The sequence below is a fragment of the Rhizobium sp. WSM409 genome, assembly GCF_057653825.1.
This window is the reverse complement of sequence record NZ_CM172794.1, coordinates 2,744,425-2,970,693: the sequence shown is the minus strand read 5'-3', so window position 1 is coordinate 2,970,693 and position 226,269 is coordinate 2,744,425. Positions and strand designations below refer to the sequence as shown.

General features: G+C 61.2%; 216 protein-coding genes, 1 tRNA gene, 2 other RNA genes and 2 pseudogenes (2 of these 221 cut by a window edge). 134 read left to right on the top strand and 87 right to left on the bottom strand.

Translation table 11 applies throughout. The annotated features are described in order from the left end of the window. Positions 1-124, top strand: the 3' portion of a protein-coding gene (locus AC25BC_RS14900; RefSeq protein WP_012758370.1) for a DUF6894 family protein. The gene continues 110 nt to the left of window position 1, outside the view; the window shows 124 of its 234 coding nt (coding positions 111-234); the start codon falls outside the window, past its left edge; the stop codon is at positions 122-124. A 169-nt stretch (positions 125-293) separates the two neighbouring features. Here AC25BC_RS14900 and AC25BC_RS14895 read toward each other — a convergent pair whose 3' ends face one another. Continuing rightward, a complete protein-coding gene (locus AC25BC_RS14895; protein ID WP_012758369.1) occupies positions 294-539 on the bottom strand; it encodes a DUF6894 family protein in 246 nt (81 codons plus the stop codon). A 133-nt stretch (positions 540-672) separates the two neighbouring features. On the opposite strand from AC25BC_RS14895, the gene AC25BC_RS14890 reads away from it, so the two are divergent. From AC25BC_RS14890 to AC25BC_RS14860, 7 genes are all read left to right on the top strand, one after another. Beyond that, positions 673-1,392 (top strand): Crp/Fnr family transcriptional regulator, encoded by a 720-nt coding sequence (locus AC25BC_RS14890; protein WP_041935684.1) that lies wholly within the window; start codon positions 673-675, stop codon positions 1,390-1,392. 137 nt (positions 1,393-1,529) lie between these two features. Next, positions 1,530-2,750: an MFS transporter gene (locus AC25BC_RS14885; protein WP_012758367.1), complete on the top strand. Its 1,221-nt coding sequence runs from the start codon at positions 1,530-1,532 to the stop codon at positions 2,748-2,750. A 3-nt stretch (positions 2,751-2,753) separates the two neighbouring features. After that, entirely contained in the window at positions 2,754-3,425 is a 672-nt protein-coding gene (locus tag AC25BC_RS14880) for a DUF922 domain-containing Zn-dependent protease (RefSeq protein WP_012758366.1), read from the top strand. A gap of 116 nt (positions 3,426-3,541) precedes the next feature. Next, positions 3,542-3,895 (top strand): DUF1428 domain-containing protein, encoded by a 354-nt coding sequence (locus AC25BC_RS14875; RefSeq protein ID WP_012758365.1) that lies wholly within the window; start codon positions 3,542-3,544, stop codon positions 3,893-3,895. A gap of 134 nt (positions 3,896-4,029) precedes the next feature. Next, the gene (locus AC25BC_RS14870; RefSeq protein WP_012758364.1) at positions 4,030-4,452 is read left to right on the top strand and encodes a secondary thiamine-phosphate synthase enzyme YjbQ; all 423 of its coding nucleotides are present in this window, start codon (positions 4,030-4,032) and stop codon (positions 4,450-4,452) included. Between the two features lie 122 nt (positions 4,453-4,574). Beyond that, complete coding sequence (locus tag AC25BC_RS14865) at positions 4,575-4,880, top strand: hypothetical protein (RefSeq protein ID WP_012758363.1); 306 nt, start codon at positions 4,575-4,577, stop codon at positions 4,878-4,880. A gap of 177 nt (positions 4,881-5,057) precedes the next feature. Continuing rightward, entirely contained in the window at positions 5,058-5,417 is a 360-nt protein-coding gene (locus AC25BC_RS14860) for a hypothetical protein (protein ID WP_026157429.1), read from the top strand. A gap of 502 nt (positions 5,418-5,919) precedes the next feature. Here the strand turns inward: AC25BC_RS14860 and AC25BC_RS14855 are convergent. Further along, positions 5,920-6,660 (bottom strand): SIMPL domain-containing protein, encoded by a 741-nt coding sequence (locus AC25BC_RS14855; protein WP_012758361.1) that lies wholly within the window; start codon positions 6,658-6,660, stop codon positions 5,920-5,922. A gap of 197 nt (positions 6,661-6,857) precedes the next feature. Between AC25BC_RS14855 and AC25BC_RS14850 the strand changes: the two are divergent. Next, positions 6,858-7,305, top strand: a pseudogene (locus AC25BC_RS14850) (GNAT family N-acetyltransferase). 100 nt (positions 7,306-7,405) lie between these two features. On the opposite strand, the gene AC25BC_RS14845 reads toward AC25BC_RS14850, so the two are convergent. Continuing rightward, positions 7,406-7,552: a hypothetical protein gene (locus AC25BC_RS14845; protein WP_003561157.1), complete on the bottom strand. Its 147-nt coding sequence runs from the start codon at positions 7,550-7,552 to the stop codon at positions 7,406-7,408. Positions 7,553-7,806: 254 nt separating this feature from the next. On the opposite strand from AC25BC_RS14845, the gene AC25BC_RS14840 reads away from it, so the two are divergent. Continuing rightward, entirely contained in the window at positions 7,807-7,998 is a 192-nt protein-coding gene (locus tag AC25BC_RS14840) for a hypothetical protein (RefSeq protein ID WP_012758360.1), read from the top strand. A gap of 101 nt (positions 7,999-8,099) precedes the next feature. On the opposite strand, the gene AC25BC_RS14835 is transcribed toward AC25BC_RS14840, so the two are convergent. Further along, positions 8,100-8,294, bottom strand: a complete 195-nt coding sequence (locus tag AC25BC_RS14835) for a hypothetical protein (RefSeq protein ID WP_012758359.1) — start codon at positions 8,292-8,294, stop codon at positions 8,100-8,102. A 677-nt stretch (positions 8,295-8,971) separates the two neighbouring features. Here AC25BC_RS14835 and AC25BC_RS14830 point away from each other — a divergent pair. Further along, a complete protein-coding gene (locus AC25BC_RS14830) occupies positions 8,972-9,709 on the top strand; it encodes a hypothetical protein (RefSeq protein WP_012758358.1) in 738 nt (245 codons plus the stop codon). A 58-nt stretch (positions 9,710-9,767) separates the two neighbouring features. On the opposite strand, the gene AC25BC_RS14825 is transcribed toward AC25BC_RS14830, so the two are convergent. Continuing rightward, positions 9,768-9,843: transfer RNA gene (locus AC25BC_RS14825), tRNA-Ile, on the bottom strand. 201 nt (positions 9,844-10,044) lie between these two features. Here AC25BC_RS14825 and AC25BC_RS14820 point away from each other — a divergent pair. Beyond that, positions 10,045-10,413 (top strand): response regulator, encoded by a 369-nt coding sequence (locus AC25BC_RS14820; protein WP_012758357.1) that lies wholly within the window; start codon positions 10,045-10,047, stop codon positions 10,411-10,413. Between the two features lie 119 nt (positions 10,414-10,532). On the opposite strand, the gene AC25BC_RS14815 is transcribed toward AC25BC_RS14820, so the two are convergent. From AC25BC_RS14815 to AC25BC_RS14805, 3 genes are all read right to left on the bottom strand, one after another. Further along, positions 10,533-10,736: a hypothetical protein gene (locus AC25BC_RS14815; protein WP_012758356.1), complete on the bottom strand. Its 204-nt coding sequence runs from the start codon at positions 10,734-10,736 to the stop codon at positions 10,533-10,535. Further along, positions 10,733-11,398 carry an acyl-homoserine-lactone synthase gene (locus AC25BC_RS14810; RefSeq protein ID WP_003541559.1) on the bottom strand — a complete coding sequence of 222 codons (666 nt, stop codon included), beginning with the start codon at positions 11,396-11,398 and terminating at the stop codon, positions 10,733-10,735. The genes AC25BC_RS14815 and AC25BC_RS14810 overlap by 4 nt, the downstream gene beginning before the upstream one ends. Before the next feature lie 138 nt (positions 11,399-11,536). Then, a complete protein-coding gene (locus tag AC25BC_RS14805) occupies positions 11,537-12,262 on the bottom strand; it encodes a LuxR family transcriptional regulator (RefSeq protein WP_012758355.1) in 726 nt (241 codons plus the stop codon). 123 nt (positions 12,263-12,385) lie between these two features. Here AC25BC_RS14805 and AC25BC_RS14800 point away from each other — a divergent pair, with 123 nt between their 5' ends. Together AC25BC_RS14800 and AC25BC_RS14795 are read left to right on the top strand one after the other, a co-directional pair. Continuing rightward, positions 12,386-12,580 carry a hypothetical protein gene (locus AC25BC_RS14800; RefSeq protein WP_012758354.1) on the top strand — a complete coding sequence of 65 codons (195 nt, stop codon included), beginning with the start codon at positions 12,386-12,388 and terminating at the stop codon, positions 12,578-12,580. A 329-nt stretch (positions 12,581-12,909) separates the two neighbouring features. Continuing rightward, entirely contained in the window at positions 12,910-14,835 is a 1,926-nt protein-coding gene (locus tag AC25BC_RS14795) for a DUF5054 domain-containing protein (RefSeq protein ID WP_012758353.1), read from the top strand. Positions 14,836-14,954: 119 nt separating this feature from the next. On the opposite strand, the gene AC25BC_RS14790 is transcribed toward AC25BC_RS14795, so the two are convergent. Then, on the bottom strand, positions 14,955-15,194 hold the full coding sequence (locus tag AC25BC_RS14790; RefSeq protein WP_012758352.1) for a DUF2934 domain-containing protein: 240 nt from the start codon (positions 15,192-15,194) through the stop codon (positions 14,955-14,957). A gap of 25 nt (positions 15,195-15,219) precedes the next feature. Next, the gene (locus tag AC25BC_RS14785) at positions 15,220-15,426 is read right to left on the bottom strand and encodes a hypothetical protein (protein WP_012758351.1); all 207 of its coding nucleotides are present in this window, start codon (positions 15,424-15,426) and stop codon (positions 15,220-15,222) included. Positions 15,427-15,788: 362 nt separating this feature from the next. On the opposite strand from AC25BC_RS14785, the gene AC25BC_RS14780 reads away from it, so the two are divergent. Together AC25BC_RS14780 and AC25BC_RS14775 are read left to right on the top strand one after the other, a co-directional pair. Continuing rightward, positions 15,789-16,172, top strand: coding sequence for a BRA0787 family protein (locus AC25BC_RS14780; protein WP_012758350.1), 384 nt, complete (start codon positions 15,789-15,791; stop codon positions 16,170-16,172). Between the two features lie 121 nt (positions 16,173-16,293). Beyond that, the gene (locus AC25BC_RS14775) at positions 16,294-16,707 is read left to right on the top strand and encodes a DUF4174 domain-containing protein (protein WP_113545242.1); all 414 of its coding nucleotides are present in this window, start codon (positions 16,294-16,296) and stop codon (positions 16,705-16,707) included. Positions 16,708-16,769: 62 nt separating this feature from the next. Here the strand turns inward: AC25BC_RS14775 and AC25BC_RS14770 are convergent, their stop codons facing one another. Then, entirely contained in the window at positions 16,770-17,480 is a 711-nt protein-coding gene (locus AC25BC_RS14770; RefSeq protein WP_113545241.1) for a GntR family transcriptional regulator, read from the bottom strand. A 266-nt stretch (positions 17,481-17,746) separates the two neighbouring features. Here AC25BC_RS14770 and AC25BC_RS14765 point away from each other — a divergent pair, with 266 nt between their 5' ends. From AC25BC_RS14765 to AC25BC_RS14730, 8 genes are all read left to right on the top strand, one after another. Next, positions 17,747-18,835: an ABC transporter ATP-binding protein gene (locus AC25BC_RS14765; protein WP_041935557.1), complete on the top strand. Its 1,089-nt coding sequence runs from the start codon at positions 17,747-17,749 to the stop codon at positions 18,833-18,835. Between the two features lie 52 nt (positions 18,836-18,887). Beyond that, on the top strand, positions 18,888-20,186 hold the full coding sequence (locus AC25BC_RS14760; protein ID WP_012758346.1) for an ABC transporter substrate-binding protein: 1,299 nt from the start codon (positions 18,888-18,890) through the stop codon (positions 20,184-20,186). Positions 20,187-20,495: 309 nt separating this feature from the next. Next, entirely contained in the window at positions 20,496-21,410 is a 915-nt protein-coding gene (locus tag AC25BC_RS14755; protein ID WP_012758345.1) for an ABC transporter permease, read from the top strand. Between the two features lies 1 nt (position 21,411). Further along, on the top strand, positions 21,412-22,233 hold the full coding sequence (locus AC25BC_RS14750) for an ABC transporter permease (RefSeq protein ID WP_012758344.1): 822 nt from the start codon (positions 21,412-21,414) through the stop codon (positions 22,231-22,233). 1 nt (position 22,234) lies between these two features. Then, positions 22,235-22,978 (top strand): aspartate/glutamate racemase family protein, encoded by a 744-nt coding sequence (locus AC25BC_RS14745; RefSeq protein ID WP_012758343.1) that lies wholly within the window; start codon positions 22,235-22,237, stop codon positions 22,976-22,978. 3 nt (positions 22,979-22,981) lie between these two features. Beyond that, positions 22,982-23,593 (top strand): flavin reductase family protein, encoded by a 612-nt coding sequence (locus tag AC25BC_RS14740; RefSeq protein WP_012758342.1) that lies wholly within the window; start codon positions 22,982-22,984, stop codon positions 23,591-23,593. Between the two features lie 190 nt (positions 23,594-23,783). Continuing rightward, positions 23,784-24,281: a heme-degrading domain-containing protein gene (locus tag AC25BC_RS14735; RefSeq protein ID WP_018446594.1), complete on the top strand. Its 498-nt coding sequence runs from the start codon at positions 23,784-23,786 to the stop codon at positions 24,279-24,281. A 133-nt stretch (positions 24,282-24,414) separates the two neighbouring features. Continuing rightward, positions 24,415-25,038 (top strand): DUF2799 domain-containing protein, encoded by a 624-nt coding sequence (locus AC25BC_RS14730; RefSeq protein ID WP_128407070.1) that lies wholly within the window; start codon positions 24,415-24,417, stop codon positions 25,036-25,038. 9 nt (positions 25,039-25,047) lie between these two features. Here AC25BC_RS14730 and AC25BC_RS14725 read toward each other — a convergent pair whose 3' ends face one another. Beyond that, positions 25,048-26,307 carry an AGE family epimerase/isomerase gene (locus tag AC25BC_RS14725; protein ID WP_128438207.1) on the bottom strand — a complete coding sequence of 420 codons (1,260 nt, stop codon included), beginning with the start codon at positions 26,305-26,307 and terminating at the stop codon, positions 25,048-25,050. A gap of 272 nt (positions 26,308-26,579) precedes the next feature. Here AC25BC_RS14725 and metH point away from each other — a divergent pair, with 272 nt between their 5' ends. From metH to AC25BC_RS14710, 3 genes are all read left to right on the top strand, one after another. Next, on the top strand, positions 26,580-30,353 hold the full coding sequence (gene metH, locus AC25BC_RS14720; protein WP_017994753.1) for a methionine synthase: 3,774 nt from the start codon (positions 26,580-26,582) through the stop codon (positions 30,351-30,353). Positions 30,354-30,548: 195 nt separating this feature from the next. After that, positions 30,549-30,782 (top strand): type II toxin-antitoxin system Phd/YefM family antitoxin, encoded by a 234-nt coding sequence (locus AC25BC_RS14715; RefSeq protein WP_128438206.1) that lies wholly within the window; start codon positions 30,549-30,551, stop codon positions 30,780-30,782. After that, complete coding sequence (locus AC25BC_RS14710) at positions 30,779-31,180, top strand: type II toxin-antitoxin system VapC family toxin (protein WP_128438205.1); 402 nt, start codon at positions 30,779-30,781, stop codon at positions 31,178-31,180. Before AC25BC_RS14715 ends, AC25BC_RS14710 begins: the two co-directional genes overlap by 4 nt. A gap of 3 nt (positions 31,181-31,183) precedes the next feature. Here the strand turns inward: AC25BC_RS14710 and AC25BC_RS14705 are convergent, their stop codons facing one another. Together AC25BC_RS14705 and AC25BC_RS14700 are read right to left on the bottom strand one after the other, a co-directional pair. After that, on the bottom strand, positions 31,184-31,948 hold the full coding sequence (locus AC25BC_RS14705) for a GntR family transcriptional regulator (protein WP_128438204.1): 765 nt from the start codon (positions 31,946-31,948) through the stop codon (positions 31,184-31,186). Next, the gene (locus AC25BC_RS14700; protein WP_012758335.1) at positions 31,945-32,829 is read right to left on the bottom strand and encodes a glucosamine kinase nucleotide-binding domain-containing protein; all 885 of its coding nucleotides are present in this window, start codon (positions 32,827-32,829) and stop codon (positions 31,945-31,947) included. Before AC25BC_RS14700 ends, AC25BC_RS14705 begins: the two co-directional genes overlap by 4 nt. A gap of 522 nt (positions 32,830-33,351) precedes the next feature. Here AC25BC_RS14700 and AC25BC_RS14695 point away from each other — a divergent pair. The 5 genes from AC25BC_RS14695 (at position 33,352) to AC25BC_RS14675 (ending at position 38,691) form a co-directional block, all read left to right on the top strand. Next, entirely contained in the window at positions 33,352-34,611 is a 1,260-nt protein-coding gene (locus tag AC25BC_RS14695; protein WP_128438203.1) for an ABC transporter substrate-binding protein, read from the top strand. Between the two features lie 216 nt (positions 34,612-34,827). After that, on the top strand, positions 34,828-35,775 hold the full coding sequence (locus AC25BC_RS14690) for a carbohydrate ABC transporter permease (protein WP_012758333.1): 948 nt from the start codon (positions 34,828-34,830) through the stop codon (positions 35,773-35,775). A gap of 9 nt (positions 35,776-35,784) precedes the next feature. Then, positions 35,785-36,624 carry a carbohydrate ABC transporter permease gene (locus AC25BC_RS14685; protein ID WP_012758332.1) on the top strand — a complete coding sequence of 280 codons (840 nt, stop codon included), beginning with the start codon at positions 35,785-35,787 and terminating at the stop codon, positions 36,622-36,624. A 41-nt stretch (positions 36,625-36,665) separates the two neighbouring features. Next, positions 36,666-37,679 (top strand): Gfo/Idh/MocA family protein, encoded by a 1,014-nt coding sequence (locus AC25BC_RS14680; protein WP_050786645.1) that lies wholly within the window; start codon positions 36,666-36,668, stop codon positions 37,677-37,679. A gap of 10 nt (positions 37,680-37,689) precedes the next feature. Then, the gene (locus AC25BC_RS14675; protein ID WP_012758330.1) at positions 37,690-38,691 is read left to right on the top strand and encodes an ABC transporter ATP-binding protein; all 1,002 of its coding nucleotides are present in this window, start codon (positions 37,690-37,692) and stop codon (positions 38,689-38,691) included. A 73-nt stretch (positions 38,692-38,764) separates the two neighbouring features. Here AC25BC_RS14675 and AC25BC_RS14670 read toward each other — a convergent pair whose 3' ends face one another. The 6 genes from AC25BC_RS14670 to AC25BC_RS14645 all read right to left on the bottom strand — a co-directional run bounded on the left by AC25BC_RS14670 (position 38,765) and on the right by AC25BC_RS14645 (position 44,257). Further along, the gene (locus AC25BC_RS14670) at positions 38,765-39,070 is read right to left on the bottom strand and encodes an NIPSNAP family protein (RefSeq protein WP_012758329.1); all 306 of its coding nucleotides are present in this window, start codon (positions 39,068-39,070) and stop codon (positions 38,765-38,767) included. A 195-nt stretch (positions 39,071-39,265) separates the two neighbouring features. After that, positions 39,266-40,327 (bottom strand): ABC transporter ATP-binding protein, encoded by a 1,062-nt coding sequence (locus tag AC25BC_RS14665; protein WP_012758328.1) that lies wholly within the window; start codon positions 40,325-40,327, stop codon positions 39,266-39,268. Between the two features lie 12 nt (positions 40,328-40,339). Beyond that, entirely contained in the window at positions 40,340-41,128 is a 789-nt protein-coding gene (locus AC25BC_RS14660) for an ABC transporter permease (RefSeq protein ID WP_012758327.1), read from the bottom strand. Next, positions 41,125-42,018, bottom strand: a complete 894-nt coding sequence (locus AC25BC_RS14655) for an ABC transporter permease (protein WP_003561109.1) — start codon at positions 42,016-42,018, stop codon at positions 41,125-41,127. Before AC25BC_RS14655 ends, AC25BC_RS14660 begins: the two co-directional genes overlap by 4 nt. 71 nt (positions 42,019-42,089) lie before the next feature. Next, positions 42,090-43,193 carry an ABC transporter substrate-binding protein gene (locus AC25BC_RS14650; protein WP_012758326.1) on the bottom strand — a complete coding sequence of 368 codons (1,104 nt, stop codon included), beginning with the start codon at positions 43,191-43,193 and terminating at the stop codon, positions 42,090-42,092. Between the two features lie 191 nt (positions 43,194-43,384). After that, positions 43,385-44,257, bottom strand: a complete 873-nt coding sequence (locus AC25BC_RS14645; protein ID WP_012758325.1) for a MurR/RpiR family transcriptional regulator — start codon at positions 44,255-44,257, stop codon at positions 43,385-43,387. Between the two features lie 179 nt (positions 44,258-44,436). Between AC25BC_RS14645 and AC25BC_RS14640 the strand changes: the two genes are divergently transcribed. From AC25BC_RS14640 to AC25BC_RS14615, 6 genes are all read left to right on the top strand, one after another. Then, positions 44,437-45,207: an N-formylglutamate amidohydrolase gene (locus AC25BC_RS14640; protein ID WP_012758324.1), complete on the top strand. Its 771-nt coding sequence runs from the start codon at positions 44,437-44,439 to the stop codon at positions 45,205-45,207. A gap of 120 nt (positions 45,208-45,327) precedes the next feature. Beyond that, positions 45,328-46,884 (top strand): amino acid permease, encoded by a 1,557-nt coding sequence (locus AC25BC_RS14635; RefSeq protein ID WP_026157428.1) that lies wholly within the window; start codon positions 45,328-45,330, stop codon positions 46,882-46,884. A gap of 147 nt (positions 46,885-47,031) precedes the next feature. Further along, positions 47,032-48,399, top strand: coding sequence for a glutamine synthetase family protein (locus tag AC25BC_RS14630; RefSeq protein ID WP_012758322.1), 1,368 nt, complete (start codon positions 47,032-47,034; stop codon positions 48,397-48,399). Positions 48,400-48,642: 243 nt separating this feature from the next. Further along, a complete protein-coding gene (locus AC25BC_RS14625) occupies positions 48,643-50,028 on the top strand; it encodes an aldehyde dehydrogenase family protein (RefSeq protein ID WP_012758321.1) in 1,386 nt (461 codons plus the stop codon). Continuing rightward, positions 50,025-51,176, top strand: coding sequence for an iron-containing alcohol dehydrogenase (locus AC25BC_RS14620; RefSeq protein WP_012758320.1), 1,152 nt, complete (start codon positions 50,025-50,027; stop codon positions 51,174-51,176). Before AC25BC_RS14625 ends, AC25BC_RS14620 begins: the two co-directional genes overlap by 4 nt. A 229-nt stretch (positions 51,177-51,405) precedes the next feature. Then, positions 51,406-52,119, top strand: a complete 714-nt coding sequence (locus AC25BC_RS14615; protein WP_012758319.1) for a ParA family protein — start codon at positions 51,406-51,408, stop codon at positions 52,117-52,119. A 75-nt stretch (positions 52,120-52,194) separates the two neighbouring features. On the opposite strand, the gene AC25BC_RS14610 is transcribed toward AC25BC_RS14615, so the two are convergent. Next, the gene (locus AC25BC_RS14610) at positions 52,195-53,595 is read right to left on the bottom strand and encodes a L,D-transpeptidase (protein WP_012758318.1); all 1,401 of its coding nucleotides are present in this window, start codon (positions 53,593-53,595) and stop codon (positions 52,195-52,197) included. A 362-nt stretch (positions 53,596-53,957) separates the two neighbouring features. Here AC25BC_RS14610 and AC25BC_RS14605 point away from each other — a divergent pair, with 362 nt between their 5' ends. The 3 genes from AC25BC_RS14605 (at position 53,958) to AC25BC_RS14595 (ending at position 55,625) form a co-directional block, all read left to right on the top strand. After that, a complete protein-coding gene (locus AC25BC_RS14605; protein ID WP_012758317.1) occupies positions 53,958-54,797 on the top strand; it encodes an aldose 1-epimerase family protein in 840 nt (279 codons plus the stop codon). Between the two features lie 71 nt (positions 54,798-54,868). Further along, a complete protein-coding gene (locus AC25BC_RS14600; RefSeq protein WP_003541467.1) occupies positions 54,869-55,207 on the top strand; it encodes a protein tyrosine phosphatase family protein in 339 nt (112 codons plus the stop codon). Positions 55,208-55,280: 73 nt separating this feature from the next. Beyond that, a complete protein-coding gene (locus AC25BC_RS14595) occupies positions 55,281-55,625 on the top strand; it encodes a RidA family protein (RefSeq protein WP_003541466.1) in 345 nt (114 codons plus the stop codon). 45 nt (positions 55,626-55,670) lie between these two features. Here the strand turns inward: AC25BC_RS14595 and AC25BC_RS14590 are convergent, their stop codons facing one another. The 4 genes from AC25BC_RS14590 to AC25BC_RS14575 are packed head-to-tail and all read right to left on the bottom strand — an operon-like array spanning position 55,671 to position 60,482. Further along, positions 55,671-57,329: a thiamine pyrophosphate-binding protein gene (locus tag AC25BC_RS14590; protein ID WP_012758316.1), complete on the bottom strand. Its 1,659-nt coding sequence runs from the start codon at positions 57,327-57,329 to the stop codon at positions 55,671-55,673. 13 nt (positions 57,330-57,342) lie between these two features. Continuing rightward, entirely contained in the window at positions 57,343-58,545 is a 1,203-nt protein-coding gene (gene caiB / locus AC25BC_RS14585) for a succinate--glutarate CoA-transferase (RefSeq protein ID WP_017994737.1), read from the bottom strand. Positions 58,546-58,562: 17 nt separating this feature from the next. Then, complete coding sequence (locus AC25BC_RS14580; RefSeq protein ID WP_128438202.1) at positions 58,563-59,519, bottom strand: DMT family transporter; 957 nt, start codon at positions 59,517-59,519, stop codon at positions 58,563-58,565. 33 nt (positions 59,520-59,552) lie between these two features. Next, a complete protein-coding gene (locus tag AC25BC_RS14575; RefSeq protein WP_128438201.1) occupies positions 59,553-60,482 on the bottom strand; it encodes an alpha/beta fold hydrolase in 930 nt (309 codons plus the stop codon). Positions 60,483-60,639: 157 nt separating this feature from the next. Here AC25BC_RS14575 and AC25BC_RS14570 point away from each other — a divergent pair, with 157 nt between their 5' ends. The 4 genes from AC25BC_RS14570 (at position 60,640) to metF (ending at position 65,224) form a co-directional block, all read left to right on the top strand. Beyond that, entirely contained in the window at positions 60,640-61,380 is a 741-nt protein-coding gene (locus tag AC25BC_RS14570) for a ribonuclease T2 family protein (protein ID WP_128438200.1), read from the top strand. A 97-nt stretch (positions 61,381-61,477) separates the two neighbouring features. Beyond that, positions 61,478-63,127, top strand: coding sequence for an energy-dependent translational throttle protein EttA (gene ettA, locus AC25BC_RS14565; protein ID WP_128438199.1), 1,650 nt, complete (start codon positions 61,478-61,480; stop codon positions 63,125-63,127). Between the two features lie 161 nt (positions 63,128-63,288). Beyond that, positions 63,289-64,314, top strand: coding sequence for an ArsR/SmtB family transcription factor (locus AC25BC_RS14560; RefSeq protein WP_128438198.1), 1,026 nt, complete (start codon positions 63,289-63,291; stop codon positions 64,312-64,314). Between the two features lies 1 nt (position 64,315). Continuing rightward, positions 64,316-65,224, top strand: coding sequence for a methylenetetrahydrofolate reductase [NAD(P)H] (gene metF / locus AC25BC_RS14555; RefSeq protein WP_128438197.1), 909 nt, complete (start codon positions 64,316-64,318; stop codon positions 65,222-65,224). Between the two features lie 480 nt (positions 65,225-65,704). Here the strand turns inward: metF and AC25BC_RS14550 are convergent, their stop codons facing one another. The 5 genes from AC25BC_RS14550 to AC25BC_RS14530 all read right to left on the bottom strand — a co-directional run bounded on the left by AC25BC_RS14550 (position 65,705) and on the right by AC25BC_RS14530 (position 70,853). Beyond that, a complete protein-coding gene (locus tag AC25BC_RS14550; RefSeq protein WP_128438196.1) occupies positions 65,705-66,610 on the bottom strand; it encodes a DMT family transporter in 906 nt (301 codons plus the stop codon). Between the two features lie 104 nt (positions 66,611-66,714). Next, positions 66,715-67,932 (bottom strand): lytic murein transglycosylase, encoded by a 1,218-nt coding sequence (locus AC25BC_RS14545; protein ID WP_128438195.1) that lies wholly within the window; start codon positions 67,930-67,932, stop codon positions 66,715-66,717. An 82-nt stretch (positions 67,933-68,014) separates the two neighbouring features. After that, a complete protein-coding gene (locus AC25BC_RS14540) occupies positions 68,015-68,812 on the bottom strand; it encodes a glycoside hydrolase family 25 protein (protein WP_128438194.1) in 798 nt (265 codons plus the stop codon). A 125-nt stretch (positions 68,813-68,937) separates the two neighbouring features. Then, positions 68,938-69,612: a class I SAM-dependent methyltransferase gene (locus AC25BC_RS14535; protein WP_128438193.1), complete on the bottom strand. Its 675-nt coding sequence runs from the start codon at positions 69,610-69,612 to the stop codon at positions 68,938-68,940. Further along, on the bottom strand, positions 69,609-70,853 hold the full coding sequence (locus AC25BC_RS14530; RefSeq protein ID WP_012758304.1) for a BtaA family protein: 1,245 nt from the start codon (positions 70,851-70,853) through the stop codon (positions 69,609-69,611). Before AC25BC_RS14530 ends, AC25BC_RS14535 begins: the two co-directional genes overlap by 4 nt. Before the next feature lie 219 nt (positions 70,854-71,072). Between AC25BC_RS14530 and AC25BC_RS14525 the strand changes: the two genes are divergently transcribed. Then, positions 71,073-72,500 carry a serine hydrolase domain-containing protein gene (locus tag AC25BC_RS14525; protein WP_128438192.1) on the top strand — a complete coding sequence of 476 codons (1,428 nt, stop codon included), beginning with the start codon at positions 71,073-71,075 and terminating at the stop codon, positions 72,498-72,500. Positions 72,501-72,565: 65 nt separating this feature from the next. On the opposite strand, the gene AC25BC_RS14520 is transcribed toward AC25BC_RS14525, so the two are convergent. From AC25BC_RS14520 to AC25BC_RS14510, 3 genes are all read right to left on the bottom strand, one after another. Further along, a complete protein-coding gene (locus AC25BC_RS14520) occupies positions 72,566-73,495 on the bottom strand; it encodes a lytic transglycosylase domain-containing protein (protein ID WP_128438191.1) in 930 nt (309 codons plus the stop codon). A 115-nt stretch (positions 73,496-73,610) separates the two neighbouring features. Next, positions 73,611-74,246: a LysE family translocator gene (locus AC25BC_RS14515; RefSeq protein WP_128438190.1), complete on the bottom strand. Its 636-nt coding sequence runs from the start codon at positions 74,244-74,246 to the stop codon at positions 73,611-73,613. Between the two features lie 57 nt (positions 74,247-74,303). Continuing rightward, positions 74,304-75,515, bottom strand: a complete 1,212-nt coding sequence (locus AC25BC_RS14510) for a pyrophosphate--fructose-6-phosphate 1-phosphotransferase (RefSeq protein ID WP_012758300.1) — start codon at positions 75,513-75,515, stop codon at positions 74,304-74,306. A gap of 410 nt (positions 75,516-75,925) precedes the next feature. On the opposite strand from AC25BC_RS14510, the gene AC25BC_RS14505 reads away from it, so the two are divergent. From AC25BC_RS14505 to AC25BC_RS14470, 8 genes are all read left to right on the top strand, one after another. Beyond that, complete coding sequence (locus AC25BC_RS14505; protein ID WP_003561040.1) at positions 75,926-76,633, top strand: J domain-containing protein; 708 nt, start codon at positions 75,926-75,928, stop codon at positions 76,631-76,633. Continuing rightward, entirely contained in the window at positions 76,630-77,391 is a 762-nt protein-coding gene (locus tag AC25BC_RS14500) for an N-acetylmuramoyl-L-alanine amidase (RefSeq protein ID WP_128438189.1), read from the top strand. The genes AC25BC_RS14505 and AC25BC_RS14500 overlap by 4 nt, the downstream gene beginning before the upstream one ends. A gap of 261 nt (positions 77,392-77,652) precedes the next feature. Further along, entirely contained in the window at positions 77,653-78,273 is a 621-nt protein-coding gene (locus AC25BC_RS14495; protein ID WP_128438188.1) for a lytic transglycosylase domain-containing protein, read from the top strand. A gap of 79 nt (positions 78,274-78,352) precedes the next feature. Then, positions 78,353-79,546, top strand: a complete 1,194-nt coding sequence (locus AC25BC_RS14490; protein ID WP_128438187.1) for an NAD(P)/FAD-dependent oxidoreductase — start codon at positions 78,353-78,355, stop codon at positions 79,544-79,546. Between the two features lie 102 nt (positions 79,547-79,648). Then, a complete protein-coding gene (locus AC25BC_RS14485) occupies positions 79,649-80,824 on the top strand; it encodes an NAD(P)/FAD-dependent oxidoreductase (RefSeq protein WP_128438186.1) in 1,176 nt (391 codons plus the stop codon). 156 nt (positions 80,825-80,980) lie between these two features. Further along, positions 80,981-81,378: RNase P RNA component class A (gene rnpB / locus AC25BC_RS14480), an RNA gene on the top strand. A gap of 220 nt (positions 81,379-81,598) precedes the next feature. Further along, positions 81,599-82,762 carry a hypothetical protein gene (locus tag AC25BC_RS14475; protein WP_128438185.1) on the top strand — a complete coding sequence of 388 codons (1,164 nt, stop codon included), beginning with the start codon at positions 81,599-81,601 and terminating at the stop codon, positions 82,760-82,762. A gap of 398 nt (positions 82,763-83,160) precedes the next feature. Continuing rightward, a complete protein-coding gene (locus AC25BC_RS14470) occupies positions 83,161-83,808 on the top strand; it encodes a hypothetical protein (RefSeq protein ID WP_128438184.1) in 648 nt (215 codons plus the stop codon). 16 nt (positions 83,809-83,824) lie between these two features. Here AC25BC_RS14470 and AC25BC_RS14465 read toward each other — a convergent pair whose 3' ends face one another. Then, entirely contained in the window at positions 83,825-84,676 is an 852-nt protein-coding gene (locus AC25BC_RS14465) for a hypothetical protein (protein ID WP_128438183.1), read from the bottom strand. Between the two features lie 895 nt (positions 84,677-85,571). Here AC25BC_RS14465 and mraZ point away from each other — a divergent pair. From mraZ to murB, 12 genes are read left to right on the top strand one after another with little or no spacing between them, the layout of a single operon-like run. Then, positions 85,572-86,009, top strand: coding sequence for a division/cell wall cluster transcriptional repressor MraZ (gene mraZ / locus AC25BC_RS14460; protein ID WP_024320776.1), 438 nt, complete (start codon positions 85,572-85,574; stop codon positions 86,007-86,009). Positions 86,010-86,026: 17 nt separating this feature from the next. Then, a complete protein-coding gene (rsmH, locus tag AC25BC_RS14455) occupies positions 86,027-87,052 on the top strand; it encodes a 16S rRNA (cytosine(1402)-N(4))-methyltransferase RsmH (RefSeq protein WP_012758294.1) in 1,026 nt (341 codons plus the stop codon). A gap of 1 nt (position 87,053) precedes the next feature. Then, positions 87,054-87,530, top strand: coding sequence for a cell division protein FtsL (gene ftsL / locus AC25BC_RS14450; protein WP_128438181.1), 477 nt, complete (start codon positions 87,054-87,056; stop codon positions 87,528-87,530). Continuing rightward, entirely contained in the window at positions 87,530-89,290 is a 1,761-nt protein-coding gene (locus AC25BC_RS14445; protein ID WP_012758292.1) for a peptidoglycan D,D-transpeptidase FtsI family protein, read from the top strand. Before ftsL ends, AC25BC_RS14445 begins: the two co-directional genes overlap by 1 nt. A 6-nt stretch (positions 89,291-89,296) precedes the next feature. Continuing rightward, positions 89,297-90,817 carry a UDP-N-acetylmuramoyl-L-alanyl-D-glutamate--2,6-diaminopimelate ligase gene (locus AC25BC_RS14440; RefSeq protein ID WP_017994721.1) on the top strand — a complete coding sequence of 507 codons (1,521 nt, stop codon included), beginning with the start codon at positions 89,297-89,299 and terminating at the stop codon, positions 90,815-90,817. Then, the gene (locus tag AC25BC_RS14435) at positions 90,814-92,247 is read left to right on the top strand and encodes a UDP-N-acetylmuramoylalanyl-D-glutamyl-2,6-diaminopimelate--D-alanyl-D-alanine ligase (protein ID WP_012758290.1); all 1,434 of its coding nucleotides are present in this window, start codon (positions 90,814-90,816) and stop codon (positions 92,245-92,247) included. Before AC25BC_RS14440 ends, AC25BC_RS14435 begins: the two co-directional genes overlap by 4 nt. Before the next feature lie 22 nt (positions 92,248-92,269). Further along, entirely contained in the window at positions 92,270-93,370 is a 1,101-nt protein-coding gene (gene mraY, locus AC25BC_RS14430) for a phospho-N-acetylmuramoyl-pentapeptide-transferase (RefSeq protein ID WP_003541415.1), read from the top strand. A 7-nt stretch (positions 93,371-93,377) separates the two neighbouring features. Further along, positions 93,378-94,790 carry a UDP-N-acetylmuramoyl-L-alanine--D-glutamate ligase gene (gene murD, locus AC25BC_RS14425; RefSeq protein ID WP_128438180.1) on the top strand — a complete coding sequence of 471 codons (1,413 nt, stop codon included), beginning with the start codon at positions 93,378-93,380 and terminating at the stop codon, positions 94,788-94,790. 1 nt (position 94,791) lies between these two features. Further along, positions 94,792-95,946, top strand: coding sequence for a putative lipid II flippase FtsW (gene ftsW, locus AC25BC_RS14420; RefSeq protein ID WP_012758288.1), 1,155 nt, complete (start codon positions 94,792-94,794; stop codon positions 95,944-95,946). A gap of 6 nt (positions 95,947-95,952) precedes the next feature. Next, entirely contained in the window at positions 95,953-97,077 is a 1,125-nt protein-coding gene (gene murG, locus AC25BC_RS14415) for an undecaprenyldiphospho-muramoylpentapeptide beta-N-acetylglucosaminyltransferase (protein WP_017994719.1), read from the top strand. Then, the gene (murC, locus tag AC25BC_RS14410; RefSeq protein ID WP_012758286.1) at positions 97,074-98,489 is read left to right on the top strand and encodes a UDP-N-acetylmuramate--L-alanine ligase; all 1,416 of its coding nucleotides are present in this window, start codon (positions 97,074-97,076) and stop codon (positions 98,487-98,489) included. Before murG ends, murC begins: the two co-directional genes overlap by 4 nt. Further along, complete coding sequence (murB, locus tag AC25BC_RS14405) at positions 98,486-99,460, top strand: UDP-N-acetylmuramate dehydrogenase (RefSeq protein ID WP_012758285.1); 975 nt, start codon at positions 98,486-98,488, stop codon at positions 99,458-99,460. The genes murC and murB overlap by 4 nt, the downstream gene beginning before the upstream one ends. Before the next feature lie 3 nt (positions 99,461-99,463). On the opposite strand, the gene AC25BC_RS14400 is transcribed toward murB, so the two are convergent. Next, entirely contained in the window at positions 99,464-100,393 is a 930-nt protein-coding gene (locus AC25BC_RS14400) for a UDP-glucose 4-epimerase family protein (protein ID WP_012758284.1), read from the bottom strand. A gap of 114 nt (positions 100,394-100,507) precedes the next feature. After that, positions 100,508-101,821 carry an MFS transporter gene (locus AC25BC_RS14395; RefSeq protein WP_026157426.1) on the bottom strand — a complete coding sequence of 438 codons (1,314 nt, stop codon included), beginning with the start codon at positions 101,819-101,821 and terminating at the stop codon, positions 100,508-100,510. A 269-nt stretch (positions 101,822-102,090) separates the two neighbouring features. On the opposite strand from AC25BC_RS14395, the gene aqpZ reads away from it, so the two are divergent. The 10 genes from aqpZ to ligA all read left to right on the top strand — a co-directional run bounded on the left by aqpZ (position 102,091) and on the right by ligA (position 115,116). Continuing rightward, a complete protein-coding gene (gene aqpZ, locus AC25BC_RS14390) occupies positions 102,091-102,777 on the top strand; it encodes an aquaporin Z (RefSeq protein ID WP_012758282.1) in 687 nt (228 codons plus the stop codon). Positions 102,778-103,050: 273 nt separating this feature from the next. Next, positions 103,051-103,977 carry a D-alanine--D-alanine ligase gene (locus tag AC25BC_RS14385; protein ID WP_012758281.1) on the top strand — a complete coding sequence of 309 codons (927 nt, stop codon included), beginning with the start codon at positions 103,051-103,053 and terminating at the stop codon, positions 103,975-103,977. Beyond that, positions 103,965-104,897 carry a cell division protein FtsQ/DivIB gene (locus tag AC25BC_RS14380; RefSeq protein ID WP_012758280.1) on the top strand — a complete coding sequence of 311 codons (933 nt, stop codon included), beginning with the start codon at positions 103,965-103,967 and terminating at the stop codon, positions 104,895-104,897. Before AC25BC_RS14385 ends, AC25BC_RS14380 begins: the two co-directional genes overlap by 13 nt. Then, a complete protein-coding gene (gene ftsA / locus AC25BC_RS14375) occupies positions 104,894-106,225 on the top strand; it encodes a cell division protein FtsA (RefSeq protein ID WP_012758279.1) in 1,332 nt (443 codons plus the stop codon). The genes AC25BC_RS14380 and ftsA overlap by 4 nt, the downstream gene beginning before the upstream one ends. Positions 106,226-106,280: 55 nt before the next feature. Continuing rightward, positions 106,281-107,999, top strand: coding sequence for a cell division protein FtsZ (ftsZ, locus tag AC25BC_RS14370; protein ID WP_012758278.1), 1,719 nt, complete (start codon positions 106,281-106,283; stop codon positions 107,997-107,999). Between the two features lie 263 nt (positions 108,000-108,262). Then, entirely contained in the window at positions 108,263-109,219 is a 957-nt protein-coding gene (gene lpxC, locus AC25BC_RS14365) for a UDP-3-O-acyl-N-acetylglucosamine deacetylase (protein WP_012758277.1), read from the top strand. 257 nt (positions 109,220-109,476) lie between these two features. Then, positions 109,477-110,346: an outer membrane protein assembly factor BamD gene (locus tag AC25BC_RS14360; RefSeq protein WP_027683752.1), complete on the top strand. Its 870-nt coding sequence runs from the start codon at positions 109,477-109,479 to the stop codon at positions 110,344-110,346. 5 nt (positions 110,347-110,351) lie between these two features. Beyond that, positions 110,352-112,025 (top strand): DNA repair protein RecN, encoded by a 1,674-nt coding sequence (gene recN / locus AC25BC_RS14355; RefSeq protein ID WP_012758275.1) that lies wholly within the window; start codon positions 110,352-110,354, stop codon positions 112,023-112,025. Between the two features lie 99 nt (positions 112,026-112,124). Then, on the top strand, positions 112,125-112,652 hold the full coding sequence (locus AC25BC_RS14350) for a DUF6886 family protein (protein ID WP_012758274.1): 528 nt from the start codon (positions 112,125-112,127) through the stop codon (positions 112,650-112,652). Between the two features lie 307 nt (positions 112,653-112,959). Further along, complete coding sequence (gene ligA, locus AC25BC_RS14345; RefSeq protein ID WP_012758273.1) at positions 112,960-115,116, top strand: NAD-dependent DNA ligase LigA; 2,157 nt, start codon at positions 112,960-112,962, stop codon at positions 115,114-115,116. A 31-nt stretch (positions 115,117-115,147) separates the two neighbouring features. Here ligA and AC25BC_RS14340 read toward each other — a convergent pair whose 3' ends face one another. Continuing rightward, positions 115,148-115,684 carry a GNAT family N-acetyltransferase gene (locus AC25BC_RS14340; protein WP_012758272.1) on the bottom strand — a complete coding sequence of 179 codons (537 nt, stop codon included), beginning with the start codon at positions 115,682-115,684 and terminating at the stop codon, positions 115,148-115,150. A 284-nt stretch (positions 115,685-115,968) separates the two neighbouring features. On the opposite strand from AC25BC_RS14340, the gene AC25BC_RS14335 reads away from it, so the two are divergent. After that, on the top strand, positions 115,969-116,559 hold the full coding sequence (locus AC25BC_RS14335; RefSeq protein ID WP_128406817.1) for a 3'-5' exonuclease: 591 nt from the start codon (positions 115,969-115,971) through the stop codon (positions 116,557-116,559). Positions 116,560-116,638: 79 nt separating this feature from the next. After that, positions 116,639-117,133 carry a CreA family protein gene (locus tag AC25BC_RS14330; protein ID WP_012758270.1) on the top strand — a complete coding sequence of 165 codons (495 nt, stop codon included), beginning with the start codon at positions 116,639-116,641 and terminating at the stop codon, positions 117,131-117,133. A gap of 109 nt (positions 117,134-117,242) precedes the next feature. Here AC25BC_RS14330 and AC25BC_RS14325 read toward each other — a convergent pair whose 3' ends face one another. Continuing rightward, entirely contained in the window at positions 117,243-117,713 is a 471-nt protein-coding gene (locus AC25BC_RS14325; protein ID WP_003541378.1) for a chemotaxis protein CheW, read from the bottom strand. Between the two features lie 319 nt (positions 117,714-118,032). On the opposite strand from AC25BC_RS14325, the gene AC25BC_RS14320 reads away from it, so the two are divergent. Beyond that, positions 118,033-118,635, top strand: a complete 603-nt coding sequence (locus AC25BC_RS14320) for an SCO family protein (RefSeq protein ID WP_012758269.1) — start codon at positions 118,033-118,035, stop codon at positions 118,633-118,635. A gap of 68 nt (positions 118,636-118,703) precedes the next feature. After that, entirely contained in the window at positions 118,704-119,582 is an 879-nt protein-coding gene (locus AC25BC_RS14315) for a 50S ribosomal protein L11 methyltransferase (protein ID WP_012758268.1), read from the top strand. Between the two features lie 417 nt (positions 119,583-119,999). Here the strand turns inward: AC25BC_RS14315 and AC25BC_RS14310 are convergent, their stop codons facing one another. After that, a complete protein-coding gene (locus AC25BC_RS14310) occupies positions 120,000-120,173 on the bottom strand; it encodes a hypothetical protein (RefSeq protein ID WP_012758267.1) in 174 nt (57 codons plus the stop codon). A gap of 279 nt (positions 120,174-120,452) precedes the next feature. Here AC25BC_RS14310 and AC25BC_RS14305 point away from each other — a divergent pair, with 279 nt between their 5' ends. Next, a complete protein-coding gene (locus tag AC25BC_RS14305; protein WP_032996676.1) occupies positions 120,453-122,288 on the top strand; it encodes an aminopeptidase P family protein in 1,836 nt (611 codons plus the stop codon). A 69-nt stretch (positions 122,289-122,357) separates the two neighbouring features. On the opposite strand, the gene AC25BC_RS14300 is transcribed toward AC25BC_RS14305, so the two are convergent. Both AC25BC_RS14300 and AC25BC_RS14295 read right to left on the bottom strand, forming a co-directional pair. After that, positions 122,358-122,666: an AzlD family protein gene (locus tag AC25BC_RS14300; RefSeq protein ID WP_012758265.1), complete on the bottom strand. Its 309-nt coding sequence runs from the start codon at positions 122,664-122,666 to the stop codon at positions 122,358-122,360. A 3-nt stretch (positions 122,667-122,669) separates the two neighbouring features. Continuing rightward, positions 122,670-123,401, bottom strand: coding sequence for an AzlC family ABC transporter permease (locus tag AC25BC_RS14295; RefSeq protein WP_012758264.1), 732 nt, complete (start codon positions 123,399-123,401; stop codon positions 122,670-122,672). A 132-nt stretch (positions 123,402-123,533) separates the two neighbouring features. On the opposite strand from AC25BC_RS14295, the gene AC25BC_RS14290 reads away from it, so the two are divergent. Beyond that, positions 123,534-123,779 (top strand): DUF2164 domain-containing protein, encoded by a 246-nt coding sequence (locus AC25BC_RS14290; protein ID WP_012758263.1) that lies wholly within the window; start codon positions 123,534-123,536, stop codon positions 123,777-123,779. Positions 123,780-123,943: 164 nt separating this feature from the next. Beyond that, positions 123,944-125,536, top strand: coding sequence for a hypothetical protein (locus tag AC25BC_RS14285; RefSeq protein ID WP_113545203.1), 1,593 nt, complete (start codon positions 123,944-123,946; stop codon positions 125,534-125,536). A gap of 197 nt (positions 125,537-125,733) precedes the next feature. Here AC25BC_RS14285 and AC25BC_RS14280 read toward each other — a convergent pair whose 3' ends face one another. From AC25BC_RS14280 to AC25BC_RS14270, 3 genes are all read right to left on the bottom strand, one after another. Beyond that, a complete protein-coding gene (locus AC25BC_RS14280) occupies positions 125,734-126,399 on the bottom strand; it encodes a dihydrofolate reductase family protein (RefSeq protein WP_012758261.1) in 666 nt (221 codons plus the stop codon). 99 nt (positions 126,400-126,498) lie between these two features. After that, complete coding sequence (pncA, locus tag AC25BC_RS14275) at positions 126,499-127,125, bottom strand: bifunctional nicotinamidase/pyrazinamidase (RefSeq protein WP_012758260.1); 627 nt, start codon at positions 127,123-127,125, stop codon at positions 126,499-126,501. Positions 127,126-127,439: 314 nt separating this feature from the next. Next, positions 127,440-127,937, bottom strand: coding sequence for an EF-hand domain-containing protein (locus AC25BC_RS14270; protein ID WP_012758259.1), 498 nt, complete (start codon positions 127,935-127,937; stop codon positions 127,440-127,442). Between the two features lie 402 nt (positions 127,938-128,339). Between AC25BC_RS14270 and AC25BC_RS14265 the strand changes: the two genes are divergently transcribed. After that, positions 128,340-128,687: a hypothetical protein gene (locus AC25BC_RS14265; protein ID WP_012758258.1), complete on the top strand. Its 348-nt coding sequence runs from the start codon at positions 128,340-128,342 to the stop codon at positions 128,685-128,687. Positions 128,688-128,711: 24 nt separating this feature from the next. Here the strand turns inward: AC25BC_RS14265 and AC25BC_RS14260 are convergent, their stop codons facing one another. After that, positions 128,712-131,192 (bottom strand): ATP-dependent helicase, encoded by a 2,481-nt coding sequence (locus AC25BC_RS14260; protein WP_113545201.1) that lies wholly within the window; start codon positions 131,190-131,192, stop codon positions 128,712-128,714. A gap of 247 nt (positions 131,193-131,439) precedes the next feature. On the opposite strand from AC25BC_RS14260, the gene AC25BC_RS14255 reads away from it, so the two are divergent. The 9 genes from AC25BC_RS14255 to AC25BC_RS14215 all read left to right on the top strand — a co-directional run bounded on the left by AC25BC_RS14255 (position 131,440) and on the right by AC25BC_RS14215 (position 144,983). Further along, positions 131,440-131,919 carry a VOC family protein gene (locus AC25BC_RS14255; RefSeq protein WP_128438179.1) on the top strand — a complete coding sequence of 160 codons (480 nt, stop codon included), beginning with the start codon at positions 131,440-131,442 and terminating at the stop codon, positions 131,917-131,919. A 431-nt stretch (positions 131,920-132,350) separates the two neighbouring features. Further along, positions 132,351-134,294 (top strand): PrkA family serine protein kinase, encoded by a 1,944-nt coding sequence (locus tag AC25BC_RS14250; protein ID WP_012758255.1) that lies wholly within the window; start codon positions 132,351-132,353, stop codon positions 134,292-134,294. Positions 134,295-134,306: 12 nt separating this feature from the next. Then, complete coding sequence (locus tag AC25BC_RS14245) at positions 134,307-135,578, top strand: YeaH/YhbH family protein (RefSeq protein ID WP_012758254.1); 1,272 nt, start codon at positions 134,307-134,309, stop codon at positions 135,576-135,578. Beyond that, a complete protein-coding gene (locus AC25BC_RS14240; RefSeq protein ID WP_012758253.1) occupies positions 135,575-137,125 on the top strand; it encodes a SpoVR family protein in 1,551 nt (516 codons plus the stop codon). The genes AC25BC_RS14245 and AC25BC_RS14240 overlap by 4 nt, the downstream gene beginning before the upstream one ends. A 156-nt stretch (positions 137,126-137,281) precedes the next feature. After that, the gene (locus AC25BC_RS14235) at positions 137,282-138,202 is read left to right on the top strand and encodes an adenylate/guanylate cyclase domain-containing protein (RefSeq protein WP_128438178.1); all 921 of its coding nucleotides are present in this window, start codon (positions 137,282-137,284) and stop codon (positions 138,200-138,202) included. 267 nt (positions 138,203-138,469) lie between these two features. Further along, positions 138,470-139,681, top strand: a complete 1,212-nt coding sequence (locus tag AC25BC_RS14230) for an efflux RND transporter periplasmic adaptor subunit (protein ID WP_012758251.1) — start codon at positions 138,470-138,472, stop codon at positions 139,679-139,681. Next, positions 139,678-142,833: an efflux RND transporter permease subunit gene (locus tag AC25BC_RS14225; protein ID WP_012758250.1), complete on the top strand. Its 3,156-nt coding sequence runs from the start codon at positions 139,678-139,680 to the stop codon at positions 142,831-142,833. The genes AC25BC_RS14230 and AC25BC_RS14225 overlap by 4 nt, the downstream gene beginning before the upstream one ends. 272 nt (positions 142,834-143,105) lie before the next feature. Beyond that, a complete protein-coding gene (locus tag AC25BC_RS14220; RefSeq protein WP_012758249.1) occupies positions 143,106-144,104 on the top strand; it encodes a flagellin N-terminal helical domain-containing protein in 999 nt (332 codons plus the stop codon). Between the two features lie 213 nt (positions 144,105-144,317). After that, positions 144,318-144,983, top strand: coding sequence for a YiaD family glycine zipper/OmpA-like lipoprotein (locus AC25BC_RS14215; protein ID WP_012758248.1), 666 nt, complete (start codon positions 144,318-144,320; stop codon positions 144,981-144,983). 49 nt (positions 144,984-145,032) lie between these two features. On the opposite strand, the gene AC25BC_RS14210 is transcribed toward AC25BC_RS14215, so the two are convergent. After that, positions 145,033-145,440, bottom strand: a complete 408-nt coding sequence (locus AC25BC_RS14210) for a DUF2000 family protein (protein WP_012758247.1) — start codon at positions 145,438-145,440, stop codon at positions 145,033-145,035. Between the two features lie 45 nt (positions 145,441-145,485). Here AC25BC_RS14210 and AC25BC_RS14205 point away from each other — a divergent pair, with 45 nt between their 5' ends. Then, positions 145,486-146,397, top strand: a complete 912-nt coding sequence (locus AC25BC_RS14205) for an AraC family transcriptional regulator (RefSeq protein ID WP_012758246.1) — start codon at positions 145,486-145,488, stop codon at positions 146,395-146,397. On the opposite strand, the gene AC25BC_RS14200 is transcribed toward AC25BC_RS14205, so the two are convergent. Next, positions 146,357-147,451, bottom strand: a complete 1,095-nt coding sequence (locus AC25BC_RS14200; protein WP_012758245.1) for an AbrB family transcriptional regulator — start codon at positions 147,449-147,451, stop codon at positions 146,357-146,359. The two genes, AC25BC_RS14205 and AC25BC_RS14200, sit on opposite strands and share 41 nt — an antisense overlap. Before the next feature lie 247 nt (positions 147,452-147,698). After that, positions 147,699-148,601, bottom strand: a complete 903-nt coding sequence (locus AC25BC_RS14195) for a LysR family transcriptional regulator (protein WP_012758244.1) — start codon at positions 148,599-148,601, stop codon at positions 147,699-147,701. A 92-nt stretch (positions 148,602-148,693) separates the two neighbouring features. On the opposite strand from AC25BC_RS14195, the gene AC25BC_RS14190 reads away from it, so the two are divergent. The 3 genes from AC25BC_RS14190 to AC25BC_RS14180 all read left to right on the top strand — a co-directional run bounded on the left by AC25BC_RS14190 (position 148,694) and on the right by AC25BC_RS14180 (position 155,221). Next, positions 148,694-149,728, top strand: coding sequence for an aldo/keto reductase (locus tag AC25BC_RS14190; protein WP_012758243.1), 1,035 nt, complete (start codon positions 148,694-148,696; stop codon positions 149,726-149,728). Positions 149,729-149,890: 162 nt separating this feature from the next. Next, a complete protein-coding gene (locus tag AC25BC_RS14185; RefSeq protein ID WP_012758242.1) occupies positions 149,891-151,303 on the top strand; it encodes an FAD-binding oxidoreductase in 1,413 nt (470 codons plus the stop codon). Between the two features lie 201 nt (positions 151,304-151,504). Continuing rightward, positions 151,505-155,221, top strand: coding sequence for an AsmA family protein (locus AC25BC_RS14180; RefSeq protein WP_128438177.1), 3,717 nt, complete (start codon positions 151,505-151,507; stop codon positions 155,219-155,221). Between the two features lie 92 nt (positions 155,222-155,313). Here AC25BC_RS14180 and AC25BC_RS14175 read toward each other — a convergent pair whose 3' ends face one another. The 4 genes from AC25BC_RS14175 to ssrA form a co-directional block, all read right to left on the bottom strand. Beyond that, positions 155,314-155,538 (bottom strand): ribbon-helix-helix domain-containing protein, encoded by a 225-nt coding sequence (locus AC25BC_RS14175; RefSeq protein WP_017994693.1) that lies wholly within the window; start codon positions 155,536-155,538, stop codon positions 155,314-155,316. A 168-nt stretch (positions 155,539-155,706) separates the two neighbouring features. Further along, positions 155,707-155,901, bottom strand: coding sequence for a DUF4169 family protein (locus tag AC25BC_RS14170; protein WP_017994692.1), 195 nt, complete (start codon positions 155,899-155,901; stop codon positions 155,707-155,709). A 50-nt stretch (positions 155,902-155,951) separates the two neighbouring features. Next, positions 155,952-156,467, bottom strand: a complete 516-nt coding sequence (locus AC25BC_RS14165) for an SspB family protein (protein WP_128438176.1) — start codon at positions 156,465-156,467, stop codon at positions 155,952-155,954. A gap of 127 nt (positions 156,468-156,594) precedes the next feature. Further along, positions 156,595-156,957, bottom strand: a transfer-messenger RNA (tmRNA) gene (ssrA, locus tag AC25BC_RS14160). Between the two features lie 111 nt (positions 156,958-157,068). On the opposite strand from ssrA, the gene AC25BC_RS14155 reads away from it, so the two are divergent. From AC25BC_RS14155 to AC25BC_RS14135, 5 genes are all read left to right on the top strand, one after another. Next, positions 157,069-157,863, top strand: coding sequence for a thymidylate synthase (locus tag AC25BC_RS14155; RefSeq protein WP_012758237.1), 795 nt, complete (start codon positions 157,069-157,071; stop codon positions 157,861-157,863). A 13-nt stretch (positions 157,864-157,876) separates the two neighbouring features. After that, a complete protein-coding gene (locus tag AC25BC_RS14150; protein WP_128406244.1) occupies positions 157,877-158,395 on the top strand; it encodes a dihydrofolate reductase in 519 nt (172 codons plus the stop codon). 148 nt (positions 158,396-158,543) lie between these two features. Then, the gene (hflK, locus tag AC25BC_RS14145) at positions 158,544-159,626 is read left to right on the top strand and encodes an FtsH protease activity modulator HflK (RefSeq protein ID WP_012758235.1); all 1,083 of its coding nucleotides are present in this window, start codon (positions 158,544-158,546) and stop codon (positions 159,624-159,626) included. Positions 159,627-159,629: 3 nt separating this feature from the next. After that, positions 159,630-160,580, top strand: coding sequence for a protease modulator HflC (gene hflC, locus AC25BC_RS14140; RefSeq protein ID WP_113545193.1), 951 nt, complete (start codon positions 159,630-159,632; stop codon positions 160,578-160,580). Between the two features lie 198 nt (positions 160,581-160,778). Next, positions 160,779-162,542, top strand: coding sequence for a Do family serine endopeptidase (locus AC25BC_RS14135; protein ID WP_128438175.1), 1,764 nt, complete (start codon positions 160,779-160,781; stop codon positions 162,540-162,542). A 333-nt stretch (positions 162,543-162,875) separates the two neighbouring features. Here AC25BC_RS14135 and serB read toward each other — a convergent pair whose 3' ends face one another. Then, complete coding sequence (gene serB, locus AC25BC_RS14130) at positions 162,876-163,766, bottom strand: phosphoserine phosphatase SerB (protein ID WP_128438174.1); 891 nt, start codon at positions 163,764-163,766, stop codon at positions 162,876-162,878. Between serB and miaA the strand changes: the two genes are divergently transcribed. After that, entirely contained in the window at positions 163,765-164,661 is an 897-nt protein-coding gene (miaA, locus tag AC25BC_RS14125; protein ID WP_113545190.1) for a tRNA (adenosine(37)-N6)-dimethylallyltransferase MiaA, read from the top strand. The genes serB and miaA overlap by 2 nt on opposite strands. 3 nt (positions 164,662-164,664) lie before the next feature. Here the strand turns inward: miaA and pdxR are convergent, their stop codons facing one another. Further along, positions 164,665-166,167, bottom strand: coding sequence for a MocR-like pyridoxine biosynthesis transcription factor PdxR (pdxR, locus tag AC25BC_RS14120; protein ID WP_128438173.1), 1,503 nt, complete (start codon positions 166,165-166,167; stop codon positions 164,665-164,667). 151 nt (positions 166,168-166,318) lie between these two features. Between pdxR and AC25BC_RS14115 the strand changes: the two genes are divergently transcribed. Both AC25BC_RS14115 and AC25BC_RS14110 read left to right on the top strand, forming a co-directional pair. Then, positions 166,319-166,933, top strand: a complete 615-nt coding sequence (locus tag AC25BC_RS14115; protein WP_012758229.1) for a LysE family translocator — start codon at positions 166,319-166,321, stop codon at positions 166,931-166,933. Between the two features lie 21 nt (positions 166,934-166,954). After that, on the top strand, positions 166,955-167,881 hold the full coding sequence (locus AC25BC_RS14110; protein ID WP_012758228.1) for a dihydrodipicolinate synthase family protein: 927 nt from the start codon (positions 166,955-166,957) through the stop codon (positions 167,879-167,881). Here AC25BC_RS14110 and AC25BC_RS14105 read toward each other — a convergent pair. Beyond that, positions 167,866-169,905 (bottom strand): ATP-binding protein, encoded by a 2,040-nt coding sequence (locus tag AC25BC_RS14105; RefSeq protein ID WP_012758227.1) that lies wholly within the window; start codon positions 169,903-169,905, stop codon positions 167,866-167,868. The two genes, AC25BC_RS14110 and AC25BC_RS14105, sit on opposite strands and share 16 nt — an antisense overlap. Positions 169,906-170,228: 323 nt before the next feature. Between AC25BC_RS14105 and AC25BC_RS14100 the strand changes: the two genes are divergently transcribed. Continuing rightward, on the top strand, positions 170,229-172,019 hold the full coding sequence (locus AC25BC_RS14100) for an acetolactate synthase 3 large subunit (RefSeq protein ID WP_012758226.1): 1,791 nt from the start codon (positions 170,229-170,231) through the stop codon (positions 172,017-172,019). An 83-nt stretch (positions 172,020-172,102) separates the two neighbouring features. Then, positions 172,103-172,675 (top strand): acetolactate synthase small subunit, encoded by a 573-nt coding sequence (ilvN, locus tag AC25BC_RS14095; RefSeq protein ID WP_017994682.1) that lies wholly within the window; start codon positions 172,103-172,105, stop codon positions 172,673-172,675. A gap of 80 nt (positions 172,676-172,755) precedes the next feature. Here the strand turns inward: ilvN and AC25BC_RS14090 are convergent, their stop codons facing one another. After that, the gene (locus tag AC25BC_RS14090; RefSeq protein ID WP_012758225.1) at positions 172,756-173,604 is read right to left on the bottom strand and encodes an aldo/keto reductase; all 849 of its coding nucleotides are present in this window, start codon (positions 173,602-173,604) and stop codon (positions 172,756-172,758) included. A gap of 151 nt (positions 173,605-173,755) precedes the next feature. On the opposite strand from AC25BC_RS14090, the gene AC25BC_RS14085 reads away from it, so the two are divergent. Continuing rightward, positions 173,756-174,349 (top strand): LysE family translocator, encoded by a 594-nt coding sequence (locus AC25BC_RS14085; RefSeq protein ID WP_128438172.1) that lies wholly within the window; start codon positions 173,756-173,758, stop codon positions 174,347-174,349. On the opposite strand, the gene AC25BC_RS14080 is transcribed toward AC25BC_RS14085, so the two are convergent. Both AC25BC_RS14080 and AC25BC_RS14075 read right to left on the bottom strand, forming a co-directional pair. Next, entirely contained in the window at positions 174,341-174,817 is a 477-nt protein-coding gene (locus AC25BC_RS14080) for a DUF2269 family protein (RefSeq protein WP_017994680.1), read from the bottom strand. The two genes, AC25BC_RS14085 and AC25BC_RS14080, sit on opposite strands and share 9 nt — an antisense overlap. Then, entirely contained in the window at positions 174,817-176,091 is a 1,275-nt protein-coding gene (locus AC25BC_RS14075) for an SDR family oxidoreductase (RefSeq protein ID WP_128438171.1), read from the bottom strand. The genes AC25BC_RS14080 and AC25BC_RS14075 overlap by 1 nt, the downstream gene beginning before the upstream one ends. A 97-nt stretch (positions 176,092-176,188) precedes the next feature. On the opposite strand from AC25BC_RS14075, the gene nthA reads away from it, so the two are divergent. Genes nthA through AC25BC_RS14060 form a run of 3 tightly spaced genes read left to right on the top strand, consistent with a single transcriptional unit; the run spans position 176,189 to position 177,853 of the window. Further along, on the top strand, positions 176,189-176,842 hold the full coding sequence (gene nthA / locus AC25BC_RS14070; RefSeq protein WP_128438170.1) for a nitrile hydratase subunit alpha: 654 nt from the start codon (positions 176,189-176,191) through the stop codon (positions 176,840-176,842). Beyond that, entirely contained in the window at positions 176,839-177,498 is a 660-nt protein-coding gene (nthB, locus tag AC25BC_RS14065; RefSeq protein WP_128438169.1) for a nitrile hydratase subunit beta, read from the top strand. Before nthA ends, nthB begins: the two co-directional genes overlap by 4 nt. Further along, the gene (locus AC25BC_RS14060) at positions 177,485-177,853 is read left to right on the top strand and encodes a nitrile hydratase accessory protein (protein WP_017994676.1); all 369 of its coding nucleotides are present in this window, start codon (positions 177,485-177,487) and stop codon (positions 177,851-177,853) included. Before nthB ends, AC25BC_RS14060 begins: the two co-directional genes overlap by 14 nt. Positions 177,854-177,856: 3 nt before the next feature. Here the strand turns inward: AC25BC_RS14060 and AC25BC_RS14055 are convergent, their stop codons facing one another. The 5 genes from AC25BC_RS14055 to AC25BC_RS14035 form a co-directional block, all read right to left on the bottom strand. Next, positions 177,857-178,639 carry an anti-sigma factor family protein gene (locus AC25BC_RS14055; protein WP_017994675.1) on the bottom strand — a complete coding sequence of 261 codons (783 nt, stop codon included), beginning with the start codon at positions 178,637-178,639 and terminating at the stop codon, positions 177,857-177,859. After that, positions 178,636-179,151, bottom strand: coding sequence for an RNA polymerase sigma factor (locus AC25BC_RS14050; RefSeq protein WP_012758217.1), 516 nt, complete (start codon positions 179,149-179,151; stop codon positions 178,636-178,638). The genes AC25BC_RS14055 and AC25BC_RS14050 overlap by 4 nt, the downstream gene beginning before the upstream one ends. Positions 179,152-179,185: 34 nt before the next feature. Then, complete coding sequence (locus AC25BC_RS14045) at positions 179,186-179,566, bottom strand: COG4315 family predicted lipoprotein (RefSeq protein ID WP_012758216.1); 381 nt, start codon at positions 179,564-179,566, stop codon at positions 179,186-179,188. A 156-nt stretch (positions 179,567-179,722) separates the two neighbouring features. Further along, positions 179,723-180,139 carry a VOC family protein gene (locus tag AC25BC_RS14040; protein ID WP_128438168.1) on the bottom strand — a complete coding sequence of 139 codons (417 nt, stop codon included), beginning with the start codon at positions 180,137-180,139 and terminating at the stop codon, positions 179,723-179,725. A 55-nt stretch (positions 180,140-180,194) separates the two neighbouring features. After that, positions 180,195-180,530, bottom strand: a complete 336-nt coding sequence (locus AC25BC_RS14035) for a cupin domain-containing protein (protein ID WP_128438167.1) — start codon at positions 180,528-180,530, stop codon at positions 180,195-180,197. A gap of 144 nt (positions 180,531-180,674) precedes the next feature. On the opposite strand from AC25BC_RS14035, the gene AC25BC_RS14030 reads away from it, so the two are divergent. Further along, the gene (locus AC25BC_RS14030; protein ID WP_128438166.1) at positions 180,675-181,226 is read left to right on the top strand and encodes a MarR family winged helix-turn-helix transcriptional regulator; all 552 of its coding nucleotides are present in this window, start codon (positions 180,675-180,677) and stop codon (positions 181,224-181,226) included. Between the two features lie 132 nt (positions 181,227-181,358). Then, entirely contained in the window at positions 181,359-181,847 is a 489-nt protein-coding gene (locus AC25BC_RS14025) for an RrF2 family transcriptional regulator (RefSeq protein ID WP_012758212.1), read from the top strand. Positions 181,848-181,862: 15 nt separating this feature from the next. On the opposite strand, the gene AC25BC_RS14020 is transcribed toward AC25BC_RS14025, so the two are convergent. The 4 genes from AC25BC_RS14020 to AC25BC_RS14005 form a co-directional block, all read right to left on the bottom strand. Further along, positions 181,863-183,344, bottom strand: coding sequence for a cyclic nucleotide-binding domain-containing protein (locus AC25BC_RS14020; protein WP_128438165.1), 1,482 nt, complete (start codon positions 183,342-183,344; stop codon positions 181,863-181,865). A gap of 193 nt (positions 183,345-183,537) precedes the next feature. Next, positions 183,538-183,954 (bottom strand): cupin domain-containing protein, encoded by a 417-nt coding sequence (locus AC25BC_RS14015; protein WP_128438164.1) that lies wholly within the window; start codon positions 183,952-183,954, stop codon positions 183,538-183,540. A gap of 68 nt (positions 183,955-184,022) precedes the next feature. Further along, positions 184,023-184,778, bottom strand: a complete 756-nt coding sequence (locus AC25BC_RS14010; RefSeq protein WP_012758209.1) for an SDR family oxidoreductase — start codon at positions 184,776-184,778, stop codon at positions 184,023-184,025. A 68-nt stretch (positions 184,779-184,846) separates the two neighbouring features. Then, positions 184,847-185,326: a carboxymuconolactone decarboxylase family protein gene (locus AC25BC_RS14005; RefSeq protein ID WP_012758208.1), complete on the bottom strand. Its 480-nt coding sequence runs from the start codon at positions 185,324-185,326 to the stop codon at positions 184,847-184,849. Between the two features lie 131 nt (positions 185,327-185,457). On the opposite strand from AC25BC_RS14005, the gene AC25BC_RS14000 reads away from it, so the two are divergent. Both AC25BC_RS14000 and AC25BC_RS13995 read left to right on the top strand, forming a co-directional pair. Beyond that, on the top strand, positions 185,458-186,381 hold the full coding sequence (locus tag AC25BC_RS14000; protein WP_012758207.1) for a LysR family transcriptional regulator: 924 nt from the start codon (positions 185,458-185,460) through the stop codon (positions 186,379-186,381). Positions 186,382-186,454: 73 nt separating this feature from the next. Beyond that, a complete protein-coding gene (locus AC25BC_RS13995; protein WP_003560862.1) occupies positions 186,455-187,582 on the top strand; it encodes an ATP-dependent DNA helicase in 1,128 nt (375 codons plus the stop codon). 87 nt (positions 187,583-187,669) lie between these two features. Here AC25BC_RS13995 and AC25BC_RS13990 read toward each other — a convergent pair whose 3' ends face one another. After that, a complete protein-coding gene (locus tag AC25BC_RS13990) occupies positions 187,670-188,362 on the bottom strand; it encodes a MerR family transcriptional regulator (protein ID WP_012758206.1) in 693 nt (230 codons plus the stop codon). A 450-nt stretch (positions 188,363-188,812) separates the two neighbouring features. Between AC25BC_RS13990 and AC25BC_RS13985 the strand changes: the two genes are divergently transcribed. Next, positions 188,813-189,565: a pyridoxine 5'-phosphate synthase gene (locus tag AC25BC_RS13985; protein ID WP_128438163.1), complete on the top strand. Its 753-nt coding sequence runs from the start codon at positions 188,813-188,815 to the stop codon at positions 189,563-189,565. Between the two features lie 277 nt (positions 189,566-189,842). Continuing rightward, complete coding sequence (locus AC25BC_RS13980) at positions 189,843-191,573, top strand: WG repeat-containing protein (protein ID WP_128438282.1); 1,731 nt, start codon at positions 189,843-189,845, stop codon at positions 191,571-191,573. A 226-nt stretch (positions 191,574-191,799) separates the two neighbouring features. On the opposite strand, the gene AC25BC_RS13975 is transcribed toward AC25BC_RS13980, so the two are convergent. Continuing rightward, positions 191,800-192,687 carry an SDR family oxidoreductase gene (locus AC25BC_RS13975; protein ID WP_128438162.1) on the bottom strand — a complete coding sequence of 296 codons (888 nt, stop codon included), beginning with the start codon at positions 192,685-192,687 and terminating at the stop codon, positions 191,800-191,802. 122 nt (positions 192,688-192,809) lie between these two features. On the opposite strand from AC25BC_RS13975, the gene AC25BC_RS13970 reads away from it, so the two are divergent. Then, positions 192,810-193,226 carry a winged helix-turn-helix transcriptional regulator gene (locus AC25BC_RS13970; protein ID WP_029870338.1) on the top strand — a complete coding sequence of 139 codons (417 nt, stop codon included), beginning with the start codon at positions 192,810-192,812 and terminating at the stop codon, positions 193,224-193,226. A 21-nt stretch (positions 193,227-193,247) separates the two neighbouring features. Here the strand turns inward: AC25BC_RS13970 and AC25BC_RS13965 are convergent, their stop codons facing one another. The 5 genes from AC25BC_RS13965 to AC25BC_RS13945 form a co-directional block, all read right to left on the bottom strand. Next, complete coding sequence (locus AC25BC_RS13965; protein WP_128438161.1) at positions 193,248-193,478, bottom strand: DUF6429 family protein; 231 nt, start codon at positions 193,476-193,478, stop codon at positions 193,248-193,250. A 133-nt stretch (positions 193,479-193,611) separates the two neighbouring features. Continuing rightward, a complete protein-coding gene (locus tag AC25BC_RS13960; protein WP_128438160.1) occupies positions 193,612-194,820 on the bottom strand; it encodes an MFS transporter in 1,209 nt (402 codons plus the stop codon). 107 nt (positions 194,821-194,927) lie between these two features. Next, positions 194,928-195,551 carry a TetR/AcrR family transcriptional regulator gene (locus AC25BC_RS13955; RefSeq protein ID WP_128406268.1) on the bottom strand — a complete coding sequence of 208 codons (624 nt, stop codon included), beginning with the start codon at positions 195,549-195,551 and terminating at the stop codon, positions 194,928-194,930. Positions 195,552-195,612: 61 nt separating this feature from the next. After that, the gene (locus AC25BC_RS13950) at positions 195,613-196,530 is read right to left on the bottom strand and encodes a bifunctional helix-turn-helix transcriptional regulator/GNAT family N-acetyltransferase (RefSeq protein ID WP_128438159.1); all 918 of its coding nucleotides are present in this window, start codon (positions 196,528-196,530) and stop codon (positions 195,613-195,615) included. Positions 196,531-196,762: 232 nt separating this feature from the next. Beyond that, the gene (locus AC25BC_RS13945; RefSeq protein ID WP_128438158.1) at positions 196,763-197,482 is read right to left on the bottom strand and encodes an aspartate/glutamate racemase family protein; all 720 of its coding nucleotides are present in this window, start codon (positions 197,480-197,482) and stop codon (positions 196,763-196,765) included. Between the two features lie 158 nt (positions 197,483-197,640). Here AC25BC_RS13945 and AC25BC_RS13940 point away from each other — a divergent pair, with 158 nt between their 5' ends. The 3 genes from AC25BC_RS13940 to AC25BC_RS13930 all read left to right on the top strand — a co-directional run bounded on the left by AC25BC_RS13940 (position 197,641) and on the right by AC25BC_RS13930 (position 201,882). After that, entirely contained in the window at positions 197,641-198,105 is a 465-nt protein-coding gene (locus AC25BC_RS13940) for an Lrp/AsnC family transcriptional regulator (protein ID WP_003541227.1), read from the top strand. A gap of 109 nt (positions 198,106-198,214) precedes the next feature. After that, on the top strand, positions 198,215-199,480 hold the full coding sequence (locus AC25BC_RS13935; protein WP_128438157.1) for an NAD(P)/FAD-dependent oxidoreductase: 1,266 nt from the start codon (positions 198,215-198,217) through the stop codon (positions 199,478-199,480). Positions 199,481-199,926: 446 nt separating this feature from the next. After that, entirely contained in the window at positions 199,927-201,882 is a 1,956-nt protein-coding gene (locus tag AC25BC_RS13930) for an elongation factor G (RefSeq protein ID WP_113545167.1), read from the top strand. Positions 201,883-201,941: 59 nt separating this feature from the next. On the opposite strand, the gene AC25BC_RS13925 is transcribed toward AC25BC_RS13930, so the two are convergent. After that, positions 201,942-202,988: an NAD(P)-dependent alcohol dehydrogenase gene (locus AC25BC_RS13925; RefSeq protein WP_012758194.1), complete on the bottom strand. Its 1,047-nt coding sequence runs from the start codon at positions 202,986-202,988 to the stop codon at positions 201,942-201,944. A 204-nt stretch (positions 202,989-203,192) separates the two neighbouring features. Here AC25BC_RS13925 and AC25BC_RS13920 point away from each other — a divergent pair, with 204 nt between their 5' ends. From AC25BC_RS13920 to AC25BC_RS13910, 3 genes are all read left to right on the top strand, one after another. Next, complete coding sequence (locus tag AC25BC_RS13920) at positions 203,193-204,101, top strand: AraC family transcriptional regulator (RefSeq protein ID WP_003541220.1); 909 nt, start codon at positions 203,193-203,195, stop codon at positions 204,099-204,101. A 91-nt stretch (positions 204,102-204,192) separates the two neighbouring features. Further along, entirely contained in the window at positions 204,193-205,251 is a 1,059-nt protein-coding gene (locus AC25BC_RS13915) for a glycosyltransferase family 2 protein (protein ID WP_113545166.1), read from the top strand. Further along, positions 205,251-206,933: a hypothetical protein gene (locus tag AC25BC_RS13910; protein WP_113545165.1), complete on the top strand. Its 1,683-nt coding sequence runs from the start codon at positions 205,251-205,253 to the stop codon at positions 206,931-206,933. Before AC25BC_RS13915 ends, AC25BC_RS13910 begins: the two co-directional genes overlap by 1 nt. An 83-nt stretch (positions 206,934-207,016) precedes the next feature. Here the strand turns inward: AC25BC_RS13910 and AC25BC_RS13905 are convergent, their stop codons facing one another. Both AC25BC_RS13905 and AC25BC_RS13900 read right to left on the bottom strand, forming a co-directional pair. Then, a complete protein-coding gene (locus tag AC25BC_RS13905; protein ID WP_017994657.1) occupies positions 207,017-207,382 on the bottom strand; it encodes a DUF4087 domain-containing protein in 366 nt (121 codons plus the stop codon). 22 nt (positions 207,383-207,404) lie between these two features. Continuing rightward, positions 207,405-207,884, bottom strand: a complete 480-nt coding sequence (locus AC25BC_RS13900) for a hypothetical protein (protein ID WP_206641067.1) — start codon at positions 207,882-207,884, stop codon at positions 207,405-207,407. A gap of 142 nt (positions 207,885-208,026) precedes the next feature. Here AC25BC_RS13900 and AC25BC_RS13895 point away from each other — a divergent pair, with 142 nt between their 5' ends. Further along, positions 208,027-208,692 (top strand): TetR/AcrR family transcriptional regulator, encoded by a 666-nt coding sequence (locus AC25BC_RS13895; protein ID WP_017994655.1) that lies wholly within the window; start codon positions 208,027-208,029, stop codon positions 208,690-208,692. A gap of 49 nt (positions 208,693-208,741) precedes the next feature. Then, positions 208,742-209,761, top strand: a complete 1,020-nt coding sequence (gene ilvC, locus AC25BC_RS13890; protein ID WP_128406271.1) for a ketol-acid reductoisomerase — start codon at positions 208,742-208,744, stop codon at positions 209,759-209,761. A gap of 49 nt (positions 209,762-209,810) precedes the next feature. Here ilvC and AC25BC_RS13885 read toward each other — a convergent pair whose 3' ends face one another. The 6 genes from AC25BC_RS13885 to AC25BC_RS13860 form a co-directional block, all read right to left on the bottom strand. After that, positions 209,811-210,398 carry a class I SAM-dependent methyltransferase gene (locus tag AC25BC_RS13885; RefSeq protein ID WP_128438156.1) on the bottom strand — a complete coding sequence of 196 codons (588 nt, stop codon included), beginning with the start codon at positions 210,396-210,398 and terminating at the stop codon, positions 209,811-209,813. Beyond that, on the bottom strand, positions 210,388-210,723 hold the full coding sequence (locus AC25BC_RS13880) for a type II toxin-antitoxin system RelE/ParE family toxin (protein WP_011652706.1): 336 nt from the start codon (positions 210,721-210,723) through the stop codon (positions 210,388-210,390). The genes AC25BC_RS13885 and AC25BC_RS13880 overlap by 11 nt, the downstream gene beginning before the upstream one ends. Further along, complete coding sequence (locus tag AC25BC_RS13875; protein WP_064652251.1) at positions 210,707-210,958, bottom strand: ribbon-helix-helix domain-containing protein; 252 nt, start codon at positions 210,956-210,958, stop codon at positions 210,707-210,709. Before AC25BC_RS13875 ends, AC25BC_RS13880 begins: the two co-directional genes overlap by 17 nt. Positions 210,959-211,076: 118 nt before the next feature. After that, positions 211,077-211,454, bottom strand: coding sequence for a type II toxin-antitoxin system VapC family toxin (locus AC25BC_RS13870; protein ID WP_128438155.1), 378 nt, complete (start codon positions 211,452-211,454; stop codon positions 211,077-211,079). Further along, a complete protein-coding gene (locus AC25BC_RS13865; RefSeq protein WP_017961195.1) occupies positions 211,454-211,663 on the bottom strand; it encodes an AbrB/MazE/SpoVT family DNA-binding domain-containing protein in 210 nt (69 codons plus the stop codon). Before AC25BC_RS13865 ends, AC25BC_RS13870 begins: the two co-directional genes overlap by 1 nt. A gap of 340 nt (positions 211,664-212,003) precedes the next feature. Continuing rightward, positions 212,004-213,104, bottom strand: a complete 1,101-nt coding sequence (locus tag AC25BC_RS13860; RefSeq protein WP_128438154.1) for a branched-chain amino acid aminotransferase — start codon at positions 213,102-213,104, stop codon at positions 212,004-212,006. Between the two features lie 387 nt (positions 213,105-213,491). Between AC25BC_RS13860 and AC25BC_RS13855 the strand changes: the two genes are divergently transcribed. Continuing rightward, on the top strand, positions 213,492-214,712 hold the full coding sequence (locus AC25BC_RS13855) for an aminotransferase-like domain-containing protein (RefSeq protein ID WP_128438153.1): 1,221 nt from the start codon (positions 213,492-213,494) through the stop codon (positions 214,710-214,712). A gap of 38 nt (positions 214,713-214,750) precedes the next feature. Here the strand turns inward: AC25BC_RS13855 and AC25BC_RS13850 are convergent, their stop codons facing one another. The 3 genes from AC25BC_RS13850 to AC25BC_RS13840 form a co-directional block, all read right to left on the bottom strand. Continuing rightward, positions 214,751-215,794 carry a DUF2278 family protein gene (locus AC25BC_RS13850; RefSeq protein WP_113545162.1) on the bottom strand — a complete coding sequence of 348 codons (1,044 nt, stop codon included), beginning with the start codon at positions 215,792-215,794 and terminating at the stop codon, positions 214,751-214,753. Positions 215,795-215,997: 203 nt separating this feature from the next. After that, positions 215,998-217,056: an aldo/keto reductase gene (locus tag AC25BC_RS13845; protein ID WP_012758179.1), complete on the bottom strand. Its 1,059-nt coding sequence runs from the start codon at positions 217,054-217,056 to the stop codon at positions 215,998-216,000. Positions 217,057-217,279: 223 nt separating this feature from the next. Further along, entirely contained in the window at positions 217,280-217,750 is a 471-nt protein-coding gene (locus tag AC25BC_RS13840; RefSeq protein ID WP_012758178.1) for a MarR family winged helix-turn-helix transcriptional regulator, read from the bottom strand. A 228-nt stretch (positions 217,751-217,978) separates the two neighbouring features. Between AC25BC_RS13840 and AC25BC_RS13835 the strand changes: the two genes are divergently transcribed. The 4 genes from AC25BC_RS13835 to AC25BC_RS13820 all read left to right on the top strand — a co-directional run bounded on the left by AC25BC_RS13835 (position 217,979) and on the right by AC25BC_RS13820 (position 222,722). Continuing rightward, on the top strand, positions 217,979-218,746 hold the full coding sequence (locus AC25BC_RS13835; protein ID WP_011652698.1) for an alpha/beta fold hydrolase: 768 nt from the start codon (positions 217,979-217,981) through the stop codon (positions 218,744-218,746). Positions 218,747-219,035: 289 nt separating this feature from the next. After that, entirely contained in the window at positions 219,036-220,013 is a 978-nt protein-coding gene (locus tag AC25BC_RS13830; protein WP_012758177.1) for an ABC transporter substrate-binding protein, read from the top strand. Between the two features lie 7 nt (positions 220,014-220,020). Then, positions 220,021-221,715, top strand: coding sequence for an ABC transporter permease (locus tag AC25BC_RS13825; protein WP_012758176.1), 1,695 nt, complete (start codon positions 220,021-220,023; stop codon positions 221,713-221,715). Further along, positions 221,703-222,722, top strand: a complete 1,020-nt coding sequence (locus AC25BC_RS13820) for an ABC transporter ATP-binding protein (RefSeq protein ID WP_012758175.1) — start codon at positions 221,703-221,705, stop codon at positions 222,720-222,722. The genes AC25BC_RS13825 and AC25BC_RS13820 overlap by 13 nt, the downstream gene beginning before the upstream one ends. Before the next feature lie 707 nt (positions 222,723-223,429). Here the strand turns inward: AC25BC_RS13820 and AC25BC_RS13815 are convergent. After that, positions 223,430-223,792, bottom strand: a complete 363-nt coding sequence (locus AC25BC_RS13815) for a DUF4189 domain-containing protein (RefSeq protein WP_012758174.1) — start codon at positions 223,790-223,792, stop codon at positions 223,430-223,432. A 198-nt stretch (positions 223,793-223,990) separates the two neighbouring features. Between AC25BC_RS13815 and AC25BC_RS13810 the strand changes: the two are divergent. From AC25BC_RS13810 to AC25BC_RS13800, 3 genes and pseudogenes are all read left to right on the top strand, one after another. Then, positions 223,991-225,099: pseudogene (locus tag AC25BC_RS13810) on the top strand (endonuclease/exonuclease/phosphatase family protein). Further along, positions 225,096-225,869 carry an NUDIX hydrolase gene (locus AC25BC_RS13805; protein WP_012758172.1) on the top strand — a complete coding sequence of 258 codons (774 nt, stop codon included), beginning with the start codon at positions 225,096-225,098 and terminating at the stop codon, positions 225,867-225,869. Before AC25BC_RS13810 ends, AC25BC_RS13805 begins: the two are co-directional and overlap by 4 nt. A 165-nt stretch (positions 225,870-226,034) precedes the next feature. Continuing rightward, positions 226,035-226,269 carry the 5' end (the start) of a PhzF family phenazine biosynthesis protein gene (locus AC25BC_RS13800; RefSeq protein ID WP_012758171.1) on the top strand. It continues 677 nt past the right edge of the window, so only the first 235 of its 912 coding nucleotides appear in the window; the start codon lies at positions 226,035-226,037; its stop codon lies off the right edge, out of view.

Genomic DNA, 226,269 nt, shown 5'->3' with positions numbered 1-226,269 from the left:
GGCGGAGATGGCCACCGAAGGCTTGCCGACTGCACCTTTGAATATGATGTCGGTGGAACTCTTCGATGAAAGCCGTAGGCCGCTCGCGGAAATCCGGCTCATTCTCGAAGAAATCGCCAAATAGCCGCGATAAGGATGCCGGCCCTGTGAATGGCCGTCGATCGCACGCAAAGCAATCAAAAGACTATGTCAAATTTAATTGCCGGCTATGAAGGCGGGTCTTAGCGTCGCGCCCATCGACCGAGTCGGATTGATGCGTAGGAGTGACCGCGGCAGCCCTTAAACGGCGGCCGCTATCGTAAGACGTCGAGCCATTCATTGTTGAAGACGAGGCTGGCAACCGTGACCGGATCGCCGCTCTCGTCGCGAACGGTGATGGCGATGGTCATGCGATCACCCGCGGGCAGTTCGTCGCGGGCCACATCCAGCAGGATGCGGGTCAGCTCTTTCGGAATGTCTTCGCGAGATTTGAGCTCGGTGCCGTGCTCGTCGCGAGTCGGACCTTCCCCATTGTGTAGATCGAAATAGTAGCGAGCCATGTTCTTTCCTGCGCATCCCAGGGAGAAATCACAGATGAAGACAATTGTTCCCGGGGCTAGGCATTGATTCTTATAGAAAATACAGGTCGCATCGAAATGATCAGGAACTCTTGTGATATCGGCGGGCAGGCTCGTGATTGAATCCCTGCTGTTGAATCTTGGAAGCCGAGATGTGCTGTCGGCTGAAGAGGAAAGTCATCTCAGAGCGATCATCGTCAAAGACAGGTATTTTGCTGCCGGGGAGGATCTCGTCTCCGAAGGGAGCCGACCGGCCTACAGCACGCTGCTGCTCGATGGTTTTGCGGCGCGCTATAAGGTGATGGCGGATGGCAGCCGCCAGATCACCGCGCTGCATGTCGCCGGCGATTTCGTCGATCTGCATGCTTTCCCGATCAAGAAGATGGATCACGGCATCGTCGCGCTGTCGTCCTGTCATGTTGCGTTTGCCGATCACGCCGATCTCAAGGCGATCACCGAGCGCATGCCGCACCTGACCCGGCTGCTCTGGCTCGATACGCTGGTCGATGGCGCCATCCACCGCGAGTGGATCGTCGCCATGGGCCGGCGCTCAAAGCGCGCCCATATCGCCCATCTCGTCTGCGAACTCTTCGTGCGGCTGCAGGTGGTGAAGCGGACGCGCGGCGCAAGCTTCCAGTTTCCGTTGACGCAGATCGAGATGGCCGACGTGCTCGGCGTTTCCGTCGTCCACCTGAACAAGACTTTGCAGGCGCTGAGGCGCGAGGGCGTGTTCACCTGGGAGAACCGGACGATCACCATCGTCGACTGGGAACGCCTGCAGGAAATCGCCGAATTCGATCCCGGCTATCTCAGCATCTTCAGGGAACCACGCTAAGACCGAGGTATCACACAATCCGGTGACACCAGCTCATTGCGATTGACAATTCGACCATTCGGGCAGAACACCGCCTCGACCTTCTTAAAACTCTTATAAAGGCTGGCGGACCCGCGCTGCCGGCCGGTGACATCGCAATGGACATATCCCAAGGACCGGGGAGCGTTCTTCGCCACCCCGGCTATCTGAACTTCGCTGCCTCCCGCGTTTTTTCCTCGCTCTCCTTCCAGTCCATTGGCATCGCCATGGGGTGGATGATCTACGATCAGACACACAGCGCCTTTGCGCTCGGCCTAGTCGGCTTGTGCCAATTCCTGCCGATGGCGGTGCTGACCTTCGTCGTCGGCCATGTCGCCGACCGGTTCGACCGGCGGCGCATCGGGCTCGTCTGCCAGTTGATCGAAGCGGTGACGGCGCTGGTGCTGGCGGTTGCCACCTGGCAGCAATGGCTGACGCCGGCCGGCATCCTTGCCGCCGTCACCGTGCTCGGCGCCGTCGTCGCCTTTGAACGGCCGACCATGGCGGCGCTGTTGCCGAACATCGTGCCGGCCTCGATGTTGCAGAAGGCGGTCGCAACCTCGACCTCGTTGATGCAGACGGCGATGATCATCGGCCCCTCGCTCGGAGGCCTGCTTTATGGCCTCCACCCCGTCGCGCCTTTTGCTATATCGGCGCTGCTCTTTGCCGTCGCAAGCTTCAACGTCATCTCGATCCGCATGCAATGGAGCCCTGCCAAGCGTGAGCCGGTGACGCTCGCCTCGGTCTTTGCCGGCGTCTCCTTCATCCGCAGCCGGCCGGTGATGCTCGGCACGATCTCGCTCGATCTCTTCGCGGTGCTGCTCGGCGGCGCGACTGCGCTGCTGCCGATGTTCGCCAGCGATATCCTGCATGCCGGTCCCTGGGGCCTCGGTTTTCTGCGCGCGGCCCCGGCGGTCGGCGCGCTTGCCATGTCGATCATGCTCGCTCGCCGGCCACTGAGCAGCAATGTCGGTCGCAAGATGCTCGCCGCCGTCGCCGTGTTCGGCGTCGCCACCATCGTCTTCTCGCTGTCGACCAATATCGCGCTTTCCGTCGTCGCGCTGCTCGTCATCGGCGCGTCCGATACGGTGAGCGTCGTCGTGCGCAGCTCGCTGGTGCAGCTTTTGACGCCGGACGAGATGCGTGGTCGTGTCAGTGCCGTCAACTCGCTGTTCATCGGCACCTCCAACCAGCTCGGCGAATTCGAATCCGGCATGATGGCGGCGGCGCTTGGGCCGGTCGCCACCGGCATCGTCGGCGGCTTCGGCACGATCGTCGTCGTGCTCCTGTGGATGCGGCTCTTCCCCGATCTTACCAAGGTCAAGACGCTGCAGGGTTAGCACATGCATGACGCGTTGAAAGCGGCGACCGCTCCCGTTAGGTTCGGCCCGAAACATCATTCGGCGGAGCCGCGCGTGACGACAAATTTTCTATCCTGTGTGCTTGCGGCGGTTTTCACGTCGGTGCCGGCCGTGGCGCTGGCCGAGTGGCAGGCGGTCGAAGAGGTGCGGCCCTATTCGATATCAGGCACCTCGGGCGCCGGGCTTTATGAATCGATCGGCGAGCGTGGCCCGAAGGCGGGCGGCTTCGGCCGGGCAATCGCGCATACGACGTTCAAGCTGACCTGGACCAGGAAATACGAACCGCAGGGAAATGCCTGCGTTATCGTCACCAACCTGCCGAAGCTCATCATCACCTATACGCTGCCGAAACCATCTGCTGCTCTGCCAGCTGCCGTGAAGAGCAGCTGGGAGGCCTTCATATCAGGTGTGCAGGCGCATGAGCGGGTGCATGGCGAGACCATCAAGGAGATGGTCAAGGAGATCGAGGCGACAAGCATCGGCCTCACCGTTGCCGATGATCCCGATTGCAAGAAGATCAGGATCGAGCTGACCCGCCGGCTCGGCGAGATCTCCCAAAGACAGCGCCAGCGCGGCCGCGACTTCGACAAGATCGAAATGGGTGACGGCGGCAATATCCAGCAGCTCATCCTCAAGCTGGTCAATGGTCCCTGATCACCAGGAGGACGATAAGCGCGCGCGGTAGCCGCTCGGCAGCAGACTGGACCCGTTTGGCAAGTCTCCTATCTCTTCCGTGATAACCGGGCGCAGACACGCAAAGGAGGAGCGAGATGTCCTATGTCGATGGTTTCATCGTGGCGGTTCCGAAGGGGAATATCGAGGCCTACAAGGAATTCTCGACCTTCGCCGGCTCGATCTGGAAGGAATATGGCGCGCTCGAATATGTCGAATGTATCGGCGACGACGTGCCCTATGGCGAGTTGACCTCCTTTCCCCGCGCCGTGCAGGCGAAGGAGGACGAGGTGGTGGTATTTTCCTGGATCGTCTACAGCTCGCGCCAGGAGCGCGACGATATCAATGCCAAGGTAATGGACGATCCCAGGCTCAAGGGTGACCAGTGGCAGATGCCATTCGACGGCAAGCGGATGATCTACGGCGGCTTCGAAGTGTTGCTCAGGCTCTGATCGCCCGGGCAAGCTTGACTTTGCCCGGGCAAGCTTGACTTTGCCCCGTCAAGCTTGACTTGCCCGCGCAAGCTTGACTTGCGCCGAGTAGCGCGCCAACTCGCGAGACATTCTTCTCGAAGCAGGAGAGCGCCTTGCCCCAGACGATCCTCACCTTGTCCACACGCGGACAGGGCCTTTACGAGTTCACCCACCAGGCGGAGGCCTTCGTCAGCGCGTCGGGGCGGGAGGAGGGGCTTCTCACGGTCTTCGTGCGCCACACCTCCTGTTCGCTGCTGATCCAGGAAAATGCCGATCCCGATGTGCGCACCGATCTTCTCTCCTTCTTCCACCGCCTCGTGCCGCCGGCTTCCGATCCTGAGATGGACTGGGTCGTGCACAGGGCCGAGGGGCCGGACGACATGCCGGCGCATATCAAGGCGGCGCTGACGCAGGTCTCGATCGGCATTCCTGTTGCCAGGGGGCGGCTGATGCTCGGCACCTGGCAGGGGCTTTATCTTTTCGAACATCGCGACCGGCCGCACCGGCGGGAAATCGTGCTGCATTTCAGCGATTGAAATCGGTTAATGCTTGTGAATGCAAACTGAATGCCCGGTTCGAACACCATTCATTTTGCGGCGGTTACTGTCGAGACAATCCCTGAAGGGAGAGCTTGGAATTCAATCGACGGAGACACAACATGACGCATTTCCTGACCAAGGCTTCGCTTGCCGCTCTGCTCGCCCTCTGCACTATTCCGGCCACCGTTTCCACGGCGGCCGCCGCCGGACCGCAGACGAACTTCGTCGTCGAGGCGCAATACCATCGTCCGATCCGCGGCTGCTCGCCGATGCATGCGGTGCGCAAGGCGCGTGATTTCGGCCTACGGGACGCCCGCATCACCCGCATGTCGCCGCGGGTGGTTGTCGTCGCCGGACGCGAACGCCGCGGCTGGGACAGGATCACCTTCGCGAATGTCCGCGGCTGCCCGCTGATCCGGCGCTGAGGACTGCGGCCGGAGGCGCCGATGCGGTGCTTCCGGTCCGTTTTTGCCTTGACGCTGACACTTTCAGCCGTCTCTTCTCTGACCTGTATGAGTGATTCCCAAATGACGCTTCGGCGTGATGCGGACCAATGGGGAGGGCGGCTCGACCGCACCGACTTTCAAACGAAAGGTTTTTCGATGATGCAGTTTCTGGCAAAGGCGGGTCTTGCCGTCATGCTGACAGCCGGTACCCTTGCCGGCACGGTGGTCCCGGCTGCCGCCCAGTTGAATATCATTATTGGCGAGCCGGACCGTGGTCCGCCGCAGAACTATCGCCGTCCGCCTCCGGGTTATGACCGTCCGCCTCAGGGCTACGGCCGGCCGTCGCGCGGCTGCAATCCGCAGCTCGCCGAAAACCTTGCTCGCGATTACGGCTTCCGCCGCGCGAGGGTCGTTGACATCACGCCCCGCCGGGTGATCGTCCAGGGCTGGACGCGTCGCGGCCAAGATGAAATGAGCTTCGGCAATGTGCGCGGCTGCCCCGCTCTGCGCCGCTAATCGTTAGACGAAAACGCCGCCCCGTCTCCCCGATGCGGCGGCCAAGAACCGCCTTTGCCCGTCTCCCCGGATCGGCAAGGGCGGTTTTCTTTTGCGCTCAGTTTGACTGCGCTCTTTCCTCCGGCATCATCCGGTCTTGTGTATGAATCCAAGACCCCTCCCCAACCCCTCCCCACAAGGGGGAGGGGCTAAGCTGTGGCCCCGGCGGGACCAAAAAGCAGACGTGTCGCTGGCTGTTACCGCTCTACTGATTGCTACGATGGAGGTCACGTGAAGTGGGGGCGGCATGTTAGCCCCTCCCCCTTGTGGGGAGGGGTTGGGGAGGGGTCTTGCTTTGTGAGCGGCAGCCGCCGGCGCCAGACGGACAGGATCGGCCTGATCTGCAGCCTATCAACCGGAGGCAGATGCTTGGGGCACAAGCCGGATGATGACGAAGGTAATTGGCACACATTGTCAGCAATCCGAGCCCCGCGCGTCTCAAATGACGCGCGGGGCTTTCAATTTACTGCTCGATCGCGAAGGTCACGGTGACGCTGACATTGTAATTATTCTCGCCGCCCTGGACGGGAACGGCAGCGTCGGAGGCCTCCTTCATCATCGTGGCGCGATAGACCGGCTGCGGCATTGCGCGCGGCACATTCTCGTTGATCTCGAGAATGCGGCCGAGCTTGACGCCGGCGGCTTCGCTGAGCGTCTTCGCCCTCTTGACGGCATCGGCGACCGCGGCCTTGCGCGCCTCTTCGATCGCGGCGTCCGGTTTGTCGTTGGTGAACTGGATTTCGCCGCCCTGGTTGATGCCGAGGGTGACGGACTGGTCGATCACCGCGCCGAGCTTGGCGAGATCGCGCAGCCTGACGGTGACCGAATTGATGGTCTGGTAGCCGATCAGCTGCGGCTGCTGCTGTTGGCCGTCGACCGGCTGCGGATAATTGTATTGCGGCTGGATGGAAAAGCCGGAAGTCTGGAGGTCGCGCTCGGCGATGCCGCCGCTCTTCAGCGCGGCAAGCACGTCGTTCATCGCCTTGTTGTTCTCATCGAGCGCTTCGCGGGCGGTTTTCGCCTGTTTGACGACGGCGAGATTGACGATGGCCATATCGGGAGCGACGGAGGATTCGCCATCGCCGGTCACCGAAATCACCGGCTCGCGCGGCTTTGCCTCCTGTGCGAAGGCGGGCGCTGCGGCGGCGAGCGGCAGCGCCAGAAGGGCGGTCATCAGGACAGTTCTGGTATAGATCGGCGCCATGTTTTCATTCCTTGGTTGTCGTTTCCCGGAACAGCTTTCTGTCGGTTGATTGTGAAGCTATTGCGGCGGAAAAGACAGGCGCATGCGCAGCGAGAGAAAAATCTGCGGGTTGCATGCATTGGAGCTTGAACCCGGAGGACGTCCGCCGAGCCTTAAGAGCCGAAACGGCTGGACCGGAACCGACGGCTCGCTATCATATGGCGATCATCGACGACGAGGAAGCAATGTTCGAAACGCTCGATCCCGTCCCGTCTGAGATCGCCACCGCGATCTCCGACGGCCTGAACGCCTTCAATGAGAGCGCTGAGATCAGACGCGAGGCCTTCGACATCGTCTGGAGGGAGAGTGGAGGGCTTGCCGGCGGGATAACGGCGTCCGTTTCCTTCTCTGTTCTTTTTCATCGGCAATCTGTGGGTCAAAAAATCGCTGCGCCTGAGCGGGATCGGTCGGACGCTGATGGCGGCGGCGGAAGAAGAAGGCCGCCGCCGCGCCGCCGTCATGGCCTGCGTCGACACGCTCTCGACCCAGGCGCCGGACTTTTACCCGAAGCTCGGATATGTCGAATTCGGCAGGATCAGCGGGCATGCGGGAGGCCGGCCTGTCGACCGGATCTGGTTCCGCAAGGAATTTTCCGCCGCGGCCTGATCAGAAGCCGCTGGCGGCTTCCCATCAGATATCAACTGAAATGACATTGGAGGACGTAATCGCGGGGGCAGACGAGTCGGTTGACTCGCCAATTGTCCGACTAGGCGCCGAAATCGTCCATGAAGGATGGATGGATAGCGGGCTTGCGCTCTTCGCGTGCGTCGCGAATGCGCTGGGGAACCGCACCGAGACCAGCAACGAAGCGGGTCAGAAGATTGCGGTTGAAAAGTTTATGTATGGCACTCATGGCAGTTCACTCATTCTTTTTTTTGTTAGCCGGCAGCATATATTTTGCCCAGACTGCCGTAACAATGGGCAATTTAGCATGACAGTTATGCGACAGTGCATGGCTGGAGCGCGGTTGGCCCAAAACGTGATCACATTGCCGTTAGAAGCGGCTGTCGAGGGCGGTCGGCTGCTATAAATCCTCGTCGGTGTTGGCCGTGGGTGGTAGATTGCCCGCTTGGGGTAAAACCATGTCCCTCCGAAGGAGAAGCTCAGATGAACCGATTTTTCGCATTTATCGCGACCGGAACGCTGATCAGCCTTGCCGCGATCACTTCGGGCTGCACATTGTCCGGAAGCCTCGACCAGACGTCGTCGATCGGCGGCGGTTATTATGAGCGTCAGCCGCTTAATCCGGCGTGTGGGGGTGGGTTCAGGCCGAGTGATGGGCGCTCTTGCAGTTATTAGGATGTGCGCCGATCGGGCATGATGCCGCCGGACGAAGTCGCGTGATCGTGGCCATCGCCGGAGGCGAACTATCGCGCAATCAGACTTCTAATTTTCCAGCGCTAATAACTGCACGGACGATCGTTGCCGAATCCATCGCGGCAGGCAGGCCGAAGGGCAAAGTCAGCGCTCTGCGCGGTATAGCCAACCGAACCCGTCTGCACCGAGTCGCTTGAGCTCGTGGTGCACGACGATGCCGACATGGCAATGACGAAGACGGCTGCCATGGCTGCCGATAGTTTGCGAGTTTGAAGCATCTCCCCATCCCTCACTGTGCAGAGTGTCCGAATAATTCTGGCAAGTAGGGCCGATGAAGCCTCCCGATAACGGACGGTGTCGATCAAGATTTTGTCATTGGTTGAAAAACCCTTCGCCGGCACTCGCTGCCACGATCAAGGCTGTCTCGGCCACGCCTACAGATGTTGTTGGCGCCTCGAGGCGCGGATGCCATATCCAGCGCGCACCGGGTCAGGTCGCATTGAAACGCTTGGGTTCCACGGCAAAAGAACAGCAAGCGGCAACGAACAGGGCTTTGGAAAACAAGGTAGAAGTCCTGTCGCAAGTCCTTCCAACCAGTAGAGAACTTAAGTTTATGGGGAGAACAACCTGCGACAGGGAAATTCGGCTTCTGCGCCGGGGCCATCAATTAGAATAGCCGCCCGGAAACTGAGATATTGCGCCCAGACGATCGGAGCAGGGGAATGTGCGGATGACGGCAGCTAAGGATTCTCAAAGGAAAGTTTATTCTCTCGCTTAACCATCGCTCGGAGGTGCGCAAAGCCTTTTCAGCGTTCAAAATAAAAGAGGTGCAATGACTTATTCCGTCGCGGGCGGTGAATGTGTGCCGGCCAGGCAGCTGATTATAGGTGAGCAGTAAAGATTGTCGGAGCGTCATCGGAATAGTTGGCCCGCCGATAGCGGTGGAGAAAAAATTATGCGTGTTGGTGCACTGCTTGCATCTGTGATCCTTTTCGTTGTTTTCCTTTATCTCGTCCTCACTGGCGCAGAACAGGTTCGCTACATTTCTGTAGCGTTCGTTCTTGTTTTTGCCGTCCTAGCCACGCGCTTAGACGACATCCAAGACCTGACATTTGGTCCAACAGGCCTGGCAGCAAAACTGGCGAAACAATTGGAAGAGGCTCGGGCCACAGTGAAGCAGCTGCAAGACTTTGCTGAAGTGTTTGCCGCTCGTAGTGTCCAGCAGATCGCGGGTGATAACCGAATGAGCGGCCTATCACCGAAGCAAAAGCGTGAAGCGATCGCAGAAATCGTGGGCGGGTTGAAATCCCTACAGCTGCCGGATGACCGCATTAATCGGGTGCTGTCGTTATCCGACCCCTATGATGACTACGATTATTGGAGCTGGACAATGTCTCCGATCTACAGCGCCAATGATACAAAAGTGAAGGACCTAGCGAACCAGTTTTTCAACTTGGGCGCCAGCAAAGGTATCGGCCACAATCCGGATGCTGAGACCACCGAGAAGTTCCTCAAGGACCACGATCTTTATCAGGGGGAAATCGCAGAGTGCATGACTGACTGGCAATATTGGAAAGCCAACCACAAACATCGTCGTCTCGATGAATGGGAGGCGCGCCACGAAAGGCGGAATCAAGCGAGAAGTTTTGAAGATGTGCTCAATATCGAGTCGAAGCCAGGAACAAAGGGCTAACCAGATGGCTAACCTTCCTGGCTAACCACTCCCTAAGCCCCTTGAAACAAGGGAAGAGTGGTGGGCCCGGAGGGACTCGAACCCCCAACCAAGCGGTTATGAGCCGCCGGCTCTAACCATTGAGCTACAGGCCCTTGGCGCCGGGTCGCCGGCGCTTGGGTGCCGGGGCAATGGTTCCCGCAGCACGGGTTCCGCTCTAACGCAAATCCGGGGGAGCCACAAGCGGGGAGCGCAAGCATCTGTGGACGATGCATATTTCGTGGGCAGCCACTGGAACCTTCTCGTGCGGGCTACACTTATTCAAGTCACATTCCGCATGAAGAGGGCGATCGCAGATGGTGGCTTTGAACAGTGCCGTGGTGCTCATCGTGGAGGACGAGCCGCTGATCCGGTTCAATATCCTCGATGTGCTGGAGGAGGTCGGCCATGTGGCGCTGGAGGCGGCAAATGCCGACGAGGCTCTGGTGGTGCTGAAGGGCAGGCAGGATGTCGATATCCTCTTCACCGACGTCAACATGGCCGGGTCGATGGATGGTCTCCAGCTTGCCAAGCGGGTGAGGGCGATGCGGCCGAATATCGGCATCATCATCACCTCGGGCATGGTGCGGCTCGATCCGATGGCGCTGCCCGCCAATACCGCTTTCCTGCCGAAGCCCTATATGCACGACGCGCTGATTTCGACCATCAATTCCCTGATGACGTAACGGTAATGCCCTGATGAGATGACGGGGGCGCGCAGCCGCAAAACGGGGACTGTTTTTGCGGCTGCGCGCGAGGCGCCGGGAGACATGCTCGTCTTCAGGCGGCGGAGGGGAACCGGCCCTCAGCTGAAGCTGCTCCTCAGCGCCTCGTTCTCATGATGGGCCTTCTTCTCGTAGATCGTGAACAGCGCCATCGAGAGGAGATAGGAGAGGAAGGGATCCCCTATCTGCGTGGCGATGTCGCGGGATGCGAGAACATGGCGCTCCAGCGCGCCGATATCCTTCTGAATTGCGGTCTGCGTAGCGGTTTCAGCGAGGCGGTTCATGCTGCCATCTCCAGGAATTGGGTCACGACCGAGCGGGCCGGCACGTGCCTGACATAAAGGGGTAGGGTGAGGCCGAGGGCGGCGCGCATCTTGCGCAGCACGCGGTCCGATACTTCGAAGGCGCCGCAGCAGACGGGGTATTTGCCGTAACCGTCTGCGCGGCCGAGTTCTTCCACTTCGGCGCCGGCGCGCTTGTAGACGCGCTTGAGGTAGGGCTCGTAGTTGGAAATCATCGTATGGATGCCGTGATCGAGCGCGCATTCGCAAAGCGCAAGCAGCATCATGGAGAAAGCGCGGCCGGCGTCGACATTGGAGAAATCCTTGGCGATCGCCTCCTCGTCGATGCACATGCGTGTGCCTTCCCAGATGCCGGGGGCGATAAGATTGGCGGCGTCAGGAAACGTCTCGCGGAAGACGTCGTAGAGAAGGGTCGGGCCTGTCGTCGGCATCAGGCGCATGCCGCCATAAAGACGGGTGCGGCTGTCGTTGCACCAGACGAGATAGGCGGGGGCGAGCGAATCGTAGCTGTCGCGTTCGTAGGGGCCGATGACGGGAACGTCCCAGCCGAGCGTATCGGCGAAGACCTTCTTGCGCAGGCGAAACATCTGGTCGAGTACGGCAGCGTATTTCTGATACTCATGTGCCTGAATGATAACGAACATTTTGCCCTCCAGCGTTTTCAAGTTCGTGGAAAGCAGAATGGTTCATGCGGGCCGGATCGGAAATTCCCTCAGATGGGCCCCCCCAGATGAGGGGGGCAGAGCATGTCGCGCAAAGCCGCGGTTTTGCGGGCCGATGCGCTAGGGATTGATAATGCGCAATTGAACGGCCCGGGAGGCGGCCGCCGAAATGGTGGCGCAGCCGAGCTTGAAGCGGGCAGTCTTCAGATAATCGCGCGTGGTGTGCTCCGATATGCCGAGGATGACCGAAATATCCTTGTAATCCTTGCCCAGCGCCGTCCAGTGCAGGCACTCGATTTCGCGCGGCGACAATGACGGCACCGGATCGTTTTCGCCATGCAGCTCGTAGACGGCCTTGCGGTGGATCAGATGGGCGATCTCGATCCATTCGTTGCGGCAGCGGCGGACGAGTTCGGTCCATTCCTCGGCCGGGATGCGGGCATTCAGCGACAAGAGCGCACGGCGTTGCGCTTTGTCGGCGACGGGAATGGAGTAGCCGTTGCCGCCGATGCCGTGCTTTTGGGCGTCGACCAGCATGGCATAGGCCTCGGGCGTCGGCTCGACCTCGCTCCAATCGAAGGGCAGCTGGCGTTCGAAGCCCTGTTTGACGATCGGATCGACCTTCACATAGCTGTTCAAGAGGTAGCGGGAGACCCAGGCATCCGGATAGGTGGTGCGCACGAAGGGCGAATCGATCTTGGCCGCGATCGTCTGGGCGAGATGGTAGGTGACGAAATCGAGGCCATATTCCGTCTGGAGAATGCGGATGGCGGCATCCACATTGGCCGCGGCCTTGATCTGTTCGAAAGCGGACTCGAACTTTTCGCTGTAGGTATTCTCAATCATTTCCACTGCCCCAATCCCCTCAATCCTACCGCGAGCGCTGTCATAAATACAAGGCATCCCCACATATGCGGGGAATGACAATCCGGGTCCCACCTGCTAGCGCCTGTCATGAGGAGACCTCATATGGACAGCAAGAGACCATTCGAGATTGCCGAATGCCAACAGGCCGCCAAGGGCCTGAAATCCAGCTGGCAGGACATGGCAGGCTCCGAAGCGCTGATTCGCGCCCTCGTTGCCGAACGCAACGGTGACACGCCGCTGGCGCTGTTCTGGACCGAGGTCCACCGGGCGCTCTGCCAGGAAAGCAACGCTTTCTGACGATCGGCCTTCCCCGAACGACCAGCCTTTTCTCCGCAATCTGGGCGGGGCACCCGCGCCAGTCGGCAGGGAAATCCCACCGCCTTTCCTCCAAAATTGCCGATGAACACGTCTTCATTCATGTCGTGATTCGATTTGATGGCGAAAGGATCGGACGCTGCGTTCTGGATCTATGGTTAAGAAATCCGCATTATTTCATCGATCTGTTCCAAAACGGTTGACGGAGCGTTTGTGGCAGGAGCAATGGTGTTTGTGGAAACGGTTACATTCCGTCGCGCCTTTGTAGCGCTGGCAGAATTTCGGGTATCATCACCGATGTGTGGAATGGAATGACTGAAAAGCGTGTGCATCTGGTCTTCAAGACCCACCTCGATATCGGCTTTACCGACCATGCCGAGAAAGTCCGCCGGCAATATCACGAGCGCTTCATTCCGCAGGCGATCGAGACCGCCAAGCATTTTCATGCCGAAAATCCCGACGAGCCGAAATTCATCTGGACGACGGGCGCATGGCTGATCTGGGACCATCTGAATTCGCGCTCGGCGGGAGAGGTGGCAGCGCTGGAACAGGCGATTGAGCGCGGGCTGATCCGCTGGCACGGCCTGCCGTTCACCACGCATACGGAGCTGATGTCGCCCGACCTTTTCCGGGCCGGGCTTTCCTATTCGCAGGAGCTCGACCGGCGCTTCGGCAAGACGACGATCGCGGCGAAGATGACCGATGTGCCCGGCCATACGCTCGGCATGGTGCCGCTGCTTGCCGAGGCGGGCATCCGCTTCCTGCATCTCGGCGTCAATACGGCCTCACCGCCGCCCGATGTGCCCGACATCTTCCGCTGGCGGGCGCCCGGCGGCGAGGAGGTGGTCGTCATGTACCAGCGCTCCTATGGCGAGACCTGTTTCCCCGACGGTTTCGAGGACGGGCTGAGCTTTGCCCATACCAACGACAATATGGGGCCGCAGAGCGTGCCGCAGACGGCCGAAGCCTATCGCGAATTACGCGCCCGTGAGCCGGATGCGATCATCCGCGCTGCGACGCTCGAGGATTACGGCGCCATTCTTTGGGACGAGCGTGAGCGCTTCCCTGTGGTCGAGCTGGAACTCGGCGACAGCTGGATCCATGGCAGCGGCAGCGATCCTGTGAAGACGGCGCGGTTCCTGGCGCTGCAGCGGCTCTACGACCGTTTCGCGGCGGATGGGCTCGATGCGCGACGTCTCGCCTTCGGGCGCGGGTTGGCGATGGTGGCCGAGCATACCTGCGGCGTCGATATCAAATCCTATCTGCGCGACGATAAGGCGTGGTCGCGGGCCGATTTTGAGGCCGCGCGCCGATCCGATTATCGCTTCGCCTATACCGAAGCCTCGTGGGACGAGCAGCGGGCCTATCTCGACCAAGCGGTCTCGCAGCTTGACGAGACGGACCGGCAGGCGGCCCAGGCGGTGCTTGCCGAATTCGCCACGCCTGCCGTGATCGAGGGCGGCGGGCGGGAGCTCCGCCTGCAGGCCGGCGGCTGGTCGATCGCGCTCGACGGTGCGAGCGGCGATGTCGCCGAAATCACCTCGCCCTCCGGCCGGACGATCTCCGGCCGCAACGGCTCGCTGATCGCCTATCGATATGAGAGCTACGATGCCGGCGACGTTAACAGGCACATGGAGACCTACCTGACCCATCGCCAGGAATGGGCGGTGCTCGACCATGACAAGCCGGGGCTTGCGCGGTCCGGGGCAGCACTTTCGAAGGTTTCTCTGCCGGCGCTGGAAGCGACTGATGGGGCGGGCATCCTTCTGTCGATGCCGGCAGTGGCGGTGCAGAAATATGGCGCGCCGCCGCATGTGATGCTGCATTTCATCGCCGAGGGCGATCGCCTGAACCTCAGCCTGACATTGCACGACAAGCCGGCCAACCGCATGCCGGAGGCAAGCTTCCTCTCCTTCACGCCTGAGGGTGACGGGGACTGGAATTTCCGCAAGATGGGCCTCTGGCATCGATCCGGGAACATTGCGACGAGCGGCGGCGGGCAATTGCAGGCTGTGACCGCAGCACGCGGTGATCTTGTCGATGGCCTGCTGACAATCGAAACCTTCGATGCGCCGCTCGTTGCGCCGCAAGGCTCAGATTTCATGACGTTCTATAGGACGCGGCCGGACTTCGGCTCTGGCATTCGCTTCAATCTGCACAACAATAAATGGGGAACCAATTTCCCGATGTGGTGGCAGGGAGATTTTCAGGCGCGCTTCCGGTTAAGGTTCGACTGAGTTGCTCGATCTGGCATCGAGCGGCGCGATCCCGCAGGGGATTGAGCCACGGGATTCGCCGCGATTGGGCCGCTTCATCCTGTACGGATTAAGCGGCCCGGTCCGGTGTGAGAAAGGGTTCAGCCGACGTTTGCGGTTGGGCTGAACCAGCCGGCGCATGGCGCTTCGGGCCGTTGCGGCTTCGGGCGAAACTTCACCAGGACCTCGCGACCATCGGACGAGGCCTGCGTGCGCTCCAGCGCGTCTCGTTCGGCAACGGCCTGGCGCCAGTGCTCGTCGCCGCGGCCATCAGGCCGGCCCTGTTCCTCCCAGATCGCGTAAGCCCGTTTGCTGATCCATTCGTGGCGTCTATCGCTCATCTCTCTATTCCATTCGTCAAAAGTGCTATTCGGCAATTCCGTCCTGCAGAACCGGCGGCCGGCGCTTGGCTGCCATCAGCAGGTCGAGTTCGATCGAGGACGGCCCGAAACGGGTGAACAGGCTTTCTGCCTGCTCGTTTCGGAGGCCATATTTGGAGGCGAATTCATCAAGGCTATAGGGGCGGCCGCGCAGGATCCTGCTGCGGCGCTCCGGTTCACGGATTTGCGTCATTGGTGGTAACCCCAGTGTGTGTTGCGAATTGTGAGAACAAAACAAATTACAGCTACAAAAGTTCCGTGAGTTTTCAGGGTTTTTTCGCCCTCGCCGTGCCATTTCGGAGCGATCCTAGGCGGGTGGCATAGATTTTTAAGGCTGGTGTGCGCGGAGAAAATTTCGTCTAAAACACGCAAGAATATCAGGGTGTTATGGAAATCGCTTCCGCGGTGGCGGATAAATGGGCTTTACGCCGGCGCGTTACTCTATAGAATCAATAGTGTTATTCGGTTCGCAGGGGCAGCGAAATGTTCCGTTCCCCGCGTTGGCGCGACCGAGACCGGAGGACTTTGGCTTCAACCCATCAAGAGGAGACAGACATGATGAATGCACTGCCGCCACTTCATGACGGCCACGCGCCGTTTAACCTCCAGCAGCTGTTTCGCGAAGCGCTCTATGCCTTCGAGGAATGGGACAGCGAATTGACCGAACCGATCGTGACCTACGAAGGACGGGTCATGCCGATCAGCTTCGTTTTTGAAGCCATGCGCGAATGCACCGACATCGTGCCGATGAACATCGTCGGCGCCGTCACCGAACGGCTGACCAAGCCGTGGGAGGGCGAAGGCCCGCTCGACCAGATGACCTTCTCGACGGCGGCGCGTGTCATGCGCGTTTTGGTGCGCAAGCGCCTTCTCGTCACCGGGGCTGCGGATCTCGTCGCCGTGTCGGCCCACGCGTCCGAAGACCAGGGCCGCGACTGATAGAATAAGGATCGCGGCCATGGCTGCGATCCTTTTCCGCTTTTGGCGGAACCTCGCTTATTGCCAGCCGTTTAATCCGGCAGGCACGGCCACATCAAGCGATGGCCGAGGAATGAGCACCATGCTGAAATCTTTTGTTCATGAAATCATCGGTACTCCCAGGCGTGAGCCTGAGCTTCCGCAATCGCTGGAGCAGTTTCGCGACAGAAAACGAGTGCTGATCATCTTCGCCGATGCGCAAGATGACCGCGCGCTCATCCAGGATGAATGGCTGCGCAAGGCGCATATGCGCCTGATCGAGGAAGACGTCGAGGTGTTCAGTATTGCTGGCGGCGGCGCGTTTGCGCTGTTCGACGATGACTGGGAACTCGATGCCGACGATATTCGCAATCGGCTGCAGGGACCGCCGTCCGGCGAGTTCGGGCTGATCCTGCTCGGACGGGACGGAATCGTGAAGCTGCGCTCGAGCGAGCCAATGACCGCCGAGGATATCTTCGCGGCTTTTGAATTGCTGCCGAAGAAGACGCCCTGGTAGCGTTTCGAGAGTCCGTTTGAAGCGCGGCGCGGGAAGCATCCGCGCCCGCATCTTTTGCATGTTCAGAGTTCGAAGGCTTCCTTGAGACCCAGGCTCTTGCGTTCGCGCAGGTCGAGATCGGCCTCGATATGGGTGATGTGGTGCAGCATCAGCTGGCAGGCGCGGTCGAGTTCGTTGGCTTCGATTGCCGAGATTATGTCACCATGTTCGGAATGGCCGCAGCTCGATGCGGTCGATTGCCCGTAGAGCGCAATCACCAGCGAGGAGCGGGCGACGAGCTCTTCCATGAAGCGCTGCATGATCGAATTGCCCGATATGGCCGCCAGCATCAGATGAAAATCGCCCGATGCCTTGATTTCGGCGCGGCGCGCCGTCTGACCGCGCTCGCTCATCAGGCGGCCTTCTTCCAGCAGAAGCTGTCGCAAATGGCTAATATCGTCAGGCGTGATCCGCGCCGCCGCCTCGCGCAATATGCCTGGCTCGACCAGGCGGCGGGCGGAAAAGATCTGGCGAGCCTCTTCGGGCGAGGGATAGGCGACGAAGGCGCCGCGGTTCTTCTCGACGCTGACAAGGCCTTCATAGGAGAGTGCCTGCAGGGCGGCGCGCGCAAGCGTGCGGCTGACGTTGAAGAGATTGCCGACATCGCTTTCTGAAAGCTTGGTGCCGGGCGAGAGCCTGCGCTCGACGATCGCTTCGCGAATGGCATCGCGAATCTGTTGCGCGCCGGTTTCGGCGGAGTCTTCGGCCTGCTGAGCCTTGGCGGCGGATTTCATGAAATTTATTTCCTGATGGTCGGCAAACCATACCCGGCTTCGTGGTAAAGTTAAACAGAATTTGTCCCCGAAATTGCAATCGGATTGTATACGATGTTTTGCACAAATTGCGCACGATAGCCTAAATCATGTGCAGATCGTTTTGCGCCTATAATTTGCTCTCTCCATTGCGGTGTTGATAAAATCATTATTTCGCAATGGCTTGCTGCAAGCATCGGAGTCTGGCACGGCAGATGCATCGTCTTTTCCGAACAGGGGAAGGCATGATGTCGAAAGCGGCAGAGATCGATATAGTATCCGTTTCGAAGGTTTATGGCGCGACGACGGCGGTCCATGCGATCAGCCTGAAGATCCCCGCCGGCTCCTATTGCTGCTTTCTTGGCCCATCGGGCTGCGGCAAGACCTCGACGCTGCGCATGATCGCCGGCCACGAGAGCATCTCGTCGGGCGATATTCGCCTCGGCAATGTGGTCGTCACCGATTTTCCGCCGGCCAGGCGTGGCACGGCGATGATGTTCCAATCCTACGCGCTTTTCCCGCATCTCGATTTGATCGACAACGTCGCCTTCAGCCTGAAGATGAAGGGTATCGATAGGCAAGAGCGGCAGGCCAAGGCGCTCGAAATGCTGAAGCTGATGCAGATGGAGGCCTATGCCAATAGGCGTCCGGCCCAGCTTTCCGGCGGCCAGCAGCAGCGCGTGGCGCTGGCGCGCGCGCTGATCACCGATCCGGAAGCGCTGCTGCTCGACGAGCCGCTGTCGGCGCTCGATCCGTTCCTGAAGATCCGCATGCGCGCCGAACTCAAGAAGCTGCAGAAGTCGCTCGGCATCACCTTCGTGCATGTCACCCACAGCCAGGAAGAGGCGATGGCGCTCGCCGACGTCATCGTCATCATGAATGACGGCCGGATCGAGCAGGCGGCCGCCCCGCGCGAGGTCTTCGAGCGGCCGGCGACGGCCTTCGTCGCGCGGTTCATGGGCGACCACAATGTGCTGTCCGGCCGGGTGACGTCGAACGAGAACGGCGTGCTCGTCATGACCGTGCCGGAAGGTCAGAGCTTTTCCGTGCGCGGGACGGGCAGGGAAGTCGGCGAGCCCATCGATATCGGTATCCGCACCGACCGCGTGCGCCTGCAGGTGGCGACCGAATGGACGCTCGGCTTCGATGGCATCGTCTCCAACATCGAATATCGCGGCTCTTCCGTGAAGATTACCGTCCTCGGCGCCGGCAGCGACGACTTCACCGTCATTGCCGACGACGGCGACTATTTCGCCCGGCCGGTTGCCGTCGGCGACACCGTCTCGCTCAGTTGGGCGCTCGACGATGCCGTGCTTCTCGGCCGCTCTTCCGCATGAGCCATCACCATCAAGAACACTGAACCTTCCATCCAAGAAAAGGGGAACTGACATGACGACTGAAACGACATCGACCAAGGCGGAAAAGGGGCTTTCCCGCCGCACGCTGCTGAAGACGGGTGCTGCTGCCGTCGGCGCCATCGCCGGCTCCGGCGCCATCACCGGCTTTCCCACCATCTGGGCGCAGACGAACATCACGCTTCGCCAGTTCGGCACCGGCGTTTCGAACATCAATGCCATCGCCGAGAAGTGCAAGGCCGATCTCGGCATCACGCTGGAGATGACGGCAACCGATTCCGACGCCGCCGCCCAGCGCGCTGTCACCCAGCCTGACAGCTACGACATTGCCGACGTCGAATACTGGATCGCCAAGAAGGTGTTCCCGACCGGCGTGATGCAGCCGATGGACGTCAAGAAGCTGAAATATTACGACAAGATCGTGCCGCTGTTCATCAACGGCAAACTGAAGGCAGACAGCGTCATCGCCCAGGGCACGGCGCCGCACACGGTCGGCTTCGTCGAAGCGCAGGATTCCAAGAAGTTTGCCAAGGAGCCGACGCAGTGGATGACGATGGTTCCGACCATCTACAATGCCGACACGCTCGGCATCCGTCCTGATCTCACCGGCCGTCCGATCACCAGCTGGGCCGATATTCTCGATCCCGCCTTCAAGGGCAAAACCGCGATCCTCAACATCCCGTCGATCGGCATCATGGATGCGGCGATGATCATGGAAGCTTCCGGCAAGATCAAATATGCCGACAAGGGCAACATGACGAAGGAAGAAATCGACAAGACGATCGAATTCCTCATCAAGGCCAAGGGCGACGGCCAGTTCCGCGCCTTCTGGAAGAGCTTCGACGAGTCGGTGAACCTGATGGCGTCAGGCGAAGTGGTCATCCAGTCGATGTGGTCGCCGGCTGTCGCCGCCGTCCGTTCGAAGGGTATCGCCTGCACCTTCCAGCCGCTCAAGGAAGGCTACCGCGCCTGGGGCGGCGGTCTCGGTCTCGCCTCGCACCTCAAGGGCGCGCAGCTCGACGCCGCCTATGAATACATCAACTGGTACACGTCCGGCTGGGTCGGCGGCTATCTCAACCGCCAAGGGTACTATTCCGCCTGCATGGACACCGCCAAGGGATTCATGTCGGCCGACGAATGGGGCTACTGGATCGAAGGCAAGCCGGCTGCCGGCGACATTCTGTCTCCCGAGGGCAAGGTCATGGAGAAGGCCGGTGCTGTTCGCGACGGCGGTTCCTTCGAAGCCCGCATGGGTGCTGTCGCCTGCTGGAACTCCGTCATGGACGAGGACCGCTACATGGTCCGTCGCTGGAACGAGTTCATCGCTGCCTGATCCACGTCGAGAGGGCGGAGAGCTGCTGTCTTTCGCGATGCTCAAGACGTCGCTTCGCTCCGCCCCCTCATCCGACCCTTCGGGCCACCTTCTCCCCGCTGGGGAGAAGAGGGAGTCCGTGGCCACGTCGTGAGACAAAATCAAGTTCGCGGTAGTCTAGGCGCTGCCGCGAATCTCTTCTCCCCAGTGGGGGTCCGAAAGGACGGGTCGAGACCAGTGGCTCGACCCAGGCAAAGGTGCCGGCAGGCGGATGAGGGGGCGGCACGCACCTTCGTTCCACTTGACGTAATCAGAACGGAGAACCGGATCATGGCGACCATCGCAGCGGAAACGGAGGAGGATGGCCAGGGCGCGCGCGGCGGGCGCGGACTGAGGCTTTCCCCATCGGCGATCTCCTATCTCCAGGCGACGCCGCTGTTCGTCATTCTCGGCTTGTTCTTCCTGCTGCCAATCGCCATGATCGCGGTCGTCAGCTTCTGGGACTACGACTTTGCCGGTCTCTATCCCGATTTCCTGACGATGAACTACACCGACACGCTCGGTTCGTGGGTGACGTGGAAGATCTATCTCAACACGCTGAAATTCACTGCGATCGTCTGGGCGCTGACGCTCGTCATCGGTTTCTGGGTCGCCTATTTCCTGGCCTTCCACGTCCGCAAGACCTCGACGCAGATGATCCTCTTCCTCGTCTGCACCGTGCCGTTCATGACCTCGAACATCATCCGCATGATCTCGTGGATCCCGGTGCTCGGGCGCAACGGCCTCGTCAATTCGACGCTGATCAAGATGGGCATCATCCCGCAGCCGATCGAATGGCTGCTCTATTCCGATTTCGCCGTCGTGCTCGCCATGGTGCACCTCTATACGCTGTTTATGGTGACGCCGATCTTCAACACGCTCATGCGCATCGACCGATCGCTGTTCGAGGCGGCGCGCGATGCCGGCGCCTCCGGCTGGCAGGTGTTGTGGAACGTCGTCTTCCCGCTCGCCAAACCCGGCATGGCGATCGGCACGATCTTCGTCGTCACGCTCGTCATGGCTGACTTTTCGACGGTGCAGGTGATGTCCGGCGGCCAGAGCGCTTCGGTGGCGCTGATGATGAAGAACCAGATGTCGCTGCTGCAATATCCGGCCGCTGCCGCCAATGCAGTGGTGCTGCTCGCCGTCGTGCTGTTGATGGTCGCGGCCATCCTGCGCGTCGTCGACATCCGCAAGGAGCTTTGAGATGAGCCACGAAAAACGCGGCCTGGAATTCTATCTGCTGGCGCTCTTCTTCATCATCTTCGTGCTGTTTCTCTACGGCCCGCTTTCGGCGATCCTGATCCTCTCCTTCCAGGGGCCGGACGGCGGCCTGACCTTCCCGATGAACGGTATTTCCACGCACTGGTTCTTCAATCTGTTCGAGAAGCAGGCGGTCGGCGATTTCGGCGCCTCGTTCCGCCGCTCCTTCACCCTCGGGCTGATGGTGATGGCGGTGACCGTCGTCGTCTCACTGCTCGCCGGCCTTGCCTTCCGCCGCCGTTTCCGCGGTTCGACCGCGCTGTTCTATGCCACGGTCGCAAGCCTTGTCGTGCCGTCGATCATCATCTCGCTCGGCATCGGCGTCGTTTTCCAGGAGGGAGGGCTGAAGCCCGCCTGGTATTCGTCGGCCTTCGGCGCGCATCTCACCTGGACGCTGCCGTTCGGCGTGCTGATCATGTTTGCCGTCTTCAACCGCTTTTCGCCGGCCTATGAAGAGGCGGCGCGTGACCTCGGCGCCAGCTCCTGGCAGACGTTCCGCCATGTCGTGCTGCCGATGATCGCGCCGAGCCTCATCGGCGTCGGCCTGTTCGGCTTCACGCTCTCCTATGACGAATTCGCCCGCACGCTGATGACATCAGGCACCTACAACACGCTGCCGCTTGAAATCTACGGCATGACCACCAACGTCACGACGCCGGTGCTCTATGCGCTCGGCACCGTGACGACGCTGTTTTCCTTCACCATCATTCTCATCGCACTCGGCATCATGACGATGCTCAGCCGGCGGCAGGCAAAGATAAACTGACATGCGCATCCTCATCGTCAATCCGAACACCACGGCCTCCATGACCGAGAAAGCCGCCACCGCCGCGCGCGCGGTGGCGGCATCCGGCACGGAGATCATCGCGGCCACCTCGCGCATGGGGCCGGTTTCCATCGAAGGGCACTACGACGGGGCCTTAGCGATTCCCGGCCTGCTCGCCGAACTCAGGGAACGGCAGGGTGTAGGCTATGACGCGGCTGTTATCGCCTGCTTCGACGATACCGGGCTCGAAGCGGCGCGGACCTTTGCCGATGTGCCGATCCTCGGGCTTTGCGAGTCCGCCGTGGTGACGGCTGGTTTCCTGGCGCAGCGCTTCACCGTGGTGACGACGCTGGAGCGCTCGCGGGTGCTGATCGACAATCTGGTGCGCCGCTACGGCATGGGCGACCGCGCCAAGGTGCGCGCCTCAGACATCCCTGTGCTGGAACTGGAAGATCCGGCCTCGGGCGCGATCGGCAAGCTCAGGGCCGAGATCGAGCGGGCGCTTTTGGAAGACGGCGCCGAGGCGATCGTGCTCGGTTGCGCCGGCATGACCGATCTGGCGCGCGAACTGCAGCAGATCTACGGCGTGCCTGTCGTCGACGGTGTCGCCGCCGCCGTCAAGCAGGCCGAAGCGCTGGTGTCGCTCGGGCTTTCCACCAGCAAGCGCGGCTCCTACGCGTCGCCGCTGCCGAAACCCTTCACCGGGGCGATGAGCGGTTTCTCGCCGGTCCTGAAGGTCGGCTGAACGATGTCCGTTTCCTTCGATTTCCAACAGCTCACCGAGCGCCAACGCTACAAGCTGATGATCGGCACGATCATTCCGCGCCCGATCGCTCTGGTGACGACGGTCGACGAAAACGGCCGGATCAACGCCGCACCCTTCAGCTTCTTCAACTGCCTCTCGGCCGATCCGCCGATCCTTGCGATCGGGGTCGAGAACAATGTCGACATGTCGTTCAAGGATACCGGCCACAATATCCGCATGACCGAGGTGTTCACGGTCAATATCGTCTCCTTCGCGATCGCCGAGGCGATGCATGTCTGCGGCGCCAAATATCCGCGCGGCGTCGACGAGTTGAAGGAAGCGGGCTTGACGGCGATGCCGGGCGAGAAGGTGGCCTCGCCCTTTATCGCCGAGGCGCCGGCCGCCTTCGAATGCAAGCGGCACGTGACGCTGGAGCTCGGCCGGTCGCGGCAGATCGTCATGGGCGAGATCGTCTACGCGCATTATCGCGACGGCGTGGTCGATCCTGAACGGCTGCATGTCGATCCGGCCGCGGTGGATGCCATTGCGAGGCTTGGCGGCGATACCTGCGCCACTACCCGCGACCGCTTCGAGATGCTGACGCCGAAGCTCTGACATAGAGCATTTCCGTTTTCTTCGGAGTCATGAAAATGCTCTATCTCTTTGTCTTCGCGCAATTGCGGACGCAAAACCGCGGCGCAGTTTTGCTGGAGTTGCTCCAGGGATAGGTCCAAGTTTTTGCTTTACTTTTTTGCTCCCCGCGAGAATGGTCTGCACGGATCATCGCGCAAGAGGAACGCTCATCATGACAATCGAGGACGATCTCAGCCGGATCGCGGAGCAGGAGAAAGTCCTAAGCTTCGACGCTTTTGATCTGACGACGGCATGGCAGCTCGGCAAGCTCCTGCAGGAACTCGCCACCGAGCGTGGCCTCGGCATCGCGATCGACGTGACCCTGCATTCGATGCCGGTCTTCTATGCGGCACTCCCGGGTGTGACGCCCGACAACGTCAACTGGGTCCGCCGCAAGCGCAATATGGTGCTGCGTTATTTCCGCAGCAGCTATGCCTCCGGCCTGAAGCTGCAGAAGGATGGCAAGACGGTCGAGGATAACGGGCTTTCCGGCGCAGACTATGCGCCACATGGCGGCAGTTTCCCGATCAACGTCAAGGGCACCGGCTGCATCGGCGCCGTCACCGTCTCAGGACTGCCGCAGCGCGATGACCACAATCTCGCGGTCGAGGCGCTGGCGCTGATGCTCGCGAAGGATCTGGATACGCTGCGGCTCGCCCCGCCGCTTTGATGCGGCCTCTTTCGCCGTAATTTTGACAGAAAAAAGCCATGAAAACTGCAAATTCGCGTCGCTGCTCCGGTGACGCGGACTTGCCCTGCGGCTAAGCTGCGGCATCGCTCCTCATTTACCCCCCCGGGACGCCATGATCCGCTTGTTCCTTGCGCTTGCCGCCACCATCGGCTTCGGCCTTTTCCTTGTCTCCTGCAACACGCTGTCCAAAGAGGAATGCGTCGCCGCCGACTGGCGGGTGATCGGCGAAAGCGACGGGGCGGTAGGCTACGAGCCGCAACAGCGCTTCGCCGCACATGCGAAGTCCTGCGAGCGGGTCAAGATCGTGCCCGATCAGACGATCTGGTTTCAGGGGTATCAGACTGGCCTGGTGCGCTATTGCACGCCGCTCAGCGGGCTTGCGCGCGGCCAGGCGGGCAGCAGCTACGCCAATGTCTGCCCGCCGGAGGCCGCGCCCGGTTTCCTGCGCGGCTTCGGCCTCGGCAGCAAGCAGCACGAGCTGCAGGCGCGCCTCAGCTCGATGCAGAACGATTACAGCTTCAAGGAAACTGAAATCGACGATCTTTCCGACAAGCTGCGGGATGCTAAGGACGGCGACCGCTCGGAACTGCGCCGGCGGATCGAGGATCTCGAAGACGACATGCACGACATCCGCCGCGATCAGCGCGATGTGCAGGACGAACTCGACCGCGTCAACGAGGATGTCGAGTGGTTCCAGCGAAACCCCAACGCCGCACTGCCGCCGCCGGGCTACTGATCTTCGGCCTCAGATCCTGCCGCCGGCCTCAGGGATGCCCTTTGTCAGGCTGCCCGTTGCCGGGAAAAGCGGGATGAGGCAGGCCTGCAGGGCGTGATAGATATCGCCCTTGCCGGGGAACAGCGAGTGCGAGGGAACGAGATCTTCCGTCAGCTCCTCGTGCCAGCCACCATTCTTGTGGTCGATGAAGGCGCGCTCGATCACGTTCCAGATCTTGCGGTAGCTCTCTTCATGGAAATCGCTCGGCAGGTGCTCGTTGAGGAAATGTGCAGCGGCCGCAGCTTCGCAGGCTGGCCACCAGAGCTTGTTGCGCTTGGCGGGCTTGTCGTCCCAATCGAGCGTATAGAAGAAGCCACCCTTGTCGTTGTCCCAGCCGAGCGCCATGGATTGGGCGAACAGCGCCTTGGCCGCATCCGGCATCCATTCGATCCGCTTGCCGCCGAGCGTCCAGAGCTGCAGGATGAGGCGAGCCCATTCCAGCCAGTGGCCGGGCGTCGTGCCGGCCGGGCGGAACATTTCGTTCGGATGGTAGTAAGTCTTGTCGAGATTCCATTCGGCGTCGAAATGCTCTGCGACGCGCCAGTCGACCGAACCGGCCGCACGGCGGATGACGAGATCGGCGATGCTTTCGGCCTTGATCAGATATTCCCGATCGCCGGTGGCTTCGAAGGCCGCCATCAGCGCTTCGGTCAGGTGCATGTTGGAGTTTTGGCCGCGATAGGTGCCGCCATCGAGCGGCTGCCAGTCGGCGGTGAACTCCTCGGCGATCGCGCCGTGCTTCGCTTCCCAGAACTTCGTGTTGAGGATCTTGGTGATATCATCAAGCATGCCATCGGCAAGCGGATGGCCGATCGTCTTTGCGGCTGAGGCGGCGAGCAGCACGAAAGCATGGCCATAGCCCTGCTTGTTGGAATCGACGGGACCGTCATTGTTGAGCGACCAGAAATAGCCGCCGTTTTTCCGGTCGCGATGATGGTTCCAGATATAGCCCATGCCGTGGTCGACGACATCTGCAGCGCCGGGGCGGCCGAGCAGCGCGCCGATCGAGAAGCAATGCACGGCGCGCGCCGCGATATGGATGCCGCGAACCTGGCCCTCGGCGTCGAGAGGCCTGCCGGCGTCGTCGAGATCGTAGAAACCGCCCTTGGGATTGACCGAATTGTGCTGGAAGAAATCGAAGAGACCGTTCGCCTGGGTCAGCAGCCAGCCGCGATGATAGGCGCGGGTCGTCCAGTTTCCAAGCACGGCGTTGCCGGTTGCGGGTGCCATGATGCTCCTCCGATTTCGTGCACAAGCGTCGCAAACGCCTATATAGAGGTCGGGCAAGCCTGTCATCTGGCTATCGCATCGGCTGGAAAATCGGGGTCGATTTTCAAAAAGCACGATGCGAAGATTCAAACTGCTGCAGCGTCCTTTGCGTGTATTAATAGACGCGCGGCGCTGTAGACTTGCAAAGCACGAAATCGATCGGCATATATTGACATAAAGATATCTTTATGTGATTTGGACTGTCTGGTCTTACGACGTCAAGGAGCCCTCCCGTGTTTGACAATCTCTTTGGTCCGGAAACGGGCAAACGTGACGGCAGTGAAGTTTTCGCAGCTTTGAAACAAGCCGCGAGCGAGCGCATCCTTGTTCTCGACGGCGCCATGGGTACGCAGATCCAGGGGCTGGGCTATGACGAAGACCAGTTTCGCGGGACGCGCTTCATCGGCTGCGCCTGTCACCAGAAGGGCAATAACGACCTCCTGATCCTGACCCAGCCGGACGCGATCGAAGAGATCCATTACAGATACGCCAAGGCCGGCGCCGATATTCTCGAGACCAACACCTTCTCCTCGACCCGCATCGCGCAGGCCGATTACGAGATGGAAGGTGCAGTCTACGACCTCAACAAGGAAGGCGCCGAAATCGTGCGGCGGGCAGCACAGCGCGCCGAGCGCGAGGACGGCCGCCGCCGTTTCGTCGCCGGCGCCATTGGGCCGACCAACCGTACGGCCTCGATCTCGCCTGACGTCAACAACCCGGGTTTTCGCGCCGTGACCTTCGACGATCTGCGTTCCGCCTACGGCGAGCAGATCGACGGGCTGATCGACGGTGGCGCCGACATCATCCTCATCGAGACGATCTTCGACACGCTGAACGCCAAGGCTGCGATCTTCGCCTGCGAGGAGCGCTTCGAGGCCAAGGGCGTGCGCCTGCCCGTGATGATCTCGGGCACGATCACCGACCTTTCCGGCCGCACGCTGTCCGGCCAGACGCCATCTGCCTTCTGGAACTCGGTGCGCCATGCCAATCCCTTCACGATCGGGCTCAACTGCGCGCTCGGCGCCAATGCGATGCGCCCGCATCTGCAGGAGCTTTCGGGCGTTGCCGACACCTTCATCTGCGCCTATCCGAATGCCGGCCTGCCGAACGAATTCGGCCAGTATGACGAAACCCCGGAGCTGATGGCGGCGCAGATCGACGGCTTCGCCCGCGAGGGCCTCGTCAACATCGTCGGCGGCTGCTGCGGCTCGACGCCCGAGCATATCAAGGCAATCGCCGAGACCGTTGCGAAATACAAGCCACGGCCGATTCCCGAGCATCGCCCGTTCATGTCGCTGTCGGGTCTCGAACCCTTCGAGCTGACGAAGGACATCCCTTTCGTCAATGTCGGCGAGCGCACCAACGTCACCGGCTCGGCCCGCTTCCGCAAGCTGATCACCAATGCCGATTTCACCGCAGCGCTCGATGTCGCCCGCGACCAGGTCGAGAACGGCGCCCAGGTGATCGACATCAACATGGACGAGGGGCTGATCGATTCCGAAAAGGCGATGGTCGAGTTCCTCAACCTGATCGCCGCCGAGCCTGACATTGCCCGCGTGCCTGTGATGATCGACTCGTCGAAATTCTCGATCATCGAATCCGGCCTGAAGCGGGTCCAGGGCAAGCCGATCGTCAACTCGATCTCGCTGAAGGAAGGCGAGGAGAATTTCCTCGCCCAGGCGCGGCTGCTGCACAATTATGGTGCCGCCGTCGTCGTCATGGCCTTCGACGAGACGGGGCAGGCGGACAGCTACGAGCGCAAGGTGGATATCTGCACACGCGCCTACAAGCTGCTGACCGAAAAGATCGGCTATCCGCCCGAGGACATCATCTTCGATCCGAATATTTTCGCGGTCGCGACCGGCATCGAAGAGCACAATAATTACGGCGTCGACTTCATCGAGGCGACGCGGACGATCCGCGAGCGCATGCCGCTGGTGCATATTTCGGGCGGCGTCTCCAACCTGTCCTTCTCGTTCCGCGGCAACGAGCCGGTGCGCGAGGCGATGCACGCCGTGTTCCTCTACCACGCCATCCAGGCGGGCATGGACATGGGCATCGTCAATGCCGGCCAGCTTGCCGTCTACGATAATATCGATCCCGAGCTGCGCGAGGCCTGCGAGGACGTGGTGCTGAACCGCCGGCCTGATGGTACCGAGCGGCTGCTCGAAGTGGCGGAGAAATTCCGTGGCGGCGCGGCACGCGAAGGCCGCGTCCAGGATCTTTCCTGGCGCGAATGGAGCGTCGAGAAGCGTCTCGAACATGCGCTGGTCAACGGCATCACCGAATATATCGAGGCCGATACCGAGGAGGCGCGCCAGCAGGCTGTCAGGCCGCTGCACGTCATCGAAGGGCCGCTGATGGCCGGCATGAACGTCGTCGGTGACCTGTTCGGCTCGGGCAAGATGTTCCTGCCGCAGGTGGTCAAGTCGGCGCGCGTGATGAAGCAGGCGGTGGCCGTGCTGCTGCCCTACATGGAAGAGGAAAAGCGCCTCAATGGCGGCGAGGAACGCCGGTCGGCCGGCAAGATCCTGATGGCGACGGTCAAGGGCGATGTGCACGATATCGGCAAGAACATCGTCGGCGTCGTGCTTGCCTGCAACAATTACGAGATCGTCGACCTCGGCGTCATGGTGCCGGCGACGAAGATCCTCGAAACGGCGATTGCCGAAAAGGTCGATGTCATTGGCCTTTCCGGCCTGATCACGCCGTCGCTCGACGAGATGGTGCATGTCGCGGCCGAAATGGAGCGGCAGGGCTTCGAGATCCCGCTGCTGATCGGCGGGGCAACGACCAGCCGCGTGCATACGGCCGTGAAGATCCATCCCGGCTACAACAAGGGGCAGACGATCTACGTGACCGATGCGAGCCGCGCCGTCGGCGTCGTCTCGGCCCTGCTGTCACCGGAGAACCGCCAGGCCTATGTCGACGACATTCGCGCCGAATATGCCAAGGTGGCGGCCGCCCATGCGCGCAGCGAGGCCGAGAAGGTGCGCTTGCCGTTGCCCCGGGCTCGCGAGAATGCGCATAAGGTCGATTGGTCTGCCTACCGGCCGGTGAAGCCGCAATTTTTCGGCACACGGGTGTTCGAGGATTATGATCTGGCCGAGCTTGCCAAATATATCGACTGGACGCCGTTCTTCCAGACCTGGGAGCTGCGCGGCCGGTACCCCGCCATTCTGGAAGACGAGAAGCAGGGCGAGGCGGCGCGTGCGCTCTGGGCCGATGCGCAGGCCATGCTGAAGAAGATCATCGATGAAAAGTGGTTCCGCCCACGCGCCGTCATCGGCTTCTGGCCGGCCGGCGCCGTCGGTGACGACATCCGACTGTTCACGGACGAGAGCCGGAAGCACGAGCTTGAGACCTTCTATACGCTGCGCCAGCAGCTTTCGAAGCGGGACGGGCGGGCGAACGTGGCGCTCTCCGACTTCGTGGCGCCTGTCACAAGCGGTGTTCAGGATTATGTCGGCGGCTTCGTGGTGACGGCGGGTATCGAGGAAATTGCCATCTCCGAGCGATTCGAACGGGCGAACGACGATTATTCCTCGATCCTCGTCAAGGCGCTGGCCGACCGCTTCGCCGAAGCTTTTGCCGAGCGCATGCATGAGCAGGTGCGGCGCGAATACTGGGGCTACGCCAAGGACGAGACGCTCAGCAAGGAGGATCTCATTACCGAAGCCTATGCCGGCATCCGCCCGGCGCCCGGTTATCCCGCCCAGCCTGACCACACCGAAAAGGCGACACTCTTCAAGCTGCTCGATGCTGAAAAAGCGGCCGGCGTAAAGCTGACGGAGAGTTATGCGATGTGGCCGGGTTCCTCGGTCTCGGGCCTCTATATCGGCCATCCCGACTCCTATTATTTCGGCGTCGCCAAGGTGGAGCGCGATCAGGTGGAAGACTATGCGGCCCGCAAGCAGATGGCGGTGTCTGAAGTCGAGCGCTGGCTCGGGCCGGTGCTGAACTACGTGCCGCGCAAGACGGACGAGCAGATCGAAGACGCGGCCTGATTGCCGAGTCTTCACGGTCGCTTAGGGCGGCGTACTCAGAGATTGATTCAATAAATGAAAAGTCGGAAGGGATTCACCTTCCGACCTTATAATTTTGATGCGGCTCAATAATTGCCCGCATTAAGGCCGTTTGATTTTGATAGCGGAATTGACGTTGAGGTGTATACTTAGCCAAGTTAGCTAATGAGGGCGACGATGCAGGTTACCATCCATGCCGCAAAGACCAACCTGTCGAAATTGATCGACGCCGCCCTTTCCGGTGAGGAAGTGGTGATCGCCAAGGGACGCAAGCCTGTTGTGAAGATCATTCCGATTGTGCAGTCTTCCTTCAAGATCGGCCTGCTCAAGGGGCAAGTTGTTGGAGATGGGCCCGACTTTTTTGAGCCCATGGATCAGGGCGAGCTTGCGGCTTGGGAAGGGGGCGAGTGAACTCGCTCCTGCTCGACACCCATGCCTGGGCATGGTCGCTGACCGGCGACGAGCGGCTCTCGGCCAAGGCGATCGCTCTGATCGAAAAGGCGGAGACGATTTTCGTCAGCCCACTATCCCTATTTGAAATCGGGCAGAAGGTTCGTCTCGGCAAATGGCCGGAGATGGAGCCTTTCATCGGCCGGCTGCCGGAACTGCTGCATGAACAGGGTGGCATTGCCGCGGCATTGACACCGGAAATCTGTCTGACCGCAGCCATGATGGACTGGACACATCGCGATCCGTTCGACCGGTTTCTTGCCGCGACCGCCATGCAGAATGGAATACCACTTATCTCCGCCGATGCGATCTTTGATAATCTTGTCGGAAATCAGCTTTGGATCGCCCGCTTCTGGTAGGGCTTACGTCACCGCGATCGTCAGTTCCGCGACAAAGTCATAGGCATCGCCGCGATAGAGCGAGCGGGTGAATTCGACGGCGCGGCCGGAGCCGAGATAGGAGATGCGCTCGATCGACAGGCCAGCCGCACCCGCGGAGACGCCGAGAAGCTGGGCGTCGGCTTCCTTCATATTGGTTGCCGAGATGCGCTGCACGGCGCGCACGGGTCGGACCTGGAGGCGTTCGAGCTCGGCATAGAGCGAATTGGTGACGGCCGAGGGATCGGGCAGGAACTCGCCGGAGACGCTGGCATTCTCGATCGCCAGCGGCTGGTCGTCGGCGATGCGCAGGCGCGAGAGGCGCGAAACCTTGACGTCGGCACCGAGGCCAAGGATCATCATCTCGTCGGGCGAGGGCGTGTGGATGCCCTTATGCAGCCATTCGGAGCGGGAGGACATGCCGCGGCGCGCCATGTCCTCGGTGAAGGAGGTGAGCTGCGACAGGCGCTGCTCGACCTTGGAGACCGGCTTGGCGACGAAGGTGCCGGAACCGTGACGGCGCACCAACAGGCCATCGGCGACGAGTTCGTCGATCGCCTTCCGCACGGTGACGCGGCTGACGGCGGCCAATTCGGCGATGTCGCGTTCCGGCGGCAGCGCATCGCCTTGACCAAGCGTGCCGGTGCGCACGGCTCCTTCGAGCGTGCGGCGCAGCTTGACGTAGAGCGGCCCTGTGCCGGCTGCCTGCAGGCGCTCCAGGGAAAGGAGGGTGGCGAGGTCGTCGGTCATGCCGCACCCCTCTGCCTGTCGTTCAAGAGCTTGACTGCAAGTTCAACCGCGCCCTGCAGGGCATCGCCTTTTGGCTTGGCAAGCAGGGACCTGTAGCGTTCGGATAGCCAGGGCTCGTAGGCTTCGGAAAGGCCGCCGAGCAGGCAGATCGACGGGCATTCGGGCCAGAGCAGTGCTTCGAGACTTTCGCCGATAGCCGTTGCCGCATCCGTGACGATGCCAACTGCAACGGCATCGTCCTTGGCCGCATGTTCGAAGACGATCGGTGCGTAACGGGCAAAATCCTTTGGTCTTGCCGAATGGGCGAATTCGACGATGCGCTCTGGATCGTTGCCATATTGGGTCATGACCGCTTCGGTGATCGGCGATACCGGGCGCACCCCGTCATGGGCGAGCAGCGATTGTTCCAGGAGGTCGCGGCCGAGGCGGGCACCGCTTGCCTGGTCGCCGACGACGAAACCCCAGCCACCGATGCCGTTCAGTCGGCCATCCCTGCGGGCATTATAGACCGAGCCAGTGCCGAAGGCGCCGACGATGCCGTCGGCATCGCCGAGCGCCCCCTGCAGGGCGATCAGCGCATCGGTGACGACGCGGCCTTCGGTGAAAGGCAGGGCCTTTTCGATTCGTCTACCATAATCGCCGACATTGGCGCCGGCGACGCCGACGACGGCTGCGACGGAGGAAATGGTTTCAGCGGCAAGCCCGGCATCGCCTAGCGCCTGCCGGGCGGATTCGACGATATTGAGAAGGGAGTTTTCCAGATCCGACAGGATGTTGGCAGGGCCGGCTTTGCCACGGCCGATGACATTGCCGTTCCTGTCCGCGACTGCGGCCCGGCAGCTCGTTCCGCCGCCGTCTATGCCGATTGCAAGCTCCGTCATCGGGCCTCCGAATATGCCGTTCCCTATGTTTTAATACAATACCAAAAAAATACCATTTACCAAGTGGGAATGACGTGGAAAATCAATCTTTTTATCATATTGATTTTGCTAGATTAAATTTTTTAATGAGTTTTATCAGGCCGAAAAGTTAATTTCGGCTGGACAATTGGTATTTTTTTGGCATTAATTCGGCAAAAGGGAACAGCACTTCGAAGCCCACGAAAACCGGCAGTTAAGTCAAGCCGGAACCGCTTCGAGGATGATCGAGAGAACGACCCCCGGCCCATCAAGCTGGGGGCGAATTCGGCCATCCATCGGCTTTCCCCGCCATTTCGCCACCCCGGTGCAGTCGCCGGGAAGGCGCGCAGTTCGGCCGCAGGCGTCCGCCTTCGTGTCCGTCGAGCTTTCGGGACCGGCATTGCTGGCGGTCCTCCAAGGGGCGTTGGGTGTTACCTCAAACACGCCAATTGCTTGTTTCAGATCGAAAACAGCGCCTCGCGGCGCTTAAAACAGGAGAGGGAAATGAAAAACACTGCTCTGAAAAGCCTGCTGCTTGCCTCCAGTCTGCTGAGTTCAGCGGGTCTCGTCCACGCCGCCGACGTCACGCTGACGGTCGAAAGCTGGCGTAACGACGACCTGCAGATCTGGCAGGAAAAGATCATCCCGGCTTTCGAAGCCAAGAACCCGGGCATCAAGATCGTCTTCTCGCCGACCGCGCCGACCGAATACAACGCCTCGCTGAACGCCAAGCTCGATGCCGGCTCCGCAGGCGATATCATCACCTGCCGTCCGTTCGATGCCTCGCTCGAACTCTTCAACAAGAAGCAGCTCACTGACATCACCAGCCTGCCTGGCATGGAGAACTTCTCGCCGGTCGCCAAGGCCGCCTGGAGCACCGACGACGGCAAGTCGACCTTCTGCGTGCCGATGGCTTCTGTCATCCACGGCTTCATCTACAACAAGGATGCCTTCGACAAGCTCGGCATCTCGGTGCCGAAGACCCAGGACGAGTTCTACGCAGCGCTCGACAAGATCAAGGCCGACGGCACCTACATTCCGCTCGCCATGGGCACGAAGGACCTCTGGGAAGCCGCTACCATGGGCTACCAGAATATCGGCCCGAACTACTGGAAGGGTGAGGATGGCCGCGCCGCCCTGATCGCCGGCAAGCAGAAGCTGACGGATGCCGACTGGGTCAAGCCCTATGAAGAGCTTGCCAAGTGGAAGCCCTATCTCGGCGACGGCTTCGAAGCCCAGACCTATTCGGACAGCCAGAACCTGTTCACGCTCGGTCGTGCCGCGATCTATCCGGCCGGCTCGTGGGAAATCTCGCTGTTCAACAGCCAGGCCCAGTTCAAGATGGGCGCCTTCCCGCCGCCGGTTCCGAAGGCCGGCGACACGGGCTACATCTCCGACCATCCGGATATCGGTGTCGCTCTGAACACCAAGAGCACGCATGCCGAGGAAGCCAAGAAGTTCCTCAGCTGGGTCGCTTCGCCTGAGTTCGCCGATATCTACGCCAACGCGCTGCCCGGCTTCTTCAGCCTGAACTCCAACCCGGTCAAGATGTCCGATCCGCTCGCTCAGGAGTTCGTTTCCTGGCGCGGCCCGTACAAGTCGACGGTGCGCTCGACTTACCAGATCCTGTCGCGCGGCACGCCGAACCTCGAAAACGAGACCTGGGTCGAATCGGCCAATGTGATCAACGGCACGGATACGCCTGCGGTTGCTGCCGAAAAGCTCCAGAAGGGCCTCGACAGCTGGTACAAGCCGGCCAAGTGATGTGATCAGGGGCGGCGTTTGCAGCCCCTCATCCGGCCTGCCGGCCACCTTCTCCCCGCTCGCGGGGAGAAGGAGACTCGCAGCGACCGCCCAGCCCGATATAGCATCTCAACAGGGCGTGTTCCCTCTCTTCCCAAGTGGCAGAGAGTTAGGGTGAGGCGCAACGTTTTCCACCTGTGCTGCCCTTGCGGCCAGTCGACAGAACAGGCAAAAGCCATGAGCGAAACCGACAACACGGCCGATATCGTCCCGATCAGGCGCGCGGTGCGCTGGCACATCTTCGTCTTCATGCTGCCGGCCCTGATCGTCTATTCGGCGGTCATGGTGCTGCCGCTCATAGAAACTCTTCGGCTGTCGCTCTACAATACGGTCGACGGGCAGCCGGCCTTCGTCGGATTGGCGAATTTCAAGGTGCTGTTCGGCGATGCGCGCTGGGCGCGCGATTTCTGGAATGCCCTTGTCAATAACCTGATCTTCTTTGCCGTCCACATGTGCGTGCAGAACCCGATCGGCGTGGCGCTTGCCGCCCTGCTTTCGGTGCCGAAGCTGCGCGGCGTCGCCTTTTACCGGACGGCGATGTTCCTGCCGACGCTCTTGTCCTTCGTCATCGTCGGCTTCATCTGGAAGCTCATCCTTTCGCCGATCTGGGGCGTGGCGCCCTGGATGCTCGATCTCATCGGTTTGAAATTCCTGTTCGCACCCTGGCTCGGCAAGTCCGGTTCGGCGCTGATTGCGGTATCGCTGATCTCGAACTGGCAATATATCGGCATTCCGATGATGCTGATCTATGCCGCACTGCTCAGCATTCCCGAAGAGGTGATTGAGGCGGCCGAATGCGACGGCATCACCGGCTGGGCCCAATTCTGGAAAATCAAGCTGCCGCTCATCCTGCCGGCGATCGGCATCATCTCGATCCTGACCTTCGTCGGCAATTTCAATGCCTTCGACCTGATCTATACCGTGCAGGGGGCGCTTGCCGGACCTGACATGTCGACCGACATTCTCGGCACGCTGCTCTACCGCACCTTCTTCGGTTTCCAGCTTCAGCTCGGCGACCGCTCGATGGGCGCGACGATTGCCACGGTGATGTTCCTCATCATCCTCGCCGGCGTCTCGCTTTATCTATTCGTCATCCAGCGGCGCATGCGTCGCTACCAGTTCTGAGGAGCGGGCATGTCCAAGGCACGCACATCTCCCATCCGCACCGGCCTCGTGCATCTGGCGCTGAGCGCCTATACTCTGGTCGCGCTGTTTCCGGTCTTTCTCACCGTCATCAACTCGTTCAAGGATCGCGCCTCGATCTTCCGCGAGCCGCTGATGATCCCGACGCCGTCAACCTTCAGCCTCGTCGGCTATCAGACAGTGCTCGGGCAGGGCGATTTTGCCACCTATTTCCAGAACAGCTTCATCGTCACGATCGTCTCGATCCTGCTGGTGCTGCTCTTTGGCGCCATGGCGGCCTTTGCGCTTTCCGAATACCGTTTCCGCGGCAATATGCTGCTTGGGCTCTACATGGCGATCGGCATCATGATCCCGATCCGCCTCGGCACGGTGGCGATCCTCCAGGGCATGGTGGCGGCCGGTCTCGTCAACACGCTGACGGCGCTGATCCTCGTCTATACCGCGCAGGGCATACCGCTGGCGATCTTCATCCTGTCGGAATTCATGCGCACGGTGTCGGACGATCTGAAGAATGCCGGCCGCATCGACGGACTTTCCGAATATGCGATCTTCTTCCGCCTGGTGCTGCCGCTGGTGCGCCCGGCCATGGCGACGGTCGCCGTCTTCACGATGATCCCGATCTGGAACGATCTCTGGTTCCCGCTGATCCTCGCACCCTCCGAGGCCACCAAGACGGTGACGCTCGGCTCGCAGATCTTCATCGGCCAGTTCGTCACCAACTGGAACGCGGTGCTGGCGGCGCTGTCGCTGGCGATCCTGCCTATCCTCGTCCTCTACGTCATCTTCTCGCGGCAGCTGATCCGCGGCATCACGTCAGGAGCCGTCAAGTGACCAAAAAACCGATCCGCGTGCTCGTTGCCGGCCTCGGCAATATGGGCCGCAGCCATGCGCTCGCCTATCACAACAATCCAGGCTTTGAGATCGTCGGTCTCGTCAATCGCTCGAGGCCACAATTGGAGCCCGAGCTGCAGGGCTATACGATCTATCCCGACTTCACGACGGCGCTGGCCGAGCTGAAACCGGACCTCTGCTCGATCAACACCTATTCCGACAGTCATGCCGATTATGCGGTCGCCGCCTTCGAGGCCGGCTGCGATGTCTTCGTGGAAAAGCCGCTGGCGACAACGGTTGCAGACGCCGAGCGCGTCGTCGCGGCGGCCAGGAAGGCCGGGCGCAAGCTGGTGATCGGTTATATCCTTCGCCATCACCCCTCCTGGATGAAGCTGATCGAAGAGGCGCGAAAGCTCGGCCCGCCTTACGTCTTCCGCATGAACCTCAACCAGCAATCCAGCGGCCCGACCTGGGCGACGCACAAGTCGCTGATGCGCACGACCTCGCCAATCGTCGATTGCGGCGTGCATTATGTCGACGTCATGTGCCAGATCACTGACGCCAGGGCTGTCGAGGTGCGCGGCATGGGGCTGCGTATGTCGGAAGAGATCGCTGCCGACATGTATAATTACGGTCACCTGCAGGTGCTGTTCGAGGATGGTTCCGTCGGCTGGTACGAGGCTGGCTGGGGACCGATGATTTCGGAAACCGCTTTCTTCGTGAAGGATGTGATGTCGCCGAAGGGCGCGGTGTCGATCGTCATGGATCCGAACGCCAAGTCCGACGATATCGATACGCACACCAAGACCTCGGTGATCCGGCTGCATACGGCAGAGACCGGGCCTGACGGCAAGTTCATCCGACCCGACCAGGATATGACGATGGCGGGCGAGCCCGGTCATCAGGAACTCTGCGACCTGGAACAGGCCTTCATGCTGAGGGCGATCCGCGAGGATCTGGACCTCGACCGCCATATGGCGGATGCGGTGGCATCGCTGCGCATCTGCCTTGCCGCCGACGAGAGCGTGCGTACCGGCCAGCCGGTCACATTATAAGGAAAGACCCGTGGGATCGCTTCAACTCAAATCCATCCGCAAGACCTATGGCACGCATGAGGTGCTGAAAGGCATCGACCTCGAGGTCAAGGACGGCGAATTCGTCATCTTCGTCGGGCCGTCGGGCTGCGGGAAATCGACGCTGCTACGCAGCATTGCAGGCCTCGAAGACGTCACGTCGGGCGCCGTCGTCATCAATGGCCGCGATGAGACGTTGACGCCGCCGGCCAAGCGCGGCATCGCGATGGTGTTTCAGTCCTACGCGCTCTATCCGCATCTGACGGTCAAAGACAATATGGGGCTTGGTCTCAAGCAGGCCGGCACCGCCAAGGATGAGATTGAAAGGCGCGTCGGCAAGGCATCCGGCATGCTGTCGCTGGAACCCTATCTGGCGCGGCGGCCGGCCGAGCTCTCCGGCGGCCAGCGCCAGCGCGTCGCCATCGGCCGTGCTATCGTGCGCGAGCCGGAACTCTTCCTGTTCGATGAACCGCTGTCGAACCTCGATGCGGCGCTGCGCGTCCAGACCCGCCTCGAAATCGCCCGGCTGCACCGCAGCCTGAAGGCGACGATGATCTATGTCACCCACGACCAGGTCGAGGCGATGACGCTTGCCGACAAGATCGTCGTCTTGAATGCCGGCGCGATCGAGCAGATCGGTTCGCCGATGGAACTCTACAAACGACCGGCCAATGTCTTCGTTGCCGGCTTCATCGGCTCCCCGCAGATGAATTTCATCGCGGCCGAGAAGGTCGGCGATCACAGCGCCAAGACGATCGGCGTGCGTCCCGAACACCTGACGTTGTCGCGCGAACAGGGGACTTGGGCTGCTAAGGTCGTGCATGTCGAGCATCTCGGCGCCGACACGATCATCTATCTGGAATCCGAACAGTGCGGCCTGTTGACCGCGCGTCTTTTCGGCGAACACCAATATGAGCCGGACGAGATCGTCTATGCGACGCCTGACCAGGCGCATGTGCACCGCTTCGACGTCGACGACCAGGCGATCCGATAAGCGCATGACAGAATGAAAAGCCCCGCCAGCCAGCCTGGCGGGGCCTTTTCATTTCCCGTCGTGCGCGGTTCGATCAGCCGAGCACGGGCCGCATGAAGCTACGTTCATAGCTGACGATACTGCGGTTGCGTTTGTCGAGCTCGAAAGCGGCCTGACATTCCGGATCGCTTGCCATGCGGGTGCGGTAGTCCTCGTAAGCGGCAAGACTCGGGAAGGAAAACAATGCAACGGCAATATTATTGGCGCCTTCGGACGGCAGGAAATAACCGTGATGGGTGCCGCCCATCCTGTTGACGATCGGAATCCAGAGCCGGGCATATTCTTCGAATTCGGCAAGCTTATACGGATCAATCACATAACGCAGGTGGCAGGTAATCATTGACATATCCCATCGAGTAAAATGCCGGGCGGAGGGCTGCTCAGCAGATTTGGTTTGCTCAACTTCTGGCGCTGACCTCGGAGAGTTCAAGTGCTTTGTGGTGATGGCTGCATCACGATTGCTGACGGCTCGGACGAGCTGAAATGAAAAAGGCGCCGTTTCGCGGCGCCTTTTGTCTCAGCAGTATTGGCGAAATCAGTCGCGGATGATGAGCAGGTCGGCTGCCATGAAGCGCAGGGTTACCGTTTCGCCGGCCTGCGGCGGGGTGGTGCCCGGGCTGTTGAACATGTCGAAGGAGATGACGTTGCCGCCGACATTCATGCGGGTGCGGATGACCGACCCCAGGAAGTGGGCCGAAACGACCTGGCCGGTCAGCGCCGTGTCGCTCTTGACGCTGTCGGAGAGCGAGCCGGCTTCCGGGCGCAGCGCCAGCGAAATGGTTTCGCCGGCCTTGTGGGCGGCGACCGACTGTTTCAGCGTTATGCCTTGATCACCGATCTGGATGCGGTTGGTATCGGGATCGACGACCTTGGCCTCGATGAGGTTCAGCGTGCCGACGAAGGAGGCGACGAAGCGCGTCGCCGGCGTGTTGTAGATCTCGAAAGGCGAACCGATCTGGTCGGCCTTGCCTGCATTCATGACGACGATGCGGTCGGAGATCGAAAGGGCTTCTTCCTGATCATGGGTGACGAAGACCGTGGTGATGCCGAGCTGCTGCTGGATCTGGCGGATTTCCTCGCGCAGCGACACGCGGATCTTGGCGTCGAGTGCGGAGAGCGGCTCGTCGAGCAGCAACACTTGCGGCTTGACGGCGAGCGCACGGGCAAGGGCTACTCGCTGCTGCTGGCCGCCCGACAGTTGATAGGGGAAGCGGTCGGCCAGGTGATCGAGCTTGATCAGGCCGAGCATTTCCTTGACGCGCGCGTCGATCTCAGGCTTTTGGGCACCGGCGACCTTGAGACCGAAGGCGACATTGTCGTGTACCGTCATGTTGGGGAAGAGCGCGTAGGCCTGGAACACCATGCCGATATTGCGCTGGTTCGGCTTCAGCGCGCTTTGGTCCTTGCCGTTGATGGTCAGCGTGCCGCCGGTTGGCGTTTCGAAGCCGGCGATCATACGCAGAACGGTCGTCTTGCCGCAGCCCGACGGACCGAGGAAGGAGACGAACTCACCCTTCTCGATGTTCATGTTGAAGTTCTTGACGACCTGAACCGGGCCGAAGGATTTTTGAATGTTGTTCAGCGTGAGAAAAGACATGAGCCAGATACCTTAAGCCTTTGCCGGGCGGGCTTTGCCGACGCGGGAAACGATGTTGAGCAGGCCCATGCTGAGCCAGGTGATCGAGAAGGCGATGACGGCAAGCGCCGAAGGCTCATAGGCCTTGTTGGCGCCAACGAGCTGCAGGTAGGGACCGAAGGCCGGACGGTTCAGAAGTGCGGCAAAGGTGAATTCGCCCATGACGATCGCGAGCGTGATGAAAGCGCCAGAGAGCACGCCGCTCATGACGTTGGGAAAAATGCATTTGAACATGATGGTCGTCCATCGGGCGCCGAGGCTTTCGGCCGCTTCCGTCAGCGTGCGGACGTCGATGGCGCGCATGGCGGTATCGACGGCGCGGTACATATAAGGCAGGGACAGGGTGATATAGGAGAAGACCAGCAGGATGTTGGTGCCGGTCGTCGAACCCGTCAGCGGCAGGTAGGACGAAGAATTATACATCCTGAGGTATCCGAAGACGATGACGATCGCCGGAATGACAAGCGGCAGCAACGTGATGAATTCGACGACCGGACGCATCTGCGGCAGCCGCAGCCGCACCCAATAGGCCGTCGGCACGACGAGCAGCATGCCGAAGACGATGGTGAGCAACGCCATCAGCATCGAATAGCCGAAGGTCTCCCGGAACTGAATGTCGGAGAATACCGACTCATAAGCATCGAGGCTGTATTCGCCGCGGCGCATGCGCAATGAAAACTCGATTGTGCCGATCAACGGGATGACGAAATAGGATGCACCTAGAATGACGGCGATCCAGGCTCCGAGACGCTGAGCTTTCATTTCTGCCACCGTTCTGCGCGCATGCGCAGCATGAGGTAAAGGACGTTGGAGACGCCGGTGATGACGATCATGCCGAGCGCGATGGCGTAACCGAGGTTGGCATTGTGCAGAACGTCGCCGCGGATCTGCGCATAGAGCAGGATCGGCACGATGTTCAGCGAGCTGCCGGTCAGCGCGAAAGCGGTGGCAATGGCGCCGAAAGCGTTGGCGAAGAGCAGCAGCGTCGTGCCGAGCAGGCTCGGCCAAAGGATCGGCAGCGCGACCATCGTCCAGTACTGGCGGTTGGTGGCGCCAAGAATCTGCGAGGCTTCGCGCCATTCCTTCTTCATACCGTCGAGGGCCGGCGTCAGAATCAGCACCATCAGCGGGATCTGGAAATACATGTAGGTGATGGTGAGGCCGAAGAAGGACAGGAGATTAAAGCCGGTGCCGTAGAGATTGAAACCGAACCATTCACGCAGGAAAATCGTCACAAGCCCGGTGCGGCCGAGCGTTGCGAGAAAGGCGAAGGCGAGCGGCACGCCGGCAAAATTCGAGGCGACGCCGGAGAAGGTCAGCAGCGTCGAGCGCACGGAGGCGGGCAGGCCGCCGAGCACGACGGCCCAGGCGAGGAAGAAGCCGATCAGCGCACCGCCCAGAGCCGACGCCACCGACACACGGATACTGATCGAGTAGGCGCTCATGATGGATGGGGTAAAGAGATCACCGATATTCTTCAGCGTCAAATCGCCCTCGGGCGTCAGGAATGCGCCCGCCACGAGATAAAGCGTGGGGATGATCAGGAACAGCAGGGAGAATATGATGAATGGTGCAATGCCCAGCCAGTCGATCACGCGATCTCTGTTGATCAAGGGGGCACTGCGCACCATAGGCGTTGAAACGGTGCTCATGGAAAAGCTCATCCTGGGGCGTCGGAGTGAGAAAACCTCCCCGCCTTGCGGCGGGGAGGCCGGATCAGAGATTACTTGACGGCGGCGCCGACGACGGAATCCCAGTTCTTGGTGATGGCTTCCTTGCCAGCAGACTGTTCTTCGAGCGTCGGGAAGACAGCCTTTTCATAGGATGCAGCCGGCGGCAGCTTATCGAGCAGTTCCTTCGGGATCTTGTTGTTCTTGGCAAGATCGTTGAAGCGGATCGGGTGGCAATAGCCCTTCAGCCAGCCGAGCTGACCTTCGTCGGAATAGAGGTATTCCATCCAGAGCTTCGCAGCGTTCGGGTGCGGAGCGAAGGCGGAAATCGCCTGGACGTAGACGCCGGCAACGACGCCTGTCTTCGGAACGACGACCTCGAACGGAGGATTGCCCTTCAGGCTTTCGCCCCAGGAGAGGGCGTTGTAATCCCAGGCAACGATGATCGGCGTGGAGCCCTGGGCGAACGGAGCTGCCTTGCCGACGACCGGCACGAAATTACCGCTCTTGTTCAATTCGGCGAAGAACTTCAGGCCTTCTTCGCCTGCCTTGGCCGCGTCACCGCCGGATGCGGAAAGACCAGCGGCATAGACGCCCTGGACAGCCTGGTTGGCGGCGCGCGGATCGCCCGCGAGGGCGACGCTGTTTGCGTAGTCGCTCTTCTTCAGATCGGCCCAATCGGCCGGCGATTCCTTGACGAGATCCTTGTTCACGAGGAACGAGAGAACGCCGTAATAATCGCCGTACCAGTAGCCTTCGGCATCCTTGGCGGTATCCGGGATGGAGTCCCAGGTGGAGACCTTGTAAGGCTGGATCAGGCCGTCTTTCTTTGCGGACGGGCCGAAAGAGAGCCCGACGTCGATGACGTCAGGAGCCTGCGGGCCGGTGTTGCCCTTGTTGGCCTTGATGGCTTCGACTTCGTCGCCCGAACCCGCATCTGGGTTGAGCTCGTTGACCTCGAGGCCATACTTGGCCTTGAAGCCGGCAATGACCTCGCCGTAGCCGCACCAGTCGTGCGGAAGAGCGATCGTCGTCAGGGTGCCTTCCTTCTTGGCGGCGGCGATAAGTTCAGCGCTCGGCTCGGCAGCGGCAATCGCGGTCGAAGCCACGATCATCGCAGTAGAAAGCGACAGTAGTCGAGAAATGTTAGAGATCACTGTTGTTCTCCTTCGGGTTTTCAGTGTCTGGCGATGCTGTTAATGAGGTTACATGAAGCTTGTGTGACAGTTGGATGACGTTAATTCTGCTGTGAATAGCGGTGGTTGTGGCAAATGTTTTATTTGCGACAACGCCGTCTGTTTCCGCGAAAAATCCGTCATTGTTTTTCTTTTGTTTTAGTCTTGTCCTCCTAACCCGGTTTGCGGAAAAGCCTGGTCTGCTCGAACAGGCCTTCCAGTGTCTTCATGCGCTCCTTCGTCTCGTCCCAGGTCGAATTCTGAACGGCCTCGATCAGCGCTTCGACGATGTACAGGGTGACCACGGAGGAATCCCAGGCCGACGGCGCCTCGATCCGGACGCGGAAGGCATGCCTGGCGAGCTTGGCGGCCGGCGAGCCCCACTGGTCGGTGAAGACGATGATTTCGGCGCCGCGTTTGCGGGCGGCGGTTACAAGGCTCACCATCTCCTGCTCGTAGCGTCGGATGTCGAAGATGATCAGGATGTCGCCGGCATTCATGTTGAGGACATATTGCGGCCAGCTGCTGGAATTCGACGATAGCAGCGTCGTTGCCGGCCGGATCACCTGCATATGGGTGAAGAAATACTCGGCAAGCGCGCCGGTGATGCGGCCACCAACGAAATAAAGGCCGCGCTTGCGGTCGGAAAGCAGCGCGGCGACGCTGTCGAAAGTCGCGGTATCGAGATCGGTCAGCGTCTGGCGCAGATTGCCCATGATGGCATCGGCGAAACGGTTGAGAATGTGGGTGCCCGGCGCATTTTGCGCCCAGCGGTCGTGCTTGGCGATCGGGTTCGAGATCGTCGCCTCGACTTCCTGATGCAGATGCGCCTGAAAGTCCGGATAGCCCTTGAAGCCGAGCTTCTGCACCATGCGCACGACGGTCGGCGTCGAGACGCCGGCATTCTCGGCAATCGTGGTGATGCTGCCGAGGCCGGAAACCGGATAATTGTCGAGAAGGCTTTCGGCCAACTGCTTCTCGGCGCGCGTCAACACCCCCAAATGCGAGTGTATGACGTCCGAAACCGTCTTCGACGCAACTGTCACGTAACTATGCTCCCCGGGATGGTCTGGCGCCACTTTCCCACTCAAAGTTAACAACGCTGTCATAATCCATGTCAACCACTGTCATGAAAAGAAATTTTCAGTGGATGCTTGACACCGGCCGAAACCTGAAGAATTCTTTTCTTCATCAAGAATTTGTTAAGGGATAAGGAGTGGCGCCTTTGGTGCTGGCCCGGCCGAAAATCCTCAGTGAAGCGGACGGTGACTGCGTCGGGATCGAACGTATCCACGGCCGGAGCCCGGTGCTTCTCATCTGCGAGCACGCTTCGAATGCGCTTCCAGTCGTTTTCGGCGATCTCGGCCTGCCCAGCGAAGCGCTCTCCAGTCACATTGCCTGGGATCCAGGCGCGCTTGCGGTTGCCCGCAGCATATCGGAAGCGCTCGACGCGACGCTCGTTTACCAGAGGTTCTCGCGGCTTATCTACGACTGCAACCGACCGCCCAGTTCACCCGGCGCGATGCCGGAGACCAGCGAGATCTACGCCATTCCCGGCAACAAGGATTTGAGCCCCGAAGAACGACTTGCGCGCACCGACTCGCTCTACGTGCCTTTCCATGACGCCATTCGCGGGCTGATCCGCGATCGCCGGGCGAGGGCACAGGACAGCATCATCGTGACGATGCACAGCTTTACGCCGGTCTATCACGGCCGCGAACGCGCCGTCGAACTCGGCATATTGCACGATGAGGACAGCCGGCTTGCCGACCTTATGCTGGCGGCTGCGGCCGAGGCGCCGCTTTACAGGGTGGAACGCAACGAGCCTTACGGGCCCGAGGACGGCGTGACCCACACGCTGATCCTGCACGGGCTGTCGAACGGCTTGCGCAATGTGATGATCGAGGTCCGCAATGACCTCATCGCAGACGATATCGGCCAAGGGGTCATGGCCGACTATCTGAAAGGGCTGCTCCAGCAAAGTCTGGACGCCTGACATAAAAAGAAGACCCGAGGGAGCAGTTTAACTGCGGACGTCCGCATGGCGCAAATGCCGCGGACAATTGGCACTGAATCGGCCCGCAATTCCGCGGCCGATCGTGAACAGGGGGAAGTCATGTCGGATTATACCGAACTGGACAAGAAGCAGGATGTGCACATCCTGCATTCCATGGGTTATGCCCAAGAACTCGAACGACGCATGAGCTCGTTTTCGAACTTTGCCGTCTCATTTTCCATCATCTGCATTCTCTCCGGCGGCATAAATTCGCTGGCGCAGGCGACCTCGGGTGCCGGCGGCGCCGCCATCGGCATCGGCTGGCCAGTCGGCTGCTTCATCTCGCTCGTCTTCGCCATCGGCATGGCGCAGATCAGCTCGGCCTATCCTACGGCCGGCGGCCTCTATCACTGGAGCTCGATCCTCGGAAACCGCTTCACCGGCTGGGTGACCGCCTGGTTCAACTTGCTCGGTCTCGTCACCGTGTTGGGCGCCATCAATGTCGGCACCTATTATTTCTTCATGGGTTCGTTCGGCACCAGCTATCTCGGGCTGACCGACACGACGACGGTGCGCATCATCTTCCTCGTGGTCATCACCGGCGCGCAGGCGCTCGTGAACCACATGGGCATCGGACTGACCGCGAAGCTGACCGATTTCTCGGGTTATCTCATCTTCGCGACCGCTATCGCGCTGTCGGCCGTCTGCCTCATCGCAGCGCCCTCCTATGAGATCGGCCGTCTCTTCACTTTCGCCAACTATTCCGGCGAAGTCGGCGGCAACGTCTGGCCTTCCACCTCGGGCGCCTGGGTCTTCCTTCTCGGCCTGCTGCTGCCGATCTACACCATTACCGGCTATGATGCCTCGGCGCATACGTCGGAAGAGACGGTCAAAGCTGCCGAATCGGTGCCGCGTGGCATGGTTGCCTCGGTGCTCTGGTCGGCGCTTTTCGGCTATATCATGCTGTGCGCCTTCGTGCTCATGCTGCCGAATATGGATGATGCGGCAAAGCAGGGCTGGAACGTGTTCTTCTGGGCGATGGACAGCCAGGTCAACCCGATCGTCAAGGACATTCTCTATCTTGCCATCCTCGTCAGCCAGTGGCTGTGTGGCCTTGCGACCGTTACCTCGGTCTCGCGCATGATCTTCGCCTTCTCGCGTGACGGCGGTCTGCCGGCGTCGAAGGTCCTGTCGAAAGTCAGCCCAAAGTACCGCACGCCGGTGGCTGCGATCTGGACCGGCTCGATCCTCTCGGTTCTGTTCGTCTGGGGCTCCTCGCTCGCTACGATTGGTGACACGCCGGTCTATACGATCGTCGTCTCGTGCACAGTCATCTTCCTGTTCTTCTCCTTCGCGATCCCGATCACGCTCGGCTTGTTCGCCTGGGGCACGTCGAAGTGGGACAAGATGGGGCCGTGGAACCTCGGCGAAGGCGTCTTCAAGCTCTTTGCCGTGCTGACCGTCATCGCGATGATCCTGATCTTCATCCTCGGCATTCAGCCGCCGAACGAATGGGCGCTCTACATCACCGTCGGTTTCCTGGTGCTGACGGCGATCGTCTGGTTCGGCTTCGAAAGCCGCCGCTTCAAAGGGCCGCCGATCGGTGCGGAAGTGGCAAAGCGTCAGGCCGAGATCGCGGCCGCCGAAGCAGCCGTCGGCGAAAGCGGCGAAAACTAAGCATCGAGGCTTCCCTCTCAAATGGCGGGGCCGCATCCTGCGGCCCCATCACCGGTTCAACGAAAAGGCATCGGGCCGCAAAGTCCGGCCGAGCGCATGCGATTTCGTTGCCCCGATTTTCTCAATCCCAATTCAGGCGGAACAATCATGAGCAGCAGCTACACAATCGACGATCTCAGGAAGGATGTTGCCGAAGGGCGCATCGACACGGTTCTGGCCTGCCAGGTGGATATGCAGGGCCGGCTGATGGGCAAGCGTTTTCAGGCGGAATATTTCGTCGAGAGCGCCTGGAAGGAAACGCACAGCTGCAACTACCTGATCGCCACCGACATGGAGATGGAGACCGTCTCCGGCTACAAGGCGACGAGCTGGGAGAAGGGCTACGGCGACTATACGATGAAGCCGGATCTTGCGACGCTGCGTCGTATTCCCTGGCTCGAAGGCACTGCGCTGGTGCTCTGCGATATGCTCGATCATCATACGCACGAGGAGGTCGCCCACTCGCCGCGCGCGATCCTGAAGAAGCAGGTGAAGCGGCTCGAGGATATGGGCATGAAGGCCTACATGGCCTCCGAGCTCGAATTCTTCCTGTTCGACCAGACCTACGAGGCGGCGCAGGCTTCCGGCTACCGCAACCTCAAGCTCGTCAGCGCCTATAATGAGGACTACCACATCTTCCAGACCACCAAGGAAGAAGAGGTGATGCGGGCGATCCGCACCGGGCTGCAGGGAGCCGGCATCCCGGTCGAGAACTCCAAGGGCGAGGCTTCGGCCGGCCAGGAGGAGATCAACGTGCGCTACGCCGATGCGCTCGCCATGGCCGACCGGCACGCGATCATCAAGAACGGCTGCAAGGAGATTGCTTGGTCGAAGGGCAAGGCCATCACCTTCCTGGCCAAGTGGAATTACAATGCTGCCGGCAGTTCCTCGCATATCCACCAGTCGCTTTGGAGCCTGGAGGAAAAGCCGCTGTTCTTCGACCATACCGGCAAATACGGCATGTCGCCGCTGATGCATAATTACGTTGCCGGGCTTCTCGCCCATGCGAGCGAGATCACCTATTTCCTGGCGCCCTACATCAACTCCTACAAGCGCTTCATGGCCGGCACGTTTGCGCCGACCAAGGCGATCTGGAGCAAGGACAACCGCACCGCCGGCTATCGCCTGTGCGGCGAAGAGACCAAGGGTATCCGTATCGAGTGCCGCGTCGGCGGCTCCGATCTCAATCCCTATCTCGCCTTCGCCGCGCTGCTTGCCGCCGGCATTGACGGCATCGAGAACAAGCTCGAACTCGAAGCGCCCTTTGTCGGCGACGCCTATGGCGGCAAGGGCGTTCGCGAGATCCCGCGCACGCTGCGCGCGGCCACGGCGGCGATGACGGAATCGGCGATGCTGCGCAAGGCCTTCGGCGACGACGTGATCGACCACTATACGCGCGCCGGCGAATGGGAGCAGGAAGAATACGACCGCCGCATCACCGATTGGGAAGTGGCGCGCGGTTTCGAAAGAGCTTAATAGGCATTTGCGATTTGCTTGGCCCTGACCCTAACCTTGCCGGGGTCGAGCCACTGGTCTCGACCCGTCCTACGGACCCCCGTAAAAACGGGGAGAGGGGACGTGCCAAACGCAGCGTCGATGTTGGGGAAAGCCGGTGCGGCATATCCCCTTCGCCCCGTTTACGGGGAGAAGGTGTCGGCAGGCGGATGAGGGGCCACGGCCTCACTCAAATTTTGAAGAATACGAGGATAGGAACAGATCATGGCAATGATCCAATGCATTTCACCGGTTGACGGGTCGGTCTATGCCGAGCGCGCAGCCCTTTCGCTCGACGCCGCTAAGGACGTCGTGGCGCGTGCGCGCAAGGCGCAGAAGGGCTGGGCGAAGCGGCCGCTCGAAGAGCGTGTGCAACTGGTGTTGAAGGGTGCTGCGCGGCTGAACGAGATGTCCGATGTCGTCGTGCCGGAGCTTGCCTGGCAGATGGGCCGGCCGATCAAGTACGGCGGCGAATACAAGGGTTTCAACGAGCGTTCCAACTATGTCGCCTCGATCGCGGCGGATGCGATGGCGCCTGTTGTCGTCGAGGAGAGCGATCGTTTCGAGCGGCGCATCGAGCGCGAGGCGCATGGCGTCGTCTTCGTCGTAGCACCATGGAACTATCCCTATATGACGGCGATCAACACGATTGCGCCGGCGCTGATGGCCGGCAACACCGTCGTGCTGAAGCATGCCTCGCAGACGCTGCTGGTCGGCGAGAGGCTGGTGCAGGCTTTCATCGAGGCCGGCGTTCCCGAGGATGTGTTCCAGAACGTCTTTCTCGATCATGAAACGACGTCAGCGCTGATTGCCGCCGGCAGCTTCAATTTCGTCAACTTCACCGGATCGGTCGAAGGCGGGCGGTCGATGGAACGGGCGGCTGCCGGCACCTTCACCGGCCTCGGCCTCGAACTCGGCGGCAAGGATCCGGGATATGTCATGGAGGACGCCGATCTCGAGGCGGCCGTCGACACGCTGATGGATGGCGCGACCTACAATTCCGGCCAGTGCTGCTGCGGCATCGAGCGCATCTATGTGCATGAATCGCTCTACGACGCCTTCGTCGAGAAATCGGTTGCCTGGGTATCGAACTACAAGCTCGGCAATCCGCTCGATCCGGAAACCTCGCTCGGGCCGATGGCACATAAGCGCTTCGCCAAGGTGGTGCGCGAGCAGATCGCCGATGCGGTTTCCAAGGGCGCCAAAGCGCTTGTCGATCCCAAGCTTTTCCCCCAGGATGACGGCGGCGCTTATCTCGCACCGCAGATTCTCGTCGATGTCGACCACTCGATGGCCTTCATGCGCGAGGAGACTTTCGGTCCGGCAGTCGGCATCATGAAAGTGAAGAGCGACGAGGAGGCACTCGCTTTGATGAACGACAGCCAGTACGGGCTGACGGCCTCGCTCTGGACCAGGGATGCCGAGCGGGCAGGGCGGCTCGGCCGCGAGATCGAAACCGGCACCGTTTTCATGAACCGCGCAGACTATCTCGATCCGGCGCTTTGCTGGACCGGCGTCAAGGAGACCGGCCGCGGCGGCTCGCTGTCGATCATCGGCTTCCACAATCTGACGCGCCCGAAATCCTTCCATCTGAAGAAAGTCACAGCATGAGCAGCAACATCACCGCAAACTGGAGCTATCCGACATCGGTCAAGCTCGGCCGAGGCCGCATCGCGGAACTGGCTGACGCCTGCAAGAGCCTCGGCATCAAGAAGCCGCTGCTCGTCACCGACCGTGGCCTTGCCTCGATGGCGATCACCAAGACTGCGCTCGATATCCTCGAAGATGCCGGTCTCGGCCGGGCGATCTTTGCCGATGTCGATCCGAACCCGAACGAGAAGAACCTCGAAGCTGGCGTCAGGGCTTTCAAGGATGGCGGCCATGACGGCGTCGTCGCCTTCGGCGGCGGCTCTGGCCTCGATCTCGGCAAGTGCGTCGCCTTCATGGCCGGCCAGACGCGGCCGGTCTGGGACTTCGAAGATATCGGCGACTGGTGGACGCGTGCAAGCCTGGACGGCATCGCCCCGATCGTCGCTGTGCCGACAACGGCAGGCACCGGTTCGGAAGTCGGGCGCGCCAGCGTCATCACCAATTCCGAAACGCATGTGAAGAAGATCATCTTCCATCCGAAGTTCCTGCCTGGCGTCGTCATTTCAGATCCGGAACTGACGGTCGGCATGCCGAAGATCATCACGGCCGGCACCGGCATGGATGCCTTCGCCCATTGCCTGGAGGCCTATTCCTCGCCCTTCTATCACCCGATGTCAGCCGGCATCGCGCTCGAAGGCATGCGGCTCGTCAAGGAATTCCTGCCGCGCGCCTATAGGGAAGGCACGGATCTGGAGGCTCGCGCCAACATGATGGCCGCTGCCGCCATGGGCGCGGTCGCCTTCCAGAAGGGGCTCGGCGCCATTCACGCGCTGTCGCACCCGATCGGCGCCGTCTACAACACCCATCACGGCATGACCAACGCGGTGGTGATGCCGGCGGTGCTGCGCTTCAACCGCAAGCCGATCGAGGAGAAGATCGGCCGTGCCGCCGCCTATCTCGGCATTTCGGGCGGTTTCGACGGATTCTACGATTATGTGCTGAAGCTCCGCTCCGAACTCGGCGTGCCGGAGACGCTGTCGGCGATGGGAATCGCTGCCGACCGCATCGACGAATTGTCGGCCATGGCGATCGAAGATCCGAGCGCCGGCGGCAACCCGGTTGCGCTGACGCTTGAAAATACCAAGGCACTATTCAAAGATTGCTTCTGACGGCATAAGAGCGGACCAACAGACTGGCCTGGAAAACCGCGGTTTCCCAGGCCTTTTTCGTTCCGGCGGCATCCCTATTTTTAGGGATGTGAAAAATACCGGCTGCAATTTCGCCGCGCGTGTTTCGAATTTGTTAACCATGATTAGAAAGAATGAATTAACCGCACGATGCTCCGACGGTGCGTAAAAGAGCGATTCCGGCTCGCACCATTCCTTCCGAGGACCGAAAATGCCTGTCATCACATTCGCAAATACCAAGGGCGGCGCCGGCAAGACGACTGCTGTTCTGCTGCTCGCGACCGAGCTTGCCCGCAAAGGTTATCGCGTCACCATTCTCGACGCCGACCCGCAGCACTGGATTTCGCGCTGGCACGAAATATCAGGTCATGTACCCAATCTTTCGGTGATCGATTTCGTCACAACTGCGTCGCTGCCGCTGCATATCAGCGAGAACAAGCACAATACCGACTATTTCATCGTCGACCTGCCGGGTGCGCGCAATCCGCTGCTTGCCACCGCCGTCGGCCTTTCCGACCACGTGCTGATCCCGATTCAGGGCTGCGCGATGGATGCGCGCGGCGGTGCGCAGGTGCTCGAGCTGCTGCAATATCTGGATGAGAAGGCCGGTATCAAGATCTGTCATTCGGTGGTGCTCACCCGCGTCAATTCGATGGTGACGACGCGGGCGCTGCAAGTCGTTAAGTCGCTGCTCAGCGAGCGGCATGTGCCGGTGCTCGATACGGCGATCATCGAACGCTCCGCCTTCCGCGACATCTTCGACTGTGGCGGCACGCTGCACACGATCGATCCCACACGCGTCAGCAATCTCGACAAGGCGCGTGAGAACGCGACCTGTTTTGCCGAGGAAATGATGCGCAAGCTGCCGGTGAGGCTGACGGCATCCGCCCGCGTGACGAGCCCGATGGTCCGCTCGGCCGCTTGAATATAGCCCCCACCTGAAACGACAAGGCCGCCGGAGCGATCCGGCGGCCTTGTCGTTGTTGTCGTCAGAATGATTTCAGTCGACGAATTCGACCGTCACTCCCGGCTTCACCATCTTGGCAAGCTCGGTGGCATCCCAGTTGGTCAGGCGGATGCAGCCGTGGCTCTGGGTGCGGCCGATCTTCGAGGGCTCGGGCGTGCCATGAATGCCGTAGGTCGGCTTGGAGAGCGCCATCCAGACGGTGCCGACGGGGCCGTTCGGGCCGGGCGGAATGTTGAGGATCTTGTCGTTGGCGCCCTGCTGGAAATTGATCTTCGGATTGTAGGTGTAGCCGGGATTGAGGGCGACGCGCTCGACGGTGACCGTGCCTGACGGCGAGGGGGTGTCGGTGGAGCCGATCGATGCCGGATAGGCGGCAAGCAGATTGCCGGCGCCGTCATAAGCGAAGACCTGCTTACGGCCCTTGTCGGCGATGATGCGCGCAACCGCGCCGCTCTTCGGCTCGCCTGGATTGACGACCTTGATGACGGTGCCGGCAACGGTGAAATCGGCGCCGGGGTTCATCTCCTTGAGGAAAGCCTCATCCATGTGGAAACGCTCGGCGAGCATCTCGGTGGTCGAGGTGTAAGCCAGCGACGGCAGCAGCGCCTTATGCGAATAATCTTCCGGAATCTCGGCGACGAAGGGGCCGGCCGCATCGGCGGGCGTGATCGTGTAGCTGACCACAGGCAAGCCGCCGGTCATGCGCAGTTCTTCCAGAATGGCGTCGGTGTCGTTCGGATCGAGCTTGGAGCCTGTCATCTGGTCATATGCATAGATGCCCTTGGTGACGTTCGAGCCCATATGGCCGTCGATGACGCCCGGAGAGATGCCGGCGCGATCGAGGAAGACCTGTAATGCGACGATCTCGGGCTTCGACTTGTTCTTCAGCGTGATGACGGGCTCATCAGGTGCTGCCTTCGGCTGGTCGGCGGGCGGGATCTGCTGGCCGGGGTCGATCGAGGCATAGTCGTCGCCGGGTTGCGGATTGCCGATGCTGTTGTCATCGGGATAGGGCTGGTCGCCGAGCGGCCGGCGTTCGATCGCCGCATCGCGCGGTATGCCGCCGGTGACGGCGCCGCGCTCGGAATAACGCGTATCGCCATCGGGATTGTTGTCGGAATAATAGGGGTCGTTGCCATACTGGTCGTTATAGACCTCGCGAGGGCCCGGCCGCGGCGGATAGTAGCCCCGCGCACGCATCTCGGTGGCGACGACGTTGCCATAGTCGTCGATCAACACGCGATTGCCGCTGCGGTCGCGGGCGTAGATATAGCCAGCTGGAACATAGTCGAGGATTTCGCCGCTCGGCGTCACAAGCACGATATCGCTCTGGCGGCGATCGCGGAACTGCTGCGCGCCTGCCTCCGGCGCTGTAGCCGCAAGAGCAGCCAGGACGGCTGCGAGGCAAAATGCCGACTTCAAAAAGCGATTCACGTCTGATACCTCGAACAGTGACTGGCAGACACACACCTGCGAATTTTGACGCTAGTGTGGAATTTATGAAAGCGTGCTGAACAAAATATGAAAATCACTAAGATTTCCTTTTGCTCATAAACGTTTGCGCCCTTGTGTCAGTTCCGCAAAATCCACGGTTGCTGCAATAACGCAAGATGCAGGCGACGCCGATTGACGAATGGCGGCATGAAACCTAACGCTGGCGCATCATGTTTTGCGAAAATCGATTCCGTTTTTCGCAAAGCATGATGCGTTGATTCAAAGTGTTAGAGCGTCCTTTGTGCGTCCGAAAAGACGCTTAGCGCTCTAAAAGGGGCCGACAATTCCCCAAGGAGACCGTGATGATCGAATTTGCCGCCGCAAGCGGGCCGCGCCTGATGCTGGACGAAACATCTGTGCTGGATATCGGCGGATGCATCGTCGACGGCGTCGACATCGCGCCGAAGCGCGCCATTCCCGATGACGGCGATCCACGAATCGATCACTCGCTCGAGGGCTTCCTCTTCACCTGCGGGCCGGACCATATCCGCCACCGCCAGCCGATCCCCGGCCGGGACGACGGCAAGGTCTATCCGCTGCACGGATCGGCCTCCGGCCATGCGGCAAAGGTGCTGTGGACGAAGTTCGAGAATGGCAATGCCGAATGCCGCGCCGATATCGACATCACCACTGTCGAGGGACTGCCGCAGCGCATCGAGCGGCTGTGGCGGATCGATGGGGCGACCGGCGAGGTGCGGCTTGAGGATCGGGTCATCAATACCAGCGATCGGACGGTGCCGACCTTCCTGATGTACCACATGAATACTGGCGGCAAATGGCTGGACGAGGGCACGCGGCTCGAAGGCCGGATGCTGGAAAATGGCGGTTTTCCCTGGACATTCGGCGAGCAGCCGGGCGGCATCTTCTGCGTCGCGGCGCCGGCGATGGAGAAGGGGTTCGCGGAGGTCCGCCTCGGGCCGATCGCCGCAATCGGCGACAGGACGCTGCGGGTGCGTTTCCGCGCCGACACGCTGCCGCATCTGCAGGTCTGGCGGAACCAGAAGGCGCCGGCCCATATCATCGGCATCGAGCCAGTTTCACATCGGTGGATATCGCGCGACGAGCTAGAGGCCGCCGGTGAGTTCAACATGCTGGCGCCGGGCGAGAGCTGCAGCTATGCGCTGACCTTTGCCTTCCTGTGAGCGAAGTGTTGTTGACGCTGGCAGACCTCCGTCGTAGACCTTCAGCCCACGATTTTTGAGGAGACAAGACGATGGATATTCGCCAGATCGACGATGAATATTCGGTTTCGGGCCAGATCACGCTTGAGGAGCTCGACGAGATCAAGGCGCTGGGGTTCAAATCGATCGTCTGCCACCGCCCCGACCACGAAAGTCCCGACCAGACGTCGTTCTCTGTTATCGAGGCGCGCGCCAAGGAACTCGGCCTTAATATCGCCCACGTGCCTGTCGGGCCGATGGGCGTGACCGAGGAAGCCGTGCAGGGCATGGTCGACGCGCTCGACGAATTCCCGCGGCCGATGCTCGGCTATTGCCGTTCCGGCGCACGCTCGACGGCGATTTACCAGAAGACCCACCATATCCGTAATTGAGTCCCGTTCCGGGCGCCGATTTTCCGGCGTTGAACCTCAGCGCCGCCACCTTCCATTCACTCAGGAGACTATGATGAGCATCAAGCGTATCGACGTCGGCTCGCGCATGAGCGGCGCCGTCATTCACGGCAATACAGTCTATCTCGCAGGCCAGGTCGGCGAGGGCGAAAGCGTCACCGATCAGTGCAAGTCCTCGCTTGCCGAAGTCGACCGCCTGCTGGCTGCGTCGGGCAGCAGCAAGTCGAAGATCCTGCAGACGATCATTTACCTCGCGGACATCGCCGATTTCGCCGAGATGAATGCCGTCTGGGAAGGCTGGATCGATCCGGCCAATCCGCCGGCCCGCGCCACCAGCGAAGCCAAGCTCGCTGCGCCGAAATACAAGGTCGAGTTTATCATCACGGCCGCACTCGACTAAGTCGTACCATTCCGATTGCCTGAAGCCGGTGAGCACTGCGCGTGCTCACCGGCTTTTTGTTTGTGCGATTTCGGAGAGCGTGCGTGTCGGTGTGATCGCTTCAGGATCGAGCTTGACCTCGATGATTGCCGGCTTGCCGCTGGCGCGCGCCCGCTCGAAGGCCGGGGCGAATTCCTCCGTCCTTTCCACCGTCTCGCCGTGGCCGCCATAGGCGCGGGCAAGGGCTGCGAAGTCGGGATTGGTCAGATCGGTGCTGCTGACGCGGCCGGGATACTCGCGCTCCTGATGCATACGGATCGTGCCGTAGATGCCGTTGTTGACGACGACTGCGATGATCGGCAGGCCGTAGCGGATGGCGGTGGCGAATTCCTGGCCGTGCATCAGGAAGCAGCCGTCGCCGGCAAAGCAGATGACTTCGCGCTCGGGAAACAGCCGCTTGGCGGCGACGGCGGCCGGCAGGCCGTAACCCATTGACCCGGAGGTGGGCGCGGCTTGGGTGTTGAAGCGGCGGAAACGATGGAAGCGGTGCACCCAGGTGGCGTAGTTGCCCGCACCATTGGTGAAGATCGTCTGCGGCCCGGTATTGGCCTCCAGCCATTCCATGATTGGCCCCATATGGACGGCGCCCGGTCCGCTCAAGGGCGGCTTCGACCAGGCGAGATAGGCCTGGTGCAGGCGCGCGGTGCGCTCGGCCCAGAGCGGTTCGGCCGGCGCTTCCAGATCGGCGAGTGCGGCGACGAAATCGGCAGGTGCGGCGCAGATGGCAAGATCCGGACGGTAGATGCGGCCGAGCTCGGAAGCGTCGGGATAGATATGCACCAACGATTGCTGGGGGTAGGGGATATTGATCAGCGTATAGGACGAGGACGGCATTTCTGACATGCGGCTGCCAAGCAAGATCAGCAGGTCGCTCTCCTTGATCTCCTTTGCCAGCGCTGGATTGATGCCGATGCCGACATCGCCGGCATAGCAGGGATGGAGATGATCGAACAGCATCTGCCGGCGAAAGGAGCAGCCGACGGGCAGCTGGAAACGCTCGGCGAAGCTCTGAAAATCGGCGACGGCATCGGCATCCCAGCGTGTGCCGCCAAGGATCACCATCGGCCGCTCGGCTTTCAGCAGGCGGAGATAAAAATCGTCGATCTGGCGGCGGCCGGGATGGGCCTCGACACTGGCATAGTGCTTGGCGCGCGGTGCCTCGACTTCATCGCGCAGCATGTCTTCCGGCAGCGTCAGGACGACCGGGCCGGGACGGCCGGAGGTTGCGACCGCAAAGGCGCGGGTGACGAACTCGGGAATGCGGGCGGCATCGTCGATCTCGCCCACCCATTTGGCGAATTCGGTGAAGGCGCGGCGGAACTCGACCTCCTGGAAGGCTTCGCGCTCACGCGCTTCCCGCTGTACCTGGCCGATGAACAGGATCATCGGGATCGAGTCCTGCTTGGCGATATGCAGGCCGGCGGAGGCGTTGGTGGCGCCGGGGCCACGGGTCACCATGCAGATGCCGGGTTCGCCGGTCAGCCTGCCCCAGCAATCCGCCATCATCGCCGCCCCGCCCTCCTGGCGACAGACGAGGACGTCGATATCGCTGTCGCGCAACGCGTCGAGCACGGCGAGGAAGCTCTCGCCGGGCACGCAGGAGAGACGTTTGACGCCATTCGCCTTCAGCGCCTCGACGATCAGTTCTCCGCCCGTCTTCTTCATGAGAATGCCTTTTTCATGACGATGCCTTCCTCTCACGCTCGGCGAGTTCCGCCAGAATTTCTGCCTGGTGTTCGCCGAGGCGCGGGCTCGGCCTGATATAACGCAGCGGCGTCTCCGACAGCACCACTGGCGTTCTGACCCCTGGGATCACGCTGCCGGCGGCATCAACAAGGTCGATGCGCAGACCTCGGGCCTGCACCTGTGGGTCGGCGAACATCTCCTCGATCGTGTTGATCGCGCCTGATGGAACTGCATTCTCCTCGCAGGCCTTCAACAGATCCGCCTTCTGCCATTTCAGCGTCTCGGTGGAGATGAGGCGGCGCACTTCGCCGCGATTGCCGACGCGGGCCTTGTTGGTGGCGAAACGCTCGTCGCCGGCGACGGTCTCCAGGCCGAGGATGGCGCAGAGGCGACGGAACTGGCCGTCGTTTCCGATTGCGAGGATGAGATAACCATCCGCCGTCGGCACGACCTCGTAGGGCGAGATATTGGGATGGGCGTTGCCGAGGCGTGTCGGCGCCTCGCCGGAGACCAGGTAATTCATGTTCTGATTGGCGAGCACGGCCGATTGCACATCGAGCAGGGCCATGTCGACCAATTGGCCTTCGCCTGACTTCAGAGCGTGGATCAGAGCGGCTTCGATCGCCGAGACGGCGTAGATGCCGGTGAAGATATCGGCAATGGCGACGCCTGCCTTCATCGGCTGGCCGCCCGGCTCCCCGGTAATCGACATGAAGCCGGACATGCCCTGGACGATATAATCGTAGCCGGCGAGGCTGGCATAAGGGCCGTTCTGGCCGAAGCCGGTGATCGAGCAATAGACGAGCTTCGGGTTCTCCTTGCGCAGGCTGTCATAATCGAGCCCGTATTTGACGAGGCCGCCGACTTTGAAATTCTCGATGACCACATCGGCGGTGGAGACGAGGCGGCGGACGAGGTCCTGGCCTTCGGCGCTCTTCAGGTCGGCGGTGACAGAGCGCTTGCCGCGATTGGCAGCGTGGTAATAGGCGGCCGAGAGGTTCTCGCCATCGGCGCCCTCGACGAAGGGCGGGCCCCATTGGCGTGTATCGTCGCCGGCGTCGGGATTTTCGACCTTGATGACGTCGGCGCCGAGATCGGCGAGCATCTGTCCCGCCCAGGGGCCGGCGAGCACGCGGGCAAGCTCGATCACCCGGATGCCGGCAAGCGGCGGCTTTTTGGTCACGGTCTCTGTCATGTTCCTCCCGGCAATATCTACGGCACCAGCGTCACCTCAGATGTATCGGATACGGGCTTTGAAGCAAAGCGGCGCTCTCGCCAGAGGATGTAGAAGCCCGATGCCACGATGATGGCAATGCCGAGCCATTTGACGGCATCCGGAAAGTCGCCGAAGACCAGCCAGGCGACGATCGTCGCCGAGACGATCTCGAAATATTGCAGCGGCGCCAGCGTCGAGGCCGGTGCTGCGCGGTAGGCGTAGACGCCGAGGATGCCAGTGATTGCCGCCATGGCACCGACGCCGGCGACGTAGAACCAGGCGCGACCTTCCGGCATGACGGGATCGAAGAGGTCGGAGCCGGTTCCCTGACCCAGGAGAAGCAGGATGGCACAGAAGAGCAAGCCCCAGATGCTCATTTGGAATTGCATCGACCAGGGGTCCTCCCTATGCGAGAGAGCCCGAGTCATCAGCACGAAGATCGCGATGCAGAGCGCGCTGACGACAGGCAGAAGCGCGATGTAGCCGACCTCTTCGAAACTCGGCTGGATGATCAGCATCGCCCCGAAGAAGCCGACGCAGCAGGCGGTGTAGCGCCGCCAGCCGATCGTCTCCTTGAGGAAGATGCCGCCGAGGATCGTCACCATGATCGGCTCGACGAAGAAGATCGCAATCGCGTCGGCGACCGCCATATATTTCAGCGTGGTGACGAAGGAGATCATCGAGACGGTGATGATCGCGCCGCGGATGGCATGGAACAGGCTCTGGCGCCAGGAGAATTCAGCGAAGCTGCGCCGCCATACGACGATCGGCAGCATGCAGAGCGCCTGTACGACGAAGCGACCGGCGGTGATCTCCCCGGATGGAACAGTCGTGATCGCAAGCTTGGCGAAGATATCGATGAGCGGCGAGACCATCACCGAAAGAACCATCAGCACAAGCCCCGTCGTCACGTCGGAGGCGGACGAAACGGGGCGGGCGGAAGTGCTGCTCATGATGAAAATCCCTGTACTCAGGATATTGGTCGCTCAGGACTTTGCGACGGCCCCGTCGCACCAATCGGCGAAGGCTGCGATCGCCGCATCCGCGCCGATCTCATTCAGCGTCTCGTGCCGCATGTCCTGATATATCTCAGTGCTGATACGGGAGAAGCCCTGGCCTTTCAAATGGTTTGACAGCCAGAGCACGGCTTTTCCACGCTCCGTCGCCGGGTCCTCTCCGCCGCCGACCAGATGGATCGGCATATCCCGCGCCAGCCGGTCGAGATGGATTTTCTGCGGCGCGCGGAAGGTCAGCTCGAAGAGATCGAGCCAGAGAGAGACTGAGGCGTCGAAGCCGCAGAGTGGATCGTCGACATACTTGTCGACTTCATCAGGACGATGCGACAGCCAATCGAACTCGGTGCGGCGGCCGGGAATGGATTTGCCCCAGGTGCCGAAGGTGAGCTTCGGCAGCAGGCCACTCGGCACGTCGGAACCCTTCAGCATGCGCTCGGCAAGCAGGATCGCCTGGGCGGCGCGGCCGGCAAGGCCGATGGCGAAATTCGAATTCCAGACGGCGACAGCATCGAAGTCGGCCGCAGCCGTGACGGCTGCATTGAGGGCGATGAGGCCGCCCATCGAATGGCCGAAGAGGATCACCGGCAGGCCGGGATGGTGGGAGGCCGCATGGCCGCGCATGGCGATGACGTCGCCGATCACCCTTTCGACCCCACCGCGCCGGGCAAAACGGCCGATCGGCGCGTCGGGTGCCGTCGTCTCGCCGTGCCCTCGATGATCATGGGCATAGACATGATAACCGCGTGCCGCCATCGTCTCGGCAAAGACGCGGTATCGTTTCGAATGTTCGGCCAAGCCATGGGATATCAGCAGGATACCGCGTGGAAGGGTGATGGCCTCGGCATGGTGATAGGCCAGCGACGCCCCTGATACGGCGAGCCTTTGCGTTTCAGAAAACATGTGGTCCTCCCGGCGACAACAGACCAGATCGCCGGGTAATTGCAACATGGGCATTTGATTATCTGATAACAATTTTCGGCCTTGTTGCGATTCAGGGTTGCGGCCTTTTAATTTTGATGCTTATTTGTTCCTGTATTGTTCTTTTTTGGGGATTGAAATGAGCAGCATGCAGTTGCGTACCTTGACGTTTGCCGTGTCGATGGTTGTTGCCGGCGCCGGCGTGGCGCAGGAGGCCGGCGGGCGCACCCGCTTCATTCTGGCGGCAAGCTGGCAGCCGGCTTTTTGCCAGACAAACCAGAAGAAGCCTGAATGCGCTACACAGGCCACGGAGCGCCATGATGCCACGAACTTTTCGTTGCACGGACTTTGGCCGATGCGGCAGGATTATTGCGGCGTGAGCGCCGAGCAGAAGGCCGCCGACAAGGATGGCGACTGGAACAAGCTGCCGGAGGTCACGCTTGCGGCGGAGACGCAGGCGGCGCTCGCAAAGGCGATGCCCGGCACGCAGTCCGGCCTGGAACGGCATGAATGGGTGAAGCATGGCACCTGCACGAAGATGAGCGCCGACGACTATTTCGGCGTCGGCATGCACCTCGTGGGCGCACTCAACGCGTCGGCCGTGCGCGATCTCTTCGCTGCCAATATCGGCAAGCCGGTCAAGGCCGAAGCGATCAAAGCGGCGTTCGACAAGAGCTTCGGGCCGGGTGCCGGCGATCGTGTCAAGATGAGCTGCCGGCGGGCCGGCAATATCAGGATGATCAGCGGGCTGACGATCGGGCTTTCGGAAGCAGCCGGGGCGGCATCGGCGAAAAGTGCCGGGCTTGCCGATCTGATCCAGGGCGCTGGAAAAACCTCGTTCGGCTGTGACGAGGGCGTCGTCGACGCTGCGGGCTTTTGAGCGGAAATCCTGAGTAAACCGGGTTTGGCGTTGCCCGCAGGCGCTGTTTCGCCTACATAGCGGCACAATCGAAGTTTCCCGCCCGGAGCAGCGCAGCATGGCACGTCAGTTCATCTATCATATGTCCGGCCTCAACAAGGCCTATGGCAACAAGAAGATCCTGGAGAATATCCACCTTTCGTTCTACCCGGATGCCAAGATCGGTATCCTTGGTCCGAACGGTGCGGGTAAATCCACCGTGCTGCGCATCATCGCAGGTCAGGACAAGGAATATACCGGCGAAGCCTGGCTCGCCGAAGGTGCGACGGTCGGCTACCTCGAGCAGGAGCCGCACCTCGATGCAAACAAGACGGTGTTCGAGAACGTCATGGAAGGCGTTGCCTCGAAGACGGCTGTCCTCGATCGCTACAACGAATTGATGATGAACTATTCCGATGAGACGGCGGAAGAGGGCGCCAAGCTTCAGGACGTCATCGACAGCCAGAACCTCTGGGATCTGGAAAGCCAGGTCGAAATGGCGATGGAAGCCCTGCGCTGCCCGCCGCGTGACGCCGATGTCACCAGCCTTTCCGGTGGTGAGCGACGCCGTGTCGCGCTCTGCCGCCTGCTGCTTTCGCAGCCGGATCTGCTGCTGCTCGACGAACCGACCAACCACCTGGACGCCGAAACCATTGCCTGGCTCGAAAAACATCTGCGCGACTATCCGGGCGCCGTGATGATGATTACCCACGATCGCTACTTTCTGGACAACGTCACCGGCTGGATCCTCGAACTCGACCGCGGCCGTGGCATTCCCTACGAAGGCAACTACTCGGCCTACCTGCAGGCGAAAGCCAAGCGGATGCTGCAGGAAAGCCGCGAAGACGCATCGCGCCAGAAGGCGATCAGCCGCGAACAGGAATGGATCGCTTCCAGCCCGAAGGCCCGCCAGGCCAAGTCCAAGGCGCGCATCAAGTCCTACGAGCAGTTGGTGGATGCCGCCGAGAAGCAGCGTCCCGGCGACGCGCAGATCATCATCCCGGTCAGCGAGCGCCTCGGCCAGGTGGTCATCGAGATGGACGGCATCATCAAGGGCTTCGAGGGCCGCACGCTGATCAACGATCTGTCGATCAAGCTGCCACCAGGCGGCATCGTCGGCATCATCGGCCCGAACGGCGCCGGTAAGACGACGCTATTCAGGATGATCACTGGCCAGGAAACGCCGGATGGCGGTTCGATCCGCATCGGCGAGACCGTGCATCTCGGTTATGTCGACCAGAGCCGTGACACCCTTGCGGCCGACAAGACGGTCTGGGAGGAAATCTCCGGCGGCGCCGAAATCATCAAGCTCGGCAAGTTCGACATGAACTCCCGTGCCTATTGCGGCGCCTTCAACTTCAAGGGCGGCGACCAGCAGCAGAAGGTCGGCAATCTCTCGGGTGGTCAGCGCAACCGTGTTCACCTTGCCAAGATGCTGAAGGCCGGCGGCAACGTTCTGCTGCTCGACGAACCGACCAACGACCTCGATACGGAAACGTTGAGTGCCTTGGAAAACGCGCTGGAGAACTTTGCCGGCTGCGCCATCATCATCAGCCACGATCGCATGTTCCTCGACCGTCTGGCAACGCATATCCTGGCTTTCGAAGGCGACGGCCATGTCGAATGGTTCGAAGGCAACTTCGAGGATTATGAGCAGGACAAGGTGCGCCGCCTTGGTCCCGACGCCCTCAACCCGGGCAGCCAGGCTCACAAGCGCCTGACACGCTGATCCACCTGTTTCTCGTCCACGAGAGCCCCGGTTCGCCGGGGCTTTTTCATGTCACGCCTTGTCGCAATCTGAGCAGCCAATTTCGCGGAGAGTGCGAATTGTCGCTTGCCACCGCTTTTCAAATCACATAAAGATATCTTTATATCTTGATTGGATCGAAGATGAGCGAACCCTTGAAGCTTGGACTGGATGCGCTGGTGGACGTCTTGAAGGCGGCCGGCGAGCCCACGCGCCTGCGTCTTCTGGCGCTTCTTGACAGCGGCGACCTGACGGTGACCGATCTTACCGAAATTCTCGGCCAATCCCAGCCCCGCATCTCCCGCCACCTGAAGCTGCTCGGCGAGGCCGAACTGATCGAACGCTACCAGGAAGGCGCCTGGGCCTATTTCCGCCTCAAGCAGGACGGTAAGGCCGCCATGCTGGTGCGGGCGTTGCTGAAGCATGTTTCCGAGAACGATCCGACCATCCTTCGCGACGGCGAACGGCTTTCGCTGGTCAAGCGCCAGCGCGCCGAGCGGGCACAGGCCTATTTCAGCCGCAACGCGGCCGAATGGGACGAACTTCGCCGCCTGCATGCGGCCGATGAGGAGGTCGACGCTGCCGTCATCCGGCTGCTCGGCAGCCAGCCGATCGACGCGCTGCTCGACCTCGGTACCGGCACCGGCCGCATCCTCGAACTCCTGTCCGGGCTCTACCGCCGGGCGACGGGCGTCGATGCCAGCCGCGACATGCTGAGCGTGGCACGCGCCAATCTCGACAAGTCCCGCATCACCAAGGCCACCGTGCGGCACGCCGATATCCTGAACCTGCCGTTCGAGGGACAGGACTTCGATCTGGTGACAATCCATCAGGTGCTGCATTTCTTCGATCAGCCGGATATTGCGATCGCCGAAGCGTCGCGCATGCTCCGGCCGGGCGGCCGGCTCGTGGTCATCGACCTTGCGCCGCACACGCTCGAATATCTCCGCGACGAGCATGCGCATGTCCGTCTCGGCTTTTCGCACCAGGCAATGTCCGACTGGCTGCGCAAGAGCGGGCTCGACGTCGAGCAGGTCGTCGATCTTCATCCGGGTCAGCAAAGCGGGCAGGGGTTGACGGTCACCGTCTGGCTCGCGCGCGATCCGAGGCGCCTTATGGCTTCGCAGGCGAGCGAAGGCGCCGAACCTACATTTGCCGGGAGGGTATGACATGGCTTTGAAAAACGAAGTGCGCGGCCGCAACATCAGGGTCTCCTTCGAATTCTTCCCGCCGAAATCGGAGGAGATGGAAGGACAACTCTGGCACACGGTTAGCCAGCTGCAGGATTGGGACCCGGATTTCGTGTCGGTGACTTATGGCGCCGGCGGCACCACCAGAGCGCCTACGCTCTCCACCGTCACGCGGTTCCTGTCGCAGACGCCGCTTGCCACCGCCTCGCATCTCACCTGCGTCGGCGCGACGAAGGAAGAGACGCATCAGGTGGTCGACACGTTCCGTAAAGCCGGCGTGACGCATTTCGTGGCGCTGCGCGGCGATGCGCCCGGCGGCGCTGGTGCGCCCTACCAGCCGCATCCCGGCGGTTATGCCAATGCGGCGGAGCTGGTGGCCGGCCTGAAGGAAGTCGGCGATTTCGAGATTTCGGTTTCCGCCTATCCGGAAAAACACCCGGAAAGCCGCGATACGGCGGCCGATATCGACATGCTGAAGCGCAAGGCCGACAATGGCGCCGACCGGGCACTGACGCAGTTCTTCTTCGACAACGACAATTTCGAGCGCTACCTGGAACGGGTGCGCGGCGCCGGCATCTCGATCCCTGTCGTGCCCGGCATCATGCCGATCCAGAACCTGACGCAGCTGAAGCGCTTCGCCGGGGCCTGCGGCACTGTTATCCCCGCCTTTCTCGACGAGCGCTTTGCAGGCTTCGACGACAAGCCCGAGGAGCGGGCGAAGGTCGCCGCCGAAGTCGCTGCCGAACAGATCGAAGATCTCGTCCGGCGCGGCATCCACGACTTCCATCTCTATACGATGAACCGTGCGCCGCTGGTTTCCGCCGTGCTCGACAATCTCGGCCTCTCCCGCCCCCGCCGCGAAACAAAAAGTGCTGGCGCTGCCGCCTGATCTTTGCGCGTCTGAAGGACACGCGGCGCTGTAAAAGTGAAAAGCGCATGTCGGGCGGGACATGCGCTTTTTCGTTGGCGGATTGATCAGCTATTCAGGAGTTTAGGCACTATCAGTCATTACACTTTCGTCGGCCAGCTCAGATGAAGAGCATGGACAAGACGAAAGCAAACGCTGCACTGACCAACAGAACATTCAAGGATTGCGTGAGTCCCATGTCTGTCTCCTCGCGTTAACCGGCCAATAATATGTCTGAAATATGTCGGTTGGGAAGCAGATCTTATGCTGCGCTGCAGAAGGGTTCGGTGGATAAGTCGAATAGCATTTCGGCAAGACTTTGAAATTACATGTTAATTTTCAACAAAATTTTGTTCACAGATTTTAACATGCCGTTAAATCAGGCGATTGCGTATTTACCTATGCGCCCAAAACATGGCGGGATCGCAACCGGTTGAAAACATGTGGAATTCGCAACCGGCTTTAGGCGGCCTTGGCCAGCAGGCGATAGGCGCGGCCGTCGAGAATGACGAGGCCGAAACCGATCAGCGCCATGCCGGCAAACTCGCTCAGGGCCAGCCTTTCGCCGAGGAAGAGCACGCCGAGAAGGATGGCGCCCGGCGGCACCAGCAGGGTGACGAGCGAGGCATTGGTGGCGCCGGCCGTTGCCATGATCCGGAAATAGAGGATGTAGCCGAAGGCGGTCGACAGCAGCGCCAGTGCCAGGATGGCGAGGAGGGCATCGAGCGGCGGTGCGGCAAGCGCCCAGGGGCGATCGGCCAGCAGCGACAGCGGCAGCGCAATCAGCGAAGAGGCGGTCAACTGGCCGGCTGCGGTAACAGGGGCGGGAACATTCTTGAAGCGTTTTCCGTAAGTGGCGGCGAAACCATAGGAGATCGCAGCAAGCACGGGAAGAAGCAGCGCCCAGAGCGGGGCTTCGCCACCGGCCGACATGCCGGGGCCGATCAGCACGATCGTTCCGGCCAGGCCGACCAGGCAGCCGGCGATCTTTGCCGGCGACAGCTTCTCGTCTGAGGTGAAGTAGTTGGCGATCAGCACGGTCCAGATCGGTGTCGTCGCATTCAGGATCGCCGCAAGACCGGCGCCGATGCGGGTCTGGCCGAAGAAGATCAGCGCATGCGGCAGGGCATTGTTGATGAGCCCGAGGATCAGGAATTCGCGCCAGCGGGCTTTGAGGATCGCATAGAAGTCGAAACGGCCGGCGATATAGATATGCAGCGCCAGCGCTGCGAGCAGCAGCCTGAAGAAGACGAGGGTGAGCGGCGGCACGTGCTGGACGGCGATGCGGGCAAAGAAGAATGAGCCGCCCCAGATCAAGCCGAGCAGGACCAGCAGACCCCAGGTCCAGGCATTCATCCTGCTGTCCACGCCGATTCCTCCACCGCAAGCCGCTCGCTTGATGCTTTAGCGCAGGCGGCGAACGGCGCCACCCGTTTCTTGCGAAGCGAGCGGCGGCAGGGTGTCAGCTGGGATCAGAGGGCGTTGAGGAGGGCAGGCGTCGCCCAGCCGTCGGCCGGCATGCCGAGGCGCTGCTGTTCCTTCTGGATCGCGACACGTGTGCCGGAGCCGAGGATGCCGTCGATCTCGCCGACATCATGGCCGAGCGACTGCAGTTTGGTCTGCAGCGCCTTCATCTGGTCACTGGCAAGCCCCTGTTCCGGCACGCCCTTGAGATAGGGTTCGGCGCCCGAAAGGCGTGTCCCGAAATAGGCGGCCGAGGTCGTGTAGATGAACGACTTGTTCCATTCGAGATAGATCTTGAAATTGGGATAGGCGATAAAAGCCGGTCCCATGCGGCCTTGTGGCAGAACGAGATCGCCTTCCAAGTTGCCGAAGGCGGTATTGCCGTCGCGCGGCTTGACGCCGAGCGCGAACCATTCTCCCGCTTTCATCGTGCCGCCAAGACCGGACTTCTCAAAGGGCAGGTTATCGGGCACGGTCACTTCCTGCAGCCAGGGCTGGCCGCGCTCGAAGCCGAGGTGCTGGATGAATTTCGCCGCCGTCAGGATGGCGTCCGGGCCGCTCTGCTTCAGGCGGATATGACCGTCGCCGTCGCCATCCATGCCATAGGCAATGATGTCGCGCGGCAGCATTTGCACTTGGCCGATCTCGCCGGCCCAGGCGCCGGTATTGGTGGCGGGGTCGAGGTCGCCGTGCTGGACCATCTCAATAAGAGCGATCAGCTGCGGACGGAAGAGTTCCGGGCGGCGGCAATCATGCGACAGCGTCACAAGAGCGTTGCGGGTGTTGAAATCGCCCTGGACGGCGCCGAAATCGGTTTCCATCGCCCAGAAGGCGGTGATGACGCCCGGGGGCACGCCGAAATCCTGCTCGGCGCGGGCAAAGACGTCGGCATATTGCTTCATCTTCTGGCGGCCGATGTCGAGCCGGGCCTGGCTGACGGTGCGCTGGGAGAATTCGAGGAAGGTCTGCTTGAAGACGCCCTGGGCGCGATCCCGGCTCAGGACCTTGGGATCGATCTCGGCGCCGGCGAAGGCCTCGTCGACGGCTGCCGCACTGGCGCCGGCTGCGACTGCGTCTTTCTTGACACCTTCGAGGAAGGCGGACAGATCGCCGCCGCAGGGTGCGGCCGGGGCTGCGTCAGGCGCCTGCTGGGCGGCCGCGACGCCGGCGAGGGCAAGCGCAAACAGGAGGGCGAGTGCAGAGCAGCTTGCGAGCGAGCGGTGCATGGATGCGGTCCTTATATCAAAAAGATTTCCCGTCGCTTTCACAGATGAATGTGACGGAAGCAAGAAACATTGCAGGACGTTACTAAGAATTTCTATCCTTGGAAACGGCTGCGACCCAATTGTTCCAGTTCTTTGCACTGCCGGCAAAGACATTGATATCGGTGGGACCGCTGATGCCGGGAATGACGCCGGTCGAGGTATATTGCCAGAAGGCCCAGCGGCGGTCGGAATAGGTTACCTCGGGGTGTTTCGCCACCGAACGAACCCAGAAATGATAATCCTGGAAGTAGCCGGCGAGATTTTCGCGGTGGAAATCGACCGAGGTATAAATGATCGGGCGCTTGCCGTAATAGGCTTCCAACCGGTCCATGAAACGCTGCATTTCGGCGCGCACCGTTTCAGCGTCGGGGCGGTAGCGGCAGGTCTTCGATTCGGCGTTCCATTCGACGTCGAGCACCGGCGGCAGGCGCATGGCCTCCTTCGGTACGTTGCGGATGAACCAGTCGGCCTGCTGATCGGCCGAAGAGCAGAAATAATAGAAATGATAGGGAGCGTGCGGGATGCCGGCGGCGCGGGCTTCGCGCCAGTATTCGTCGAAGCGCGGATCGACCCTGTCCTTGCCTTCGGTTGCCTTGATGAAGGCGAAAGCGACACCGGAATTCTTCACCGTGCCCCAGTCGATATCGCCTTGCCATTTGGAAATATCGATGCCGTGGACCTGGTTCTGCTGCGGATGCTTCGGACCGAAATCCTGCGGATCGGTATCCTTGAAGCGCGGCTTCGGCTTGATCGACGCCGTTTCGAGGTAGTCATAACCGGAGGAACTGCAACCGGCCAGCATGATGGCCAGGGGCAAAACGCAAAACAAAAGCCGGCGCATGGGCGTCCCGTCGTAGCTCGAATGATCTCTTTGCCCCACAACCTGACCTTCGAAAAAGACGAGTCAGCAGAGGATAACCCTCTTTTCACCATATCAACGTAAAAAATCGGTTAGTTTCAAGCGAATTATGAGCGCTTGCTGATAATAGCTGCCCGCCAGGCATAACCGCCGCCGACGGCATCGAACACCAATGTCGCGTTGTTTTCATGGGCTTGCGCTTCCAGGACCTCGCGCAGATCGGGGCGCGGCGTGACGTGGAATTTCGCAAGCCAGGACTGCACCATGCGCCGGAACCAGCCCGGCAAGCCTTCCTGCTGGCCGAAATCGACAATGTGCAGTTGGCCGCCGGGATTGAGTGCGGCGATCGAAGCATCGACGGCGCGCTCCCAGTCCGGGATCATCGACAAGGCATAGGAGATCAGGATGCGGTCGAAGCCGCTGACGCCGAATTCACGCGGTGTGAATGCCGTGGCGTCGGCGACGCGGAATTCCGGGATCGTCGCCTTGGTGGCGAAGGTCTTGCGTGCCGAAATCAGCATCTCCTGGGAAATGTCGAGGCCGAACAGCTTGGCGGTCGGGAAATGCCTGTGGGCGAAGGCCATGTTGCGCCCGGTGCCGCAGCCGACTTCCAGAAGGCTGCCGCCTTCGGCCACGTCGAGATTGCGGATCGTGCTGTCGCGGCCGAGAAGATAATATTTGCGGGTCAGGTCGTAGATGTGCCGCTGGTAGCGGTACATGCCATCCATGAGGCTGGCATGTTGGTCGCTCTGTCCTGCCGTCTCAGTACCGACCTTGCTCACGCCTTCTTCCCGTAGATGTGGAAGCCGCCGTAGATTGCCGAGCGATCGAGCGCAGTCAGTTCACGCGACTTTTCCTCGAAGTAATCCCATTGGCCGCGGATCGCCGGAGCCAGGCGGCCTTCGATGATGCTCTTTTCGGCGGCGGTGCGGAAGATCACGCGGGCGCCTTCGCGCGCCGTGCGGGTGATTTCCGTCCAGACGTCGTTCAGCTGCTCGTCCGTCATCCAGTCCTGCGCGTCGAGCAGAATGTAGCGGTCACGCGAGGCGGCCGGCTCGCGGGCCAGAAGCTCGGTGAAGCTTGCGTGGTGAACGTTGACGCGGTCGACATTGGCGCGGATCACCTGATAGTGCTCCGACTTCAGATAGGTCGGCAGCGGGCCCTCCGCTTCGGTGCCGTAACGGCGGCCGAAGGCCTGCCAGGCGAAATAATTGTCGCTCATCGGGAAATGACAGGCGAGCTTTTCCAGGCGATGCTTCAGCACCGGTGCGATCGAATGATCGGCGGCAAGGCTTGCGAGTTCGTCATATTGCTGCGGCGGAATGCCGAGGCCGAAGAGCGAGCTCTTACGGCCGGTAATCCAGCGCACGACCGGCTTTTCGAAGAGCGGCGCGATCTGCTCGTCGAAGAACTGGCGCTGCTCGCGGATCGAGCGGGTCTTGGTCATCTCGCGCAGTTTGACGCCATGCAGGCGGGCAAGAAGGTGGGCCGCGCCGATGAAGCGGCCGAGCAGACCCGTTTCGTAAATGTTGCGATCGAAAACGGTGACGCGGCGGCGGCCGAACTTGCGGCCGTTCCAGTAGCTGCGGGTTGCCTCATCGAGGCGGGCGGCAAGATGCTGGTCGTAGGCACGGCTGTTCGACTTCTCGTTCGGCATTGCCAGGAAGCGGACGAGATCGGCGTGACCTGGAAGATGTTTGAAGGCGGCAAGCTTCAGGCGGTTCAGCGCGATGTGGTGCGGGTTGAGATCGACGACGTCGATCGAGGCCGGCGCCTTGGAGAGATAGGCGAGCATGTTGCAGCCGCCGGAGCCGATGGTAACGATGCGATGATTGGGCTTCAGCTCCATCGCCTGCATGTCGAGATCCGGATCCTCCCAGATCTGCGGATAGACGAGGCCGGAGAAAAGAAGGCCGAAGAGACGCTCGGAAAAGCCATCCTTCGAAAAGGCCTTATGGCGGAGAAGGGCATCCTTGAGTTTCCGGTTCTTGCGGAAGCCGGCATCCGGTGCAAATTCTGACATGAGTCTGTCACCTTTTTAGCGTTCAGGGCGTGTAGCGCGCCTCTGCTACAGTTTGATGACGCGGGCTGTGGGGGAGCCGTTCCTGGGAGGCTTCGGCCTCCTCCGGAGAGCGACCGGAATGGCACTCCTGGGAAAGTGATCGGGACGATGGTCCTTCTTCGCTTCGGCCCCTTTCCGGCGCGTGTGATTCCTGCTTCTCTCCCGGCATGGAGGAATGCCATGCGATTTGTCCTGCGTATCATGAAGGCGCTTGCTCTCCTTCCCGTAGTCATCATCGTCGCCGCGGCCGGCTGGCTGTTCATCCGGCCACCGGAACTGCTCAGCGTCGGCGACGGTTATGCCGCCAAGATCGTCTGCTCCAACGTGTTCATCGCCGGCCGGGAGGCGGAGGATGTGCTCCATGACGACGTCCAGGCGCCTGGAAATCCGCTACTGCGGCTGGTGCGTGTCAGCGTCGACCCCGACAACGATCGCGTGACGGCGCGCTTCATGGGACTGTTTGCGCCGAGTTATGCGCTCTATCGCGGCGCTTTCGGCTGCACGAGCGTCCCGGACGGCAATTTCGAGGCGGCTGCGAAGGCAGCGCCCTTCGATCCGCCGGCCAAAATGCAGGCGAATGACGCCTTGTGGCCGGAGGGCGAGGGGACCGGCAATCCGGCGGACGGGAAGATCGCCGCGCTGCTTGCCGATGCCGGAATTGCCGGCCCGGCAATGCGGGCGATCGTGGTGGTGCGCAATGGTCGCATCGTCGCTGAGGCCTATGGCCCCGGCTTCTCGGCGAAGACGCCGTTGATCGGCTGGTCGATGACGAAGACCGTGAATGCGGCGGTCCTCGGCCGGCTGATGCTTGGCGGCAAGGTCTCCTTCGACGATGATAACCTGTTGGCGCAGTGGAAGAACGATGCGCGCGCCAGAATCAAGGTTTCCGATCTGCTCGGCATGGAGAGCGGCCTTGCCTTTAACGAAGACTATGGCGACGTCGCCGATGTCACGCGCATGCTCTATCTCGATACCGACATGGTATCGCTGCCGGCCAATGCACCGATGGAGGCAGCGCCCGGCCAACGCTTCCGCTATTCTAGCGGCACGGCCGTGCTGCTCTCGCGCATCTGGATGGACAGGGTCGGCAATGCTCAGGCGGCTTTTTCCTATCCGCACGACGCGTTGTTTGCCCCGCTCGGCATGACAAGCGCCGTATTCGAACTCGATGCGCGCGGCACGTTCGCCGGAAGCTCCTATCTTTATGCGACGGCGCATGACTGGGCGCGCTTTGGGCAGTTCCTGCTGCAAGACGGCGTGTGGAACGGACAGCGACTGTTGCCGGAGGGTTTTGTCGGCGCCATGCGCACCCCGACGGCGGCTTCGAACGGGCGGTATACGCAGGGCCAGGCCTGGCTCGCACCCGGTCGCGGCTCGAGCGCTGAGGCCGGGCTGCCTGAGGATACGTTCTGGTTGACGGGCCATGACGGGCAGAGCATGGCGATCGTGCCTTCCGCCAATCTGGTGGTCGTCAGGCTTGGCCTGACGCCGAGCAGGCTCGACTATCAGCCGCAGACGCTGCTGAAGGCGATCCTGGCGGCATTGCCACAACCGGGAGAGCAGCAACAACAGGCCGGATCGCAACAACAGACCCAGCCGCAGCCATAGGCTGGGGCTTATTCAGCCACTATCTCTCCTGCATATTCAAGGGATGGCTGTAGTTTCAGCCGGTCTCAATAGTTACCTTGGGCGATGTCTGTCATGCCCTTGCGCTTGGCGTCATAATAATAGCCGCGCGCATAGAGGCGGACGGCATCGTCTTCCCGACTGTCGGAAACGAGCCATGCGCCGCGCAGATATTTCGCGGCATATTTGATGTTGGTCTCGGCATCGAAGAGGCCGCCCGGGGCACCGTCGTAACCCATGGACTTGGCGGTGTTGTACTTGATCTGCATCAGGCCGAAATAGCCACGCTTGTTGTAGGCCTTCGCATTATAGCGGCTCTCGCGATGGACGACGCGATGGAGAAGAGTCTCGGGAATTTCGTAGATTTTCGAATATTTCTGGATGAGCTTGGTGACAAAGCTCTTCTCGACGGTCGGCGCATCGTCTTTGTCGTCATCGCTAAACATCGGCGGCGCCGTCGGCGGATCGATCGGCCCGGTTTCGTCGAAACCGTAGTCCATGCTGGCGCGCGGGGTGGTGTCGACGGCGGCAAGTGCTGCAAGCGCGCTGTTTTGCGGTGTCGCTGCAAAGGCAAGCTGCGTCGTCGGCTGGGTCGGCGTTCCAGGACGCGGCGTCGGCACGACGGACTGGATCGCCGTCATTTCGGGCGTCAGCGGGATCTGCGCATAGGCCGTCGGCTGCATGGTAAGATCGCCAGGCTGAGAAGCTGTCACGGCCGGCATCGCTGTTGCGGTCAGAGAGGAGGATGCCTGGGGAATGGTGGCGCCTGCCACCGCCTGACCGGCTACGCCTCCGGCTGTCGGGATCGCGGCGAGTGTTGCATCTTCACCGGGTTTCGGCATCGGCACGACGGTCTGCCCGGCTGTCAGTTCGGCCTGGGACGTATATTCGACGCTCGTACATCCCGTCATCACGCCGCAGAGTATCGTCGAGACGACAAGACTGCGTTTCAGGCCGGATAATCCGATCGCTACCATTCCGCCACTTTCGTGAAATCGCGCCGCCCCGGCAGCGTATAAAAGTTACCAAAAGCCTAAGTCCCTGGTGACCCCATTAACCTATTCGTGGCATTCCGGCAACCACGGAATATTACTAGGCTGCAATACGGCGATACCCGGCCGTTACGGCCCCTGCAGCGATCAGCAGAGTGCCTCCGGTGCGGTTTACAGCGCGCTGGATGCTCGCCTTGCGAATCAGTCCGCGCGCGCTATGGGCGAGAAAGGCGTAGGTGGAAGCGTTGAGGATCGCCAGCACGAGGAAAGTCGCTTCCATGATCGCCATCTGCCCGACGAAGGGCAGGGCCGGATTGAGGAACTGCGGCACGAAGGCGACGAAGAAGATGATGCTCTTCGGATTGAGGGCGGTGACGACATAGGCGTGGAGGAAGATCTTGACGGACTTCTCCTCCGGCAGGTTGTCGTTGTCGGCAACCGGTTCGCCAATGATGGGAGCCCGCCAGAGCTTGATTCCCAGCCAGATCAGGTAGGCGCCGCCGATCCACTTCAAGACAGTGAAGAGGGTCGCGGAGGCGGCCAGAACGGCGCCGAGACCGAAGAGGGAAGCCGTCATCGCCGTGAAGTCACCAAGCGCCACGCCGCCCACCGTCGCGAACGCCGTCCTGCGTCCATGACCGAGCGCATAGGAAACGACGAGCAGTATCGTCGGCCCCGGTATGGCCAGCATGATGGCGGATGCGGCCGCAAAAGCGAGCCAAGCTTCAAGTGACATGGTGTCTCCTCCTATTCCTCAGGAACAAGCAAAGACATCATATTAACCATCCGTCAATCACGCTTCTTTGTATTTCTGGCCTATATTGTCCATGACTTCGGCAAACCATGCCGTCGAAAGGTCAAAAGCCTTGCCGCCCTTGATGCGCGGGAATTCTATAGTGCGCAATTTACCGTTCTGGCCTTCATCATGGCCGGTGACGCCGGAGACTTTATTGAGCGCGCTTTCGACGGCGAGATCGACCATGCTCTGGATCAGCCTGAGGTCATCGGCGTTAGCGGGCGCCGAGCGGGCAAAATAGCCCGATTTCTGCACGAGGGAACGCTCGGCGTCGAGGAGATTGGCGAACTGCTTTTGGAACCAGGCGCCGACATTGATCGTGTCGATCTTCACATGGCCGAAAGCATCGCGCTTGACGGTCTCGCCGGCGGCTTCGCGCTCGGCGACGATGGCGTCGAGGCAGGCACCTTCCGAGACGAAGACCGTGGCGTGGCCGTTGCGGTCCATGCTTTCCTTCAGGCGGGCGGCCTCGGCGTCGAGGTCGAAGGCCATCTCAGGCAGGTAGACGGCGTCGATGCTCTTCAGGTGCGCGTCCATCATCAGGCCGTCGACATACTGGTTGCGGCTGGTGCGCTGGAGATAGGCGCGGGCGGTGGCGGCCGTCAGCCAGCCGCAATGGCGGCCCATGACTTCATGGATGACGAGGGTGCGGGGGGCGGCCGTCTGTTCGTTGCCGACATTGTCGAAGAAATGCGCCCCGACTTCGGCGGCCGTCCAGGCGCCGAGCGACTGGCGGATCGGCACGACGTCGTTGTCGACAGTCTTCGGCAGGCCGACGACTGTGAGATCGTAGCCGTTGGCGGCGAGGTAGGCGGCAAGATCGGCGGCCGTGGTGTTGGTGTCGTCGCCGCCGATCGTGTGGAGAATGGTGATGCCGTCATTGGCGAGTCGTTCGGCGGCGATCCGCAGCGGGTTCTCGCCTTCCTTGACCAGGCCGCGCTTGACGCAGTCGGCGGCATTGGTGAGCTTGACGCGGCTATTGCCGATCGGCGAGCCGCCGTAGCGGTGCAGAAGCGGCGCCTTTTCGCGTATCGCTGGGGTGATCTCGATGCTGTCGCCGAGGAGCACACCCTGGTAGCCGGACTTGTAGGCGACGATTTCGAGCTCGGGCGCCACGTCGCTATAGCGTTCGATGAGGCCGCCGACGGCGGATGAAAGACAGGGCGCCAGGCCTCCGGCGGTCAGCATTGCGACTTTCTGTTTGGCCATGATCCCTCCTACGGTGTTTCGGTGCGGCAGCGTTAGCTAGCGCATGGATGCGGCAGGGAAAGGGCCCTGTAAAGTAAAGAATTTACGAAAAATGCGCCACTCTGCCGTGTCGGACCGCAAAGGCGACGGGAAGTGCTGATATAATCGTTTCAAGCCCGATCTACGCGACGGGAATTCCCGTGGAAATTTCCGTCGCGCGCTCTGGAACCAGGTACCAGGGCAATGCCGGCGACCGCCGGCCATGCCCTCATGCGAGATGAAAGTGGGCGTGATGAATCGTTTGCTGCGGTGCGACAATTACCAAATCGTGAAAACTGTGTTCGGCCCTACGACCAATAGTCGCCTTGCAAAGGCTACGATTCTTTGGTCAAGCTGTTTCTCTATAAGTTGACAAGTGTGTGAGATTTTCGATGTCCTTCTGGGAAAAACTGTTGAATGCCATTGGCAATACTGCAGGCAATGCGCTGTCTGCGGTGGTCGAGGCTATCCGCACGGTTTTTGAAGGCGATCCCGAGACCCGGCGTAAGGTGGCTTTCTCCGTGGCTATCATCGCTCTGTCGGCCAAGATGGCCAAGGCCGACGGCATCGTCAGCGAGAAGGAGGTCGAAGCCTTCCGCGAAATCTTCGAGTTTCCGCAGGATCAGGCGAAGAATGTCGCCAGGCTTTACAACCTCGCGCGGCAGGACGTCGCCGGCTACGAAGCCTATGCCGAACGGCTCTCCACGCTCTGCGTTACCTGTGCGGCCAATTGCCCAGTGTTGGAAGACGTGCTCGACGGCCTCTTCCACATCGCCAAGGCCGACGGGCTGATTCACGAAAAGGAACTGAATTTCCTGCGCCATATCGGCGAGATCTTCCAGATGAGCGAGACCCGCTTCGAGCAGATTGCCGCCCGCCACGTCTCGTCCGGCGGCGATCCCTACAAGGTGCTCGGCGTCTCGCCTTCGGATGATTTCCCGACCATCCGCCGCCGTTACCACGGCCTCGTCAGCGAACATCATCCCGATCGGTTGATCTCGCGTGGCGTGCCGAAGGAATTCCATGTGATCGCCAATGAGCGCATGGCTGCGCTGAACGCGGCCTATGAGGCGATCGAGAAGGAACGCCGCGCAGCATGACCTCTTTCGAGGCCGACTGCAGAAGCGCGCGCGTGCAGCCTTCGCCGAACCATGGCGAGCGGGCGGACGGGCGCCGTCCCGACATGATCCTGCTGCACTATACCGGCATGCCGACGGCAGATGGTGCGCTCGACTGGCTCTCTCGCGCCGAGAGCCAGGTTTCCAGCCATTATTTCGTGCATGAGAATGGCGAGGTGGTGCAGCTCGTGCCGGAAATGCGGCGTGCCTGGCATGCGGGAAAAAGCAACTGGCACGGCGAGACCGATATCAATTCGCTGTCGATCGGCATCGAGATCGCCAATGCCGGCCACCCCGGCGGGCTCCCTGATTATCCGAAAGAGCAGATCGCCGCGGTCATTGAATTGTGTCGCGACTGTGTCAAACGTTGGTCGATCGTGCCGGAACGGGTGCTCGGGCATTCCGATGTCGCCCCGATCCGCAAGGTCGATCCGGGCGAGAAATTTCCCTGGGCCGAGCTCCACCGGGCTGGCATCGGGCACTGGGTCGAGCCGGCAACGATCACCGGCGGGCGCTTCTTCCAGCGCGGCGATACAGGCCAGCCTGTCGAGGCGCTGCAGTCGATGCTGTCGCTCTATGGTTACGGCACTGAAATCACGGGCGAATTCTCCGAAAAAACGGCAGGCGACGTGGAAGCTTTCCAGCGGCATTTTCGGCCCGAACGGATAGATGGCATCGCCGATTTCTCGACGATCGACACGTTGCACCGGCTGCTGTCGACTTTGCCGCGTTATTCCTAATTCCTCGACAATTGCTGAAACGCCGAATTTTGCACTGCAGCGCGAAATTCGGCCTGCCACATCATTTCCCTATTATCTCCTCATTGCGATGGTCTAAGAACGTCCGCCAAGCGGTGCTCGGGGTTGTTTTCGAGTTAAACCACGGGCGCTATGTGAAATGATAAGAATTACCGCGAATCCGATCGGTACTTGATCTGGAATTCATTATGACAGCGAGGCGCGCCGTCCGGAAATTCTTTGGGTCGGAGTGTTCAAGACTACATGAGAAAACTGATTGTTGTTGCTGCAACATGCGTTGGCATGGTGCTGGCGGGAAATAGCTTTGCCTTTGCGAATGATTGGGGCGTGCGAGCCGATACGTCGGTGAAGAAAGTCGAGCGTCCTTCGAAGAAGATAGAGCGTCCGTTGAAGAAAGCGGAGCGGTCGGTCAAGTCGGCGAAGCGTCCGCTCAAGACGGCGGAACGCCCGCTGAAGACGGTCGAGCGTCAGAGCGGTTATGCCGTCGCCAATGTTTCCGGCAATTCCTATTCCGCACTGATCAGCAAATATGCGAACCAATATGATGTACCGGTTGCGCTTGCGACCGCCGTCATCCGCATCGAAAGCAATTTCAATCCGAATGCGCGGGGCAGCCACGGTGAAATCGGCCTGATGCAGATAAAGCCTGCAACTGCCCGCATGATGGGCTATTCCGGCAGCGCCAAGGGCCTGTTCGATCCGGAAACCAACATCAAGTACGGCATGAAATATCTGGCTGCCGCCCATGATCTCGGTGGTGGCGAGACCTGCAACACCATCCTCAAATACAATGCCGGCCATGGCGCCACGCGCATGAACCCGGTGTCCAAGTCCTATTGCGGCAAGGTTCTGGCAATGCTCTGAGCCTGAAGCGATTATCCCTGACAAGCTGGATGATTCAAGATGATTGCCATGGTATCGCTGGAATTTAGCGAGGTGGGATATGGCAGTCGATTTCAGGTTCATCATCATCGGACGCGGCATGATGGGTGCAGCCGCCGCACGGCATCTCTCCTCGATGGCCGACGGCGTTGCACTGATCGGCCCGCGTGAGCCGGAGGAGCGCAAGGGCCATCACGGCGTCTTCGCCAGCCATTACGACGAAGCGCGCATCACCCGCACCTTCGACGGCAATCTTGCCTGGGGAACCTTCGCCGCCCGCGCGCTTGACCGCTACCGCGAGATCGAGGCAAAGAGCGGCATCTCCTTCTATTCGGAGGTCGGCTGCCTCTTTGCCGGTCCAGCGCCAGAGAGCGAGCAGGACTATATCGAAAGGGCGCTGACGGTTGGCCGGACGCTCGGCAGCGATATCGAGATCATCGCGCCGTCGGAACTCGGCCAACGTTTTCCCTATCTTGCCGTCGATCCCGATTTCACAGGATATTTCGAGCGCAAGCGCGCCGGCCACATCAACCCGCGGGCGCTGGTGCGCGCGCAGGCCAAGCTTGCCGGACAGGGCGGCGTCTCGTTGATCGAGGCCACCGTAACATCGGTGCGCGATGCCGGTTCCCATGTCGAGGTAACGGCCGGCGGCAGAAGCTACAGCGCCGAGCGCGTGCTGGTCGCCGCTGGCGGTTTCAGTAATTTCCATGCCCTGCTGCCGCGTCCCGTCGATATCAGGGTCATGGCGCGAACGGTCGCCTTCTACGAGATCGGCGAACGCGAGATGGCGATCTTCGGCGATATGCCGTCGACGATCGTGCTCGGTGACCGGGAAGAGGATCACATCTATATCCTGCCGCCGGTGTGTTATCCCGACGGCAAGACCTATCTGAAACTCGGTGGCGACACCGAGGCGCTTTTCTTCGGCAGGCTGGAGGATGCCGGCGCGTGGTTCCGTTCCGACGGCAGTGCTGCCGAGCGTGAGCATCTCTCGGGTGTCGCCCTGCAACTGATGCCGGAGCTTGCCGGTTGCCCGGTCACCTCAGCGCCTTGCGTGGCGAATTTCACGCCGACCGGTTATCCCTATGCCGGATTTACGCAGTCGCCACGCATCGCGGTGCTGACCGGCGGCAATTTTGTCGCGGCAAAATCCTCCGACGAACTTGGGCGGTTGGGAGCGGTGCTTCTTGCGGAAGGACGGCTCGGTGATGAGGATTTTGGTGGCGAGTTGATGCCCGTCTTCGCTGCTGCATGATTCCCTAAATCGGATTTATTTCAGGAATTATTCAGCAATTCAAAGTGTTACAGCGTCTTTTGCGCGTCTGAAAAGATGCACTGTATTGTTTAGAGGAACTGCATGGCAGTCGATTTCAAATATATTGTCGTCGGCCGTGGGCTGATGGGGGCAGCGGCGGCGCGGCATCTGGCGCGGCAAGCGGATGGTGTCGCGGTGATCGGGCCGGACGAGCCTACCGACCGCAAGGCGCATCAGGGCGTCTTCGCCAGCCATTACGACGAGGGGCGCATTACCCGTACCATCGATCCCGACCGCAACTGGGCGCTGCTCGCCAACCGTTCGATCAGCCGTTATGGCGAGATCGCCCGCGACAGCGGCATCGATTTCTATCGCGAGGTCGGCTGCGTCGTCGTGGCGCCGACGGGCGGCGATTATATCGAGAAGACCCGGCGGGCTGCCGTTTCGCTCGGCGTCGAGGCCAGCCTGCTCGACGAGCAGGGGCTGAAGGCTGCCTTTCCCTTCTTCGCCTTTCCCGATGGGGGCACGGGCGTCTTCGAGGCGAGGGGGGCCGGCCACATCAGTCCGCGCAAGCTTGTGAAAGCCCAATCGCTGCTGGCGGAAAAGGCAGGCGCCACTGTCATCCGCGATCATGTCGTTTCGATCCGCAGCGAAGGTGGATCGGCTGTCGTTGAGACGGCCGGTGGCCTGACCTGTCGCGTTGAAAAGGTGCTGCTGGCGGCAGGCGGATTTTCCATTGCGGAGAATCTGTTGCCACAGCCCGTTGCCATGACGGTTTATGCCCGGACCGTGACGCTTTTCGAGGTAAGCGATGCCGATGCGGCGCGCCTAGCCACGATGCCGTCACTCATTCTCAGGGCGCCCGGCATCGAAATCTACCTGCTGCCGCCGATCCGCTATCCCGACGGCAAATTCTACCTGAAGATCGGCGGCGATCCTGACGATCTGGCGCTCAACGGCGACACGGACATGCGCGCATGGTTCAAGACCGAGGGGCGCGATACGGTGCGCGCGCATCTCAAACACATCGTTGAAGGTCTCGTGCCCAATATCGTGCCGCTTTCGATTTCGACGGCCGCCTGCGTCGTGTCGTATACGAAAAGCGGCTATCCGATGATTGGCTATAGCTCATCGCCCGAGATCGCGGTGCTGACGGGCTGCGCCGGCACGTCGGCCAAGAGCTCGGACGAAATCGGCCGGCTTGGGGCCGAGCTGCTTTTATCAGGCGGAATCAGCGAACAGGGCTACTCGACGGATTTCACACCGCAATTTCGCTAGAGCATTTCCGTTTTTCTCCGGATCACGGAAGTGCTCCCTCTTTTGTTATTACGCAATTCCGGACGCAAAACCGCTGCGCAGTTTTGCTGGAATTGCTCTGAGCGATATCATTTATTTCGATAGCAATTGCGATCTCTCTCGTTTATGGGAGCCCTGCCAGTTGGCTGGGCAGCCGCGCTTTATCAATGCCGAAAGGCGGTAGGGTGAGGAAAGTCCGGGCTCCACGGAAACACGGTGCCGGATAACGTCCGGCGAGGGCGACCTCAGGGAAAGTGCCACAGAAAGCAAACCGCCTGTCATGACAGGTAAGGGTGAAAGGGTGGGGTAAGAGCCCACCGCATCTCCGGCAACGGAAATGGCAAGGTAAACCCCACCGGGAGCAAGACCGAATAGGGATGACGTGGCGGGCCGAAAGGCCTTCCGGCCGGTTTCCAGGCCAGTCATCCGGGTGGGTTGCGTGAGGCAGCGTGCGAACGCTGTCCCAGAGGAATGGCTGCCACGTTCCGGTTCACGCCGGAGCCATACAGAACCCGGCTTACAGGCCAACTGGCGATTAACTCTTATGGTTTCGTTCCACCGGGGATTTTAGCGACTACTTGCTGTCGAGCTGCTGAAATTCCATTGCGTGCCGACGCGAACTCCAATGAAAAGTGCTCTTATCTGCTTTCAAGGTTCAAGTTGCTTATGCACGAATATTGAAACCACTAAACATTCTTCTTGCAACCAGCGGAGGAATAAGGCGTATTTGCTTTGACAACTCAGTTGGGTGGAGAAATGGCTAAGCAAACTGTAAAATCTACCGAAAGCAAATCTGAGGCGTTGTCGAAAGTTGAGGCCGAACTAAAGAAACGTCGATCGCAACGCTCGTTCCCTGCATCTACGCTAGAAGAGCCATTGGAGTTTGCTAAGGCAATTTTCCGCATTGGTAGCGGACAGCCCGTGAGACGCTTCACGCTGTTTGATCAGCTTGGAAAGTCACCAGAGAGCGGTGGTTCACGACAGCTCATCATTAATTCCGGAAAATACGGTCTTACGAAAGGTGGCGTGCAGGCCGAGAATATCGAATTGACTGCGGAGGGTTTGAAGGCCGTAGACGATCAAGTCAACGAGCGTGATCGGGCTAAGATAAAAGCGCAGTTAGCAATCACGAACATTGAGCCATTTCAGAAACTGTACGATAAATTCGTCGGCAATAAATTGCCGGCCCATGCAGTGCTGATCGATGCCGCAAAGGATGTTGGAATCGAACCAGCCCATGCTGCAGAAGCCGTTGATACTTTTGTGGTGAACCTGCGCTTCGTCGGCTTGTTAAAAACCCTATCTGGGGCGGAAAGAATTATTTCGAATGATATGATGCTCGGTGATCTGCCGGCCGCCCCGGCAAATGAAATGCTGCGTCACGCTGCTGTTGCGGCATCAACTAGCATCGTTACATCCGAGCATGCTCAATTCGAAAGCACCTGCTTTTACATCGCCCCGATCGGAGAAGAGGGATCTGAGGCGAGGAAACATTCCGACTTGTTTCTGGGGACGATTGTCGAGCCGGCGCTTGAGCAGTTTCAACTAAAAGTAGTCCGTGCGGACGCAATTGATAAGCCAGGGGTAATTACGAGGCAGATAATTGAATACATTATGCGATCTCGCCTGGTAATCGCAGATTTGTCGTTTCGCAACCCGAATGTGTTCTATGAACTAGCCTTACGGCATGCGGTCAAATTATCGATCGTTCAAATAATTCGCGCTTCTGAAAAAATCCCATTCGATGTGAATCAGATGAGAACAGTGGTGATCGACACGACCGACATCTATGCATTCGCTCCCCGTATTGATTCCTACAGGTCTGAGGTAGCAAATCAGGTGCGTCGTGCTCTTGAGCCCGACCATATAGTTGATACTCCCATCTCGATTTACTTCCCCAACATGACGGTTAGCCTCTGATTCCGCATGGCTTCTGCTTGCTTAACCGCGGGGCGCTTGTTGGTCACGCTCTGTTCGACGACGGCTTGTCTCTCTTTGCGACTTTAAACAGGCAAGATCGAATAGGGATGACGCGGTAGGCCGAAAGGCCTTCCGGCTGGTTTCCACGCCAGTCATCCAGCGTGCGAACGCTATCCCAGAGGAGTTGACTGCCTTTTCCGGCGTGGATAGCAAATTTAGGCCCCTGCTACGCTCTCTAAAACTCTCTACACTTCACTAACCATTTGATATGATCCTGCAACTTTCCGTACGCCGTGATTTCTCTTGTTGGGTGCGCATTAATCAGGAATTGATCTTCAAACCAGTTAGCGGCATATCCGCACGCGACGTTATCTGCGACCAACGATTGAAGGGCGACTATGGTTCAGGAATTGATCCGCGAGAAGCTTCTTGCTTCGCAATTTGTGCGGTTTCGATTTGATGAGCCGAGAAGTCCGTGGCCACTTTCAGATTGTTCCCGCTTCTTCCACAATCTCATTCCGCTATGTGAACTGTTGATGGAGATCGACAGCACTACCGTTGAAGATCGGCTCATAGAACACGATACGTACGAGTACGATTTCATGGATATCAATGCAGGGTATAGCTACTTTGTGGATGATCTTACCCACTACGAGGTCATTGAAGAGCCAATGCTGCGTCTCCGACCAATCCATAGGGTCGAGATCCTGTCGTTCAGTTTCAATAGCCCTATCGATTTGTTAGTTGCAACTGGCCGGGCAGTTTCGAGGAACGCAATTGTAAAAATTACTACCGCCTACAAGCATGTCGTCCATCACGCAGCGATGGACCAAAAACTTCGTGCGGAGGCCGACCTAGCGGACCAGGTCGCGTTAAAGGCAAGACTTGAAAATATCAAAACAGCCATCAAAATCCACGAGACGATTAAGGATCCCGAGTTGCAGGATCGTTTCGCGCAGGTTGTGCATGATACCTTTGTACCGCTAGTCTCACCGGATGGCCCAAGGCTCAAGTCTATCGATCTAACTGATGAATCGAAGTATTGAGGCGTATTCAGACGGGTCAACTGGTTTTGGTGTAATCTTCCTCCTGCAAAGACCATGCAAAGGGTATCCACCCCATGTACTTGTTGTGGATGTGCTTGGCCACTGATTGAACGCCGCTCGCTACTTCGTAAAGGTCATCCGGCGATATCCTTCGCAGTTGACCTTCTTTGGTGCGGCCGTTTCTGTGTACGAGGTCATGCCGAATTGAAACAGCAAGTTCAACTTGCTGCCGTGTGTCCTCATCCGGGTAGACCGAGCAACTAAAGACGGCGCGGCAAATCTTGTCGGCCTTCTCCATATCGTGCCAAGAAATCCCCCGCAGCCAAGTCAGCACAGCCTCTCGGTAAGCGAATTCGTTCTCCGCGATATCCCGTATCTTAATTGTGCGATCTCGCCACGTCTCGACCTTGATCACGATGGAGTCGACAACCTTCGTGTCACGCTCGCACATCTCAACGAATGTGTCAGAGAGGAATGTCTCCATCATAGTGATGAATTGCTGGTAGATTAGTTTCGACATTAGCTGGTCGAGCATTTTCGTGACAGTTGCACCGGCCAACGCCTCAATCTCCTTATAGGACTTGTAGAAAACGTCGTAAGGGACGAGCGTGTAATCGGGCTGCTCAGTTGGCACTTCTTCCGGCTCAACGGCCGAAACTGAAAACAGCGGATTTGGAGTGCCTTCGATGAAGGGGTAGCCATCATCGGGCTGAAACTCGATGTGGTGCATTTGATAGCAGCGCGGACACTTCAAGAGTATTTCCGAGCGCTTCGACACTTCGACGGGAATGAACGACGCCAGTTCATGCCCACATTCCGCTGTAGGGCATTCAATGGAGAGTTTGTAGAAGTCGCTCAGATTCGCCATCCACGAATTATGACCGGCGCAATCGGGGCGGGCAATTACCCTTTGTCGTCGTCTTCACCAGCTCGATAATATCTCGCACATTAACTAGAGATGCTTCATTCGAAGTGAGAGTGTTCGCCGCATTGTGCGCGTCCAGCGCGCTTAGCAATGCGGACCAGTCCTGCTTGTGCGTACTCGACATCGACACTCTGCTTCGGCATTCCGCTTCGACGGTTCAGGATCGAGTTTGACGCTTTGACGATGGCGATGGGGTTATTCGATGTGCCGGAAACGTCCGGCGAGGGCGACCTCGGAGCAAGACCGAATAGGGATGACGTGGCGGGCCGAAAGGCCTTCCGGCCGGTTTCCAGGCCAGTCATCCGGGTGGGTTGCGTGAGGCAGCGTGCGAACGCTGTCCCAGAGCAATGGCTGCCACGTTCCGGTTCACGCCGGAGCCATACAGAACCCGGCTTACAGGCCAACTGGCGATTAACTCTTGTGGCGCGACAAAACCCCGAATCCAGAGATCGTTTCGAGATAAGTCACTGGAATCGAACGCTTTCAAGCGGGCGCTGATGCACCCCTCCGGCGGAAATTCTTTTTGCGGAAACGTGGTTGCGCGCCTCTTGCGAGAGAGTGATCCTAACCCTTTGTTAAACTTAACGGGTTATAAATTTTTGATCATGCGTCCACTGCAAAATGGCCGCATCCCATTGACGCCCATATGGTCCCATGCTATCCCAAATGCGCACTGCACCAGGGCAATCACCTGCCCATTCATCGCAAAGCAAAGGCGTCTTCCTCTCCGGAAGCGTCGGAGGGGTTTTTGCTCATCCGGCTTGCGAAGCTGTGCCTGATATCGGGAGTTTCGGGCGTCTTTTGGTCCGGATCCCTGCGGGAACGGATGTTTCGTGTCATGAGCCGCTTCCTTTCGAACGCGACCAACAGGATCGATGCCAAGGGCAGGGTTTCCGTGCCTTCGGCGTTCCGTTCCGTGCTGGCGCAGCGCAATGTTCAGGAGCTCTATTGCTTCCAGGACTTTGTGTTTCCGGCGATCAGCGTCGGCGGTCCGGATCTTCTCGAAAGATTCGAACGGCAGATTGCTGCGGAGGATCCGTTTTCGCCGGATGCGAACGAGATGTCGCTTCTCATTCATGGAGGCGGGGTCTTCATGAAGCTCGACGCCGAGGGGCGGCTGATGGTCACGGATTTCATTCGCGGCTTCACCGGCATCTCGGACGAAGTGACCTTCGTCGGTCGGGCGGATCATTTTCAGCTCTGGCAGCCGCAGGCTTTTGTGGCCGCACAGGCGCAGGCACGAGGGGAGCGCAAGCTGGCGGGCAAGCGTTCCTGAAAGAACGAGGGAACGGAATGGTGGCGAATCCTGGCGGAGGTTCAACTGATGCCGGTGGCGGACCGGTTCGTCACATTCCTGTTCTTCTCGCTGAAGTCCTTGCGGCATTGGCGCCTGCGCCCGGCAAGCTCATCCTCGACGGTACATTCGGTGCGGGCGGTTACAGTTCGGCCATCCTTGCTGCCGGCGCCGAGGTGATTGCGCTCGACCGCGATCCGACGGCGATTGCGGCTGGCCAAGCGATGGTCGCCGCCCATGGCGGTCGTTTCAAGCTTGTTCATTCGCAATTCTCGCATCTTGCCGATCATGCGCCGCAAGGCGGGCTCGACGGCGTCGTGCTTGATATCGGCGTCTCCTCCATGCAGATCGACGAGGCTGAGCGTGGCTTCTCCTTCCAGAAGAATGGACCGCTTGACATGCGCATGTCGGCCGAGGGCGTTTCGGCCGCCGATGTCGTCAACCGCGCCAAGGTCGCCGATCTCATCCGCATCTTCCATTTTCTCGGCGAGGAAAGCCAGGCGCCGCGCATCGCCCATGCGATCGAGAAGCGCCGCGCCGAAAAGCCATTTGAAACGACCCGCGATCTCGCCGGTCTCATCGAGCTCGTTACACCGCGCAAGATGAAGGACAAGATCCATCCGGCAACGCGGGTCTTCCAGGCATTGCGCATCTTCGTCAACGACGAGCTCGGCGAACTGGCGCAGGCGCTGTTTGCGGCGGAAGCGGCGCTGAAACCCGGCGGGCGGCTCGTCGCCGTCACCTTTCATTCGCTCGAAGACCGCATCGTCAAGAAATTCTTCTCCGATCGCGCCGGCAAGGCGTCGGGCTCGCGGCATCTGCCGGTCGCGCATGAGCGGGCGGCAACCTTTGCGGCGATCGGCAAGCCGATGGTTTCGGCAAGCGAGGCGGAGGCCGAGATCAATCCGCGCGCCCGCTCCGCCAAGCTGCGCGCCGGCCTGAGGACGGAAGCCGCCGCCGAAGCCGCGGATATGTCACTCTTCGGGTTTCCCAATCTTGCCAGTCTCGGAAAGCTTGGAGGTTGATATGCTGAAGACGTTCGATCTCGTGCTCATCGGCGTCATGACGGCCACCGCCGCCGTGACCTACACGATCAAGCACCGCGCCGAATTGAAGCTCGAGGAGGTTCATCGCCTCGAAGCCGAGATCAAGCTCGAGAAGGACACGATCGACCTTCTCAAGGCCGACTGGGCGCTGCAATCGCAGCCGAACCGGCTGGAGCGGCTGGTCAAAGCCTACAATGAAGAATTGAAGCTGCAGCCGACGGAATCGACGGCGCTCGTGCATGCCAAGGAATTGCCGATGCTGAAATCCGAGGTTCCCGTGCCTGACGTGACGGAGGCTAAGGCCAGCGCCAAAGGCGCGACCGTGGCCAGCGCCAAAGGCGCACCAGACACCAAGGGCGCGCAAGCCACCGCCAAGGCGCAGCCCATTCCGATGCCTGCGCCACGCGGCGAGGCAGAGGATGCAGACCAGATCGAAACCGGATCGGTGGAGGAATAATGTCGTTTCTTTCCCGCATCATGGTATTGAAGAGCCAGGCGCATTTCTCCGCCGGCGTCTATAACCGGTTCGGCGGTCCTTCCCCCGCCGGCCTGGCGATCGAGGGATCGCGAAAGAAGAAATCAGGGCAGGCAAAAAGCCGCGTCGGCCTGCTGATCCTTGGTTTCATGGGCGTCTACGCCGTCATCGGCGGTCGTCTCGTCGAATATGCGATGAAGGATCAGGAGGTCGTCTCCAGCATTCTGCCGCCCGACCGGCTGATGGCTTCGCGGCCCGACATTCTCGACCGCAACGGCGAGGTGCTGGCGACCGACATCCGCACCGTCTCGCTGTTTGCCGAGCCGAACAAGATCGTCGACGCCGACGAGGCGGTCGAGAAGCTTGCAACGGTGCTGCCCGAGCTCGACGTCAGGGACACTTACAAGAAGCTCTCGGTCAAGACCTCGCATTTCGCCTGGCTGCGCCGGCAACTGACGCCGAAGCAGCAGAGCCAGATCCTGGCGCTCGGCATTCCCGGTATCGGTTTCCGGCCGGAGAAACGCCGCTTCTATCCGGGCGGGGCGACCGCCGCGCACATCCTCGGTTACGTCAACATCGACAACCGCGGTGTCGCAGGCATGGAGAAATTTATCGACGACCAGGGGCTTGCCGATCTCGCCTCCGTCGGCATGACCAGCGACCAGCCGCTCGAGCCGGTGCGCCTTTCGATCGACCTGCGCGTGCAGAACATCGTCCGGGACGCGGTCGTCAATGCCGTCACCAACTTCCAGTCCAAGGGCGCTGGTGCCGCGGTCATCGACGTGCATACGGGGGAAGTGCTGGCGATGGCATCGGCGCCGGATTTCGATCCGAACGATCCGCAGGAAGGCGCCAAGGAGGGTTGGCTCAACCGGATGACCAACGGCACCTTCGAAATGGGCTCGACCTTCAAGACCTTTTCGCTGGCCATGGCGCTCGATAGCGGCAAGGTGAAGATGACCGACAGTTTCGATGCCAGCAAATCGATCTATATCGGCGGCTTCACCATTCACGATTTTCACGGGCAGCGCCGCTGGCTGACTGTTCCCGAGATTTTCCAGTATTCTTCGAATATCGGTACGGCGCGCGTCATCGACATCGTCGGCATCGACGCGCAGAAGGAATACCTGACCAAGTTCGGGCTCTTGACGAAGATGCAGACCGAACTGCCCGAAGTGAAGATGCCGAGCCAGCCGCGCGTCTGGAAGAAGATCAATTCGATCACGATTTCCTTCGGCCATGGCGTTTCGACGACGGCGCTGCAGACAGGGGTGGCGGCTGCTGCTCTCGTTAATGGCGGCAAGCTGATCGAGCCGACATTCCTGCCGCGCACCCGCGAACAGGCCGATGAGATCGCCACGCAGGTCATTAAGAAGACCACCAGCGACGAGATCCGCTATCTGCTCGACTTCAACGGCTACAAGGGTTCCGGGCGTGTCGCCCGCGTGCCGGGCTTTGGCGTCGGCAGCAAGACCGGCACGGCAGATAAGGTGGTGAATGGGCGCTATTCGGCAACCCTGAATTTCAATTCCTTCATCGCCGCATTCCCGATCAACGATCCCAGATATGCCGTGATCACCTTCTGCGACGAGCCGAAGACCGGCGAGAAAGCCTATGGCGGAACGATCTCCGCCGGCACCGCCGGTCCGATCGCCCGCGAGATCATCAGCCGTGCGGCTCCCATTCTCGGCATCGAGCCGAAATTCGGGGAGGGCGGATCGGCCTTGCTGGTGTCTTATTGAGTGTGAATGAATATCGACGCCGATTCGCGAGGGGTGAACCGGCTTCAAGAGAGAAAAGTGCATTCGATGAAATTGCGAGACTTGGCCGGAGATCAGTTTCCGGAACTTGAAGCACAGCTCGAAGGCCCGGCAGGGCTGCTTGATATTTCAGGCCTGTCTTCGGATAGCCGCAAGGTGGCGCCGGGCAATGTCTTCGTCGCGGTCGCCGGCACCAAGGCCGACGGCGCGGGCTTCATCGTGGATGCCGCCGGCCGTGGCGCTGCCGTCGCCATCGCCTCTCAAGCCATCGATGCTTCGATCCCCGTGTTTGCGGTCAAGGAGCCGCGCCGTTTCCTTTCCATCGCCGCCGCGCGTTTCCACGGCAAGCAGCCCGATACCATGGTCGCCGTCACCGGCACGGCCGGCAAAACCTCGGTCGCTTCTTTCACCCGGCAGATCTGGGCGTATGCGGGCCACACGGCCGCGATGATCGGCACGACGGGCGTCGTCTCGCCGACGCGCAACGAATATGGCTCGCTGACGACGCCCGATCCGGTGTCTCTGCACCAGCTGCTGGCCGAACTCGCCGGAGAAGGCGTGACACATGCCGCGATGGAAGCTTCCAGCCACGGTCTCGACCAGTGCCGGCTCGACGGCGTCAGGCTTGCCGCCGCCGCCTTCACCAATCTCGGCCGCGACCATATGGATTATCATCCGACCGTCGAGTCCTATATGGCCGCCAAGATGCGGCTTTTCGATACGCTGTTGCCGAAGGGATCGCCGGCGGTGATCTTTGCCGACGATCCGTGGTCCGCGCAGGCGATCAAGGCCGCGACCGATGCCGGTCATGACATTCGTACCGTCGGGCGAAAGGGCGATTACCTCTCGTTGAAGCGCGTCGAGCACTTCCGCCACAAGCAGATGGCCGAGATCCATATCGGCGGCGAGATCTTCGAGGTGGACATTCCGCTGGCCGGCGATTTTCAGGTGGCCAACGCGCTGGTCGCAGCAGGGCTTGCCATGTCGACCGGTGTTGAGGCGAAGGTTGCGATGGCCGCGCTCGAGAAGCTCGTCGGCGCGTCCGGCCGTCTCGAACTTGTCGGCCATACAAAAGATGGCGCGCTCGCCTATGTCGACTACGCCCACAAGCCGGATGCGCTGGAAAACGTGCTGGGCTCTGTCAGGCCCTTCACCACCGGCCGCGTCATCGTCGTTTTCGGCTGCGGCGGCGACCGTGACCGCGGCAAACGGCCGATCATGGGCGAAATCGCCTGCCGTCTTGCCGACGTCGTCATCGTCACCGACGATAATCCGCGTTCGGAGGAACCGGCCTCGATCCGGGCGGAGATCATGGCGGCGGCGGCCTGTGCCGCGGAAATCGCCGATCGCGCCTCGGCGATCCGCGAAGCGGTCAGCATGCTGAGATCCGGCGATACGCTGATTGTCGCCGGCAAGGGGCATGAGGAAGGGCAGACGATCGACGGCGTCACCCTGCCGTTCTCCGATCATGCGGAGGTGCGCAGGGCTTTGGAGGAGTTGAAATCTTGAGCTGGCTCTGGACGACGGAAGACATGATCGCAGCGATGGCGGGGCGCCCTTTCGGCACGCTGCCCGAAGGCATCACCGGCATTTCCATCGACAGCCGCTCGACTACTCCAGGCGCAGCCTTCTTCGCGATCAAGGGTGACCGCGTCGACGGTCACGACTACGCCTCGATGGCGATGGCGAACGGCGCTTCCCTTCTCGTCGTCAGCGAGGCGAGACTTCCCGCCATGGGTCGCCTGACGGTGCCGATGATCGTCGTGGAAGATGTGCTGGCGGCACTTGGCAGGCTCGGCCTTGCCTCGCGCGAGCGCTCTAAGGCCCGGATCATCGCAGTGACCGGATCGGTCGGCAAGACGACCACGAAGGAAATGCTGCGGCATGTGCTGGCTCCCTCCGGCAAGGTGCACGCCTCCGTCGCCTCCTTCAACAATCACTGGGGCGTGCCGCTGACGCTGGCGCGCATGCCTGAGGATACGGATTACGGCGTCTTCGAAGTCGGAATGAACCATCCCGGCGAGGTTCGGCCGCTGGTGGCGATGATCCGTCCCGATGTCGCCATCATCACGACGATCGCGCCAGCGCATCTCGGCAATTTCAAGAACATCAAGGAAATCGCCGCCGCCAAGGCCGAGATCTTCGAGGGGCTCGAACCCGGCGGCCATGTCGTGCTCAACCGCGACAACGACCAGTTCAATTTCCTCGACCGCACGGCGCAATCGCTCGGCATCGAGCATATCCATTCCTTCGGCCAGCATGCCAAGGCTGAATTCCGGCTCGCAGAATTCAATGGTTCCGACGAGAATTCGACGCTGTGGCTGACGATCGGCGGCGAGACGCTGGAAGTTGCGCTCGGCGCGCCGGGCCGCCATATCGCCGAGAATGCGCTCGCAGCGCTCGGCGTCGTCAGGATCGTCGGCGCCGATATGCAGAAGGCGATCGAAGCGCTTGCGACGCTGAAGCCGGAAAAGGGCAGGGGCAAGCGCCACCGGCTTTCGATCGGCGGCGGCAGCTTCACGCTGATCGACGAGAGCTACAATGCCAATCCGGCCTCGATGCGCGCGGCGATCGCGCTGCTGGCGGCCTCCGAGCCGACCGGCCGCGGACGCCGTATCGCCGTGCTCGGCGACATGCTGGAAATGGGCGACTATGCGCAGAAGGTCCATACCGACCTTGCCGTGCCGCTGCTTGCTGCCGGTATCGAACATGTCTGGTTGGCCGGAGCGGAGATGGCTGCGCTCAAGGAATCGTTGCCGGAAAGCGTCCATGTCGAATATCGCGAGAACACGAGCGAATTGACGGACTATGTATTGAACTCGGTCGCGCCAGGCGACGTGTTGATGGTGAAATCGTCTCTGGGCATCGGTTTCGGCAAGATCGTCGCCGCGCTCCTTGACAAGTTCCCGCCATTTGCCGACACGCAACGCGAATTTTGATCGGGTAAACAAGGGGCCCTGAATGCTGATCTGGCTTGTCGAACTGTCGGAATATTTCAAATTTCTGAATCTGTTCAGATATATTACCTTCCGCACGGGGGCCGCTCTCTTTACCTCAGCGCTGATCGTCTTCCTGTTCGGGCCGACGATCATCAATTCGCTGCGCATCCGGCAAGGCAAGGGCCAGCCGATCCGCGCCGACGGGCCGCAGACGCATTTCAAGAAGGCCGGCACGCCGACCATGGGCGGGCTGATGATCCTCGCCGGCATCGTCGGCGCATCGCTGCTCTGGGCCGATCTTTCCAACGTCTATGTCGTCGCGACGCTGCTGGTGACGCTGGGCTTCGGTGCGATTGGTTTCTACGACGATTATCTTAAGGTAACGAAGCAGAGCCATATGGGCTTTTCCGGCAAGGCGCGTCTCGGCATCGAATTCGTCATCGCCGGCATCGCCGTCTATTTCATGATGCGCACCGCCCTTGCCTCGGGGATTGCCGGCTCGACCTTCGGCTCCTCGATCGCCTTTCCCTTCTTCAAGGACTTCATGATCAATATCGGCATCATGTTCGTCGTCTTCGGCGGCTTCGTCATTGTCGGCGCCGGCAATGCCGTCAACCTGACCGACGGTCTCGACGGGCTTGCCATCGTGCCTGTGATGATCGCCGCCGCCTCCTTCGGCGTCATCGCCTATCTCGCCGGCAACGTGGTGTTTGCGAATTACCTGCAGATCAATTTCGTGCCCGGCACCGGCGAACTCGCCGTCGTGCTTGGCGCCGTCATCGGCGCTGGTCTCGGTTTTCTCTGGTTCAACGCGCCGCCGGCCGCCATCTTCATGGGCGACACGGGGTCGCTGGCACTCGGCGGCACGATCGGCACCGTCGCCGTCGCCACCAAGCACGAGATCGTCATGGCAATCATCGGCGGCCTCTTCGTCATCGAGACGCTGTCCGTCATCATCCAGGTCGGCTTCTTCAAGATGACCGGCCGGCGTGTCTTCCTGATGGCGCCGATCCATCATCACTTCGAGAAGAAGGGCTGGACCGAGAGCCAGGTGGTGATCCGCTTCTGGATCGTTGCCGTCGGCCTTGCGATGCTCGGCCTTTCGACGCTGAAGCTCCGGTGAGGCGGCGATGATCCCGGTCACGACGCTCAAGGACAGGAAGGTCGCGCTCTTCGGGCTCGGCGGCTCCGGCTTTGCCACCGCCCGGGCGCTGGTATCAGGTGGTGTCGAGGTGACCGCCTGGGACGACAATCCCGACAGTGTCGCCAAGGCCGCTGCCGAAGGCATCAGGACGGAGGACCTGCACAGCATCGACTGGAGCCAGCAGGCGCTGTTCGTGCTGTCGCCCGGCGTGCCGCTCACCCATCCGAAGCCGCACTGGACTGTCGATCTTGCCCGCGCGGCCGGCGTCGATATCGTCGGCGATGTCGAGCTCTTCGTACGCGAGCGCCGCGCCCATGCGCCGGATTGCCCTTTCATCGCCATAACCGGCACCAACGGCAAGTCGACCACGACGGCGCTGATCGCCCATATCTTGAAATCCGCCGGCTACGACACGCAGCTCGGCGGCAATATCGGTACGGCCGTGCTGACGCTCGATCCGCCGAAGGCCGAGCGTTATTACGTCGTCGAATGCTCCTCCTACCAGATCGATCTGGCGCCGACGCTGGACCCGTCGGCCGGCATCCTGCTCAACCTGACGCCCGATCATCTCGATCGTCACGGCACGATGCAGCATTATGCCGATGTCAAGGAACGGCTGGTCGCCGGTAGCGATGTTGCAATCGTCGGCATCGACGACAGCCATTCGGCGCTGATTGCCGACCGCGTCGAGCGGGCGGGCGTCAAGGTGGTCCGCATCTCGCGCCGCAACGTCGTGGCCGACGGGATTTATGCCGAGGGCACCAGGCTCATCAAAGCTGCCGGCGGCGCGATGCTGCCTTTCGTCGATCTCGACGGCATCCAGACGCTGCGCGGCAGCCACAATGCGCAGAACGCCGCCGCAGCCGTCGCTGCCTGCCTTGCCGTCGGCGTGTCGGCCGATGACATCCGCGCCGGCTTTGCCTCGTTCCCCGGCCTCAAGCACCGCATGCAGCCGGTCGGGCAGCGTGGCCGTGTCGTTTTCGTCAACGATTCCAAGGCGACCAATGCCGATGCCGCGGCGCCGGCCCTTTCGAGTTATGATCGCATCTACTGGATCGCCGGCGGCCTGCCGAAGGCTGGCGGCATCACGACGCTCGCTCCCTATTTTCCGCGCATCGCCAAGGCCTATCTGATCGGCGAGGCGGCGGCGGAATTCGCCGCGACGCTCGGCGAGGCTGTTCCTTACGAAATATCGGATACGCTGGAGCGCGCCGTCGCGCATGCGGCCGCCGATGCCGAACGCGACGAGAGCGCCGCTTCGGCCGTGATGTTATCCCCGGCTTGCGCAAGCTTCGACCAGTATAGGAATTTCGAAGTCAGGGGCGAAGCCTTCGTCGGCCACGTGGCAGCGCTTGACGGGATTGCGATGCTGATCGGTCCGGCAACAGGAGAGAAATGACATGGTAAGCCGCGCGGAACGTGGGCCTCTGGCCGATTGGTTCTGGACCATCGACCGCTTCTTCCTGGCGATGTTCATCTTTCTGATGGGCATCGGCTTTATGCTGTCATTTGCGGCATCTCCTGCGGTCGCCGAACGCATCGGGCTCGAGCCTTTCCACTTCGTCAAGCGCCATGCCGCCTTCATGATCCCCTCGATCGGCGTCATGCTCGGGCTGTCGTTCCTGACGCCGCGCCAGGTGCGGCGCACCGCGATCCTGATCCTGATCATCTCGGTCGCCATGATGGTGCTGGTGTTGTTCGTTGGCCAGGAGGTCAAGGGTGGCAGGCGTTGGATCTGGATCGCCGGCCTTTCCATCCAGCCATCGGAATTCATGAAGCCCGCCTTCGTCGTCGTCTGCGCCTGGCTGTTTGCCGAACATGCGCGCCAGCCGGAGATCCCCGGCAATCTCTTTGCCATCATCCTGTTCGGCATCGTCGCAGCCCTTCTCATCGCGCAGCCGGACCTCGGCCAGACCATCCTGACCACGGCTGTGTGGGGCGGGATGTTCTTCATGGCCGGCATGCCGTGGATCTGGATCATGCTGCTCGGCATCGGCGGCGCCGGCGGCCTGCTCAGCGCCTATTACGTCTTCCCGCACGTTGCGTTGCGTATAGACAAATTCATGACCGGCGAAGGTGATACTTTCCAGATCGACACCGCGCGCGAGGCGATCATCCGCGGCAGCTGGTTCGGCCAAGGGCCGGGCGAAGGCATCGTCAAGCGCATCATCCCGGATGCGCATACCGACTTCATCTTCTCGGTCGCGGCCGAGGAATTCGGCATCGTCTTCTGCATGGCGCTCGTCGCGTTGTTTACCGTGCTGGTGCTGCGCGGCCTCTCGCATGCCTATCGCGAACGCAATGACTTCAACCGCTTCGCCGTCGCCGGCCTGGTGCTGCAGATGGGCATCCAGTCGATCATCAATATCGGCGTCAATCTCGAACTGTTGCCGGCGAAGGGCATGACGCTGCCGCTGATTTCCTATGGTGGCTCGTCCATGGTGGCGATCTGCGTCACCGCCGGCTTCATCCTGGCGCTGACCCGCCATCGACCGGAAAAACGCGCGCAGGACCGGAGCCTCTTCCGCGTCCCGCACGGCATGCCGGCGGAGTAGAAGACCATGAGCAAAGGCATCGTGCTGCTTGCCGCCGGGGGAACCGGCGGCCATGTGTTCCCGGCGGAGGCGCTGGCCTTCAAGCTGAAGGAGCGCGGCTATTCGGTGCATCTCGTCACGGACAGCAGGGCCGAGCGTTATGCCGGCAAATTTCCGGCCGAGGAGATCCATGTCGTGCCGTCGGCGACGATCGGCTCGAAGAACCCGGTTGCTGTCGCCCGCTCGCTGTGGACGCTCTGGAGCGGCATGCGGGCGGCAAAGAAGCTGATTCAGCGGCTGCGGCCTATCATCGTCGTTGGTTTCGGTGGTTATCCCACCGTGCCGCCGCTGCTTGCCGCCACCCGGCTCGGCGTGCCCTCGATGATTCACGAGCAGAATGCCGTGATGGGGCGCGCCAACAAGGCCTTGGCAACCCGCGTGCAGGCCATCGCCGGCGGGTTCCTGCCGGAGGGGGGCGCGGCCTTTCCAGACAAGACGGTGACGACGGGCAATCCGGTCCGCCCGGCGATCATCGCTGCGGCCGAGGTGCCTTACATGCCGTCGCATCCGGGCGAGGCCTTCAACCTCGTCGTCTTCGGCGGCAGCCAGGGCGCGCAATATTTCTCCAAGGCGCTGCCGACGGCGATCAGCCTGCTCGACGAGGCGCTTCGCGTGCGCCTGCGCATCACCCAGCAGGTGCGTCCCGAGGATATGGAAATGGTCAGCGGCTGCGTCGCCAAGCTGGAAATGGGGGCCGATATCGCCCCCTTCTTTACCGACATGGCCGAGAGGCTGGCGAGGGCGCATCTCGTCATCTGCCGTTCGGGCGCATCCACGGTTTCGGAAATCTCCGTCATAGGCCGGCCGGCCGTGCTCGTCCCTTACCCGCATGCTCTCGATCACGACCAGGCGGCGAATGCGGCGGCACTCGCTGCGACCGGCGGAGCGAAGGTGATCGCCCAGTCGGAGCTTTCGCCGGAGAAGATCGCGGCGATCCTGACGGCTGTCATGAACGATCCGGAAAAGCTTTCGCACATGGCGGCGGCGGCGAAACGCGCCGGGAAAACCGATGCCGCGAACTTGCTTGCCGACATGGTTGAGGCTATTGCCGCCAGACGGACAATTGCGGAATTCAAGAGGACACGCGCATGAAACTGCCGAAGACGATCGGCCTCGTCCATTTCATCGGCATCGGCGGCATCGGCATGAGCGGTATTGCCGAGGTGCTGCATAATCTCGGACACAAGGTGCAGGGATCGGACCAGGCCGACAGCGCCAATGTCCAGCGCCTGCGCGACAAGGGCATCGAGGTGTTCGTCGGTCACCGGCCTGAAAACCTGGGTGAGGCCGAAGTCGTCGTCGTCTCGACGGCGATCAAGAAGAGCAATCCGGAGCTCATCGCCGCGCGCGAAAAGCTGCTGCCGGTGGTGCGCCGTGCCGAAATGCTGGCCGAGCTGATGCGCTTCCGCAATGCGATCGCCATCGGCGGCACGCATGGCAAGACGACGACCACCTCGCTGGTCGCCACACTACTCGAAGCCGGCGGGCTCGACCCGACCGTCATCAATGGCGGCATCATCAATGCCTACGGCACCAATGCCCGCATGGGCGAGGGCGAGTGGATGGTGGTCGAGGCCGACGAATCGGACGGCACCTTCCTGAAACTTCCGGCCGATGTCGCCGTCATCACCAATATCGACCCGGAACATCTCGATCATTACGGCAATTTCGACGCCGTGCGTGCAGCCTTCCGGCAGTTTGTCGAGAACGTGCCGTTTTACGGCTTCGGCGTCATGTGTCTCGACCATCCCGAGGTGCAGTCGCTGGTCGGCCGCATCGAGGACCGCAAGATCATTACCTATGGCGAGAACCCGCAGGCCGACGTGCGCTTCAAGAATGTGCGCATCGACGGCACGCGCTCAATATTCGACGTCGAAATCCGCCGCCGCCGCACAGGCCAGGTGATCGAGCTCAAGGGGCTGGTCATGCCGATGCCGGGGCGCCATAATATTTCCAACGCAACGGCGGCGATCGCCGTTGCCAACCGGCTCGGCATATCGAGCGCCGATATCGCCAAGGGGCTTGCCTCCTTCGGTGGCGTCAAGCGTCGTTTCACGCTGACCGGCGAGTGGAACGGCGTGCAGATATTCGACGATTACGGCCATCATCCCGTCGAGATCAAGGCGGTGCTGCGCGCCGCCCGAGAGTCCTGCAAGGGGCGTGTCATCGCCGTCCACCAGCCGCATCGCTTTAGCCGTCTTGCGAGCCTGTTCGAGGAATTCGCCGCCTGCTTCAACGATGCCGACAGCATCTTCCTGGCACCGGTCTATGCGGCGGGCGAGGATCCGATCGAAGGCATCGATTCCGTGTCGCTGGTCTCACGCATCAAATCCGGCGGCCATCGCGACGCCCGCTTTATAAACTCGGCGGAGCTTTTGCCGCAGATGGTCGCGGAGGTTGCAAAGCCTGGCGATTTCGTGGTTCTGTTGGGGGCTGGGAGCATCACATCCTGGGCGGCGGCGCTGCCCAAGCAACTGGAAGGCCTATCGGGAAAGTCCGTATGAAACAGGTGAATGGGGAAAAGCTTCTCGCGTCTCTCGGAGACGGTGTAAAGGATATCCGCGGCCGTATCACGCCGGATGCCCCGATGGACCGTGTCACCTGGTTCAGGGCCGGTGGCCTGGCCGAGCTGATGTTCCAGCCGCATGACATCGACGATCTCATCGCCTTCCTGAAGATATTGCCGGAAGAGGTGCCGCTGACGGTGGTCGGCGTCGGCTCCAACATCCTGGTACGCGACGGCGGCATTCCCGGCGTCGTGCTGCGCCTGTCGGCCAAGGGGTTCGGCTTCGTCGAGCTTGCCGGTGAAAACCGCATTCTCGCCGGCGCCATCTGCCCGGACAAACATGTGGCGGCGATGGCGATGGACAACGGCATCGGCGGCTTCCATTTCTTCTACGGCATTCCCGGCGGTATCGGCGGCGCGGCGCGCATGAATGCCGGCGCCAACGGCGTCGAGACGCGCGAGCGGCTGATCGAAGTCCATGCGGTCGACCGCAAGGGCGACAAGCATGTGCTTTCCAACGCCGAGATGGGTTATTCCTACCGGCATTCGACCGCATCGACAGATCTGATCTTCACCTCGGTGCTGTTCGAGGGCTATCCGGAAGAGCGCGCCCAGATCCGCACCGAGATGGACGCTGTGCGCAATCATCGCGAGACGGTACAGCCGGTGCGCGAAAAGACCGGCGGCTCTACCTTCAAGAACCCGGCCGGCCATTCGGCCTGGAAACTGGTCGACGAGGCAGGCTGCCGCGGCCTCGTCATCGGCGGAGCGCAGATGTCGTCGCTTCACTGCAACTTCATGATCAACATGGGGCAGGCAACCGGCTACGATCTCGAATATCTCGGCGAACAGGTGCGTCGCGAGGTCTTCGAAAAAGACGGCATCAAGCTCGAATGGGAAATAAAACGCCTCGGCGTCTTCATGCCCGGCCGAGAAGTGCGTCCGTTCCACGGCGTGACGAGCGAGTAGCGGTTACGTCACCGCAAGCTTCAGGCCTTCGCGCGGTGTGACGACGGGCGACCAGCCAAGCACGTCGCGGGCGTGGGATATATCGACCTGCAGGGAACCGCAAAGACGCTGGTAGACCGCGTCCTTTCCGGTGACGCGCGCACCCATCTGCAACAGTGCTGGGGGGAAGGGGAGCAGCATCGGCTTGACACCTAGCCCTGCGGCAATCCCTTCGATAAGCCCGGGAGTCGAAAGATCTTCTCCATCGCCTGCGAGAAAGGTCTGGCCGGCAGCACCCGGATGCTTGATCCCGGTGATGATCAGATCGACGAGATTTGGAAGGGCGACCAGGGTCCGGAGGTTCTTCAGCGACGCGAAGGGGAGCGGTATCTTCTTCCGGACAAGTCCGACGAGCAGGGCGAAGTTGCCCTTCGCACCGGGTCCATAGACGAGCGGCGGGCGAATGACGACGACTTCCATGCCTGTTCGAGCGGCGATTTCATGCAGCCCGATTTCAGTTTCCAGCTTCGAAATGCCATAGGGATCGATCGGCATTGGCGTATCGTCATGCCGGAAGGGCCGATCGTTCTCCTCGCCATTGACCTTGATGCTGCTGATGAAGACGAACCTTTTTACGCCCGCGCGGGCGGCCTGCTCGGCGAGGTTCAACGTGGCGGCGGTGTTGATCCGACGAAATTCCGCAAGCGGATCGGCTGCGCGGTCGTTCATGATGTGAACACGAGCGGCGAGATGGACGATGACATCAATGCCCTCGAGAACCGCTGTCCAATCGGTTTCGCTTGTTATCTCGATGGGGAAATGCCGCACTGATGTCGGGAAGCTGGCGGCTGCAGATCGCGTCGTCACCGCGAGCTCGGATATCCGCCCTCTATGCAGTCTTTCGACGAGAGGCCCACCGACAAAGCCGGCTGCGCCGGTAATGAGGCATCGCATGATCTTTTCCCGTTTTGCCGTGAGTGTTCCGGTTAACCGGAACTGCTCACGGCATCAATAAAAAAGCCGCGACGTTGGCAAGTCGCGGCTTGTTGTTTGCTTGCTGCTCGAGGCTCAGACTTCCTCGCGGCCCGACAGCCGGATGCAGACGAGCGAGATCACTGCCGAGGCGGCGAGATAGTAGCCGACATAGTCCAGGCTGTAATGGGTGGCGAGCCAGGTGGCGATATAAGGGGCGAGCGAAGCGCCGAAGATGCCGCCGAGGTTGAAGGTCATCGAGGCGCCGGTATAGCGCACCGTGGTCGGAAAGGGGGCGGCCAGGGCAGCGCCGATCGGGCCGTAGGTGAAGCCCATCAAGGCGAGGCCGATGATCGAGCACAGGAAAGCGCCGGTCAGACCGCTGGTCAACAGCGTCGCGTAGAAAAAGCCGAAGATGGCGATGGCAATCGTCGTCAGCGTCAGGATGGTGCGGCGCGAATAGAGGTCGGAGAGCCAGCCGGAGAGCGGGATCGTCAGGCCGAAGAACAGGACGCCGACAAGCTGGACGACCAGGAACTGCTCGCGGGAGTAACCGAGCCCACCCTTTTCCAGAGGTGTCGTACCCCAGGAGAGCGTGAAGACCGTCATCAGGTAGAACAGCACGAAGGTCGCCACAGCAATGAAGGTGCCGAGGATCAGGCTTCGCAGATGGTCGCGGAAGACGACCTCGATCGGTACGGCAACGCGCTCGTGCTTTTCGACGGCTTTGCGAAATTCCGGCGTCTCGGCGATCTTCAGACGGACATAGAGGCCGACGGCGACGAGGGCGAGGCTGGCGATGAAGGGAATGCGCCATCCGTAGTCGAGGAAATCCTCGTTGCTCATCGTTTCCGCCAGGATGAGAAAGAAGCCGGAGGAGAGGATGAAGCCGATCGGCGCGCCGAGCTGCGGGAACATGGCGTACCAGCTGCGCTTGCCGGGAGGAGCGTTTTCGGTGGCAAGCAGAACGGCGCCACCCCATTCGCCGCCGAGGCCGAGGCCCTGACCGAAACGGCAAAGGGCCAGCAACAGGGGTGCTGCGATGCCGATCGCATCATAGCCTGGCAGCATGCCGATCAGGACCGTCGAAAGCCCCATCGTCATCAGTGCGGCGACGAGCGTCGCCTTGCGGCCGATACGGTCGCCGAAATGACCGAAAACCACGGCGCCGATGGGGCGGGCGAAAAAGGCGATCGAGAAGGTGACGAGCGACTGCAGCGTTGCGGCGTTCGAATCGCTTGCCGGGAAGAAGAGATGCGGGAAGACGAGGACGGCTGCTGTCGCGTAGACGTAGAAGTCGAAGAATTCGATGGTGGTGCCGACAAGGCTGGCGATAAGGACGCGGGCCGGAGAATTGACTTGCGTGCTGTTCGAGGCAGGAGTCGGCGATGCGGAGATCGCGTCAGGCATTTTCATTCCAATCAGTATTTTTGTGAATCGCCGTGGGAGGCCGGCGGGTTTTAACGCTATTTCAGGTCTGTGAAAACGTCAAAACATGGAGTGTTCACAGGGGACGCTGCCCGCATGCGTTACCGGCTCGCGGTCCCCGGCGTCATCTCGAATCCTTGGGTTTTCCTGCCTTGCGCGAGGCTTGCCACGGTGACGCTCACATGCTTGACCGGAATCAAATTGTAACGGATTCATTGCTAACCCTCTGGTTGAGGGCGGAGGAAATATCCATGCAAAAGAGTCTTGTCGCCGAATTTCTCGGCACGTTCTGGCTGGTCTTCGGCGGATGCGGCAGTGCCGTGCTGGCCGCGGCCTATCCCGAGCTTGGAATCGGTTTTGTCGGCGTGGCCTTTGCGTTCGGTCTGACCGTGCTCACGATGGCCTATGCCGTGGGCGGCATTTCGGGCGGTCATTTCAATCCCGCCGTCTCGCTTGGCCTTACAGTTGCCGGACGGTTTCCGGCGGCGCGCCTCGTTCCCTATATCGTCGTGCAGGTTGTCGGCGCCATCGCCGCGGCGGCGCTGCTTTATCTCATCGCCAGCGGCAAGGCGGGTTTCGAACTCGGCGGCTTTGCCGCCAACGGATATGGCGAGCACTCTCCGGGTGGTTATTCACTGCTTTCGGCGCTGCTGATCGAAGTGCTGCTGACCATGTTCTTCCTGATCATCATCCTGGGTTCGACCAGCAGCCGGGTGCCTTCGGGCTTCGCGCCGCTTGCGATCGGCCTCGGCCTGACGCTGATCCATCTCGTTGCCATCCCCGTGACGAATACCTCGGTCAATCCAGCGCGTTCCACCGGCCAGGCGCTTTTCGTCGGCGGCTGGGCGCTGCAGCAGCTCTGGCTGTTCTGGATTGCGCCGCTTGCGGGTGGAGCGCTCGGCGGGCTCGTATGGAAATTCCTCGACGACGCCGACTGACTGCAAGATAGCGAGCTATCCCATTGAGCCCGCGCGGTTTTTCCGTGCGGGTTTTTCTGTTTTCGCGGATCGGCGGCGTCTTCGATCTGGCAATCCCGAAGAAGAGAAGGTTAAAAAATCAAGGGCGCGGCAATACGAAGTTAACGAAAGTAAACACTTCATTAACCATAATGATGCTCTAATGCACCCAGGTCGGACAAAGGCCTGAAACGACGCAGACAGCTTCGCGCAAGCGTCGATTTCGAAACTGGAAGTTATTTTTTGGGGGTGTTGATGAGTCGCAAGCATGTCGCTGTCCTGATGGGCGGATTTTCCTCGGAAAGGCCTGTCAGCCTTTCCTCGGGAAAGGCTTGCGCAGAAGCCCTCGAGGCAGAGGGCTTCGACGTGACGCGTATCGACGTGGCGCGCGACGTTTCCGAGAAGCTTGCTGCGCTGAAGCCCGATGTCGTCTTCAATGCGCTTCACGGCCCGTTCGGCGAGGACGGCACCATTCAGGGCATCCTCGAATATCTTGAAATCCCCTATACGCATTCGGGCGTGCTTGCCTCGGCGCTGGCGATGGACAAGGACAAGGCGAAGCTCGTTGCCGGCGCCGCCGGCATTCCGGTGGCCGAATCGCAGGTGGTCAACCGTTTCGCCTTTCCCGCGACGCATCCGATGAAGCCGCCCTATGTGGTGAAACCCGTCCGCGAAGGGTCGAGCTTCGGCGTCGTCATCGTCACCGAAGATCAGGCGCATCCGCCACAGATCGTCAGCTCGCCCGAATGGCGCTACGGCGAAGAGGTGATCGTCGAGCGCTATGTTTACGGTCGCGAACTCACCTGCGGTGTCATGGGTGAAACTCCGCTCGGTGTCACGGAAGTGGTGCCGCAGGGACACAATTTTTATGATTACGACTCCAAGTACGCGGCAGGCGGTTCAAAACACGTCATCCCCGCGAAAATTTCACCGAATATTTACCAAAAAATACAAACATTGTCCCTAAGGGCGCATCAGGCAATCGGTTGTCGCGGCGTCAGTCGGTCCGACTTTCGTTACGACGATCGTTTCTCCGAAGACGGCGAAATCATCTGGCTGGAAGTCAATACCCAGCCAGGTATGACCCCAACCTCGCTCGTGCCCGAAATGGCCGGTCATGCCGGCTATTCGTTTGGTCAGTTTCTCCGGTGGATGGTGGAGGACGCGTCTTGTTTGCGTTGACAGTCAAAAGGATAGGGCGCCCCAGCCATCATGCCGTGCTTCCGATCATGGAAGCCGAAGAGCGGTTCGTGCTGCCGCGTCCGCTGCGCCGGGTCACGCGCTTTCTGATCAGTCTCTGCAGCGGCCGCATTTACATTCCTGTTCATACCGGCACGGTCTCGGCGCTCGCTTTCTTGGGCGCGACGGGGCTTTACGGCATGTCGCTCGGCGGTCACACGGAAGCCGTCGCGCAGGCGACAACGACGGCCGCGGGTTTTGCGATCGAGGACGTGAAGGTCTCCGGCAATTCGGAAACCTCCGAAATCGAGATCCTGCAGTTGATCGGCCTTGACGGCACGACCTCGCTGGTCGCCCTCGACGTCGATGCCGCCCGCCGAAAGATCGCGCATCTTCCCTGGGTCGAAAATGTCGAGGTCCGCAAGATCTATCCGAAGACGATCGAGGTGAAGCTTAAAGAGCGCCAGGCCTATGCGATCTGGCAGCACGGGCAGGAGCTTTCCCTGATCGAGAAGAACGGCAGCGTCATTGCGCCGCTGCGGGACAACAAGTTTTCGGCGCTGCCGCTCGTCGTCGGCCGCGATGCCGAAACGGCGGCGGCTTCGCTCGACGATGCCTTCTCGAAATGGCCCGACGTGAAGGCCCGCGTGAAGGCCTATGTCTGGATATCCGGGCGTCGCTGGGACCTGCATATGGACAACGGCGTCGTCGTCAAGCTCCCGGAAGACGGTATTGACCAGGCACTGGCGACGCTTTCGAAGTTCGACAAGGAGCACCAGCTGCTGGAGCGGGACATTGCCGCAGTCGATCTCAGGCTGGCCGACAGAACCGCGATCCAGCTGACGCCGGAGGCGGCGGTCCGCAGGCAGACGGCAGTGACGGAGCGTACGAAAGAATTGAAGAAGGCGGGGCAGAATATATGAGCTTGTTCGGTTCATCCCATTTCGGATTGCCGCGCCTGAAGCCGCTTTCGTCGAAGCGGTCACATGTCGTTTCGGTGCTCGACATCGGTTCGACCAAGGTCGTCTGCATGATCGGCCGGCTGACGCCGCGCGAGGAAAGCCAGATCCTGCCGGGCCGCACGCACAATATCGAGATCATCGGCATCGGTCACCAGCGTTCCCGTGGCATCAAGACCGGCGTCATCGCCGATCTCGACGCGCTGGAAGGCGTCATCCGTCTCGCCGTCGACGCGGCCGAGCGCATGGCGGGGCTGACCGTCGAAAGCCTGATCGTCAACCTGACGGCTGGCCGCCTCGGCAGCGACATCTATACCGCGACGATCGATCTCGGTGGCCAGGAAGTCGAACTCAACGATCTGAAGAAGGTGCTGTCGGCCGCTTGCCAGCAGTCGCTGCGCCAGGACCGCTCGGTGCTGCATTCGCTGGCGACCGGCTTCTCGCTCGACGGCGAGCGCGGCATCCGCGATCCGCTGGCGATGTACGGCGATGCGCTCGGCGTCGACATGCATGTGGTGACGGCGGAGCGCTCGGCGCTGAAGAACCTCGAACTCAGCGTCAATCGTGCGCATCTGTCAGTCGAGGGCATCGTCGCGACGCCCTATGCATCGGGTCTTGCGGCTCTCGTCGACGATGAGGTCGAGCTCGGCTGCGCGGCGATCGACTTGGGCGGCGGCACGACGACGATCTCGGTCTTTGCCGAGGGCAAGCTCGTTCATACGGATGCCGTCGGCCTCGGCGGCCATCACGTCACCACCGACCTGGCGCGCGGTCTTTCGACCCGCATCGAGGATGCGGAGCGGCTGAAGGTCGTGCATGCCTCGGCCCTTTCGAATTCCTCCGACGAGCGCGAGTTGATCTCGATCCCGCCGATCGGCGAGGACGATCGCGACCAGCCGTCGCAGGTGCCGCGGGCGCTGGTTTCACGCATCGTCTCGGCCCGTATCGAAGAGACGATGGAACTGATCCGCGACCGTATCCAGCGCTCCGGCTTCAGCCCGATCGTCGGCAAGCGCGTCGTGCTGACCGGCGGAGCGAGCCAACTGACCGGCCTTGCCGATGTGGCGCGGCGCATCCTTGCCCGCAACGTCCGCATCGGCCGTCCGATGGGCGTCTCGGGGTTGCCGACGGCGGCCAAGGGTCCGGCCTTTTCGACGGCCGTCGGCCTGATGATCTATCCGCAGGTCGCGGACATGGAGACACATGCGTCACAGAGCGGTCTGCTCATGTCGCTTGGAGGAAATAACAGCCGCATCGCCCGTATGGGCCAGTGGCTGAAGGAAAGCTTCTGAAATTGCGTAATTGGCCGGCGTGGCGATGCGGCCAGAGAGAGAAGGAACAGGTACCATGACCATCAAGCTGCAAAAGCCTGACATCACAGAGCTGAAGCCGCGCATCACCGTGTTCGGCGTTGGCGGCGGAGGCGGCAATGCCGTCAACAATATGATTACCGCCGGCCTCCAGGGCGTCGATTTCGTCGTCGCCAACACGGATGCGCAGGCGCTGACGATGACGAAGGCCGAGCGCATCATCCAGCTCGGCGTCAACGTCACTGAAGGCCTCGGTGCCGGCTCGCAGCCGGAAGTTGGCCGGGCGGCCGCCGAGGAGTGCATCGACGAGATCGTCGATCACCTGAACGGCACGCATATGTGCTTCGTCACCGCCGGCATGGGCGGCGGCACCGGCACAGGTGCTGCTCCGGTTGTCGCACAGGCGGCTCGCAACAAGGGCATCCTGACGGTCGGCGTCGTCACCAAGCCGTTCCATTTCGAAGGCGGGCGCCGCATGCGCCTGGCCGAGATGGGCATCCAGGAACTGCAGAAGTCTGTCGATACGCTGATCGTCATTCCGAACCAGAACCTTTTCCGCATTGCCAACGACAAGACGACCTTCGCCGATGCCTTCGCCATGGCTGACCAGGTTCTCTATTCGGGCGTTGCCTGCATCACCGACCTGATGGTCAAGGAAGGCCTCATCAACCTCGACTTCGCCGACGTCCGCTCGGTGATGCGCGAGATGGGCCGGGCGATGATGGGCACCGGCGAAGCTTCCGGCTCCGGCCGCGCGCTGCAGGCTGCAGAGGCTGCGATCGCCAACCCGCTGCTCGACGAAACCTCGATGAAGGGCGCCCAGGGCCTGCTGATCTCCATCACCGGCGGTCGCGACCTCACCCTCTTCGAAGTCGACGAAGCCGCGACCCGCATCCGCGAGGAAGTCGATCCTGACGCCAACATCATCCTCGGCGCCACCTTCGACGAATCGCTCGAAGGCATCATCCGCGTCTCGGTCGTCGCAACCGGCATCGACCGGGCGATGAACGAAGCCGCCGAACGCAACCTCCAGCCGGCAGCAAGGCCGGTTATCCGTCCCTCCGCGGCTGTTGCTCCGGCAGCGGCCGCAGTTCAGCCTGCCCCCGTGATGCAGGCACCGAAGGCCATGGATCCGATCGCGCAGACCATCCGCGAAGCCGAGATGGAGCGCGAGCTCGAAATTCCGGCCCCGCGTGCTGCCGCATCGCTGCAGCAGCCGGCTCCACAGCAGGAGGCCTTCCGTCCGCAGAGCAAGATCTTCGCGCCTGCACCGGAAGCTCCGGCAATGCGTCCGGCACCGGTACAGCAGCAGGCTCCGGCGCCCGCCATGAGCCAGCCGGTCATCAGCCAGCCGGTCCAGCAGCAGCCGATCCGGCAGGAGCCGGTCATCCGTCAGGCGCCCGAACCGATGCGCATGCCGAAGGTCGAGGATTTCCCGCCGGTCGTCCAGGCCGAACTCGACCACCGCACGCAGCCGGCGTCTGCCCATGCGGCGGAGGAGCGCGGTCCGATGGGCCTCCTCAAGCGAATCACCAATTCGCTTGGCCGTCGCGACGACGACGCCGTTGCCGCCGATATGACCGCAGCACCGCCGGCCGCTTCGCAGCAGCGCCGTCCGCTGTCGCCGGAGGCAAGCCTCTACGCACCGCGTCGCGGCAACCTCGACGACCAAGGTCGCGCGGTTCCGCAGGCCCGGATGATGCAGGAAGACGACCAGCTGGAAATCCCGGCATTCCTGCGTCGCCAGTCGAACTGATACCGTGCTTCGGCACCCGTTCATGCCCGGGATCAAGGTCCCGGGCATTGCTGTTTTTCAGCCTGCGATTCGCGAGCAATTTCAATCGCGTGACTTCGTAACAAAGCGAAAGAAACAGTGATTTGGATTGGAGCGTCGGCGCACGTAAGTATGGTCGCAAGAAAACTGCCCTGGGAGTCTTTTCGACGGCTCCTTATGCAGAATGAACGATGACCGTGCCGATCGGACAGACCGCCGGTACGGAAGAATAAAAGGCAGAGTTTATGGCAATTGGCTTGCTGGGTTTTCAAACGACGGTATCGCGTCCCGTGACGCTTTCGGGCACCGGGGTCCATTCGGGCGCGGAAGTGTCGATCACCCTGAACCCGGCCGAATCGGACACCGGCGTCGTTTTCCAGCGCCTGCATGACAATGGCGACATCACCGAACTCAAGGCCGTCTCCTCGCAGGTAGGCAATACCGACCTCTGCACCGTGCTCGGCTTCTCGCCGGCCCATTCGGTTGCGACGATCGAGCATGTCATGGCCGCCGTCTATGCGCTCGGCCTCGACAATGTGGTGATCGAGGTGCAGGGCTCCGAAATGCCGATCATGGACGGAAGCTCGCTGCCCTTCGTCGAGGCAATCGAGCAGGTCGGTCTCGTCTCCCTCGGCGTCAAGCGCCGCTATATCCGTATCACCAAGCCGGTGCGAATTGAGCATGGCGGCTCCTGGAGCGAATTCCGTCCCTATGACGGTACACGCTTCGAAGTCGAAATCGATTTCGAGTGCCCGCTGATCGGCCGGCAGAAGTGGGCCGGCGATATGACGCCCGCCGTCTTCAAGGCCGAGCTTTCCCGCGCCCGCACCTTCGGCTTCATGCGCGATGTCGAACGTCTCTGGGCGTCGGGCCACGCGCTCGGGTCCTCACTCGAAAATTCCGTCGTCATCTCGGACGACAACACCGTCATCAACGTCGAAGGGCTGCGTTACGCCAAGGATGAATTCGTCCGCCACAAGACGCTCGATGCCGTCGGCGATCTGTCCCTTGCCGGCGTCCAGTTCATCGGTTGCTACCGTTCCTATCGCGGCGGTCACAAGATGAATGCCAATGCGCTGAAGGCGCTGCTCGCCGATTCCTCCGCCTACGAAGTGGTCGAGACGTCGACGCCGCGCCAGCGCGTCGCTGCCCGCGAACTGATCGCGGTCAGTGCTTCGGAATTCGCTCCCTGGTCGGCATGACCTCCAGCATATTCTCAAGACCAGGCCGCCTCTTTCCCGGAGGCGGTTTTTTTATGTCCGGCCGTGTCTGCGACAATAGACCGATGCCTAGCCGCCACAGCTCGGGAAGAAGTTGAAAAGCCGATCATTCTGCGGCTGCTGCCACAAAAATGCGTTAATGCCTTATCATTGCGTTGCTCTTGATGCACATTTGTGGCTAGAAACGCCAGCGAGGCGTGGCTGCCGTGGAGAGAGCGGCAGCAGTGGGGTTCTTTCGAATGGGTTATGCAGGATCTGAAGGTATGATGAAGACAGCGCGCGCTTTGTTCGCATCGCTTCTGGTGCTCAGCGCAGGCGCCTCGATCTCCGGTTGCCAGTCGGATCCCGACATCGACATCACCAAGCTCGGTCTCGAAACCGATCCGCCTGACGTGCTCTACACCCAGGGCCTGGCCAATATGAAGGCAGGCAACATGGCGGAAGCGGCGCGCAAGTTCGACGCGATCGATCGCGAGAACCCGTTTTCCGAATGGGCGCGCAAGGCGCTTGTGATGAGCACCTTCGTCAAATACCGCCAAGGCCGTTTGGACGATGCGCTTGCTTCCGGCAACCGCTACATGTCGCAATATCCGAAGTCCCAGGATGCTGCCTATGTGCAGTATCTCATCGGTCTCACCTATTCCAAGCAGATCGTCGACGTGACGCAGGACCAGCGCGCCTCGGCCAAGACGATCGAGGCGATGCAGGCCGTCATCGACAATTATCCAAACTCCGAATATGTCGACGACGCACAGGCCAAGATCCGCTTTTCGCGCGACCAGCTCGCCGGCAAGGAAATGCAGATCGGCCGCTACTACATGGAGCGGAAGGAATATCTCGCCGCGATCTCGCGCTTCCGTATCGTCGTCGAGAAATATCCGAATACGAACCAGATCGAAGAGGCCTTAGCGCGTCTCGTCGAAGCTTATTACGCCATGGGCATCGTCGACGAGGCGCAGACAGCCGCTGCCGTTCTCGGTCACAATTATCCCGACAGCCAGTGGTATGCTGATTCCTACAAGCTGCTGCAGAGCGGCGGTGCCGAGCCGCGTGAAAACAAGGGCTCGTGGATCGCGGCAGCGGGCAAGAAACTTCTTCTCGGTTCCTGAGGCCAATGCTGATCCAGCTTTCGATCCGCGATATCGTCCTGATCGAGCGGCTGGATCTTGCCTTCGAGACCGGCCTCTCCGTCCTGACGGGCGAGACCGGGGCGGGTAAATCCATCCTGCTCGACAGCCTGTCGCTGGCGCTGGGTGGACGCGGCGACGGCGACCTGGTGCGTCATGGCGAGGACAAGGGCCAGGTGACGGCGGTGTTCGACGTCGGCATGGAACACGGCGCCCGCACACTCCTGCGTGAAAACGGCATCGACGACGAGGGCGATCTGATCTTCCGCCGTCAGCAATCGGCGGACGGACGCACCAAGGCCTATGTCAACGACCAGCCGGTCAGCGTGCAGCTGATGCGCCAGGCCGGTCAGATGCTGGTCGAAATTCACGGCCAGCACGACGATCGCGCCCTTGTCGACACCAATGCCCACCGCACCCTGCTCGATGCCTTTGCCGGCCTCACCGACGAGGTTTCGGAAGTCTCCCGGCTCTATCGCCTGTGGCGCGACAGCGAGCGGACGCTGAAGAACCACCGGGAGAAGGTGGAAAGCGCGGCGCGCGAAGCCGACTACCTGCGCTCGTCGGTCGAAGAGCTCGAGAAGCTCTCGCCGCAGGATGGCGAGGAGGAAGAACTCGCCGATCGCCGGCAGAAGATGATGAAGGCCGAGCGAATCGCCGGCGATATCGCCGAGGCGTCCGAATTCTTGAACGGCAATGCCTCGCCCGTGCCCCATATCGCCTCGCTGGTGCGCCGGCTGGAGCGCAAGAGCCATGAGGCGCCGGGGCTGCTCGAAGACACCGTGACGCTGCTCGATGCCGCGCTGGACCAGCTTTCCAACGCGCAGATGGAAGTCGAGGCGGCACTGCGCAAGACCGAATACGATCCAAGAGAGCTGGAGCGGGTGGAGGAGCGGCTTTTCGCGCTCAGGGCCGCCTCGCGCAAATATTCCGTGCCCGTCACCGAGCTGCCGGCGCTTGCCGTGCGCATGATCGCCGATCTTGCCGATCTCGACGCGGGCGAGGAGCGGCTTGCTCGGCTCGACGCCGAGGTCGGCCTGGCGCGGGAAAATTACGATGCGGCGGCGCGCTCGCTGTCCGACAAGCGCCATCATGCCGGCACCGCACTGGCTGGGGCCGTCATGGCTGAGCTGCCGGCGCTGAAACTCGAACGCGCCCGTTTCATGGTCGAGATCACCACGGATGCGGGCGAGGCGCTGGCCGAAGGCATCGACGTCGTCGAATTCCATGTTCAGACCAATCCGGGCACGCGACCGGGCTCGATCATGAAGGTCGCCTCGGGCGGCGAACTGTCGCGTTTCCTGCTGGCGCTGAAAGTGGCGCTCGCCGATCGCGGATCGGCCCCGACGCTCGTCTTCGACGAAATCGATACCGGCGTCGGCGGCGCGGTGGCCGATGCGATCGGTCAGCGGCTGAAGCGGCTGTCGGAGCGGGTGCAGGTGTTGTCGGTCACGCATGCGCCGCAGGTCGCGGCGCGGGCGGCGACGCATCTCTTGATTTCCAAGGGACCGTCGGCCGACGGTTCGGAAAAGATTGCCACCCGCGTCGCGACGATGGCGCAGAAGGATCGCACCGAGGAGATCGCCCGTATGCTGGCCGGGGCTTCGGTTACCGAAGAGGCGCGGGCGGCGGCGAAGCGGCTGCTGGCCGGCAACGGCTGATTTTTCTTCCGACGCTCTTTCCGCTTAGGCCGGCGGGATGACAATCATCCCGTGGCGCGATATGCGCTGAAGCTTCTCGATCGGCGGCGAGCTCAAGCCATGCGACTTTTCCATTTCAGCGACGATTCCGGGATCGCGGCGTTCGAGCCACGCCCGGTTCGCGTCCCCTCTGCTCGTGCGCCCGGCCGAGAATGGCTGAACGGTCCGCTCGTCTGGGCAATCGATGCCCATCATGATTTCCTGTATCTCTTTCCGCGCGATTGTCCCCGCATCCTGCTCTGGGCGGTGGCCGATACGCCGGAGGCCGAACGCCGGCACTGGCTCGGCGACTGGCGCGCCGTCGCCTACGTCGAGCGCCGTTGGATGGAAAGGCTCGAAGCGGAGACGATCCATCGTTACGAGATGCCAGCCGAGGGCTTCGAGGATCTGGGTGATGCTGGCATGTGGGTGGCCCGAAAGAGAGTGGTGCCGATAGAGCATGCCGCCATGTCACAGCTCGACCGGGAGTTTGCCCCGCGCAAGGTGGATCTCAGGGTGGTGGACACGCTGACGCCGCTGAAAGGGCTCTGGGGCACGAGCCTGCATGTCAGTGGTATCCGGCTGCGCAATGCGAACGATTGGGAATAGCCGGATAGGGCGGTGACAAGGATTCCACGGCATGAAAGTCGGCGCGAAAGCTCACCTCAATCTCCCTCATCCCTGTGCTCGTCACAGGGATCCAGCGCCCAAGTCCTTGGGCGCGGGAGATTCTTCTTCCCTGAAAGAGAGTGTCATTCACGGCGCAGAGGCGCCGTGGCTGGATTCCTGTGACAGGCACATGAATGAGGGAGGAGAGCTGAGCAGGCCGATCATCCCGATGGCGGATACGCGGCCTCTCTTTTCATCCGGAAATTTTGCTCTAAAAAACAATGCAGATTCTCTGGAGTGATGTTCCATGTCCACCGAAAGTTCCGCCGTCGATACGTTGACGATCGAAGAGGCTGCCGCCGAGCTCGAACGGCTGGCAAAGGAGATCGCACATCACGATGCGCTCTATCACGGCAAGGACCGGCCGGAGATTTCGGATGCCGATTACGACGCGCTGAAGCGCCGCAACGATGCGCTGGAAGTGCGCTTTCCCGAGTTGATCCGCGAAGACAGCCCATCGCGGCATGTCGGTGCGGCGCCCTCCGTCACTTTTTCGCCTGTCGTCCACGCGCGGCCGATGTTGTCGCTCGACAACACCTTCTCGCAGGAGGACGTGCAGGATTTTGTCGCCGGCGTCTATCGTTTCCTCGGCCGGCTGCCGGACCAGTCGATCGCCTTTACCGCCGAGCCGAAGATCGACGGTCTCTCGATGTCGATCCGTTATGAAAACGGCAGGCTGGTGACCGCTGCAACGCGTGGCGACGGCACGACGGGGGAGAACGTCACTGCCAACATCCGGACCATCGCCGAGATCCCCAACGAGCTGCCGAAAGGCGTGCCCGCTGTCGTCGAGATCCGCGGTGAGGTCTACATGGCCAAGAGCGACTTCCTGGCGCTGAACCGGCAGATGGAGGCGGAGGGTAAGCAGACCTATGTCAATCCGCGCAATACGGCTGCCGGATCGCTGCGCCAGCTCGACGCCAAGGTGACGGCGAGCCGCAAGCTGAAATTCTTCGCCTACGCCTGGGGCGAGATGTCGGAAATGCCGGCCGATACGCAATTTGGGATGGTGCAGACCTTCAAGGACTGGGGTTTTCCGGTCAATCCGCTGGTGAAACGATTGAACTCGGTCGCCGACATCCTGACGCATTATGACGAGATCGGCCTTGAGCGCCCGGATCTCGACTACGACATCGACGGCGTCGTCTATAAGGTCGACAGTCTCGAGTTGCAGGCCCGTCTCGGTTTCCGCTCGCGTTCACCACGCTGGGCGACGGCGCACAAGTTCCCTGCCGAACAGGCTTTCACTATCGTCGAGAATATCGACATTCAAGTCGGCCGCACCGGCGCCTTGACCCCTGTCGCGCGATTGACGCCGATCACCGTCGGTGGCGTGGTCGTCACCAATGCGACGCTACACAACGCGGATTACATCAGGGGCATCGGCAATAGCGGCGAGCGCATCCGCGCCGACGAGCACGATATCCGCATTGGCGATACCGTCATTGTGCAGCGCGCCGGCGATGTGATTCCGCAGGTGCTTGACGTCGTCATGGAGAAGCGCTCGGCCGAGGCCAGGCCCTATGAATTTCCGAAGACCTGCCCGGTCTGCGGGTCGCATGCCGTGCGTGAAAGACATGAGAAGACCGGCAAGCTCGATTCGGTCACCCGCTGCACCGGCGGCTTCATCTGCAGGGCGCAGGCGACGGAGCATTTGAAGCACTTCGTTTCGCGCAACGCTTTCGATATTGAAGGGCTCGGCTCGAAGCAGATCGACTTCTTTTTCGAAAACGAGGACGCGTCGCTGCAGATCCGCACTGCGCCCGATATCTTCACGCTGGAGAAGCGTCAGCAGCAATCGCTGACCAAGCTAGAGAATATCGACGGCTTCGGCAAGGTCAGCGTCGGCAAGCTCTATGCGGCGATCACCGAACGGCGCAGCATTGCGCTCCACCGCTTCATCTACGCGCTCGGCATCCGTCATGTCGGCGAGACCACAGCGAAGCTCTTGGCGCGCTCCTACGGCACCTATGCGGCCTTTGAAACCGCAATGCGCGAGGCCGAGGCGCTTTCCGGTGACGCCTGGAATGATCTCAACGCCATCGAGGGTATCGGCGAGGTCGTGGCGCGGGCCATCGTCGAATTCTACAAGGAGCCGCGCAATGTCGAGGTGATCACCCGGCTTATTGAGGAAGTGACGCCCGAGGAGGCCGAACAACCGAAGACGGCAGGCAGCCCGGTCGCCGGCAAGACCGTGGTTTTCACCGGCTCGCTTGAAAAGTTCACCCGCGACGAGGCGAAGGCGAGGGCGGAAAGTCTCGGCGCCAAGGTGGCGGGATCAGTCTCCAAGAAGACCGACATCGTCGTCGCCGGCCCCGGCGCCGGCTCCAAGCTCGACAAGGCGCGTGAGTTCGGCGTGCAGACGATGGACGAGGACGAGTGGCTGGCGCTGATCAGCGGGTGAGGGGCTGACGGCAAGCCGCCAGCCCGTTTGCTCAAAGCCTGAGCCGCGCCATCGTATAGGCATCGACATATTGACCGGCGCGATATCCGAAGGCCTTCAGCAGGCCTTCCTGCTCGAAGCCGAATTTCTGGTAGAGGCCGATGGCGACATCGTTATCGGTGTAGACGGTCAGTTCCAGCCGTTTGATATCGAGCCAGTCGTCGGCAGCATCGACCATTGCTCCGAGCAAGATCCGTCCGAAGCCGCGGCCGGTGAAGTCGTCATGCACACCCATGCCTATGCTGGCGACGTGCTGCCTGCGGCCGGAAAGACGGTTGAGGCCGCTATTGCCGACGATTTTGCCGTCCTGGGTGACGACGAGGTTGAGCGCGCCGGGCGACGGATTTTCCATGTGTTTGCGAACTTCCTCGACCCGCTGGTAGGGCGGCCGCAAGGTGCCGGCCCGGTAGCCCGGCAGATTTATGAGATCGGTGATCTCCTCCGCATCGGACAGGCGGACGGCGCGCACAAGGACGCCATCCGGCAGGCGCGCTCGGCCACGAGGTTCATTCTCTTCGTTTTCGGACATTCATGCTCTCCATCGGTGTCGGGAGGAGAGCCGGTTTCCGAAAACCCTGCTCGCCTCGGCAGGGTTTCGGGATGATGATCGGATCGCTGCTAACGCGCCATCGCTCCCGCGTACCCTTCAAGGGTCGTGGCGTGATGGATAAGCGCTGCCATGGTTAGGGAACCGATCATGGCAACAAGTTTCGATATGCGGGTTAAAAAGTCAATCGGGCGTCGTGTCGAATTTGCGCGGCCGGAAGCGGGGCGGTATTCCTGTTCCCGAAGAAACGATTCGGGTTGCTGATTTTGAAGACCATCGCGATTGACTTCGAGACGGCGAACGAGCAGCGCGGCAGCGCCTGTTCCGTCGGCCTTGCCTGGATCGAGGACGGCAGGGTGACGCGCGTCGAGGAGCGGCTGATCCGGCCGCGAGAGATGCGCTTTTCCGGGATGAACATCGCAATCCACGGCATCCGGCCGGAGCATGTCGAGGATGCGCCCGAGTTTCCCGAGGTGATGGACGAGTTTCACGAGGATATCAGCGGCGCGACGATGATCGCGCACAATGCCGCCTTCGATTTCAGCGTCTGGCGGGCGAGCCTCGATCTCTACCGGCAATCCTATCCGGAGCTTACCTATCTCTGCAGCCTGAAGATGGCGCAGCGGATCTGGCCGCATTTCCTCTCGCACCGGCTGAACCTGATCGCCGAGCATCTCGGCCTGCGTTTCGTGCACCACAACGCCGCTGAAGATGCCGCCGTCTGCGCAGCGGCCGCCATCGAGATGGCAAGGGCGGTCAAGGCCCATGCCGTCCACGCCATACCGTCGTTGATCGGCATGAAGCCAGGTCGGCTGACGGCGCAGGCCTATGAGCCCTGCACCTGCCGAAAAGGCTGACCCCTTTTCCGCAAACGCCGTTTTCTTGCAAAGCATGGGTGCGTGCTTATCTAGAATGCGGGTTATTCAGGGAGCCGCCATGTCCAGACTGCGCAATCTTCTCCTCGCCGCCTTCTCTTTCGCCGCCCTTTCCACAGGTGCTGCCTCGGCCGAAGTCGTCGGCAAGGTTGGGGTCGACTGGATCGGCAACGACATCATCGTCGAGGCGGTCTCCGACCCTGAGGTCAAGGGCGTTACCTGCCACGTCACCTATTTCGACCGCAGCCTGATCGACCGGCTCAAGAACGGCAACTGGTTCGAGGACCCGTCCAACAACTCCATTGCCTGCCGGCAGACCGGGCCGATCGAGATCGGCAATATCGACCTGTCCAAGGATGGCAGCGAGGTGTTTCGCCAGGGCATGTCGCTGATCTGGAAGACTCTGGTCGTCAACCGCATCTACGACAAGACGAACGACACGCTGATCTATCTCGCTCATTCGCGCGAACTGACCGACGGCTCGGCGAAGATGTCGATCTCGACCATTCCGCTCTATGGGCAAAGCGTGACCTGGAAGAACGGGAAGCCGCAATAGGGTTTCTGCGGTGAGATTTTGGAAAGAGCGGCGCCTCCCTTTTTCGCTCATTGCAAAATCAAAAAGGCCCGGACGAGCCGGGCCTTCGAATTCCAGAAATGGATAGCCCTCAGGCGGCCTGCGTCAACTCGTCGGCAATGACCGTGTCGAGGTTCAGGAAGCAGACCATGGTCTTTTCGAGCGCGACGATGCCGCGGCAGAAAGCGCGCTGGGCTTCCGGGATGATTTCCGGCGGCGGCTGAAGGTCTTCGCTCTTGATGGTCATCATGTCGGAAACCTGCTCGACCAGCAGGCCGACCAGCTTGCCGGCGATGTCGGTGACGATGATCGCCGAGCGCTCGGAGGGCTCGGTCATCTTCATGCCGAGGCGGCAGGCCATGTCGATAACGGGGATCACGGCGCCGCGCAGGTTGATGAGACCCAAGACGTAGGGCGGGGTGTGCGGCATCGGCGTCACCGGCGCCCAGCCGCGGATTTCGCGGATGGCCATGATGTCGATGCAGAATTCCTGATCGCCCAGGTGGAACGAAACGATTTCGAGATAAGCGCCCGACTGCTTGATGGCGTTATTGTTGTTCATGGTCAGAATTCTTCCCAGTTGTCCCCAGCGGGAGAGGCGATGTAGAACCGTCGTTAAATATAGATGTGACGGCTTAAGTCTTTCCTAACGATATGTATTTTCGGATTGGCCGTCTCTCCAGAGGTAAGCTATTCAAACACATGCATTTTTGATCCGTGCAGATTCCTGAGGGCGGATTTCGTTGCCGTGGCAGTTTCTACCGGTGAGTCAATTCAACACGGGTTCGAAAACATATTCTTGAATTGCGCGCCTTCGGTCGAGGCTATAATCACGCCAGCAGGGGCGGGCGGCACATCCGCCTGGATTGAGGATCATGCCAATGAAGACATTCCGCATCGCCGTTTGGGTCGGTGTCCTGATACTTGCCGGGTTTCTCGGAGCGTTTACGCTCGACCTGACGAAGTCGAAGGATGTGGTGGCCGAACCGCCCTTCGGCGTACCCTTCACCCTGGTCTCCCAGAACGGACAGCCGATCACCGAGCAGGCGCTGCGCGGCAAGCCGACGGCGCTGTTTTTCGGCTTCACCCATTGCCCGGAAGTCTGCCCGACGACGCTTTTCGAGCTGAACGGCTGGATGGAGAAGGTCGATCCGAAGGGCGACAAGCTGCAGGCCTATTTCGTGACCGTCGATCCGGAGCGCGACACGCCTGAGATCATGAACGAATACGTCTCCAACGTTTCCAAGCGCATCACCGGCATTTCCGGCGCGCCTGACAAGATCGCCGAGGTTATCAAGGGGTTCCGCGTCTACGCCAAGAAGGTGCCGGTCGACGAGAAGGATCCGAATGGCGACTATACGATGGATCACACCGCCTCGGTCTTCCTGCTTGATTCGGCCGGGCGGTTTTCCGGAACAATCGCCTATGGCGAAAACCCGGACACGGCGGTAAAGAAGCTAGAGAATCTCGTCAACAAGGGGTGATGGTTTCAGCGTGATGGGGCGTTGGCTCGACCGATGGCGGGCAACGGAAACGGGAAAGACCGCCTATCGTGAGTGAAATCCGCCTTTACGTGACGACGACCGAAAGCAAGGCCGAAGAGATCCTCGACCTTCTGAGCACGGTCTTCGGTGAAGAAGACTTTGCCATCGGCACCACCGAGATCGATGAGAAGAAGGATATCTGGGAAGCCTCGATCTATATGATGGCCGAGGACGAGACTGAGGTGCAATCCCGGGTCGAGGACGCATTGAAGGCCTCTTTCCCCGCGGCCCGGCTGGAACGGGAAGTCATCCCCGAAATCGACTGGGTGGTGAAATCGCTGGAGGGACTGAAGCCCGTCAGGGCAGGGCGTTTCCTGGTGCATGGCTCGCATGACCGCAATAAGATCCGCCCCGGCGACATTGCCATCGAGATCGATGCCGGCCAGGCCTTCGGCACTGGCCATCACGGAACGACGGCCGGCTGCCTCGAGGTGATCGATGCCGTGGTGCGCTCGCGCCTGGTCCGCAACGCGCTCGATCTCGGCACCGGCAGCGGCGTACTGGCGATTGCGGTGCGCAAGCTCAGGAACATACCGGTGCTTGCGACCGACATCGATCCGATCGCGACGAAGGTGGCGGCCGAGAACGTGCGCCGCAACGGCATCGCCTCGGGCATCGTCACCAGGACCGCACCGGGCTTTCATTCGACCGCCTTTTCAGAGCAGGGTCCCTTCGATCTCATCATCGCCAATATTCTCGCGCGGCCGCTGATCCGCATGGCGCCGAAGCTTGCGACGCATCTTGCGCCTGGCGGATCAGTTATTCTCTCCGGCATCCTTGCCGGGCAACGCTGGAAGGTGATTGCCGCCTATAGTGGCGCGAGGCTTCGCCATGTCAGAACCATCTGGCGCAATGGCTGGGTGACTATTCATCTCGATCGGCCTTGATTTTTCAAGGCTGTGAGCAGGTGATTGCTCCTGCAAACGCATGCCATGCTTAAGGCAACGCGCCTCGTCCCCACCCTCATCCCTGTGCCCGTCACAGGGATCCAGCCACCGCGCGTCTGCGCGGTGAATAACTCCATACGAGCTTGAAGAGAGTTTCCCGCGCCCAAGGACTTGGGCGCACTAGATCCCTGTGACAAGCACAGGGATGAGGGCGGTGGCGGGTGCCGCACCGCCTTATCGAAACGGAGCCGCTCCGTCACCTTGTTGAAGACAACAAAAAAGGCGGTGCCGATGGCACCGCCTTGGACCGGTCTATCCGGTCAATGCCCGCGAGCTCAAGGGGAGGAGCGCTCAAGCGGGCTCTACTGCATTCCAATAGGCCGGTCCGGGAGGGAGGAGACGGACTGGCTTTCAGGCTTAGAACGCGTAGCTGAGGGCGCCCTTGTGGCGCGTGGCCCGCTGGCCGGCGCCGAGCAGCTTGAGGCTGTCCTCGTTCTGCGGGCGGCGGGCGCCGATTACGTGACGCACGGTCTGGCGTTCGCCAGCCTGCACCGGGCTGCTATATGCGAAGCGCGAGAGAGAGGCGGTCATTTCAAGAATTCCTTTGTTTACAGGTTCATCGCGAACCGTTCGATGACGCCTATATAGCTATTCTGAAATGCGGAGGCAGAGGGTTTTGCTCATGGGAGCCATGCGGCCAATGCATAAAGCGTGCCAAATTAACTTTTGGCGTCACAGTTCCGTCAAAATGTTGAGCGGCCCCAGGGGTTTCGACTCGTTTGGTCGCTTTTTCTCCCCATCGGTTGAAATTTCGCTAACATGGCCGGCATTCCATTAACCGGATTCGTCTCAATCATTCGGGTTTCCAGCATGTTCCAGTCTTTCGAGGTTACCTCCACGCCGCAATTCGGCAGGGATCGTGTATCGGCGCTGCGCGCCGGTTTCGATTCGCTCGGCATCGACGCCTTCCTCGTGCCGCGCGCCGATGAATTCAACGGCGAATATGTTCCCGCATGTTCAGAGCGCTTGGCATGGCTGACGGGCTTTACCGGCTCGGCCGGCATTGCGCTGATCCTGCGCACGCAGGCGATCGTCTTCGTCGACGGACGCTATGTGACGCAGCTTGCCGAACAGGTCGACGGTTCGGTCTTTTCGGGCGGCGATCTCGTCAACGAGCCGCCACATCTCTGGCTTGCCGGAAACGGAGCCAAGGGGCTGCGGCTCGGCATTGACCCCTGGCTGCACGCAGGGGCTGAGGTGCGCCGTCTGGAAAAAGCGCTGTCGCAGATCGGCGGAACGCTGATATTCCTGCCGCACAATCCGCTCGACAGGCTTTGGGCTGACCGACCGGCCGAGCCGCTCGGCGCGGTCAACATCCAGAACGTGGCGCAGGCCGGCGTGCTGGCGAGAGAGAAGATCGCGACGATCGCCGCTGATCTTTCGAAGAAGAACCTTGCGGCGGTGCTGATCGCCGATCCCTCTTCGGTCGCCTGGACCTTCAATATCCGCGGCGCCGACGTGCCGCATACGCCGCATCCGCTGGCGCGTGCCATCATCCATGCCGACGGGCGGGCCGAGATCTTCCTCGACAAGCGCAAGACCGGCATCGAGCCGGAGGCCTATCTCGCGCAGATTTGCACCCAGTTGCCACCATCGGTGCTGGAAGAAAAGCTCGCTGCCGTTTCCAGGGATGGCGGCCGCGTGCTGATCGACCCTGACATCGCCGCCTATGCGCTGGCCGAGATCATCCGCAAGGCGGGCGGCGAAGTGGTGGAGGGCGCCGATCCCGCCAAGCTGCCGCGTGCGGTGAAGAACGACGTCGAGATCAACGGCTCGGCCGCCGCGCATCTGCAGGACGGTGCGGCGATGGTGGAATTCCTCTATTGGCTGTCGCAGACCAAGCCCGGCACGGTGAGCGAGATCACGGCCGCCGAGCATCTCGAAGCGGCGCGCGCCCGCGTCGGCCAGAGCGTGCAGAACCCGCTGAAGGACATTTCCTTCGACACGATTTCGGGCGCCGGCGAACATGCGGCGATCATGCATTACCGCGTGACGACCGAGACCAACCGGATGATCGAGGCCGGCGAACTCTTTTTGATCGATTCCGGCGCGCAATATATCAACGGTACGACCGACATCACCCGCACCGTCGGCATCGGCAGAGTTTCGGAAGAGCATCGGCGCTTCTTCACGCTGGTGCTGAAGGGGATGATAGAGATCAGCACCGCGCGTTTCCCGAAGGGCACGCGCGGCTGCGATCTCGATCCGCTGGCGCGCATCGCACTGTGGCGGGCCGGCGCCGATTTCGCTCACGGCACAGGCCACGGCGTCGGCTCCTATCTCTCGGTGCATGAGGGGCCGCAGCGCATCTCCAGGCTGTCGACACAGGAACTGCTGCCCGGCATGATCCTTTCGAACGAGCCGGGCTATTACCGGCCCGGCAGCTTCGGCATCCGCATCGAGAACCTGATCTATGTGCGCGGGGCCGAGGAGATCGAGGGCGGCGATGCGCCGATGCTCGGATTCGAGACGCTGACTTTCTGCCCGATCGACCGCAGTCTCGTCATTCCCGAGCTTCTGACCCACGACGAGCTGCACTGGTTCAACGACTATCATCGCCGCACATGCGAGGCGCTGATGCCGCTCATCCACGATCACGATGTCAGGGCGTGGCTCGAAAACGCGACGCTGCCGCTGGAATATTGAGAAAGCGGTATTACGGCGTCGGCGACGCTGCAATGCCTTGAATTTCTGCGCCGGCTTTCGGGCCGGTGCTCAGACGCCGATCGTGTGGCGCCAGGTCATCACGACGATCCAGGCGGCGACCAGCATCCATGTATGGCTGAAGCGCAGGCCGATGAAGAGGGCGACGATCAGCGCCAGCTTCGATTCCCAGCCGCCGATGAAGAAAGCGGGGGCAACCAGCGTCGTCAGCACGGCGGCCGGCACGGCATTCAGCGCCGCCTCCATGCGCGGGGGGATGCTCTTCATTCGGGTGATGAGGATATAGCCGCCGATGCGGGTGGCGAAGGTGGCGGCGGCTGCGGCGAGGATAACGAGCGCCATGTGTAGATCGAATTCCATGGCTCAGACCTCGTGCACTTCGGATTGAAGGGCGTCGGCTTCGAGGTCTGGCTGTTGCGGCGGCAAAGGCAGCACGGCGGCGAGCACGATGCCGGCGGCAGCACCGAGGCTGACATGCCAGGGCGAGCCGACGTAACGGTAGGCGAACACGGAAGCCACTGCGCTGACGAGCGCCACAGGCAGGAAATTGTCTCGCTTGCGGAAGCCGAGGACGATGCCGAGGAAATAGGCCGGCAGCAGGATGTCGAGGCCGATGGCCTTGGGATCGCCGATGAAGCCGCCGAGCATGCCGCCGGCGACGCTGATCAGCACCCAGGGAATGTAGATGATGATGGCAAAGCCGAAATACCAGGCGAAGGTGAGTTGCCGGCCGCTCTCGGCGCGCTTTACTGCTTCGGCGAATTGCGGATCGACGAGCAGGAAGAAGGTGAAGAATTTCTGCACCGGCGTGAAGTGGCCGATGTAGCGCGCCAGCGCCGCCGAATAGAGCACGTGGCGGAAATTGACGGCGAGGATCGACAGCACAATCAGCCAGGCGTGGACATTGTGACCGAAGAGTTCGATGCCAACCATCTGGCTGGCGCCGGCATAGACGGTGGCGCTCATGAAGGCGGCTTCGGAGAGCGACATGCCATTTTCGACCGCAAGCGCTCCGAAGAGCGCGCCAAAGGGCGCCGATGCCAGCGCAACGGCGGAGCCGCCTCGCAAACCTTCAACAAAGTCGGCGCGATTCATGCGATCTTTCCTGTTGGAATTCAGGTTTCCCCTTATGGTCTACGGCTTGCAACGGCAATTGAATTTCATTGATTGACCAATCGATTTCGCTGAACCATCAAAGTCCTGATCGCATTCGGTAAAGAGGCAAACATGAAGAAGATCGAGTTTTCGAAGGAAGAAAAGGCTGAGATCGTTTCGCGCATCCGCGCTTATTTCGACCGGGAACTCGATCCCATCGGTGCATTGCCGGCTGAATTCCTGCTTGACTTCTTCGCCGAGGAGATAGGGCCGTACTTCTACAATCGAGGGCTAAGAGATGCCCAGGCCGCCTTGTTGCAGAGAATGGAAGACCTAGCCGAAGACATCCATCTTCTTGAGAGGGAGGAAAAATTCTAAAGCGCGCCACGATCTTTCAGATTCGCTTGTCGCGTTTAAACCGCTGCCCAGTTTGCGCGACATGCTTCAGCGCCCCTGAAATCAAAAGATGGCCTTCACTTAACGCCAAATTATTTCTGCGCCGATATGGTCGTGACGCTTTCGTTCACCGGGTTGCGTGTTATTTGGCCGTGATTGTCTCTGCTATCGATGAACCTCGATCCGCCAAGCTTGGCAAGGCGTTGATCTTTATGGTCTGGCTTGCGTTGGCGTCTGCGCTTTGCTGGTTCGAAACGGTCTGGCGTGACGAAGTTCGTGCTTTGTCACTCGCCCTCCAGGGGGATAATTTCATCGATATGCTTCGCCAGATGCATGGCGAGGGTCATCCTGCTCTCTGGTATATCCTGCTGCGCGCCGCCTATGTTCTGGTCGGCTCACCTGTCGTCCTAAAGATCGTCGCACTGACGATTGCAGCGACCGCGGCCTATCTTCTTGTTTTCAGGCTGAAACTGCCGCTTTCCATCATGCTGCTGTCGCTGTTCAGCAGCTTTTCGGTTTACGATTATGCCGCGATGTCGCGAAATTACGGCATCAGCATGCTGGTGATTTTCCTTATCGTCCTGAGTTGGGAGAAAGGAACACGCAACGGGCTATTGCTCGGCCTATTGTTTGCCTTGCAGGCAAATACCAACGTCCATTCGGTCGTCCTCGTCGGCGGCTTCCTCGCCTATTGGTTTTTCGACTTAATTCTGGCGCGGCCAAGGCCTGCTGTGACAGAATATCGGGCCTTTGCGACAGCCGCTGCCATTGCCGCGGTTGGAATTGTTCTATGTTTCGTAACAGTCTATCCGACCTTCAACGATACGGGGCAGAACGATCTCAGTGGCAAGAATTTCGCTTTGCTTGCCCTTGGTGCACTCGCCGCGCCCAGTTCCCATTTTATGGAATTCTATCCCAACAGCGTCCTTGAACTGGTCGTGGCATATCCGCTGGCCTCCCGGATTTTCGCAGCGTTGATGTCCGTGCTCATCTATGGCAGCCTGCTGGCGCTGGCGCACCGGCGGCCGGCGATGATCGCAGCCGGACTGGTTCTCGTAGGGCTTTCGCTGCTTTTTACGCTTGTCTATCCCGGTGGATACAGACATCAGGCGCTCTGGCTGGTTTTCATGATCGCGATCACCGCCTTGACCACACATACTCAGCGCGAGCGGACGCGCGCTGCCGGCATCGAGGCTGCCGGCGGCTTCGTAAAGTTCGGACGTCTCTGCTTCCTGATATTGCTGGCGCTACAGGTCGTGTCCGGTATCGAAAAGATCAATCAGGCCTTCATCGCCGAAATACCCCTGAGCCGAAGCAAGGATCTCGGTGCGTTCATTCAATCGCGCCCCGATCTCAAGGATGCGGTCATTATGGCGGATCCCGACTACCTGGTGGAAGCCTTGCCCTATTACGTCCCCAACCGCACCTATCTTCTGCGGGAGGAGCGGTTCGGCGCCATCGTGCGATATACCCGCAACGCCCGGCTTTCGCTCAGCCTTGCCGATATTCTGCAAACGGCACATCGATTGCAGCAGAGTGAACATGTGCCGGTCGTCATTCTTCTTTCGCAGCGGCTTGATCAGATTACTGCGCCCGTCTCCCTGCGTGAAAGCTACGTTTGGCGATTGTCTCTGACGCCGGAAGACATTTCTGCATTCCAGAGCGCGACAAACCTCATCAAGCGCTTCGGCACGGTTGCCGGAAGCGATGAGACGTTCGACGTCTACGTGCTGAAATAAGATGCCAGCCAGCAGCTTATTCGCACAACACGCCCACGCATTTGATCATTGTGATGCCATGCGCCGGCATCTCGCCGATCGCGGCGGCAATACCTTCGGGAGTGGTGCCGCGACTGGAGCGCGACCAGAAGAAGAAGGGCAGGAGCCTATAAGCGGGACGGGACGGCGCTCGCGGCCCCGCAACCGTGGAGGCGCGTTCAGCCTTCGCGCTTCATTCGCTCCCGGCGTTCGATCTCAGCCTCCGAGGGCTGCGCCAGCTCGAATGTGCCTGTCTTGATTGCGCCGGCACGCTCGTAGACGCTCATGATCACGCCCGTCGTCGATATCGTGTTGGCGGTGAGCTTCAGCGCCTCCGGCTTGGCGCCTTGACCGAACAGGCGTTTGCCCGGGCCAAGCACGAGCGGGAAAGTCAGAAGCCGGAGCTCGTCGATCAGGTCATGCGCCAATAGGGTCTGCAACAGGCCGCTGCTGCCCTGTGTCAGGAGGGCGGGGCCATCCTGCTGCTTCAACCGGGCGATTTCGGCAGCTGCATCGCCGCGCAGAGCGACGGAATTTGCCCAGGTGAGCGGCTGCGTGGAAGTGGTCGCGACATATTTGGTCACGGCGTTGAAGACCTTGCCAATCGGATCGTCTTTCCCTACGAAGGGCCAGTGCGCGGCGAAGATTTCGTAGGTCTTGCGGCCGAGCACCAGTTCGAAGGGATCGGTAAAGATCCCGCCCATGAACTGGCCCATCGGCTCGTCCCAATAGTTAACGGTCCAGCCGCCCTGCGTGAAGCCGCCGGTCGGATCCTCCCGCGGCCCGCCCGGCGCCTGCATGACACCGTCCAAACTGACGAAGGCTGCAGCAACAAGCTTTCTCATCTCTCGACTCCCATTGTTGGTGTGTTCAGAGCCAAGGACGGATTGGCTTGCCCCGATCCGACATCCGACGCGGTTTTTTCGGGCGGTATCCGAGCTGAACTAGCCGGCCAGGATCTTGGTGCTGTCGACGATCGCGATGCCATGCGCCCGCATCTCCTCGATGGCGGCGGCGACGCCTTCGGGCGTGATGCCGCGGCTTGCATCCTCGATGAAGCGGACGCGGACACCCGGCATCATCTCCAGCGCGTCGAGCGCGGAGAACTTGACGCAATAGTCGGTCGCCAGCCCGCAGACGTCGAGGTCGGTGACGCCCTGATCCTCAAGGAAATCGGAAAGGCCGGTCGAGGCATCGCGGTCATTGTCGCGGAAGGCCGAATAGCTGTCGATATCAGGATCCTCGCCCTTCTGCTGAATCAGGTCGATCTCTTCGGATTTGAGCTCGGGGTGCAGTTCGGCATCGAGCGTACCCTGCATGCAGTGGTCGGGCCACATCATCTGCGGCTTGCCCGACAGTTCTCCCATCTCGAAGGGGGCGGCACCGGGATGGGCGGAGGCGAAGCTGCCGTGGCCCGGCGGATGCCAGTCCTGCGAGGCGACGATCAGATCGTATTTGCCGCTGTCGATCAGTCTGTTTGCGACGGGAACCACCTTGTCGCCCTCCGGCACCGGCAGATTGCCGCCCGGACAGAAGCCGTTCTGAATATCGACGAGCAGCAGCGCTTTCATCAAGGCCAATCCCTTCGCTTTATTGCAGTGTAAGACGCCAAGCACACTGAATGGATCAACTAGTGGATTTCCAGACGCGGACGCGCAAGTGTTAAATCTGGCACTAGCGGTAGTAAGTCGTCGAAACAGAATGCTCTAATGCAATCATTACGATAGCTGGCGGCGGTTCTCGTGTTGAAATCGAACGGAGGGGAAGGCGCGTGCATGATTTCCGCATCGCGGACACAGCCCGCGACGGCGGCAATTGCCGCGTAGGACGCTTTTGTGCGGCATCGATGGATCGAGGCTCCCCCGGCAGAGCCCGGATCTCCCGGCTAGGCCGCCGCCACGTTGTCGGCTGCAGAATCACCTGCTGCGGCGGAAGCGCCGTAGGTATTGCGGTAGGCCTGAAGGGCCGTCTGCATGTCGCTCAGCACTTTGGTCAGGAGCGGATCGCTGTCGCCTGAAGTCTTGATGCTGTTCGGATCGGCGGCAAGAAATTCAGACTCGGTCAACTTGCCGTCGCCATTCGTATCCATTGCGGCGAAGACACCCTTGGAAGCGCCCTCGCTCTGATCGCCGCCGTCGCCCTGATCGTCACTGCCGTCGGTCTTCTGCATGGACAGCATCAGCGACAGGATGTCGGCGGTAATCTTCTTGACGATATCGGTGCTGCTGTCGTCGCTGTCGGTCGACGCCGTGGCCGAAGTCGAGGACTGCGAGGCGGCGGCCAACTCGTCCGCCGAAATGACGCCGTCGCCATTCTTGTCCAGACTGGAAAGCGGAGACTGATATTGAGTTAAGGTGCTGCCGAGAGATGAAACACTGGTCACTGGAACCTCCTTTGAAAAGTTCGTCGTGAAGCCCGCCTTTCATGGGCGGGCAGCCTCTGGGCTAAGCTGATTTGCGAAAGGCGTCAAAGCGACGTTTTGACAGGGCGGAAGTGCGATTGACGATGTGAGGCAACGCACGTTAACCTTTTCGGTTACCAAAGTTTTTCATTGGATTTATTGGCTTTTTTTGGCGGTCGGTTTGTCTGGGCGCGATTAAATCCATGCCGGTGTTGGCCCGAAATTGCCGTAATGGAGCACGTGGAGGAGCTATGGGCGGAGTGCTCGGGTTTGCGCGGCTGCGGCATTTCGTCTGCTTTCCGCGAGGGGCGACTTCAGGTCGACCTTGCTCCGGGTGATGATTTCTGCCTTTCTTACCCTCAGAAGCAAGACGGAAGCGAAGCCATGCCAGAGCCGGATCTCGACGAAAAGATCGACGCGACGTTTCGCAACGGGTCGCTGACGGCGGCCGGGATCATCCTTGGTTTCTCGCTCAATTTCATCAGTGTCTGGGTTTCCAATCCTAATGACTGGACCAGCATCGATATTCTGCCGATGCTGTTCCTGACCGTGGGCATCGCCGTCCAGGTGAAAGTCTTTGCCGATCTGCTGGCGCGGGACTCCCTGTTTGCCGCCAAATATGACCGGTCTCGCCGGCTCTTTCTGATCGGATTGGGAATCGTCGCGGCGGGAATGGGCATTGCCCTGATCAACGATATTCTCGGGCTCGGAAGGATGCGGATGCTCGGGTAAACTTCGCGTCATACTGACGCGAGGTCAGACGCGCTCGACGAACCCGTCCAAGACCCGCTTCTGTCCGGCCCGGTCGAACTCAATCGTCAGCTTGTTGCCCTCGATGCCGGTGATGTTGCCGTTGCCGAATTTCAGGTGGAACACGCGATCGCCGGGGGTGAATCTCGACGGTTCCGACGATGTCGATTTCGCCACCAGCTCACCTTCGATCGTGCGCCCCTTCGGGCCGCTTTCGCCGTAACCTATGCGTTCGACGGCGTGGCCGGAGCGGGTGCCCCAATTGTCGCGTGTGGCGTCGGTCTTGTTGGCCTGGGCGCGTTTCCAGCCGGGCGTGGAATAGGAATTGGTGAAGGGTTCGGCCTTGTCGAAGCGGGACTGGCCGTAGCCGCCGCGGCCGTACCCGCCGTAGCTTTGCTCCATTTCGGCGACCTCGACATGGGTTTCCGGCAGTTCATCGAGGAAACGCGAGGGCAGGGTCGATTGCCAGAGGCCGTGGATGCGGCGGTTGGAGACGAACCAGATGTGGCAGCGGTGCTTGGCGCGGGTGATGCCGACATAGGCGAGGCGGCGTTCCTCCTCCAGGCCGGCGCGGCCGCTCTCATCCAGCGAGCGCTGGTGCGGGAAGAGTCCTTCCTCCCAGCCGGGAAGGAAGACGGTGTCGAATTCGAGACCCTTGGCCGAGTGCAGCGTCATGATCGAGACGGCATCGAGGTTCTCGTTGGTTTCGGCATCCATCACCAGGGAGACGTGTTCGAGGAAGCCGCGCATCGACTCGAAGCTTTCCATCGAGCGGATCAGTTCCTTGAGGTTTTCGAGGCGGCCGGGTGCTTCGGCGCTCTTGTCGTTCTTCCACATGTCGGTATAGCCGGACTCTTCGAGAATCTGCTCGGCAAGTTCGGTATGCGGCGTGTTTTCAAGCAGTTCCTGCCATCGGCGGAAAGATTGAATTACGTCGAAGAGCGCCTTTCGCGCCTTCGGCTTCAGCTCGTCTGTCTCGATGATGTCGGCGGCTGCCGCAAGCATCGGGATATCGCGGGCACGGGCATAGTCGTGCAGCGCGCGCACCGTCGTATCGCCGAGGCCGCGCTTCGGTGTGTTGACGATGCGCTCGAAAGCGAGGTCGTCGGCCGACTGCGCAACGAGGCGGAAATAGGCCATGGCATCGCGGATCTCGAGGCGCTCGTAGAAGCGCGGGCCGCCGATAACGCGATAGTTGAGGCCGAGGGTGACGAAGCGGTCTTCGAATTCGCGCATCTGGAAGGAGGCGCGCACGAGGATCGCCATGTCGTTCAAGAGATGCTTGCCCCGCTGGAGTTGCTCGATCTCCTCGCCGATGGCGCGGGCTTCCTCCTCCGAGTCCCAGGAGGCGTGGACCTGCACCTTGGCGTCGTCCGGATCGGAGCGGTCGGTGAACAGCGTCTTGCCGAGGCGACCTTCATTATGGGCGATCAGATGGGCGGCGGCCCCGAGGATATGTTCGGTCGAACGATAGTTGCGCTCGAGCTTGATGACCTTGGCGCCGGGGAAATCCTTCTCGAAACGCAGGATATTGTCGACCTCGGCGCCGCGCCAGCCATAGATCGACTGATCGTCGTCGCCAACGCAGCAGACGTTCTGCAGCTCGCCCTTAGGGCGCTGAGCGAGAAGCCTGAGCCACATGTACTGGGCCGTGTTGGTATCCTGGTACTCGTCGACGAGGATATAGCGGAAGCGGCCGTGATATTCCTTCAGGAGATCCGGGTTTTTGCGGAAGATCGCGATCGGATGCATCAGCAGGTCGCCGAAGTCGCAGGCGTTCAGCGTCGTCAGGCGCGCCTGATAGGCAAAATAGAGATCGCGGCCACGGCCGTTGGCAAAGGCGCGGGCATCACCCTCGGGGATGTCGGCGGGGCCGAGGCCCTTGTTCTTCCAGGTATCGACCATGCCGGCGAACTGCTTGGCTGGCCAGCGCTTGTCGTCGAGACCTTCGGCCTGAATGAGCTGCTTGATGAGGCGGACGACGTCGTCGGTGTCGAGAATGGTGAAATCGGAGCGCAGGCCGACAAGCTCGCCGTGGCGGCGCAGAAGTTTGACGCCGATCGAATGGAAGGTGCCGAGCCACGGCATGCCTTCGACGGCGCCGCCGACGAGCAGCGCGATGCGCTCCTTCATCTCGCGGGCGGCCTTATTGGTGAAGGTGACGGCGAGGATCTGCGAGGGGAAGGCGCGGCCGGTGTTGAGGATATGGGCGATGCGGGTCGTCAGTACGCGCGTCTTGCCGGTGCCGGCGCCGGCGAGCACGAGGACGGGGCCTTCAAGCGTTTCGACGGCTTCGGTCTGCTCGGGGTTCAACCCGGCGAGATAATCCGGTCGCTTGCCGCCGTCGCGAGCCGCCATGGCGCGGGCGGCGATGCCGCCACCGGCGGCGGGCGCCCGTTCGGCGGGTGCGGCAGGCGGCTGCGGCTTGCGCGCCATCTCGCCCGGCTCTTCGTCGAAGAAGGGCATATCGTCGAAACTATTGCTCATGGCGCGTAATGTAGTGATTCGGGAAGGAAAGACCAGAAAAGATGTTCTGCTTTCATTCCCGAGCCGGCGCTATTCCAGGCGGTATGTTGCGGGCGGTAATGCCGCCGCCGAGCCCGGCTGTAGCCGCGATGCGGGCGGGCGGGGCTGAAAATACCAATCGCGGCCTGTCGGATCAGGCGCCGGTGAGGCGTCCTTGGGTCATCGGACAGCTGTCCGGATCAACACCCGTCAACAAGGAGGCCGTTTCATGCCGAAGATCGTTTCAAATCTCTGGTTCGCCGAGGAAGCCCGCGAAGCCGTCGAATTCTACGTGTCTGTCATCCCGGACTCCAGGAAGATGGGCCGCACCACCATATTGCCGGCGGAAACGCCGAGCGGGCCTCCCGGCAGCGTCGAGCTGATCGAGTTCACGCTCGCTGACCAGGCCTTCCTGGCCATGAAGGCCGGCCCGCTCGATAGTTTCAACCATTCCTTCTCGATCGCGATTCTCGTGGAAAGCCAGGCCGAGATCGATCGGATATGGGATGCTTTCTTAGGCAATGGCGGCACGCCGGAGGCCTGCGGCTGGCTGAAGGACCGCTGGGGCCTTTCCTGGCAGATCGTGCCGCGTGTGCTCTCGGAGATGATCGCCGACAGCGACCGTGAGCGGGCCAGGCGCGTGACCGAAGTGATGCTCGGCATGGTCAAGATCGATGTCGCCGCGCTCGAGGATGCGTTCAACGGCTGAGAGGCCTGCGGAGAGATGATCGCAATATCCAGCGCATGATCGTCATGCGCCCATTTCTCTAAGAATATCCCAAGTTTTCGAACGTCATATGGCCCGTCGCACATCGATATTCACCGATCGAAGCTGGCTCTCCGCCTGCCGACCGCTGATTTTCGAGACCTCGAATCACGGGCGACATTGCACACCTTTTTCATCTTTCTGTCACGTCGTGAAATGTGCTGATACCGCGATGGCGTCTTTCTCCACTATACTGACCAACAGTTTCGTAGAGTAATTAAAGAACCGGTGGATGCACAATTTCGTGCATTGCTAGAAACGGCCGGTGAGCGTGGAATAACCGACGAAACTATTGATTCTCAGGAACGTCATGGCCATCTCGATGGTTATAAGGACACCTGAAGCCTGTGGCATTAACCTTGAATGGAGGGCCCATGCTGAGCGAATCCGTATTTGATGCGTTCACCCGCAGTTATGATGCGCGTCGCGAGACCGATATGTCGATCTCGGATTATCTCGACCTTTGTAAAAAAGAACCGCTTGCCTATGCCAATGCGACCGAGCGCCTGCTCGCCGCGATAGGCGAACCGCAGATGGTCGACACCGCCAGGGACACGCGCCTCGGTCGGATATTCATGAACCGGACCATCCGGATTTATCCGGCCTTTGTCGGCTTCCACGGCATGGAAGAGACAATCGAACGAATCGTTTCATTCTTCCGGCACGCGGCGCAGGGGCTCGAGGAGCGCAAACAGATCCTCTATCTGCTCGGCCCGGTCGGCGGCGGCAAGTCATCTCTGGCTGAGCGGCTGAAGCTGCTGATGGAGCTTCATCCGATCTACGTGCTGAAGGCGGGTGACGAGATCAGCCCCGTTTTCGAAAGTCCGCTCAACCTCTTCGACCCGGACACGATGGGATCGCTCCTGCAGGAGCAATACGGCATTCCCCTGCGACGCCTAAGCGGACTGATGAGCCCTTGGTGCCTGAAGCGGCTCGATGATTTTGGGGGCGATATTTCCCGCTTCCGTGTCGTCAGAGTACAGCCTTCGCGGTTGCGCCAAATTGCGATCGCCAAGACCGAGCCTGGAGACGAGAACAATCAGGATATCTCGTCGCTGGTCGGCAAGGTCGATATCCGCAAGCTGGAGACTTATTCCCAAAACGATCCCGATGCCTACAGCTATTCTGGCGGCCTCAATCGCGCCAATCAGGGCGTGCTCGAGTTCGTCGAGATGTTCAAGGCGCCGATCAAGATGCTGCATCCGCTGCTGACGGCGACGCAGGAGGGGAACTATATCGGCTCCGAGAACATCGGCGCCATACCCTTCACCGGCATCGTCCTTGCGCATTCGAACGAAGCGGAATGGCAAACCTTCAAGGCCAACAAGAACAACGAAGCCTTCATTGACCGTATTTGCGTGATCAAGGTGCCCTATTGCCTGCGCGTGACGGAAGAGCAGAAGATCTACGAGAAGCTGATCGAGGGATCGGAACTCGCGGATACACCATGCGCTCCGGCGACGCTCGAAATGCTGGCCCGCTTCTCCGTGCTGTCGCGTCTGCGCAAGCATGAGAATTCGACATACTTCTCGAAGATGCGCACCTATGACGGCGAAAGCCTGAAGGAGACGGATCCGCGCGCCCGCAGTGTCCAGGAATATCGGGATGCCGCCGGCATCGACGAGGGCATGGACGGCATATCGACCCGCTTCGCCTTCAAGGTGCTCGCCTCCACTTTCAATCACGACACCACGGATATTGGCGCCGATCCAGTTCATCTGATGTATGTGCTGGAGCAGTCGATCCGCCGCGAGCAGTTTTCCGACGATGTCGAGAAGCGATATCTGGAATTCATCAAGGCCGATCTTGCGCCGCGTTACGCAGAGTTCATTGGAAATGAAATCCAGAAGGCCTATCTTGAGTCCTATGCGGATTACGGACAGAATCTGTTCGACCGCTACGTCGACTATGCCGATGCCTGGATCGAAGACGTGGACTTCAAGGATCCCGATACCGGCCAGCTACTCGATCGCGAGCTCCTCAACCAGGAACTGACGAAAATCGAAAAGCCGGCGGGAATTGCCAATCCGAAGGATTTCCGCAACGAAATCGTCAAGTTCTGCTTGAGATCGCGGGCAGCCAACGGCGGAAAGAATCCGTCATGGACGAGCTACGAGAAAATCCGGGAAGTCATCGAAAAGCGAATGTTCTCGCAGGTCGAAGATCTTTTGCCGGTCATTTCCTTCGGATCGAAGAAGGATTCCGAAACGGAAAAGAAGCACAGCGAATTCGTCTCGCGCATGGCCGCGCGGGGTTACACGGAGAGGCAGGTTCGGCGCCTCGTCGAATGGTACATGCGCGTCAAACAGGCAAGTTAATGTGGAGCCAATATGCACATTGTCGACCGTCGGCTAAATCCGCGCGGTAAAAGTCTGGAAAATCGGCAACGGTTTCTTCGGCGCATGAAAGGCGCTGTGCAGCAGGCGGTAAAGCGTTCTCTGCAAAACCGGAACATTCGCGATGTGCTCGACGGCGGGGAAATCAGCCTGCCGATCGATGGAATGGCCGAGCCGAACTTGAGAAGGGGCGACGGCGGCATCCGCGATCATATCCTGCCTGGAAACAGGGCCTTCGTCGAAGGCGACATTCTTCCGCGCCCGCCGGGGAGCAGGGGCGGAAAACCCAAGGATGCGGGTGAGGGCGATGGTGAGGATGGCTTCCGCTTCGTGCTGACGCGCGAAGAATTCCTCGATGTGTTTCTGGACGACCTGGAACTGCCCGACCTTGCCAAACGGCGTCTGGCCGAAACCGAGGAGGAAACTCCATCGCGGGCCGGCTATTCCGTGTCGGGATCGCCGTCCAACATCGCCGTCGGTCGCACGACGAGGCTCGCGATGATGCGCCGCGTCGCGCTTCACCGTCCGCGCCGCGAAGAGATCGAAGCCCTGCAGCGGCAGATCGAGGAATGCGAGGACGACGAGAGCCGCCTGGCGCTTGAGGCAAAACTCAAGTCCCTGACGGAAAAAAGTCGGCGCATCCCCTATATCGATCCGCTCGACGTGCGATATCGCCGCTTCGAAAACGAGCCGAAGCCTGTGGCGAAGGCGGTGATGTTCTGCCTGATGGACGTCTCGGGCTCCATGTCGGAACACATGAAGGATCTGGCGAAGCGGTTCTACCTGCTGCTCTATCTTTTCCTGTCGAAGCGCTACAAGAAAGTGGAGATCGTCTTCATCCGTCACACAGACAAGGCGGAGGAGGTCGATGAGGAAACCTTCTTCTATGGTCCGGCGACGGGCGGCACGCTGGTATCCAGTGCGCTAGCGGCAATGCGCGGGATCATCGCGGCGCGTTTCGATCCGGCAGAGTGGAATATCTACGGCGCCCAGGCTTCGGACGGCGACAACGCCCATTCGGACGGAAACCTGACCGGACAGCTGCTGCACGAGATTTTGCCGCTCTGCCAGTATTTCGCCTATATCGAGGTCGGCGAAGAAGGCGGCGACTCCTCGGTATCCCGTTCACCGCTTTGGATGCTTTATGACGGGATCCGTTCCGAGTTGCCGCTTTCGATGCGCAAGGTCTGCCGGCGAAGCGAAATATTCCCTGTTTTCCACGATCTCTTCCAAAAACGTGACGCACAGTCGAGGGTGACGCCATGACCACGACGATGAGGCCAAGAGAGCGGCTGTTGTTCGAGGGGGCTGACTGGGATTTCGCAACGCTCCAGCGCATCCATGACGCCTGCGAGGAGATCGCGCTTAACGAACTCGGCCTCGACGTCTATCCGAACCAGATCGAAGTCATCACCTCGGAGCAGATGCTTGATGCCTATTCCTCGACCGGCATGCCGCTCTTTTACCGCCACTGGTCTTTCGGCAAGCACTTCGCGCATCACGAAGCTTTCTACCGCCGCGGGATGCGCGACCTTGCCTATGAGATCGTCATCAACAGCTCTCCCTGCATCTCCTACCTGATGGAGGAGAACACGGCGACGATGCAGACGCTCGTCACCGCGCATGCGGCCTTCGGCCACAACCATTTCTTCAAGAACAACTATCTCTTCAAGCTCTGGACCGATGCGGAGGGGATCCTCGATTACCTCGATTTCGCCAAGGGTTATATCACCCGCTGTGAGGAACGTTACGGCGAGACGGCCGTCGAGCGGACACTCGATGCGGCGCATGCACTGATGTCGCATGGGGTGCATCGATACGCGGGCAAGACCACCATCGACCTTCGCCAGGAGGAGAAGCGGCAACAGGAGCGCCGCGCCCATGAAGAGCAGATGTTCAACGATCTGTGGCGCACGGTTCCCGTCGGCAAGGCCCGAAAGGCCGGCGACGTCGGCCTGGAAAAGCGCCGCGCCGCCCTCGGTCTCCCTCAGGACAACATCCTATACTTTCTGGAAAAGTCGGCGCCGCGGCTGCAGCCGTGGCAGCGCGAGATCCTTCGCATCGTCCGCCATGTCGCACAATATTTCCATCCTCAGCGGCAGACCAAAGTGATGAACGAGGGAACTGCCACCTTCGTCCACTACCAGATCATGAACCGGCTTCACGAGCGAGGGCAGATCAGCGACGGAAACTTCCTCGAATTCCTGAAGTCGCACGCCAACGTCGTGTTCCAGCCGAGCTACGACGATCGGCGGTTCTCGGGCTTCAACCCCTATGCGCTTGGTTTTGCGATGATGCAGGATATCGAGCGGATCGTCACGAAGCCGACGGATGAGGACCGCGCATGGTTTCCCGATATTGCTGGGCGAGGCGATGCGATGGCCGTCCTGCGCGACATCTGGGCCAATTACCGGGACGAGAGTTTTATCAGCCAGTTCCTGAGCCCGAACCTGATCCGGCAGTTGCGGCTGTTCCATCTCTACGACGATCCTGATCAAACCGAGGGGGTGCTGGTTTCGGCGATCCACAATGAGCGCGGATATTTGCGCATCCGCCGCCAGCTCTCCCGCGAATATGATATCGGCTGGACCGATCCTGCCATCGATATCGTCGATGTCGATCTCGCCGGCGACCGCCGGCTGCTGCTACAACACATCATGATGAATGGTTGCTATCTTCAGGAAAATGACACGAAGCTCGTCCTGCAGCATCTCGCCGATCTCTGGGGCTATGACGTTTTGCTTCAGGAAATCGACAGTTCCAGCGCGGTGGCGAAAGAACACACGGCGAGCCCGCGCAAGATCGTTCAGTGATCACAGATTATGCTGACGGGCGATAATGGACAATTATCGGTGGCAACAAACACAAAGCCTTAGTAGTTTACCGCCGTTGCAATCGCCCACTTGATCTCGACCAGTTTCACCCTTTGCAGCGATCTTCCGGGGCGGATAGCGCGGAGACGAGAGACCATGAGTGAAACGCGGCGCAAGCTGACGACGATCTTCTGTGCTGACGTGCAGGATTATACGCGGCTGATGGGGACTGATGAGGAAGGGACGCTTGCGAGCCTCAAACGCTGCCGGGAAGCGATGGGACGCCTGATCGAAAGCCATGGCGGCCGCGTCATCAACACCTGGGGCGATGGGCTGATCGCCGACTTCCCAAGCGTGGTCGAGGCGGTGCGTGCGGCCGTCGACACCCAGAACGAACTCGCGGGTTTCAACGCCCGCCGACCGGCCGACGGTCGCATGCTCTTCCGTATCGGCATCAATCTCGGCGACGTAATCGTCGAGGGCGAGGACATCTATGGCGACGGCGTCAATATTGCCGCGCGGCTGCAGGCGTCGGCCGCGGCCGGCGGCATCGTCATATCAAGTACCGTTTACGATCAGGTCCGCAACAAGGTGGCGGTTGGTTTCGAGTTTCTCGGGCCGCTGATGGTGAAGAATGTCGATGAAGGCGTGCCAAGCTACGCGGTAAAGATCGGCGATGCCAGGGAGGAGACGCCGCATGCCGAACGATCCGGCGCCGCGCGGCCGCAGCCGGCGGCGGTTATGGCGGCAGCCAAGGTTGAGACAACCCCAGCACCGGGAGGACGCAGGCTGTATGGCGTGCTCGGCGTCATCGCCGCCGTCCTGATCGGTATCAATCTCTTGTCGTGGCAGGGCGTCTTCTGGGCGCGGTTTCCGGTGCTTGCGCTTGCCGTCGTCGCGGCGCTCGCCTGGAACCGCGATCAGATCCTGTACAACCGAAAGATCACCTCGCTGGCGATCCTGGCACTTGGCCTTGCCGGCCTCAACCTCTTCACCTGGACGGGGCAGTTCTGGGCGGTGTGGCCGATACTGGGGATTGCGGCCGTCATGGGCGTGCGATGGTCGATGCGCAGATAGACATTCAACCCGCATCGTCGGACATTTGTGCGATATCTCGCCCGATAATCGGCGGTGTCAAAGGCATGGGCGAGTGTTCGTTCAAACAAAAGTGAGCGGCCGGGTTATTTCCATTCTTTGCTGATATTACAAATCGGTAATGCCGGCTGCTTATGCTTGCCGGTAAGCTGTAAACGCGCGATATTGTCGCATCAGACGGGAATCTCGATCCCGCAGCGCCTCTTTCGACCGACCCTGGTCCAACCTCGAGTCCCTCTGGAGACGTGAATGGCCTTTTGGAAGCAGTTTATACTGTCGCTCATCGTCATTATTGCCGGCTTTGCCGCGTGGGTTTTCTTTGTGCCCGGCGCCGGCGATACGATGCGCGATGCAGGGATTCCAGACAGCATCGTTTCCAAGATCGCGCCGAAGGCTGAGGAGACGGTGGATGCCGACGCTCCAGCCCGGGCGCAGGGGCAGCAACGCGGCGACGGACAAGGGCAGGGACAGAACCGCCGTAATGGCGGCGGGCGCAACAGCGCCATTCTCGTCGCGACGCAGGCAGTCGTCCAAGGTATCGTCAACGACCGGCTGAATGCCATCGGCACGGGTGACGCGATCCGTTCGGTCGCGGTCACGCCGCAGGCATCGGGCACAATCCGCGAAATCCTCATCAAGTCGGGCGACAGGGTGAAGGCCGGCCAGGTGCTCGCCAAGCTCGACAGCGAGGAGCAGGTGATCGCCCGCGGCCAGGCTGACGTGGCGGTTAAGGCCGCCGTCGAGAAGTCCAACCTTTATCACAACATCAAGTCCAGCGTGTCGCGCATGGACGTGTTCGATTCCGAGATCGCCGAGCAGGGCGCGCGGCTGCAGCTGCAGGCCGCCGAGCTCAATCTCGCCCGGCGCAACATCACCGCGCCGATCGACGGCATCGTCGGCATCGTGCCGGTCAATATCGGCGACAATGTTACGACGAGCATCCCGATCGTCACGCTCGACGACCGTTCGGAAATCCTCGTCGACTACTGGGTGCCGGAGCGCTTCGCCAATACTGTGTCGGTCGGCCAGCCGGTCGAGGCGATGTCGGTGGCAAGGCCAGGAAAGGTGTTTTCCGGCGTGGTCGAAGCCGTCGACAACCGCATCGACGCGGCAAGTCGCACGCTGCGCCTGCGCGCCAAGATCGACAACAGTTCCGACGAGCTGCGCGCCGGCATGTCCTTCAGCGTCAGCATGAAATTTGCCGGCGATAAATATCCGGCCGTCGACCCGGTCTCGGTGCAGTGGGATTCACAAGGGTCTTTCGTCTGGCAGGTCAACGACTACAAGTCGCACAAGGTGCGGGTCAGTATCGTGCAGCGCAACCCGGATTTCGTGCTGGTCAAAGCCGACATCAAGGACGGCGACGTGATCGTGACACAGGGACTGCAGCGCGTGCGCGAGGGCGGGGCAGTGCGTGTGAGCGCCGATGTCGCCGCGGCTGCGGAGGTCGCCACCCAATGAGCGTGACCGAGATTCATCAGGACAGGGCCTCGGGCAAGCAGAGCTTCACCGCGCTTTTCGTTCGCCGGCCGATTCTGGCGCTGGTGTTCAATACGCTGATGGTCGTCGCCGGCCTTGCGGCCTATGTCGGCGTTGAGGTGCGCGAACTGCCGGATGTCGACCGTCCCGTCGTTACCGTGCGCACCACCTTCGATGGCGCATCGCCGCAGACGATCGACCAGGAACTGACCAAGGTGATCGAGGGGGCGGTCGCGCGCGTCAGCGGCCTGAAATCGATTTCGTCGACCTCATCCTTCGGTCAGAGCCGGGTGACGCTGGAATTTTCGGATGCGATCGATCTCTCGGTCGCCGCCAACGACGTGCGCGACGCGATCGGCCGCATTACCCAGAACCTGCCCGACGAAGCGGATGCGCCGCAGATAGTCAAGGCGGATTCGGATTCCTCGGCGATCATGCGCCTTGCCGTCACCTCCACCAATCTCAACATGGACGACCTGACCCAGCTCGTCGAAAACGAGGTGATTGATCGCCTCGCCTCCGTCGACGGGGTTGCCGACGTCGAGGAATATGGCGACCAGGAGAAGGTCTTCCGCGTCGATGTCGACCAGGGCGCGCTTGCCAGCCGCGGGCTGACCATCGGCGACCTGACGAAGGCGCTCGACAATGCTGCACTCGACGTGCCGGCGGGCTCGCTGAAGAGCAATACGCAGGATATCGTGGTGCGCGCCACTGCCAACCTGCAGACGCCGGCGGATTTTTCTAACGTCATCCTGCAGGACCGCGTTCGGCTCGGCGACGTCGCGACAGTGATGCTCGGGCCACGCGACGGCGAAACGGCGCTACGCTCCAACGGCAAGCCGGGCATCGGTCTCGGCATCATCCGCCAGGCGCAGTCGAATACGCTGAACATCTCGACTGGCATCAAGGCGGCCGTCGACCAGCTGTCGAAGACACTGCCCGAGGGCACGACGATTGCCATCACCAGCGACGACGCCGTCTTCATCCAGGGCGCGATCCACGAGGTGGTACTGGCGCTGATACTCGCCGCCGTCATCGTCACCGCCGTCATCTACCTCTTCCTGCGCGATTGGCGGGCGACGTTGATCCCGGCCGTCAGCATGCCGGTGGCGCTGATCGGCACGCTGGCGGCGATCTACATGGTCGGCTTCTCGATCAACATTCTGACGCTGCTCGCGATTGTGCTGGCGACCGGCCTCGTCGTCGACGATGCGATCGTGGTGCTCGAAAATATCGTACGCCGGCGCTCCGAAGGCATGGGACCGCGCGCTGCTGCCGTGCTCGGAACGCGCGAGGTGTTCTTCGCCGTCATCGCCACGACGGCGACGCTGGCGGCGGTGTTCATTCCGCTCTCCTTCCTGCCGGGACAGGTCGGTGGCCTCTTCCGCGAATTCGGCTTCGTGCTCGCCTTCTCGGTCGGGCTGTCGTCGATCGTGGCGCTGACGCTGTGTCCGATGCTTGCCTCGCGCATGCTGACCAAGCCGATGCTCGAGGATCACGGCGTGCTCGGCCGCTTCGGCGGGGCGCTGGCCGATCTCTACAAATGGGCACTGCACGGCTGTCTCAACGCGCCCTTCGTGGTCATCCTGTTCTCGGTGATCTTTGCCGGCGCGGCGCTCATCGCCTTCTCGACGGTCAAGAGCGAGCTGACGCCCGAAGAGGACCGGTCGATGGTGATGATGCGGCTGACGACGCCGCAGGGATCGAGCCTCGAATATACCCGCGACAAGATGCAGCTCGTCGAGGAATATCTGCAGCCGCTGGTCGACCGCGGCGACATCCGCAACGTCTTCTCGATCTCCGGCCAGGGTGGTTCGCTGAACAGCGGCTTCATGGTGCTGACGCTCGCCCCCTGGGGAGAGCGTGACAGGACGCAGACGGAGATCGTCGGCGATATCAACCAGGCGGCCTCCAGGGTGCCGGCTTTGCGCGGCAATGCTATCTCATCGAACAGCCTTCGCATCCGCGGTGCCGGCAGTGGTCTGCAGATGGCGCTGATCGGCAATGATCACGAGGCGCTGACGGCGGCGGCCGCCAAGCTGGTTCAGGCGCTCGAGGCCACTGGCCAATATGATACGCCGCGCCTGACCAACGAGCCCAGCCAGGCGCAGGTGTCGGTGGCGATCGACCGCGAGCGCGCCTCGGATCTCGGCATCGATATAACCGGGCTTTCGACAGCAATCCAATCGCTGCTCGAAGGGCGCTCGGTGGTCGATGTCTTCGTCGACGGCGAATCCTATCCCGTGCTTCTGACCTCGACGACGCGGCCGATCGACGATCCGACCGATCTTGAGAACGTGTTCCTGAAAACCGGCGACGGCAAGATCGTGCCGATGTCGGTCATCGCCACGATGAAGGAAGGTTCGGTCGCGCCGCAGCTCAACCGCGAGCAGCAGCTCGCCTCCGTGGCGATCACCGCCGGACTCAGAAACGGCAAGTCGCTCGGCGATGCCGTCAAGCAGGTGACTGATCTCGCCGAGCCGCTGCTGCCGCCAGGCTCCCGCCTGCTGCCGCTTGCCGAGGCGGCGACGCTCGAAGAGAATTCGAGCGGCATGGCGCTGACCTTCGGCTTCGCCATCGTCATCATCTTCCTGGTGCTGGCCGCGCAGTTCGAAAGCGTGCTGTCTTCGCTGATCATCATGTCGACGGTGCCGCTTGGTCTTGCCTGCGCCGTCTTCGCACTTGTGATCACCGGCTCCAGCCTCAACATCTACAGCCAGATCGGCCTGGTGCTGCTGGTCGGCGTCATGGCGAAGAACGGTATCCTGATCGTCGAATTCGCCAATCAGCTGCGCGACCGGGGCGAGGATGTGCGGTCCTCGCTCGAGAAGGCCTGCGCGCTGCGCCTTCGTCCCGTGATGATGACGATGATCGCCACCATCCTCGGCGGCGTGCCGCTGGTTTTTGCCCACGGCGCCGGCGCCGAAGCGCGCGTAGCACTCGGCTGGGTGATCGTTGGAGGCCTCGGTTTCGCAACGCTGGTGACGCTGTTCATTACGCCGGTCGCCTATCTGCTGCTTGCCCGCTTCGCCAAGCCGCACGCCCACGAGGAGGCGCGCCTGCACGAAGAGATGTCGGTCGCCACACGGCCACGCGCCGCACCCGATGACGAGCAGCTGCAGGCCGCCGAATAAGCTTTTCATCCGATTTCGCAACGCCGCCGTACCTCGTCCGGCGGCGTTTCTTATGGTGTATGAAACCTTGAAAAATAAGATGGATTACTTCTGACGTTTAGTCGTTTGTTAAGCATAAACGGCAATGATTGTTGCCAGTAACCGACTGGTCTTCTTCGTTTCTTGAAGGCCGCAACGCGCTGGAACGCCAGCGACCCCGGACATGACAGTCCGTGCGGACGGTTCATTTCTTGTGCAGTTTGCGTCCTGTTGTGTTTTTGGAGTTTAGTTCTGTGAGTATTTACCAGCGCGTCTCGGTGGATGCGGCGCTTCATGTGCTGCGCGATATCAACCGTAATATGGCGGTCACGCAAAACCACATCACGACCGGTATGCGTGTGGCAAAAGCCAGCGACAATGCCGTCTATTGGTCGGTCGCCACCACTGCGCGAACCGACAACAAGGCGGTTTCGGCGATCCAGGATGCGCTTGGTATGGCGGCGGCGACGATGGGAACGGCCTATACCGGCGTCCAGAACGTCATCGATGTCGTCTCTGAGATCAAGGCCAAGCTGGTTGCCGCGACCGAAGACGGGGTCGACAAGGACAAGGTCAATGAAGAGATCAAGCAGTTGCAGGAGCAGTTGCGCAGCGTCTCCGAGGCGGCGACTTTCAATAGCGACAACTGGGTGGTTCTCAACAACGATGCGACACCGACGCAGCCGCGCCAGATTCCGGCCTCCTTCATCCGCAATGCCGACGGGACCATCTCGGTCGGCATGCTGAGCTATCATATCGACACGACGCCGAGCGGGAGCACGACCTCTAAGGACGCACGCTACCTGATCGATGATCGCGCCACCGGTTCGGGCGAATACGGCGTGCTGACATCGGCCTATTTCGCCACCGAGCTCGGCGCGTCGCAGGACTACGTGCTGATGCAGAGCAAAAACGGCACCACCACAGGGCAGGTAGTGATTTCGCTCTCGGCTAGCACGACGAAAGGACAGGTCGGCGAAATGATCAGCGTCGTCGATGCCGCGCTGTCGCAGCTGACGACGGTCGGTTCGGCCTTCGGCGCGTTGGAGAAACGCATCAACCTGCAGAACGACTTCGCCACGAAACTGCACGACAACAATGCCACCGGCATCGGCCGGCTTGTCGATGCCGACATGGAGGAGGAGTCGAGCAGGCTCAGGGCGCTGCAGACGCAGCAGCAACTCGGCCTGCAATCGCTGAACATCGCCAACGCAACCTACGATACGGTGCGGCAGTTGTTCCAAAATTTCTAAGTGTGCGATCCCACTCTCTGTCATTCCTGTGACGAGCACAGGAATGAGGGAGGAGAAGTGGACGGTCATCCGCTAAAACTGGTGATATCAGCGCAATCCCGCAACATGGCTGTGTTTCGGCGCCCGAATTTGCCCTATCAGGAGAACATCTTCATTTTCTTGCCGCAATCCTTGCCATTTGCTCGGATCAGTCGAACGGAGACCGTCCTGTCCATGATCAAAAAATTCGTACTTCTCGCTATTGCCGCAAGCTATCTCAGTGCCTGCACGACGACCGATCCCTATACCGGTGAACAGAAGGTTTCCAATACGGCGGGTGGTGCTGCGCTTGGCGCCCTCGGCGGCGCTCTCGTCGGCGTGGCCGTCGGTGGTGGCGGCCACGGCAAGCGCAATGCGGCGTTGATCGGCGCAGGCGTCGGGGCTCTCGCCGGCGGTGCGATCGGCAATTACATGGACCAGCAGGAATCCGAGCTTCGCGCCCAGCTCGAAGGCACCGGCATTTCGGTGACCCGCAACGGCGACAACATCATTCTTAACATGCCGTCGAACATCACCTTCGACGTCGATCAGGACGCGGTGAAGCCGGGCTTCTATCCGACGCTGAATTCGGTGGCGATCGTGTTGCGCAAGTTCAACCGCACGCTGATCGACGTCAACGGCCATACGGATTCGACCGGCAGCCTGCAGCACAATCAGGACCTGTCGCAGCGCCGCGCGCTTTCGGTTGCCGATTATCTCGGCGGTCAGGGCATCGACCAGCGCCGCGTCTCCGCCGTCGGTTTCGGCCCGTCCCAGCCCGTCGCCTCCAATGCGAGCGAGGCCGGCCGCGCGCAGAACCGCCGCGTCGAGATCCAGATCGCGCCGATCACGCAGGGCTGAACCGAATTTTCTGCCTTTGAAACGGCCGGGCTTAGCCCGGCCGTTTCTGTTAGTGCTGCATCGTGGCGCCCTTGGTGATCTTGTCGACGATCTTCTTTTCGGCGCGCAGCGCGATGCCGACCACCTTGGCGTCTTCAGGCGCAAATTCTGCGAAGACGGCGCGGTTGGCAGCGTCGTGGCCGGTCGCAAACATCTCCTCGATGAACAGCGAGCTGGTAATATCGCGCTCCAGCGCGCGGCGGTGAACTGCTGATATCGTCGCCTCGTCGGCGGAGAGCACGATGATCGGCTGGATCGATAGCGGATTGTAGAGATTGCCGGCGCGGTCCTTGTAGGCTTCGCCGATGATCTCGGGATGCCCGCCGGCGATGCCTGTCATCAGGAAGGCGGTGACGTTCAGCTTCTGCCAGCCGGCAAGATTGTTTCGCAGGACGACGGCAATTTTGGTATCAAACATCGTACGGTCTTTCACCTATCTACGGGTTATGGAGTATCGGGCGCGTTGAACCAGGACTTACATCCGCAGGTCTTCGAAGGTCTTGAACGTTTGTGCGCGGGACCATCCGGCAACGCCATCCTGGCTGCGCCGGCCTTTCCCGGCATCGAGCGCATCGAGGCGCAGTTCTCAGGCAATGCTTTCGAGCCGCATCGGCACGACACCTATGCACTCGGCGTGACTCTGAAGGGGGTACAGACCTTCCGCTATCGCGGCGTGCGGCGCTTCAGCCTGCCGGGGCAGGTGATCGTGCTGCATCCCGACGAAGAGCATGACGGCGGGGCGGGGACCGAGGATGGGCTGCACTACCGCATGCTCTATCTGGAGCCGTCGCTGCTTCTCGAATGCCTGGAGGCGGATGGCGTCGGCCTGCCTTTTGTCGATGAACCCGTTATCGGCGATCCTGCGCTGGCGGGCGTGCTGCTGGCAGCACTCGGCGAACTTGACCGCGAACTGGACGAGCTTTTCGTCGACGATTTCGTATCGCGGGTGACGGGCGGGCTGTCACGGCATGCGCGCATGCCGCGCCGGCCGCTGGGCCTCGTCGCGTGGCGGCAGGCGCGGGCAGCGCGGGATTATCTTGAGGCACATGCGACCCGGGCAGTGTGCTCGGGGGAGCTGGAAGCGGTGACGGGGCTCGACCGCTTTGCGCTGTCGCGGCATTTCCGGGCGGCCTTCGCCACCAGCCCGCATCGCTACCTATTGATGCGGCGGCTGCAGCGGGCGCGGGCGATGATCGGTGCGGGCGAGGGGATTTCCGATGTGGCGGCGGCGACCGGCTTTGCCGACCAGAGCCATCTCAACCGCCATTTCAAGAAGGCCTACGGCATGACGCCCGGCCAATGGGTAGCACTCACGCATAACCCCAAACAGGGCATTAGACGGGATTTTCCGCAAGGCCGGAACGGCGTGCGATGAAGCGGGCGAGCATCGGGCCGATCATCAGGATCACCAGGAAACGGCCGGTCTGCATCGCCATCACGAAGGGCACGTCGACATCGCTGGAGGCGGCGATGATGGCGACGGAATCGGCGCCGCCGGGGCTGGTGGCGAGATAGGCGGTCAGCGGATCTATGCCGGCGAAGACGTGAAGCGCCACGGCCATGCAGCCGCAGAGCGCCATCAGCAGCACGATGCAGGCCGATACCCTCGGCAGGGCGCGCGCCACGTGCTTGAGGATCGAGCGAGTGAACCGCAGGCCGATGCTCCAGCCGACCAGTGCATAGGCGATGGCGAGCAGCCACATCGGTAACTCAATTTTCACGAGGCCCATGCCCTGCAGCAAGGCGCCGAGAAAGAGCGGCACGATGATCGTGCCACCCTGGAGGCGCAGGCGCCAGACGCCATAGGCACAAAAGGCGGCAAAAGCCATCGTCGCCGCAAAGGCCGGCCAGTCGATCTCGGGAAAGAGGACAAGCGGCGGCGGCTCGGCGCCATCGGCTGCCACCCACAGGCGCGAGATCACCGAGGCGCCGACGGCGACGAAGACGACGCGCAGATACTGCATGAATGCGACGAGACGGGCATCGGCGCCATAGGCTTCCGACATGATGACCATGGCGGAGGCGCCGCCCGGCGAGGAGCCCCAGACCGCGGTCGTACCCGGCAGCACCTGCCAGCGCGTCAAAAGCCAGCCGAGGCCGGTGGCGATGGCGATGACCGAGAAGATGAACAGCAGAAAGAGCGGTGCGTCTTTCGCCATGGTGCCGAGAATGTCAGGGGTGATGGTGCGCGCCATCATCAGGCCGACCAGGACCTGGCCGAACTGCAGCGGCCAGAAGGGCACGCGAAGCTTTCCCTTGCCGACGGTCAACGCCAGTGCGATTGCCGCGACCATCGGTCCGATCAGCAGCGAGGCCGGCAGAGCAAAGAGTTCGAGGAAGACGACGAGAGCAGTCGAAAGTGCCAGCAGCAGCGCCCATTTCGCCAGGCCGGAATCCCGCAGCAGGCGGCTTACGTCGCAGAATGACATGATCCCCGTGTCTTTCCTGGCCGGCGCCAAGCCCTGAGGCTGAGGGCTCCGGCATGACGAAGAAATGCCGGCTACAAGAGCCGGCTGGCGCGGGTCCGGTATAGGCGGGGGCGAGGCGGGCGGTCAATTGCGAAATCTGGCTTCTCGGTGCCCTATAATGCGAAACTGATTCATGCGACCGCTTCAAGTCGTTGTTTTTATGCATGTCACCTTTACAAAGCCGCTGCACGGTTTTGGGCGGGGTGCCTCAGAAACGTACATGGCTGGCGAGAAAATCGAGCAGTGCGCGTACACGCGCCGGTAGCGGGCCGCCCTGGCCCATATAGACGGCGTAGAACTCCTCGAGATCGTCAGGATTGGCCTCTTCGAGCACCGGCACCAGGCGGCCGGCATCGATATCGGCGCGCACGGTGAAGGCGGCGAGCCGGGCAAGGCCGGCGCCTGACAAAGCGAGGTGACGCATGGCTTCGCCGTCTCCCACCTGCAGGCCCGGGGTGATCGGGATCATCACCGTTTCGCCACCTTCGCGCAGCGACCAGCCCTCGATGGCGCGGGCGTAAGAAAAGCCGATGCGGCAATGGCGGCGGAGATCGGCGATCGTGAGTGGTTTGCCATGACGCGAGAGATAATCCGGTGCTGCGACGATGATCTTGCCGGTGGCGCCAAGTTTGCGAGCGATCAGGCTGGAATTCTTCAAGGGGCCGGCGCGGATTGCGACGTCGGCACGCTCCTCCATCAAGTCGACTATCCTGTCGGTATGGGAAATATCCAGCGTCACGGCCGGATGAAGCGCCATGAAGGCCGGCACGAGCGGCGCCAGCACATGATTGCCGAAAGAGCCGCTGGTGTTGATGCGGATTCGGCCTGAAGCCTGTTCACCTGTCGAGGCCTGACGTTCAGCCTCGGCGATATCGGCAAGGATGGTGATGCTGCGCTCGTAGAAGGCACAGCCTTCCGGCGTCAGCTGCAGCTTTCGGGTAGAGCGGTTGACGAGGCGGACGCCGAGGCGGGTCTCCAGCCGGGCGACGAGCTTGCTGACAGCCGACGGCGTCATGCGCCGGGCCGTGGCGGCGGCGGAAAAACCGCAGCGCTCGACGACACTGACGAAGACTTCCATTTCGCCGGAGCGGTTGATGTCCTGACGGCTCATGATGAATTCAAGTCACAGATGATTTGCTTAGGGGCAATCTATATCATCGGGCGACCAAGGTCTATCTCATAGGAAATACAGGAGACAGATCCATGGACTACAGAAATCTCGGCGCCTCCGGCCTCAGAGTGCCGGTCTTGAGCTTCGGCGCCGGCACATTCGGCGGCAGCGGGCCGCTGTTCGGCGCCTGGGGCAATACCGATGCCGAGGAAGCGCGGCGGCTTGTCGATATCTGCCTCGAAGCCGGCGTCAATCTCTTCGACACGGCCGACGTCTATTCCGCCGGCGCTTCCGAGGAGGTGCTCGGCCAGGCGATCCGCGGCCGGCGAGACGCTGTGCTGATCTCGACGAAGACGGCGCTGCCAATGGGCGAGGGGCCGCAGGACTGGGGAACGTCGCGAGCACGGCTGATCCGCGCCACCGAGGATGCGCTGCGCCGGCTCGGGACCGACTATATCGACCTCCTGCAGCTTCATGCTTTCGATGCCTCGACGCCGGTCGAGGAGGTGCTGTCGACGCTCGACGGGCTCGTCGCCGCAGGCAAGATCCGCTATACCGGCGTTTCCAATTTTGCCGGCTGGGAACTGATGAAGTCGCTCGCCGCCGCTGAGCGCCACGGCTATCCGCGTTATGTCGCCCATCAGGTCTATTATTCGCTGGCGGGGCGCGATTACGAATGGGAGCTGATGCCGCTCGGCGCCGACCAAGGTGTGGGAGCCCTCGTCTGGAGCCCGCTTGCCTGGGGCCGGCTGACCGGCAAGATCCGCCGTGGCCAGGCGCTGCCCAAGGCAAGCCGGCTGCACGAGACGGCGCAATACGGCCCGCCCGTCGACGACGAGAAGCTGTTCGACATCGTCGAGGTGCTGGACGCCATCGCGGGTGAGACCGGCCGGACGATGCCGCAGATCGCCATCAACTGGCTGCTTAACCGGCCGACGGTATCGAGCGTCATCATCGGCGCCCGCAACGAGGAACAGCTTCGGCAGAATCTTGGTGCGGTCGGTTGGAGCCTGTCGAAGGAGCAGGTCGAAAGGCTCGACGCCGTCAGCACTGTCACGGCGCCCTATCCCTATTTTCCCTATCGCAGGCAGGAGGGTTTTGCGCGGCTCAATCCGCCGATTGTCTGAGGTGCGAGGGCGGCGGACTTGGCTATAGCAGCCTGCCTATAACAAAGTGGGAATGAAATCTTCTGCCAATCTTAACTGGACAGCCGCTTTGACTTGCCGCATACCCAGCCTGACCTGCGGAACACGATATGGTTTCTGCGGAATGGCAGGGAGATCAACGGGATGGCGCTGAAGGACGCGAAGGCGGGCACACGCAACGAGGCGGGAATTGCCGCGGTGCTCGGCATTCTCAAGCAGAGCTTCGGCGAGCGTTTCCAGACCGGCCAGTCCTTCCGCGAACAGCATGCCCATACGACCACTTATATCCCGCCGCAACTGCCAGACGGGGTGCTTTTCGCTGAGAGCGCCGAAGATGTGAAGGCGGCGGTCAGAGCCTGTGCGACCCACAAGGTGCCGGTGATCGGTTTCGGCGTCGGCACCTCGCTGGAGGGGCAGGTCAATGCCGCCAATGGCGGCATTTCGATTGACTTCAGCCGCATGGACCGGGTGCTTGAGGTCAACCCCGAAGATCTCGACTGCACCGTCGAACCGGGTGTGACACGCGAGGCGCTGAATATCCACCTGCGCGATACCGGCCTGTTCTTCCCGATCGATCCCGGCGCCAACGCCTCGATCGGCGGCATGGCCTCGACGCGGGCCTCCGGCACCAATGCCGTGCGCTACGGAACGATGAAGGACAATGTGCTTGCCGTCACCGCCGTCACCGCCAATGGCGAGGAGATCCGCACGGCCCGGCGCGCCCGTAAATCCTCGGCGGGCTACGATCTGACGCGGCTCTTCGTCGGCGCCGAGGGCACGCTCGGCATTCTGACCTCGGTGACGCTGCGCCTCCAGGCGATCCCCCAGAAGATTGCCGGAGGGGCCTGTGCCTTTCCGAGCATCAAGGCCGCCTGCGATGCCGTCATCATGACGATCCAGATGGGCATTCCGGTGGCGCGTATCGAGCTGCTCGACACGGTACAGATGCGGGCCTGCAACGCCTATTCAAAGCTCTCCTATGCCGAAAGCCCGACATTGTTCCTCGAATTCCACGGCACCGACGAGACGGTGCCGCTGCAATCGGCAGCCTTTGCCGAGATCGCCGCCGAATGCGGCGGCGGCGAGTTCCTGTGGACAGCCAATGCCGAGGAACGGACGAAGCTCTGGAAGGCACGCCACGACGCCTATTGGGCCGCAAGGGCGCTGGCGCCCGGGCTTGCCGCACTTTCGACCGATGTTTGTGTTCCGATATCGAGGCTCGCCGATTGTGTTTCCGAAACGCAGGCGGATATCGAGGAACACGGGCTGTTGGGGCCGATCGTCGGCCATGCCGGCGACGGGAACTTCCATGTGCTGCTGTTGTTCGACGACAAGAGCGCCGAAGACATCGCCATGGCCGAGAGCTTCGTACAACGGCTCAACCGGCGGGCGCTCGACCTGGACGGGACATGCACCGGTGAACACGGGATCGGGCAAGGCAAGATGGCGTTTCTGGAACAGGAGCTCGGCGGCGCGGTGGATCTGATGCGACAGGTGAAACAGGCGCTCGATCCGGACGATATCTTCAATCCCGGCAAGATTTTCCACCATGGCTGAAACGGAACATTCTCATGAAGTTGGGTCTTGCCCCCGGCATGATTAGCGCTAGAACAAGATGATGTTAGGCAGGCTCGCCCTGAAATCTGAATCCTGTTCTCAAATAAAGAGTTAGAGCATGATGTCGTCCGAAAACCGCTCACACTTTTCGGCATCATGCTCTAGTGTCTGCAACAGAATCCCGAATGGAGACGCTTTGCATTGGTAGGCCGGTTCCTCGTCTTTCTGGGGGGAGTGATCGTCGTAGTGCTGTTTGTGGCGCTGCTTGCGCCGCTGTTCATCGACTGGACGGACTTCCGCAAGAATTTTGAGGATCAGGCAAGCCGCATTATCGGCAAGAAAGTCACCGTCTACGGCACCGTGGATGCGCGCCTCTTGCCGTTTCCATCGGTGACGCTGCATGACGTGCGCGTCGGCCAGGAAGCAGACGGCACGCCGATCGTCAAGGTCGAGCAGTTCTCCATGGATGCGGAGCTCGCACCTTTCCTGTCGGGCGAAGCGCTGATCTTCGACATGCGTATCGTCAATCCGAAGGTGCGCTTGAGATTGCTCAAGGACGGCACGCTCGACTGGATGCGCGGCAGCCGCGCGGAAATACCGGCAAGGACCGTCGTCCTCGAAAACGTGCATGTCAGCGGCGGCGAGGTCGAATTCATCGACGATCAGTCGGGTCGCTCGCGTCGCATCACCGGCCTCAACGCGGAAATGTCGGCAAAGTCGCTGGCTGGTCCCTGGCGCATCGAGGGCGACGCTGCGCTCGACGGCGAGCACGGCGGCTTCTCGATCTCGAGCAGTCAGCCGGACGAGAACGGCGTGCTGCGCATGCGCACGAGGCTTTCGCCGGACAAGCACCCTGTCAGCGTCGATCTCGACGGCGAGCTGAAGCTCGTCGACAGCAAGCCGAACTATCAGGGCCAGCTTTCGGCCGCGATCGAAATCCGCAACAGCGCCAAGCCCGCCAACAAGAAAGAGCAGCCGCCGCGCGTCAAGGGCCGCTTCGAGCTCACCAATGAACGTATCCGCATCCCCGAATACCGGATGGAGATCGGCCCGACAGACGATCCCTACGTCATAACCGGCGAGGCGACGCTCGATACCGGCAATGCGCCGGAATTCCTGTTGACCGCCGACGGCCAGCAGATCGATGTCAACCGCATCGGCAATCAGGGCTCGGCCGGCAAGACGACACGGGATCCCGCTGTTTCGGCGCGCCAGCGGTTGAATTCGCTGATCGATATCGTCGCGCAGGTGCCGATCCCGCAGGTGCCGGGCAAGGCGAGCGTCAAGCTGCCGGCAATCGTCGCCGGCGATACGACGCTGCGCGACGTACAGCTGGAGCTCGAACCGGCCGGCACCGGCTGGCTGATCGACAGCGTCACCGGCACGCTGCCGGGACGCACGCAGGTAGAGGGCAAGGGCAAGCTCCTGCTTCAGGGCGAGCCTTCGTTCAACGGCCAGATCCTGGTGGCCTCCAGCCAGCCGACGGGGCTAGCCTCCTGGCTAGCCGGCTCGGTCGATCCGGCTATCCGGCAATTACGGCAGGCGGGCTTTTCCGCCAATGTCAGCCTGACGCATGAATTGCAGCGTTTCGAAAATCTCGAGATCGCCATCGGACCGGCGACGCTGAAGGGCCGGCTGGAGCGCCAGGCGATCTCCGGCCAGACGCCGACGCTATCGGTGGCGCTGAACGGCGATACGCTCGATCTTGACGCGCTACAGGCGCTGAGCGGGCTCATGACCGGCCAGGATGCCGGCGACAACGTGCTCGACCACAAGATCGCCGCCCAGCTCAAGGCCGACAAGTTCACCGCCTTCGGCGTCGACGCCGAGAATGTCGAGACCACCTTTACGATTGCCGATGGCGCGCTTGCCGTCGACCGGCTGTCGATCAAGAATATTGCAGGCGCAGAGCTGACGGCGACGGGCAGGGCGGAAGGTTCGCTGCTCGACTACAAGGGCGCGGGCGAGATCACCTTCAAATCGGCCGATCCCGGCGGCTTCTTCACCACGCTGCGCGAGCACCTGCCGCATCACCCGGTGCTTGACCGGCTGGTGCGCAATGCCGGCTGGTACGGCAATACGGCGCTTCGCGGCGCGCTGACGCTTGGCGGCGACGAGGGCAATGCGCTGACGGTGACGCTTGCCGGCGTGGCGAACGGCAGCCGCGTCAATCTCGACTACCGCATGTCCGACCTCCTGGCGCTGACCGGCAATGGCACGACGAGCCTCGAGGCGACGCTCGAAAACGCCGTGCCATCAGTCCTGTTCGGCCAGGCCGGGCTCGATCCGCTGCCGGTCGATGTCGGGGCCAATGGCCGCCTGACGCTGAAGGTGAAGGCATCGGGCAACGATCCCGCCGATGCGGCGCTGACCTTTGCGACCGACCGGACCTCGTTCATGGCCAACGGCAAGATCGATGTCCGGCCGGAGACCTTTATGAACGGCGAGATCGCCCTTTCGCTCGACAGCGCCGATATCGACCCCTATCTCATCATGAACGGCATCGCCCTGCCGCAGACCGGAACCGGGCTGCCGTTCGGTCTGCAGGTCAATGCCGCCATCGATAGCGACAAGATCGTCTTTTCGGATCTCAAGGGGCATGCGGCCGACAACGAATTTTCCGGTGCGCTGACCTTCGACCGGAAGGCTGCGAAGACGACCGCGAGTGGCGGGCTGACGCTCTCCAAGGCCGATGCCGGCTGGCTCGGCGAGGCGGTGTTCGGCCAGATCGTCGATCCCGCCAACGGTCAGCTGACGAAGGCGCCGCTGGGGCTGCCCGTCTTCAAGGATCTCGACGTCAACGTGAAACTGACGGCCAAGCAGTTCTGGCCGGGCCTTCCGGAAACGGCGGTGTCGGACTTCACCAGCAACGTTGCCTACAAGGGCGACGAGCTGCAGCTCAACGAAATGGCCGGCAATTGGGACGACGGAAAGCTCTCCGGCAACCTGCTTTTCACCAATGCCAACGGTACCGGTTTCCTGCAGACGAAGCTTGCGCTTGCCGATTCCGATCTTTCCGGCGTCGTCTGGCTGCGCGACGGAGCGCCGATCGCCAACGGCAAGTTCGGATTGTCGCTGTCGATGGAGGCTTCGGGCAAGACGATCGGCGAGATCGCCAGCTCGCTCAATGGTTCGGGCGAACTGAGGCTCGGCGATACCAGCATACGCGGGCTTAACCTTGCCGTCCTTCCGCCGCTGCTTGCCGCAACCGATACGATGCAGGAGCAGATCAATGCCGGCAAGGTGCATCCAATCATCGAGACGCTGCTCAGCAACGGCGAGGCGAAACTGCCGCCGCTCGGCATCCCCTTCAACATCGCCGACGGGACGCTGAGGGTGCAGAATGTCACCGTCGCCAACGATCTGGCCCGCATCACCGCCGATGCGCAAATCGCACTGCCGGAAGAGCGGATCAGCGCGACGCTGGGCGTCGGGTTCAATCCTGGCACGGAAGCGCTTTCCGGCGCCGAGCCGGCGCTCCGGCTGAATTTTTCCGGCATGCTGCCGTCGCCCGGCAAGACGATGGATGTAACCGATATCACCAGCTTTCTGTCGCTGCGCGCCTTCGAGCGCGAGCGCCGGCGTGTCGAGCGGCTGCAGGCGGTCGTGCTCGAAAAACAGCGGCTGCGCCGCGAGGTGGCGCTCTACCGGTTCAACGACGCTGAGCGCATCAAGGCAGCCGAGATCGAGCAGCAACGGCAGGCGGAGGAAGAGCGGCTGCGCGCGCTGGCGCAGAAAGCAGCCGCTGAGAAGGCTGCTGCCGAGGCGGAGGCCGCACGCGCGGCGGAAGCCAAAGCGAAGGCGGATGCGGATGCGCAGGCGAGGGCCGCCGCAGAGGCGGAAGCAGCACGGCGCAGCGGGCAAGCGCAGCCCGGTCCGCTCAATTTCGACCAGTTGCCGGGCGTTCAGGCGCAGTGAAAGTGCATAGAATTTGATTCATGCAAGACGCTTCAGGCCTTTGTTTTCATTGATGTCGTCCCAAATCGCTACGCGATTTTAAGCAACATGCATCAGGGCTGGTGGCTGGCGCCGGCCTTCAGCCAGGAAAGCACATGCAAGCGCAGCGCTGAGGACAGGTTGCTGTCCGGCGGGCGGTGGTCGTCGATTTCGGAGATCAGGGCGGCGAGCGGTATCGAACGGGCTGCGGCAATCGTCTTCAGCTCAGTCCAGAACTCATCCTCCAGCGAGAAACTGGTGCGATGGCCGTGCAATGTCGCCGAATGCTTGCGGATCATGGAGCGCCTTCACATTCCGATTGGAGCGCCTAGAGCGCCGCGCGTCCGCGAGCACGCGCTAAGGACGTTCTGTCAAAGCATGCGTGGGTCGGCAGATCGATTCAAGGAAACCGCGCAAGTGGCTGATCGCAGGTTCCATTCCGGCTCTTCGAGTTTTGCGTGAAACCGTCACGCGCCGTCGTCATCGGTCTCGATCCGGCCGTCGCGATGGGATTTGTCGGCCTTGTCGTTCAGGCTGCGGGTCAGTTGCTTTTCGGCCTTGGTGCGGCCGAAGGAGATGCGGTTCTGTTCGGCCTGCTTCTCCTGTTCGGAGCGAGCCTGCTTCTTGCGGAACTGGCGCAGATTGATGATTTCGGCGCTCATGCGGTTGCCTGGATTCCCTATGGAAAAGGGAGGCTTGGCCTCCCTTCAAATCACTGCTTCTTGCGGAAGGAGTCGAGCGAGACGACGGAGCCCGGTTTCTTCTCCTCGCCGTCGGCGGATTTTGCACCGGCGGCGTCATCGGGCTTTCCGGCCGCATCCACCGGATAGGCGGTGATTTCGCCGGACGGCAATTCCTCGCCATCGGCGAGTGGCACGTCGAACTCGAGCTCGAAGTTGACGGAGGGATCGTAGAAGCCGCGGATCGCATTGAATGGGATGACCAGCTTTTCCGGAACGTCCGAGAAGGAAAGACCGATCTCGAAATGCGTCTCGGTGATCTTCATGTCCCAGAACTGGTGCTGTATGACGATAGTCATCTGCTCGGGGTATTTCGACTTCAGGTGCTGGGAGATGCGCACACCGGTCGCGCCAGTGAGGAAGGTGATGAAGAAGTGATGATCACCGGGCAGGCGGCCCGTGGCTGCGACTTCCGCCAATACCTTGCGGATGACGCCGCGAAGTGCATCCTGTGCCAGAATGTCGTAGCGGATATGATCCTGCCCCATGCTTTTCCTGTCTTTCGTCGGTTCGGAGTCTTTTCACAAGGTTGTATGCCACGTCCGGGCGCCTTGGGAAAGACCGGAGCCGAGTCACGTTTTTAAGCAGCATACATGATTTCGGCGGCAGGGAGAAGGTGAAGGCTTCTGTTGCCAGGTGCCTTCGGACCCCGCCTAGAGGTGCGAACCACTAGGACTTTATTTGAAGTGTCACACCGCGATTAAGCAGCGAGACGAGCTTCCGCATAGTTGTCGTTTGCAACTACAATTTTAGCCCGATAACGGCGGTACAATGCCGAGCAAAAAGACGATCTTTACACCCTTGTCGATCCTGTTTCGCCCCCATCAAAAGCCGGCCTTTAAGACCGCCGGTTTTTGGTGGAGGCGCCGGGTACCGCCCCCGGGTCCAATAGGTTTATTACACCGCTCATTTATCGCCATAGCCGGCCCGAAAGCCGGCAGAGTTGATATAGGGGTTTCCTCTGCACAAGGAAAGGGCAAACGTCATAAAAGCGTTATGCGCCCCATCAGAAACATTGGGAAAATACCCGGCGGTGATTGGTTTCCCGGTTCCGAAGGCTTAAATTGGCCGAAACGGAATCAGCGCGACATGAAGCAATATCTCGATCTCTTGAATCATGTGATGGAAAAGGGCTCCGACCGGGGCGACCGCACCGGCACCGGCACGCGCTCGGTCTTCGGCTACCAGATGCGCTTCGACCTCGAAGAGGGCTTCCCCGTCCTCACCACGAAGAAGCTGCATCTGCGCTCGATCATTCACGAGCTTCTCTGGTTTCTGAAGGGCGAGACGAATATCCGATATCTCAAGGAAAACGGCGTTTCGATCTGGGACGAATGGGCCGACGAAAACGGCGATCTCGGGCCGGTCTACGGCGCCCAGTGGCGCTCCTGGCCAGCGCCGGATGGCGGCCATATCGACCAGATCGCCAATCTCGTTAAAGGCATCGTCAACAATCCGAATTCGCGTCGCCACATCGTTTCGGCCTGGAATCCGGCCGAAGTGGACGAAATGGCGCTGCCGCCCTGCCATTGCCTGTTCCAGTTCTATGTGGCTGACGGCAAGCTTTCCTGCCAGCTCTACCAGCGGTCGGCCGATATCTTCCTCGGCGTGCCGTTCAACATCGCCTCCTATGCGCTGCTGACGATGATGGTGGCTCAGGTGACCGGGCTGAAGCCCGGCGATTTCGTTCACACGCTCGGCGACGCTCATCTCTATCACAACCATTTCGACCAGGCGAAGCTGCAACTGGCGCGCCGGCCGAAGCCGCTGCCGTTCATGCGCATCAAGCCTGATGTGAAGGACATTTTCGGCTTCACCTTCGACGATTTCGAGCTGATCGGCTACGAGGCCGATGCCAGCATCAAGGCGCCGATCGCCGTCTGATCCGGGACATTCCATGGCCGACATCCGCAGGACCATTATCGCCGCCGTTGCCCGCAACGGCATTATCGGCCGTGACGGCGACATGCCGTGGCGGCTTTCGAGCGATCTCAAGCGCTTCAAGGCGCTGACATTGGGAAAGCCTGTGGTGATGGGCCGCAAGACCTACGACTCGATCGGCAAGCCACTGCCGGGACGGCCGAACGTCGTCATTTCGCGGCAGGCAGCGATAGATCATCCTGATGTCTCCATGACGCATTCGCTGTCCGAGGCGATAACGGCGGCCGAAAGGCTGGCGCTCGAAACCGGCGTCGACGAGATCTGCATTCTGGGCGGCGGGCAGGTCTATGCCCAGGCGATCGGTCTTGCCGACCGGATGTGCATCACGCATGTCGAGGCCGATCTCGACGGAGACGCGTCGTTTCCCGTGATTGATCCCGATATCTGGCAGGCAGGGGAGGCGATCGCGGTTCCGGCCGGCGAGAAGGACAGCTATCCCACGCGCTTCGTCGTCTACGAACGCCGACGCGCCTGAAAATGAACTATTTTCCAATTAAATTGACCAAGTTTCTCACGTTGCGTTGAAAGCCGGTGCGGCGATACTTATAACGGTCACCAACGCATCGGCCGGTCAGCCCCCACGGTTTCGCATGCGTGGAGACTTAACGAACAACGAGGTTTTGATGCCCTGGAGCAATCAGAATGGCGGCGGCGGCCCTTGGGGCGGCGGCGGCGGTAATAATCAGGGACCATGGGGACAGGGGCCGAACCGGCCGCGCGGTGGCGGCGGCAAGGGCGGACCGCCTGATCTGGAAGATATCATCCGGCGCGGTCAGGACCAGCTGCGCAACATCATTCCCGGCGGATTCAACGGCGGCGTGGCGGTGATCGTCGTGGCGATCGTCGCCGTCTTCTGGCTGATCCAATGCATCTACGTCGTGCAGCCGGACGAACGCGGCGTCGAACTGCGGTTCGGCAAGCCGAAGGAAGAGATTTCCATGCCGGGCCTGCATTTCCATCTGTGGCCGATGGAAACGGTGGAGACGGTCAAGGTGACCGTGCAGCAGCTGAACATCGGGGCGACTTCGGCATCGTCTTCGAACGGCCTGATGCTGTCCAGCGACAAGAGCGTCATCAACGTGCAGTTCGCGGTCTTCTACACCGTCAGCGATCCCAAGGCCTATCTCTTCAACGTCGAAAATCCGGCAGAGACGCTGCAGCAGGTTTCCGACAGTGCCATGCGTGAAATCGTCGGCCGGCGTCCGGCGCAGGACGCCTTCCGCAGCAATCGCCAGCCGATCGAAGTGGATGTGCTCAATATCCTGCAGGATACGATGAACCGCTATGGCGCAGGCGTGACCGTGACCGGCGTGACGATCCAGAACGTGGCACCGCCGCGGGAAGTCGCCGATGCCTTCGAAGAAGTGCAGCGTGCCGGCCGTGACCGCGACAGCACGATTGAAGAGGCCAATCGCTACACGAACCAGAAGCTTGGTCAGGCGCGAGGCGATGCGGCCAGAATCCGTGAAGATGCAGCCGCCTACACGGACCGTGTGGTGAAGGAGGCCGAAGGTGAAGCGCAGCGCTTCACGGCGATCAACGACGAATATTCCAAGGCGCCCGACGTGACCCGCAAGCGGTTGTACCTCGAAACGATGGAGCAGGTGCTGAAGAACTCCCGGAAGGTCATCATCGACGAGAAGCAGGGTGTCCTGCCCTACCTGCCGCTCAATGAGCTCGGCAAGCCGGCGCAGCAGGGAGGTTGAGTCATGACATCGAACAGACTTCCCATCATTCTTCTCATCCTCGCCATCGTTTTGGTCGGGCTCTATTCGTCCATCTTCGTGGTGAATGCACGTGAGCAGGCCATCGTCGTCCGTTTCGGCCAGATCCAGTCGGTCAAAACCGAGCCGGGCATTTATTTCAAGCTGCCCTTCGGCTTCATGGATGCCGACCGCGTTCAGCTGGTCGAAAAGCAGGCGCTGAGGCTCGATCTCGACAATATTCGCGTTCAGGTCCAGGACGGTCAGACCTTCGACGTCGATGCCTTCGTGATCTACAACATCTCGGATGTCCGCCGCTTCCGCGAAACGGTATCGGGCGATCGCGAAGCCGCGGAAGCGCGGTTGAGGGCCCAGCTCGATTCATCGCTTCGTCGCGTCTACGGTCTGCGTGACTACAATGCTGCGCTCTCGGAAGAGCGTGTCGCGATGATGCTGGAGATTCGCGACGACCTGCGCACAGATGCCGAAAATCTCGGCCTGCATATAGACGATGTTCGTATCCGCCGCACCGACCTTTCGCCGGAGGTTGCGCCCAACACCTATAATGCCATGCGGTCGGAACGTCTCGCCGAGGCGGAGCGTATCCGTGCGGAGGGTAATGAGGAAGGCCAGCGGCGCCGGGCCGTCGCCGACCGTCAGGTCGTCGAGTTCACCGCAGGCGCCCAGCGCGATGCGGAAATCCTTCGAGGCCGGGGCGATGCGGAACGCAACCGCGTCTTCGCCGAAGTCTTCAGCAAGGATCCAGCCTTCTTCGAGTTCTATCGCTCGATGGCGGCCTATTCCTCCGCTCTCTCGTCACAGGACACGACGCTGGTGCTGTCGCCGAATTCGGAATTCTTCCGCTATTTCGACAATGCCGCCGGCACCCTGCAGTCGGCAAATCCGGCCGCACCGGTTCCGGCAGTTCCCGCCGCACCGGCCCAGCCGGCGAACTGACAGCGGGGAAACGACCCCGACAATCTGGAAGGGCCGGCCCGAGCGCCGGCCCTTTTTTCTGGAATGATTGTGACGATCCGGCTTTTGCGAGGCCACGTCACATTGCACGGGGATTTCGCGAAAAGGTGATTTCGCCCTCCATCATTCCGCCTTATGCTGGTGCTCAATGTGCGCATGTACCCCTTATGAGGAAGCTTAATGGCCCCCACGATTCGCTCGCCCTTCAGACGAACGCTCGCGCTTATGGCCAGCGCTGCAATTCTTGCGCATGCCGGCATGAACGGGGTCGTATATGCCCAAACCGCGCCTGAGACGACAGCGCCCGGGCTTGCCGCCCCCGCTCCGGCTACTCCAGAAATGGCTGCCCCTGCACCCACACCGCCGGCCCCGGCTGCACCGGAAACGGCTGCTCCTACGTCTACCGCACCGCAGCAGACCGCTCCGATCCAGGTCGCCGTTCCCAATAACGGCCCGGCTTCCGTCGCCGATCTCGCCGAAGGGCTGCTCGACGCCGTGGTCAACATCTCGACCTCGCAGAATGTGAAGGACGATGAGGGTGCAGGCCCGGCGCCGCGCGCGCCTGACGGCTCGCCTTTCCAGGAGTTCTTCAACGATTTCTTCAACAAGCAGCAGGGCAACAAGGGCGGCAACCACAATGTCAGCTCGCTCGGCTCCGGCTTCGTCATCGATCCGGCCGGCTATATCGTCACCAACAACCACGTGATCGAGGGCGCCGACGATATCGAGATCAATTTCGCCAATGGTTCGAAGCTCAAGGCGAAGCTGATCGGCACCGATACGAAGACCGATCTTTCGGTGCTGAAGGTCGAGCCGAAGACGCCGCTGAAATCGGTGAAATTCGGCGATTCCAGCACGATGCGCATCGGCGACTGGGTGATGGCGATCGGCAATCCGTTCGGCTTCGGCGGTTCGGTGACGGTGGGTATCATTTCCGGGCGTGGCCGCAACATCAATGCCGGTCCCTACGACAACTTCATCCAGACGGATGCGGCGATCAACAAGGGCAATTCCGGCGGCCCGCTGTTCAATATGAAGGGTGAAGTGATCGGCATCAACACGGCGATCATTTCGCCGAGCGGCGGCTCGATCGGTATCGGCTTCTCTGTGCCGTCGGAGCTTGCTTCCGGCGTCGTCGACCAGCTGCGCGAATATGGCGAGACGCGGCGCGGCTGGCTCGGCGTGCGCATCCAGCCGGTGACCGACGATATCGCCGACAGCCTCGGGCTCGACACTGCAAAGGGCGCGCTGGTCGCCGGTGTCATCAAGGGCGGCCCCGTCGATGACGGCTCGATCAAGGCGGGCGACGTCATTTTGAAATTCGACGGCAAGACCGTCAGCGAAATGCGCGACCTGCCGCGCGTCGTGGCGGAAAGCACGGTCGGCAAGGAAGTCGACGTCGTGGTGCTGCGCGACGGCAAGGAGCAGACCGTCAAGGTGAAGCTCGGCCGGCTCGAGGACAGCGATCAGGCGGCAGCATCCGACGATGCGGCGCCCGACGGTTCGCAGAGCGACGGCGGCGTGATCACCCCGGACCCCGGCGAGAACAACGACATGGACCAGCCGGATTCAGGCGATCAGGCTAAGCCTGCACCTGATTCACCCGACCAGCATAAAGGCCAGGTGTCGCCGGATGCGGCCACGCCGAAGAACGTGCTCGGGCTGTCGCTGTCGCTGTTGAGCGCCGAGACGCGCAAGGCCTTTGGCATCGCCGAGAGCGTTGACGGCGTCGTCGTCACAGAGGTGACGCCCGGCTCCGCCTCGGCCGAAAAGGGGCTGAAGCCCGGCGACGTGATCGTCGAGGTTGCGCAGGAGTTTATGAAGTCGCCGGATGCTGTCGCCGCCAAGGTGCAGGCGCTGAAACAGGAGGGCCGCCGCAACGCTCAGCTGATGGTCGCATCGGCGAATGGCGATCTGCGGTTCGTGGCGGTGCCGATGGAATAGGGGAGCTAGGCGGTAGTGAATTTGCCGCCGTGGTCTCCAACTCTCCCTCATTCCCGTGCTTGTCACAGGAATCCAGTGCGCCCAAAGTCCTTGGGCTAAGAAGACTCTACCCTCTTGGCGTAAATCATTCACCGCGCAGACGCGCGGTGGCTGGATTCCTGTGACGAGCACAGGAATGGGGGCGGAGAGGGTGTGCCGGGCGGCCTTTCGAAACGGGGCCGTTGGCCTAACGGTCCGGAGGTGACAGGCTATTTGGCGGGTTTATGGAGGTTGCCCTTCCGTACGTGGCACCGGCGATCAGCCCCGATTTCGGGAATATCGCTGGTATCGCCTTCAAGCCGTCACGAAATCCGTCTTCCGGTAACCCTGGATATAAAGCAGGGCGGTCAGGTCGCCGTGGTTGATGCGCATCTGTGCTTCGGCAGCGACTGCCGGCTTGGCGTGGAGGGCGACGCCGGCGCCGGCGAGGTGTAGCATGCCGAGGTCGTTGGCGCCGTCGCCGACGGCCATCGCTTCTTCCGGCGAAATGCCGAGGCGAGCCGATATTTCGTTCAGCGCATCGACTTTCGCCTGCTTGCCGAGGATCGGTTCGGCGACGAAGCCGGAGAGAATGCCGCCGTCTTCGAGCAGCGTGTTGGCACGGTTCTCGTCGAAGCCGAGGGTGGCGGCGATGCGGCTGGTGAAGACGGTGAATCCGCCGGAGACTAGCGCGGTGTAATGACCTTTCGACTTCATGGTGGCGATGAGTTCCGGGCCGCCCGGCGTGAGCGTGATGCGCTTGGCGATCACCTCGTCGACGACCGATATCGGTAGGCCCTTCAGCAGGGCGACACGCTCACGTAAGGCCGGCTCGAAAGCGATCTCGCCGTTCATGGCGCGGGCGGTGATGGTCGCAACCTTCTCCTTCAGGCCGACTTCGGCGGCGAGTTCATCGATGCACTCCTGGCCGATCATCGTCGAATCCATATCGGCGATCAGCAACTTCTTGCGGCGGGTCTCCTGCTCCTGGATAACGAGGTCGATGGGCGCGCTAGATACGACGGCAAGGATATTGGCTTCTGCCGCTTGCGCGTCCGTGCCGTCGCGCAGCGCGATGTCGCAGGCGATGCCGTCTGCCAGCCAGTAGAGACCGGAAGCGTCCACGGCCTCGGCCGCCCGTTCGGCGATTTCGGGTGTCAGCACGGGATTTGACGGATTGGCAACAAGCGTGGCAACGAGGGCCATGATGGAAAACCTTCTGAGCACAGTGAACGCGATCCTGATAACCGGGCCGACCGCCAGCGGCAAGTCCGCGCTCGCCGTCGAATTGGCCAAGCGTCATGACGGCGCGGTCGTCAACGCCGATAGCATGCAGGTCTACGACACGTTGCGGGTGCTGACCGCGCGCCCGTCGGAGGCGGAGATGCAGGGCGTGCCGCATCATCTTTACGGCCACGTGCCGGCAGGTGCGGCTTATTCCACAGGCGCCTGGCTGCGGGATGTCGCAGCACTACTACCGGCGCTGCGGGACGCAGGACGGCTGCCGGTCTTTGTCGGCGGCACGGGACTTTATTTCAAGGCGCTGACCGGCGGGCTCTCCGATATGCCGGAGATACCTGAGGTGCTACGGGAAAAACTCAGGACCCGGCTGCTGGAGGAGGGGCCGGACGGGCTCTACGCCGAACTCGCCGAGGCCGATCCCGCCATGGCGGCAAGCCTCAACCGGCAGGACGGACAGCGGATCGTCCGGGCGCTTGAAGTGGTGAAGGCGACGGGGCGGTCGATCGCCGATTTCCAAGGCCGGTCGGGACCGGTGGTTATCGACGCCGATGAGGCCCGCAAGATCGTCGTGCTGCCGGACCGGGCTGTGCTGCATCAACGCATCAACGGGCGTTTCGAAAAGATGTTGCAGCAAGGTGCGGAATACGAGGTAAGGGCGCTGCTTGCGCTCGATCTGCCGGCCGAGGCGCCTGTGATGAAGGCAATTGGCGTGTCGCAGATTACGGCAATGCTAAGGGGCGAGATGACGCGCGACGAGGTGCTGGAGAAGGGGGCTGCGGCGACGCGGCAATATGCCAAGCGGCAAATGACATGGTTTCGCAACCAGATGGACGGTAGCTGGGAACGGCTGACGGTTTAGCCATCAGTTTGTTGCGGGCCGCCTGCTTTGAGACATCTGCTGGCTCAGCTGCTTTACGAGTTCGCCAACCGCCGCCTGCAACTGGTCCGGCAGAAATCCGCCGAAGCCCAGCATCAGGCCGGGGCGCGCCGGCCGCGCGGCATACATCGGGGAGATCGCACGCACGGCGAGGCCGGCCGAGAGGGCACGGGCTGCAAGTTGCGCGTCGTCGACCTCCTCGGGCAGCCACAGAAGAATATGCATGCCCTGGTCGCTCTGCTGCACGCGGCAGCCCTCAGGCAAGGCCCGATCGAGCGCCGAAAGCAGAACAGCGCGGCGTTCGGCATAGAGGCCGCGGATGCGTCGGATGTGCGCTTCGAAATAGCCTTCCCGCATGTAGGCCGCCAGAACGTGCTGTTCGGCGATCGGCGAATGCCGGTCGAGAATGGCGCGGGCGCCGGCAAAGGCTTCCGCCAGCGGAGGAGGGGCGATGACGTAGCCGAGGCGCAGGGAAGGAAAGAGCACTTTGCTGAAGGTGCCGAGATAGATGACGCGTGACGGACGCAATCCCTGCATCGAGGGAAATGGGTGTCCGGCATAACGCAGCTCGCTGTCGTAGTCGTCCTCGACAATCCAGGCGCGATTTTGGTCGGCCCAGGCGATCAAGGAATTACGCCGGGCCATGCTGAGCGGCATTCCGATCGGATATTGGTGCGACGGGGTGACGAATGCGGCGCGCGCCCGCGGACATAGCTCGAGGCCGCGTTCCACGTTCATTCCCTGTGCGTCGACCGGCAGGCGGTGCATTCGTACGCCGAGATCGTCGAGCACTGCCGTTAGGCCGGGATAGGCCGGGTCCTCGGCCCATACCGCATCGTCACGCGAGAGAAGCACCCGGCCTGCCATATAGAGGCCTTGCTGGGTGCCTGACGTGATGATGACCTGTTCCGGCTCACAATGAACGGCCCGCGCGCGGCGGACGTAGTCGGCAATGGCAAGCCTGAGTTCGAGCAAACCCATAGGATCGTGGTAACCAGAGGGTGCGGCCTGTCGCGACGCGCGCACGCGGTTGCCGAGACGGCGCCAGTTGTCGTCGGGCGCAATGCCACAAGCCGGGACGGCGATGGCGAAGGGAACGGGCGGGTGCGGGGTGAGCGCACGGGCGATGGCAATCAGCCGGGCAGCCTGGGAAGGCAGATCGACGGCATCCGCGGTAGATGGCACAGCCGGTGCAAGCGGGGGCGCCGGCGTGGTGTCCATCAGATCGGTGGCAACACGGGTTCCGGCTCCGACCCGCGCTTCGAGATAGCCTTCAGCGGTCAACTGATCGAACACCTCGACAACGGTGCCGCGCGCGATCTCCAGCGAAGCCGCAAGGCTCCGCGTCGAAGGAAGGCGTTCTCCCGACCTCAGCTCACCGCGGGCGATCGCGTTCCGCAGGGCCTGTGCAAGCTGGCGACTGACATTGGCCGTTCGCTCGATCGCTTTGAGCGATGGTATTTCGATGGTGCTACGCCGTTTGGACATCGCAAAATGGTCCTTAGAAATTATTCAAAATGGAACTTCATGGTGGACCAATTTTCAAAGAAAAGGAAGCGGATTGGCGACTTCCCGAGGGCGTGCTTTTCGTCGTCGGGGTGGTACCGTGCGCGAGCGCAAACTTCTGGAAAAGACGCAAATGCAGGATCTTCTCGTCGTCTACATCGCCTACGCAATTGCTGCAGGCAGTCCCGGACCAAGCAACATGGCCATTATGAATGTGGCAATGCGGCAAGGGCGTCGACCGGCGCTCGCCCTTGCCGCCGGGGTTATAACGATGTCGACATCCTGGGGGCTGGTTGCGGTCACCGGCATCTCGACACTGCTGGTACGCTATGCCCATGCCCTGCTGTTTCTCAAGATTGCAGGCGGATTGTACCTTCTCTGGCTCGCCTGGAGGGCGGCCCGCTCGGCAGCAGCCCCGGATATGCCGGCAAGCGAGGTCGTCCGGCCTGCCGCGCAAGTTGGCGTGCTCTATCGTCGCGGCGTTCTGATGCATCTCGGTAACCCGAAGGCGGTTCTGGCCTGGGTGGCGATCATGTCGCTCGGCCTCAAGCCGGGCGCTTCGCCGGAGATGGCCGTCACGGCATTCGGCGGCTGCGTGCTCTTGGGCATCTCGATATTTGCCGGCTATGCCGTGCTCTTCTCGACGGCACCGATGGTGCGCGGCTACGCCCGTGCGCGGCGGTGGATCGAGGGCAGTCTCGCCGTCTTCTTCGCCGGTGCCGGATCGCGCCTGCTGTTCTCACATTGACCGGATTTTCAGGATCGCATCATGTCTGTCACTTCTCCGTTTCATGGTCTTTCGGCCTTTCCGCCCACGCCCGCCAATAGGGAGGGCCGGGTCGACACCGAAGCCCTCGGCCGCCTGCTGGAACGCCTGTGTGATGCAGGCGTCGCTTCGATAGGCCTTCTCGGCAGCACCGGGATCTACGCCTTTCTCACGCGCGAGGAACGACGGCGAGCCGTCGAGGCTGCGGTCGAGTGCGTTCGTGGTCGTATTCCCCTCGTCGTCGGCGTCGGCGCTCTGAGGACAGACCATGCCCGGAGCCTGGCGAGGGATGCCGAGGCCGCCGGTGCAGATGCTCTTCTGCTTGCGCCGGTGTCCTACACGCCGCTGACCCAGGACGAAGCCTACGAGCATTTCCTGGCGGTCACCGAGGCGGCGAATCTGCCGCTTTGTATCTACAACAATCCCGGCACGACCCACTTCACCTTCGGCCGGGATCTTCTGCAGCGCCTGTCCGATATCGAGACGATCAGGGCCGTGAAGATGCCTCTGCCTGCTGACGGCGATTTCGCAGGCGAGTTGGCGGCATTGCGAGAGAAGACCAGGCTTGCGATCGGCTACAGCGGCGACTGGGGCGCGGCCGAAGCGCTGCTTTCAGGTGCCGACGCCTGGTACAGCGTCATCGGTGGCTTGCTTCCGCGCGTCGCCCTTGCCCTGACCAAGGCTGCGATTGCGGGCAAGGGCGGGGAGGCGCACCGGCTCGATGGTCTCCTCGAACCGCTCTGGAAAACGTTCAAGGCGTTCGGAAGCCTTCGCGTGGTCTATACGCTGGTCGACCTTCTCTCACTCGCGGGGGCAGAGCTCCCACGCCCTCTCCTGCCGCTCGGGCCGATGGACCGGCAGCGTGTGCTCGACGCCGTCGAGCCTCTGATCGCCCTGGAGAGCGAGCTGAAGCGTCAATCCTTGTTGTAAAGGCTGCTCAGCGGTTTTTTCAGGATGCTTTCGCGCAGCGACGTGCCGGGCTCCCGGCGGGAGACCGTGGGCTGGTCCGCCGGTGGTGCCGGTCGGGGAAAAACCGGCTCGTCGCGGCGCATCTCGCGGCGAAGCGCGTCCAGCCGGGGATCGATTGCGGGTGACGTGGCCGGGTCCAGCCGCGGCGTCTGCGGTAGCAATTCCCGCCGGTAGGTTTCGAGCGGCGCGGAGGCGGGCGGCGCGGCGAAAGAGGCGAGCGGCGTGTATGGCTTCGCGTCGAGATCCTCGTCGGCTGCGTCGGTCTCGTCGAAACCTGCCACGGACGCGGCATAGTTCTGCTGGAAATTTGAAATGTCGGGTCCGACGGTCACCGCCCGCATGCGGGTGACGATCTTGCGCAGATCGACCGTATCCGGATCTTCCTCGCTTTGCTTGCTGTTGGCGCTGCTCGCCTTCGGCAGCAGGTTCTCCTCGACGCGGGAAAAGCGCATGCGCATCGGCACGCTGATCGCCTCACCGAAGGCGATCGCTTCGCCATTGCCGATCGAGGAGATGAAGCTTGTCGTCGAGATCGACGAATTCGGGATGGCCGAGCGGATGATTTCCTGGTCGCGGTCGTTGGCGAGGCGCATGGCAAAGAGCGTCGAACACTGCGACAGGATCGTCTGGTCGAGCTCGCCCGGGCGCTGGGTGATGATGCCGAGCGAGACGCCGTATTTGCGGCCTTCCTTGGCGATGCGGGCGATCGCCTGGCGCGTCGGCACGAAGCCGAGGCTCGGATCGGAGGGGATATAGCGGTGAGCTTCCTCGCAGACGACGAGCATGTGGATGGCGCCCTCGCTCCACAGCGCTACCTCGAAGGCCATGCGGCAAAGCACCGAAGCGACCGAATTGACGACCTCGGAAGGAATGCCGGCAAGCTGGAAGGCACAGATCGGCCGGTTCTCGCCGGGGATGCGGAAGATCTGCGCGATGGTGTCGGTGATCGTGTCGGTGATCGTGTTGTTGGAGAACATGAAATGATAACGCGGATCATTGATTGCGGCGATGATGCGCATCTTCAACGAACGCAGGAAGGGTTTTTCCGAACGGCCTTCCAGGCGACCGATGCGCTCGTCGATCAGCGCCAGCAGATCGGCCATGCGGTAGGGAACCGGCGTGTCGGCGGTGATCGAACTCTTTTCGGTCGTGCGGCGCACCAGTGAATTGTCGCTACCACGGAAGGCGCGCTTGGCTTCCGGCAGGATATCGCGCAGCATGTCGAGCTCTTCGGGCACCGGCGGGCGGCCGCGAAAGACGACTTCGGCGAACTCTTCAAGCCGCATCAGCCAGAAGGGCAGATCAAGCGTATCGGTATCGATGGTGACGGCGTGCTGAGGAAAGGCGGCGGCGAATTCGTTATGCGGATCGAGGATCAGTACACGCAGCTTCGGGTCCGCCGCGATCGCCTTGTGCAGGAGCAGCGACACGGCCGTCGACTTGCCGACGCCGGTCGAGCCGACGACGGCGAAATGCTTGGAGAGCATCGAGGGGATATGGATCGCCGCATCGATGCTATCGTCCTGCGTCAGCTTGCCGATGACGGCGGTCGTACCCTCGCCGGCATCGTAGATGCGCATCAGGTCGGCGGATCGGATGCGGTGGGCGATGGCGCCGAGATAGGGATAACGCGAGATGCCGGTCGAGAATTCCTCGCGCCCGTCCTCGTCGACACGGACTTCGCCGAGCAGTTCGGTCTCGATCTTGAAAATATTGTCCTCGCCTTCGCCCCAGGCGTGGCTGCCGGTGTTCATCTGATAGACGAGCGCGACGACGCGATTGCGGCCGACGCTGATCGAAATCAGCCGGCCCACGGACCAGAGTTCGGTAAGATCGGTGCCGCCCTGTTCGGCGACGGCGGCAATCGTCGCCCGCGAACCGCTGCATGCAACGACGCGGCCGAGAAAGCGATTTCCCGGCGCATGGCCATCGCGGCGATCATGCTCGCCTGCCTTGCCAGACGTGCGCAAGTCGTTGTTGAGCAAAGGGCTACTCCATGCAGTAGCGTAGAAGAATAAAGTCGATCCTTTAACAAATCCTTCATCCTATCGATTTTCGGGGATGCAGGCGTGGGGCAGTTTTTTATTGCGGCATGCGTTGACGCTGCGAAATTTTCTGTCTATCACTTCCGACCATGAAAATCGCAACGGCTCTTATCGTGGTGGGAAAGCGCATGGGCAGGATGGTGTAACCATCCGGCGATAGCCACCCATGCGCTAGATGACAGGCTCCTCAGGGGCCTTTTTTTATGCCCGAAATTCGGGCTTCCGGCCACAAACGCAATCCCAGCATCAAACGGAACAGACAGATGAGCACGGACAATCAGGCGGCAGGCAATCGGATGACGGGAGCGGAGATCGTTCTCAAGGCGCTGAAGGACAATGGCGTCGAACATATTTTCGGCTATCCCGGCGGCGCGGTCCTGCCGATCTATGACGAGATCTTCCAGCAGGAAGATGTCAAGCACATCCTCGTCCGCCACGAGCAGGGGGCAGGCCATGCGGCCGAAGGTTACGCCCGCTCCACCGGCAAGGTCGGCGTCATGCTGGTCACCTCGGGTCCGGGCGCTACCAATGCCGTCACGCCGCTGCAGGACGCGCTGATGGATTCGATCCCGCTCGTCTGCCTGACCGGCCAGGTTCCGACCCCACTGATCGGCTCCGACGCCTTCCAGGAATGCGATACGGTCGGCATCACCCGGCCCTGCACCAAGCACAACTGGCTGGTCAAGGATGTCAACCAGCTTGCCGCCGTCATTCACGAGGCCTTCCGCATCGCCCAGTCCGGCCGTCCAGGCCCCGTCGTCGTCGATATTCCGAAAGACGTGCAGTTTGCGACCGGCACCTATACGCCGCCCGCCGATTACGCGATTCAGAAGAGCTACCAGCCGAAGATCCAGGGCGACCTCAACCAGATCCATGCCGCGATCGAACTGATGGCGAATGCGCGCCGTCCGATCATCTATTCCGGCGGCGGCGTCATCAATTCCGGCCCCGAGGCTTCCAAGCTGCTGCGCGAGCTGGTCGAGCTCACCGATTTCCCGATCACCTCGACGCTGATGGGCCTCGGCGCCTATCCTGCTTCGGGCAAGAACTGGCTGAAGATGCTCGGCATGCACGGCTCCTACGAAGCCAACATGGCGATGCACGACTGCGACGTCATGGTCTGCATCGGCGCCCGTTTCGACGACCGCATCACCGGCCGTCTCAATGCCTTTTCGCCGAACTCGAAGAAGATCCATATCGATATCGATCCATCCTCGATCAACAAGAACGTCCGAGTCGATATCGGCATCCGCGGCGATGTCGGCCATGTCCTCGAAGACATGGTCCGCCTGTGGCGGGCGCTGCCGAAGAAGCCGGAGAAGGGTCGCCTCGACGACTGGTGGACCGATATCGCCCGCTGGCGGGCACGCAACTCCTTCGCCTATACGAAGAGCAATGACGTCATCATGCCCCAATATGCGCTGGAGCGGCTCTTTGCCCACACCAAGGACCGGGATACCTACATCACCACCGAGGTCGGCCAGCACCAGATGTGGGCGGCGCAGTTCTTCGGTTTCGAGCAGCCGAACCGCTGGATGACTTCGGGCGGCCTCGGTACGATGGGCTACGGCCTGCCGGCCGCGCTCGGCGTGCAGATCGCCCATCCCGACAGCCTCGTCATCGACATTGCCGGCGACGCCTCGATCCAGATGTGTATCCAGGAAATGTCGGCGGCGATCCAGCACGACGCGCCGATCAAGATCTTCATCATGAACAACCAATATATGGGCATGGTGCGTCAGTGGCAGCAGCTGTTGCACGGCAATCGCCTGTCGAACTCCTATACGGAGGCGATGCCCGATTTCGTCAAGCTGGCGGAGGCCTATGGTGCCGTCGGCCTGCGCTGCGAAAAGCCGGATGCGCTTGATGACACCATTCTGGAGATGATCGAGGTCAGAAAGCCCGTCATCTTCGATTGCCGTGTCGCCAATCTCGCCAATTGCTTCCCGATGATCCCCTCGGGCAAGGCCCATAACGAAATGCTGTTGCCGGACGAAGCCACCGACGAAGCGGTCGCCAATGCGATCGACGCCAAGGGCCGCGCGCTCGTCTGACATTTTTAATTTGCCCATAACCCTTTCCGAAAATCGCTTTCGATTTTCAGGGGTATGCGGCAGGGAAGAGGAAACTCAAGACCATGAACGCACACCTACAACCCACGGGCTCAGCCTATTTCATCTCGCCGGAAACGGCGGCGGTCGAAAGCCACACGCTTTCGGTTCTCGTCGACAACGAACCGGGTGTTCTTGCCCGGGTCATCGGACTGTTTTCCGGCCGCGGCTACAATATCGAGAGCCTGACGGTCTCCGAGACCGAGCATCAGGCGCATCTTTCCCGCATCACCGTCGTCACACGCGGCACGCCGCAGGTGCTGGAGCAGATCAAGGCGCAGCTCGAGCGCATCGTGCCGGTGCATCGCGTCGTCGACCTGACGGTGCGGGCCCGCGAACTCGGCCAGGACCGGCCGATCGAGCGCGAAGTGGCACTGATCAAGGTGATCGGCGAGGGCGAGATGCGCGCCGAGACCCTGCGCCTTGCCGATGCCTTCCATGCCAAGGTGGTGGATGCGACGGTCGGTCACTTCATTCTGGAGCTCACCGGCAAATCGTCGAAGATCGATCAGTTCGTGGCGATCATGAAGCCGCTCGGCCTCATCGAGGTGTGCCGTACCGGCATTGCGGCGATGAACCGCGGCGTGCAGGGGATGTAAATAATACAGCCCGGACATGTAAGGATCACAGCCCGGGCATCTAAGCCCGATGCTGCAATGATTGCGAAAACCGCTGGAGATCAAAGCATCTCCAGCGGTTTTTTCTTTGTGGGCGGCGGAAAGGCGGCGTCGATGGCATCCCAGTCGTCGTCGGTGATTTCGAGCGAGACGCAGTCGCGGTTTTCCGCCGCGCGTTCGGCATTCGAGGTCTTCGGCATGACGATGACGCCGTCGCGTTCCAGCAGGAAGGCGAGTGCCAGCTGAGCGGGTGTCGCCTGATAGGCCTTGGCGATGCGGATCAACTCGGGATGGTGCAGGATATTTCCCTGTTCGATCGGCGAATAGGCCATGATGGGAATGCCTCGGTTCTGGCACCAGGGCAGCAGATCGAATTCGATGCCGCGGCGGGAAAGGTTATAGAGCACCTGGTTGGCGGCGACATTGGCGCCGTCGGGCACTCCGAGCAGTTCCTCCATGTCGTCGGTGTCGAAGTTGGAGACGCCCCAGGCGCCGATCTTGCCGGATGCCTTCAGCATTTCGAAGGCGGCGACGGTCTCTGTGAGCGGATGGTCTCCGCGCCAGTGCAGCAGATAGAGATCGATGCGATCGGTACCCAGCCGTTCGAGACTGCGCTCGCAGGCCTCAATCGTGCCTTTCAGGCTGGCATTCCAGGGATAGACCTTGCTGACGATGAAGACCTCATCGCGCCGGCCCCTGATCGCCTGGCCGACGATCTCTTCGGCGCCACCGTCGCCGTACATTTCGGCGGTGTCGATCAGCGTCATGCCGAGATCGATGCCGGCCCTGAGGCTTTCGATCTCGGCCCTGGCATGACCGGCATCCTCACCCATCGCCCAGGTGCCCTGGCCGAGCGCCGGCACCTCAGTGCCATCAGGGAATGTGATCGATGGAATCGGGTCGTCCTGCATGGTTTCTGTCCCTTCGACAGGAGATTGGGCCGGGTCGCCATCTTTCAAGTAATCCTGTCACCATGACAATGATGTAATGGCACCGGCGGTTTAGGACAGTTATGCTGACCTAATTAAACAGGCCGCAGAAAAGCTGGCTTCGGGAGGTCGCATGCCGCTGGATACATTTCTCGCCCTCGTTCTCTTCGCCTTCACGACCTCGATCACGCCGGGACCGAACAATATGATGCTCTTCGCATCGGGCGTGAATTTTGGCTTCCGCAGGACGATCCCGCATATGTTCGGCATCGGTGTCGGTTTCTTCTCGCTGCTCATCGGCGTCGGCCTTGGGCTCGGCGCGCTGCTGCACACGGTGCCTATTGTCTATACGGTACTGAAATTTGCGGGCGGCGCCTATCTCATCTGGATTGCTTGGAAGATTGCCTCGTCGCGCTCGCTGAGCGAAGGCAGAAGCGGCGTCGAGCCGATGTCCTTCTCGGCGGCGGCGGCCTTCCAGTGGGTCAATCCGAAAGCCTGGGTGATGGCGGTCACCGCGATGGCGACCTACACCAATCCGCAACTCTACCTAGTGAGCGTGCTGATCGTTGGTCTCGCTTTTGCGGCAGTCAATGTGCCCAGCGTTTCGACCTGGGTCGGCTTCGGCTCGGCGCTGAGGGAATGGCTTTCCGATCCGGTGCGGCTGAAATGGTTCAATATCAGCATGGCGGTGCTGTTGGTGCTAAGCCTCTGGCCAATGCTAAAATAGAGTGATTGCGGGCTTCATGAGCATCAGCCAGAGAATGCCGATGACAGCGAAGAAGGCCGGAAAACCGCAGGCGAACCAGATGCGGTAGAGGCTGAAATAGCCTGGCGGCAGGGCTTTTCCCGCCGCTGCTGCGGCGCGGGCGAGGTCGCGCAGCCGGATCTGGATCCAGACGACCGGCAGCCAGAACAGGCCGGTCACAACATAAAGCAGCAGCGACAGCGCAATCCATCCCTCCGACAGTTCCCAACCGATCGACCGGGCCAGCAGATAGCCGGTCACCGGCTGGAGAATGGCTGCGGTGGCGGTGAAGAGGGTGTCGGCGATGACAACCGTGCTGGCGACATGGGCGATCAGACGGGGATCGCGGGTTCGGTGCGCCATCACCATGAAGAAGGCGATGCCGGCGCCGGTGCCGAAGAGCACGGTCGCGCCGATGACATGGGCAAGCAGCAGCCATTCCTCAATCATCAGCGTTCATCCAGCGTGGCAAGTGCGGTGAGCGTCAGCAGGATCGATGGCAGCACCTTGACGAGGGGACCGAGAGGATCGAGCCAGAGCGCGGGTTCGAGCAGGCTGGCACCGGCAAGATAGGCGAACGACACGGCCAGCATGCCGAGAAGGGCACGTTTTGCCAGCGGGCGAAGGAGGACGGCGGCGCCGAGAGCTATGTCGGTCAGGCAGGTTGCAAGCGTCAGCGCCGTTGCTGCGGCCTCAGGCATGAACGGCAGGAAGTGAGCGGACGTCTGCTCCAGCGCCAGCAGCGGGATCAAACCTGAGAGCAGCCAGAAAACGGATAGGCCCGATATGGCTAGCGGCTTCAGGAGATAGACCCTGGCAAACCAGAGATCCTGTACGCCGGACGGATTGGCCGAGAGCGCTGCGGCCGCGGATGTCGCAGCAAGGCCGCTCCCTGTTTTTGAGCTCCGCACGCCTTCGGACATGACAGTCATCGCCGTCGAGCGCAGCGGCGAACGCCAGCCGAGCAGTCCTGATAGATCGGCCAGCCACGTCACCGGGCCGGCAAGCCAGCGGGGGAGAGCGAACATGCGGGCGGGCGGCAGGCCGAGCCACTGCCGATGCAGGCGGACGAGATCGGCGAGCGTCAGAACTTCGTCGGCGGCCAGATCTATATCGCCGGAGATGCCGTCGGAGACCGCCCGCGACACGGCTTCCGCCACATCGTCCACCGAGAGTGTTTCGACCGGACTTTCGGCATGGACCAAGGGCAGCACACAGGGGAAGGCGGCAAGCGCCCGCATCAGCGCCGAACCGCCATGGGCATTGCGGCCGAGAACGAGGGCAGGGCGCAGGATGAGGTAACGCAGGCCGCTTGCCGCCAGCGCCTCGTCGGCCCGCCGCTTGGTGGCGAAGAAGGGAAGAGCACCCGCCGCTCCCGCTGTCCTTGCCGATATCTGCACGACGAGCGGGCGTGATGAGCGTTTGGCTGCGGAATAGAGCGCCAACATCGCCTCAGCCTGGGTGGCCGACAAATCGTCCGACAGGCCGTCCTGCAGGGCGCCGGCGCAATTGACGACGACATGCTGGTCCTTGAGGATATCATCCCAATCCGCTGGTTTCGTCATGTGCGAGAGATCTGCGCGCCGCCAGTCGATTGCCGGCTGTTTCAAACGGGCACGTACTGGATTGCGGCCGAGTCCGGTTACGACGTGGCCGTCGGCAACGAGCCGGGCCGCGACGACGGAGCCTATAAAGCCGGTTGCGCCGAGAATCAGGATGTTCATGGCAGGAGATTAGCGGAAAAGCGCATGAGACATAGAATGGCTTGGCGGGCCTGCAGCATATGTTAGAAAGAGCGGGCAGTTTCGGGAGGGCTTCGCCTTGCACGACCATGACGACGACCACGCTCACGGAGATGAGCACGCCCACGGGCACGATCATGATAATCATTATTCCGACATGCAGGCGCGCGTGAAAGCGCTGGAAACGCTGCTGACGGAGAAGGGCCTGATCGATCCGGCGGCGATCGATGCCATCGTCGAGACCTACGAGACGAAGGTGGGACCGAGAAACGGCGCCCATGTCGTCGCCAGAGCCTGGAGCGATGCCGATTTCGCCGACTGGCTGAAGCGCGATGCGACGGCGGCGATGTCAAGCCTCGGTTGCACCGGCCGGCAGGGCGAGCACATGCGCGCCGTCTTCAACACGGCCGAGACCCATAACCTCGTCGTCTGCACGCTCTGCTCCTGTTATCCGTGGTCGGTGCTCGGCCTGCCGCCGGTCTGGTACAAGGCGCCGGCCTATCGCTCACGCGCCGTCATCGATCCACGCGGCGTGCTGGCCGAATTCGGGCTGACGCTGCCGGAGGAGAAGAAGGTTCGCGTCTGGGATTCGACGGCGGAGCTGCGCTATCTCGTCATTCCCGAGCGACCCGAAGGGACAGAGGGAATGGACGAGCAGACGCTCGCCGACCTCGTCAGCCGCGATGCGATGATCGGCACGGCCGTTGCCGGCAAGCCGGAGAGCGCCACATGAACGGCCCGCACGATCTCGGAGGGCAGATGGGCTTCGGACCTGTCGCGCCAGAAAAGGACGAGCCTTATTTCCATGCAGAATGGGAAAAGCGGGCGCTCGGCATCACGCTTTCCTGCGGCGCTTTCGGCGCATGGAACATCGATGAAAGCCGGCATGCGCGCGAGAATATTCCGCCGGCCGATTACCTCGCCGCCAGCTACTACGAGATCTGGATCCGCGGCATCGACAAGCTGCTTGAACGGCATGGTTTTGCGACGCGCGCGGAATTGCTGTCCGGCCATGCACAGCAGCCAGGAGCCGTTCCGAAGCGGGTGCTGAAGGCGGACATGGTGTCCGGCGTTCTGGCGAAAGGCGGCCCTTGCGATCGTCCTGTTAAGACCGCGCCGCTCTTTGCGGTCGGCGAGACGGTGAGGACGAAGAATTTCAATCCGCTGACGCATACGCGCCTGCCGCGTTATGCCCGAGCCAAAACAGGCGTGGTCGAGGCAGTGCAGGGTGCCTTCGTCTTTCCCGATGACAATGCGCATGGCGAGGGCGAAAATCCGCAATGGCTCTATACGGTCGTTTTCGACGGCGTGGAGATCTGGGGCGAGGATGCCGATCCGACGCTGACCGTGTCGATTGATGCCTGGGAGAGTTATCTTGAACCGGCATGAGATATCGCCGCTGACGCAGTCGCCCGGACTGCCGCGGTCGCCGGAAGGCGAGCCGGTCTTTCCCAAGCCATGGGCGGCCGAAGCCTTCGCCATGACCGTGCACCTTAACGCCAAAGGCCTGTTCAGCTGGAGCGAATGGGCCGCGACGCTGTCGGCGCAGCTGCACAAGCCAGGCCGGGCCGAAGATGGCAGCGACTATTTTGACTGCTGGGTGGCCGCACTCTCGGACCTCATCGTCAACTGCGGCGTCGCCGATGCGGATACGATCCTGGCGCTGCAACAGAGTTGGCAGCGGGCGGCGGAAGCGACGCCGCACGGACGGCCGATCGAGCTTAGCAACGACCCCTCGCGCTGATCCTTAAGACGGGAATTGCCGGTAGCACTCCTCGGCCACCTCCCGCAGTGTTTCGCGGGAGATTTCGCCGGTCACGGCATAACCGAGTTCGCCGTCGATCCAGTAAAAGGTTTCGAGATTGCCCGATGAGGCGAAGCGGAAGCTCGTCGTGCGGTTTTCCGTGTTGCGACCGACCATGACGGTCAGGCGCTCGCCGGCCTGGTTTTCATACATGAACATGGCGCCCGGCCTGCCGTCGACCGGCAGCAGCCGGCCGCCGACCAGCTTGAAGCCGAGCGGCTGCAGGTTCGGGATCTTGAGGTCCTGGATTGCCAGGCGCTTGCCAAGCCAGGTGGCGAGGTGGACCTCTTCGTTTGCGAAGACCTCGACGGGATGGCGAACCTCGGCGGCATAGACCGTGAACGCGGTCTGGGCCTGTTTCGGCAGGGTCTCGGAGCCGGCAAGCTGCAGCTCCGGCTTTTCCAGAAGTGCCGGGCCATAACGGCCGCTGACTGCTCCCAGCGTGAAGACGACGAGCGCTGCGGCGGCGATCGCCCAGCGTTTCGGGCTGGTTTGTACTGCGGACGGGGGTGAAACAAGCAGCGGATCGGTGTCCTTCGCTCGCTCATAACCTGCAAATAGCGAGCGGATTCCTGTATTTTGTGCCTGCCATTCGGCGACCATTGCCGCCTCGTCGGGATTGTCGGCTAGGAAAGCCTCGATGCGGGGGCGCGCCGTTTCCGGCAACTGGCCGTCGGCATAAGCGTGAAGGTCGGCTTCGGCGACGCTCGGATTGGTCTCGTTCATTTCGGTCTCCGAAGCGTAATGATGTTGTCGGCCTTCAATCGTTCGGCGACGCGCCGGCGGGCGCGCGACAGGCGCGACATGACGGTGCCGATCGGGATATCGAGCGCGGCGGCGACCTCGCCATAGGTGTATCCCTCGATGACCACGAGCATCAGCACGGCGCGGTGTTCCTCCGAAAGGCTGTTCAGCGCATCGTCCAGCCGGGCACGTTCCAGCGGATCGGCCGGCGGTTCGGGCGCGGCCAGATTGTCTGCGGCATCGAGCTCGACAAGGCCGTCGCGCGTCTTGCCGCGCCGGCCGTTGCGGTAGAGATTGGTCATGATGGTCAGGACCCAGCCGCGCAGGTTGAGGCCGCGCCATTGGCCGCGGCGCGTGAGAACCTTCTCGACACAATCCTGGAGCAGATCCTCGCCATCGGCATCCGAGCGCGTCAGGCTGCGCGAATAGCGTCTGAGTGAGGGCAGGAGGGCCAGGATCTGGCCCTCGAAGGTTTCGGGTGCGGGTGTTTTCACGCCGGCAACTCGCTTGTGATCGGGATCTTGGCGATCAAGGCTTGGCGAGATCCCAGTTGCCGCCGACGCCATCGCCGGTGATGTCGCCGGCCTTCTTGTCCTTGACCCAGTAGTAGAGCGGCATGCCGTCCTTGGCCCATTGCTTCGTGCCATCTTTGCGATCGACGATCGAATATGCACCATCAGCCTTGGCATCACCAGCGGCCATCAGCGGCGGCCAGTTTTTGGCGCAATCGTCGTTGCAGTTGGAAACGCCTTTGACGTCCTTCTTGAAGGTGTAGAGCGTCATGCCGTTTTCGCCGGCAAGCACCTTGCCCTTTTCGGATTCGACGGTCTTGACAGGAGGGGCGGCGAAAGCAGCGGTCGCGGCAAAGGCGGCGGCGGCCACGACGGACAGGAATTTCACGGGTTTCATGATGTCTCTCCTCAGATTGGGCACGCAATCTTGCGATACCTGAGATGAGACACGAGGCGCGGTGGTTTTATTCCAGACGCAGCAAAAGTTTTCACGGCGGGCGAGGTGGGCCGAAGCCCGTTTGGCCCGGGCATGTCGCGTCGAGCGCTTTGCCGGCTATTCTCCGGTAGCGGTCGCCGCCGCCATGTCGACCCAGACCGCTTCGAATATATGGCCATCGGGATCTTCGAAGGCACGGTTGTAGAGCCAACCCATGTCCGTCGGCGCGCGGGGATCGGCTTTGCCACCGGCGGCTGCAGCTGCCTCGACGATAGCGTCCACCTCTTCACGGCTGTCCATCGTCAGCGCGATCAGCATTTCGCTCGTCTTCTGCGCTTCGGCAACGGGTTTCGGCGTGAAACTCGCGAAGAAATCGCGCGTCAGCAAATGGAAGATAATGACCTCGGACCAGACCATGTTCGACGCCTGGTGATCGCTGAACTGTTCGTTCTTGCTGCAGTCGATCGCTTCATAGAAGCGGGTCGCAGCGGCAAGGTCTTTCACCGGCAGGTTCACGAAGATCATCTTGGGCATTGCAGTTCTCTCCTCTTCATTGTCTTCCGCGCTTTGCCTTCCAGGCGGCTTTGCCTCACACAAACTCCTGCAAGATCGTGTCGCTGGCATGAATGCAGACGATTTCGAGCCGTCCGGTGCCGACATTCTCGAAACGGTGCGGAATGTTGGCGGCCACGATGACGATGTCGCCAGGAAAGGCGCGGGTCTTGGCGTCGCCCACGGTAAATTCGGCTTCGCCTTTCCTGACGGCCCACGTTTCGGAATAGGGGTGTATATGCAGGTCAGGCCCTTGGCCGGGCTCATTGTCGACCAGAAAAAGCGATATCTCGCCGCCATGGTCGCGGCCTTCAAAGCGGACCGTGCGGCTCTGATCGGCTCGCGGTTCCTGGTGGCGAAGAATCCTGAACATCCCGTGCCTCCTGCTGGTGCCATTTCCGATCGCAAACTATCTTCACGAGAAGATATATTCCCAAAACTATCTTCCTGTCAAGATATCTTCCTTGATGCAGATGGAAGGTGTATGTCTCGGCTGTGGTGGCATATGAGGCAGAAAATGACGAATGGGGTTAAAGAAGGCGACTCTTACGAGGATCATGTCGACCGGCTGCGCCGGCAATGGGCGCTGGAACTGCCCGACCTCGACACCGAGCCGATGGCGATCCTGGGCCGAGCCTTCCGGCTGTCGAACCTGGTGCGTCCGAGCATTGAGGCGACATTTGCCGATTTTGGCCTCGACCGCGGCGAATTCGACGTGATCGCAACGCTTCGCCGTTCCGGACCGCCTTACCTTATGACCCCGACGGAGATGTATTCGGCGCTGATGATCTCTTCGGGAGGCCTGACCCACAGGCTTGACCGGCTGGAGAAAGCGGGACTGATCCGCCGGGAGAAATCACCACGCGATGGCCGCAGTGTGCTGGTGGCTTTGAGCGAGGCGGGTGCGGCACTCGCCGAAAAGGCCTTCCGCACGGACATGGCGAGCGAATCCTCGTTTTTGCAGGCTCTTGATGGAAAGGAGCGCGAGGCGCTTGCGGCGCTGCTGCGCAAGCTGATCGCCGGAATTGAAAATGAGCAGGCGCGGGGAGAGGACGAGCAGGCGGGCTGAGCGAGATCGGAGCCCGCATCGCCGTTCAGGCAACAACACGCTGCTTTTGCAGCTCATTTACATCGTGTCGGTTTTCGGATATGATATATCCTTAATTCCATTGGCAGAGCCAGCCATCACACGAGTTGCTGAATGATCCTGAAAAGCCAGGTCGAGTGGGCGCTTCACTGCTGCGCCATTCTCGCGGGCCTGCCAGAGGGCAGGTATCTTTCCACCAAGGCGCTCGCGGAGCTTCATGGTCTGCCGAAGGAATATCTCTCCAAAGCACTGCAGAGCCTTTCGCAGGCATCGCTGGTCGAGACCACGCTCGGTCCGAGTGGCGGCTACAGGCTCGCCAAGACCCCCTCGGATATCAACTTTCTCGAGATCGTCGAGGCGGTCGAGGGGAAGGCCCGCAGCTTCACCTGTACGAACATTCGGGCGAACAATCCCTGCCGGCCGGAAGGATATTGCGACAGCAAGCCATGCGCGGTTGCGCGCATCATGTGGGAGGCCGACGAGGCTTGGCGGGATACGCTGAGGCGCGTCCGGCTTTCCGATCTGGTCGGCACCTTGTCCGAGGAGGTGCCGGCCGACATTTGGCGGAGCACGTTCGAATGGGTGCTCAAGCGCGCCGGCTGAGCAGGATGCCGGTCTCTATGCCTTGAAAATAGTCCTGATCGTCTTCAGGATCGCATGGGCGCTGCGGGCATGTTCCGGGGGCAAGGAGGCGCCATTGTGGAAACGCTCGGCGCGGCTGGCGAGGTGGTCGGCGATTTCTTCGGCCAGCGCCGGGCGTTCGCTTAGCAGCGGCGCGAAGGCCTCCTGGTCGATCTCATAGGCGGTCACGGGGGTCAGAGCCTCCAGAGTGCAGACTTCCTGCATACCGGCGAGCAGTCCGGTCTCTCCAAAAAAGTCGCCCGGCGCGAGCCGTCCGCGTTCCTCGCCTGCGTTCCGCGCCGCGATGATGCCGGCGCGCACCATCATCAGTGAGGGGAGCATTTCGTCCTCCCGCACGATCACATCGCCCTTGCGGAACTCCCGGACAGTCGTGGTTTCGGCGAGCCTGCGCTTTTCATCTGATGTCAGCGTCGCAAAGACCGGAATGGCCTCGATCAGGGCAAGCGGCGTTACGCTCGGCGGCTTTGCGCTTTCTTCCGTCGGCAGATCGGCGGTCAGCACCGTCGCCGACGGCGGAATGGCCAGCAGCAGGCCGGCGGATTTGCAATGGCGATAGACGAGATCGAGCACCTCGTTCCGCGCCGGCACCCGCTGGCTCGGGCTCGTCACCCGAAACTGCAGCTCGACCTCAAGCGCCGTGGCATCCAGCCCCTTGAGTGCCACGACCGGCGGTGGTTCGCGCACGATCGAATTGCAGCTCGCAAGCGCCGTTGCCATGACGTGGCGGACCGATGCCGGCATGCGCGTCGGGGCGATGCGGATGGTGAGGATCAGGAGATGGCTCTCGTCCGGCCGGCTGACATTCGTCAGGCCGAGCTTTGCCAGAAAACTGTTCGGCAGAACGACGACATTGTTGGCGCTGGTCAGGATGTGTGTTGCGCGCCAATTGCTTTCGACGACGCGCCCCTCCGTGCCGTCGCTGAGAAGGATCCAGTCGCCGATGATGTATGGCCGTCCGAGTGTCAGGGCGATGCCGGAGAAGACGTCAGCGAGCGTGTTCTGCAGCGCCAGGCCGAGAATGATGGCGACCACGCCCGAGGTCGCGACGAGGGTGCCGATCGGCACGCCGAAGACGAAGGCCAGAACCGACAGGGCCATGCCGATATAGACGACGCCGATGACCAGATCCTGGAGCAGGCGAGCCTCTCGCGGACTGCCCTCCAGCACCAGATAGAGCCTGATGAAACCGATGACGGCCCATGCCAGATGGATCCACCAGAGGGTTTTTGCGACGATGACGAGCAGGGCCCGCGGATCCTCGGACTCATATCCTTGAAACCGGTGGGGTTCGATGCCGCTGCCGACGAGGATCAGCGTCATTACCGCAAAGAAGAGGATCTGCACCACCAGCCGCGTCGTCGGCCGGTGGCGGGAGAGCAGATGCCAGACGACGATTCCGGCGAATCCGACTGTTATCAGGGATATCAGAGGTTTGCCGAAGAGGGCGTCGTCAATCATCTCTCTGTCTCCGGGGTGCGGGGCCGTACATGATTCAGCATCTCGGCCGCCTGCGCAAGCATCAGGCCTGCGCAGGCGGTATCGCATCGGCCCGAAAATTGGCACCGATTTTCGGAAAGCACGATGCGTAGATTCAAAGTGTTGCAGCGTCCTTTGCGCATCTGAAAGACGCGCGGCGCTGTAATGCGGATCGTCATTTCTTGAGCGGATAGGTCAGCTCTTTCTGGTTGGTATCGACGACGAAGACGGCGAGCAGGCGGGCGGGCTTGGTCTCGCTGTCGTTGGCGCTGACGCCATGACGGTCGCCCGGCATTTCGGAGAAGCTCTCTCCGGCATGATAGACCTTGACCGGGCCGTCATTGACCTGGCTGCGGATCGCTCCTTCGAGCACGGTAGCATAGATGAAGGCGGTGTCGGGATGGGTGTGGCCTTCGGAGAAGCCGCCCGGGCCGTATTCGACCAGCACGCCTTTGATGCTCTTACCCGGCACGTTCGGAAGCTCGTGCTCATAGACGAGTGTCACCTTCGCAGACTCGCTGCTGTCATGGGCGCTGACGCCGGTGGCAACCGGAAAGGCGAGGGCGGCGGCGAGGAAAAATGTTCTGATCATCGGAATCTCCATGGTTGCTGGGTCGGGGGAAGACGCGCCCGAGCGGTCGCGTCTCGAGGGCACGTCAGTCATGTCGGCTGGATGGACTTTGCGAACCACTGCTCGAAGGTAATCGAGCCGAGCCGCGGGTTGTTGTCGGAAACGAGCGACTGATCATTCAGTCTTGCGCCGAAATATCTCGCCTCGACATCAGCCTCGGTGGTGCGCGGGTCTTTCATGGCCTTCAGATAGCGGGCGACGAGCTCGCTGAGGCGCGCCCGTTCCGGACCCGCGATCTCGAGCGTCGCGTTGGCGGGAGCAGAGAGGGCCACGTCCGCCATGGCGTCCGCCACGTCGTCGGAAGCAATCGGCTGCACATAGGCCGGCGACAGGTGGACCGTCTGGCCGACCGTTCCCGATCGGGCGATGCCACCGAGGAATTCCATGAACTGCGTCGAATGGACGATGGTGTAGGGAATGCCCGATGCCTTGATCAGTTTTTCCTGGGCAAGCTTGCCGCGGAAATAGCCGCTTTCCTGCAGACGCTCGGTGCCGACGACGGAGAGGGCGATATGGTGCTTGACGCCGGCGAGTTTTTCGGCGGCGAGAAGATTGCGGCCCGAGGTCTCGAAAAATTCGAGCACGGCCTTATCCTCGAAGGACGGCGAATTGGCGAGGTCGAGCACGACTTCGGTGCCCGAGAGCGCCTCCGCCAGTCCTTCTCCCGTGATCGTGTTGACGCCGGAGTTCGGCGAGGCGGCAATCACGTCATGGCCGCGTTTGCGCAGGCGTTCGACAGTCTTCGAACCGATAAGGCCGGTTCCGCCGATGACAACGATTTTCATAATGGATCTCCGTTCGCTGCCGTGGTGCGGCAGCGTCAAAGGTGAATCTTCTCAATGAATTGCGCGGTTTAGTTCAGGCCAGCCTTATCGAGGCCGTAGGCCTTGTCGGCCGTGCCGGGCACGGTCTTGAAGCCGACATTGACGCGGTTCCAGGCGTTGATCGCCATGACGACGAAAGTCAGATCCGAGATCTCCTTCTCGGAAAGCTGGCCGCGCACCCGTTCGTAAATCTCGTCGGGAATGCCGCCCTCGGGAAGCTTCGTCAGTGCTTCGGTCCAGGCAAGGGCTGCACGCTCGCGGGGGATGAACAGGTTCGATTCCCGCCAGATGGCGACGTGGTAGAGCCGCAGTTCCGTCTCGCCGAGGATCTTGGCCTGCTTCACATGCATATCCAGGCAAAAGCCGCATCCATTGATCTGCGAAGCGCGGACCTCGACGAGGGCCTGCAGCTTCTCGTCGATCACGCTGCTCTTCAGCGCCATGCTGAATTCCATGAATTTCTTGAAAAGCTCGGGGGACTGTTGGGCGTAGTTCAGTCGCTGGGTCATGTGTCTCTCCTTTAATTAAGGATATTAAATATCCTTATGGATAGAAGATATCCTTAATTGCTGGACTGTAAAGCCATTCTCGCTTAGTCTGGCTGCATAAAGCCTATGCGCAAAAGTATGAGGGGCAGGGGATGGATATCGTTTCGGCATTGCGGACCTTTCAGCGCGTCGTGGAGACGGGTTCGTTTTCGGCGGCGGCGCACGATCTCGACGTGACGCAGCCGGCGGTCTCGCGACAGGTTGCAGCCCTCGAGGGCCATTTCAACACCCGCCTCCTGCATCGCACGACGAGCGGCCTGTCGCTGACGGCAGAGGGGGAGCGGATGCTGCCGATGGCGCTGCGGATTCTCGAAGCGGTTGAGGAGCTCGGCGATGCGGCCGGATCTGACGGAACCACGGCCTCGGGAAAGGTCAGGCTCAGCGTTCCAGCACCACTCGGCCTCTATCTCAGCGAGCGGCTCGGCGATCTTCTCGCCGCCCATCCGAAGCTCTCGGTCGAACTCATCTTCAGGGAGCAGGGCTCGGATATGATCGAGGAGCGCCTGGATCTCGAAGTGCGCTTGGGCCAGGTCGCCGACAGCAGCCTCGTCTGCCGGCGGATCGGCTGGACGACCGCCTTCCTCGTTGCATCTCCCGCCTATCTCGCACGCAGGGCGGCTCCCCGCGCACCGAAGGAGATCAAGGACCATGAATGCCTGTGCTACAACAGGGCAGGCGAGGCCAATACCTGGTCCTTCTCGAACGGTTCGGAAGACATATCGGTCCGGATCTCGCCGCGGCTGACCGCCTGCAATGCCGTCGCCATTCACCGGGCAGCCCTTGCCGGCGCGGGTCTTGCGGTGCTTTCGCACATCATCGCGATGCCCGATATCGCCGCCGGCCGGCTGGTCCCCGTGATGAAGGATTTCCAGCCGAGCCGGCTGCCGGTTACCGTCGTCTATCCCTCGCGGCGCAACATGCCGCTGCGCGTCAAGACGGTTCTGGATTTTCTCACCGGGGCTATGGGGCAGGACCCGTCGATGTGCGCCAGCGGCGCGGACCGGCAGTGGAACTGATGATCGTCCGGCCGGGCGATTTGCCGTTTTCCGCCTTGCCTAAATCCCGCGAATCCTGCCAAGTCCTGCGATCATGCAATTTGCGCCGCAACAAGATGAAGCCCTGAAGGCTGTTTCGAAATGGCTGAAGGAAGGGCGCTCGCCGCTCTTTCGCCTGTTCGGCTACGCCGGAACGGGAAAGACGACGCTTGCCAAGCATTTTGCCGAAAATGTCGACGGCGACGTGCTGTTTGCCGCATTCACCGGCAAGGCGGCGCAGGTGCTGCGCTCGCGCGGCGCCTCCAACGCCCGGACGATCCATTCGCTGATCTATCGGCCGCGCGGCGAGGAGGCCGTGGAAGACGAGGAAACAGGCAAGACCTCGATCGCGCCGATGTTTTCGATCAACCGGCAAAGCCCGGTCGCCAAGGCGGCGCTGATCATCGTCGACGAATGCTCGATGGTGGACGAGGCGCTCGGCAAGGATCTGATGAGCTTCGGCACGCCGATCCTGGTGCTCGGCGATCCCGGCCAGCTGCCGCCGGTCACAGGCGGCGGCTACTTCACCAATCAGGATCCGGACTACCTGCTCACCGATATCCACCGGCAGGCGCGCGACAATCCGATCATCAAGCTCGCCATGCAGGTGCGCGAAGGCAATGAGGTGATGTACGGCGATTACGGCACGGCCAAGGTGATCTCGAAGAACGAGGTGACGCAGCAGCTGGTGCTCGATGCCGATCAGGTGCTCGTCGGCACCAATCGCACGCGGCGGCGCTACAATCAGCGCCTGCGTGAGTTGAAAGGCTTCAATGCCGATTATCCGCAGACCGGCGACAAGCTCGTCTGCCTGCGGAACGATCCGGCCAAGGGCCTGCTCAACGGTTCGCTCTGGCAGGTGATGACCTCGTCCAAGGAAACGACGAAGCCCGGCATCAATCTGCTCGTCCGCCCTGAGGATGACGACATGGACCGGGGAGCGGCCAAGATCAAACTGCTGAAGCAGGCCTTTGAGGATGTCGAGGGCGAGATTCCCTGGAACACCCGCAAACGCTACGACGAGTTCGACTTCGGCTACGCGCTGACCGTTCACAAGGCGCAGGGTTCGCAATGGAACGATGTCGTGCTCTTCGACGAGAGCTGGGCGTTTCGCGATACCCGGGAACGCTGGCTCTATACAGCAATCACGCGCGCGGCAGAGACGCTGACGATCGTCCGCTGATTCCCGGTCGCACCTGCGACCAGGTCTCATTCGCCATCTGGAGTGGTGAGGAAGAAACGGTGGCGGCCGTATCTTGGGCGGATGGTACTAAGCCTGCACGATGCCGAGCAGAACTGCCTTGGCGATGGCCTGGAAGCGGTTGTTGGCGCGGAATTTCAGGATGATTCCGGCCTCCAGGTCACGGGTTTCGTCATGCTTCAGGTCGAGCGCCCGGGCGATGCGCTGGGTGGAATAACCCTCGGCCATCAGTTCCAGGCAACGCCGCTCCTGTGCGGTCAGGCTTGCACTGTCCTGATTGTCGTTTAACGGCGGCTCCTCGATGCTGCCGTCGTAGTCCAGGAGGTCGCCGACCTGCTGGAGCTGGCGGTGCAGCGTCGACATCTCTGCCGTCAGTTCGCGCTTGCGCACCTGCAGGGCCTCGCGGAACATTGCCTCGGCCGTCTCCTGCGAATCAGCGTTGCGGAGTTCGCCCATCAGTTCCTGGATGACGGCGATCGGCATACCTGTATCGCGGCAGACCGTGATCACGGCCATGCGCATCACATCGTCCTGGCCGTAGACCCTCATCAGGCCGATGCGGTTGGCTGAAATCAACCCTTTCTCTTCATAGAAATGCAGTGTCCTGTGTGTGACGCCGAATGCGTTTGCCATGTCGGCAATAGGCACCGGACCATCAGGTAGATCCGGCGGCAGCGCGGCTGAAGGCAGGAACCGATATCTCGATCGGGCCTCCGAAGCGATACCGGCGGTGGCAAACAGGCGTTTGGAACCGTCTGGCATGAACCCTCCTGGGGCATGTTGTTGCACCTCATGCGGCTTTGCCAGTTGCTTCCCATGCGCGGCGAGTGGGGTTTCCTCTAGGCGTTTTTCTCATTGGGAAAGAAGCAGTACGCGGCGTACTCTACGCAATACGATCTCCACGTTATGCGTGAATGATCTTTTTTATAAGTGCTAAAAATAATCTCTTTTAAATGGGATAGCAACTTTACCGGCATATTTTGCCGGGTCCTTGGGTGTGTTGCACAAAAACCTGTGCTGCACTGCGGGATCTCGTGGTTCTCTTCAAAGGTGACGGGATTTACTATCTGCGGTACGCGTGCGGCAAATGCTCAGCGTAATTTCGGTGCCCATCAGCGATTGGCATCGCATCCATTTGTGAATCTCGTTGGCCATCGCGGAGCACTTGGCTTAAAAGCAGGCCTCCCATTTCCGTGACCGATGGATCTCGCCATGCCCGCCAAGCTCTCCGTGAACCTCAACGCCGTCGCGATGCTGCGCAACCGGCGCGACCTGCCCTGGCCGAGCGTCGAAGCGCTCGGGCGTATCGCGCTGAAATCCGGTGCGAGCGGGCTGACGGTGCATCCGCGCCCCGACCAGCGGCACATCCGCTTTTCCGACCTGCCTGTGATCCGCAACCTGATCGACGACGAATTCCCCAAGACCGAGTTCAATATCGAGGGTTATCCCACAGAGGAATTCTTCGAACTCTGCGCCGGCGCGGCACCCGAGCAGGTGACGCTGGTGCCTGACGATCCCGCCCAGGCGACCTCCGATCACGGCTGGGATTTCCGCAAGCACCAGGCGTTCCTGACCGATGCCGTCGCGCGGCTGAAGACGATGGGATGCCGGGTGTCGCTGTTTGCCGATGGTGACGGGGACGCACAGGCGGTTGAGATCGCCAAGGCGGTCGGCGCCGATCGGATCGAACTCTATACCGGCCCCTATGGCGGTTGCTTCGACGCGCCGGAACGGGCGGCCCCGATCCTCGAAGCGCTCGGTCGGACGGCGGATGCGGCCCTTGCAATCGGCCTCTCCGTCAATGCCGGCCATGACCTGACGGTCGAAAACCTGCCTGATCTGGTGAAGCGTATTCCCCGGCTTGCCGAGGTTTCGATCGGCCACGGGCTGACCGCCGATGCGCTGGAATACGGCATGGCGGAAACGGTGCGTCGCTTCTGCCGGGCGTGTGGGCAGGCGGTTTGAGGAAGGTCGTTTTCTTCTCGCGTATTGGTGGCGACTAACTTGATGCATTGCGAGGATCTCCCGTGCTCGCGAGTGAGGGCGCAGGGATTCCTGTGCTCGTGACATCCGACCTGCGGACCGGCCATATTTCCAACACACGAGCATCTCCTAGTTCTTTCAACCAGGGGGCGCTAGGATGAGAGTTGTTACGCGTCAATTTATGTTTGTCGCGGCGGCATGGGCGTGTTTGCTCTGCTCCGTTGGAGCTGGGGTCGCCGATCCCCGGCCGGAAAGATGGGTGGAAAGGTGCGGCGGCGTCTACGCTCTTTGCGGCTATATCGACAGAGCGACGTTAGAACCGCGGATCGATCGCAAGTTCGAAGTTGCGCTTCCTTTCTCGGAGGGGCTGGCCGCCGTGCGCTCCGAGGGGAAATTCGGCTATATCAATTCGAGTGGCGAGATGGTGATCGCGCCTGCGTTCGGCCTTGCCCGTGCATTTCGCAAAGGCCATGCCGAGGTGGTGCTCGGTGACAAGGCAGCAATCATCGACAGGACGGGAAAGCTTGTAGTGCCGCCGAATTACGCGCGTGCCATCCCATTCGCGGCCGACGCGGCACTCGTTCGTCCTGGCAAAGCGATCGTGCCGGAATCTTTTGGCTTCCCGCGTTTCATGATCGGGGAACTGCTCTTCGAGAGGGACGATCCACGCTATCTGCTCGTCGATCTGCTCTCGGGAAAGATCCTGAAGGACGAGCTGGCCATTAAAGAATTCGACTTCGGTACTTTCGTCTGGGCCGCTCAACCGGGAGGTAAACGATACGGATTGCTTGCTCCCGACGGAACCTGGAAGATCGAGCCTCGCTTCGAAACAGTCGGCAAACTCGGTGGAGGAAGAGCGATCGTCTGTTATGGCGGGCCGGCCGGACACAAAGGCCAGTCCAGCCAACGTGGCCGGGTCGACACCGCCCAATGCGGCGTGATCGACCGGGACGGTCAAACTATTCTCGCCCCACAGCAGTTTAGGATTCATGGGTATCGAAACGGTTTTTACCGTGTGACCGAAGACCAGAAAGCCGGCCTCCTTGACGAGGCGGGACGGTTGCTTGGCGGGCGTTTGTTTGACGATGCGAGATTGCCCGATTATTCCGGTGAGGTGGCCAAGATATTGGTCGACGGCCAGTGGATCGGGCTCAACCGGGCCGGGGACCTGGTGCCCACCCCGGAAGACGGGAAGACGCTGGTGGCATGTCCTTCGGGTATCAAATTCATGCACAGCGGCAACCGTATTCAGGTCGTCGGAGCGGACGAAAAGCCGACGGTTTCGTATCTCTTTGACGATACGCACATGACTTGCGAATTCCCCGTATCGGTTCGGTACAATGGAAAATGGGGATTTCTCAAGCAGGACGGAAAACTGCTTGTCGATCCGCCGTCATTTCAGAGCCAATTTGGTTTCAGCGGTGGCTATGCCGGCGTCAAGGTTGACGGCAAGTGGGGAATACTGGACAACAGCGGTGTACTGGCCCTCGCTCCCCAGTTCGATGAGATGCAGCCCGATTCCGGCGCCTATGCGGTATCGAAGGATGCGCGGAAGTTTTGGATCGACGCATCAGGACGTGAAGTCGCCGAGCCGCGCCGCCTGGAGGATGGGCAATCAAAGTTGCGTTGCGAACCAGACGGCGGACAGCGCGTCTCCAGGAATTCGAACGGAACCTTGCTTTGGGGCATTGCGGACGCAGCCGGGAACATTGTCGTCGAGCCGAAATATCGGGCCATTACCTGTTTCCGAGATGGTCTAGCATGGGTTCCGTTCGACGAACGACGAGAATGGTGTGCAATCGATCGGAACGAGCGGAAACGCGAGAACGTCGCGTGCGTCAAGAACTGGCCTGACAGCAATGTCGCCGACGCGCGCGCTGAGAAAATGTCTGACGATCCCTATGAAAGCGGTGTTCTCTGGATGAGGGCCGAGCTTGAATACGGGCTGGACCTTAGGGAAAAACCGCCTCGCTTCGTCTCGCAATTCTAAGGATCGGCTATTTCCTGCGTCATGAAGCCGTCAGGCGATCTCGTATCGAGAAGCAGCGCGGTATTCTCCGGTGGTCCCTCGGTCATGTTCTTGTCGCAGAATCCAGCCGCAGGCGTCTTCGTCGTGAATGACGCACCTGGAATGAAGCTTTTTTTCAATCAAGGATGGTGTCTACAGCACCCTGTCCTTTGGGTTAAACCCAAAGGACAGGGTGACAAGCGTTGTCTCAGGCGGTCAGCGCCGCCTTGTGTTCGACGAAGAAATCTTTCAGCGGCTGCGGCTGTCTGCCGGTCAGCTTGGTGAAGTCTTCGGTGACGATGTCGAACTTGCCGGCGCGGGTGTTGGCGTCGGCAGAAACCAGCATGTCGGCGACGAAACCGGGAAGGCCGGCGCCGCGCATGCCCTGACCGAGTTGCTCATCATTGACGTCGACCACCTCGAGCGGCTTGCCGGCGACGTCGGAAACGATGGCGGCAATCTGCCGGCTGTTCAGCGACTGGGTGCCGGTCACCGTATAGGTGGCGCTCTCGGATGTGCCGGAGGCAAGGGCTGCGGCGATCGCCAGGGCGCAGTCGTCACGCGAGATGGTCGAGATCTTGCCGTCGCCGGTGGCGCTGTACCATTTGCCGCCCTGCAGATTGTGCGGCATCCCGTGCAGATAGTTGTCGTGATACCAGGCGTCGCGGATGATCGTATGGGCGATGCCGCTTGCCTCGATGGCGTTTTCGCTGCCGAGATGATCGGGCGCGAAGGTGACGAGCGAATTGTCAGGCGCCGGCATCGAGGTGTAGGCGATGTGCTTGACGCCTGATTTGACTGCCGCCGCGACGGCGCCCTGGTGCTGGGCGAGGCGCTTGCCGGGAGTATCCAGTGCATCAGTGCTGATGATCAGCAACCGGTCGACGCCGGCGAAAGCCTTTTCCAGGCCAGCCGTGTCATCGAAATCGGCCTTGCGGGTGACCACACCCTTGTTTTCGAGTTCGGAGAGCTTTTCGGGGCTGCGCGTTGCCGCGACAATGTTGCCGGGGGCGACCTTGTAGGTCTCGATGAGGTGATGGATGACTCGCTGGCCGAGCTGCCCGGCAGCGCCGGTGACCAGGATGGTTTCGCTCATAAGTCGTTTCCTTCTATGTTTCAGTGGCGGTCTCAAAAAGAGAGTAACACTAGAATAGGAATTGACTTGGCGGTGTAAAGGAGGCAGTTTTTCGGCTGTACGTTACCAAAAGGGAACCAGCGATGAGCGGTGCAGTCCTCAGTTTGAAGAACAGGATGCCGGGGACGCGGCGCGAGATCGATCTTGCCGGCCTCGATTTCGGCAACTGCCCGGTCAGGGACATGATGCAGCAGATCGGCGGCAAATGGTCGACGCTGCTCCTCGATGTGCTGGCCGATCGGCCCTATCGGTTCGGCGAGCTGCGGCGGATGATCCCTGATATTTCGCAGCGCATGCTGACGCAGACGCTGCGCGACCTGCAGAGGGACGGTTACATCCACCGCGAGGTGTTCCCGACCAAGCCGCCGAGTGTGGAATATTCGATGACCGAACTCGGCCGCTCGCTTTACCAGACGCTGGCGCAACTGTTGAACTGGGCGGAAGCAAACCATGGTGCGGTTCGCGCCGCCCGTTCGCAATTCGATTCCGCCAACAGCTAGTGCCACTGATAAATCGGACTATCAGGTCGATCGCATAAACAGAGCGCGGAACAATTCCTCCGATCGTCGCAAACCTTCGTCACTTAGAACCACAGACTTGGCCTTGCCTGCGGGATTTGCAATCAGACCTTTCTGATGCAAACGGTCCATCACGTCCCAGTCAAAACCTTTCCAGGCATGGTCTCCGTCATGCAGCGTCAGCCATAACAATGCGAGAACGGCATCGTCGATTTTCTCTTCGTCTATCTCCATGCCGGAATCCCATGCAAAAGGGAGAAAATTCTGCAGCTCTGAAACGGATGAATACGCTGCCTCCTGGAGGAGGGCATCCAAAAGTTGGCTCTGTCAAGGTTTTAGGTGTTCGATCCTGGATTCTGATGGCGCCTTACTTGCCGCGTCCTTCCGTCAGGAACAGCAGGAAGGCCAGCGCCGGGAAGCAGAAACCGATCCAGGCCGTCATCGTCCAGCCGCCGGTCGCATAGGCCCAGCCGCCGAGTGCTGAGCCGAGCGCGCCGCCGGCAAAGAAGGTCGCCATGAACAGGCCGTTGAGCCGGCTGCGGTGTTCCGGGTTCAGCGCATAGATGGCGCGCTGGCCGCAGACGAGATTGGTCGTCACGCCGAAATCGAGAAGGATCGCCGCTGCCGTCAAGAGCAGCAAAGCGCCAAGCGAGCCGTCGCTAGCGAAATGGCCAATCAGGAAGGCAGCCATGCCGAGCAGCATGGCAAGCGTCGAGGCGATCTTCGTCATGCCGCGATCGGCAAGCCGGCCGGCAATCGGCGAGGCGATGGCGCCGGCTGCACCGGCAAGCGCGAAGAGGGCAATGCCGTTCTGCGTCAGGCCGAAGGCGGGACTTGCGAGCAGCAGCGGCGTCGTCGTCCAGAACAGGCTGAAGGCACCGAACATGCCGGCCTGATAGAGCGCCCGGCGCTGCAGCACCCGCGAGGTCAGTGCCAGGTGGCCCATGGAAGCGAGCAGTTCGCCGTAGCGTAGCCGGGTCGTCGGCCGGCGGACCGGCAGGTTGGCGCGGAGCACGACGGCGAGCACGAGCATGACGCCAGCAGTGACGTAGTAGACCACATGCCAGGAAGAGGCTTCGGCGACGAAGCTTGCGAAGGGGCGCGCCAGCATGATGCCGCAGAGCAGGCCGCTCATGACGTTGCCGACGACCTGGCCACGGGTGGCATCCGGCGCCATGTTGGCGGCAAAGGGAACCAGGACCTGAACTGCGACCGATGAAAGACCGATAGAGAGCGAGGCGACGAGGAAGGTTGTGGGCGTCGAAGACAGCGCCGCGCCGATGAGCGCAACGGCGGAGACGGCGATCAGCATCAGCACCAGACGGCGGTTTTCGGTGAGATCGCCGAGCGGCACGATCAGCAGCAGGCCGAGGCCGTAGCCGATCTGCGTTAACGTGACTATCAGGCCGGTGGCGGCAGGCGTGAAGCCGAGATCGGCGCTGATCGGGCCGGCGAGCGGCTGGCCGTAATAGAGATTGGCGGCCACCAGCCCGCAGGCGGCGGCGAAAAGGAAGGTGAGCCAGGGGGATAGCGCCCGGGGAATGGCCTCATCCGGCGTGGTGGCTGAAATGCTCATCGGAAACTCCGGTATTCAAAGATTGGAATGAATGCAAAAAATGCTGGCTGCGGCCACCCGATCCTTGACCGAATGCCGGTATTTCTCTTGTCCACGGTGCGGACTGTTCAGGTTACGAGCTTCATCGCGGCCTCGGCCGCGGACAGCATCTCTTCCCTGCTGCGTCCTGTTTTGCCGATGACGCGTAGGCCCTTGGTAAAGCAGAGGAAGGCGAGGGCGGCGGCATCCGGGTCTACCGTCTTCGGAATGGTGCCGTCTGCCTGGCCGATGCGGATGAGATCGGCCATCAGCTTTTCGTCCGCGGCAAAGGCGGTCACGACGTGGGCCGCGGCTTCCTCGTCAAGCAGGGCGAAGTCGTTGGCGCCGCCAACGACGAGACAGCCTTTGCGGCCGGCCTCGCCATAGGAGAGCTCGGTATAATACATCACCATCTCGAAGACCTTCTCGCGACCCGTCTTTGCAGACGCGATCATCGCTTCCAGCCGCCGTCGGCCGAGTTTTCGATAATGGGCGAAAGCAGCGAGGAAGATACCGCGCTTGTCCTTGAATGCCTTGTAGATGCTCCCCGAAGCAAGGCCCATTGCTTCGGTCAATTCGCTGATGGCGGCGGCGTGGTAGCCGCGTTCGGAAAAGACGCGCAGCGCCGCATCGAGTGCTGCGTCCATATCGAACTCGCGCGGACGGCCGCGGCTGCGGGTCTTTGCTTCGGATGTGAGGGTGGCGTCGGTCATGGCGCCATAATTAGGGAGCGACCGTTTCCAAATCAAGTGAAATTTCTGCGACGCAACAAATTCAGAGATCGAGCAACCAGTTCTGGCCGTTCGCCTCGGGGCCGAACATGCGATGTCTCTCCTCGGAGACAAGGCGGAATCCTGTCTTGACGTAGATGGCGCGGGCGGTCTCCAGCATGTCATTGGTCCAGAGCGAGAGTTCGCGGTAGCCTTTCTGCCTGGAGAAGCGGATGCATTCGTCGACCAGCAGTTTGCCGAGCCCGAGGCCGCGGGCTGATTTGTCGACATAGAGCAGGCGGAGCTTGGCGATGCCGTCGCCGCCATTGGTGACGAGGACGGAGCCGACATTGACGCCGCGGCGTTCGGCGATCCAGCAATATTCCTTGGCCGGATCGAAATTGGCGAGGAATTTTCCGGCGACCTCGGCGACCAGCGCCTCGAAGCGCAGGTCCCAGCCATATTCCTCGGCATAGAAGCGGCCCTGGCTCTGAACGATCCAGCCGATATCGCCGGCGCGGTGGGCGCGGATGATGGCCGGTGCGGGCTTTGCCGCCGGGTCGAGCAGGGCGCGGATCGTGTGCATGGCGGAGACCGCTGCCTCCGGTTCGCCAGTCGCCAAGCGATCGAAACGGGCGGCGATCTGCGCATTGGAGCGTCGGCCGAGTTCCTCGAACGTCTCTCGTCCCCGATCGGTGACAATGATGACCTGGCTGCGAAGATCTGCCGGATCGGGGCTGGTTTCGATCAGCCCTTCGGCGCGGAAACGCTTGAGGATGCGGCTGAGATAGGCCGGGTCGAGCTGCAGGTCGCGGGCAAGCGCTACAGCGCTGATGCCCTCATGCGAGCCGACCTCGAAGAGGATGCGGGCATCGGTCAGCGTGAAGGGCGTGTCGAGATAGGCCTTGTTCAGCAGGCCGAGGAAGTTCGTATAGAAGCGGTTGAAATCGCGGGCGGTTTCGATAAGGGTGATATCGGACATGGCAACAAATCTCCAGATGGAGATTCTTGCCAGTTTGTTGACGGACCTCGCTCTTTACTCGGCGTCATCCTCGGCCTTGTGCCGAGGATCTGCTGCACCGGTAGCAGATGCTCGGGACAAGCCCGAGCATGACGAAAGAGGTGTTGGCTGACTTTGTCAGCAGTCCGGCAAAGATCTCCAGATGGAGACCTTGTCCTGCATTTAGTGGACTGAGTCAATTAATTTGACGACTTCAGGCTGCTTCTTCTTCTGCCGCTTCGTCTGCGCCGAGCGCGAAATCGACCGCCGCCCGCGCATGGATCGCGGTGGTGTCAAAGCCTGGCAGCGGCAGGTGATTGGGGTCGAGGATCAGGCAGATTTCGGTGCAGCCGAGGATGATGCTGTCGGCGCCGTTGTCGACGGCGCGAGCGATGACATCGAACAGTTTTTGACGCGAACTGTCGAGCACCTTGCCGGCGCAGAGTTCGTTGAAGATGATATCGTGCACCGTCGTGCGGTCGCTCGCATCAGGCACCATGATATCAACACCAAGGCTCTTCATGCGGTCGCTGTAGAAGCCGTGCTCCATCGTGTAGCGGGTAGCAAGCAGCAGCGGGCGCTTGCGGCCGGCCGCATGCAGCGATTTCGCCGTCTCGTCGATGATGTGGATCAGCGGCACGGAGATCTTCTCCGCGACCTTGTCGGCGATCAGATGCATGGTGTTGGTGCAGATCAGGATGCAGCCGGCGCCGGCGATCTGCAGGCGCAGAGCCACATCGGCGAGGCGACGGGCGGCCATATCCCAGTCGCCGGCCTTCTGAAGCGCGACGATCTCCTCGAAATTGACCGAATGCAGGATGAGTTCGGCCGAGGCGAGGCCACCCTTGCGGTCACGCACCATCTCGTTGACAACACGGTAATAGACCGCCGAACTTTCGAAACTCATGCCGCCGATAAGGCCAATCGTTTCCATCTCTTCATGCTCTCCATGCTTCTGAACTTTCGAAAATGATGCCGCAATCCCGACGCGATGTGTTTGCTTTGTTTGTCCCTCGCATCAGATACGTGATATGGTTTTGCGTCATTTTATGAAATTCTGCAAAAAAGACGCGAGAGGTATATGTTCGACACATGCTTGATGATCGCGACAGACGCATTCTGGACATGCTGCAGAAGGATGCGGGCATATCCGTGACCGATCTTGCCGAGCGCGTGGCACTTTCGATATCGGCCTGCTCGCGGCGCATCCAACGGCTTGAGGAGAGCGGCCATATCGCCCGGCGCATCGTCGTGCTCGACCGGGAAAAAATGGGCGTGCCGACGACGGTCTTCGCGCTGGTCAAGACGGCGCACCATTCCGACGAATGGACGGAGACCTTTCGCCGGATTATCAGCGACATTCCGGAGATCGTCGAAGCGCACCGACTGACCGGCAACCACGATTACATCTTGAAGATCGTGCTGCCGCGCGTCGAGCATTACGATGTGATCTACAAGCAGATCGTGCGCAAGATCGAGCTCTTCGACGTCTCGGCCTCGATCTCGATGGAGCTTCTGAAGGGCGGCACGGCGATCCCCGTCGGATATGCCGATTGAGCCAGCTCCACCGACCGGGATGCAGGGGAGCTATGCCGAAACGGCAGTTGCAACCATCACGGCGAAGGCCACATTGGCTTTGAGCGAAATGGCGCAAAAGGGGTAGGTCATGAGCGATCATCATGTCGTCGTTGTCGGCGGCGGTTTCGGCGGGCTGCAACTCGTCAACGGCTTGAAGGGCGCCGGTGTCAGAATCACGCTGGTCGATCGGCGCAATCACCATCTCTTCCAGCCGCTGCTCTATCAGGTGGCGACCACCATTCTCTCCACCTCGGAGATCGCCTGGCCGATCCGCCGCCTCTATGCCGACCGGCCTGACGTGACGGTGCTGCTCGGCGAGGTCACCGGCGTCGACAGCGGTGCGAAGACGGTTTCCTTACGCAACGGCATGACTCTTGGTTACGATACGCTGGTTCTGGCGACCGGGGCGACACATGCCTATTTCGGCCACGACGAATGGGAGCCGGTGGCGCCGGGCCTGAAGACGCTGGAGGATGCGACGACGATCCGCCGGCGCCTGCTGCTTGCCTTCGAGAAGGCGGAGATGGAGGCCGATCCCGCCGTACGCGATGCGCTGTTGACCTTCACCATCGTCGGGGCGGGGCCGACCGGCGTCGAGCTGGCCGGCATCATCGCCGAACTTGCGCATTTCACGCTGCCCAAGGAATTCCGCAACATCGACACGCGCAAGACTCGCGTCGTGCTGGTCGAGGCCGGCCCGAGGGTGCTGCCGACCTTCGCCGAGGAGCTTTCGGCCTATGCGCAGAAGGCGCTGGAGAAGCTCGGGGTCGAGATCCATCTCGGCAAGCCGGTGACCGAATGCAACGCCGACGGCGTGAAGATCGGCGAGACCTTCGTTGCCAGCCGGACGATCGTCTGGGCAGCCGGCGTCACCGCCTCGCCGGCGGCGCGGTGGCTCGACGTTGCGGCCGACCGGGCGGGCCGCGTCGTGGTCGAGAAGGATCTGAGCGCGCCGGGGCTGCCTAACGTCTTCGTCGTCGGCGATACCGCCTCCGTCATGCGCGAGGACGGCAAGCCGGTGCCGGGCATTGCGCCCGCCGCCAAGCAGCAGGGCGGTTACGTCGCCAAGGTGATCCGCGCCCGCATATCCGGCAAACCGGCGCCGGCGCCTTTCCGTTACTGGCATCAGGGCAGCCTGGCGACGATCGGCAAGAGTGCTGCGATCATCGATTTCGGCCGGATCAAGCTGAAGGGCTGGCTCGCCTGGTGGATCTGGGGACTTGCCCATATCTACTTCCTGATCGGCACCCGCTCGCGCTTCTCCGTCGCCTGGAGCTGGCTCTGGATCTATCTGAGCGGCCAGCACAGCGCCCGGTTGATCACCCAGCGAGAGACTATGCGGGAGGAGGGGTAACTCTTCTTTGGGTCATGTTGGGGACAGCAGGAGAGGGCATGCCGTGATCGCCCCCCTCTGCCCTGCCGGGCATCTCCCCCACAGGTGGGGAGATCACAAGTGGCGAAACCGTCCCATCTCTCTAACGTTTCATCCAGCTTTGACGTCAGTTGTTTGGGGAAGCCGGCGACCCTAGCTAATCTCCCCACCTGTGGGGGAGATGCCCGGCAGGGCAGAGGGGGCGGTCACGGCACGCCGGTCCAAGAAACCAGCTACGAGCGTGTCCACGCCGTGAATGCGATATGCCCAAGCTTGACTTGCCTCCGCACACGCCCTTAGGGTTTGCACCGCGTCTCCCAACCACCGGGGGTTACGCATCCAGCCGTAGCTACAGCGAGTAGAGATTCCAATGCGCCGATTCACTTCTCACGAAAATCACATTCGAAATTCTGAGAAGTTGGTGGTTCATGCGCACTTTGAATCTGGGCATCCTCGCCCACGTGGATGCAGGCAAGACTAGCCTTACTGAAAGACTGCTTTTTGACGCCGGCGTCATCGACAAGCTTGGCAGCGTCGATACCGGCAATACACAGACGGACACTCTCGAGCTCGAACGGCAACGCGGCATCACGATCAGAGCCGCGGTGGTGTCGTTCACCATCGGCGACAGGATCGTCAATCTCATCGACACGCCCGGTCATCCGGATTTCATCGCCGAGGTCGAGCGGGTGCTCGGATTGCTGGATGCCGCGGTCGTCGTCGTTTCGGCGGTCGAAGGTGTGCAGGCCCAGACACGGGTGCTGGTGCGGGCGCTGCGGCGGCTTGGCGTTCCCTTCATCTTGTTCGTCAACAAGGTCGATCGTCTCGGTGCGCAACTTGAGGACGTGCTGAAGGCTATTGCCAGCCAATTGCTCGTTCGCCCCATCGCCATGTCTTCCGTCATCGATGCCGGCAGCAGGCTTGCCAGGGTGGAGGCTTTGGCTCCCGGATGCGAACCGCTTTTCACGCCGCTCTGCGAAGCTCTCGCGGAGAACGACGAGGCGCTGCTGGACGATTACGTCTTGGCGCCCGATCGCCTGACGGCGGATAGGCTTGGACGCTGCCTGAGCGATCAGGTCGCGAGCGGCCTGGTGCATCCAGTCTTTGCAGGTGCGGCAACGACCGGCGTCGGCGTGTCGGCCCTGACATCGGCCATTGCGACGATATTGCCCGGCCGGCGCCTCGATGCGGACGGGCCGATTGCCGGAACAATCTTCAAGATCGAACGCGGCTGGGGCGGTGAAAAGCTCGCCTATATGTATCTGACGTCAGGCACAGTCCGGCTGCGGCAACATCTGGATTTGCCCAAAGGCCCGGAAAGAGTGACGGCGATCGAGGTTTTCGGGGCCGGCCGGGTTCATGGCGCCGCAATCTTTTGCGCCGGGCAGATCGCGCGCGTAAGCGGCCTTGCCGGCGCTCGCATCGGGGATGTGGTGGGCACCGACCTGCTCGCGGGCGGGCAGGCGCAGTTTGCCCCGCCCAGCCTCGAAACCCGCGTCCTTGCCCGGCGGCCCTCCGACAAGGCGGCCCTCTGGCTGGCGCTGAACCAGATGGGCGAGCAGGATCCGTTGATCAATCTGCGCCGGAACGATGATGCCGACGAAATCTTCGTATCGCTCTATGGCGAGGTGCAGAAGGAAGTCGTTCAATCGACCCTGCTGACGGATTTCGGTCTCGAGGCTGGGTTCGAGGAAAGCACGGTCATTTTGGTGGAAAGGCTTATGGGAACCGGGGAAGGCCTGCAGATCCTCTTCAAGGAGCCCAATCCATTTCTCGCCACCGTCGGTCTACGCGTCGAACCGCGTCCAGAAGGGGCAGGCAACAGCTTTGCACTTGATGTGGAGGTGGGCCAGATGCCCGCCAGCTTTTACAGGGCAGTCGAAGAAACCGTGTTCGAAACGCTGAAGCAAGGCATTTTTGGCTGGCAGGTCATCGATTGCCATGTGGCGATGACGGCAGCCCGGCACAGCTCGCCTACAAGCACCGCCGCCGATTTCCGGCAGCTGACACCTTGGGTGCTGGCAGATGCACTGTCGGCCGCGCAAACCGTCCTATGCGAACCGATCGACCGCTTTCATCTCGAAGCGCCCGCGGAGAGCTTGAGCGGCTTGCTGACCCTGCTTGCGAAATCTACCGCGACGATGACGGGTTCCGTGATTGCCGACGGCATGGCCTGGGTGGAAGGCACCATGGCGTCCGCGATGATCCAGAGCGTCCAGCAGCAATTGCCGGGCCTGACGAGCGGGGCGGGGATCATGGAAACCTCTTTCGACCATCATGCCCCGATGGCCGGCCCGCCACGTTCGCGCCAGCGTTCAGGCCCCGATCCGTTCAAACCAGTCGAATATCTGCTGCGGCTGCAGTCCACGAGAGCCTCAGCTTGAGGACCGATGGAGGATGCCGTTATCAAAAAGGCGGCTCTCGCGAGCCGCCTCTCATTTTCTCAAGCTGCCAGCGAGGCGATGTCGATGACGAAGCGGTAGCGGACGTCGCTTTTCAGGACGCGTTCATAGGCTTCGTTGACCTGCTGGATGTTGATCTTCTCGATCTCGGAGACGATGTTGTGCTCGCCGCAGAAGTCGAGCATTTCCTGGGTTTCCTTGATCGAGCCGATCATCGAGCCGGAAATGCTCTTACGGCCGGGGATGACCGAGAACGCATGCACGGGGATCGGGTTTTCCGGCGCGCCGACCACCACGAAGGAACCATCCACTTTCAGGAGGCCGAGATAGGCATTCCAGTCGATCTCGGCGCTGACGGTGCAGATGATCAGGTCGAACGTGCCGGCGAGCTTCGTGAAGGTTTCCGGGTCGTTGGTGGCGTAATATTCCTTGGCGCCGAGCTTCAGCCCATCTTCCTTCTTGGAAAGGCTCTGGGAGAGAACGGTGATATCGGCACCCATGGCGGCGCCGAGCTTGACGCCCATGTGGCCGAGGCCGCCCATGCCGACGATCGCGACCTTCTTGCCGGGACCGGCATTCCAGTGGCGCAGCGGCGAGTAGAGCGTGATGCCGGCGCAGAGCAGCGGCGCGGAGGCATCGAGCGGCAGGTTGTCCGGAATGGACATGACATAGCCTTCCCTAACGACGATCGAGTCGGAATAGCCGCCCTGGGTCCGTGTCTTGCGGTCGGCTTCGAAGTCGTTGTAGGTGCCGGCGAGCCCCGGCATATACTGTTCGCGATCGAGGTCGCGCTCGGCGCAGCCGATGCAGGAATCGACGAAGCAGCCGACGCCGACGCGATCCCCGACCTTGAATTTGGTCACATCGGAACCGACAGCCGAGACGATGCCGGCGATCTCATGGCCGGGCACGATCGGATAAACGGCGTTCTTCCATTCGTTGCGGACAGTGTGGATGTCCGAATGGCAGATGCCGGCAAACTTGATGTCGATAACGACGTCATCGGGGTTCGGGTTGCGGCGTTCGAAGGTGAAAGGGGTCAGCGGCTTGGAAGCGTCGGTCGCGGCGTAGCCTCTTGCAATAGGCATGGGAACCATCCTTTTCGATTGTGGTGGGGGTTGAAAGAGATGGTGGACTATTGCCCGGAACTGCGTCAGAGGGTTAGAGCGATCCTCTCAGCTTTTTGCACGATCCTGCAAAAGTGAGGCGCCAGCCTGTTTGCGAAATGGCCAGGGCACTCTAGATAAGAGCGGTATCGCCGGCGTCAGACAGTTGACAGAAAGAGTTGCCGCATGACTTTGCCCTTCAGCCCCTATCAGGAAATCGTCGATATCGCGATGCGCTTCGCGGCTGGTGACGGTGAGTTTGCGACTGATATCGGCAATCTTCACATCAGCCGTCGGTCCAAGCCCAGCGATCCGCTGCACAGCAGCTATCGGCCCTGTTTTGCCTTTGTACTGCAGGGAGCCAAGAGCCTGCGCCTCGGCACGGAACTTATCAGCTACGGGACCGGGGACTATCTGCTGACCTCGCTCGACCTGCCGGTCGCCTGGCGCGTCACGGAGGCAAGCCCTGAGGTTCCGCATCTCTGCCTGGGACTGGCAATCGACTCGGAGAAGCTGCTGGAGTTGCTCAGCCGCATCGATATTCCGAGCCCGGCCGCCCATACCGACGGGCAGCGCGGGATGGCGGTGAACGTCGCTCCGCCGGAGCTCCTGGATGCTGCCGTTCGCCTGCTGCGCTTGCTCGATCGTCCAGGCGACATTCCTGCCATGGCGCCGCTGATCGAGCAGGAAATCCTCTACCGGGTGCTGACCGGGCCGGATGGCGCGCGGCTGATCAACATCGCCACTGCAGACAGCCACAGCAACAGGGTCGCGCGCGCCGTCGCATGGCTGAAGGAGAATTTCGCGCGGCCATTGCGCATCGAAGACCTTGCCGACCGCGTCAGCATGAGTGTGTCGTCCTTCCATCATCACTTCAAGTCGGTCACGGCGATGACGCCGGTGCAGTATCAGAAGCAGCTGCGCCTGCACGAGGCGCGCCGCCTGATGCTCGTGGAGCGGCTCGATGCGGGCACGGCCGGTCATCGCGTCGGCTATCAAAGCCCGTCGCAATTCAGCCGCGAATATAGCCGCCTTTACGGCGCCTCGCCGGCTCGCGATATCGACGGCGCCCGCGAGGTCATGGCGGCGGAATAGTCGGCCTTGCGACCGGTAGCCAATCGTTAAAGGATGTTTGACGTTTCGTCGCTAGTCTGGCGCCAAACATCAAGCAGGCACCGACGTCAGCATGGCGCAAGTCCCATTTCTTTCCATCGTCGCGCCTTGTCACAACGAGGAAGAAGGGCTGCGCGAGTTCTGCCGCCGCGCTGCAGCCGCTGCCCACGGCGTCACTGGTGATGCCTTCGAGCTCATTCTCGTCGATGATGGCTCGTCCGATCGCACCTGGGAGATCATTTCGGATCTGGCGGCAGATGTGCCGCAGGTGCTCGGTGTTCGTCTTCTGCGCAATCACGGTCACCAGCTGGCATCGACGGCGGGGCTTGCCGCCTCGCGGGGCGAGCGCGTGCTTTTGATCGACGCCGATCTTCAGGATCCGCCCGAGCTGCTTTTGATGATGATGCCGATCATGGAGCGCGGCGCCGACGTCGTTTACGGTCAGCGCACGCGCCGCCAGGGCGAAAGCTGGTTCAAGCTGGCCTCCGCTTCGCTTTTCTATCGCGCTTTGTCCAAGCTCGCTTCCGTGACCATTCCGCGCGATACCGGCGACTTCCGGCTGATGCGCCGGCGCGTCGTCGATATCCTGCTGGCGATGCCGGAGCGCGATCGCTTCATCCGCGGCATGGTCAGCTGGATCGGCGGCAGGCAGGTGGCTCTCCCCTACGAGCGTGACGCTCGCTTTGCCGGCACGACGAAATATCCTCTGCGAAAGATGATCAATTTCGCGCTCGATGCGATCACGAGCTTTTCGACGACGCCGCTGCGCATCAGCACATGGCTTGGCATGATGAGTGCGGGCGTCGCGATCGCGTTGCTCGTCTACACCTTCGTTCGCTGGCTGCAGGGCGAGACGGTGACCGGCTGGTCGTCGATCATGGCCGCGGTCAGCGCCTTCAGCGCTATCCAGCTGATCTGCATCGGCATCATCGGCGAGTATCTTGGTCGCCTCGTCCAGGAGAGCAAAAGGCGGCCGATGTTCATGGTCGAGACGATCGTGCGCGGCAGTGAACATGCAGAATTGTCGATCGCATTCTCGGAGATGAGCGCCAGCGACAAGCGCGCCGCGCTGGATGCGGCCTTCACATCCGAAGAGCCGCCGCGCTCGCAAAAGAACAGCCGGATCGGATAATGGACCGGATTGCCGCGCCTGCTGTGGCCGCAGCCGGGCCTGAGGAATCGATCGCCAGGCAGGATTCCACCGTTGCGATCGTCGCATTCGTCGGACTTGCCGCGGCTCTGGTTCTCCTGTTTCCCTTTCCGCCAGTTCTCGATTACGCCAATCATTACGCCCGTATCTGGCTCCTTTCGGGCGGGATCGGCGAGCAACCGTTTCCTGAGATCTATGCGGTCGATTGGAACCGCACCTTCACCAATGTCGGGATCGACGTTCTAGCCACCTGGCTGGGGCCGCTGGTCGGCGCAGACAGGCTTGCGCGGGCTTTGCTTTTCCTGGCGATCGTGCTGCCGCCGCTCGGGGCAATCGGCCTGCACCGCGCGCTTTTCAGCGGCCGGCACCACTGGCAGACCGCCATGCTGTCGCTCGGCTGGTGCGCCACCATGATCGGCGGCTTCATCAACTTCCAGATCGGCCTCGGCATGGCCTTGTTCTTCGCCTGCGTCGATCTGCAGCTGCAGCGCAGAAATCCCGCCGTGGTTTTTGCCTGGCGGCTCGCCGCCGCGCTGCTGCTGACGGTGATGCATCTCTTCGCACTTGGCTTCTATATGGCGATCGTCTGCGGCCTCGAATTTTCCTGGCGCATCGATATCGTGCGATCGAAGGCGGCTCTCATGAGGCTCGGCGGCCGGTTGGCGCTGGCGCTCGGTGCCTGCCCCCTGCCGCCGCTCGCGCTCTATCTCCATACGGCGGCTTTGCCCAACGCCGGCGGCAACGGCCTCGGCCTTGCCTGGAACGACGGCATCGTCCTGATCGTCCTTAATCTGCTCTCCGCCATCACGACCTATGTCCCGGTGGTGGATGTCGTGCTGGTTCTGCCGCTGATCCTCATCTGCACCCGTGCCATCCGCGCGGGCGATATCCGCATGCATGCGGGGCTTGCCGTCGCCGCCTGCGGCCTGCTGCTGCTCTCCTGTGTTTCGCCTCGCCACATGCTCGGCACCGGATGGATCAGTTGGCGCTTTCCGATCATGACAGCGCTCGTCGCCATGGCGATGATGTGCCCCTTTGCCAATCTCACGCGCCGGCAAGCGCTGTTGCTGGCGCTCATCATCAATCTCGCAGTCTTCGGTCGCACCGGCTGGATCGGCTGGAACTGGTGGCTGGCACAGAAGGATGTTGCCGCCGTCGAGACTGTGCTTAAAAAGGTGCCGGCCGGTGCAGCCGTGCTGCCTCTGGGACATGAACCCGAGACAGTGAGCGGTCTTGCCCACTCCAACCGGCATTTTGCCTGGGGGTTGGATACTTTCCGGCACCTGCCGACGCTTGCCGTGCCCTTCTCCCATGCTTTCGTGCCGACGCTCTTCACGGCAAAAGGCAAGCAGCCGTTATCCGTTCTGCCGCCATGGTCGGAGATCGCGGTTCCCGAGGGCAATCTGCTGTCGATCGGCGTGCTTTCATGCCCAGCAATGATGCAGGAATATAGAAACTTTGCGCCTTATCTGTCGGATTGGCGCGGGCGTTTCGATTTCGTCCTGGTCGCCAATGCCGATATCCCCGACCGCTATGTCGGCACCTTGATGCCGGCGGGGCTGACGCTGGTCGAAGATGCGGGTTTCGCAAAGCTTTACGCAATCGACAAGGTGATGCCGGCAGAGCCTCTCTCGTTCCCCACCGGTTGCGCCAGGGCGTCATAGGTCGGGGCCCTTCGTGGACCGATTGCCTCTGGACGATTGGGTGATGATTGCGGCCGCCATCCGGTTTTCGGGTGAGGCGCTAGTCAGCCGGGGAATTTCAGCGCCTTGTCGGCACGGCATTTGGCGAGCTTTAGCTGACGGAAGGAGAGGATGCGGGTGATGCGGTCCTTGCCATCAGTCTCCACACTCATGCAGGCGCAGGCATAGCCGTAATTGCCGTTGGTTCTGACATAATCATGTTCGGAGATGTCGGAGATCAGCTCCATGCCTTCCACCTCGCCGGCATCGTCGCCCTGGGTCATGATCGTCCAGGTGTTCTCCGCATCCTCCAGCCACCAGTTGGCGGGCGTCGGATTCTCGATCCAGCCGCAGCGCGTTTCGGCGGCCCGCGCATTGGCTGCGACGACAAGTGCTGCGATCATGACCGCGGCGGCTATCCGGTATCTCATTGCCTTTTCCCCCCGACAAATATCAATTGTTGATCGCGATGATCGCCCAATGGCTCGCCTCGCAGGCGTTGTCCTCGCAGATCGCGCCCATCCAAACGGCGCCGCCGGCCAGCATGACGCCGTCGCTGTTGACGAATAGATCCTCGTATTGCTGGCGTCCGACGGCGCGGCGCGTTTCCGGCGTCACGAGATCATCGAAATTGTCGATGAAATCCTCAGCGCTCTCGACGTCGTAGCTCTCGCCATTGGCCTTGACCGTTAGCGGGTATTCGGCAAGGCCGGCGATGGTCTGGGCTTCGCCCGAGCGCATCGCTTTGACAAGCTGGCGCAGCGGTCGGTCGAAGCCCGCGGCACCGCCGTGCAGTTCTTCGATGCGGTTATAGACGTCGCTGTCGGACTGCGCGAGAGCGCTTGAGCCGCCAAGGAGGATTGCTCCGAGCAGGAGAAGAGCTGCAGCAAGGCGTGACATCGGAACCTCCGGGCAAATGGCGTAGCGCGACATTATGCGATCGCCGAGGATTTGCGCCTATCCAATTCTGGTGTTTCATCGCGGTTTCCCGTATTAAAAAAAATCTATCCAGGCTTCTTGACGACCTGATCGGTTTATCGCATAAACCTCACGAACCGTACCGTACGGTACGTATATGGGAGCCATGACCGTGTCCGTCGATACCGCAGAGCCGAGCGAATTTTCGCCGCGCCAGAACGCCGTTCTGGAGCAGGCGCTGCAGTTGCTCGTCGATGGCGGCGAGAAGGCGCTGACGACCTCGGGTGTGGCGCGAGCCGCCAATTGCTCGAAGGAGAGCCTCTACAAGTGGTTCGGTGATCGCGACGGGCTGCTGTCTGCGATGATTGCCTATCAGGCCAGCAAGGTGCGCACCTTCGAACGCAACGGCGAGCGGCTGACGGCGGCGAGCCTGCACGACCATGTCGTCATTTTTGCGCGTGACTTGCTGGAAGTGCTCGCCGGCGACGTCTCGCTCGCGCTCAACCGGCTGGCGATCGGCCAATCCAACCGCGACGGCTCGAAACTCGGCAAGCTGCTGCTCGAGCGCGGCCGCCGTCAGATCGACCGGCGCGCCATGGCGCTGATCGATGCCGGGAAGAGGGCAGGGCTCCTGCGTTTTTCCGATGCCGACGAGGCTTATCACACGCTTTACGGCCTTGTTGTCTCCGACCTGCATGTGCGCATGCTGCTCGGCGAACCAGGCCTCAAGGATACCGCACGCCAAGCGGAGAGGGCGGTGACCGCCTTCCTCAGGCTCTACGGCACGGACAAGGTTCTGGCGGAGATGCCGGTTCTCGGCTGATTCCGCTTTAATGACAGTCAACAAGACAAGCAAAGGGAAGGAACTTCAAATGCGCGTCTATTACGATCGTGATGCCGATCTCAACCTCATCAAGGCCAAGAAGGTCGCCGTCATCGGCTATGGTTCGCAGGGCCGTGCCCATGCGCTGAACCTCAAGGACAGCGGCGCCCAGAACGTCGTCATCGCACTCAAGGCCGGTTCGCCGACCGTCAAGAAGGCCGAAGCCGATGGCTTCAAGGTCATGACGGTTGCCGAAGCTGCCGCCTGGGCGGACCTGATGATGATGGCGACCCCGGACGAACTGCAGGCCGACATCTACAAGGCCGATATCGCCGGCAACATCCGCGATGGCGCAGCGATCGCCTTCGCCCACGGCCTCAACATCCACTTCGGCCTCATCGAGGCGAAGGCTTCGGTCGACGTCGTGATGATCGCGCCGAAGGGCCCGGGCCATACGGTTCGCGGCGAATACCAGAAGGGCGGCGGCGTTCCCTGCCTCGTGGCCGTTCACCAGAATCCGTCGGGCAACGCGCTTGAGCTCGCTCTCTCCTACGCCTGCGGCGTCGGCGGCGGTCGTTCGGGCATCATCGAAACCAACTTCCGCGAAGAGTGCGAAACCGACCTCTTCGGCGAACAGGTCGTTCTCTGCGGCGGTCTCGTCGAGCTCATCCGCGCCGGTTTCGAAACGCTCACCGAAGCCGGTTACGCGCCTGAAATGGCCTATTTCGAATGCCTGCACGAAGTGAAGCTGATCGTCGACCTGATTTATGAAGGCGGCATCGCCAACATGAACTACTCGATCTCCAACACGGCCGAGTGGGGCGAATATGTCTCCGGTCCGCGCATCATCACTGCCGAGACCAAGGCCGAGATGAAGCGCGTCCTCAAGGACATCCAGACCGGCAAGTTCACGTCCGATTGGATGCAGGAATACCGCGCCGGCGGCTCGCGCTTCAAGGGCATCCGCCGCCTGAACGACAGCCACCCGATCGAAGAAGTCGGCGCCAAGCTGCGCGGCATGATGCCCTGGATCGGCAAGAACAAGCTGGTCGACAAGTCGGTCAACTAAGCACTTTTTGTGCTGTTGCAGTTTAAGGCCGGGGCGAAAGCTCCGGCCTTTACCGTTCTGCGCTGACGGTCAGCCAGCGGGTTGGCTTGCCGTCGTAGCCGCCGCCGTCGCTTTCGCTAATGGCGATATTCCGCCAGCCGCCTTTCGTCAAAAGCTCCGAAAGCCATTCGGCGGAGGGATAGTTGTAATAACGCCCGAAGCCGTCATGGCCTTCCACATCGCCTGCCTTGAAGGTCGCATGAATGATGCCGCCTGTCCTCAGGGCGCGCCGGATGCGGGCGAAGACATCGGGCAGCTCTGGCCTCGGGACGTGGAGAAGGCTTGCCTGCGCCCAGACGCCGTCGAAGGCGCTGTCGGCGTCGAGTTCTTGAAACAACATGACCCTGACCGGCCGGCCGATCAGCACTTCCGCCTGTCTCGCAAGCTCGGTCGAGCCATCCGTCGGCGTCACGTCGAAACCCTGCGCCAGCATGTAGGTGCTGTCCTGTCCGCCGCCGCAGCCGAGTTCGAGGATTGCCGCACCCGGCACAAGCCCGGCGAGGAAGGCATTGACCTGCTGCTTCGGCAGGCTGCGCGCCCGCTTGGCGTATGTCTCGGCATTTTCCTCATAGAAGGCGGAGGTGCAATCAAGAGGCATGCTGTTCGGCCGATCGTGGGCGTCGGTTGGATTGAAGATGTCTTTCGGGGAGCCGGTCGGCGTCGATGATGTCAATGACGACAATCCCTTCCGATGTCACCCGGTAGAAGGCGACGTGACGCATGTGGAGGAGGCGGCGAAGGCCAGCGCCGAGTTCGTCGCATTCTTCTCCCATGGAGGGAGCATGCGAAAGAAGCACGAAAATCCTGTCCCAGTCGAGAAGATAGGCGTCTGCCTGCGCCTCGCCGAAATTGAGGCAAGCATATTCGTCGATGCCTGATAGCACGGAGTAAGCGGTTCGAGTCAGCCTATAGGTGGTTGTCACGCAGCTTTGCCTTCGTTTCCGACAGGATGTCGGGAATGCGTCGCTCGCTCGGGCCGCTTTCCTCAGCCTGTCTCAGAATGTTGCGCAGTTCTTCGTCGTCAAGCTTGTGATGGAGCTGATCCTTCAGAATAAGCTCCGCCAGGAAAGCGCCGGCACTGCTGTATCTGCCGCTTGCGACACGGTTTTCGACGTATTCCGCCAGATTATCCGGAAGCGAGATCGTCATTTTCGCCATTGGATTCGGTGCCGCCTGCACATGCCGGTTTTCAGCCATTCCAGATGCCAGATTATCATTTCCCAGTTTGTGATAGAAGCGTTGTGCCGCGCCGTCGAGGGCTTGGGTCACATGCGGATCAGTCTTTTTTATCGATATAGATGACGCGTTCGAGATCTTTGAAATGGGCGTCGCAGGTCAGGATATCGGCATCATGGCGCTCCGCGGTTGCATAAATGATCGCATCGGCGGTGGCGAGTTTATGAGTTGCCGATATTTCGGCAGCACGGCGAGCAAGCGTCGTGTCGAGAGAAACAACCATGCATGTCGCGGTGTAAGCGATGAAGCTGTCGACGGCTTCCTCGTCCTTTTCGCGTGACAGCCATTTGGACAACTCAAGCTGCACGATCGTCGGAACGATGCATTGATCGCGTTCCGGGATTCCAGCCTGCAGCCGGGTTCCAGCAGCACTTTTCGTCAGCCATTCTATCCATGCGGAGCTGTCGATCACGCGCATCAGAAACGGTCGTTCCGGTCGCGGTAGTTTTTCTTGTCCGCTCCTTCGGCGATGCCGCGAAGATCGGCAAGCGTCGGGACCGGCATCAGCAATACGCCTTTGCCTTTGGGTATGAACACGAATTCCTGTCCCGCCGACCAGTGCTGTTGTTCGCGCACTTCCTTGGGAATGGAGATCTGGAATTTTGTAGAGAGGGTTGCGGTTGCCATTCTTACCTTTCTCTATCGATTAGGAGATAGTAAGAATTCACTTGGCATCGGTCAAGGGCGAACCGTTTTTGGCGTTGATGCTATTCCGGTCGCCAAATGGGACGTTGACGATGGTTTTTCCGGCTGACTCGGCAACAAAAAAAACCAGGCGACGCCCGGTTTCGAAAGAGATCCGCGGATTGCTTAATGGCTGTCGGCTCGAAGAACATCGTATCGTGCAGATCGAAACGAACTCCAGGGCGGAATAGATCGCCAGCCCGGCGGCGTGGCGGGCGAGGCGGAGAGCGGCGCCCCCACCATGTCGGTGTTAACGCCGCCGTTCGTGTGGAACGTGCGGAGTTTAGGCCGGGACAAGGCGCGTCCAGCCGCGCTCATCGTTCGTTACGCCTTTCTGCAGACTGACGAGCTGCTGGCGCAGTTCGCTGGTCAACTTGCCGGTCTGTCCGTCTCCGACCAGAAACTCGCCGCCCGCATGCCGAACCAGGCCGATGCCCGCCAGGACTGCGGCAGTGCCGCAAGCGAAGGCTTCGACGAGCTTGCCGCTGGTTGCGTCCTGCTGCCATTCCGCGAAGGAGTAGGGACGCTGCTCGACGCGCAAGCCCTTTTCTCCAGCGAGCACGATCACCGAAGCACGGGTGATACCCGGCAGGATCGTGCCGCCAAGAGGCGGGGTCACCACCGATCCGTCATTCATCACGAAGAAGACGTTCATGCCGCCGAGTTCCTCGACCCAGCGATGCTCTGCTGCGTCTAGGAAGACGACCTGATCGCAATCCTTCTTTGCCGCCTCGGCTTGCGCCACGAGGCTGGCTGCGTAGTTTCCGCCGCATTTTGCAGCACCAGTGCCGCCGGCGGCAGCACGGGTATATTCGGTCTCGACCCATAGGGAGACCGCCTTCGCTCCGCCTTTGAAGTAGGCGCCGACCGGAGAGGCGATGATGCAGAAGACATATTCCTGAGCCGGACGAACGCCCAGGAACGCCTCGTTGGCGAACATGAAGGGGCGAAGGTAGAGACTGGCGTCGCCGGATGGAATCCAGGCCTTGTCAACGCGGACCAGTTCTTCGACCGCCTTCAGGAACAGTTCTTCGGGCACAGGAGGCATAGCCATGCGGGTCGCCGATTGCGCGAAGCGGCGGGCGTTCTCTTCGGGCCGAAAGAGCAGAATCCGTCCATCGTCTGCCTTGTAGGCTTTCATGCCCTCGAAGATTTCCTGAGCGTAGTGCAGCACGGCGCTGGCAGGATCGAGATCCAGAGGGCGCCTCGGCGTGACCTTCGCATCGTGCCAGCCCTTGTCGGCAGTCCATCGTGCCAGGACCATATGATCCGTGAAGACCTTGCCGAAGCCGGGCGTCTCCAGTGCCTGGATGCGGTCGGCGTCGGAGACAGGAGACTTGTGCAATTCGATTTTGATTTCAGGAGAGGTCGTCGTCGCGGTCATTGCTGGCACCTTGATAGTATATTGAATAGTGGCGCCGACACTACTGCCGCCGGGCTGGTCTTGGAAAGGTCTGAATCAGCCGGTTTCGGCATCGATCAGAGGAATAATCGCTTGATGTAGCTGACGTCGAGCAGCAAAATCGGATTGAGCGCCTTCGATATTGGATGACATCCGCCTCCAGTGAAATCCTGAACATCAGCGGCACTCAAACGGATTCGATTGGTTCGGGAAATTTCATTCTTATCGGAGACGTTCGCTCATCTCCCACCAAGGCTTTGGAATATAAGACCTCCAAACTTGTCACCATGACAACAAAATAGGTCAGTATTATTGACATAATTTCTGTGGCATGGTTTGTCGGCGGTATAGAAAATACGAGGAAACCCCATGCTGAACTGGGACACCATGTTTGCGTCGCGCTCGTCGCGCATGCGCGCATCCGAGATTCGTGAGCTCTTGAAGCTTCTCGACCGGCCCGACATCATCTCCTTTGCCGGCGGCATTCCGGATCCGGCGTTGTTTCCGGATCAGGAATTCAAGCAGGCCTATGCCGATATCTTCGACGGCGCCGCCGTTAACTCGGCGCTGCAATATTCGGTCAGCGAGGGCTACAAGCCGTTGCGCGAATGGCTGGTCGGGCAGATGGCGGCTCTCGGCATCCCTTGCGAGCTCGACAATGTCTTCATCGTGTCCGGTTCGCAGCAGGGCCTCGATTATCTCGGCAAGCTCTTCCTGTCGCCTGATGACACCGCGCTCGTGACGTGGCCGACCTATCTCGGCGCGCTGCAGGCCTTCAACGCCTATGAACCGGCCTACGATCAGCTGACGCCGAATGGCAATCGGACGCCCGAGTCCTACCGCGCGGCCGCTTCCGCTGCCGGCGGCAAGGTGAAGTTCGCCTATCTCTCCGCCGATTTCTCCAATCCGACCGGCGAGACCGTCGACCTTGACGGCCGCAAGAAGGTCCTGGCGCTGGCGGAAGATCTCGACATCGCCGTCATCGAGGATGCGGCCTACCAGTCGCTGCGTTACGACGGCGATCCGATCCCGCCGATCCTGGCGCTCGAAATCGCCGAGAAGGGCCATATCAACGATACGCGCACGATCTATTGCGGCAGCTTCTCGAAGACGCTGGCGCCCGGCCTGCGCGTCGGCTTCATCGTCGCCAATGCGCCCGTCATCCGCAAGCTCGTGCTGATGAAGCAGGCGGCCGACCTGCATTCTTCGACGATCAACCAGATGGCGATATCAGATGTCGCCGAGCGCGGCTTCGACGCGCAGGTCGCCAAGATCAAGGCCGCCTACAGCCAACGCCGCGACTGTATGCTGACAGCCCTCGATAAATACATGCCTGAAGACACCAGCTGGACGAAGCCGGAGGGCGGCATGTTCATATGGATCACGCTGCCGGAAGGCATGGACGGCGCCAAGCTGCTGGCGAAATCGCTCGAAACCGCCAAGGTCGCCTTCGTGCCCGGCAAGGCTTTCTTCGCCGACGGTTCCGGCGCCAACACCATCCGCCTCAGCTTCTCCTGCGCCAACGAGCAGATGATCGAAGATGGTATCGGCCGCCTGAGCGCACTGATCTCGGCCGAGATCGGCAGCTGATCCAGTCGCCCGGCCGGCTGGGAAGGGCAGGGCGCCGATCAGAAGATCGTCGTCCAGCCTTCGTTCGCCGTCTCGCTCTTGCCGTAGCCGACCCGATCGGCGACGGCGCCGTCGGCATTGCGCAGGATGATGTCACCGCCCCGGTTGGCAAGCTGCGGGCCGCCGGCTGCGGCATCGAGCGCTATGGTGCGCAGCTCGCCTGCGCTAAGCGATCCCGACAGCGTCTGGGTCCTGCCGTTTTCGTCCTCCAGCTTCCAGCCTTCGAGCGATGCCTCCATGTCGGAGCGGTTGATGATCGTCACCGTTTCGGCCTCGGTGCCGCCTTCGCCGTTGACCGGGTTGATCAGCGCGGCGACGATGCGCAGCGACGAGGCGACGATCGGCTGCGGCCGGCGTGTGCCTTCGCCGCGGCCCTGGCCGCCACGGCTGTCGGAAACCGGATGGCCGGTCGTCGCATCGGTGTTCCAGTTCTGCGACTGAAAGCAGAGGAAGATCGCCGCCCATTCATCGGTATCGTTGAAATGGACGAGCAGCGCGCCGTCCTGGTTCGGCCCGTTGGTGGCCTTGAAGCTGCCGCCGTCGCCCTGGTTCATGTGGATGTCGTGGATACCGTTGCCCGGTTCGAAGTCGAAATATTGGTCCGGCTTGTTGTTCTCTGGCCCCCAGGCCTCGCCGAAGGCGTAGAAATGCACGTCGGAATCGGCAATGCCCTCCTGGACGATCGGCTCGATGAAATCGCGCAGGTCGTTCTTCGGGCCGGATAGCTGGAAGGGCGCGACATTCATGTCCTCGCGTTCGATCAGTCCGCCGCGGACATAGTCGATCGCAAGCTCCGGCCGTTCCTTGCGGATATCGGTCAGGCCCATCGGCAGGGCTTCGAGCGCCTCCGTCAACGCCGGGTGCTTGAAATCGACGATATTGGCGTAGAGCAGGTCGTGCGGCGATTCCTTGGAGCGGACGTTGAGCGCGATGCGGTAGCTGACGCCGTTCGCCTCGATGCGGATCTCGATATGGGGATCGTTGTCGTCGTCGAGGGCGAGTGCGCTCGCCGTACCCTTCAGGACCTTGTAATTCTTCAGCATGGAGAACCTCGCGGGGGTGGCGGGATCTTACGGTAACACGGCGAAAGTGCATCTTTTGTGACGGCTAAAGTATGACGCGATCCTTCAGATTCGCCTGCCACACTTTAGGTCTTTGATTTGAGCATGTCGTGGTCGCAAAACCGCTGCACACTTTTGCGCGACATGCTTTGTCTTCCGCCGTGCAATGCTTGATCCGCTATCGCCTATTGCTGGAGATGCGGACCGAAAAGCTCGAGATCGGCTTCACCAAGCCTGTCGCTAACCGTGTTCAGCTGGTGCCAATAGGGATAGATCACCGGCGGCAGGCTGACCGCGTCGAGGCGCTTGCGTTCCGCGTCCGTGAGTTTCAGCTCGGCGGCGGCGATGTTGTCGCGGAACTGGGCTTCGGTGCGGCCGCCGATGATGACCGAGGTCACCGCCTTGCGGCCGATCAGCCAGGCGAGCGCCACCTGTGCCGCCGAAACGCCGCGCTCGTCGCCGATTGCGACCAATGTCTCGACGATGTTCCAAAGGCGGTTCTCATCGCGGATCGGCGGTTCGGTCCAGCCGGCGAACTGGCGTGTGCCTTCGGGGGCCGCCTGGTTGCGGCGATGCTTGCCGGAGAGCAGGCCGCCGGCGAGTGGGCTCCAGACCAGCACGCCGAGGCCCTGATCGATCGAGATCGGCAGCAACTCGTATTCGGCGTCGCGGGCTTCCAGCGTATAGTGGATCTGCTGGCTGACGAAGCGCTGGTACCTGTGCTCGTTGGCGAGCCCAAGCGCCTTCATGATGTGCCAGCCGGAATAATTCGAGCAGCCGACGTAACGCACCTTGCCCTGCCTGATCAGTGTGTCGAGGGCTTCCATCGTCTCTTCCAGCGGCGTCTGGCCGTCCCATTCATGCACCTGGTAGAGGTCGATGACATCGGTCTTCAGACGCTTGAGGCTCGCCTCGCATTCGCGGATCAGGTGGTAGCGCGACAGGCCCTGGTCGTTCGGGCCGTCGCCCATGCTGAAGCGGGCCTTGGTGGCGAGCAGCACGCCCTGCGGCCGCTTGCCGGAGAGCACGTCACCGATGATGTTTTCGCATTCGCCTGATGAATAGGCGTTGGCGGTGTCGATCAGGTTGATGCCGGCATCGATGCACATATCGATCATCTTTTTCGCCTCGGAGACGCCGAGATCGCCGACCATCTTCGCCCAACCGACGCCGCCGAAGGTCATCGTGCCCATGGTCAAAGTCGAAATCTTCAGGCCGGAACGGCCGAGCAAACGATATTCCATTGAAGCTCCTCCCTTTAAACAAGACTGACGTACCTCAACGCTCCGAGATGGCAATGGGTGCGCGTTCACGGCTGCGTGAGGCTTAGGCAAGATTCTGAGCGCCGGCATCTTCCGGCCATGCGGCGGCTATGGCCGACCCGAGCCGAGCGGCAGATCGTACAATATGTCATCGGCTTGTCGACGGAAATTGTCTTGGCGCAGCGTCGACGTGGTGGAGGCCACGTCAGCTCTCGTGTTTGTCCTTCTTGTGAATATTGTCGCGAAGCGAAGCGATCGTGTCCCGAATCTTGCTGACAGCCTGGGCGTCGAGACCGACAGCCTTGCCGATGCAGTCGAACACATGGGAGGCACGGCTCTTGAGGGCCAGTCCCTTCTCCGTCAGGCGCAAGAGCACCTGGCGCTCATCGGCAGGATTTCGGTTGCGGGTGACGAGACCGACATTTTCCAGCCGCTTCAGCAGCGGAGTGAGGGTGCTGGAGTCGAGAAAAAGCGTCTCGCCGAGATCCTTCACCGTGCGGTCGTCGCGCGCCCACAAGGCGGTCATGACAAGGAATTGCGGATAGGTAAGTTCCAGTTCGTCGAGCAGGGGACGGTAAAGCTGGTTAAAGGCGTGGCTTGCCGAATAGATCGAAAAGCAAAGCATTTCATCGATCTTGGGCACGTCAATGAGATCATTTGATGTGGTGTCTTTCATCACGCTCTCCTTGATCTCAATATAATTTGTGCGCGATCTGTTTGCAAGCTATTGACTCGGCAGACGAGACCACCTATTTAGATCGTGCACAAAGAAATCGCTGACAAAATATAAAGCCAACACGGAAAGCTGCAGAGGCTTGCTGCGTCAATAGATGCGCAAGCAGGGGAATTCCCTTGTGGCTCCCAATTGCTCCTTTGAAACTCAACCGATGAAAGGAAATGACCAATGTTCAAGTTTGCTGCTGCCGTCGCCCTGGCGGGGGCTCTTCTTTCCGGTGCTGCCGTTGCCCAACCGGCCAAGCCGACCGTTGTCCTCGTCCATGGCGCCTTTGCCGATTCATCGAGCTGGAACGGCGTCGTCGAAATCCTGCGCAAGGACGGTTTTTCTGTCGTGGCAGCCGCCAATCCGCTGCGCAGCGTTTCTAACGACGCTGCCTATGTCTCCGACGTGGTTGGCAGCATCGCCGGCCCTGTGGTCCTTGTCGGTCACTCCTATGGCGGCCAGGTCATTTCGACCGCGGCCAACGGCCACGACAACGTCAGGTCGCTGGTCTATGTCGCGGCCTTCGCGCCGGATGCCGGAGAATCGGTCGCAGATCTCGCCGGCAAGTTTCCGGGCGGTACGCTGAGCGGAGCGCTTGCGGCCCCGGTGAAGCTCAGCGCCGGCGGTGTCGATCTCTATATCGATCAGGCCAAGTTCCATGATCAGTTCGCCAGCGACGTGCCGGCCGAACAGGCGGCCTTGATGGCGGCTGCCCAACGTCCGGTCACCGAGGCTGCCCTGACCGAAAAATCCGGCGAGCCCGCCTGGAAGAAGCTGCCGTCGTGGTTTGTCTACGGCACCGGCGACAAGAACATCCCGGCCGCAGCCCTTGGCTTTATGGCCGAGCGGGCAGGCTCCAAGCGGACCGTGGTGGTCGATGGCGCCTCCCACGTCGTGATGGTGTCGCATCCCGAGAAGGTGGCTGAACTGATCGAAGAAGCTGCAAAGTAGTACTCGATCCGAGGGGCCCAGGCGCGTGAGCGCCGTGGCCGGCCGCCGCGGAGGTTTTGTCCGCGGGCCATGACCGGCTCTGCCTGCGCGACGTATCGGCGGGGCAGGCCCCGCTGGTCAACCATCTGCTGCAGTTGATCCTCAGTGAACTGATCGAGGCGAGCGTGGCGAGGTCACGACTGGTCGATGGGAAAGCTGTGGCGCAGGGCGTGGACCAACCGCCGTGCCCTGTCACATCTCTGTCAACGACCCCTAATAAGGGAGGGGTATCGAAATCGAGGATCCTCCCATGAAAACGATCGTTTCTGCCGCAGCACTTGTCGCAGCGAGCCTCTTTGCCATTCCGGCTTCGGCCGCAAACCTCGTTCTCTACACCAGCCAGCCGAACGAGGATGCGCAGGCGACGGTCGACGGCTTCATGGCCGCCAATCCCGATATCAAGGTCGACTGGGTGCGCGACGGCACGCCGAAGATCATGGCGAAACTCCAGGCCGAGATCCAGGCCGGCAACCCGGTTGCCGACATTCTCCTCATCGCCGACGTCGTGACGCTGGAGCGCCTCAAGGAAGACGGCAAGCTCTTGGCCTACAAGTCGCCGGAAGCTGCGCAATACGACACCGCCCTTTATGACGCCGACGGCTACTACTACTCCACCAAGCTGATCACCACCGGCATCATGTATAACACTTCGGCCGCGATGAAGCCTGCGAGCTGGAAGGACCTGACCAAGCCGGAAGCCAAGGGCCTCGTCACCATGCCGAGCCCACTTACCTCGGGTGCGGCCCTCATCCACGCCCAGACGCTTGCCGTCGTTCCGGGACTCGGCTGGGACTTTTACAAGTCGCTTGCGGAAAATGGCGCGATTGCTGCCGGCGGCAACGGCGCGGTGCTGAAGTCCGTCGCCTCGGGCGAAAAGGCTTATGGCGTGGTTGTCGACTACCTGCCGATCCGTGAGAAGGCCAAGGGCGCTCCCGTCGAATTCGTCTTCCCGAGTGAAGGCGTTTCGGCCGTCACCGAGCCGGTCGGCATCCTCGCCAGCAGCAAAAATGCCGATGCCGCCAAGAAGTTCGTCGATTACGTGCTCTCCGAAAAGGGCCAGGAAGGCTTCCTGAAGCTCGGCTACATCCCGGCCCGCAACGGCATGAAGCTGCCAGAAGGCTTTCCGGCGCGCGACACCATCAAGGTCCTGCCGATCAAGGCGGCCGAAGCATTGAAGAATACCGATCAGGATCTCAAGACCTTCTCGGGCATCTACGGCTCGAACTGATCCTTTCATGCACGGATACATCAAAACCGGAAACAGCCAGCCCGCCTGGCTGTTTCCTTTTGTCGTCATTGTCGTCCTGATCCTCAGCGTGCTGCCGCTCGCCCGCCTTGCCATGGTCGGAATAGCGGCCTTCGCCGATGGCGGCGTGATGACGGTTCTCGGCGAAGCGTCGCTCTGGTCGGCGACCTATTACACCGTCGTCACCGCCATTCTGGGCACGATCATCTCGCTCGTCATCGGCTGCCTCTTTGCCTTCCTGCTGACGCTGACCAATATCCGCGCCAAGGGGCCGCTCAGCTTCTTCTTCGTGCTGCCGATGATGATCCCGCCGCAGGTGACGGCGCTTGCCTGGGTGCAGATGTCAGGCCCCTCCAGCCCGCTGTTGAAGGCGCTGCACATCGCCCCGCCACTCGGCTCGCCGCAGCCACTCTATTCGGTAGGCGGCATCGCGCTGCTCTATGGCGTGCAGCATGCGCCACTGGTCTACCTGGCGCTCCGAGCCGGGCTGATGACGCTGCCGCGCGACGGCGTCGAGGCCGCGCGGCTTTCCGGCGCCTCCAGCTTGTGGGTATTCCGCGATATCATCCTGCCGCTGTCGCTGCCCGGCATCATCGCGGGTGCGGCGATCTCCTTCGTCTCCTGCACCGGCAATTTCGGCATTCCCGCCATTCTCGGCATTCCGGCCTCGATCTTCACGCTGCCGACGTTGATCTTCACCAAGTTCTCCGCTTTCACCAGCCGCACCTTCGGTGATGTCGCCGTGCTCTCGGTGATCATCGCCATCATCTCGGTCGTCGGGCTGATGATCCAGGACCGGGCGCTGCGCGGCCGCGACTACCGCGTCATCGGGCTATCCGGGGCGAGTGCGGCCTTCGAACTCGGCGCCTGGCGCCTTGTTTTCACACCGCTGCTCTGGGTGATCCTGTTCTTCATGCTGGCAGCACCCTTCTTCGCGCTTGTCGCCGGCGCGCTGGTGCCGGCCTATGGCGTGCCGCTGACTTTCAAGACGATGTCGCTGCATGCCTTTGAGGAGATCCTGTTCCGGCAGGCGGTGACGCGTACCGCCTTCATCAATTCATTGTCGCTCGCCGGCGCGACCGCGCTTTGTCTCCTTGTGGCGACAGTGCTCGCAGCCTACACGCTGACGCGGCGCAAGGATGCGGCTTCCCGCATCGTCTCCAGTCTGATCGAGATACCCTATTCGCTGCCCGGCATCGTCATGGCGGTCTGCTTCATCCTGGTGTTCGCAGCACCGATCCCGATCCTCCACGTCTCGCTCTACGGCACGATCTGGATCATCCTGATCGCCTATTTCTCCTCGTTCTTCGCCGTCAGCCTGAAACCCGTGGTCAGCGCCTTCCACCAGCTCGATCCGGCTCTCGAAGAGGCGGCGCGGCTTTCCGGCGCCGGCTTCTTCCGCCGGCTTGCCGATATCATCGTGCCGCTGATTGCGCCGGCCGCCGGCGCCTCCGTTATTCTTGTCTTTCTGATTGCCTGCAACGAGCTGACGATCTCGGCGCTGCTCTGGTCGGCCGGCACCCAGACGCTCGGCGTCGCCATCTACAATCTCGATGATAGCGGCAGCTCGGACCTTGCTTCGGCACTCTCGGTGCTCGTCGTGCTCATGGTCGTCGTGCTGATGCTGCTGCTCGAACTTCTGGCGAAACGACTGCCGAAAGGAGTGATCCCATGGCGAGGCTGATCCTCAACCAGCTCGGCAAGGACTTCGGCACCGGGCGCGCCGCAGTCAGCGGTTTTTCGCTCGATGTGCGCGAGGGCGGCTTCCTGGCGTTGCTCGGGCCTTCCGGTTGCGGCAAGACGACAGTGCTGCGGATGATCGCCGGTTTCGAGACGCCGAGCGACGGCTCGATCCATCTCGGCGAGAGATTGCTTGCCGATGCCGCGCAGTCGCTGCCGCCGGAAAGGCGCAACATGGCGATGGTCTTTCAGTCCTACGCGCTGTGGCCGCATATGAGTGTTGCCGACAATGTCGGCTATCCTCTCAAAGTGCGCGGCATCTCGGGTGAAGCCTACCGGGCGAAGGTGCGCGACGCGCTCGGCACCGTCAGGCTCGCCGACTACGCCGAACGACGTCCGGCCGATCTTTCCGGTGGCCAGCGCCAGCGCGTGGCGCTCGCCCGCTGCCTGGTGACATCGCCCGACGTCGTGCTGCTCGACGAGCCGCTTGCCAATCTCGACCGGCACCTGAAACAGGAGATGGAGGAGACTTTTCGCGAGTTCCACCAGCGCTCGGGCGCGACGATGATCTATGTTACCCACGACCAGAGCGAGGCGATGGCGCTCGCGACCGACGTCGCCGTCATGTCGGAAGGGCGGCTGCTGCAGGTGGCGCCGCCGGCGGAAATCTATGCACGGCCGGAAGGGCGCATCGTCGGTGGGCTCATCGGGCGAGGGGCCATTCTCACGCTGCCGCTCATGGGCCGTGAACGCCATCTGGAGTGGGACGAGCTTCAGGATGCGCTTCATGCTGCCAATAGCGATGACGCCGATGTTCTGGTGCGGCCGGAAGATGTGGTCATCGGCGGCGAGGGGGCTCCAGCAACTGTCGAATCCGTACTCTTCGAGGGCGAGCGTTATGCTGTGAAACTGACGCTCGGCAACAGCCAGACACTGCGCGCCTTCAGCCGCGTGGCTGTCGTGCCTGGCGAGACGGTGCGCGTCGTCATCCGCGCCGGCTGGCGGCTTTGAGGAAGGCGGGGCTAGACTTCTACGGTGACACCAATCGAAGCCCGACGATATGAGGTTGAAGTCGCCGGTGCCTTCTTTCGAATCGCCAAAAAGTTGAATATCTTCGGTCTAGTAATCCGTGATGGAAGCAAACGGCTAAATCACTACGCGCGCGATGGGTCAAGTAAAGCCCGCGCGACAATCATTTATTGAGGGACCATACTCGCATGCCAATTCAAGTAAGGCGTATCCGATCCGTTTTCGTGCTTTCAGCTGTTCTTTTAAGTGCCGCGAGCGTTCTTCAGGGATGCCCATCTTTAGAGCGGCAGAAACGGGGCGACGGATGAAAAACCCGAACTTTTAGGCCAAGTGAATTACATGGCGGTTCGAGCAACGGGAGTTCGTCGAGCAGTTCTGATGGTGGGCATAGCCAACCTCACGATGGCGCCACCTCAAGCCCGCCCGGCGGGATCTGAAGCCAACGCCGTTAAGTAATGCGTCTAGGCAGTCGGTTCGCTTGATCGTCTCGCCTCCGGGCTTGCCCGGGTAAACGGCGGGTCTTCGTCAAGCCTTTTGCCTCATTCGGCCTGTCGGTCGGTCGCTCCGGTTTTCCGGCGTCGAGAAAACAGCCTTGTCCGAGATGAAGAAGCCGCCCGCTTAAAAAGCGCTTAAAACTGGAATTTCGATTGCCAGTTCGCCGGCATGCATCGCCTTGTGGTTTAGCCGTATCATTCGCTGCCGGAACATTGCCAGCGGATGACGTGGCAGCTGCCGGTTTGCTTTCTGCAGCTGCGGATCGCCTGGCGCTGGGCCTCGCGGCCATCATAACCCCAGCCGGAGCCCCAGCCGCTGCGATGGCCGACGGCCACCGCGCCACAGCCGTTTCGGAACCAGATAGCGATGCGACAATCGTTGGCGCTGCTGTCGCAGTTGCGCCGGGCAACGGTTTCGGCGTCGCCGCGGTTGGCATGAGCATAGGACCAGCCGATGGCGCTGGTCGACGGCGAGTAGGCGATGGCGCCATAGGTGTCGGCAAGGGCCGCGCCGGCGAGGGACGTCAGAACCGCAAACGATGCAAGAACCCGCTTCATGAAATGCCCCCGCGCCGGAACGGCGATTATCCTCTGAGCAGAACTATCCGAGGCTTGCGGCGGAATGTCTGCCGCCCAAGTCACAAGCAATCGCCTCTGGGGATCCAGGAGGAGTGATTATTCGCATATTTCTTCACCCTGCCATCTTTTCCCGCGGCTATTGCCGGATAAGGTACTGCCCGCAACCGGATCCTTCCCATGTCGCTTCGCCTCGCCACCTTCAATGTCGAAAATCTTCTCACCCGTTTCGATTTCACCGGCTTCCGCAACCAGCTGCGCCAGGACCGGGTCATCAAGCTTTTCCAGGTGTCGAGCGAGGGTGTCTATCAGCAGCTTGAGCAGGCGCGGGTGATTGCCGCGACCGACGACACGCGGCAGATGTCGGCCCTTGCGATCGCCGACGCTGACGCCGATATCCTCTGCCTGCAGGAAATCGACAACATGGCTGCCCTTCAGGCCTTCGAATACGGCTATCTCTTCCGCATGGTCGGAAACGGCTACCGCCAGAAATACCTGGTCGAGGGCAATGACAGCCGCGGCATTGATGTTGCCGTGCTGATGCGCGAGGAAACGCGCGATGGCCAGAAGATCGAGCTCAGGGATATCAGAAGCCACGCGATGACGACCTATCGCGATCTCGATCTCTTCGACGAGGAACTGGCGCTCACCAACCGCATCGACGACAAGATCTTCAAGCGCGATTGCCTGGAGCTCGACCTTCTGATCGGCGGACGGCCGTTTTCGCTCTACGTCGTGCATTTCAAGTCGATGGGCAATCCGCGCGACGGGTTGGACGGGCGGCAATCGACCATGCCGATCCGCCGCGCCGAGGCGCGCGCCGTGCGCGGCATCATCGAGGATCGCTTCGGGGCGGAGCAAGCCGGCACGAAGAGCTTCGCTATCTGCGGAGACATGAACGATTATCAGGAGCGTGTCGATGTCATCGGCCGCCGGGGCACCGGCTATCGCTTCGAACATCAGAACGAGACCGCAAGCGCGCTCGACGTTTTCAGCAGCGACGGCTTTGCCGAAAATGTCGTGCGCCGCCGCGAACCCCTCGACCGCTGGACGCTCTATCACGCGCGGGCCCACAGGAGCAGTGGCTTTGCCAACTCGACTATCTCTGGCTTTCGCCAGCACTCGCCGCCCATAATGCCGGGTGCCTGCCCGAAATCATCCGCAGCGGCCAGCCCTACCGCACCGTCTTCCCGCCCGGGCAGGAGGTGGAGCGTTATCCGCGCACTGGCTGGGACAGGCCGAAGGCGTCCGATCACTGCCCCGTCGTCATGACACTGGATCTCCCATGAATGCAAATTTGAACGCGAATTTCACCAACATCAATTTTTCCGATGATTTCGCCGGCTGGCCGCCGGAGGCGACGGTCTTCCCGATTGCCGGCGTGGATCTGCGCATTCTGCCCGGTCCCCATCCCCTCGTCGCCGCCGAAGAAGCGGCGATCCGGGAGAACTGGGTCAGGGAGACTGCTGCCAATCCGGCGCTATTCGACGGGCGCATGGTGTTCCAGCGGTTGGTATCGCTCGGTGAAGACGGGATTGCCGGCGAGGGCCACGTCATTCCCTTTTCGGCCTTCATGTGGTGGCGCCGGCAGCCGCGGCGTCAGGGCGGCATTCACATCTTCGCCTATCCGGTGCTCGAGACCTCCGATGGCGCACTGGTGGCGATCCGCATGGGCGCCCATACCGCCAATCCCGGCCAGGTCTATTTCGCCGCCGGCTCGCTGGAGCCGGAGGATATCGTCGACGGGCGCTGCGACATCGAGGCGAACATGCGCCGCGAGGTCCATGAGGAGACCGGGCTCGATCTTGCCGAATCCGTCGCGGGCGAGGGGCTGTTCGCCACTCATAACAAGCGCACGGTGACGCTGCTGCGGCTATTCCGCTTCGACATGACGGCGGACGAGATGATCGAGCGGATCGAGCGGCATATGCTCGTCGCCGAGGACCAGGAGATCGCGGGCGCGGTGGCGATCCGCTCGGCTGATCCCTCCGCCCATGCCTATAACATCGCCATGTTGCCTGTGATCGAGTGGTATTTCGGTAAGGCCGAGCGGAGTTGATCTATGCCGCCCAAAGCCATGTAGCGTTTCGGGATAACGACACGCATCACGTAACGATCGAAAGCGCGTCGTGTGAATCCGGTTGACGTGACGCGTTTTAGCGCCTTGCACTCGCTCGCGTGGTCGGGCAGGTTGGCGGCGCGATGACGATTCAAGGAGGCCGATGTGGCGCGAAGCTACAGCGTCTATGACGTGTTCACCGATCGAAAGCTTGCGGGCAATCCGCTGGCGGTGATCTTCGACGGAGACGATCTCAGCGACGAGGCGATGCAGGCGATCACCCGGGAGATCAATCTCTCCGAGACGGTTTTCGTGCAGCCTTCGACCAATCCCGCCTACGCGGCGCGGCTCCGGATATTCACGCCGGGGCGCGAACTGCCCTTTGCCGGCCATCCGACGG

Bases quoted from the DNA above. Each gene is read 5' to 3' on its own strand.
- AC25BC_RS14820 (WP_012758357.1), top strand. From the start codon at position 10,045: ATGGTGGCTTTGAACAGTGCCGTGGTGCTCATCGTGGAGGACGAGCCG.
- AC25BC_RS14695 (WP_128438203.1), top strand. From the start codon at position 33,352: ATGAAAAACACTGCTCTGAAAAGCCTGCTGCTTGCCTCCAGTCTGCTG.
- AC25BC_RS14845 (WP_003561157.1), bottom strand. From the start codon at position 7,552: ATGAGTGCCATACATAAACTTTTCAACCGCAATCTTCTGACCCGCTTC.
- AC25BC_RS14240 (WP_012758253.1), top strand. From the start codon at position 135,575: ATGACCACGACGATGAGGCCAAGAGAGCGGCTGTTGTTCGAGGGGGCT.
- AC25BC_RS13865 (WP_017961195.1), bottom strand. From the start codon at position 211,663: ATGGCAACCGCAACCCTCTCTACAAAATTCCAGATCTCCATTCCCAAG.
- AC25BC_RS14260 (WP_113545201.1), bottom strand. From the start codon at position 131,192: ATGAGCAATAGTTTCGACGATATGCCCTTCTTCGACGAAGAGCCGGGC.
- ettA (WP_128438199.1), top strand. From the start codon at position 61,478: ATGGCACGTCAGTTCATCTATCATATGTCCGGCCTCAACAAGGCCTAT.
- caiB (WP_017994737.1), bottom strand. From the start codon at position 58,545: ATGACAGAGACCGTGACCAAAAAGCCGCCGCTTGCCGGCATCCGGGTG.
- AC25BC_RS14560 (WP_128438198.1), top strand. From the start codon at position 63,289: ATGAGCGAACCCTTGAAGCTTGGACTGGATGCGCTGGTGGACGTCTTG.
- AC25BC_RS14765 (WP_041935557.1), top strand. From the start codon at position 17,747: ATGTCGAAAGCGGCAGAGATCGATATAGTATCCGTTTCGAAGGTTTAT.
- AC25BC_RS14055 (WP_017994675.1), bottom strand. From the start codon at position 178,639: ATGAACGAGACCAATCCGAGCGTCGCCGAAGCCGACCTTCACGCTTAT.
- AC25BC_RS14540 (WP_128438194.1), bottom strand. From the start codon at position 68,812: ATGCGCCGGCTTTTGTTTTGCGTTTTGCCCCTGGCCATCATGCTGGCC.
- hflC (WP_113545193.1), top strand. From the start codon at position 159,630: ATGACATCGAACAGACTTCCCATCATTCTTCTCATCCTCGCCATCGTT.
- AC25BC_RS14325 (WP_003541378.1), bottom strand. From the start codon at position 117,713: ATGAACAACAATAACGCCATCAAGCAGTCGGGCGCTTATCTCGAAATC.
- AC25BC_RS14545 (WP_128438195.1), bottom strand. From the start codon at position 67,932: ATGCACCGCTCGCTCGCAAGCTGCTCTGCACTCGCCCTCCTGTTTGCG.
- AC25BC_RS14230 (WP_012758251.1), top strand. From the start codon at position 138,470: ATGGCCTTTTGGAAGCAGTTTATACTGTCGCTCATCGTCATTATTGCC.
- AC25BC_RS14865 (WP_012758363.1), top strand. From the start codon at position 4,575: ATGACGCATTTCCTGACCAAGGCTTCGCTTGCCGCTCTGCTCGCCCTC.
- AC25BC_RS13895 (WP_017994655.1), top strand. From the start codon at position 208,027: ATGGGAGCCATGACCGTGTCCGTCGATACCGCAGAGCCGAGCGAATTT.
- AC25BC_RS14290 (WP_012758263.1), top strand. From the start codon at position 123,534: ATGAAGAAGATCGAGTTTTCGAAGGAAGAAAAGGCTGAGATCGTTTCG.
- AC25BC_RS14110 (WP_012758228.1), top strand. From the start codon at position 166,955: ATGTCTGTCACTTCTCCGTTTCATGGTCTTTCGGCCTTTCCGCCCACG.
- AC25BC_RS14045 (WP_012758216.1), bottom strand. From the start codon at position 179,566: ATGAAACCCGTGAAATTCCTGTCCGTCGTGGCCGCCGCCGCCTTTGCC.
- AC25BC_RS14245 (WP_012758254.1), top strand. From the start codon at position 134,307: ATGCACATTGTCGACCGTCGGCTAAATCCGCGCGGTAAAAGTCTGGAA.
- lpxC (WP_012758277.1), top strand. From the start codon at position 108,263: ATGGCAATTGGCTTGCTGGGTTTTCAAACGACGGTATCGCGTCCCGTG.
- AC25BC_RS13845 (WP_012758179.1), bottom strand. From the start codon at position 217,056: ATGGAATATCGTTTGCTCGGCCGTTCCGGCCTGAAGATTTCGACTTTG.
- ilvC (WP_128406271.1), top strand. From the start codon at position 208,742: ATGCGCGTCTATTACGATCGTGATGCCGATCTCAACCTCATCAAGGCC.
- AC25BC_RS14035 (WP_128438167.1), bottom strand. From the start codon at position 180,530: ATGTTCAGGATTCTTCGCCACCAGGAACCGCGAGCCGATCAGAGCCGC.
- ftsW (WP_012758288.1), top strand. From the start codon at position 94,792: ATGGTAAGCCGCGCGGAACGTGGGCCTCTGGCCGATTGGTTCTGGACC.
- murB (WP_012758285.1), top strand. From the start codon at position 98,486: ATGAAACAGGTGAATGGGGAAAAGCTTCTCGCGTCTCTCGGAGACGGT.
- AC25BC_RS14680 (WP_050786645.1), top strand. From the start codon at position 36,666: ATGGGCCGCAGCCATGCGCTCGCCTATCACAACAATCCAGGCTTTGAG.
- mraY (WP_003541415.1), top strand. From the start codon at position 92,270: ATGCTGATCTGGCTTGTCGAACTGTCGGAATATTTCAAATTTCTGAAT.
- AC25BC_RS13825 (WP_012758176.1), top strand. From the start codon at position 220,021: ATGCACGGATACATCAAAACCGGAAACAGCCAGCCCGCCTGGCTGTTT.
- AC25BC_RS14575 (WP_128438201.1), bottom strand. From the start codon at position 60,482: ATGTTTTCTGAAACGCAAAGGCTCGCCGTATCAGGGGCGTCGCTGGCC.
- AC25BC_RS13905 (WP_017994657.1), bottom strand. From the start codon at position 207,382: ATGAGATACCGGATAGCCGCCGCGGTCATGATCGCAGCACTTGTCGTC.
- AC25BC_RS14150 (WP_128406244.1), top strand. From the start codon at position 157,877: ATGGCCGACATCCGCAGGACCATTATCGCCGCCGTTGCCCGCAACGGC.
- ligA (WP_012758273.1), top strand. From the start codon at position 112,960: ATGTCCACCGAAAGTTCCGCCGTCGATACGTTGACGATCGAAGAGGCT.
- AC25BC_RS14265 (WP_012758258.1), top strand. From the start codon at position 128,340: ATGCCAGAGCCGGATCTCGACGAAAAGATCGACGCGACGTTTCGCAAC.
- pncA (WP_012758260.1), bottom strand. From the start codon at position 127,125: ATGAAAGCGCTGCTGCTCGTCGATATTCAGAACGGCTTCTGTCCGGGC.
- AC25BC_RS14875 (WP_012758365.1), top strand. From the start codon at position 3,542: ATGTCCTATGTCGATGGTTTCATCGTGGCGGTTCCGAAGGGGAATATC.
- AC25BC_RS14030 (WP_128438166.1), top strand. From the start codon at position 180,675: ATGACGAATGGGGTTAAAGAAGGCGACTCTTACGAGGATCATGTCGAC.
- AC25BC_RS14855 (WP_012758361.1), bottom strand. From the start codon at position 6,660: ATGGCGCCGATCTATACCAGAACTGTCCTGATGACCGCCCTTCTGGCG.
- AC25BC_RS14880 (WP_012758366.1), top strand. From the start codon at position 2,754: ATGCATGACGCGTTGAAAGCGGCGACCGCTCCCGTTAGGTTCGGCCCG.
- AC25BC_RS13910 (WP_113545165.1), top strand. From the start codon at position 205,251: ATGGACCGGATTGCCGCGCCTGCTGTGGCCGCAGCCGGGCCTGAGGAA.
- AC25BC_RS14570 (WP_128438200.1), top strand. From the start codon at position 60,640: ATGAGCAGCATGCAGTTGCGTACCTTGACGTTTGCCGTGTCGATGGTT.
- miaA (WP_113545190.1), top strand. From the start codon at position 163,765: ATGATGGAAAACCTTCTGAGCACAGTGAACGCGATCCTGATAACCGGG.
- AC25BC_RS14385 (WP_012758281.1), top strand. From the start codon at position 103,051: ATGAGTCGCAAGCATGTCGCTGTCCTGATGGGCGGATTTTCCTCGGAA.
- AC25BC_RS13835 (WP_011652698.1), top strand. From the start codon at position 217,979: ATGTTCAAGTTTGCTGCTGCCGTCGCCCTGGCGGGGGCTCTTCTTTCC.
- AC25BC_RS14295 (WP_012758264.1), bottom strand. From the start codon at position 123,401: ATGAATCGCGCCGACTTTGTTGAAGGTTTGCGAGGCGGCTCCGCCGTT.
- AC25BC_RS14590 (WP_012758316.1), bottom strand. From the start codon at position 57,329: ATGAAGAAGACGGGCGGAGAACTGATCGTCGAGGCGCTGAAGGCGAAT.
- AC25BC_RS13840 (WP_012758178.1), bottom strand. From the start codon at position 217,750: ATGAAAGACACCACATCAAATGATCTCATTGACGTGCCCAAGATCGAT.
- AC25BC_RS14895 (WP_012758369.1), bottom strand. From the start codon at position 539: ATGGCTCGCTACTATTTCGATCTACACAATGGGGAAGGTCCGACTCGC.
- murG (WP_017994719.1), top strand. From the start codon at position 95,953: ATGAGCAAAGGCATCGTGCTGCTTGCCGCCGGGGGAACCGGCGGCCAT.
- AC25BC_RS14280 (WP_012758261.1), bottom strand. From the start codon at position 126,399: ATGAGAAAGCTTGTTGCTGCAGCCTTCGTCAGTTTGGACGGTGTCATG.
- AC25BC_RS14755 (WP_012758345.1), top strand. From the start codon at position 20,496: ATGGCGACCATCGCAGCGGAAACGGAGGAGGATGGCCAGGGCGCGCGC.
- AC25BC_RS14170 (WP_017994692.1), bottom strand. From the start codon at position 155,901: ATGAGCGCCGAAATCATCAATCTGCGCCAGTTCCGCAAGAAGCAGGCT.
- AC25BC_RS14530 (WP_012758304.1), bottom strand. From the start codon at position 70,853: ATGTCAGAATTTGCACCGGATGCCGGCTTCCGCAAGAACCGGAAACTC.
- AC25BC_RS14525 (WP_128438192.1), top strand. From the start codon at position 71,073: ATGCGATTTGTCCTGCGTATCATGAAGGCGCTTGCTCTCCTTCCCGTA.
- AC25BC_RS14235 (WP_128438178.1), top strand. From the start codon at position 137,282: ATGAGTGAAACGCGGCGCAAGCTGACGACGATCTTCTGTGCTGACGTG.
- AC25BC_RS14840 (WP_012758360.1), top strand. From the start codon at position 7,807: ATGAACCGATTTTTCGCATTTATCGCGACCGGAACGCTGATCAGCCTT.
- AC25BC_RS14655 (WP_003561109.1), bottom strand. From the start codon at position 42,018: ATGAGCACCGTTTCAACGCCTATGGTGCGCAGTGCCCCCTTGATCAAC.
- aqpZ (WP_012758282.1), top strand. From the start codon at position 102,091: ATGCAAAAGAGTCTTGTCGCCGAATTTCTCGGCACGTTCTGGCTGGTC.
- AC25BC_RS14860 (WP_026157429.1), top strand. From the start codon at position 5,058: ATGATGCAGTTTCTGGCAAAGGCGGGTCTTGCCGTCATGCTGACAGCC.
- serB (WP_128438174.1), bottom strand. From the start codon at position 163,766: ATGGCCCTCGTTGCCACGCTTGTTGCCAATCCGTCAAATCCCGTGCTG.
- AC25BC_RS14735 (WP_018446594.1), top strand. From the start codon at position 23,784: ATGACAATCGAGGACGATCTCAGCCGGATCGCGGAGCAGGAGAAAGTC.
- AC25BC_RS14100 (WP_012758226.1), top strand. From the start codon at position 170,229: ATGAGCACGGACAATCAGGCGGCAGGCAATCGGATGACGGGAGCGGAG.
- AC25BC_RS13885 (WP_128438156.1), bottom strand. From the start codon at position 210,398: ATGCCTCTTGATTGCACCTCCGCCTTCTATGAGGAAAATGCCGAGACA.
- AC25BC_RS14620 (WP_012758320.1), top strand. From the start codon at position 50,025: ATGAGCAGCAACATCACCGCAAACTGGAGCTATCCGACATCGGTCAAG.
- metF (WP_128438197.1), top strand. From the start codon at position 64,316: ATGGCTTTGAAAAACGAAGTGCGCGGCCGCAACATCAGGGTCTCCTTC.
- AC25BC_RS14340 (WP_012758272.1), bottom strand. From the start codon at position 115,684: ATGTCCGAAAACGAAGAGAATGAACCTCGTGGCCGAGCGCGCCTGCCG.
- AC25BC_RS14740 (WP_012758342.1), top strand. From the start codon at position 22,982: ATGTCCGTTTCCTTCGATTTCCAACAGCTCACCGAGCGCCAACGCTAC.
- AC25BC_RS14635 (WP_026157428.1), top strand. From the start codon at position 45,328: ATGTCGGATTATACCGAACTGGACAAGAAGCAGGATGTGCACATCCTG.
- AC25BC_RS14495 (WP_128438188.1), top strand. From the start codon at position 77,653: ATGAGAAAACTGATTGTTGTTGCTGCAACATGCGTTGGCATGGTGCTG.
- AC25BC_RS14320 (WP_012758269.1), top strand. From the start codon at position 118,033: ATGAAGACATTCCGCATCGCCGTTTGGGTCGGTGTCCTGATACTTGCC.
- AC25BC_RS14800 (WP_012758354.1), top strand. From the start codon at position 12,386: ATGGACAGCAAGAGACCATTCGAGATTGCCGAATGCCAACAGGCCGCC.
- AC25BC_RS14165 (WP_128438176.1), bottom strand. From the start codon at position 156,467: ATGGGGCAGGATCATATCCGCTACGACATTCTGGCACAGGATGCACTT.
- AC25BC_RS14665 (WP_012758328.1), bottom strand. From the start codon at position 40,327: ATGTCTTTTCTCACGCTGAACAACATTCAAAAATCCTTCGGCCCGGTT.
- AC25BC_RS13920 (WP_003541220.1), top strand. From the start codon at position 203,193: ATGACTTTGCCCTTCAGCCCCTATCAGGAAATCGTCGATATCGCGATG.
- AC25BC_RS14670 (WP_012758329.1), bottom strand. From the start codon at position 39,070: ATGATTACCTGCCACCTGCGTTATGTGATTGATCCGTATAAGCTTGCC.
- AC25BC_RS14040 (WP_128438168.1), bottom strand. From the start codon at position 180,139: ATGCCCAAGATGATCTTCGTGAACCTGCCGGTGAAAGACCTTGCCGCT.
- AC25BC_RS14090 (WP_012758225.1), bottom strand. From the start codon at position 173,604: ATGCAGGACGACCCGATTCCATCGATCACATTCCCTGATGGCACTGAG.
- AC25BC_RS14000 (WP_012758207.1), top strand. From the start codon at position 185,458: ATGGATATCGTTTCGGCATTGCGGACCTTTCAGCGCGTCGTGGAGACG.
- AC25BC_RS13935 (WP_128438157.1), top strand. From the start codon at position 198,215: ATGAGCGATCATCATGTCGTCGTTGTCGGCGGCGGTTTCGGCGGGCTG.
- AC25BC_RS14255 (WP_128438179.1), top strand. From the start codon at position 131,440: ATGCCGAAGATCGTTTCAAATCTCTGGTTCGCCGAGGAAGCCCGCGAA.
- AC25BC_RS14010 (WP_012758209.1), bottom strand. From the start codon at position 184,778: ATGAAAATCGTTGTCATCGGCGGAACCGGCCTTATCGGTTCGAAGACT.
- AC25BC_RS14300 (WP_012758265.1), bottom strand. From the start codon at position 122,666: ATGGAATTCGATCTACACATGGCGCTCGTTATCCTCGCCGCAGCCGCC.
- AC25BC_RS14745 (WP_012758343.1), top strand. From the start codon at position 22,235: ATGCGCATCCTCATCGTCAATCCGAACACCACGGCCTCCATGACCGAG.
- AC25BC_RS14330 (WP_012758270.1), top strand. From the start codon at position 116,639: ATGTCCAGACTGCGCAATCTTCTCCTCGCCGCCTTCTCTTTCGCCGCC.
- AC25BC_RS14690 (WP_012758333.1), top strand. From the start codon at position 34,828: ATGAGCGAAACCGACAACACGGCCGATATCGTCCCGATCAGGCGCGCG.
- AC25BC_RS14830 (WP_012758358.1), top strand. From the start codon at position 8,972: ATGCGTGTTGGTGCACTGCTTGCATCTGTGATCCTTTTCGTTGTTTTC.
- ftsA (WP_012758279.1), top strand. From the start codon at position 104,894: ATGAGCTTGTTCGGTTCATCCCATTTCGGATTGCCGCGCCTGAAGCCG.
- AC25BC_RS14580 (WP_128438202.1), bottom strand. From the start codon at position 59,519: ATGAGCAGCACTTCCGCCCGCCCCGTTTCGTCCGCCTCCGACGTGACG.
- AC25BC_RS13870 (WP_128438155.1), bottom strand. From the start codon at position 211,454: ATGCGCGTGATCGACAGCTCCGCATGGATAGAATGGCTGACGAAAAGT.
- AC25BC_RS14360 (WP_027683752.1), top strand. From the start codon at position 109,477: ATGGGTTATGCAGGATCTGAAGGTATGATGAAGACAGCGCGCGCTTTG.
- AC25BC_RS13815 (WP_012758174.1), bottom strand. From the start codon at position 223,792: ATGAAGCGGGTTCTTGCATCGTTTGCGGTTCTGACGTCCCTCGCCGGC.
- AC25BC_RS14490 (WP_128438187.1), top strand. From the start codon at position 78,353: ATGGCAGTCGATTTCAGGTTCATCATCATCGGACGCGGCATGATGGGT.
- AC25BC_RS14510 (WP_012758300.1), bottom strand. From the start codon at position 75,515: ATGGCCAAACAGAAAGTCGCAATGCTGACCGCCGGAGGCCTGGCGCCC.
- AC25BC_RS14225 (WP_012758250.1), top strand. From the start codon at position 139,678: ATGAGCGTGACCGAGATTCATCAGGACAGGGCCTCGGGCAAGCAGAGC.
- AC25BC_RS14210 (WP_012758247.1), bottom strand. From the start codon at position 145,440: ATGTTTGATACCAAAATTGCCGTCGTCCTGCGAAACAATCTTGCCGGC.
- mraZ (WP_024320776.1), top strand. From the start codon at position 85,572: ATGAGCCGCTTCCTTTCGAACGCGACCAACAGGATCGATGCCAAGGGC.
- AC25BC_RS14760 (WP_012758346.1), top strand. From the start codon at position 18,888: ATGACGACTGAAACGACATCGACCAAGGCGGAAAAGGGGCTTTCCCGC.
- AC25BC_RS14835 (WP_012758359.1), bottom strand. From the start codon at position 8,294: ATGCTTCAAACTCGCAAACTATCGGCAGCCATGGCAGCCGTCTTCGTC.
- AC25BC_RS14305 (WP_032996676.1), top strand. From the start codon at position 120,453: ATGTTCCAGTCTTTCGAGGTTACCTCCACGCCGCAATTCGGCAGGGAT.
- AC25BC_RS14350 (WP_012758274.1), top strand. From the start codon at position 112,125: ATGCGACTTTTCCATTTCAGCGACGATTCCGGGATCGCGGCGTTCGAG.
- AC25BC_RS14190 (WP_012758243.1), top strand. From the start codon at position 148,694: ATGGACTACAGAAATCTCGGCGCCTCCGGCCTCAGAGTGCCGGTCTTG.
- AC25BC_RS13860 (WP_128438154.1), bottom strand. From the start codon at position 213,104: ATGACCGCGACGACGACCTCTCCTGAAATCAAAATCGAATTGCACAAG.
- AC25BC_RS14155 (WP_012758237.1), top strand. From the start codon at position 157,069: ATGAAGCAATATCTCGATCTCTTGAATCATGTGATGGAAAAGGGCTCC.
- AC25BC_RS14185 (WP_012758242.1), top strand. From the start codon at position 149,891: ATGGCGCTGAAGGACGCGAAGGCGGGCACACGCAACGAGGCGGGAATT.
- AC25BC_RS13965 (WP_128438161.1), bottom strand. From the start codon at position 193,478: ATGGAGATAGACGAAGAGAAAATCGACGATGCCGTTCTCGCATTGTTA.
- AC25BC_RS13805 (WP_012758172.1), top strand. From the start codon at position 225,096: ATGAATGCAAATTTGAACGCGAATTTCACCAACATCAATTTTTCCGAT.
- AC25BC_RS13975 (WP_128438162.1), bottom strand. From the start codon at position 192,687: ATGAGCGAAACCATCCTGGTCACCGGCGCTGCCGGGCAGCTCGGCCAG.
- AC25BC_RS13995 (WP_003560862.1), top strand. From the start codon at position 186,455: ATGCAATTTGCGCCGCAACAAGATGAAGCCCTGAAGGCTGTTTCGAAA.
- AC25BC_RS13925 (WP_012758194.1), bottom strand. From the start codon at position 202,988: ATGCCTATTGCAAGAGGCTACGCCGCGACCGACGCTTCCAAGCCGCTG.
- AC25BC_RS14115 (WP_012758229.1), top strand. From the start codon at position 166,319: ATGCAGGATCTTCTCGTCGTCTACATCGCCTACGCAATTGCTGCAGGC.
- AC25BC_RS13930 (WP_113545167.1), top strand. From the start codon at position 199,927: ATGCGCACTTTGAATCTGGGCATCCTCGCCCACGTGGATGCAGGCAAG.
- AC25BC_RS14770 (WP_113545241.1), bottom strand. From the start codon at position 17,480: ATGAAATCCGCCGCCAAGGCTCAGCAGGCCGAAGACTCCGCCGAAACC.
- AC25BC_RS14725 (WP_128438207.1), bottom strand. From the start codon at position 26,307: ATGGCACCCGCAACCGGCAACGCCGTGCTTGGAAACTGGACGACCCGC.
- AC25BC_RS14785 (WP_012758351.1), bottom strand. From the start codon at position 15,426: ATGACGCAAATCCGTGAACCGGAGCGCCGCAGCAGGATCCTGCGCGGC.
- AC25BC_RS14520 (WP_128438191.1), bottom strand. From the start codon at position 73,495: ATGGTAGCGATCGGATTATCCGGCCTGAAACGCAGTCTTGTCGTCTCG.
- AC25BC_RS14615 (WP_012758319.1), top strand. From the start codon at position 51,406: ATGCCTGTCATCACATTCGCAAATACCAAGGGCGGCGCCGGCAAGACG.
- AC25BC_RS14775 (WP_113545242.1), top strand. From the start codon at position 16,294: ATGCTGAAATCTTTTGTTCATGAAATCATCGGTACTCCCAGGCGTGAG.
- AC25BC_RS14025 (WP_012758212.1), top strand. From the start codon at position 181,359: ATGATCCTGAAAAGCCAGGTCGAGTGGGCGCTTCACTGCTGCGCCATT.
- AC25BC_RS14485 (WP_128438186.1), top strand. From the start codon at position 79,649: ATGGCAGTCGATTTCAAATATATTGTCGTCGGCCGTGGGCTGATGGGG.
- AC25BC_RS14625 (WP_012758321.1), top strand. From the start codon at position 48,643: ATGGCAATGATCCAATGCATTTCACCGGTTGACGGGTCGGTCTATGCC.
- AC25BC_RS14395 (WP_026157426.1), bottom strand. From the start codon at position 101,821: ATGCCTGACGCGATCTCCGCATCGCCGACTCCTGCCTCGAACAGCACG.
- ftsL (WP_128438181.1), top strand. From the start codon at position 87,054: ATGCTGAAGACGTTCGATCTCGTGCTCATCGGCGTCATGACGGCCACC.
- ilvN (WP_017994682.1), top strand. From the start codon at position 172,103: ATGAACGCACACCTACAACCCACGGGCTCAGCCTATTTCATCTCGCCG.
- AC25BC_RS14465 (WP_128438183.1), bottom strand. From the start codon at position 84,676: ATGGCGAATCTGAGCGACTTCTACAAACTCTCCATTGAATGCCCTACA.
- AC25BC_RS14705 (WP_128438204.1), bottom strand. From the start codon at position 31,948: ATGACCGACGACCTCGCCACCCTCCTTTCCCTGGAGCGCCTGCAGGCA.
- AC25BC_RS13985 (WP_128438163.1), top strand. From the start codon at position 188,813: ATGCCCGCCAAGCTCTCCGTGAACCTCAACGCCGTCGCGATGCTGCGC.
- pdxR (WP_128438173.1), bottom strand. From the start codon at position 166,167: ATGTCCAAACGGCGTAGCACCATCGAAATACCATCGCTCAAAGCGATC.
- AC25BC_RS14440 (WP_017994721.1), top strand. From the start codon at position 89,297: ATGAATATCGACGCCGATTCGCGAGGGGTGAACCGGCTTCAAGAGAGA.
- AC25BC_RS13830 (WP_012758177.1), top strand. From the start codon at position 219,036: ATGAAAACGATCGTTTCTGCCGCAGCACTTGTCGCAGCGAGCCTCTTT.
- AC25BC_RS13990 (WP_012758206.1), bottom strand. From the start codon at position 188,362: ATGCCAGACGGTTCCAAACGCCTGTTTGCCACCGCCGGTATCGCTTCG.
- AC25BC_RS14005 (WP_012758208.1), bottom strand. From the start codon at position 185,326: ATGACCCAGCGACTGAACTACGCCCAACAGTCCCCCGAGCTTTTCAAG.
- hflK (WP_012758235.1), top strand. From the start codon at position 158,544: ATGCCCTGGAGCAATCAGAATGGCGGCGGCGGCCCTTGGGGCGGCGGC.
- AC25BC_RS14200 (WP_012758245.1), bottom strand. From the start codon at position 147,451: ATGTCATTCTGCGACGTAAGCCGCCTGCTGCGGGATTCCGGCCTGGCG.
- rsmH (WP_012758294.1), top strand. From the start codon at position 86,027: ATGGTGGCGAATCCTGGCGGAGGTTCAACTGATGCCGGTGGCGGACCG.
- AC25BC_RS14080 (WP_017994680.1), bottom strand. From the start codon at position 174,817: ATGATTGAGGAATGGCTGCTGCTTGCCCATGTCATCGGCGCGACCGTG.
- AC25BC_RS14215 (WP_012758248.1), top strand. From the start codon at position 144,318: ATGATCAAAAAATTCGTACTTCTCGCTATTGCCGCAAGCTATCTCAGT.
- AC25BC_RS14085 (WP_128438172.1), top strand. From the start codon at position 173,756: ATGCCGCTGGATACATTTCTCGCCCTCGTTCTCTTCGCCTTCACGACC.
- murC (WP_012758286.1), top strand. From the start codon at position 97,074: ATGAAACTGCCGAAGACGATCGGCCTCGTCCATTTCATCGGCATCGGC.
- recN (WP_012758275.1), top strand. From the start codon at position 110,352: ATGCTGATCCAGCTTTCGATCCGCGATATCGTCCTGATCGAGCGGCTG.
- AC25BC_RS14630 (WP_012758322.1), top strand. From the start codon at position 47,032: ATGAGCAGCAGCTACACAATCGACGATCTCAGGAAGGATGTTGCCGAA.
- AC25BC_RS14600 (WP_003541467.1), top strand. From the start codon at position 54,869: ATGGATATTCGCCAGATCGACGATGAATATTCGGTTTCGGGCCAGATC.
- AC25BC_RS14795 (WP_012758353.1), top strand. From the start codon at position 12,910: ATGACTGAAAAGCGTGTGCATCTGGTCTTCAAGACCCACCTCGATATC.
- AC25BC_RS14015 (WP_128438164.1), bottom strand. From the start codon at position 183,954: ATGATCAGAACATTTTTCCTCGCCGCCGCCCTCGCCTTTCCGGTTGCC.
- AC25BC_RS14445 (WP_012758292.1), top strand. From the start codon at position 87,530: ATGTCGTTTCTTTCCCGCATCATGGTATTGAAGAGCCAGGCGCATTTC.
- AC25BC_RS14500 (WP_128438189.1), top strand. From the start codon at position 76,630: ATGACCTCTTTCGAGGCCGACTGCAGAAGCGCGCGCGTGCAGCCTTCG.
- AC25BC_RS13950 (WP_128438159.1), bottom strand. From the start codon at position 196,530: ATGTCCGATATCACCCTTATCGAAACCGCCCGCGATTTCAACCGCTTC.
- AC25BC_RS14605 (WP_012758317.1), top strand. From the start codon at position 53,958: ATGATCGAATTTGCCGCCGCAAGCGGGCCGCGCCTGATGCTGGACGAA.
- AC25BC_RS14515 (WP_128438190.1), bottom strand. From the start codon at position 74,246: ATGTCACTTGAAGCTTGGCTCGCTTTTGCGGCCGCATCCGCCATCATG.
- AC25BC_RS14595 (WP_003541466.1), top strand. From the start codon at position 55,281: ATGAGCATCAAGCGTATCGACGTCGGCTCGCGCATGAGCGGCGCCGTC.
- AC25BC_RS14020 (WP_128438165.1), bottom strand. From the start codon at position 183,344: ATGATTGACGACGCCCTCTTCGGCAAACCTCTGATATCCCTGATAACA.
- AC25BC_RS13955 (WP_128406268.1), bottom strand. From the start codon at position 195,551: ATGACCGACGCCACCCTCACATCCGAAGCAAAGACCCGCAGCCGCGGC.
- AC25BC_RS14730 (WP_128407070.1), top strand. From the start codon at position 24,415: ATGATCCGCTTGTTCCTTGCGCTTGCCGCCACCATCGGCTTCGGCCTT.
- ftsZ (WP_012758278.1), top strand. From the start codon at position 106,281: ATGACCATCAAGCTGCAAAAGCCTGACATCACAGAGCTGAAGCCGCGC.
- AC25BC_RS13970 (WP_029870338.1), top strand. From the start codon at position 192,810: ATGAGCGGTGCAGTCCTCAGTTTGAAGAACAGGATGCCGGGGACGCGG.
- murD (WP_128438180.1), top strand. From the start codon at position 93,378: ATGATCCCGGTCACGACGCTCAAGGACAGGAAGGTCGCGCTCTTCGGG.
- AC25BC_RS14715 (WP_128438206.1), top strand. From the start codon at position 30,549: ATGCAGGTTACCATCCATGCCGCAAAGACCAACCTGTCGAAATTGATC.
- AC25BC_RS14660 (WP_012758327.1), bottom strand. From the start codon at position 41,128: ATGAAAGCTCAGCGTCTCGGAGCCTGGATCGCCGTCATTCTAGGTGCA.
- AC25BC_RS13915 (WP_113545166.1), top strand. From the start codon at position 204,193: ATGGCGCAAGTCCCATTTCTTTCCATCGTCGCGCCTTGTCACAACGAG.
- AC25BC_RS14750 (WP_012758344.1), top strand. From the start codon at position 21,412: ATGAGCCACGAAAAACGCGGCCTGGAATTCTATCTGCTGGCGCTCTTC.
- AC25BC_RS13960 (WP_128438160.1), bottom strand. From the start codon at position 194,820: ATGAGCATTTCAGCCACCACGCCGGATGAGGCCATTCCCCGGGCGCTA.
- AC25BC_RS14790 (WP_012758352.1), bottom strand. From the start codon at position 15,194: ATGAGCGATAGACGCCACGAATGGATCAGCAAACGGGCTTACGCGATC.
- AC25BC_RS14810 (WP_003541559.1), bottom strand. From the start codon at position 11,398: ATGTTCGTTATCATTCAGGCACATGAGTATCAGAAATACGCTGCCGTA.
- AC25BC_RS14175 (WP_017994693.1), bottom strand. From the start codon at position 155,538: ATGATCCGCAAGCATTCGGCGACATTGCACGGCCATCGCACCAGTTTC.
- AC25BC_RS14685 (WP_012758332.1), top strand. From the start codon at position 35,785: ATGTCCAAGGCACGCACATCTCCCATCCGCACCGGCCTCGTGCATCTG.
- AC25BC_RS14700 (WP_012758335.1), bottom strand. From the start codon at position 32,829: ATGACGGAGCTTGCAATCGGCATAGACGGCGGCGGAACGAGCTGCCGG.
- AC25BC_RS13945 (WP_128438158.1), bottom strand. From the start codon at position 197,482: ATGGAAACGATTGGCCTTATCGGCGGCATGAGTTTCGAAAGTTCGGCG.
- AC25BC_RS14250 (WP_012758255.1), top strand. From the start codon at position 132,351: ATGCTGAGCGAATCCGTATTTGATGCGTTCACCCGCAGTTATGATGCG.
- nthB (WP_128438169.1), top strand. From the start codon at position 176,839: ATGAACGGCCCGCACGATCTCGGAGGGCAGATGGGCTTCGGACCTGTC.
- AC25BC_RS13875 (WP_064652251.1), bottom strand. From the start codon at position 210,958: ATGGCGAAAATGACGATCTCGCTTCCGGATAATCTGGCGGAATACGTC.
- AC25BC_RS14885 (WP_012758367.1), top strand. From the start codon at position 1,530: ATGGACATATCCCAAGGACCGGGGAGCGTTCTTCGCCACCCCGGCTAT.
- AC25BC_RS13900 (WP_206641067.1), bottom strand. From the start codon at position 207,884: ATGTCGCGCTACGCCATTTGCCCGGAGGTTCCGATGTCACGCCTTGCT.
- AC25BC_RS14475 (WP_128438185.1), top strand. From the start codon at position 81,599: ATGGCTAAGCAAACTGTAAAATCTACCGAAAGCAAATCTGAGGCGTTG.
- AC25BC_RS13940 (WP_003541227.1), top strand. From the start codon at position 197,641: ATGCTTGATGATCGCGACAGACGCATTCTGGACATGCTGCAGAAGGAT.
- AC25BC_RS14400 (WP_012758284.1), bottom strand. From the start codon at position 100,393: ATGCGATGCCTCATTACCGGCGCAGCCGGCTTTGTCGGTGGGCCTCTC.
- AC25BC_RS13820 (WP_012758175.1), top strand. From the start codon at position 221,703: ATGGCGAGGCTGATCCTCAACCAGCTCGGCAAGGACTTCGGCACCGGG.
- AC25BC_RS13855 (WP_128438153.1), top strand. From the start codon at position 213,492: ATGCTGAACTGGGACACCATGTTTGCGTCGCGCTCGTCGCGCATGCGC.
- AC25BC_RS14310 (WP_012758267.1), bottom strand. From the start codon at position 120,173: ATGACCGCCTCTCTCTCGCGCTTCGCATATAGCAGCCCGGTGCAGGCT.
- AC25BC_RS14505 (WP_003561040.1), top strand. From the start codon at position 75,926: ATGTCCTTCTGGGAAAAACTGTTGAATGCCATTGGCAATACTGCAGGC.
- AC25BC_RS14195 (WP_012758244.1), bottom strand. From the start codon at position 148,601: ATGAGCCGTCAGGACATCAACCGCTCCGGCGAAATGGAAGTCTTCGTC.
- AC25BC_RS14075 (WP_128438171.1), bottom strand. From the start codon at position 176,091: ATGAACATCCTGATTCTCGGCGCAACCGGCTTTATAGGCTCCGTCGTC.
- AC25BC_RS14815 (WP_012758356.1), bottom strand. From the start codon at position 10,736: ATGAACCGCCTCGCTGAAACCGCTACGCAGACCGCAATTCAGAAGGAT.
- AC25BC_RS14135 (WP_128438175.1), top strand. From the start codon at position 160,779: ATGGCCCCCACGATTCGCTCGCCCTTCAGACGAACGCTCGCGCTTATG.
- AC25BC_RS13850 (WP_113545162.1), bottom strand. From the start codon at position 215,794: ATGCTGAAGAATTACAAGGTCCTGAAGGGTACGGCGAGCGCACTCGCC.
- AC25BC_RS14470 (WP_128438184.1), top strand. From the start codon at position 83,161: ATGGTTCAGGAATTGATCCGCGAGAAGCTTCTTGCTTCGCAATTTGTG.
- AC25BC_RS14780 (WP_012758350.1), top strand. From the start codon at position 15,789: ATGATGAATGCACTGCCGCCACTTCATGACGGCCACGCGCCGTTTAAC.
- AC25BC_RS14805 (WP_012758355.1), bottom strand. From the start codon at position 12,262: ATGATTGAGAATACCTACAGCGAAAAGTTCGAGTCCGCTTTCGAACAG.